The sequence below is a fragment of the Saccharopolyspora cebuensis genome, from assembly GCF_039542665.1.
GTDB classification, from domain to species: Bacteria; Actinomycetota; Actinomycetes; order Mycobacteriales; family Pseudonocardiaceae; genus Saccharopolyspora; species Saccharopolyspora cebuensis.
The window spans coordinates 1-227,929 of sequence record NZ_BAABII010000001.1 but is presented as its reverse complement, the minus strand read 5'-3'; the positions used below and the strand labels follow the sequence as shown (position 1 = coordinate 227,929).

Below are 227,929 nucleotides of genomic sequence, written 5' to 3'. Positions count from 1 at the left end.
GGTTGCCCGGCAACCGGCCTCCAGGCGGGGAGGAGGTACCGACCCCCCGCGGTCCCGGCTCAGCCGGGTGGGGAGTCGAGGCGGGCGCCAGGGCGGCAGGTCACCCGGCCTGCCGCGGCAACCGATCGCGCGCTCCGGCGCGCCCGACACACGAGGTGCGAATCAGGCCATGGCCGTCGTCACCATGAAGCAGCTGCTCGACAGCGGCGTGCACTTCGGGCACCAGACCCGTCGGTGGAACCCGAAGATGAAGCGCTACATCTTCACCGAGCGCAACGGCATCTACATCATCGACCTGCAGCAGACGCTGTCGTACATCGACGCGGCGTACGACTTCGTCAAGCAGACGGTCGCCCACGGCGGGACGATCCTGTTCGTCGGCACCAAGAAGCAGGCGCAGGAAGCGATCGCCGAGCAGTCCCAGCGGGTCGGCATGCCCTTCGTGAACCAGCGCTGGCTGGGCGGCATGCTCACCAACTTCCAGACCGTCCACCGGCGTCTGCAGCGTCTCAAGGAACTCGAGACCATGGAGCAGACCGGTGGCTTCGAGGGTCGCACCAAGAAGGAGATCTTGATGCTGACCCGCGAGAAGGACAAGCTGGAGAAGACGCTCGGCGGTATCCGCGACATGAGCAAGGTGCCCAGCGCCGTGTGGATCGTGGACACCAAGAAGGAGCACATCGCCGTCGGCGAGGCCCGCAAGCTGGGCATCCCGGTGGTGGCGATCCTGGACACCAACTGCGATCCGGACGAGGTCGACTACCCGATCCCGGGCAACGACGACGCGATCCGGTCCGCCGCGCTGCTGACCCGCGTGGTCGCCGACGGTGTCGCCGACGGGCTGATGGCCCGCAGCGGCCGCACCAACGGTGCCGCCGAGGCCGCGGAGAAGCCGGCCGCCGGTGAGGAGCCGCTGCCGGAGTGGGAGAAGGAGCTGCTGGCCGGCTCCGCCCAGGCCGCCGGTTCCGCCGACGCGGGCCAGGCCGGGGAGGCCCCCGCCGCCGACGAGCAGTCCGCGCAGTCCTGATCGACCGCCCCGCGCCCGCCGCACCCCGGCGGGCGCGGGGTCCGGTCCCGCCGCCGGCGGCAGCCGGGCGGCGTCGCGCGATGTCCCGCCCGGACCGCGCCGGTGCGCTGCGCCGAACCGCCAGCCGGTAGCCAGTCGCACAACTCCACCGCGGACCCCACCGCCACCCGGCGCGTGCTCGTGGACCGCCCCAGACATTCCCGCTGCGTACGAAGAAGGACGGACAACGCACGATGGCGAACTACACCGCTGCTGACGTCAAGCGTCTTCGGGAGAAGACCGGCGCCGGCATGATGGACTGCAAGAAGGCGCTCGAGGAGGCCGCGGGCGACTTCGAGAAGGCCGTGGAGGCGCTGCGCATCAAGGGCGCCAAGGACGTGGGCAAGCGCGCCGAGCGCTCCACCGCCGAGGGCCTGGTCGCCGCCGAGGGCGGCGTGCTCATCGAGCTGAACAGCGAGACCGACTTCGTCGCCAAGAACGACGAGTTCATCGAGCTGGCCGCCAAGATCGTCGGCGCCGTCCAGGGCGCCGGTGCCACGGACCTGGAGTCCGCGCTGGCCGCGCCGCTGGACGGCAAGACCGTCGGCGAGATCATCCAGGACCTGTCGGCCAAGATCGGCGAGAAGCTGGAGCTGCGCCGGGTCGCCAACCTCGACGGCGAGGTGGCCACCTACCTGCACCGCCGCGCCACGGACCTGCCCCCGGCGGTGGGCGTGCTGGTGCAGTACACCGGCCCCTCCGAGGAGGCCGCCCGCGCCGCCGCGATGCAGGTCGCCGCGCTGCGGCCGAAGTACCTCAGCCGCGACGACGTCCCGTCCGAGATCGTCGAGGACGAGCGCCGCATCGCCGAGGAGACCGCGAAGGCCGAGGGCAAGCCGGAGCAGGCGCTGCCCAAGATCGTCGAGGGTCGCCTCAACGGGTACTTCAAGGAGAACACGCTGCTGGAGCAGTCCTCGGTGCAGGACAGCAAGAAGACCGTGAAGGCGCTGCTGGAGGAGGCGGGCGTGACCGTGACCGGGTTCGTCCGCTTCGAGGTCGGCCAGGTCTGACCCGCCCCCACCGCTCCCGAGCGGACGGGCCGCCCGGCGGGTGCGCCGGGCGGCCGCTGGGTACTGTGTGACGCCGACCGGGTCCGCCCGGTCGGTCGACGTGACGAGCCGTCGGATTCGGCATCGGCGCCCCGCCTTGGTCGCAAGGCGGGGCGCTTTGGCGAGGGGACGGCTCCCGCGCACCGCGACGAGACGTAGTTCCACCGAACCTCGCAGGAGGAACCAGTGACCGACGACGGCCCCATGCATCGCGGCTACGGGCGAGTGCTGCTCAAGCTGGGCGGTGAAATGTTCGGCGGCGGCGGCGTCGGAATCGATCCCGACGTGGTCGGCACGGTCTCCCGGCAGATCGCCGATGTCGTCGCCGACGGGGTCGAGGTCGCCATCGTGATCGGGGGCGGCAACTTCTTCCGCGGGGCTGAGCTGCAGCAGCGCGGCATGGAACGCGCGCGCGGCGACTACATGGCGATGCTCGGCACGGTGATGAACTGCCTCGCGCTGCAGGACTTCCTGGAGCGCGAGCACGGCATCGACACCCGGGTGATGACCGCGATCACGATGGGCCAGGTCGCCGAGCCCTACATCCCGCGCCGCGCCATGCGCCACATGGAGAAGGGCCGCGTGGTCATCTTCGGCGCCGGGACCGGGATGCCGTACTTCTCCACCGACACCACGGCCGCGCAGCGCGCGCTGGAGATCGGCTGCGAGGTGGTGCTGATGGCCAAGGCCGTGGACGGCGTTTACAACGCCGACCCGAAGACCACCCCGGACGCCACCCTGTTCGAGGCCATCACCCATCGGGAGGTACTCGAACAGGGGCTGAAGGTGGCCGATGCGACGGCGTTCAGCCTGTGCATGGACAACCACATGCCCATCCTGGTGTTCAACCTCCTGGAGGAAGGCAACATCGCCCGCGCGGTCGGCGGTGAGAAGATCGGCACGCTGGTGAGCACCCCGGCGGCCCCGCCCGCCTGACTGAGCTGGGATCATCCTGGCGGTTCGCGGGGGTGCCCGGCGGCTCGCGAACCGCAGCACGCACACTTGCAGTGTCCATCGGTGACTTAAGGAGCAGCCGTGATCGACGAAGCGCTTCTCGAAGGCGAGGAGAAGATGCAGAAGGCGGTGGAGGTGGCCAAGGACGACCTGTCCACGGTCCGCACCGGCCGCGCCAACCCCGCCATGTTCTCCGGCATCGTCGTCGACTACTACGGTTCGCCGACGCCGCTGAACCAGCTCGCGAGCGTGTCGGTGCCGGAGGCCCGGCTGGTCGTCATCAAGCCCTACGACGCCAGCCAGCTCAAGGCGATGGAGACCGCCATCCGGGACTCCGACCTGGGCGTCAACCCCTCCAACGACGGTCAGCTGATCCGGATCGCCATCCCGCAGATGACCGAGGAGCGCCGCAAGGACATGGTCAAGCTCGCCAAGCAGAAGGGCGAGGAGGGCAAGGTCACCGTCCGCGGCATCCGGCGCAAGGTCAAGGAGCAGATCGACAAGATCGTCAAGGACGGCGAGGCCGGCGAGGACGAGGGCACCCGGGGCGAGAAGGAGCTGGAGAACCTCACCCAGCGCTACGTCGCCCAGATCGAGGACCTCGTCAAGCACAAGGAATCGGAACTCCTCGAGGTCTGATCGGTGACCGCCGGCCAACGCGAAGGTGAGTTCGGAATGTCCGCTGACAAGCCGGGCGAGCCTTCGCGTCCCTCCAGGGCCGGGCGTGATCTCCGCGCCGCCATCGGCGTCGGGCTGGTGCTCGGCGCGGCGATCGTCCTGTCGCTGCTGATGGTGCGGTTCCTGTTCATCGGGATCGTGGCCGCCGCGGCGGCGGTGTCCAGCATCGAGCTGGCCGGGGCGCTGCGCCGCGGTGCGGGGATCCGGGTCTCGCTGCTGCCGGTCCTGGTCGGCGGGCAGGCGATGATCTGGCTGTCCTGGCCGTTCGCGCTGCACGGCGCGCTGGTCGCGTTCGTGCTCACCACCCTCGCCTGCCTGGCCTGGCGCTTCCGGCACGGCGTGGACGGCTACCTCCGGGACGTGACCGCCTCGGTGTTCACCGCCGCCTACGTGCCGCTGTTCGCCGCGTTCGCCGCGATGCTGGTGGTGCCCGAGGACGGGGCGTTCCGCGCGCTGTGCTTCATGATCGTCGTCGTCGCCTCGGACACCGGCGGGTACGCGTTCGGCGTGCTGCTGGGCAGGCACCCGATGGCGCCGAAGGTGAGCCCGAAGAAGTCCTGGGAGGGCTTCGGCGGTTCGATGCTGGTCGGCGCCGTGGCCGGGGTGCTGTCGGTGACGTTGCTGCTCGGCGGCCAGTGGTGGGACGGCGTGGTGTTCGGCGTCGCGCTGGTGTGCTGCGCGACGGTGGGCGACCTGATGGAGTCGCTGATCAAGCGCGACCTCGGGATCAAGGACATGGGCACGATGCTGCCCGGGCACGGCGGCCTGATGGACCGGATGGATTCGCTGCTGCCGTCCGCGGTGGTGGCCTGGCTGGCGTTGTCCTGGCTGGTCCCGACCTGATGCGGACCTGGCGGCAGCGGTCGCGACCGCAGGTGACGCCGAGCCCCAACATCTGGCACTGGCCCGAGGTCTACGCGGTGGAGAACCGCGCGCAGGACAGCACCGGTGCGGTGTGGCGGGCGCTGCGGGAGCGCTGCGACTGGACCGGCGCGGACGTGCTCGACGTGGGCTGCGGGGACGGCTTCCACCTGCCGGTCTTCGCCGCGACCGCGCGCACCGCGGTCGGTGCCGAACCGCACCCGCCGCTGGCCGAGGCGGCGCGGCGCCGGATGGCCGGGACACCGGGTGCGCGGGTGGTGACCGCCCCGGCGCAGCGGTTGCCGCTGCCGGACGCCTGCGTCGACGTGGTGCACGCGCGCACCGCGTACTTCTTCGGCCCCGGCTGCGAGCCGGGGCTGGCCGAGGCCGAGCGGGTGCTGCGGCCCGGCGGCGTGCTCGCGATCGTCGACCTGGACCTCGCCGCCCCGCCCTACGGCGACTGGATGCGCGCCGACGCCCCGCAGCTCGACCCCGCCGAGGTGGAGCGCTTCTTCGACCGGCACGGCTTCGAGTCGGTCCCGGTGGCCTCGCAGTGGCGGTTCGACGACCGGGCCGAGCTGGCGGCGGTGCTGGGCATCGAGTTCTCCGCACCGGTCGCGGCGCGCGCCCTCCGGGAGACGCCGGGCCGCACGTTGCCCGTCGGCTACCGGGTGCGGACCCGGCGCAAACCCACCGGCCTGCTCGGGGCGCGGTCCACCGGCCTCAGCGGCGGACGCTGATCGACAGGGCGGCGGCGATCTCGTCGCCGAGGAAGTGGGTCTCGGGTTCGCCCTCGCCGACGCGGACCACCAGCGGCCCCCCGAACGGCTTGCGTTCGACCACCTCGATGCGGGCGCCGAGGGTGATGCCGTGCTCGGTGAGGTAGCGCAGCAGCTCCGAATCGGTGTCCCAGACGCGCGCGACGGTGCCCACGGTCCCCGGCGCCACCCGGTCGAGCAGCTCGGTCTGCGGTTCGGCCACGTCGCCCTCGGCGGTCGGGATCGGGTCGCCGTGCGGGTCGATCGTGGGGTGGCCCAGCTTGGCCTCGATGTGCGCGATGAGCTCGTCGGAGACGGCGTGCTCCAGCGCGTCGGCCTCGCGGTGCACCTCGTCCCAGGTGTAGCCGAGCTCCTCGACCAGGAACAGCTCGATCAGCCGGTGCCTGCGCAGCACGTCGTTGGCCAGCCGCTCGCCCCGCGGCGTCAGTTCCACGCTGCGGTAGCGCTGGTGGGTGACCAGGCCGAGCTGCGCGAGCTTGGTGATCATCCCGGACACCGAGGACGGGCTCAGCCCGAGCCGCTGGGTCAGGGTGGCGTTGGTGACGGGCACGCCGCGTTCGCTCAGCCCGTAGATCGTCCGGAGGTAGTCCTCCACGGACGGCGACGGGCGCTCGGCCATACTCGTCATGCCCTCACGATAGAGGCGTCGCGGCGTCCGCAGGACTCCGGTGGGGCCCGCGCGACCGGTGCCGCCGCAGCTGGCGGGCGATGATCCCGTGCCGCGGTGCGCCCAGGTAGGCCAGCGCGAACACCACCGCCTGGCACAGCACGACCATCCCGCCGGTCGAGGTGTCGACGTGGAAGCTGAGGTAGGTGCCGAGCACCGCGCTGAGCACCGCCACCGCCGCCGCGGCGGCCAGCATCCGGGGGAAACGCCTGGTCAGCAGGAAGGCCGTCGCGCCCGGCGTGATCAGCATCGCGGTCACCAGCACGACCCCGACCGCCTGCAGCGCCACCACCACGGTCAGCGCCAGCATGGTCAGCAGCAGCGCGCCGATCCGCTTCGGGCTCAACCCGATCGCGTGCGCGTGGGTCGGGTCGAAGGCGTAGAGCGTCAGGTCCCGCCGCTTGGCCAGCGCGACCAGCAGCACGGCCGCGGCGATCACCAGCACCTGCGCGATGTCCTGGTCGCTGACGCCGAGGACGTTGCCGAACAGGATGTGGTTGAGGTCCACCTGGCTGGGCACGCGCGAGACCAGCACCACGCCCAGCGCGAACAGGCCGGTGAACACCACCCCGATCGCGGTGTCGCCCTTGAGCGCGGTGGTGCCGCGCACCCCGGCGATGAGCAGCACCGCCAGCACCCCGAACAGGAACGCGCCGACGGAGAACGGGGCGCCGACGACGTAGGCGAGCACCACGCCGGGCAGCACCGCGTGCGAGACCGCGTCGCCGAGCAGCGACCAGCCGATCAACGTCACCCAGCAGGACAGCACCGCGCAGACCAGCCCGGCCACCGCGCTGATCAGCAGCGCGCGCCGCATGAACCCGAACTCCAGCGGTTCGGCCAGCCACTGCAGCACGTCGATCATCGCGCCTCCTGGTCGGCGAGCCCGAAGGCGCGGGCCAGCGCCTCGGGGGTGAGCACCTCGTCGAGCGGTCCGTGCGCGATGACCCGGCGTTGCAGCAGCACCGCCTCGTCGCACAGCGCGGGCACGCCGGCCAGGTCGTGCGTGGAGATCACCGCGGTGCGGCCCTCGGCGGCCAGCTCCCGCAGCAGCTCGACGAGCACCGCCGCGGAGGACGCGTCGACCCCGGCGAAGGGTTCGTCGAGCAGCAGCAGCGCGGCGTCCTGGGCGAGGGCGCGGGCCGCGAAGGCGCGCTTGCGCTGCCCGCCGGAGAGCGCGCCGATCGACCGCCCGGCGAGGTCGGCGAGCCCCACCCGGTCCAGCGCGGCGTGCACCGCCTCGGTGTCGGCGCGGCGGGCCCGCCGGGTGGGGCCCATCCGCCCGTAGCGGCCCATCAGCACCACGTCGGCGACGGTGACCGGGAAGTCCGGGTCGATCGCCTCGGCCTGCGGCACGTAGGCGACGGCCCCGGAGCGGCGGGCGCGCCGCGAGCCGGTGCCCAGCAGCCGGATCTCGCCCCGGTCCGGCCGGACCAGCTCCAGCAGGGCCTTGAACAGCGTCGACTTCCCGGATCCGTTCATCCCGAGCAGGCCGCAGATCCGACCCGGGGCGACGGTGAGCGTCACGTCGTCGAGGGCGAGCACCGGTCCGTAGCGCACCGCGACGCCGCGGGCCTCGATCGCGTTCACCGGGCACCTCCGCGCAGCCCCTCGACGATCACCCGCGCGTCGTGGCGCAGCAGGTCGAGGTAGGTCGGCACCGGGCCGTCCGGCCCGGACAGCGAGTCGACGTGCAGCGGCGGACCCAGCTCCGCGCCGGTCTCCTCGGCGACCTGCCGCTGCGCCTGGTCGTTCACGGTCGACTCGCAGAAGATCGTCGGCACCCCGTTCGCGCGAACGAACTCGGTGGTGGCCTTGATCTGCTGCGGGGTGCCCTCCTGCTCGCTGTTGACCGGCCACAGGTACGCCTCGCGCAGCCCCGCGTCGCGGGCCAGGTAGGAGAACGCTCCTTCGCAGGTGACCAGCGCCCGGTGCTGCTCCGGGATGGTGGCCAGCTCGGCGCGCAGCGAGCGGTCGACGGCGTCCAGCTCGGCCAGGTAGGCCTCGGCGTGGGCGCGGAAGGCGGCTTCGTGGGCGGGGTCGAGCCGGACGAAGGCGTCCCGGATCGCGATCACGTAGTGGCGGGCGGTGCGCGGCGACATCCAGGCGTGCGGGTTGATGGCATCGCTGCCGCTGATCGGGATCGGCGCCACGCCCTCGGTGAGGGTGACGTGCTCGGCCTCGCTGCGCTGCACGAACCGCTCGAACCAGCGCTCCAGGCCGAGCCCGTTGTCCAGCACGAGATCGGCCTTGGCCGCGGTGAGCAGGTCGCTGGGCGTGGGTTCGTACTCGTGGACCTCGGCGCCGGGCTTGGTGATCGAGTCCACGGCGATCAGCCCGCCCGCGACGTTGCGCGCCATGTCGGCGATGACGGTGAACGTCGTCACGACCCGCGGTCGTTCGTCGGCGGGCCGGCCCGCGCCGGTGCCGCACGCGCTGAGCAGCAGCACGAACGACGTCAGGGCGGCGATCCGTTTTCGCCCGGCAGCGGGTCCGCGTTTCGGCACGGCGAAAACTGTACCCGGCGCGGTGGCCCGCACCAAGGTCGAGTCCGGGCGTGGGACACTGGGAGAGCTATGTCTGCGACCTCCCTCCCGCTCGTCTTCGACGCACCGCGCCGCGGGCTGCCCCCGCGCCACCTCGCCGACCTCTCCGCCGAGGAGCTCAAGGCCGCCGTGGCCGAGCTGGGGGAGAAGCCGTTCCGCGCCAAGCAGCTCGCGCACCACTACTTCGGGCGGCTCACCGACGACGTCGAGTCGATGACCGACATCCCCGCCGGCAGCCGCACCAGGCTCGCCGAACAGCTGCTGCCGAAGCTGCTCAGCCCGGTCCGCGACGTGGACACCGACGGCGGCACCACCCGCAAGACGCTGTGGCGGGCGCACGACGGGACGATGCTGGAGAGCGTGCTCATGCGCTACCCGGACCGGGCGACGGTGTGCATCTCCAGCCAGGCCGGGTGCGGGATGGCGTGCCCGTTCTGCGCCACCGGCCAGGGCGGGTTGCAGCGCAACCTGTCCACCGCCGAGATCGTCGACCAGGTCCGCGCCGCCGCGGCGGCGATGCGCGACGGCGACGTGCCCGGCGGCGCCGGACGGCTGTCGAACGTCGTGTTCATGGGCATGGGCGAGCCGCTGGCGAACTACAAGCGGGTGGTCCAGGCGGTCCGGCACATCACCAGCCCGTCCGGGCTGGGCCTGGCGCAGCGCTCGGTCACGGTCTCGACGGTCGGCCTGGCCCCGGCGATGCGCAAGCTCGCCGACGAGGGGATGCAGATCCGCCTCGCGGTCTCGCTGCACACCCCCGACGACGAGCTGCGCGACACGCTGGTGCCGGTGAACAACCGCTGGTCGGTCGACGAGGTGCTGGAGGCGGCGCGCTACTACGCCGACGCCAGCGGCCGCCGGGTCTCCATCGAGTACGCCCTGATCCGCGACGTCAACGACCAGCCCTGGCGGGCCGACCTGCTGGCCAAGCGGCTGCGCAAGCACCTCGACCAGCTCGCCCACGTCAACGTCATCCCGCTGAACCCCACCCCGGGCAGCAAGTGGGACGCCAGCCCCAAGCCGGTCGAGCGCGAGTTCGTCCGCCGGGTCAACGACGGCGGCGTGGCCTGCACCGTCCGCGACACCCGGGGCCAGGAGATCGCCGCGGCCTGCGGCCAGCTCGCCGCCGAGGAGTGAGCCCGGGCCGCCGCCGCTGAGCGGGGCTCGGCGCGGTGGTCGGCAAGGCGGCGCTGCGGCGACCGGCGCTGGCCCGCGCAGGCGGCCGGACCTCTCGCCGGAGTCGCTAAGGGTTCTTTCCGGATGCGGCGGAGCCGCATGCGGTGGGGCACGCAACCGGCACCGCATGCGGGTTCTCAGCGGTCCACTCGCAAGGACAGCGCCGACGCCGGGTACGCCGTGGGTGCATCAGGAGGCGATCGGCGCAGCGAGAAGGCCGCTGAGTTCCGCATCCCGCACCGCCGAGCAGGCCATGGGCGAAAGCGGTCCGGAGCCGAAAGACGACGACGCCGCCGGGAGCGGGGCTCTCCGGCGGCGTCGTTCGTCGGCTGGGATCAGCTCCAGGACTGGCGCTTCTTCTTCCGCAGGTCGTAGATCAGGGCGAGGGCCATGATGGCGGCGATGAAGACCAGGTAGCCGTCCTCGGTCTTGAAGGAGTCGCCACCGCTGAGGATGCCCTGGTGGTTGCCGATCAGCATCATCACCATCGCGAACACGGAGAACCACCCGGCGATCTGGGTGCCCTTCGGGAAGCCGCCGTGCCAGCCCCACTCCGCCGACGGCTCTTCGGCCGGGTCGACGGCCTGGCCGGGCTTCTTCTCCAGCTCCGTGCTCGCCACGTTGCCCTCCTGTACCACACCGGCCGCGCGGGCCGGACCGATCCGCTTCACGCGCCGGTCCATCTTCGCACACCGCCCCGGGACGACGATCGTCCGGCGGGCCGACCGGGCGCCGGGCCGGAGCTGGGATCATGACCACCCTGGACAGGGGGAGGGCGATGGGGTACTGGAAGAAGCACCCGCGCAAAGACATGGAGAAGGTTCTCGAAATCTTCCACCAGAACGGGTGGCGGGTCGAGGATCCCCCCAAGTACTACCGGGTGAAATGCCCCTGTGGCGACCACCAGCGCTCCATACACCTGACCCCGAGCAACCCCAAGTACGGTGAGCAGGCGCTAGGCTGGCTCTACCGGCAGGTGTGCACGCCGAACGAGGGGGGATCCAGGTGACGGTCGGAGTGCTGATCCACTGGAAGTTCAGCGTGCCGAGCGCGTCCGTCGACCTGTTCGAGCACGCCGACCGGCTCACCGAAGCGCTTCTCGACCAGGAGGAGTGCACTCCGCAGTTCACCGACTCGGCTGTGTCCGTCGACCGCGGCGAGGGCATCGTCGAGGTCGAGGCCAGCGTGAAGGCCGCCACATCCGACGAGGGAATCGCGGTCGGGCAGGCGGCCATTCGCACCGCGTTGCACGCCTGCGGCGTGAGCACCCCGTTCTGGCCGTCGCACGACGAGCTGCTGACTCTCCTGCCGCGCAACTTGGAGACCGAGGAGCAGGCGCTCACCTGATTCGGACCCGTCCGACAAGACGGGTGCCGAACGTCGCGCAAGGCCTGGGGCAATCGGGACAGCGGGTGACCGAGGCGGAACGTGGTGCTCCCGGTGCCGGGCGAAGTCCCACCGCGCTCGGCTTCGACGTCGCGTCCGCTGCACGGTCCGGCGGGCCGAGGGGGCCTGTGTGCGGTCGGCAATCGTGATTTGCGCACCGCGCGCGTCCCACCGCGACCGGGTTCGGGAAGAATGGCGGCGATGCGCGCCGAGACCCCGAACCACACCGACACCGCGAACCGCACGGGTACCTCCCGCACCGTGCTCGTCCTGGGCTCGACCGGCTCCATCGGCACCCAGGCGCTCGACGTGATCCGCCGCAACCCGGACCGCTTCCGGGTCGCCGGGCTGGCCGCGGGCGGATCCGATCCGCGCGCGCTGGCCGCCCAGGCGCTGGAGTTCGAGGTGGAGGCCGTGGCGGTGGCCAAGCCCACCGCGCTGGAGGACGTCCAGCTCGCCCTGTACGCGGAGGCCCAGCGGCGCGGGTACGCGTCCGGCGAGTGGCGGGTGCCCCGGCTGCTCACCGGACCGGACGCGGTCACCGACCTGGTGGAGAGCACGCCCGCCGACGTGGTGCTCAACGGCGTGGACGGCTCCCGGGGGCTCGGGCCGACCCTGGCCGCGCTGGCCAGCGGCGCCCAGCTCGCGCTGGCCAACAAGGAGTCGCTCATCGCGGGCGGCCCGCTGGTGCTGGAGCGGGCCGCGCCCGGCCAGATCGTGCCGGTGGACTCGGAGCACTCCGCGCTGGCGCAGTGCCTGTTCGGTGGTCGCGCGGATGAGGTGGACCGGTTGGTGCTCACCGCCTCCGGCGGTCCGTTCCGGGGCCGCACCAAGGCCGACCTGGGCGAGGTGACGGTGCAGCAGGCGCTGGCCCACCCGACCTGGTCGATGGGCAGCGTGGTCACCATCAACTCGGCGACGCTGGTGAACAAGGGTCTGGAGCTGATCGAGGCGCAGCTGCTGTTCGGCGTCGACTACGACCGGATCGACGTGGTGGTGCACCCCCAGTCGATCGTGCACTCGATGGTCACCTTCACCGACGGCTCGACGCTGGCCCAGGCCAGTCCGCCGAGCATGATGATCCCGATCTCGCTGGCCCTGGACTGGCCGAACCGGGTGCCCGGCGCCGCCCCGGCCCTGGACTTCCGGGACGCCCAGTCGTGGACCTTCGAGCCGGTCGACGACGCGGCGTTCCCGGCGGTCGAGCTGGCGCGCTACGCCGGGCGCACCGGCGGCTGCGTGCCGGCCATCTACAACGCGGCCAACGAGGAGGCGCTGGCCGCGTTCGTCGACGGCCGGACCGGCTTCCTCGGCATCGTGCACACTGTGGGTGAAGTGCTCGCCGAGGCCGACCGGTGGAAGGACGGCCCGGCGGACCTCGCGGAAGTCTTCGCGGCCGAGGACTGGGCCCGGACCCGGGCCCGCGAGCTCGTCGCGACGGGAAGGGCGAAGTAGTGGTGCGCGCAGCGCGGTTCGCGGAGCGGGGCGGGCGGCGCCGCGCTGCGGGAGCCCGTCCTGGTGCGGGTCGAAGCGGCGCCTGAGGCCCCTCGGCGGTGCCGGTGGGGCGGCCCACCGCAAGGCGGCTGTCGCCGCTTTTCGAAAGGAGTCATTGGATGCTGGTCGTCGTGGGCATCGTCATATTCTTCGTCGGCCTGCTGTTCTCCATCGCCTGGCACGAGCTCGGCCACCTGCTGACCGCGAAGATGTTCGGCGTCAAGGTCACGCAGTACATGGTCGGCTTCGGCCGGACGCTGTGGTCGCGGAAGAAGGGCGACACCGAGTACGGGATCAAGGCCGTCCCGTTCGGCGGCTACATCCGGATGATCGGCATGTTCCCGCCGAAGCGCGAGGAGGAGTACGGGCGCACCGCCTCCTCCGCGCCGTGGCGGGTGATGATCGAGGACGCTCGCGAGGCCGCCTCCGAAGAGGTCACCGCGGAGGACGCGCACCGGCAGTTCTACCAGCGCAAGCCGTGGAAGCGGATCATCGTCATGGCCGCAGGCCCGGTGATGAACCTGATCCTGGCGGTGGGCATCTTCGCCGCGATCCTGATGGGCTACGGCGTGTCCACCCCGACCACCACGGTCGAGGCGGTCAGCGAGTGCGTGCTGCCCGCCGACGCGGCGGACACCACGACCTGCCCGGCCGGCGCCCCGGCCTCCCCGGCCGCGGCGGCCGGGTTCCGGCCGGGTGACCGCATCGTCGAGTTCAACGGCCGCTCCTACGCCGAGTGGGAGCAGTTGCAGCGGGCCATCCGGGACTCCTCCGGGACGGTGCCGGTGGTGGTGGAGCGCGACGGTCAGCGGGTGCACCTCTCGGCCGACCTGATGCAGACCGAGCGGCCCCGGCTGGACGACACCAGCGAGAGCGTCACCGTCGGCTTCCTCGGCCTCACGCCCACCATGCACCTGGTCAAGCAGGACGTCGGCGGTGTCGTGGGCACCATGACCAACATGGTGACCCTGACCGCGCAGAAGGTCATCGAGCTGCCGCAGCGGGTGCCCGACCTGGTCGGCGCCATCGCCGGGGGCGAGCGGGAGCAGGACTCGCCGGTCGGCATCGTCGGGGCCAGCCGGCTCGGCGGCGAGGTGCTCTCCTCCGACCAGATCGGCGTGGACGCCCGGATCATCATGATGTTCAACCTGCTCGCCGGTGTGAACCTCTCGCTGTTCGTGTTCAACATGCTGCCGCTGCTGCCGCTGGACGGCGGGCACATCGCGGGCGCGGCGTGGGAGTCGATCCGGCGCGGGTTCGCGAAGGTGGTGCGCAGGCCCGACCCGGGACCGTTCGACACGGCCAAGCTGATGCCGGTGGCCTACGCGGTGAGCCTGCTGTTCATCGGGTACTCGCTGCTGGTGCTGGTCGCCGACGTCGTCAACCCCGTGACGCTGTTCTGACGTCCCGCCCGGCGACGGCCGAGCGGGGTGAGGGGCACCCTCGCCCAAGTAACTCGGGCAAGGGTGCCCCTCACCTGGCTTCCGAACGGGTGAGGGCCCGCTTGGTGACCGGTCGCGGCGGGCCGTGTTCGCCCGGTCGGGGCCGTCACCCTGCTGCGTCCCGCTTCCGAGTGCCGACATCCGGGTGAACGGGTGCCGACGATCACGTGACGTGAGCTCACCTACCCCGGGCGCGCCGGGCCGGGGCCGTGCACGTCGGTATCGTGGAGCCGGGCGGTGCTCGCCGCCCGGTGACGACCCAGAGGTGGAGAGGAATCGATGACCGTCGATCTGGGGATGCCCGTGGGGCCGGCGCCGGTGCTCGCGGAGCGGCGCAAGACCAGGCAGTTGCAGGTCGGTCCGGTCGGGGTGGGCAGTGAGTCCCCGATCTCCGTGCAGTCGATGACCACGACGAACACGGCGGACATCAACGGGACGTTGCAGCAGATCGCGGAGCTGACGGCGGCGGGCTGCGACATCGTGCGGGTGGCGTGCCCGAGCGCGGACGACGCCGAGGCGCTGCCCGCGATCGCGGGCAAGTCGAAGATCCCGGTGATCGCCGACATCCACTTCCAGCCGAAGTACGTCTTCGCCGCGATCGAGGCGGGGTGCGCGGCGGTGCGGGTGAATCCGGGCAACATCCGCAAGTTCGACGACAAGGTCCGCGAGATCGCCCAGGCCGCCACCGATCACGGCACGCCGATCCGGATCGGGGTCAACGCCGGGTCGCTGGATCCGCGGCTGATGGAGAAGCACGGCAAGGCCACCCCGGAGGCCCTGGCGGAGTCGGCGCTGTGGGAGGCGTCGCTGTTCGCCGAGCACGGCTTCCACGACCTGAAGATCTCGGTCAAGCACAACGACCCCGTGGTGATGGTGCGGGCCTACGAGATCCTGGCCGAGCGGTGCGACTACCCGCTGCACCTGGGGGTGACCGAGGCGGGTCCGGCGTTCCAGGGCACGATCAAGTCCGCGGTGGCGTTCGGGGCGCTGCTGCGCCAGGGCATCGGCGACACCATCCGGGTGTCGCTGTCGGCGCCGCCGGTGGAGGAGATCAAGGTCGGCACGCAGATCCTGCAGTCGCTGAACCTGCGGCCCCGCAAGCTGGAGATCGTGTCCTGCCCGTCCTGCGGCCGGGCCCAGGTCGACGTCTACAAGCTGGCCGAGGAGGTCACCGCCGGGCTGGAGGGCATGGAGGTGCCGCTGCGGGTCGCGGTGATGGGCTGCGTGGTCAACGGACCCGGCGAGGCCCGCGAGGCCGACCTCGGCGTGGCCTCCGGCAACGGCAAGGGCCAGATCTTCGTCAAGGGCGAGGTCGTCAAGACCGTCCCCGAAGCGCAGATCGTGGAGACCCTCATCGACGAGGCCATGCGCATCGCCGAGGACATGGGCGAGCCCGTGGACGGCGCCAGCCCGGTGGTCACCGTCTCCTGACCGGGGGCCGAACCCACCGCATTGCTCCGATCGGGTGACCTGCCGGTCGGGTGGCTGTGGTGCACGCCCGCCGGGGACGTCCTCCGGCGGGCGTTTCTGGCACTCTTGGCGGGTGCTCAAGCTCGCCGGTGCACGGCTACTGGAAGAACGCGACGCGCCGGTCGTCCGTTCCGCGCTCGACGCCGCCCCGGTCGCGGCCTGCATGGTCGCCTCGCGGGTCGAGGAGGTCGGGCTGCACCCGCTGCGCCTCGGCGGTGAGCTCTGGGGGTACGGCAACCGGCTGGAGGGGCTCTGCTTCTCCGGGGCCAACCTGATCCCGCTGCGCGGCGGTGCCGATGCCGTGCGGGCCTTCGCCGACCGCGCGCTGCGCCGCCGCCGGATGTGCTCCTCGCTGGTCGGCCCGGCCGACCAGGTGCTCGCCCTGTGGGACGCGCTGGCGCCGCACTGGGGTCCGCCGCGCGAGGTCCGCGCCGACCAGCCGTTGATGGTGCTGTCCGAGCGGCCGATGGTCGTCCCCGACCCGCTGGTGCGCCCGGTGCGCCCCGACGAGCTGGACCGCTACCTGCCCGCGGCGGTCGCGATGTTCACCGAGGAGGTCGGCGTCGACCCGAACGGCGAGGGCGGTGGCGCGAGCTACCGGGCCCGGGTCGCGGACCTGATCGCCTCGGGGCGGGCGTTCGCCCGCTTCGAGGGCGGCGAGGTGGTCTTCAAGGCCGAGGTCGGGGCGCTGTCGCGCACCGTGGGCCAGATCCAGGGCGTGTGGGTGCACCCGGACCGGCGCAGCACCGGGCTCGGCACGGCCGGTACCGCGGCGGTCGCCGACCGGCTGGTGCGCGGGCTGGGCCGCACCGCGAGCCTGTACGTCAACGACTTCAACATCGCCGCCCGCCTCGCCTACGCCAAGATCGGCTTCCGCAGCGTCGGCTCCTTCGCCACCGTGCTGCTCTGAGCTCCGGACCCGCGGTTCAGGGCAGGTAGGCGAGGGCGCCGTATCCGTTGGCGACGGGTTCGCCGGTCGTGTCGGGGCGCCACTGGTCGAGCGGGACCAGCCCGGGATCGAGCAGTTGCCAGCCGGTGAGCATGGCCATGATCGCCTCCCGGGAACGCGGTGTGATGGGGGTCGTGGTGCTGCGGTAGACCTCGCGGCCGCCGGCGACCTGCTCGGCGGTCATGGTGACCGGGCTGGCGTGGGACATCCCCAGGTAGCTGCCCGGAGCGCAGGCGCGGTGGTAGGAGGCGACGAGGCTCGCCGGGTCGTCGTCATCGGGCACGAAGTGCAGGATGGCCACGGCCAGCACCGCCACGGGGCGGGTGAAGTCCATCAGACCGGCCACGCCGGGGGCGGACAGGACCGCCTCGGGGGAGCGGATGTCGGCCTGCGTGATGGTCACGTGCGGCTGGCCGTCCAGCAGCGACCGCGCGTGGGACACGGCGACGGGCTCGACGTCGACGTAGGCCACCCGCGCGTGCGGGTCGTGGCGGTGCGCGATCTGGTGGACGTTGCCCACGGTGGGCACGCCGGAGCCCAGGTCGAGGAACTGGTCGATGCCGAGGTCGCAGAGGTGCGCGACCAGGCGGCCGAGGAAGGAGCGGTTGGCGCGGGCGAACCGGCCGATCTCCGGCGTCACCGCGAGCGCCTGTTCGGCGGCGATGCGGTCGACGGCGAAGTTCGCCGCTCCGCCGAGGAAGTAGTCGTACATCCGCGCCGCGTTCGGGCTGTTCACGTCCGGGCTGTCGAAGTCCGACCGTTCCATCGAGTCCCTCCGGTGCCGCGTGCGGGGTCGGCCCCCGGCGTGTGCGTCCAGACCCTAGCCAGGAGCGGCCGCGTGCTCCACCCCCGGAGATCGCGGGACGGCGGCCCGCGGCAGCGGACGAGGTCACCCCGGCGTGCCTGCGGACCCCGATCCCGGCCGGGATGCTCCCGTTGCCGGGGCCACCCGCTCGTCGGGCTCCCAGCGGAGCAGGTCGCCCGGTTGGCAATCGAGGACCTCGCAGAGCGCGGCGAGGGTGGTGAAGCGAACCGCCTTGGCGCGACCGTTCTTGAGCACCGCGAGGTTGGCGGGCGTGATCCCGACCCGGTCGGCGAGGGTGCCGACCGACATCTTGCGCCTGGCCAGCATGACGTCGATGTCGACGACGATCGGCATCAGATCACCACGTCCAGTTCGGACTGCAGGTGCTTCGCCTCGGAGTCGAGCGCCACTGCCTTGACCAGCAGCATTCGCAGCACCAGGACGATGAGGGCCACGCCCGCGATGACCAGGGAGGCTCCGCAGACCAGCCCGACGACCCCGGGGGCGACCGCATCGCCCGGTGTGGTCCGGTTGCTGTGGGCGGCCACCACCGCGATCCCGAAGGTGAGGACCGAGGCCGCCGCGATCGCGCCGATCACGACGTCGACGTACCGGAACGCGGCGTGGGAGAAGACCGTTCCGCCGCGCACCATGGTCAGCAGCCGCCAGATGCACACGCCCGTGATCTGCATGGTCACGATGCCCAGCACCACGATCACCACGAGGGCGACGCGCACGCCGGTGGGCGCCTCCCGCACGTCCTGCCACAGCAGCGGCACCAGCACGCCCTGGACGATCAGGGAACCGGTGAGCGCAACCGCGATGACGATGCGCAGTGCGACCACGGCCGACTTTCCCATGGTGAACTCCTTTGATCGTGCAACGATCGCAATTTATCGAAAATCGATAGGTTTGACAACGACGGGGGCGGCCGAGGTCGTCGACCGGTTCCAGGCCGGACCCCACGAAGAGCGCGAAAGCCGCCCCGCTCGTCCGACGGGACGCCGGAGCGGGTGCCGAACCGAGTTGCATCCTCCGCGGCGATCTTCGGCATACTCGCGGGGTGTTCTCCTCGCGGATCTTCGCAAGCCTGGCTTCGCTCGCGGTCGCGCTGCCGCTGACGGCCGCCTGCTCCACCGGACCGTCGGAGCAGGACGTCGCGACGGCCTTCCTCGACGCGGTGGCGGCCGGGGACGCCGGGGCGGCGGCGCAGCGGACCGACGCCCCGCAACCGGCGCGGCAGGCCATCGACACCACGCGGCAGGCGCTGTCCCCGGAGTCGGTGCGCGCGACCGTGCGCGGCGTGACCGAGACCGAGCGGGGCGCCCGCGCCGACTACGACATGTCCTGGGACCTCGGCGGCGGCCGGGTGTGGGAGTACCGGGGTTCGGTGCCGCTGACCGAGACCGACCAGGGCTGGCGGGTCCGCTGGTCCCCGTCGGCGCTGCACCCCGAGCTCGGTGCCGGGCAGACCGCGGCCCTGCGGGTGGACGAGCCCGAGCCGGCGCCCGTGCTGGACCGCGACGGCACGCCGCTGATGACCCCGGAACAGCTCATCACCGTCACCCTGCACCCGAACGAGGCCGGTGACGTGCCCGGCGTGGCGGCGGCGCTGGCCGACGCGCTCGACGACATCGAACCGGCCATCACCCAGCAGACGATCATGGACGGGGTGGGCCGCACCCGGCCCGGCGCCCCGTACGCGGTGGTGACCCTGCGGCAGGGCGACTACGAGCGGGTCCGGGACCGGATCTACGACCTGCCCGGGGTGCGGTTCCCGGCGCAGACCCGGCTGGTCACGGCCGAGCGCGGCTACGCCTCGCAGGTGCTCGGCGGGGTCGAGCGCAAGGCGCGGGAGCAGGTCGAGGCCGCCGCCGGGTGGCGGGTCGTGGCCGTCGACGGCGGCGGGGCGGAGACCGCCGTGCTGCACGAGGTGGCGCCGCGCCCGGTCGAGCCCATCGGCACCACGCTCAGCGATCCGACCCAGCGGGCCGCCGAACAGGCCGTCGACCCGGTGCCGCAGGCCGCGATGCTGGTCGCGATGCGCCCGTCGTCCGGTGAGGTGCTCGCCGTCGCGCAGAACGACCCCGCCGACCGGCAGGGCCCGGTGGCGCTGACCGGCCAGTACCCGCCCGGCTCCACGTTCAAGGCGGTGACCGCCACGGCCGCGCTGGAGTCCGGGGCGGTCGGCATCGACACGCCGGTGGCGTGCCCGGCGAGGCAGACGTTCGACGGGCGGGAAATCCCCAACGACAAGGAGTTCGAGCTCGGCACGGTGCCGCTGCGCACCGCCTTCGCCCAGTCCTGCAACACCACGTTCGCGCAGCTCGCGGTGGACCAGCCGCCGGAGGCGCTGCCGGACGCGGCGCAGCGCCTGGGCCTCGGCGTCGACTTCGACATGCCCGGCGCGATCACCATCACCGGTGACGTGCCGCCCGCCGAGTCGGTGGTGCAGCGCGCGGCGAACGGCATCGGGCAGGGCGAGGTGCTGGCCAGCCCGTTCGGCATGGCGCTGGCGACCTCGTCGATCGTCAACGGCCGGATGCCGGTGCCGACGCTGGTCCGCGGCGAGGAGACCACCGCCAACGCCACCCCGCAGCCGCCGTCGCCGCAGACCCTCGACCAGGTCCGGGCCATGATGCGCGAGGTGGTGACCAGCGGAACGGCCACCGGGGTCGCCGGCTCCGGCGAGGTGTCGGGCAAGACCGGCACCGCCCAGTACGGCGACGGGACGCGCTCGCACGGCTGGTTCATCGGGTTCCGGGGCGATCTGGCGTTCGCGGTGCTGCTGACCGACGCGGGCAGCTCGGGACCGGCGGTGGACACCGCCCGGGCGTTCCTCGGCGGGCTCTGATTCACGTCATCGAGTGATCACGGAGAGCGACGGAACTGCTATTTTGGAGTGACGGGGCGTCGTCGCGCGCGGGTGCGCCGCGACGCCTCCGGAGGGGCCCGGCCCGGGTCCGGTGACGCCCGGTGCCGGCGGCTCCCGCCCGGGGTTCCCTGCCCGGAGGCTCCCCGTCCGCTGGTTCCCGACCCCGCTGGATCCCCGTCCGCGCGCCGACCGGTCCGGTCGCGCCGCCGAACAGGAGTGCTCGTGATCTACTTCGATTCCTCCGCGCTGATCAAGCTGATCGCCCCCGAGCCGGAGAGCCCGGCGCTGAGCTCGTGGGTGCGGGAACGCCTGGAGCGGCGTCGCGCCACCAGCGCGTTGGCCAAGGTCGACGTGATGCGCCGGTTCCGGGTGGACGGCCCGGCGGCCGAGGACCTCGCCGAGATCGTGCTGTCGAAGCTGGACCAGTTGCCGGTGGAGCAGGAGGTGCTCGACCAGGCCGCCGAACTGCGCTTCGGGGTCGGCCCGGTGGACGCCGTGCACCTGGCCACCGCGATGGCGGAGCCGACGCTGCACGCCTACCTGTCCTACGACCCGGTGCTGCTGGACATCGCGGGCAAGCTCGGCTTGCGGACCGCCTCCCCTGGCTTCGACGGCGTCCTGGTGTGACCGGGTGCGGCGACGGGTCACCGCGCCGAGGGTGTCGCGGCACGCGTGGTTAGAGTGGAGGACATGCCGGTACGAGCCCCGCTGAACCCAGGTGTGCAGACCCCGCGTCGCGCCGTTCCCGCCACGATCGAGCGGCCGGAGTACGTGGACCGGCCGGCTCCGCAGCGCAACACCGACCCGGACGTGCAGCCGCCCGAGGTCATCGAGGCGATGCGCGCCGCGGGACGGCTCGCCGCGCAGGCCCTCGCCGAGGCGGGCAAGGTCGTCCGGCCCGGCGCCACCACCGACGAGATCGACGCGGTGGTGCACGAGTTCTTCTGCGACCACGGCGCCTACCCGTCCACGCTGGGCTACCGGAGCTTCCCGAAGTCCTGCTGCACCTCGCTCAACGAGGTGATCTGCCACGGCATCCCGGACTCGACGGTGATCGAGGACGGCGACATCGTCAACGTCGACGTCACCGGCTACCTCGGCGGCGTGCACGGCGACACCAACGCGACGTTCCTGGCCGGCGAGGTCTCCGAGGAGGTCCGGCTGCTCGTCGAGCGGACCCACGAGGCGACGATGCGCGGCATCAGGGCCGCCAAGCCCGGTCGGCAGCTCAACGTGATCGGCCGGGTGATCGAGTCCTACGCCAAGCGGTTCGGCTACGGCGTGGTCCGCGACTTCACCGGGCACGGCATCGGCCGGTCCTTCCACAGCGGACTGGTCGTGCTGCACTACGACGAGCCGTCGGTGCAGACCATCCTCGAACCGGGCATGACCTTCACCATCGAGCCGATGATCACCCTCGGCACCCACGAGTACGACCTGTGGGACGACGGCTGGACGGTCACGACCAAGGACAAGAGCTGGACCGCCCAGTTCGAGCACACCATCCTCATCACCGAGGACGGCAACGAGATCCTCACCCAGGTCTGACCCCGGTAGGGGTGACCGCGGCGGTCATCCGCGCTTCGCCGAAGCCCGGAACCGCGTAGCGAAGGGCGTGCTCGGCGTTCGGCGCGGCACCCGGCGGTGCTCGGCCGCCGGTGACCTTGCTCGCCCGCTGTCCCGCTCGCGCGCGGCGTGGGGTAGGAACGGGTGGTGCACGGGTTGTTGATCGCCGGGACGACGTCGGACGCGGGCAAGAGCGTGGTCACCGCGGGCATCTGCCGCTGGTTGGCCCGGCAGGGCGCCCGGGTCGCCCCGTTCAAGGCGCAGAACATGTCGAACAACTCCGTGGTCACCCCGGACGGCGGGGAGATCGGCCGGGCGCAGGCGTTGCAGGCCGCGGCCTGCGGGCTGGAGCCGTCCGTGCGGTTCAACCCGGTGCTGCTCAAGCCGGGCAGCGACCGGCGGTCGCAGGTGGTGGTGCTCGGCTCGGTCGACGGCGAGGTGACCGCGCTGTCCTACCGGGAGCGCAAGGCCGCCCTGCTGGAGACCGTGGTGTCCGCGCTGGAGGGGTTGGCCGCCAAGTTCGACCACGTCATCTGCGAGGGCGCCGGCTCGCCCGCCGAGATCAACCTGCGGGGCAGCGACATCGCCAACATGGGTTTGGCGCGGGCGGTGGACCTGCCGGTGCTGGTGGTCGGCGACATCGACCGGGGCGGGGTGTTCGCCCAGCTCTACGGGACCTTGGCGCTGCTCGACGCCGCCGATCAGGCGTTGATCGGCGGCTTCCTGATCAACAAGTTCCGCGGGGACCCGGCGCTGCTGGAACCCGGCCTGGAGCAGCTCCGGGCGCTGACCGGGCGGCCGGTGCACGGGGTGCTGCCGTGGGCCGAGGAGCTGTGGATCGACGCCGAGGATTCGCTGTCCTACGTCGCCGACGGCGTGATCGGCCGCCCCGCGCCGCCGGTGGGCGAGCAGTGGCTGCGGGTCGCGGTGCCGCGGCTGCCCCGGATCTCCAACGCCACCGACGTGGAGGCGCTCGCCGCCGAGCCGGGCGTGGCGGTCCGGTTCGTCACCGAGCCGTCGCGGCTGTCCGACGCCGACCTCGTCGTGCTGCCCGGCTCGAAGTCGACGGTGGCGGACCTGGCGTGGCTGCGCCGCACCGGGCTGGCCGACGCCGTGCTGGCGCACGCGCGGGCCGGGCTCCCGGTGGCCGGGATCTGCGGCGGGTTCCAGATGCTGGCCACCGGCATCACCGACCACGTCGAATCGGGCGACGGCCGGGTGGACGGGCTCGGATTGCTCGACTTGGAGATCGAGTTCGCCGCCGCCAAGACGCTCGCCCGGCCGCGCGGCACCGCGTTCGGCGAACCGGTCGGCGGCTACGAGATCCACCACGGGACCGTGGTCGGCCGGGGGGAGCAGGCACCGCTGGTGGAGCTGCCGGACGGCGAGGTCGAGGGCGGCGTGCGCGGATCGGTGCTCGGCACCCACTGGCACGGGCTGTTCGAGAACGACGCGTTCCGCCGGGAGTTCCTGCGCTGGGCCGCGCGGCGGGCCGGGCGGGACGGTTTCGCCCCCGCCGAAGACACCTCCTTCGCCGCCATCCGCGCCGGTCAGCTCGACCTGCTGGGCGATCTGGTGGAGCGGCACGCCGACACCGGCGCGCTGCTGCGGCTGCTGGACGGCGGCGCGCCCGCCGGATTGCCGGTACTACCGGCCGGTACGGCCCCGGGAGCCGTGGCGGCCCGGTAGCGTCGGTCCCATGGCTGCCGAGTTCACCGCCGACGAAGCGCGGGCGCGACTGGACGAGCTGCTGGACCGGGCCGAGGCGGGCGAAGAGGTCGTCATCACGCGCTTCGGCGCCCCGTCGGTGCGGTTGCAGCCGACCACCGGCCGCTCCCGGACCGGATTCGCGGCGGGCGTGTTCACCGGGGTGTGGGCGGTGCCGTTGGCGGCAGAGACCGGGCAAGAAGCCTTCGACATGGGCACCGACTACTGATCGCGTGTTCGGACTCGCCTTGCGTGGCGGTGCAAGCAGCGGAACCTCAGCGGCCTTCTCGCTCCGGGAGCCGCTCCTGATGTACCAAGCACGTACACGGCGTCGCGGCTGTCCTCGCGAGAAGGCCGCTGAGAACCCGCGGCGGTGCGAGCTGCGAGGGTGGGGCAAGGCGGAAGCGGCTTCGCCGCTTGCCTGACGGTGGTCGGGCTTGGCGCGTGCGTGGGGTGGAAGCGGCTGCGCCGCTTGCCTGACGGTGGTTGCGGGTGGCGTGTGTGCTCTCGTGGCCCTTGCTGCGGGTCAGCCTTCGGCGAGGAGGTCTTCGAGGAAGCCGCCTGCTTCTTCGGCGGCGCGCTTGGGGTCGCGGTCCCGGACGGCGTCGAGGAGTTCGCGGTGCGAGATGTGCTCCTCGGCGGGCAGGTCGGGGTCGAAGCAGGTGGCGACGCTGGACACGACCGCTTCCCGGATGCCCTGGTAGAGCGCGACCAGCACCGGGTTGTGGGAGGCGTCGACCAGCCGGAGGTGGAACGCGGCGTCGGCGGCGATGGCCTGGTCGGCTAGCCGGTCGCGCAGCGCGGTGGCGCGCTCGTCGAGCAGGGCGGTCAGCTCGGCGAGGTCCTGCTCGGTGCGGGCGGTGGCGGCGAGCCGGGCGGATTCGACCTCCAGCGCGCGGCGCACCTGGTGGATCTGGCGCAGCTCGTCACCGCAGAGGCCGCGGACCGCGCCGGAGAGCTCGCTGGTGGCGCGGACGAAGGTGCCGTCGCCCTGGCGGACCTCCAGCAGCCCGGTGTGGGAGAGGGCGCGCACCGCCTCGCGGACCGTGTTGCGGCCGACACCGAGGGCGGTGACCAGCTCGGCCTCGGGCGGGATCTTCTCGCCCAGCGGCCATTCGCCGGAGGACACGAGGGCGCGCATCTGGTCGATGACCTGGTCGACCAGACCGGTTCGCTTCGCGGTGACCAAGGGCACGATTAGGTCCTCTCATCCAGACATCCCATGTTTGACATACTAGGCGCGATGTCCACCCACATGCCGCCCGTGACCGAACAGGATGCCAGCTCCGCCGCCGCACCCGCGCACCCGCCGCGCACCGACCGCCGCGGTGCGCTCGGCGGCGTCCTGCTGCTGATCGGGGTCGCGCTCGCCGCCGCGAACATGCGCCCCGCCGTGACCAGCTTGGCCTCCGTGCTCGGCGAGGTCCGCGATTCGCTCGGCGCGAGCACCACGTGGGCCAGCGCGGTCACCTCCGTGCCCACGCTGTGCTTCGGCGTGGCCGGGATCGCCGCGCCGCTGCTGGCCCGCCGGCTCGGCAGCGGCCGGGTGATCGCGGTGTCGCTGGCGGTGCTCACCGCGGCGATGGCGCTGCGCGTGCTCAACGGCCCGTGGACCGTGCTCGGCGGGACGGTGCTCGTCTGCGCCGCGATCGCGATGTGCAACGTGCTGGTCCCGGTGGTGGTCAAGGAGTCGTTCCCGAACCGGGTCGGGATGGCCACCTCCCTCTACACCACCGCGATGGCGGCCGGTGGCGCGCTGGGCTCGACGCTCACGCCGATGCTGAACAGCGCGACCGGCAGTTGGCGGCTGTCCCTGGGCACCTGGCTGGTGCTCGCGCTGGCGGCGCTGGTCGTGTGGGTGCCCGCCACCGCGCGATCCGGGCGCACCGCGGCGCCCGCGGCCCCGGCCGAGCCCGGCCGTTCCATGCTGCGCAGCCCGCTGGCCTGGGTGATCACCGGTTACTTCGCGATGCAGTCGCTGGTCGCCTACGTGGTGATGGGGTGGCTGCCCGAGGTGTTCAAGGGCGCCGGGATCGATGCGGGGACCGCCGGAGCGCTGCTCGGGTTCCTGCTGCTGGTGGGCGTGCCGATCAACATGGTGCTGCCGTCGCTGGTCACCCGCAGCCGCAGCCAGTCCGGCTGGGCGGCGGGCCTCGCGGTGCTGACCATCACCGGGATGCTCGGGCTGCTCCTCGTGCCGACCACCGCGCCGTGGCTGTGGGCGCTGATCATCGGAGTCGGGATGAGCGCCTTCCCGCTCGCCCTGGTGCTGCTGTCGCTGCGCACCGCCAGCGCGGCCGACACCGCGCGGCTGTCGGCGATGGCGCAGAGCGTCGGCTACCTGATCGCCTCGGTCGGCCCGTTCCTGTTCGGCGTGCTGCACGACCTCACCGGGGCCTGGTCGAGCTCGCTGCTGGTGGTGGTCGCGGTCGTCGTGGTGCAGGGGATCATCGGGACCGTGGCCGGACGCCCGCGCACCGTGTGAGCCGCGCGCACCCAGCACGCCCGGGCCACCACCCGTTCGTGCCATGAGTGAGGGGCACCTTCAGCCGGCACGGTCGGATGAAGGTGCCCCTCACTCAGGTCTCAGTCGAGGGGGAGGTTGAGGAGGGCGTTCTCCACGAGCTCGGGCATGGCCGGGTGGATCCAGTACTGGCCCTTCGCCATCGAGCGGGCGTCGAGGCCGAAGTGCATCGCCTGGATCAGCGGCTGGATCACCGTGGGCGCCTGCGGGCCGATGATGTGCGCGCCGAGGATCAGCCCGGTGCGCGGGTCGGCCAGCAGCTTGGCGAAGCCGGTGGTGTCCTCCATCGCCCAGCCGTAGGCGACCGCGGCGTAGTCCTGCGTGCTCACGACGTGGTCGATGCCGCGCCGCCGCGCCTGCTCCTCGGTGAGCCCGACCGCGGCGATCTGCGGTGCGCTGAACACCGCGTGCGGCACGAACCGGTGGTCCGACTCGATCGGGTCGTCGGGGTGCAGCAGGTTGTGCTGGACCACGCGCATCTCGTGGTTGGCCACGTGCTTGAGCTCGAAGTGCGAGCTCACGTCGCCGAGCGCCCACACGCCCTCCACCGAGGCCCGCTGGGTGGAGTCGACCTTGACCTTGCCGTCCGCGGTGAGCTCGATGCCCCCGGCGGGCGCGTCGAGCAGGTCGGCGTTGGGCCGCCGCCCGGTCGCGACGAGCAGCGCGTCGCCGGGGACGGACTCGGCGCCGTCGGGACCGTCGAGGTGCAGCACGATCCCGTCGCCGTCGCGCTCCACGGAGGTGGCGTGCCGGTTCAGCCGCACGTCCCACTTGCGCGTGGCGATCTCGGTGAACCGCTCGGCGATGTCGGCGTCCTCGGCGCGCAGCGCCACCCCGGACCGGCCGACCAGGGTGACCTCGACGCCCAGCGACGAGAACACGTGCGCGAACTCGGCGCCGACGAACCCGGTGCCCATGATGATCATCCGGCGGGGCAGCTCGTCGAGCCGCATCACCGTGTCGCTGGTCCAGTACGGCACGTCGAGCAGCCCCGGCAGGTCGGGCAGGTCGGGGCGCCCGCCCGCGGCGATGACGAACCGGTCGGCGGTGATGGTCTCCGGCCCGCCCTCGGTCTCGACGGTGAGCCGCTTGACCCCGCTGAACGTCGCGACGCCGGTGAACAGCGTCACGTTCGGGCTCTCCTCGGCGCGGTAGTGCCTGCCGCCCGCGGAGATGGTGTCGATCCGCTCGAAGATCCGGTCCCGGATCTCCCGCCAGCGCACCCCGCGCAGCTCCAGGTCCACCCCGAGCCGCTCCCCGGCGGCGGGACCGGCGGCGACGTCGGCGGTGTGCACGAACATCTTCGTCGGGATGCACCCGACGTTGAGGCAGGTCCCGCCGTAGGCGTCGTTGGGGCCGATGCCCTTGTCGACGATGGCGACGTTCCAGCCGTCGAACCGCTCGTCCAGCAACGAGTTGCCGGAGCCGGAACCGATGATGACGAGGTCGAAGTGGCGCACGGATCCATCCTGCCTCAGGTCGGGGGAGCGCGGGACCGCCCGGTCCAACCCGTCGCCATCCCCGCTGATTCCCGGCGTGAGCCCGGCCACGTCCACTGTGGAAGGGGGAGGCGGGTGCTCACACCTTCGAGCGAGCTCGGGACCGAACCCGCGACCGGGGACGATGCCGCCGGGCATGATCGTCGGCAGCCGCACCGAGGGAAGTGGTGGACATGGCCCGCACCCGACCGGCGGGGAGCCTGCGCGACCCGGACGATCTCGGCATCCGGCTGCGCGCCGGGTACCGGGGGCTGTCCGAGGCCGAGCTCCGCACGACGGCCGTCACCTACCTGCACCAGCTCACCGCGGGCAAGGTCGTCGGCGGCCTGCACCGGCTCGGCCCGCTGCTGGACTGCCCGCCCCGCGCGCTGCACGCGGCGCTGCCGCTGCTGCAGCACCTGGAGGCGCTGGTCCACCGGGTCGACCTCGGCGCGGGGACGGGGGAGGAGGACCGGATCGCCTTCGACGGCATCGAGCACCTGCTCGACGCGCACGGCCTCGACCACCCCGGCATCCGCCGCCAGGTCGCGCTGCTCAAGGCCTACGGCAGGCAGCGGCGCCGGGTGGTGCACGAGCTCGCCGAGGTCGACGAGGAGGCGCTGCGGGTGCTCACCCACCAGCGCTGCTCGGACGTCCGGCTGCTGGTCCAGGTGCTGTGCGACGTGGTCGGGCGGGACGCCGCCGTGGCGCTGCACGCCCTCGACCCGCTGCTGGCGCTGCGCGAGATCCGCGACGACCTGCGGCCGCACGCCGCCGACCGGGCCTTCGGGCACGTCAACGTGCTGGCCGAATACCGGAGGCTGTTCGGCGAGGTCGACGGCCCGCACCGGTTGCACCGGGAGCAGCTCCGGCTCGTCGAGGAGCTGCTGGCGCGCTGGTCGCGGCTGCCCAGGAAGCGGGCCCGCGCGCTGTGGCCCGCGGTGTTCGACGCCCCGATCCCGCGGCGGTTGCGCCGGCTGCCCCGGGTGCTGCTGGTCCGGCAGGCCCGCGCCCGGCTGCTCGCCTCGGTGCCCGAGCCGGTGCTCGCGCCCCCGGTCGGAGCCGCGGGACGCTGACGGACGAGGGGGCTCCTCGGGTGCGGAACCCCCTCGGGCGCACCGTCAGTGCGCGTAGGTCGGGGCGATCACGGCCCGCGCGACGGTGTGGAAGGCCAGGTTGAAGCTGACCACCGCCGGGCTCACCGTGTCGTCGACCCCGAGCTGCTCGGTGTCCACCGCGTGCACCGCGAAGTAGTAGCGGTGCGGGCGGTCACCGGGCGGCGGCGCGGCGCCGCCGAAGGCCCGCTCGCCCATGTCGTTGGGGACGTGGAAGGCGCCCTCCGGGATGCCGGAGCCGCTGCGGTCGCCCGCGTCGGCGGGCAGCTCGGTGACCCCGACGGGCACGTCGACCAGCACCCAGTGCCAGAAGCCGCCCGGGATCGGGGCGTCCGGGTCGAAGCAGGTCACCACGAAGCTCTTGGTGGTGTCCGGGAAGCCCGACCAGCTCAGTTGCGGCGAGCGGTTCTCGCCCTCGGCGCCCATGCCGTCGTAGGCGTGGGCCTTGCCCATCGGCTCGCCGTCGGTCACGTCCTCGGACGTCACGGTGAACGACGGAACCTCGGGGAGCAGGGAATACGGGTCCGGATCGACCGGGCGCTCCAAGCTCATCAAGCATCCTCCTCTTCGTCGCGGACGGCGTGATCGGATTACCCGGCGCCCACCCTAATGACCCGGGCCGCCCTTCGGGCCGGGACGCCTCCGCCCCGACGGGGGATCCGCGGGATCAGAGCCCGAGGGCGGCGCGCAGGGCGCTGTCGACGCGCCGCATCGTCGGTGGCGGCAGCGCGCCGAGGTCCCGGGTGACCTCGTCCCGGTAGACCTTCTCGACGTTGTCGCAGGGAACCCAACCGGTCCACGGGTGATCGCCGTGGTCGAGCGTGACGACGCTGTCGATGTCCGGCTTCGGCGTGGTCGTGAGCTGCACGGCGAGGAAGTCGGGCAAGGCGCGGTTGCGGTGGTTGTTCGAGATGGCCAGGTAGAACTTCTCCCCGCGGTCTTCGATCTCAGCGGCGTAGATCCGACCTCGAACGATGTCGATGCTCATCCCCCGTCGGCCCCGTCGGCGCGGCGGCGTCGGCTGCGGGTGATCGCGCGATCCTCGTCGCTCTCCTGCCGGGTGATGGACGCGGCGAGTCGCTGGTAGCCCTTGTCCCGGGCGAGATCGCGGATGTCGCGCACGCCGAGGTGGAACGCGGCGCGGAGGAGGGCCGCCTTCGACGTGCCGAGCTCTTCGCCCTTCTCGGTGGCGAGTTCCTCCAGCGCGGCGCGCTCGTCGCTCCCCGGTTCCAGCAGCAGATCGACGAGGCGGGCGTCCTCCGCCGTGAGGGACAGCCACTCGCGGCGGGCGACGGGCTCGGTGCTCATGTCATCGAGTATGCACCCGGAACGGGGTCCACCACCACGGACCAACTCTGTGATACATGAGGTTCTCACTCTACTACTGTACCGCTTCACTGGTACAACTCGATGAGTTCGTGCACATGTTGCAAGGGTGGTGTGCCATGCGCAGTCGGGCGGGTAGGCTGCGCCACGGCCGAAAGCGGAGGAGGCGGTGTGGAGCCCGACGAAGCCCTCGAAGTGCTGTGCGTGGGCGAGACGATGTCGCTGGTCGCGCCCGCGGACGCGACGCCGCTGGAGCGGGCACCGGCGTTCACGCTCTCCGCGGGCGGCGCCGAGTCGAACGTGGCGATCCACCTGGCCTCGCTGGGGCACCGGGTCGGCTGGGCCAGCCGGGTCGGGGACGACCCGCTGGGCAGGCGGCTGGTCGCCGACCTCGCGCGCGCCGGGGTGGACACCGCGCTGGTCGAGGTGCACCCGGAGGCGCCGACCGGCGTCTACTTCAAGGACCCCCGGCCCGAGGGCACCCGGGTGCACTACTACCGGGCCGGGTCGGCGGCGTCCACGATGGACCAGGACTTCCTGGCCGACGTGGTGCTCGACGCCCCGGCCGCGGTGCACCTCAGCGGCATCACGCCGGTGCTGTCCACCGGCTGCGACCGGCTGGTCCGGCGGTTGCTGACCCGCCCGCGGCGGTCCCGGCTGAGCTTCGACGTGAACCACCGGCCCGCGCTGTGGAGCGCGGCGGAGGCGGCGCCGGTGCTGCGAGAGCTGGCGCAGCTCGCCGACGTGGTGTTCGTCGGGCTCGACGAGGCCGCGGCGCTGTGGTCGGTGCGCACCCCCGAGGAGGTGCGCGCGCTGCTCGACCGGCCCGAGCTGGTGGTGGTCAAGGACGGCGCGCTGGCCGCGCACGAGTTCGGCGCGGGCACCACGTCGGTCCCGGCGCCCCGCGTGGAGGTCGTCGAGCCGGTCGGGGCCGGGGACGCCTTCGCCGCCGGGTACCTGTCCGGGCTGCTGCGCGGTGCGGACGCCTCGCGCCGGCTGCGGCTCGGGCACCTGCTGGCGGCTCGGAGCCTGCTCAGCACCGAGGACCACCAGGCGCTGCCGGACCTCGCCGAGCTGGAGGAACGACTGGCCTACGACGAGCGGGCCTGGGGCGGCCTGCGGATCGGCGGTGACGCGTGAGGGGATTCGACGAGCTGCTGGCCGCGCCGGTGCTGGCGATCCTGCGCGGGATGACCCCGCAGCGGACCGCCGAACTGGCCGAGCGGGCCTGGGACCTGGGCATCGAGGCCGTCGAGGTGCCGATCGAGACCCCGCGCGCCGAACCGTCGCTGCGCGCCGCCGTCGAGGCCGGTGCCCGGCGCGGGCGCCCGGTGGGCGCGGGCACCGTGACCTCGCCCGAGCAGGTCCGCACCGCGCAGGAGGCCGGGGCCGCGTTCACCGTGGCGCCCGGCCTGGACGCCGAGGTGGTGCGGCTCAGCGCCGACGTCGGGGTGCCGCACCTGCCCGGCGTGGCGACCCCGAGCGAGGTCCAGCAGGCCCGGCGGCTCGGGCTGGACTGGGTCAAGGCGTTCCCGGCCGCGCAGCTCGGCGCCGGCTGGTTCAGCGCGGTGCTCGGGCCGTTCCCCGACCTCAAGCTGGTCGCCACCGGTGGGATGAACGCGCGCAACGCCGCGGAATTCCTCGCCGCGGGCGCCCGCGCGGTCGCGGTGGGCTCGGCCCTGGACGATCCCGAGCAGCTCCCCGCGCTGGCCGGGTTGCTGCGCGACGGCGGGAGGGCGTAGTGCGGGTGCACGTCGGTCCGGAACCGGCCGCCGAACTCCAGGACGCGGTGCTGGCCGCGGGCGCGGAACTCGCCCCGGCCGCCGAGGCCACCGGGCTGGTGTGGTTCGGCGCCGGGCCGGAGCGGTTCGCCGAGTACGACCACCCGGGGCTGGAATGGGTGCAGCTGCCCGCCGCCGGGATCGAACCGTGGCTCGCGGCGGGCGCGCTGCGCGAGGGCATCACGGTCACCTCGGCCGCGGGCAGCTACGCCGAGACCGTCGCCGAGCACGCCCTCGGGCTGATGCTGGCCGGCGCCCGCGGCCTGCACCAAGCCGCCCGCGCCGAGCGCTGGGACCGCCCGGAGCGGGCGCGCACCCTGTTCGGCACCACGGTGGGCATCGTCGGCGCGGGCGGCATCGGGCGGGCGCTGATCGGGCTGCTGCGCCCCTTCGGCGTCCGGGTGCTGGCGATCAACCGCTCCGGACGCCCGGTCGACGGCGCCGAGCGCACCTGGCCCGCCGAGGACCCGGACGCCCTCGGCACCCTGCTGGAGCGGTCGGATCACGTGGTGGTCGCGGCCCCGGCCACGGCCGCCACCGCCGCGCTGATCGACGCCGCCGCGCTGGCGCGGATGAAGGACGACGCCTGGCTGATCAACGTGGCCCGCGGCTCGCTGGTCGACACCGGCGCGCTGGTCGAGGCGCTGGACGCCGGGCGGATCGGCGGGGCCGCGCTGGACGTCACCGACCCGGAGCCGCTGCCGGACGGGCACCCGCTGTTCGGCCACCCGCGCGCGTTGATCACCCCGCACTCGGCGAACCCGAAGCCGCTGCTGCTCCCGGCGCTGGCCCGCCGGGTGCGGGACAACGTGCGGCGGCGCCTCGCGGGCGAGCCGCTGATCGGCGTCGTCGACCTCGAAGCCGGGTACTGACCGCCTGGCCGCACCGACCTGGGGAGACGACCGGGGTCCGACCCCCTCGCGCGGGAACCGGACCCGTGGCCTCGATCAGGGCAGGAAGTAGCCGTTGCCGTCGACGTACTCGCCGCTGCCACCGAGGGTGTCGGCGGTGAACTCGCCCAGCTCGGCCAGTTCGGGCGTGCGGTAGGTGGTCTCGGTCATGGTCGTTCGCCTCCCTGTCGTTGACGTGGTGCCCGCCGCGGGCACCTGCCCCTGTGATCGGCGACGTCCTGGACGCCTTGAGGTCCCCGCGGCGGGGGTTCACCCGGGTTCCGCAGCACGACTACCCGGCCGTGCCCCGAGCCCTGCGCCGCCGGCGCGTCCGGGAGGCGGCCCGGAGGGCTGCCGGGTGCGGCGTGAACGACGTCTCACGGCGGGCGCGCCGGTGGCCGTTAGGATGATCGGCGTCAGACGGCGGTGACGCGGAGGAACCCGGTGCGAGACCGGGGCGGTCGCGCCACTGTGACCGGGGAGCGCACTCCGACGAGCCACGGCCCGCACGGGCCGGAAGGTGGGGCCGCGCGCCGATCCGGGAGCCAGGACACTCCGGCCGCCGTGGATCCCGATCGGGGCGCGCACCCCGAGGAAGGACGCGCCGTGTCCGACGCTGCCCGCACCACCAGGATCCTGCTGCTGTCCACGGCGGACACCGATCTGCTGGCCGCCAGGGCCTCCGGTGCCGACTACGCGGTGGCCAACCCGTCCCGGGTCGCCGCCGAGGACGTCCCCGACCTGCTCACCGGGGTCGATCTGGTGGTGGTCCGGCTGCTCGGCGGCAAGCGCGCCTGGGCCGAAGGGCTGGACGCGGTGCTGGCCTCGGGCCTGCCGACCGTCGCGCTCAGCGGCGAGTCCACCCCGGACGCCGAGCTGATGGCGCTGTCCACCGTCCCGGCCGGGGTCGCCACCCAGGCGCTGACCTACCTGGTCGAGGGCGGACCGGGCAACCTCGGGCAGCTCGCCCGGTTCCTGTCCGACACGGTGCTGCTGACCGGCGACGGCTTCGAGCCGCCGGAGCGGATGCCGGAGTTCGGCCCGCACGGCGAGCGGGCGCACGACCCGGCGCGGCCCACCGTGGGCATCGTCTTCTACCGGGCGCACGCGCTGGCGGGCAACACCGGGTTCGTCGACACCCTCGCCGACCAGGTCGAGCGGGCCGGGGCCAACGCGCTGCCGGTGTTCTGCGGCTCCCTGCGCGGGCTGTCCGACGCCGCCGGGCTGCGCGACCTGCTCGGCGGCTGCGACGTGCTGGTGGCCACGGTGCTCGCCGCGGGCGGCTCGGTGGCCGCCGACGCCAGCGCGGGCGGCGACGAGGACTCCTGGGACGCCGGGGCGCTGGCCGAGCTGGACATCCCGGTGCTGCAAGGGCTCTGCCTCACCACCAGCCGCGCCACCTGGGAGGACAGCGACGCCGCGCTGTCGCCGATGGACGCCGCGATGCAGGTCGCGGTGCCGGAGTTCGACGGCCGGCTGATCAGCGTGCCGTTCTCCTTCAAGGAGGCCGGGGACGACGGCATCCCGGTCTACCTGGCCGACCCCGAACGCGCCCGCCGGGTCGCGGGCACCGCCACCGCGCTGGCCCGGCTGCGGCGCACCGCCGACTCGGACAAGAAGCTGGCCGTGGTGCTGTCGTCCTACCCGACCAAGCACTCCCGGGTGGGCAACGCGGTCGGCTTGGACACCCCCGCCTCGGCGGTGGTGCTGCTGCACGCCCTGGCCGAGGCCGGGTACGACCTCGGCGGCCTGGACCTGTCCGGAGTGGACGGCGACGGGCTGATCCACCGGCTGATCGCCGCGGGCGGCCACGACGTCGAATGGCTCACCGACGACCAGATGTCGCAGGCCGCGATCCGCGTCCCGGCACCCCGCTACCGGGAGTGGTTCGACGCGCTGCCCACCGCGCTGCGCGAGGCCATGGCCGAGCACTGGGGTCCGCCGCCGGGCGGCCTGTACGTCGACGACGAGGGCTCGATCTACGTGGCGGCGCTGCGCTTCGGCAACGTGGTGCTGATGATCCAGCCGCCGCGCGGCTTCGGCGAGAACCCGATCGCCATCTACCACGACCCGGACCTGCCGCCCTCGCACCAGTACTTCGCCGCCTACCGCTGGCTGGCCGAGGAGTTCGGCGCCCATGCCGTCGTCCACCTGGGCAAGCACGGCACCCTGGAGTGGCTGCCGGGCAAGGGCCTCGGGCTGGCCGCCGAGTGCGCGCCGGACGCCGTGCTGGGCGACCTGCCGCTGGTCTACCCGTTCATCGTCAACGACCCGGGCGAGGGCACCCAGGCCAAGCGCCGCGGGCACGCCGTCGTGGTGGACCACCTGATCCCGCCGATGGCCCGCGCCGACAGCTACGGCGACATCGCCAAGCTGGAGCAGCTCCTCGACGAGTACGCCCTGGTCACCGACCTCGATCCGGAGAAGAAGCCCGCGCTGCGCAACCAGATCTGGGAGCTGGTCACCGCCGCCGAGCTGCACCACGACCTGCACCAGCAGGACCAGCCCGACGCCGAGTCGTTCGACGACTTCGTGATGCACATCGACGGCTACCTGTGCGAGATCAAGGACGTGCAGATCCGCGACGGGCTGCACGTCCTCGGCCGGGCGCCGGCGGGCGAGGAGCTGGTCAACGACGTGCTGGCGATCCTGCGCTCGCGGCAGGTCTTCGGCGGGAAGGTCGGGGCGCTGCCCGGGCTGCGGACCGCCCTGGCCGAGCGCTTCGGCCTCGACGAGCAGCACCTGCTGGCCGAGCCCGGCGCCGCGGTGGCGGTCCCGGGCGCGCTGACCGGACTGGTGGCGGGTCCCGCGGCGTCCGCGTCGGACGCGGTGGACCTGCTGGAGGAGCTGGCCCGGCGGCTGGTCACCGGCCTGGCCGAGGCGGGCTGGCGGGCCGACGGCGTCGCCGCGTCGGTGCTGGGCGGCCCCGACGAGCAGGTCGACGCGGTGCTGCGGTTCGCCTGCGAGGAGCTGGCGCCCCGGCTGGCCCGCACCACCGACGAGGTGGACAACGTGGTGCACGCCCTCGGCGGCGGCTTCGTGCCCGCCGGACCGTCCGGGTCGCCGACCCGGGGCCTGGTGTCGGTGCTGCCGACCGGCCGCAACTTCTACTCGGTCGATCCCAAGGCGATCCCGTCCCGCAACGCCTTCGAGGTCGGCTCCGCGCTCGCCGATTCGCTGCTGGCGCGGCACGTGCAGGACACCGGGGAGCACCCGCGCTCGGTCGGGCTCACGGTGTGGGGCACCTCGGCGATGCGCACCCAGGGCGACGACATCGGCGAGCTGCTCTGGCTGCTCGGCTGCCGCCCGACCTGGGACGACGCCTCCCGCCGGGTCACCGGTTTCGAGGTGGTGCCGCTCGCCGAGCTGGGCCGCCCCCGGATCGACGTGGTGGTGCGCATCTCCGGCTTCTTCCGGGACGCCTTCCCGCACGTGGTGTCGCTGCTCGACGACGCGGTCCGGGCGGTGGCGGTGCTCGACGAGCCGGACGAGGACAACTTCGTCGCCGCGCACTACCGCGCCGACCTCGCTTCGCACGGCGACGACCGGCGCGCCTCCACCCGGATCTTCGGGTCCAAGCCGGGTGCCTACGGGGCCGGGCTGCTGCCGCTGATCGACGCCCGGAACTGGCGCAGCGACGCCGACCTCGCCGAGGTCTACGCCACCTGGGGCGGGTTCGCCTACGGCCGGGGCCTGGACGGCCGGGAGGCGCGGACGGACATGGAGACCGCGTTCCGGCGCATCCAGGTGGCGGCCAAGAACGTCGACACCCGCGAGCACGACATCGCCGACTCCGACGACTACTTCCAGTACCACGGCGGGATGGTCGCCGCGGTGCGGGTGCTCGCCGGCGCCGACCCGGCCGCCTACGTCGGGGACTCCGCGGTGCCGCACGCGGTGAAGACGCGGACCCTCGGTGAGGAGACCAAGCGCGTCTTCCGGGCCCGGGTGGTCAACCCCAAGTGGATCTCGGCGATGCGCAGGCACGGCTACAAGGGCGCCTTCGAGCTCGCGGCCACCGTGGACTACCTGTTCGGCTTCGACGCGACCGCGGGCGTGGTGGACGACTGGATGTACGCCAAGCTCGCCGAGTCCTACGTCTTCGACGGCGAGGTGCAGGAGTTCCTGCGCACCTCGAACCCGTGGGCGCTGCGCGGGATGACCGAGCGGCTGCTGGAGGCCGCCGACCGCGGCCTGTGGGAGCGGCCCGATGAGGCGGTGCTGGCGGAGCTGCGCGAGGTGTACCTGGAACTCGAGGGCAGCCTGGAGGACTGAAGCACTCCTCTGTGGACGGCGATATCCCGCCGGACGGGTGTATTCAGCCGCGCGTCCAGTAACTCGACCGAGTGGTTAGCGGTCGGCGTGCGGCGCCCTCCGGTGCGCTGTGATCCGCTGGGGTCGTCAAGTGGTTCGGACCGGTGGGGGACCGGTTCGCGCGGACGGCGCCGGCCCACCCCCGCCCGTGGGGGAGGAGACAGCGATGACACGAGTTCCGCGCAGGGGAGCGGCGGCGCTGGGCGTGCTGGCGATGTCGGCGGCGCTGGCGACCGCACCGCTGACCGCCACTGCCGCCGAGACAGCCGGTGCCGCTGAGACCGCCGGTGCCGCCGAGACCGGGCCCGTCGCCTCGAAGGCACCGCCGATCGTCGGCGGCTCCCCGGCCCCGATCGCCGAGCACCCGTGGGTGGTCTACCTCGCCAACCCGCGGGGCGACCAGTTCTGCGGCGGCACCCTCGCCGCACCCGACAAGGTCGTCACCGCCGCGCACTGCGTGGACGGCGAGCGGCCGGGGTCGGTGCAGGTCGTCGCGGGCCGGGAGGACAAGCGGACCACCGCGGGCACCGTCGCCGGGGTGCGGGACATCTGGACCCACCCGGACTACCAGAGCGCCACCGCGGGCGCCGACGTCGCGGTGCTCACCCTGGACACCCGGCTCCCGCAGCAGCCGCTGCCGCTGGCCACCCCGGCCGACTCCGCGCTCTACCAGGCGGGCACGCCGACCACGGTGCTCGGCTGGGGCAACGTCGCCGAGGGCGGGCCCAGCTCCGACGTGCTGCGCTCGGTCCAGGTCCCGGTGGTGGCCGACGCCGACTGCTCGCGCGCCTACTCGCAGTACGACCCGCGCACGATGGTCTGCGCGGGCGTGCCCGAAGGCGGCAAGGACAGCTGCCAGGGCGACTCCGGCGGGCCGATGGTCGCCGACGGGAAGCTGATCGGCATCGTCTCCACCGGCAACGGCTGCGCCCGCCCGGGCTACCCCGGGATCTACACCCGGGTCGCCACCTACCAGGCCGACATCGCCGCCCAGCTCGGCACCTGAGGACCTGCGCCTGGGACTCCGGTGAGAGGGACGTCACGGCCGCCCGGGGGCTGCGCCACCGCGCGGCGCGGGCATACAACGGGTGGCTGTGACGTCGATGTGGTTGCGCGCGGCCTTCCTGCTCACCGTCGCGGGTTGGGGTGCCAACCAGTTCTCCCCGCTGCTGGCCGCCTACCAGCGGGGGCTCGGCGTGTCCGGCACCGCCGTCACCGGGCTGTTCGCGCTGTACGTGGTGGGTCTGGTCCCGGGGCTGCTGCTCGGCGGACCGCTGGCCGACCGGCGCGGGCGCCGACCGGTGGTGCTGGGCGCGGTGCTGCTCAACGGGGTGGCCACGCTGGCGCTGATGGCCGGGGTGCTGGCCGTGCCCTGGCTGGCCGTCGGGCGGGTGCTCACCGGCCTCGGCACCGGGGCGGTGCTGGCCGCGGGCACCGCCTGGGTCCGCGAGCTGACGCTGCTCGCGGGCACGACCGACGACGGCGCGGGCGCCCGCCGGGCCGGAGTGCTGCTGTCGGCCGGGTTCAGCCTCAGCGGACTGGTCGCCGCGCTGCTCGCCCAGTGGGCACCGCGGCCGCTGGTCGTCGCCTACCTGCCGCACCTGGTGCTGTGCGTGGCCGGGCTGCTGCTCGCGCTGGCCTGCCCGGAGACCCGGCCGAGCCGACCGGCGGCGACGCGGGTGCGGCAGCGCGACCGGCGGTTCCGCGCGCTGGTGCTGCCGGTGGCGCTGTGGGTGTTCGTCGGCCCCTCGATCAGCTTCGGCGTGCTGCCGGGGCAGGTCGCCCCGGCGGAGTGGGAGACGCTGCACGCGGGACTGGCCGCGCTGCTCGCGCCCGGCACCGGCGCGCTGGTGCAGCCGCTGGCCCGCCGCCTCGCGGCCCGCGGCGAACGGGTCCCGGCGGTGGTGGGGCTGGGCCTGCTGGGCCTCGGGCTGGCGCTGGCCGCGCTGACCGCGGCGCGCGGGATGCCGCTGGCCGCCCTGGCCTGCTGCGCGCTGCTCGGCGCGGGCTACGGGTGCTGCTCGACCTACTGCCTGACCGTGGTCGGGCGGATCGCCGCGCCCGGCGGGCTGGCCCGGCTCACCTCGGTGTTCTGGGTGGTCGCCTACCTCGGCTTCGCCGCGCCGTACCTGTTCGCGCTGGCCGCCCCGGTCGCCGACGCCCCGGCGCTGCTGGCCGGGCTGGCGGTCCTGGCGCTGCTCACCGGCCTGCGGTCAGCTCGCCACCAGCCCGACCGAGATGGTCAGGAACGCCGCGACGCTGACCAGGTCCAGCGAGTGGGAGAACCGGGGGTGCCGGAGCCGGTGGGCGATGCGGGCGGCGGCCAGCACGATGGTCAGCTCCCAGAACGCGGCGAGCACCAGGAAGATCACGCCTAGCACCACGAGCTGCACCGCGGGCTGCGCGGCGGCGCCGACGAACTGCGGCAGGAACGCCAGGCTGAACAGCAGCATCTTCGGGTTGGTCAGGTTGCTCAGCAACCCGCGCAGGAACGGGTTGGACCGGTCGGGCACCGGCTCGGCCAGCCCCCCGGCGCCGGCGCGGCGGGCCAGCCAGAGCCCGCGCAGGATCGATCCGGCGAGGTAGACCAGGTACGCCGCGCCGACCCACTTCAGCACCGACAGCACCGCCGGGTACCGGGTGATCAGCGCGCCGAGGCCGCCGATCACCGCCGCGACCTGGAGCACGCTGGCGGTGTGGATGCCGACCAGGGCGAGCAGCCCGGCGCGGCGGCCCACGTTCAGCGAGGTGCGCAGCAGCAGGAAGGCATCGACTCCGGGGGTGAGGATCACGACCGCGCTCGCCAGCAGGAAGGCGGGCAGCGGGGTGGGGTCCAGGAGCACGTGCGGTTCCTCCTCGCGCTGATCTCGTGTCACCCGACCAGGCGTAGTTCGCCGCTCCGCCTGCGGGGACGCGGCGGAGTCGGTGGTGCCGGTTCGGGAGGATCGGCGAACGATCGCGCATCGGTGCGCAGATTTTGTCGCCGAGGGCCATCATATCGAAATATTTTCCCGAAACCGTGTGACTCCCCTCTCGTCATTCCCGGTATCGGTCCGGCTACGGTCCGTCCGGCGACAGGGTTCCGGCGGTGGAGGGACGGCGAGGTGGGCAGCAGCAGGAGCGGGCCGGTGCGGATCGCGCTGGCGGGCGCGATGACCGTGCTCGCGGGGGTCCAGCCCGCGCACGCGGACGAGCAGCCCCAGGGGCGCGTCCTCGGCGGCGGGCCCGACTCCACCGACCGGGCGCCGTGGGCGGTCGCGCTCACCGACGGGTCCGGGCGGCAGTTCTGCGGTGGCGCGCTGGTCGGCCCCGTCGAGGTGGTCACCGCCGCGCACTGCGTGGTCGACGGGACGGGCTCCCAGCGCGGGCCCGCCGACCTGCGGGTCGTCGCCGGGCGCACCGACCTCGGCACCGGCGCCGGTGTCGTCGGGCGCGTGGTGCGGACCTGGGTGCACCCGGAGTACGCGGGCTTCGAGCAGGGCGACGACCTCGCCGTGCTCACCCTGGACGCGCCGCTGCCGCAGCGGCCGATCCCGGTGGTCGCCCCCGGCGACCCCGCGCCGTACCGGCCCGGCACCACCGGCCGGGTCTACGGCTGGGGGCGCACCAGCGAGGTCGGTGCGTCCTCATCGACGTTGCGCTCGGTGACCGTGCCGGTCACCGACGACCAGACCTGCGCCGCGGCCTACTCCACCTACGACAGGACCGAGATGTTCTGCGCCGGGGTGCCCGAGGGCGGTCGCGACGCCTGCGCAGGCGACTCCGGCGGGCCGTTCGTGGTGGGCGGGCGGCTCGCCGGGGTCGTCTCCTTCGGCACCGGCTGCGGCCGCCCCGGCGTCCCCGGCGTCTACACCAGGCTCGGGGGTTACCCGGAGCTCGCCGACCAGCTCCAGCCGAGTGGTGTGGGCAACTCCCGGTCCGGGTGACCAGGGCCTCCGGCCCGATGCTGTGATATCCAGGTTCAGGTGACCCTCCAGCCGCTCGCGACCGCCGTCCACCGCGCCTACACCGCGGACCTGGACGCCGACGACTTCTACCGGATGCTGCGCCTGCGCGTCGACGTCTTCGTCGCCGAGCAGCAGTGCGCGTACCCGGAACTCGACGGCAGGGATCTGGAGGAGACCACCCGGCACTTCTGGATCGATTCCGCCGATGGTTTCGTGCTCGGCTACCTGCGCCTGCTGGAAGACCCCGACGGCGTCTACCGGATCGGCCGGGTGTGCACCGCCCAGAGCGCCCGCGGCCTCGGGCTGGGGCGCAAGCTGATGCGCGCCGCCGTCGCCGAGGTCCGGCGCAGCCCCGTCGTGCTCTCCGCGCAGACCTACGCCGTCGACTTCTACCGCTCCTTCGGCTTCGCCGAGGACGGGGAGGAGTACCTGGATGACGGCATCCCCCACGTCCCGATGCGCCGCGCCTGATCCCCCGCGCGCCTGATCCCCCACCCCGCAACGACGACGGCACCGCTGAGCTCCGAAAGGCGGCCGACGCCCCACCCACCTCACCCGAAAGGGAACTGAGTGAGGGGCACCCTTGCCCAAGTTACTTGGACAAGGGTGCCCCTCACCTAGTTCCCGAACGGGTGGGGTCCCTGACGTGGCGCTGGTCTCGGGTGTGTTGGTCCGGTGATCGGGGTCTGCGACGATGCCGGGTGATCCACGCGAGGGGTGCGGCAGGAAGCCGGTGCGAATCCGGCGCGGTCGGCGCCACTGTGACCGGGGAGCGGTCCGCCACCACGTGCCACCGGGCGATGCCTGGGAAGGCCGGCGGCCCGCGCCGATCCGGGAGCCAGGACACTGCGGCCCCTCCTTCCCGATACCCGGGGCGTCCGACACCCGAGGAAGGAACCCGGCATGACCGCTCCTCCGCGCGCCGCCGCGCGCTTCCCGTTCTCCGCCGTGGTCGGTCACGACGACCTCCGGCTCGCGCTGCTGCTCAACGCGATCCACCCGCGCATCGGCGGGGTGCTGGTGCGCGGTGAGAAGGGCACCGCCAAGTCGACCGCGGTGCGGGCGCTGGCGGGGCTGCTGCCCGCCCTCGACGTCGTCGAGGGCTGCCGGTTCGGGTGCGCCCCCGACGCGCTGGACGACCGGTGCCCGGACGGCCCGCACGACGCGGTGGTGGCCCAGCGCCGACCGGCCGGGCTGGTGGAGCTGCCGGTCGGGGCCACCGAGGACCGGCTGATCGGCTCGCTGGACCTGGAGCGCGCGCTGACCGAGGGCGTCCGCGCCTTCCAGCCCGGCCTGCTGGCCGCCGCGCACCGGGGCGTGCTCTACGTCGACGAGGTCAACCTGCTGCACGACCACCTGGTCGACCTGCTGCTGGACGCCGCGGCGATGGGTCGCGCGCACGTCGAGCGCGACGGGGTGTCGGTCTCGCACGCCGCGTCGTTCCTGCTGGTCGGCACGATGAACCCGGAGGAGGGCGAGCTGCGCCCGCAACTCCTGGACCGGTTCGGCCTGACCGTGCACGTCGCCGCCGCCCGCGAGGTCGCCACCCGGACCGAGGTGGTGCGCAGGCGGCTGGCCTTCGAGGACGACCCGGAGGGCTTCGCCGGGCAGTGGGCGGAGGCCGACGCGGAGCTGGCCCGGCGCATCGTCGAGGCCCGCGCCCGCCTGGACGCCGTGGTGCTGCCGGATTCCGAGCTGCGCCGCATCTCCGCGCTGTGCGCCGCGCTGGAGGTCGACGGGATGCGCGCCGACCTGGTGCTGGCCCGCACCGCCGTGGCGCACGCGGCGTGGCGCGGCGCGGACGCGGTGGCCGAGCAGGACGTCGAGACGGCGGCCCGGCTGGCGCTGCCGCACCGGCGCAGGCGCGACCCGTTCGACGAGCCGGGGATGGCGGAGGACCAGTTGCAGCAGGCCCTCTCCGAGGCGGCCGAGCACGCCGGGGACGGCGACGACGACCCGCCGCCGGACGGCCCGGGCGGCGGCGCTCCGGAGGACGGCGGACCCGACGACGGCGGTCCGGACGACGGCGGACCCGATGACGGTGGTCCCGATGATGGCGGTCCCGGGGCCGGTGCTCCCGGCAGCGGCGATGAGGGCGAGGGCGGCCGCAGCGGTGGCGCTGACGGCGACGAGGGTTCGGGCGGTGCCGACCGCCAACCCGCGGCACCGGAACCGGCCTTCCGGGCGCGGCTGCTGGAGGTGCCGGGACTCGGCGAAGGCGCCCCGGGACGGCGTTCGCGCAGCCGGTCCCGCACCGGTCGCGGGGTCCGGGCTTCCGCGGTGGAGGGCAACGGCGTGCACCTGACCGCCACGCTCGCCGCGGCGGCCCCGCACCAGCGGGCGCGCGGGCGCAGCGGACCCGGCCTCCTGCTGCACCGCGAGGACGTCCGCCGGGCGGTCCGGGAGGGCCGCGAGGGCAACCTCGTGCTGTTCGCGGTCGACGCCTCCGGGTCGATGGCGGCGCGGGAGCGGATGTCGGCGGTCAGCGGTGCGGTGCTGTCCCTGCTGCGGGACGCCTACCAGCGGCGGGACAAGGTCGGCGTGGTCGCGTTCCGGGGCGACGGGGCGGAGGTGGCGCTGCCGCCCACCTCGTCGGTGGACGTGGCCGCCACCCGGATGCGCGCGCTGCGCACCGGTGGCCGGACCCCGCTGGCCGACGGGCTGCTCACCGCGCGGTCGGTGCTGCGCACCGAGCGGACCCGCGATCCGCAGCGCCGCCCGCTGCTGGTGCTGCTCACCGACGGCAAGGCCACCGTCGCCGTCGACGCGGCGGCGGGTTCGGCCCGGGAACGCGCGCGCCGCGCGGTGGACGACGCGGTGCGCGCCGCCGGGCTCCTCGCCCGGATGGAGGTGGCCTCGGTGGTCGTCGACTGCGAGAGCGGTCCGGTCCGGCTCGGCTTGGCGGAACGGGTCGCGACGGCCCTCGACGCGCCCCGGTTGCGGTTGGAGGAGCTGTCCGCGGAGAACGTCGCCGGGGTGGTCCGGGCGGCGCGGCCGGACCGGCAGCGCGCCGCCTGATCTCGGTTCGGTCACGAGATTCGGCGTTTCGCGGCCGGGATCGCGTGGTGCGTTGGTACCGTTGCCGCTGTCCGCCTGACCCCCAGAGGTGGACTTCCCGAGTGCCCCCGCGCTCCCGGCAACCCCCAGGTCGGTGGAGCGCGGGGGCCTTGTGGTTCCCGGGGCCGGGTTCGGCGGTGCGCGGGGGAATTCCCGCAGGCGGCCGTTCGGGGCCATCCCGTTGGCCCGTTCGGGTCCAGTTCGCCGCGCGGGCCCCGGTGCGGCGGGCGTTGCGCGGGTGCGGGACACCGCGGCGAGATCAACAGGTGCTACTTTTCCTCGTGCCGGGGCGTGTCCAAACGAATCGGGGACGGTGCGAGATGGCCGAATCGGCCGGTGCCGTGGCGGGACTCGCCGCCGCGAACGAAGCCATGATGGGGATCATCAACGCCGCCAACGGCGGCCGGTTCCAGGTGACTCCCGAAGCGGGCGAGGAGCTCATCCGGATCTTCGAGGACATGGGCGAGGAAATGCGCGGCATGTGGCAGGACCTCGACCTGCTCAAGCAGAAGGTGCCGCTGGGTCCGAGCCCCGCCGGGCAGGAGATCGCGCACTTCGACCGGCTCGTCGCCGCGGGCGACGACGGCCGCTCGTACGAGGAGATGCTCCGGCAGTTGCGCAGCCGGGTGCCGGAGGTCGTCGAGGCGATCCGCAAGGGCATCGAGCTCTACCAGGAGGTCGACGACGGGAACTCCCGCCGCTTCGACGTGCAGGCTTGAGATCAGGAGTGTGAATCCGTTGCGTCGTCCGAAGCCGCGAGCGCTCGTCACCGGCGGCATCGCCGTGGCGCTGACCTGCACGGCCTGCGGCGGCCCGAGCGCATCGCCGCCGCCCGAGCAGCCGGCGACCACCGCCGCCGGGGAGACGTCCACGAGCGCCGGGCCGTTCGCGGAGGTCGACCCGTGCGGCCTGCTCGACCCGTCGGCGGGCGTGCAGGGCCCCGGGGAGCGCGAGGACAAGCTCGGCTCGCTGGTGTGCCGCTGGGAGGTCCCGGAAGGCGGGGTGGCCGTCAACCTGCACCCGGACCGCGCGGTCGAGCAGCTCGACCTGTCGCAGTACCAGGTCTCGGAGACCACCGTCGGCGGCCGCCCGGCGAAGCTGGCGCGCGGCGCCGAGGGCGACGGGACCTGCGAGGTGCTCCTCCCGGTCTCCGGCACCGCCTCGGCCGGGGTCGCCGCCATCACCGACGACATGAACAACGACACCGCGTGCGCGGTGGCGCAGCGGCTGGCGCCGGTGGTGGCCGAGAAGCTCCCGGCCGGCTGACATGAGTCCGTGGATTCATCCGCCTGGATCGATCTTCCTGGGATATCCTCCGCGTGCGGGGGCCCGGTTCGACGCCGCCCCGCGACCGGTCGCCGGTCGGCGCGGGACGTCCCGAGCAGCCGTCCTGACGCGGTGGTCCACGCGCTCGGCGCCGGGCGGGTTCCCGGCGGACAACGGTGTCCGATCCGCAGTCGCCGCGCACGGACACCTCGGAACGCAGGACGCACCGATGCCGGAAGCCGGGCTTCCGGAGGACTTGGGCAGGGGGCAGCATGACGTCGCCACCGGGTGGTGAGTCGGAGTACATCGCCGACCGCGAGCAGGCCATGTACGAGGAGCGGGTGCGGGAGATCCAGGAGGAGCACCCCGATTCACCGCTGCACCTGCTCTTCGGCGCCTTGGCTTCGCACGTGCAGGCCGACAAGAAGGCCGACGAGTACGGGCAGCGACGGGCCGAGGAACTGGCCGAGGAGCAGGAGCTGCGCGCCCGGCCCGGCCCGCTCGGCGGCACGAACTACCTGTCGTACGAGCACAAGGAGCTCGACCGCTTCGTCCGGGAGGACTTCAACCCCGGTGCGGTGCACGACATCGGCCGGGTCTACCACGACCACGGCGCGAAGCTGCGGGACTTCTCCGACCGGATCCGGCAGGCCGCGACCAAGACCGAGGAGAACTGGCAGGGCGAGGCGGGCGACGCGATGCGCGCGCACGTCACCAACGTCGCCGACCACATGGGCCACTCCGGCAAGGCCGCGCAGCTCACCGCGAACCAGGTCGGGATGCAGGCCGAGGCCGGGGAGCGGGCGCGCAACGCGATGCCCGAGGTCGTCGAGTTCGACCTCCAGCAGGAGATGAAGGGCCTGGCGGCCGAGCAGAACCCGGTCCTCATGATCGCCCGCGTCGGCCAGATGGTGCAGAAGCACGAGGAGTCCCGCGCCGCGCACCAGGAAGCGGCCCAGGTGCTCACCACGATGGAGAACGACTTCGGCACGGCGGCCGAGCAGACTCCGACGTTCCTCCCCGCGCCGAAGGACCCCGACCAGGCGCAGGAGCTCAGCCGGCTCAAGCCGACCACGACGCTCAGCGCGTTCCAGGAACCGGCCACCCCGATGCAGACCCGGTCGGCGCTGGCCGAGGGGACACCGGCCGCGGGCGGCCACGGTCCCGGCGCCGCCGTCCCGGGAGCGCTGCCCGGTTCGGTCCCGCCCGGCTCGGTCCCCCCGGGTTCGGCTCCCGGTTCGACCCCGCCCGCTTCGGTCACCCCCAGCTCGTACACCCCCGGCTCGGTGCAGCCGAGTTCCCCCGGAACGGCGCCCGGCCAGGGCGGAGGCGGCGGCACGCCGCAGTACCGGGTCCCGGACGTGCCCTCTTACACCACGGGGCCGAAGTCGACCACCTCGCAGTGGGACTCCCGTCACGGCGGTGGCACCGGCGGCGGTGACACCCGCTGGAACCCGCGGACGAACACCTGGGAGAAGCGCAACCCCTACAACGGCAACTGGGCCCCGATCCCCGGTGGCTACCGGCCCGGCGGGCGGGACGGTTCCGGACCGTCCGGCGGTCGCGGTCCCGGCGGCTTCGGGCCGAACGGTCCCAACGTGCCCGGTGTGCCCAACCCCGGTACGCCCGGTGGTGGCGCCGGACGCGGCTTCGGCGGCGCGGGTGGCCTGGGCGCGGCTGGCGGTGCGGGCGGTCTCGGCGCCGCCGGTGGTGCGGGCGGCGCGGGCACGTCGGCCCAGCCCGGTCCGGGTGGCCGCGCCGGTGTCGGCGGAGTCCCCGGTACGCCCGGTGGTGCGGCGGTGACCGGGGGCGCGGTGGCCGGTGGCCGGGGCGGCGCCGGGATGGCCGGGGCCGCGGGCGGTGCCCCGACCGGCCGGGGCCAGGGCGGCGACGACGACCTCGACCACCAGAACAAGTACCTGCAGGAGAACGACGACGCGTGGCGGGACCTCGGGCTGCCGCCGGTGGCGCCGCCGGTCTTCGAGTAGCGCTGTTCCCGCGGTGCGGGCGGCGGCACCTCAGGCGCCGCCCGCACCGGCACGGACGTCCTGAGGTAGACCGGCGGCTCGCACGCGCCGTCGGCGGAGCGGTTCCGCCGGCGGCGCCGGTGGTGATGGGGTTCTCGATGCTCGATTCGTTCACGCTCCCGCTCGCGGCGGCGGACCTGCTCGGCGAGGAGCTGCGGCTGGACCTGCGGCGGTTCCCGTTCGAGGTGCCGCACTTCGCGGCGACCTTCGACGAGCGGCGGGCGCTGCGCGAGCGCATGTGGGCCGACCTGGAGCAGCGCAACCTCGCGTACCGGGGCCAGGTCGAGGCGGAGGTCGAGCAGGCGCTGTCGCTGCTGGACCGCGCTGCGGTGTCGATCGCGGTGGCGGTGTACGAGACCGGTGCCGACGACGTGTTCCGGGCCCGGGTGGCGGCCGCCGGCCGCACCGGCGTGCTCGCCGTGCAGGACCCGCGCGGCTTGCAGGTGCGGTTCCTCGACGTGCGCGGGCTGGCCCGGCAGTGCGCCGAACTGGCCCCGGACGAGCCCGCCGGTCGGCTGGAGGCGGCGTCGGTGCTGGTGCCCGCCGAGCCCGAGGCGCCGCAGAAGGAGAGCGAGGAGCGGGGGCCGCGCTGGCTCGACTACGGCCCGACCACCTCGACGGGCGGCCGGGACGCGGAGCGGGCCGCGGCGATCATGGCGCTGCCGGTGCGGCGCCTCGGCTACTTCCTGGTCAGCGGTCCCTCGGGCCAGGCCCCGGCCATCGGGTTCCGCGACACCGAGCAGGGTCGCTACTCGATGACCACCCGGCAGAACCAGGACGGCCAGCGGTGGAACACCTTCGCCGGGGCGGACCGGGCGACGCTCCAGCGCCACCTGGACGAACACCTCGCCAGGTTCCGCTGACCCGCTCCCGCAGCCGACGCGCGCCCGTGGGAACGGGTGAGGGTGGTCGTGAGCCAGGGGTCGGCGGTGACATCACCCACGCTTGACTTCCGGCGGGGCCGCGCGGACCGGCTGAAACCCCGGTTCCGGTGTTCGTCGAGCGCAGGGGCCCGCCGCGGGTGCCGTTAGGGTCGGTCCATGCCTCAGGGACAGCCGACCGCGGTACCGGCCGACGGTCTGACCACGCGACAGCGCCGCAACCGCCCGCTGGTCGTGGTGCACACCGGTGAGATGAAGGGCAAGTCCACCGCCGCGTTCGGGCTGGCGCTGCGCGGCTGGAACCAGGGCTGGCCGATCGGCGTCTTCCAGTTCGTCAAGTCCGCGAAGTGGCGGGTCGGCGAGGAGAGCGCGTTCCGCGCGCTCGGCAGGCTCCACGAGGAGACCGGCGAGGGCGGCCCCGTCGAGTGGCACAAGATGGGCGAGGGCTGGTCCTGGGCGCGCAAGCAGGGCACCGAGCAGGACCACGCGGCGGCGGCGCTGGAGGGCTGGCGCGAGATCGCCCGCCGGCTGCGCGACCAGCGCCACGGGCTCTACGTGCTCGACGAGTTCACCTACCCGCTGCACTGGGGCTGGGTGGACGTCGCGGAGGTGGTGGCGGAGCTGCGCGACCGCCCCGGACACCAGCACGTGGTGATCACCGGCCGGTACGCGCCGCAGGAGCTGCTCGACGCCGCCGACCTGGTCATGGAGACCACCAAGGTCAAGCACCCGATGGACGCCGGGCAGAAGGGGCAGAAGGGCATCGAGTGGTGACGCCCCGGATCGTGGTGGCCGCCCCGGCTTCCGGGCAGGGCAAGACGACGGTGGCCACCGGGTTGCTCGCGGCGCTGCGGGCGCGCGGCACGGAGGTGGCGCCGTTCAAGGTGGGGCCGGACTACATCGATCCCGGCTACCACCGGCTCGCCGCCCGCCGCCCGGGGCGCAACCTCGACCCGGTGCTGGTCGGCGAGGAGCGGATCGCGCCGCTGTTCCGGCACGGCGCCGCCGGTGCCGAGGTGTCGGTCGTGGAAGGCGTGATGGGCCTGTTCGACGGCCGCCTCGACTCGCCCGGACCGGTCGCCTTCGGCTCGACGGCGCACGTCGCCGAACTGCTCGGCGCCCCGGTGCTGCTGGTGGTCGACGCCAAGGGCCAGGGGCAGAGCCTCGCCGCGCTGCTGCACGGCTTCCGCGACTTCCACCCCGGCGTGCGGATCGGCGGCGTGGTGCTCAACCGCGTCGGGTCGCAACGCCACGAGCAGGTGCTGCGGGCGGCCGCCGACGCCGCCGGGCTGCCGGTGCTCGGCGCGCTGCCCCGGAACGCGGCGCTGGAGGTGCCGTCCCGCCACCTCGGGCTGGTGACCGCCGCCGAGCACGGGGCCGAGGCGGTGCGGGCGGTGGACGCGATGGCCGAGGTCGTCGCCGCCTCGGTCGACCTGGACGCCGTGGTCGCGCTGGCGGGCACCGCGCCCGAGCCGGCCGGACCGGTCTGGGATCCCGCCGCGGAGGTCGAGGCCCGGCCGGGCGGACCGCTGATCGCGGTCGCCGGGGGAGCGGCGTTCACCTTCGGCTACGCCGAGCACGCGGAACTGCTGGCCGCCGCCGGGGCCCGCGTCGAACGGCTGGACCCGCTGCGCGACGAGGCGCTGCCGCCCGGTGCGCGCGGTGTGGTGCTGCCCGGCGGGTTCCCGGAGCAGCACGCCGCCGAGCTGACCGCGAACACCGCGCTGCGGCGGGAGATCGCCCGGTTCGCCGGTGCGGGCGGCGCGGTGCACGCCGAGTGCGGCGGGCTGCTGTACCTGGCCGAGGAGCTCGACGGGCACCCGCAGTGCGGGGTGCTCCCGGCGCGGGCGCGGATGACCGAGCGCCTTGTCCTCGGCTACCGCGACGCGGTGGCCGCCGGGGATTCCCCCGTCTTCGCAAGAGGAGAACGCGTGACCGGACACGAATTCCACCGCACCGCCCTGGAACCGGGCGGCGGGACGCAGCCCGCCTGGTTCTGGCGCGGCGGGCGGGAGGGCTTCGCCGGGCCCCGGCTGCACGCCTCGTACCTGCACACCCACCCCGCCGGGCAACCCCGGTCGGTCCAGCGGTTCGTCGAGGAGTGCGCGCGATGAGGCTGATCGGCATCGGTGTCGGCCCCGGCGACCCGGAACTGCTGACCCTGGCGGCGCTGCGCGCGCTGCGGGAGTCCGACGCGGTGTACGTGCCGGTGCTCGCCCCGGACGAGCAGGGCCGCGCCGAAGCGGTGGTGCGCGCGCACCTGGGCGCCGACGAGCGGGTGCGGCGGCTGGTGTTCGCGCTGGCCGATCCGGTGGACGGCCCGCAGGAGCGGCGCAGGCGGCACTGGGACGCCGCGGCCGAGGAGGTCGCCGGCCGGTTGCGCGAGCGGGGCGGCACCGCGGTGTTCGCCACCCTGGGCGATCCGGCGGTGTACTCCACGTTCAGCTACCTCGCGAGCACCGTGCGGGAGCTGGTGCCCGAGGTCGAGGTGACCACCGTGCCGGGGATCACCGCGATGCAGGCGACCGCGGCGGAGGCCGGGGTGGCGCTCACCGAGGGCGCCGAACCGCTGACCGTGATCCCGGCGATGCGCGACGTCGCGGCGTTGCGGGAGGCGTTGCGCGCACGCGGTACCGTCGTCGCCTACAAGGGCGGCAGGCGGTTGGGCGAGCTGCGGTCGGTGATCGCCGAGAGCGGTGCCTCGGACCGCGCGATCTACGCCGAGCACCTGGGCACCCCCGACGCGCGGGTGCTCCCCTTGTCCGAAGTGGACGACGACGGGGCGCCGTACCTGTCCACTGTGGTAGTCCTTCCCCCTCGACGAGGAAGAGGAGAGCAATGGTGAGTGGCCGGATCTCGTTCATCGGTGCCGGACCCGGCGCGGCCGATCTGATCACCGTGCGCGGTGCGCGGCGGATCGCCGAGGCCGACATCGTGGTGTGGGCCGCGAGCCTGGTCGCCCCGGAGTGCATCCAGGAGCACGCGCGCCCCGACGCCGAACTCGTCGATTCCTCGCGGCTGACCCACGAGCAGGCGGTGGAGATCTACCGCCGGGCCGAGCGCGAACGGCTCAACGTCGCGCGGGTGCACTCCGGGGACCCGTCGCTGTGGGGCGCGGTGCAGGAGCAGTACGACGCGTGCGCGCGGATGGCGCTGGAGGTCGAGATCGTGCCGGGCGTGGCGGCGTTCTCCGCCGCCGCGGCCTCGGTCGGCCGGGAGCTCACCGTGCCCGAGGTCGCCCAGTCGCTCGTGCTGACCCGGCTGGAGGGCGGCAAGACCCCGATGCCGGAGGGCGAGAAGGTCCGGGAGTTCGCCAAGCACGGCACCACGATGGCGCTGTTCCTGTCCGCCGCGCGCACCGGGCAGCTCGTGGAGGAGCTGCGGGCGGGCGGCTACGACGACGACACCCCGGTGCTGGTGGCCTACAAGGTGACCTGGCCGGACGAGCTGATGCTGCGCACCACGCTGGGCGAGCTGGAGCAGACGGTCAAGCAGCACAAGCTGTGGCGGCACACCCTGTTCATCGTCGGCAAGGCGCTGACCAGCGGCGGTACCCGGTCGCACCTGTACCACGCCGGGCACTTCCACACCTACCGCCGCGCCGATCCCGCCGCTCGCCGGGCGTTGCGCGCCGAACGCCCCTCGCGGCGCGCGAAGCCCGCCGAGCCGGAGCCCGCCGAGCCGGAGCCTGGGGCGGTCCGCGACTCCGACGTCGCCTGGTGGGCGGTGCGCGACTGGCAGGCGACCGCGCGCGGTGCCGCCAAGGTCGCGGCGCACCGCTCGGCGGCGCGGGTGGACTCCGCCCAGCCGGAGCTGTTCGCCGAGCAGGACGCGGACGCCGCTCCGGAGCAGCGCCCCGCGCCGGAACGCGAGCAGGTCCCGGAGCGGACCGCCGAACCCGCGGCGGCCCAGCCGGAGCAGGCCGAGCCGGAGCAGCCCGCCGCGGAGGCCGAGCCCAAGCAGGCCGAGCCCAAGCAGCCCGAGCCGGAGCAGTCCGCCGCGGAGCAGGCGGCGCCGAAGCGGACCTCCCCGGCGAGCACCGGTACCGCGAAGGCCTCCACCGCGAAGTCCGCGCCGAAGCGCCGCACCACCAAGGCCGGCGAGCCCAAGGCGGCGAAGTCCCGCTCGACCGCGAAGGGCAAGCGCACGTCAGATGAGCGGTGACCCGGCCGGGCCGGAGCTGCGCGAGCCGGACCTGCCGCGCACCGCGAAGGTCCGGCCCAAGGCGCTGCGCACCGGCTTCACCACCGGCGCGTGCTCGGCGGCGGCGGCCAAGGCGGCGGCCGAGCTGATGATCACCGGCGCGCTCCCACCGGTGGTCGACGTGGTCTTCCCGGACGGCAGGCCGCGCCGCTTCGAGGTGGATTCCGCGCACGTCGGCCCGGCCGCGACGGCCGTGGTGGTCAAGGACGCGGGCGACGACCCGGACGTCACCCACGGCGCCCGGCTGACCGCGACGGTGACCCCGCGCGAGGACGGCGCGGTGGAGCTGCGCGGCGGTGAGGGCGTCGGCGTGGTGACCAAGCCGGGGCTGGGCCTGGAGGTCGGTGGTCCGGCGATCAACCCGGTGCCCCGCCGGATGATCACCGAGGCGGTGCGCGAGGTGCTCGGCGACGGCGGCGCGGACGTCACGATCAGCGTGCCCGGCGGCGAGAAGATGGCCTACAAGACCACCAACCGGCGGCTGGGCATCTTCGGCGGCATCTCGATCCTGGGCACCACCGGGATCGTGCGCCCGTTCTCCACGGCGTCCTGGCGCTCCAGCGTCGAGCAGGCCGTGGCGGTGTCGGCGGCGCAGGGCGGCCGGACGGTGGTGCTGTCCACCGGCGGGCGCACCGAGCGGGCCGCGATGCGGCTGCTGCCGGACCTGCCGGACGTGGCCTTCGTCGAGGTCGGTGACTTCACCGGTGCGGCGATCCGGCGGGCCGTCGAGCACGGGCTGACCGACGTCGTCTTCGTCGGCATGATCGGCAAGCTCACCAAGCTGGCCTCCGGGGTCGTCATGACGCACTACACGCGGTCCAAAGTAGACACACCGCTGCTGGGGCGGATCACCGCCGAGTTCGGCGGGACGCCGGAGCAGGTCGAGGAGATCGGTGCGGCAGCCACCGCGCGCCGGGCGTACGAGGTGTGGCAGGACGCCGGGCTGCTCCCGGCGTGTGCGCACCGGCTGTGCACGTCGGTGGCCGCAGTATTGGAGCGGTTCAGCGAGGAGACCGGCCGCCGGCTGCGCGCTCGGGTCGCGATGGTGGACTTCGAGGGCGAGCACGTGGTGGCGGCCACCGAGGCGAGGTGGGTGACGTGGCGGTCACGGTGATCGGAGTCGACGGCGGCGCGCTGCCGCAGGGCGCCGCGGAGGCGCTGGAATCGGCGCGGCTGGTGATCGGCGGGCGCAGACATCTGGCGGCGCACGCCCCGGCGCACGTGCGCACGCTGGAGCTCGGCGCCCTGGAACCGGCGCTGGGCGCCCTCGGCGCGCTGACCGGTGCGGAGTCCGCCGTGGTGCTGGCCTCCGGCGACCCGGGGTTCTTCGGCGTGCTGCGGGCCCTGCGGGAGCGCGGCCTGCGCTGCGCCGTGCTGCCCGCGACCTCCAGCGTGGCCCGGCTGATGGCCCGCGCGGGGCGGTCCTGGGACGACGTCGCGGTGGTCAGCGCGCACGGCCGCGACCTGCGGCAGGCGATCAACGTGTGCCGGGCCCGCCCGGCGGTCGCGGTGCTCACCGCGCCCGGGGCCGGACCGGCGCAGCTCGGCTCCGGCCTCGACGGCTGGCGCCGCACCCTCACCGTCGCCGAGGACCTGGGCGGCGAGCACGAATCCGTGGTCACCGTCGATCCGGCCGAGGCGGCCACCCGCACCTGGCGCGAACCCAACGTGGTGCTCTGCCAGGCCGATCCGGACGCGGTGCCGGCGCGCGGCTGGTCCGCCGGTGGTGAGCCGCTGCCGCCCGCCTCCGGCTGGGCGCTGCCGGAGGACGAGTTCTCCCACCGCGACGGCATGATCACCAAGTCCGAGGTGCGCGCGGTGGCGCTGGCCCGGCTCGCGCCGCGCCCCGGCACCCTGGTGTGGGACGTCGGCGCCGGATCGGGGTCGGTCGCCGTGGAGTGCGCCCGGCTCGGCGCCGCCACCATCGCCGTCGAGCGGGACGAAGCGCAGGTGGTGCGGCTGATCACCAACGCGACCGGGCACGGCGTGGACGTCCGGGTGGTCGAGGGCGCCGCCCCGCAGGCGCTGCGCGAGCTGCCCCGGCCGGACGCGATCTTCGTCGGCGGTGGCGGGTCCGAGGTCGTCGCCGCCTGCGCGCACGCCGGGGCCGAGCGGGTGGTGGTGGCGCTGGCGGCGCTGGACCGGATCGCGGGCACCCGGGACGCGCTGCGCGCCGCCGGCTACCAGGTCGAGGGCGTGCAGCTCGCCGCCGCCCGCCTGGCCGAGCTCCCGGACGGGTCCTCCAGGCTGGAGGGCACCAACCCGGTGGTCCTGCTGACGGGGGTGCGGTGCGGGTGACCGCGCGGGGAAAGTCGAACGGAGTGAGGGGCACCCTGTACCACGTCACTGGGTACAGGGTGCCCCTCACCCAGGTATCGAACGGGCGGTGCGCGTCGACGACGGGTGCTGGACCGGTGATCAGGTCCGCGGTGGCGGGCCGGGAAGCAGGGGAGACGACGTGATCGGGCTGTTCGCGGTGACCGCCGCGGGACGACGGGCCGCGACCGAACTGGCCACCTGGCTGGGGCCGGACGCGGTGCTGGTGGACGGGCCGCCCGGCCCGGCGCTGCGCCGCGTCTGGGACCACCTCGACGCGGCGGTGTTCTTCCTGGCCAGCGGGGCCGCCGTGCGGCTGGTGGCGCCGCTGCTGCGGGACAAGCACACCGATCCCGGCATCGTCTGCGTCGACGAGGCCCGCCGGTTCGCCATCGCGCTGGCGGGCGGCCACTCCGGGGGCGCCAACGCGCTCGCCGAGCAGGTCGCCGACGTGCTGGACGCGACCCCGGTGGTGACCACCGCGACCGACAGCACCGGCAGCACGCCGCTGGACGAGCTCGTCGACCTCCTCGACGCCGCGGTGGACGGCGACCTCGCCGGGTGCGGTGTCGCGGTGCTCGACGGCGCCCCGGTGCGCATCGAGAACCCGCTGGGCTTCCCGCTGCCCGCGCTGCCCGACAACGTCGGCCCCGACGTGGTGGATCCGCTGTGGACGGTGGTGGTCGACGACCGCCGCGCGGCCCCGGACGACGAGGGGTCGACGCTGCGGCTGGTACCGCGCACCCTCGTCGTCGGCGTGGGTTCGGAGCGCGGGGTGGACCGCACCGAGGTCACCGAGACGATCGCCCGCCTGGAGCGCGAGCACGGCTTGGACCCCCGCGCGGTCCGGGCGTTCGCCAGCGTCGACCTCAAGGCCGACGAGACCGGGATCCTGGAGGCGGTGCAGGACCTCGGGTTCTGGTACGCCGACGGTGACGAGCTGCGGCTGCTCACCTACCCCGCCGCCGAACTCGCCGGGATCGAGGTGCCCAACCCCAGCGAGGTGGTGCGCGCCGAGGTCGGCACCGCCAGCGTCGCCGAGGCCGCCGCGCTGCGCGGCGCCGCCGAGTGCGCCGCGGGCGGGCCGGTGGAGCTGGTGGTGCCCAAGATCAAGGGGCGCGGGGTGACCGCGGCGGCGGCCCGGATCCGGCCGCGCGGGCGGCTCGCGCTGGTCGGCATCGGCCCCGGCGCGGCGGAGCTGCGGACCCCGCGCGCCGACGCCGAGCTGCGACGCGCCTCCGTCGTGGTCGGGCTGGACCAGTACCTCGACCAGGTGCGCCACCTGTTCCGGCCGGGCACCGAGGAGCGCGCCAGCGGCCTCGGCGCGGAGGAGGCCCGCGCGGCCGAAGCGGTGTCGCTGGCCCGCGAGGGCCGCGCGGTGGCGCTGATCGGCTCCGGTGACGCCGGGGTGTACGCGATGGCCAGCCCGGCGCTGGAGCAGGCCGACCGGGACGTCGAGTTCGTCGGGGTGCCGGGGGTGACCGCCGCGCTGGCCGCCTCGGCGCTGCTGGGCGCGCCGCTGGGCCACGACCACGCCCTGATCAGCCTGTCCGACCTGCACACCCCGTGGGAGGTCATCGAGCGCCGGGTGCGCGCGGCGGCCGAGGGCGACCTGGTGGTGTGCTTCTACAACCCGCGTTCGGCGCAGCGGCACTGGCAGTTGGGGCGGGCGCTGGAACTGCTCGCCGAGCACCGCCCGGCGGGCACGCCGGTCGGCGCGGTGCACCAGGCCACCCGCGACGACCAGCGGGTGTGGTGCGCGCCGATCGGCGAGTTCGACCCGGGCGAGGTGGGCATGTTCACGACCGTGGTCGTCGGCTCCTCGCAGTCGGCCATGATCGGCGGCCGGATGGTCACCCCGCGCGGCTACCGCTGGATGGCCGATGCCCGCTGATCCGCTGGTGATCTCCTCGGCCTGCACCGCGTGCGGGGCGTGCCTGCTGACCTGCCCGGAGCACGCGCTGCGCCCGGCTCCGGGCCGCCCCCGGGTGCTGGCCGAGGCGTGCACCTCCTGCGGGGAGTGCGTGGAGATCTGCCCGGCCGACGCCATCGACCTGCGCGCGGGCTAGCGCTGCCGAGGACCGCATTCGCGATGATCTGCGTGGCGGTGCGGGTGGCGGAACCTCAGCGGTGCCGGTTGACGGCCGCACCGCATGCGGCTCCGCCGCATTCTGGAAAGCCGTGCAACGCGAGTTCAGGGATGGGCACCGAAGTGAGCGAGCACATGACCCCCGAGGAGTTCCGGGCGTGGGGCAAGCAGGTCGTCGACTGGATCGCGGACTACCAGGCCGGGATCGAGCGGTACCCGGTGCGGTCCTCGGTGGCGCCGGGGGAGATCCGCGCCGCGCTGCCCGCGCACCCGCCGGAGCGCGGTGAGCCCTTCGACGCGGTGCTGGCGGACCTGGACCGGGTGCTGCTGCCCGGCATCACGCACTGGCAGCACCCGGACTTCTACGCCTACTTCCCGGCCAACGCCAGCGGCCCGGCGATCCTCGGGGACCTGCTCTCCAGCGGCCTCGGCGTGCAGGGCATGGTGTGGGCGACCAGCCCGGCGTGCACCGAGCTGGAGACCGTGGTCGTCGACTGGCTCGCCGAGCTCCTCGGGCTGCCCGGGCACGTCCGCACCGACGCTGCGGGCGGCGGGGTCATCCAGGACTCGGCCTCCAGCGCGGCCCTGGTGGCCTGCCTGGCCGCGCTGCACCGGGCCAGCGGCGGGCGCGCGGCCACCGAGGGCATCACCCGCCGCTACGCGCTCTACGTCTCGGCGCACACCCACTCCTCGCTGGAGCGGGCGGCGCGGATGGCCGGGATCGGGGCCGACAACGTGCGGGTGGTCGACGTGGACCCCGCGACGCAGGCGATGGATCCGGAGCACCTGGCGGCGCTGCTCGCCGCGGACCGCGCCGCGGGCGTGGTGCCCGCGCTGGTCTGCGCCACCGTCGGCACCACCTCGACCACCGCGATCGACCCGGTCCCCGCGATCGGGCGGATCTGCCGCGAGCACGGGGTGTGGCTGCACGTCGACGGCGCCTACGCCGGGGTCGCGGCGGTGTGCCCGGAGCTGCGCTGGGTGCTCGACGGGGTCGGGGAGTTCGCCGACTCGTTCTGCACCAACCCGCACAAGTGGTTGCTGACCAACTTCGACTGCTCGGTGCTGTGGATGGCCGACCGGGCGCCGCTGGTGGCGGCGCTGTCGATCCTGCCGGAGTACTTGCGCAACGCGGCGACCGCGTCCGGCGAGGTGATCGACTACCGCGACTGGCAGGTCCCGCTGGGCCGCCGGTTCCGCGCGCTCAAGCTGTGGGCGGTGCTGCGCTGGTACGGCGCGGAGGGCTTGCGCGCGCACATCCGGCGGACCGTCGCGCTGGCCCAGGAGTTCGCCGCGCTGGTCCGCGCCGACGAGCGGTTCGAGGTGCTGGAACCGCACCCGCTGGGCCTGGTGTGCTTCCGCCCGCTCGGGCCGGACGCCGACGGGCGCGCGCTGGCCGGGATGGAGGAGCTCAACGCCTCCGGCGCGCTCTACCTGACCCACACCAAGGTCGACGGCCGGGTGGTGCTGCGCTTCGCGATCGGTTCGCCGCGCACCGAGCGGCGGCACGTCCTCGCGGCGTGGCAGCGGATCCGGCGCGCGCTGACCTGAGGTCAGGCCCGGAGGGCCGCCGCCGTCCCGGCGGCCACGGCGCAGCCGGCCAGCAGCAGCACCGGGGCGGCGGTCGGCTCGCCCGCCGCGCCCTGCGCCAGCGCGCACCGGGCGAGCAGCCCGGGGCCGAGCAGCAGCACCCCGGCCAGCGCGGCCGCCGGGCGCGGTCCCCGGGTCAGGAGCCCGGCCAGCGCCCCGCACCCGGTCAGCGCCGCCGCCGCCAGCACCAGCACCACCAGGTAGGCCCCCGGCGCGCGCGGGGCGGCGGTGCCGGTCGCGGCGAGCCCGAGCAGCGCGACCCCCACCGCCCCCGCGGTCAGCAGCGCGTGCGCGCGCAGCAGCAGCGCTGGATCGGCGCGGTGCGACCGGACCGCCAGCACCACCCCGGTGCCCGCCAGCACGCCCGCGACCAGGTCCCCGCCCGCACCCGCGAGCACCACCGGCAGCAGTCCGCAGGTCAGCGCCAGCCGATCGCGCCCGCACCGGCCGACCTCGGCGACCACCGCATCCGCTCCTGCCATCGCGACCACCTCCGCGCCGAGCGTGGCGGTGGGCGGGGCGGCTCCGGTACCGCGTTGGGTCCCGTCCGGGGGTGGGGTTGTCCCCACCCCGACCGGGGAGCTGGCAGCAGTGCGCCGCGCCCCGGTGACCGGCGAGGATCGTCGCCATGACGAGGTGGTTGCTGGAGCGAGGACGAGGGTTCGCCGTGGCGGCGGTCGCCGTGACCGGACCGGTCTGGTTCGCGCTGGGGGTGGTCGCGCTGACCATCGCGACGTGCGGGCTGCTGCGGGCCGGGGAGGTGCTGCTCGGGGCGACCCGCGCCGCCGCCGACCTCTCCCGCCGACTCGCCGGGCGCTGGGGCGGGGTGCCGGTCGGGTCCCCGTACTGGCCACCACCACCGGACCCCGAACCCGACGCCGAGGGCTGGTACCGGCACGACAACGTCGTCTACCGGTCGCCGCGGTTGCCGCGCTGGGCGCGCCGGGTGAAGTGGCTCGCCGAGGACCCGGCCACCGGGCGCGACCTGGACTGGTTCCTCACCAACGCGGTCGTCGGCCTGGTCCTCGGACTCGCCGCCGTCGTGGGCGGACGGCCGGTGCTGCGGCTGCACGCCCGCTGGTCGGCCCGCAGGCTCGGGCCCGCCCCGGACCGGAGCTGCCGGCCCAACGCCGTGGTCCGCCGGCTGCTCGCGACCTGGCGGCTGCTGGTGCTCGGCGCGCTGTCCGCGCTGAACTCCCTGGTCGCCGTGCTGGCGGTGCTGGCGCTGCTGATCGCCGCCCCGCTCGGCGCGATCGCCGTCTGGCCGCGACTGGTCGACGGGGTGCGGTGGCTCGCCGGGCTGAACCGGCGCCTGGCCCGGGACTGGTCCGGGGTCGAGGTCGGCGAGGCGTACCTGCCGGTGGAGCGGCCGGTGCCGACCGCCGACGGCCTGTACCGGTCCGGTCGTTCGCTGGTCGAGTCCCCGGCGCCCGCGTGGCGCAGCGCCCGGTTGCGGCGCGCGCTGCGCGATCCGGCGACCTGGCGGGACCTGCTGTGGCTGGCGGGGGACCTGGTGGTCGGCGGGCTCGGCCTGGCGTTGCCGGGACTGCTCTGGTTGTTCGCCGCCGGTTTCTGGGTGCCGCTGTGGTGGGCCGTGCTGGGCGTGTTCCTCGACATGTCCGCGGCCCGCGCCGGCTGGACCGGGTTCGCCCGCTGGCTGGTGGACAACCCGGCGATCGGGATGCCCGCCGGGCTGCTCGCCGGTGCGGTGCTGGTGCTGCTCGCGCCGATCACGTTGCGCTGGCACGGGTACTGGGCCCGGCTGCTGCTCGCCCCGACCGAGCGCGCGCTGCTCGCCCAGCGCGTCGAGCAGCTCACCGAGACCCGCACCGACGCCACCGAGGCCGAGACCGACCGGCTGCGCGACATCGAGCGCGACCTGCACGACGGGCCGCAGGCGCGGCTGGTGTCGCTGGGGCTCAAGCTCGCCGCCGCGGAACAGCTCCTGGCCACCGACCCGGAGCGGGCCCGCGCGCTGCTCGCCGAGGGCCGCGACGAATCCGGCGCCGCGCTGGCGGAACTGCGCGGGCTGGTGCGCGGCATCCGGCCCCCGGTGCTCGCCGAACGCGGTCTCGGCGACGCGGTGCGGGCGTTCGCCCTGGAGTCGGCGGCCCCGGTGGAGGCGGTGGTGGACCTGCCCGGCCGGTGCCCGCCCGCCGTGGAGGCCGCCGCCTACTTCGCCACCCGCGAGCTCGTCACCAACGCCGTCAAGCACGCCGCCGCCGAGGCCATCCGCGTCGAGGTGTCCCACGACGGCACCGCGCTGCGGATCACCGTCACCGACGACGGGTCCGGCGGTGCGGCCGTCGGGCACGTCGGCGGACTCGCCGGTATCCGGCGCAGGCTCGGTACGTTCGACGGCGCACTCGCGCTGTCCAGCCCGGACGGCGGTCCCACCCGAGCGACCTTGGAGATCCCGTGCGCGTCGTCCTCGCCGAAGACCTCTTCCTCCTCCGGGACGGCCTGAGCGCGCTGCTCACCGCGCACGGCTTCGACCTCGTCGCGGCGGTGGAGACCGGCCCCGAGCTCCAGGCCGCGCTGTTCGACCACCGCCCCGACGTCGCCGTCGTCGACGTCCGGCTGCCGCCCACCAAGACCGACGAAGGGCTGCAGGCCGCGCTGGTCGCCCGCCGCGCGATCCCCGGCCTGCCGGTGCTCGTGCTCTCCCAGCACGTCGAGCAGCTCTACGCCCGCGAGCTCCTCGCCGACGGCGCGGGCGCTGTCGGCTACCTGCTCAAGGAACGGGTGTTCAACGCCGAGCAGTTCGTCGACGCGGTCCGCCGGGTCGCCGCGGGCGGCACGGCGATGGACCCGGAGGTCATCTCCGCCCTGGTCGCCCGCCGCGCCACCCCGCTCCAGGACCTCACCGACCGGGAGCGCGGCGTCCTGGCCCTGATGGCGGAGGGCTGCTCCAACGCCGCCATCGCGCAGCGCCTCGTGGTGAGCGAGGGGGCGGTGGGCAAGTACATCGCGAGCATCTTCGGCAAGCTCGGGCTCGCGCAGGAACCGGAGACCAACAGGAGGGTCCTGGCGGTCCTGGAATACCTCAAGCGCTGACCCCGCGACCCCGCCGAGCCCTGGTGAGGGGCACCTTCATCCGACATAGCCGGATGAAGGTGCCCCTCACTCAGCACCCTTCCGGGTGAGGTGGGCGTCCTCGGGCCGGGTGCGTGATCGAATTCACGGGGTTTGACCTGGGGTGCTCGGCAGGTCAGGATACGTCGGCTGGCAGTGCAGGAACCCGGTGCGAATCCGGGGCGGTCCCGCCACTGTGACCGGGGAGCGGACCCCACCGATGGCCACGGCCGCGAGGCTGGAAGGCCGGGGACACCGCGTCGATCCGGGAGTCAGGACACTGCGCGCCGGCCCCGCGTCGCGCCGCGGCGCGCGGACACCCCACCCCGGGCGGGAGAACCCAGGAGGTCGGGCTCCCATGCGGGATGCCGGAACGCGGTCGCCGACGGCGGCCCGCGGGCTCCGCTGCGGACGTCGCTCCCCGTCCGGCCGGAGTCGAGGAGCCGGAGCGAGCATGACCACGTTCGACCCGCCACCGCGGCGGGTGCACCCGATCGAGATCGAGTCGTACCGGATCATGCGGGAGCGCGCCGATTTCGGGCACTTCGCCCCGCTGAGCCGCGCCGTGGTGGAGCGCGTCGTGCACACCACGGCGGACCCGAGCTGGACCGGCGAGGTGGTCACCACCGAGGCCGCGGTGCGCGCCGGGCGGCGGGCGCTGCTCGACGGCGCCGCGCTGATCACCGACGTGCGCATGGTGGCGGTGGGCATCACGTCCCGGGAACCGCTGGTCGCGCTGGACCTGCCCGGGGTCGCCGCCGAGGACGGGCTCACCCGGTCGGCCGCGGGCATCCGGGCCGCCGCCGAACGCCATCCCGACGGCGCGGTGTGGGCGATCGGCAACGCCCCGACCGCGCTGGCCGAACTTCTGCGGCTCGCCGAGGCGGGCGCGGTGCGACCCGCGCTCGTCGTCGGCGTGCCGGTGGGCTTCGTCGGCGCCGTGGCCGCCAAGGCGGCGTTGCGGCGCAGCGGACTCCCCGGGGTGAGCACGCTGACCGAACGCGGTGGCGCGGCGATCGCCGCCGCCGCCGTCAACGCCCTGCTGTACTGGCGGGAGAACCAGGAGGAGGACCGGTGACCGCACCGCAGCCGCTGCTGATCGTGGGCCACGGGACGGTGGACGACGGCGGGGTCGAGGAGTTCCGCGCGTTCATCGACCGGGTGCGCGGCCGGATGGCCCCCGCCGGGATCGACGTCGCGGGCGGCTTCATCGAGCTGTCCGCACCCGCCGTCACCGAGGCGTGGGGCGAGCTCGCCGCGCGCGGCCACCGCACCATGGCGGCGGTTCCGCTGGTGCTGGTCGCCGCCGGGCACGGCAAGGGCGACATCCCCGCCGCTCTGGAGCGGGAGGTCCGCCGCCACCCGGGCACGTCGTTCGCGTTCGGCCGCCCGATGGGCCCGCACCCGGTGCTGCTGGACCTGCTGGCCGAGCGGATCGCCGCGGTGGTGCCGCGCGAGGAGTGGGCGGACACGGCCGTGGTGCTGGTCGGCCGGGGCTCCACCGACCCGGACGCCAACGCCGAGGTGTGCAAGGTCTCCCGGCTCTTGCAGGAGACCTGCGGTTTCGACACGGTCGAGACCGCGTTCGTCTCGCTGGCACCGCCGGACGTCGCGGCCGGGCTGGAACGGGCCCGCCGCCTCGGCGCGCGGAAGGTCGTGGTGGCGCCCTACTTCCTGTTCGACGGGGTGCTGCCGCAGCGCGTGGCCCGGCAGGCCCAGGAGTACGCCCGCGCGGCACCGGACATCGACGTCCACGTCTCCGGTTACCTCGGCGACACCGACGCCCTGGCCGAGCTCGTCGTCGAGCGCTACCACGAGGCGCTGCACGGCGAGATCCGGATGAACTGCGACACCTGCGCCTACCGGGTGCTGCTGCCGGGCTTCGAGGACAAGCTGGGTGCGCCGCAGACGCCGCACCACCACCCCGACGACCCGACCGGGCACGGTCACGGACACGGACACGCACATGGACACTCCCGCTAACCCGCCCGCCGAGCACCACTACCTCGCCGGACTCGACCTCGCCGGACGCCGGGTCGTGGTGGTCGGCGCGGGCACCGTCGCGCAGCGCCGGCTGCCCCGGCTGGTCGGCGCCGGTGCCGCCGTCGAGGTGATCGCCCCCGAGGCCACCCCGGCGGTGGAGGCGCTCGCCGACGCGGGCGAGATCACCTGGACCCGGCGCGGCTACCGCGACGGCGATCTGGACGGCGCCTGGTACGCGGTGGCCGCCGCCTCGCCCGACGAGGTCAACGCCGCGGTGGGCGCCGAGGCCGAGCGGCGGCGGGTGTTCTGCGTGCGCTCCGACCGGGCGGTGTCCGGCAGCGCGGTGACCCCCGCGGTCGCCGAGCACGACGGGCTGCTGCTCGGGGTGCTCGCCGGCGGATTCCCCCGGCGCAGCGTGGCGGTGCGCGACGCGCTGCTGGAGGCGTTGCAGTCCGGTGTGGTCGACGAGCACGCCGACGCCCCGGCGCCCGGAGTGGTGCTGGTCGGCGGCGGTCCGGGCGCGCCGGACCTGATCACGGTGCGCGGCAGGCGGCTGCTGGCCAAGGCCGACCTGGTGGTCACCGACCACCTCGCCCCCCGCGAGCTGCTGGAGGAGCTGGGGCCGCACGTCGAGGTGGTGGACGCCTCGAAGATCCCCTACGGCCGGGCGGCGAACCAGGACGTGATCAACCGGACGCTGATCGAGGGCGTCCGAGCGGGGCGGTTCGTGGTCCGGCTCAAGGGCGGCGACCCCTACGTGTTCGGCCGGGGCTTCGAGGAGCTGCTGGCCTGCACCGAGGCGGGCGTGCCGGTGACGGTGGTGCCGGGGATCACCAGCGCCTTCTCGGTGCCCGCGGTGGCCGACGTGCCGGTGACGCACCGCGGGGTGGCGCACGAGGTGGTCGTCGTCTCCGGGCACGTCGCACCCGGCGACGAGCGCTCGCTGGTGGACTGGCCCTCGCTCGCCCGGCTGCGCGGCACCCTGGTGCTGCTGATGGCGGTGCAGCGCATCGAGTCCTTCGCCGACGTGCTGATCGAGCACGGCCGCCCCGCCGACACCCCGGTCGCGGTGGTGCAGGAGGGCACGACCGCGACGCAGCGCTCGCTGCGCACCACGCTGGACCGGGTCGGGGCCGACGTCCGGGAGCAGGGCGTCCAACCCCCGGCGGTGGTGGTCATCGGCCCGGTCGCCGGGCTGAAGGACTGACGCGCGCGGGTGGGTCCGGACGGCCGGACCCACCCGTGCGGTTCAGCCCAGGTTCGCCTCCTCGGCCAGCAGCGCCGCCAGTTCGGTCGCGTCGGCCCCGGCGAACCCGGCGCGGTGGAACCACGCGGTGATGTTGTCCGCGTCCCGCGCCAGGTAGTCGAGGCCCTGCGGGTTGGCGGCGAGGTCCACCGCCTGCGGCAGGTCGATCAGCACCAGCCGGTCGCGGTGCACCAGCACGTTGTAGGCGGACAGGTCGCCGTGGGCGAAGCCCTGCCCGGCCAGGACGGCCAGCGCGTCGACCAGCTGCTCCCACAGCTGCGCCAGTTCGGCGCGGTCCGGGCGCAGCGCGGCCAGCCGGGGCGCCGCGGTGCCGTCGGCCTCGCCGATGAACTCCTGGAGCACCTCGCCGCCGACCCGCTGCACCGGGTAGGGCACCGGCGCGCCCGCCCGCCACAGCGCGCCGAGCATCCGGAACTCCGCGACCGCCCACTGCTGGGCGATCATGCCGCGGCCGAACGCGGTGCGGTGCTCGATCGCCCGCATCTCCCGGGACCGGCGCATCCGCCGCCCCTCCAGGTACCCGGCGTCGCGGTGGAACAGGCGGTGGTCGCCGTCGCGGTAGCGCTTGGCGGCCAGCAGGCAGGACTCCCCGCCGGGCAGCGACCGCCGCAGCAGGTGGACGTCGGCCTCCTTGCCGGTCTTGAGCACGCCGAGCTCGTGGTCCACCGCGGCGAGGGCGGTGACCACCCAGTCCGGGTGCGGTTCGGGGCCGCGCTCGCCGGTGTCCCAGGTGGACCAGCGGTCGGCGTCCTCGGGCAGGCCGAGCGGTTCGGGTTCCTCCCGCAGCGCGGCGAGGCGGTCCTTCTCCTCCTCGGTGAGCCTGCCGCGGCGCACCGGTTCGTCGTCGAAGGCGCGGCGCCGCGGGCGCTTCCGGCGCTCGCCGGGGGAGTGGTCGTCGTAGTGGTGCTCGTAGTCGTCGAGCGAAGGCACTTCAGGTGCTCCTCGGGATGGTCTCCCGCCGGCGCACCCGCTTTGAGGACACCCCTGGGGCGTCAGGGCAGCGAGCGGGAGGAGTTCGGGCCTGGACCGGACGTGGCGCGGTGGAACGCACCGCTGCGAACAACGACCTCCACGGCACACCTCCTCTCCGCTCGCGCGCAGCCCCGGATCGGGCGCCAGGCCAGTGTGCGCGGGCCCGAACCGGACGCGCAACGCATTTTCCGGCGCCCGCACCGCCCCGCGAATCACGGCCTCAGACGGCGCGGCCTCAGACGACCACGCACAGCGCGCGCTCGCCCTCGCGCTCCACCCGCATCCCGGCGGCCTCGGCCACCGCCAGCACGTCGTCCACGCCGGACGGTTCGTCCGGGGCCTGGGCCAGCGCGCGGGCCAGCGCGCCCTTGTGCGCCTTGTTGTGGTGGCTGACGACCTTGCGGTGGCCCGCGGCGTCCTCGGACAGCACCCGCACCGCGACGGCGCCGGGCACCTTCGCCAGCGCCGCGTAGGCGCCCGAACGCAGGTCCACCACCAGCTCGTCGACCGCCAGCACCGGCTCCAGCACCGGCCGCCAGACCGAGCGCAAGGTGCCCAGGCCGGGCAGCGAGCCGCCGCCGGACAGCCGGTAGGCGGGGATGCGGTCGACGCCCCGCACCAGGCCGAACAGCGCCGAGGCCACCGCCAGCCGGTCGTCGGCCTGCTTGCGCTCGGCCGGGGTGAGCGAGCCGACGTCCAGCGCGTCGTAGAGCACGCCGGTGTAGCGCTCCAGCGCCGGGGCGGTGGGCGCGGTCCGCAGCGCCGCGTTGCGCTCGGCCTCCTCGGCCTGCCGCTCGGACAGCCCCAACACCGACAGGCTGGCGGGCACGTCGGCGGCCAAAGCGGTCAGCGCGTCGACCACGGTGCGCCGGGTCGGGTTCAGCTCCGGGTGGGACAGCGAGCCGAGGTCCAGCGGCGCCCCCGCGCCGCCGGTCGACTTGGTCTCGGAAGGAGGAAGCAGCACCAGCACGATTCCACCCTAATGGCGGTGCCCGGTCCCGCCGTGCGGTGCCGCGCCGCCCGGCTCAGGCGGGTTGCGCGGCGCGTCCGGCGCGGACCGGCAGGGCGGCGAGGCCGTGGATGATCGAGGTCGGGCGCCGCCGCAGCGCACCGGCCCGCCGCAGCTCCGGAACCCGTTCGGCCAGGGCGCGGAACGCGCACTCGGCCTCCATCCGGGCCAGCGGGGCCCCGAGGCAGTAGTGGATGCCGCTGGAGAACGCCAGGTGCTCCCCCCGGGTGTCGCGGGCGAGGTCGAAGCGCTCCGGCCGGTCGTGCACCGCGGGATCGCGCCCCGCCGAACCCAGCAGCGCCAGCACCGGCGTGTCGGCGCGCACCGGCCGCCCGCCGAGTTCCAGGTCCTCGTGCGCGATCCGCATGGTCATCTGCACCGGCGGGTCCCAGCGCAACGTCTCCTCGACGACCGCGGGTGCGAGGCCCGGATCGTCGACCAGCGCCGCCCACTGGTCGGGGTGGTGCAGCAGCGCCAGGGCGCCGTTGCCGATCAGGTTCACCGTGGTCTCGAAGCCCGCCACCAGCAGCAGGTCGGCGAGCCGGACCAGCTCGACCGCGGTGAGCTGCTCGTCGTCGAGGGCGGTGACCAGGTCGCTGAGCAGGTCGTCGCCGGGATCCTCCCGGCGCCGCGGGATGAGCCCGGTGAACAGCGCGTCGAGCTCGGCGAACGACGCGCGCATCTGCCGCAGGTGGACCGGCGAGCGGACCCCGTCGAGCGCGCGGGCCAGCACGGTGCCGTGCGCGGCCAACCGGTCCGCGTCGAGGCCGCGCAGCCCCAGCAGCGAGCAGATGACCCGGATCGGCAGCGGCGAGGCGAAGTCGCGGATCAGGTCGAAGCCGCCGCGGGCGAGCGCGGCGTCGAGCAGCTCGTGCGCGATGCCCTCGATGCGCTCGCGGTGCACGGCCAGCCGGCGCGGCCGGAACGCGGGCGCGGCGAGCCGGCGCAGCCGGGTGTGGTCGGGCGGGTCGAGTTCGAGCAGGGACAGCTGCAGGTCCACCGCCGCCGCGGTCGGATCGCCGTAGGAGCCGTCGCTGGTGCGCACCCCGAAGCGGCGGTCCCGCAGCATCTCGTCGCAGACCTGGTGGGTGGTGGCCAGCAGCGTGCCGAGGCGGCTGCGCACCACCGGCCCCTGCGCCCGGAGCTGCTCGTACAGCGGGTACGGGTCGGCGCGCCACGGGGACCGCATCAGCCGCGCGCCCGGATCGCCCAGCCGCGCGAAGGCCCCCACCACCGCGCTCTGCGCCACCAGCCGCCCGGCCAGCGCGAGTTCGCCCCGGAACCCCGGTGCGGTGCGGACGTCGGACATCGCCACCCCCAGTGATCGGCCCGCTTCCCAGGTAACCGGACGCGCCGCCCGGCGGCAAGGGCCCGCGGCACGGCAATCCGCTGGTCGGGAACGGGGGTCCGGCCGCTACGCTCGTCGGGTCCAGACGGGGCGAGACGAGGAGCCGGAAACCGTGATCACGAGGATGTCGACGTTGTTCCTGCGGACTTTGCGCGAGGACCCGGCCGACGCCGAGGTGCCGAGCCACAAGCTGCTGGTGCGCGCCGGTTACGTCCGACGGGTCGCCCCGGGCATCTACTCCTGGCTGCCGCTGGGCCTGCGGGTGCTGCGCAACGTCGAGCGCGTGGTGCGCGAGGAGATGGCCCGCATCGGCGCCCAGGAGATCCACTTCCCGGCGCTGCTGCCCCGCGAGCCCTACGAGGCGACCGGCCGCTGGACCGAGTACGGCCCGACCCTGTTCCGGCTCAAGGACCGCAAGGGCGGCGACTACCTGCTCGGGCCGACCCACGAGGAGCTGTTCTCGCTGACCGTCAAGGGCGAGTACAGCTCCTACAAGGACTACCCGGTCATGCTCTACCAGATCCAGACCAAGTACCGGGACGAGGAGCGCCCGCGCGCGGGCATCCTGCGCGGCCGCGAGTTCGTCATGAAGGACTCCTACTCCTTCGACCTCGACGACGACGGCCTGGCCGAGTCCTACCGGCTGCACCGCGACGCCTACATCCGCGTCTTCGACCGGATGGGCCTGCGCTACGTCATCGTGGCGGCGACCTCCGGCGCGATGGGCGGTTCGGCCTCCGAGGAGTTCCTCGCCGAGAGCGAGACCGGTGAGGACACCTTCGTGCGCAGCACCGCCTCCGGGTACGCCGCCAACGTCGAGGCGGTGGTGACCGCCGCGCCGCCCGCCGAGCCGGTCGAGGGCAAGCCCGCCGCGCAGGTCCACCACACCCCGGACACGCCGACCATCGAGACGCTGGTCGACCACCTCAACGCGCACACCGACCGCACCTTCACCGCCGCCGACACGCTGAAGAACGTGCTGGTCAAGCTGCGGCAGCCGGGCGCGCAGGAGTGGGAGCTGCTCGGCGTCGGGGTGCCCGGCAACCGCGAGGTGGACCTCAAGCGGCTGGAGGCGGCGGTTGAGCCCGCCGAGGTGGCGCTGCTCGACGAGGCCGACTTCGCCGCCCACGACTTCCTGGTCAAGGGCTACATCGGCCCGAAGGCGCTGCAGGCCAACGGCGTCCGCTACCTGGTCGATCCCCGGGTGGTGACCGGCACGGCGTGGGTCACCGGCGCCGACCAGCACGACCACCACGTCGTCGACCTGGTCTGCGGCCGGGACTTCACCCCCGACGGCACCATCGAGGCCGCCGAGGTCCTGGAGGGCGACGCCGCGCCCGACGGCACCGGCACCCTGGTCGCCGCCCGGGGCATCGAGATCGGCCACATCTTCCAGCTCGGCCGCAAGTACGCCGACGCGTTCGGGCTCGACGCCCTCGGCCAGGACGGCAAGCCGAAGCGGATCACCATGGGTTCCTACGGCATCGGGGTGTCCCGGCTGGTCGCCGCGATCGCCGAGCAGTCCCACGACGAGCAGGGCCTGGTGTGGCCCCGCGAGGTCGCGCCCGCCGACGTGCACGTGGTGCTCGCGGGCAAGGACGAGGCGGTCCGGGAACGCGGTGAGGCGCTGGCCGCCGAACTCGACGCGGCGGGCGTCGAGGTCGTGCTCGACGACCGCACCTCCTCGCCGGGCGTGAAGTTCGCCGACGCCGAGCTGATCGGGGTGCCGACCGTGCTGGTCGTCGGCAAGGGCCTGGCCGGTGGCGTCGTGGAGGTCCGGGACCGGCGCAGCGGCGAGCGCACCGAGGTCCCCGTCGACGACGCCGTCCGCCACCTGGTCGACGCCGTCCGAGCCTGACCTCACCCGTTCGTGAAGTGAGTGAGGGGCACCCTTGCCCGAGTAACTGGGACAAGGGTGCCCCTCACCTCGTTCCCCGCCCCCCGTTCGGGTCGACGGCGCGAGGTGCTGGGCCGCGGCCGTTCACCTAGGAGGGTGCTGAGTGAGGGGCACCCTGCACCACGTGACTTGGTACAGGGTGCCCCTCACCCGGTTCGATCACCTGGTTCGATCACCTGGTCGGGGTGGGGTGGTGGAGGATCGCGGCGACGACCGATTCGGTGTCGGCGAGGTCGGGCAGCACCGCGTGGGCTCCGGCGGTGCTCAGCTCCTCGGCGCTGCTGCGGCCGGTGGCGACGCCGATCGCGATCGCGCCGAAGCGCAGCGCGCCCGCGACGTCGTGCGGGGTGTCGCCGACGACCACCACGTCCTCGGGCGGCCAGGGCGCGCCGTGCTTGGCGGCGGCCTTGGCGACCGCCTCGGCGATCAGGTCGTGCCGGTGCGGCGAGGTGTCGCCGAACCCGGCGATGTCGAAGTCGACGTGGTGGTGCAGGCCGAAGGTGTCGAGCTTGTGGAAGGCGACCTCGGCCAGGTTGCCGGTGACCAGGGTCTGCGCCACCCCGGGCACGGCGGCCAGCGCGGTCATCGCCCGCGCCGCGCCGGGCAGCGCCCGCCCGCGCTCGGCCAGTTCCGCGCGGCTGCCCGCCACCGCCGTCGCCAGCGCGGCGTACAGCGCCGCCACGGCCGCCTCGTCGGCGTCCCGGCCGTGCCGCCGCAGCACGTCGGCGGCGATGGCCGCCTCGGTGCGCCCGGCGGTCTCCGGCATCTCGGCCAGCTCGTCGCCGGTCACCTCGGCCAGCGCCTCGCGGTACCAGCGCGGACCGAACCCGGGCGCGTCGATCAGGGTGAGGTCGATGTCCCAGAGCACCAGTCGCGATGTCATCGGCTCATCCTGCCACCGCCGATCACCCCGCCAGGAAGCTCAGCCGCACCGTCCGCGCCGCGTTGTCGCCGTTGGTGTCGACCAGGCACACCGACTGCCAGGTGCCCAGCGCCATCCGGCCGCCGAGCACCGGCACGGTGGCGTAGGGCGGGACCAGCGCGGGCATGACGTGGTCGCGGCCGTGCCCCGGTGAGCCGTGCCGGTGCCGCCACCGGTCGTCGGCGGGCAGCAGCTCGCGCAGCGCGGCCAGCAGGTCGTCGTCGCTGCCCGCGCCGGTCTCGATGATCGCCAGGCCCGCCGTCGCGTGCGGCACCCAGACGTTGAGCAAGCCGTCCTCGGCGCCCGCCGACTCCAGGAACCGCGCGCAGTCGCGGGTCAGGTCGCGGACGACCTCGGACGAGCCGGTGCGGATTTCCAGTTCCTCGCTGTGCATGGTCCTCACGGTAGGAAATCCGGTGCCCCCCGGCGCGCTCCGGTGCGATGATCAGCGGATGCGAGAAGCCTTCGGCACCACCTTCGACGTCCCACCCGGGTACCTGAACACGGCGGCGATCGGCGTTCCGGCCACCGCGACCGCCGCGGCGGTCGGCGACGCGGTGGCGCGGTGGGGCCGCGGCGGGATCGGCCCGGGCGACTTCGACGAGGCCGTCGAGGCCGGGCGGCGCGGCTTCGCCCGGCTGATCGGGGTCGACGCGGCGCGCGTCGCGGTCGGCTCCACCGCGTCCCAGCTCGTCGGGGCGGTCGCCGCCGGGCTGCCCGCCGGATCCCGGGTGCTGGTGCTGCGCGGCGAGTTCACCAGCGTCAGCTTCCCGTTCGCCGCGCAGGCCGACCGGGGCGTGCGGGTGGCGGAGGCGGGCGCCGCCGAGTTCGCCGACCGCGCCCCCGACCACGACCTGGTGGCGATCAGCGCGGTCCAGTCCGCCGACGGGTGGCGGGTCGACCTCGACGCGCTGCGCGCCGCGCGGGCCGGCGGCACCCGGGTGCTGCTCGACGTGAGCCAGGTGGCGGGCTGGGCGCCGTTGGAGCTGGACTGGGCCGACTACGTGGTCGGCGTCGGCTACAAGTGGCTGCTCGCCCCGCGCGGCGCGGCGTGGCTGTCGGTGCACCCGGACGCCCCGCCACCTCGCCCGGACGCGGCGAACTGGTTCGCCGCGCACGACCCGAGCGCGATGTACGGGCTGCCGCTGCGCCTGGCCGGCGGTCCCGCCGGTCTCGACCTGTCCCCGGTGTGGTTCGCCCAGGTCGGCGCGGGTGCGGCGCTGGACTGGCTGACCGGCCTCGACCTGGCCGAGGTCGCGGCGCACTGCACCGGGCTGGCCGACCGGTTCCGCGGTGCGCTGGGCATGGCACCCGCGGGTTCGGCGATCGTCGCGGTGGACCGGCCCGACGCCGCCGAGCGGCTCACCCGGGCCGGCGTGCGCTGCTCGGTGCGGGCGGGCGCGGTGCGGCTGTCGTTCCACCTGTACAACACCGAGGAGGACGTCGACCTGGCGGTGCGGGCGCTGGGCGGCTGAGCAGCCCGGCGGATGTCCAAAACATGCGCGGTGTTCGATCTGTGATCCGCAGCCGCTACCGTGGGAACCCGTGCCGGATCCACATGGTGCGCCCGATGAGATGACGGGATCGCCCTCGAACACGCAGCGCGACACCGCGCCCCTCGCCCGCGACAACTCCCGGGTGGGGCAGTCGGACGAGCCGGCGACCCGCCCGGCCTTCGCGCCGCCCGACCGCGACGCGGCGGCGACCCAGGTCCAGCCCGGAGGTGAACGGCCGACCGGACCGGGGACGCACCCGGGCGCGCCGCCGCACCCGGCGCCGCCGACCGCGCAGGTCGGCGGCGCGCACCCCGGGTCGTTCCCGCAGCGGCCCGCGGGACCGGCCGCCCAGCACGGGCCGCCACCGGGGCAGCGCCCGGGCACCCCGCCCGCCGGGCAGCCCCCGATGCCGCCGCCGCAGCAGTTCGGCCACCCGGGTCAGCACCACCCCGGCCAGCACCACCCGGGCCAGCACCAGCCCGGCCCGCCCCCCGGCACCCAGCAGTTCGGCCCGCAGCCGGGCGGCCCCCGCCCCGGCACCCCGCCGCAGGGGACGCCACCGCCGGGGTACGGCGGACCGCCGCCGGAGCACCAGGCCGGCGCCTACCCGCGGACCAGCATGCAGGCGCCGGTCGGCGGGGGAGCGCCGCGCACCGGCATCACGCCGCTGGGCTGGGCGCTGCGCGGTGCCGGGCTGGTGGCGATCTCGGTGGTCTCCGGGCTGATCTGGCTGGCGTTCCAGCCCGCCGGACCCTCGGACGAGGAGCAGCAGGCCGCACCGCCCCCGCAGCCGGAGTACCGGCACGAGAAGATCCTCAGCGAGGACGGGTTCCAGGGCTGCGAGCTGGTCTCCACCGACCAGATCGCCGAGTTCTTCCGGGACAACGAGTGCAACCACCTCACCCGGGCGCTCTACCGCTCCTACCTGCCCTCCGGCGAACCGGTGCTGACCTCGGTGATCACCGTGCGGATGCCGGACATCGCCCAGGCCCGCAGGCTCAACGAGGTGATCACCCGCGACGGCACCGGCAACGTCCGCGACCTGGTCGACGACGAGCGCGCCGGGACCGAGGACATGCCCTCGCTGAACGACCGCGGCTACTGGTCCGAGCAGCAGGGCGAGCTCGTGGTCATCGGGGACTCGGCGTACTTCGACAAGCCCACGAAGAAGGGCGACGAGAAGCTCATCGACGTCACCCGGGAGATGCTCAAGCTCGGCTGGCCCCAGGACGGCCAACCGAACTGACCCCCTCGCGACGCACGCGCCGGACCCGACCCCCGTCAGGCAAGCGGCGAAGCCGCTTCCGCCCCACGCACGCGCCGGACCCGGCCACCGTCAGGCAAGCGGCGAAGCCGCTTCCGCCTTGCCCCACCCTCGCCACCGGCACCGCCGCGGGTTCTCAGCGGCCTTCTCGCGAGGACAGCCGCGACGCCGTGTACGTGCCTGGTACATCAGGAGCGGCTCCCGGAGCGAGAAGGCCGCTGAGGTTCCGCCACCGGCACCGCCACGCAAGGCGAGTGGAAGACCAACCCTCACGGCTGGCCGGGGAAGGCTTGTGCTGCTGGTTGTTGCCCGATGGTCAGCCGCCACCGGGTCGCCCGCGCGGCCGAGGTGCTCAGGCCGTCGAGGCCGGTCCGGCGCAGCTCGCCGTCCTCGGTGCGCTCGATCACGGCCCGCCAGCCGACCTGGCAGTCCCGCTCGGCGATCAGCACCGCCTCGATCGCCGTGGTCTGGTCGGTCGGCCGGACGCCCACGTCGTAGGCGGGCCGGGGTGCGGGCGGGGCCTGCCCGGCCGCGCGGATGAGCCGGGTCGCCGCCGCCCGCTGCCGCTCGTGCGCGTCGAGGGCCTCCTGCAACGCGTCGCGCACCCGGGATTCGGTGGTGAAGGCGCTGGCCAGCCCGTACACCCACACCGCGGCGTGCTCGGCGGCCAGCGCGTCGCGCAGCGCCCGGGACGCCTCGTCGGACAGCTCCGTCATCCCAGCACCTCCAGCAGGCTCGCGCAGCTCGCCGACACCGACGCCAGCAGGCCCGCGCGGTAGGGCTCGGCGCCCGGCACCAGCTCCGCCGCCCGGGTCCGCGCGCCGTCGACCGCGGTGCGCAGCGCCTCGGCGGCCGCGCTCGCGTCCGCCGGCGGTCGCACCGGGCCGGGATCGGGGACCGACGGCGGGGCGTCGGGGTCCGGCGGGTCGAGCCGGTCCACCTCGCGTCGCAGCGCCTCGGCGTGCGCGCCGCGGGCGGTCTCGACCTCCGCGGCGGCGGCCGACAGGTCCGGGTGCGCCCGGGCGACGGCCGCGGCGAGCGCGGCGTCCGCCTTGGCCGCCCGGGCCACCGGGATCAGCGGGTCGGGGGCGTCGGAACCGGAGCCGCAGGCCGCCGCGCCGACGGCCACCAGCGGCACGGCGGCCAGCAGCCGGAGCACCCCGCGCCGGTCCAGGGCCGACGGGGCTCGCGAGGGGGATTCCACGGCGACCTATCCTGCCAGTGATCAGCGCGGCTGATCGGCCCGGCCCCGGTCCCGCGAGCGGGTGTGCGATCCGCCGATCGTTGGGTAGCCACGCTGCGTTGCGCCGAGTGCGGACGCGATACGCTGGACGACCGCGGCCGGTGCGCCCAGCACCGGCAGTCCAGCACCGGCAGTGCGGTGTCGCGGCGGGTCCGCCGCGCGCCGCCGGAGCCCCGACCCCCTCCGCAACCGATTCCGAGGAGACCCCAACGTGCCCAGCCCGCCGGGTGGTGCCGTCACCGCGCAACTGGAACCCGTCGTCGCCGATGCGGTGGCCGACGCGGGTTTCGACCTGGAGGACTTCGACGTGCAGCAGGCCGGGCGCCGACGCCTGGTCAAGGTGGTCGTCGACGCCGACGAGGGAGTCGGCCTGGACGAGATCGCCGTGGTGTCCCGGACCGTCTCGGAGGTGCTGGACGCCCACGAGCACGTGCTGGCCGGCTCCTACACGCTGGAGGTCACCTCGCCGGGGGTGGACCGGCCGCTGACCCGGCCGCGCCACTGGCACCGGGCCCGGAACCGGCTGGCCCGGATCGCGCTGGTCGCGGGCGGTGAGCTGCGGGCGCGGGTCGGTGCCGCGGACGAGGACGGGGTCACCGTGCTGGCCGACGGGGAGATCCGGCGGGTGGCCTACCGTGATGTCGAGCGCGCGGTGGTCGAGGTGGAGTTCCAGCAGCCACCGGCGCAGGAGCTGGCGAAGCTCGAACAGGCTGCGGGCGGCGCCCCCGAGCGGGGGGCGGACCGGGAAGACACGGAGGAGTCGAGGTGAACGTCGACATCGCGGCGCTGCGGGCGATCGAACGCGATAAGGACATCCCATTCGAGACGGTGCTGGAAGCGATCGAAACGGCGCTGCTCACCGCGTACCGGCACACCGAGGGGCACCAGCCGCACGCCCGCGTCGAGGTGGACCGCAAGACCGGTGTGGTGCGGGTCATCGCGCACACCCCGGACGGCGAGGGCGGCATCGCCGAGGAGTGGGACGACACCCCGGAGGGCTTCGGCCGGATCGCCGCCACCACCGCCCGGCAGGTCATCCTGCAGCGGCTGCGCGACGCCGAGCACGAGCGCACCTTCGGCGAGTTCTCCACCAAGGAGGGCGAGATCCTGGGCGGTGTGGTGCAGCGCGACGCGCGCGCCAACTCCCGGGGCATGGTGATCGTCCAGGTCGGGGACAGCGAGGGCGTGATCCCGGCCGCCGAGCAGGTGCCCGGCGAGCGGTACGAGCACGGCACCCGGGTCAAGTCGTACGTGGTCGGCGTCTCGCGCAGCGCGCGCGGCCCGCAGATCACCCTGTCCCGGACGCACCCGAACCTGGTGCGGCGGCTGTTCGCGCTGGAGGTCCCCGAGATCGCCGACGGCACGGTCGAGATCCCCGCCGTCGCGCGTGAGGCCGGTCACAGGTCGAAGATCGCGGTGCGCTCCACCGTGAGCGGGGTCAACGCCAAGGGCGCCTGCATCGGGCCGATGGGCGCCCGGGTGCGCAACGTCATGAGCGAGCTGGGCGGCGAGAAGATCGACATCATCGACTTCTCCGAGGACCCGGCGACCTTCGTCGGCAACGCGCTCTCGCCGGCGAAGGTAGTATCGGTGCAGGTGGTCGACGAGCGGACGAAGACGGCGCGCGTGGTCGTGCCCGACTTCCAGCTCTCCTTGGCGATCGGCAAGGAAGGCCAGAACGCGCGGTTGGCCGCGCGGCTGACCGGCTGGCGGATCGACATCCGCAGCGATGCCGATCCCGAATCCAGCACCACCTCGGCCGGTCCCAACTCGGCTCCGCCCCAGGGCGCGGCCGGGGGGTTGGACCCCGCCATCGGCGAGCTGCCGACCGTGGGTTCGGCTGAGTGAGACCATCTGGTTAGAATCACAGTTGGTCCGACGCGAGGGAGCAACGATCCACACCTGTACTTCCGGTCCGCACGACGTGCGTCGTGGGCCGGTCCGCACGTGTGTGGGCTGTCGCACCCGGACGACGGCCGACGAGCTACTCCGGGTCGTGGCCGAGGAGGGGCGCGCGGGTTTCGCCGCCGTTCCCGACCCACGACGCCGACACCCCGGCCGGGGGGCCTGGTTGCACCCCGCGCCGGAATGTCTGCGTCAGGCCGAGCGGCGTCGAGCGTTTCCCCGGGCACTCCGCGTGCCGGGGCCCCTCGACCTCTCGGCGGTGCAGGAGCACCTGCGCCCACCCGAGCCGGTGGCTCACCCCGAGACCGACGCGGGATCCGTCCCGCGCCAGGCAACTGAAGGAAAGCAGGTCGACCCGTCATGAATCAGCCGTGAAGCTGAAGCCATGAACGCGCATCGGCGATAGGACGAGGTCGAGCGGGACTGCCGCCCGGCCTCACCCAGATGAGGAGAGCAGTGGCAGGCAAGGCCCGCGTGCACGAGCTCGCGAAGGAGCTCGGTGTCACCAGCAAGGAAGTACTGAACAAGCTCGCCGAGCAGGGCGAGTACGTCAAGTCCGCGTCGTCCACCGTGGAAGCGCCGGTGGCGCGCAGGCTGCGCGACGCCTACGCCAAGTCCGGCGGCAAGAAGGGCGGCGACGGCGGCGGCGCCAAGCAGGCGCCCGAGTCCCGCCAGCCGCGCAGCGGTGCCCCGGCGCCCAAGCCGGGCCCCAAGCCCGGTCCGCGCCCCGAGGCGCCGTCCGGCGAGCGTCCGAAGCCGGGCCCCAAGCCCGGCCCGAAGCCCGGCCCGAAGCCGGGTCCCGACTTCAAGCAGCCGGAGCAGCAGCAGCCCGAGCAGCAGCAGCGGCCGCAGCAGCAGGCCCCGGCGGCGAGCGCGGAGTCCCGCTCCGAGGCGAAGCCGGCGCCCAAGCCCGGCCCGAAGCCCGGTCCCAAGCCCGGCCCGAAGCAGGGTGGCGGCGCGGCCGGCGGTGGCGCCGACTCCGGTGTCGTCCCGCCGAAGCCGCAGGCCCCGAAGCCCGGCCCGCGGTCCCCGCGCGTCGGCAACAACCCGTTCGGCGTCGGCAGCGGTTCGCCGCAGCAGCGCGGCCCGCGTCCCGGCGGTGGCCAGGGAGGCCAGCGCGGTGGCGGCGGTGGCCAGGGCCCCGGTCGCGGTCAGCGCCCGGAGCGCCAGGGCGGCCAGCAGCAGCAGGGCGCGGGCACGACCCCGTCCGCTCCGCGCGGTGACGGTGGCGCTCCGCGTCCGAACCCCGGCATGATGCCGCCCCGCCCGAACCCGGGCATGATGCCGCCCCGCCCGCCGCGCAGCGGTGGCGGACCCGGCGGCGGTGGCCGCGGTGGCGGTCGTCCCGGTGGCGGCGGCGGTCGCCCGGGTGGCGGCGGCGGTCGTCCCCGCGGTGGCGGTGGCTTCCGCGGTGGCGGCGGCGGTGCCCCGGCGGGCGGTCCGCCCGCGGGCGGCGGCTTCCGCGGTCGTCCCGGCGGCGGTGGCCGTCCGGGCGGTCCCGGTGGTCGCGGCGGTACCGCGGGCGCCTTCGGGCGGCCCGGTGGGCCCGCGCGGCGCGGTCGCAAGTCGAAGCGGCAGAAGCGCCAGGAGTACATGGAGAACATGCAGGCGCCGTCGGTCGGCGGCGTCCGCCTCCCGCGCGGCAACGGCGAGGTCCTGCGCCTGCGCCGCGGTGCTTCGCTGACCGACTTCGCGGAGAAGATCAACGCCAACCCGGCCTCGCTGGTGCAGGCGATGTTCCACCTCGGCGAGATGGTCACCGCGACCCAGTCCGTCTCCGACGACATCCTCGAGCTGCTCGGCCAGGAGATGAACTACAAGGTCGAGATGGTCAGCCCGGAGGACGAGGACCGCGAGCTCCTGCAGTCCTTCGACGTCACCTTCGGCGACCCGGACAGCTCCGACGAGCAGCTGGCCGCGCGTCCGCCGGTGGTGACCGTGATGGGTCACGTCGACCACGGCAAGACCCGCCTGCTGGACACCATCCGCAAGACCAACGTCCAGGGCGGCGAAGCCGGCGGCATCACCCAGCACATCGGTGCCTACCAGGTGCTCACCACGCTGGAGGGCAACGACCGGCCGATCACCTTCATCGACACCCCGGGTCACGAGGCGTTCACCGCCATGCGTGCCCGCGGTGCGAAGTCGACCGACATCGCGGTGCTGGTGGTCGCGGCCGACGACGGCGTGATGCCGCAGACGGTCGAGGCGATCAACCACGCCCAGGCCGCCGGGGTGCCGATCGTGGTCGCGATCAACAAGATCGACGTCGAGGGCGCCAACCCGGACAAGATCCGCCAGCAGCTCACCGAGTACAACCTCATCGCCGAGGAGTACGGCGGCGAGACCATGTTCGTCGAGATCTCGGCGAAGCAGGGCCAGAACATCGAGTCCCTGCTGGAGGCGGTGCTGCTCACCGCGGACGCCGCCCTGGACCTGCGGGCCAACCCGGCGATGTCCGCGCAGGGCGTGGCCATCGAGGCGCACCTGGACCGGGGTCGGGGTCCGGTGGCGACCGTGCTGGTGCAGCGCGGCACGCTCCGGGTCGGCGACTCGATCGTCGCGGGCAACGCCTTCGGGCGCGTCCGCCGGATGATCAACGAGCACGACGAGGACGTCACCGAGGCGCTGCCGTCGCGGCCGGTGCAGGTCATCGGCTTCACGTCGGTGCCGGGCGCGGGCGACACGTTCCTGGTCGTCGACGAGGACCGGGTCGCGCGGCAGATCGCCGACCGGCGCGGTGCCCGCATCCGCGAGGCCCAGAACGCGGCCAAGCGCAAGCGGGTCAGCCTGGAGGACCTGGACAAGGTCCTCAAGGACACCAACCAGCTCAACCTGATCATCAAGGGCGACAACTCCGGTACCGTCGAGGCGCTGGAGGAGTCCCTGATGAAGCTGGACGTCGGCGAGGAAGTGGAGCTGCGGGTCATCCACCGCGGTGTCGGTGGCGTGACCGAGAGCGACATCAACCTGGCGACGGCGGAGAACACCATCGTGCTGGGCTTCAACGTCCGGGCGGACGGCAAGGCCACCGAGGCCGCCAACCGCGAGGGCGTCGAGATCCGGTACTACTCGGTGATCTACCGGGCGATCGAGGACATCGAGCAGGCGCTCAAGGGTCTGCTCAAGCCCGAGTACGAGGAAGTCGAGCTCGGCCGGGCGGAGATCCGCGAGATCTTCAAGTCCTCCCGGATCGGCACGATCGCGGGTTGCATGGTCACCGAGGGGATCATGCGGCGCAACGCCAAGGCGCGCCTGCTGCGCGACAACGTGGTGGTCGCCGAGAACCTCACGGTGAACTCGCTCAAGCGGTTCAAGGAGGACGCGACCGAGGTCCGCGACGGTTTCGAGTGCGGTCTGACCCTGGGGTCCTACAACGACCTCAAGGTGGGCGACTTCATCGAGACCTACGAGATGCGGGAGAAGCCGCGGAGCTGACCGTTCCCCGGCCCGGGTCCACCGCCGGTGGGCCCGGGCCGGGTTTCGCGGTGAGGAACGCCCATGTACGTCGGTGCGCTGGAACTGGACGTGCTGCTCGGCGACGTCCGGTCGCTGAAGCAGAAGCGGAGCGCGGTGCGGCCGGTGCTGGCCGAGCTGCGGCGCCGCTACGACGTCGCGGTCGCCGAGACGGGTGACCAGGACGTGTACCGCCGGGCGCGGCTCGGCGTGGCGGCGGTGTCGGGCGAGGCCGGGCACGTGCGCGAACTGCTGGACGCGTGCGAGCGGCTGGTCGCCGAACGCCCCGAACTCGAATTGCTCTCGGCCCGGACGCGGATGCTCGGGCCGGAAGACTGATCCAGAAGGAGGTGCGCCGTGGCTGATACGGCGCGCGCCCGCAAACTCGCCAAGCGCATCGCCCAGATCGTCGCGTCCGGGCTGGAGCACGAGGTCAAGGACCCCCGGCTGGCGATGGTCACGATCACCGATGCCCGGCTGACGCCGGACCTGCGGGACGCCACGGTCTACTACACGGTCTTCGGCGACACCGCCGAGCAGGCCGCATCGGCCGCCGCGCTGGCCAGCGCCACGGGGGTGCTGCGTTCGCGGGTCGGGCAGCAGACCGGGGTGCGGTTCACCCCGACGCTGACCTTCGTCGCCGACACGGTGCCGGACCAGGCGCGGCACCTGGACGAGCTGCTGGCCAAGGCCAAGGAGGCCGACGCCGAGGTCGCCCGGATCGCCTCCGGCGCCCGGCACGCCGGTGACCCGGACCCGTACCGGGCCACCGAGGATGACGAGGACGACACCGACGGTGCCGACGCGGAGGCGGGTGCCGACGCCGACGTGCGTCGTGGCCCACAGAACGGTTGAGCCGCGGCCCGGCACGCGGTGCGCTGGACGTCGGCGGTGCGCCCCCGCGCCGCCGACGTGGAGGTGAGCCCGTGTCCGCGCAACCCGCTCCGGACCTGCTGGAGCCGGAGCTGAAGGAGGTCGCCCGGCTGCTGTCGGCGGCTTCGGACGTGACGCTGTTCGCGCACATCAACCCGGACGCCGATGCGCTGGGCAGCGCGCTGGCGCTGGGCATGGCGCTGCGCCGGGGCGGCTGCGCGGTGCGGGTGTCCTTCGGCTTCCCGGACGTGCCGCCGCGGTCGCTGCGCGACCTGGACCCGGAGGGCCTGGTGGTGCCCGCCGCCGAGGTGCCCGCCGCGGTCCCGCTGCTGGTGGTGTGCGACTCCGGCAGCCTCCAGCGCCTCGGCGGCCTCGCCGACCGGGTCGCCGCGACGGTGGCCGCCGGGGGCGAGGTCGTGGTCATCGACCACCACGTCTCCAACACCCGCTACGGCACCCGCCACCTCGTCGACGAGACGGCGGAGGCGACGGTGCTGCTGGTGCTGCGGCTGCTCGACGAGCTCGGCGCCCCGCTGGACCTGCCGATGGCCCGCTGCCTCTACGCCGGGCTGGTCACCGACACCCGCAACTTCCGGCACGCCGGGGCGCGCACGCACGCGGCGGCGGCCCGGCTGCTCGAGGCGGGGGTCGACCCGGAGGCCACCACCCGCCCGCTGCTGGACACCCACCCGTTCGGCTGGCTGTCGATGCTCTCCTCGGTGCTCGGCCGCGCGCAGCTGGAGCCCGCGGCGGCGCGCGGGCTGGGGCTGGTGCACGCCACCGTGCGGCTGACCGACGCCCGCGAGGTGGGCAGCGAGGAGGTCGACAGCGTGATCGACCTGGTGCGCACCTCGGAGGAGGCCGATGTGGCGGCGGTGCTCAAGGAGACCGCCGACGGGCGCTGGTCGGTGTCGCTGCGCTCCGATGGCGCGCTGGACGTCGGCCTGGCCGCGGCCGACTGCGGGGGCGGCGGTCACCGCCTCGCTGCCGGCTTCACCGCGGCGGGCAGCGCCGAGGACGTGCTGGCGATGCTGCGCGCAGCGCTGCGCCGGGCCCCGCTGCTGCGCTGACCGGCGCCCGGGCGCAGGCCGGAATCCTCGTCCACTTCCACCACCGGCGCGCGAGGCGAGCCGGGCGAGAACCCAGGGAGGGTCCGTGTCCGATCGGGTTTCCCCGCGGCGCGTGCTGGGGCTGGCGGTGCCCGCGCTGGGCGTGCTGGCCGCCGAACCGCTGTACGTGCTGGTCGACACCGCGGTCGTCGGCCACCTCGGAGCGGTGCCGCTGGCCGGGCTGGCGCTCGGCGGGACGCTGTTCACCCTGGTCTCGACCCAGCTGACCTTCCTGTCCTACGGCACCACCGCCCGGACCGCCCGGCTGCACGGCGCCGGCCGCCGGGCCGACGCGGTCGCGGAGGGCGTGCAGGCGACCTGGCTGGGCGTGGGCGTCGGCCTGCTGCTGTTCCTGCTGGCACAGCTCGTCGCTGAACCGGTGGCCGAGCTGCTCGCCGGTCCCGGGCCGGTGGCCGACGCGGCGGCGAGCTGGTTGCGCATCGCCCTGCTCGGCGCCCCGCTGGTGCTGATCACGATGGCGGGCAACGGCTGGATGCGCGGTGTGCAGGACACCGCCCGCCCGCTGCGCTACGTGCTCGCGGGCAACGGCGTGTCGGCGGTGCTGTGCCCGATCTTCGTCTACCCGCTGGAGCTCGGGCTGGAGGGCTCCGCGATGGCCAACCTGGTCGGCCAGACCATCGCCGCCTCGCTGTTCGTGCGCGCCCTCGTCGTCGAACGGGTGCCGCTGCGACCGCACCTGCCGACGATGCGCGCCCAGCTCGGCATGGGCCGCGACCTGGTGCTGCGCACGCTGGCCTTCCAGGTCTGCTTCCTGTCGGCGACCTCGGTCGCGGCCCGCACCGGCGCCGAGACCGCCGCCGCGCACCAGGTGGTGTGGCAGCTCTGGACGTTCCTGTCGCTGGTGCTGGACTCGCTGGCCATCGCGGCGCAGTCGCTGGTCGGTGCGGCCCTGGGCGCCGGATCGGCGCCCCGCGCCAAGTCCATCGCCCGGCAGGTGACCTGGTACGGGCTCGGGTTCGGCGCGGTGCTCGGCGTGCTGTTCGCGGCGCTGGCGGCCCCGCTGCCCGCGCTGTTCACCACCGATCCGGGCGTGCTGGCCGAGATGCCGGGGGCGTGGTGGTTCTTCGTCGCCCTGCAACCGATCGCCGGGGTGGTCTTCGCGCTCGACGGGGTGTTCCTCGGCGCCGGGGACGCGGCCTACCTGCGCACCGCCACCATGCTCAGCGCCGCGATCGGCTACCTGCCGATGATCTGGCTGTCCCTGGCGTTCGACTGGGGCCTGCCCGGCATCTGGACGGGCCTCAGCGCCTTCATGGTGCTGCGGCTCCTCACCCTGCTGCTGCGCGCCCGCTCCGGCCGCTGGGCAGTAGCAGGACCAACAACAGCGGCTGCCATGTCCTGAATTGGGACGGTGTGGTGGTCCGGTTGGCGCGCGGTGCCGGTGGCGGAACCTCAGCGGCCTTCTCGCTCCGGGAGCCACTCCTCATGTACCCACCCGTACACAGCGTCGCGGCTGTCCTCGCGAGAAGGCCGCTGAGAACCCGCGGCGGTGCCAGTTGCTTGGGTGGGGTAGTGCGGAAGCGGCTTTCGCCGCTTGCCTGGCGGCGGTCGGGCTTGGCGCGTGCGTGGGCTGGAAGCGGCTGCGCCGCTTGCCCTGGCGGTGGCTGGTCGGGTGCGTGGGGGTTTTCGAGGTGAGGGGCACCCTTGTCCGAGTTACTGGGGCAAGGGTGCCCCTCACTCACTTCACGAACGGGTGAGCGGCGCCTGAGTTGGCTCGTTCCGCCACCCGCACCGCCACGCAAAAGATCACAACACCAGCTACCCCGGGGCCTGTGCGTGGGCCTGTGAGGGCTCGGGGAGGATGGGCGCTCGTGTCCGAGCGTTCCAAGAACCGTCCGCCCGTCCCGCCGGGTCTGCTCGTCGTCGACAAGCCGTCCGGGATGACCTCGCACGACGTGGTCGCCAAGGTCCGCCGCATCATCGGCACCCGCAAGGTCGGCCACGCCGGGACCCTGGACCCGATGGCCACCGGGGTGCTCGTGCTCGGGGTGGAGCGGGCCACCAAGCTGCTCGGCCACCTCGCCCTGGACACCAAGGCGTACCTGGCCACCATCCGGCTCGGCGAGGCGACCAGCACCGACGACGCCGAGGGCGAGGTGCTGTCCGCGGCGGACGCCTCGGCGGTGCCGGAGGACGCGGTGCGCGCCGGGATCGCCGAGCTGACCGGGGAGATCCAGCAGGTGCCCAGCGCGGTCAGCGCGATCAAGGTCGACGGCAAGCGCGCCTACGAGCTGGCCCGCGCCGGGGAGTCCGTGGAGCTGGCCGCCCGCCCGGTGACGGTGTCCCGCTTCGACGTGCTGGCGCTGCGCCGCGAGGAGCGCGGCACCGAGCTGGACGTGCTGGTGGAGTGCTCCTCGGGCACCTACGTGCGGGCGCTGGCCCGCGACCTCGGCGCCGGGCTCGGCGTCGGCGGCCACCTGGCGCAGCTGCGCCGCACCCGGGTCGGCCCGTTCGGGCTGGCCACCGCCCGCACGCTGGAGCGGCTGGCCGAGGAACCGGAGCTGTCGATGGACCTGGACGCCGCGGTCGCCACGGCGTTCCCGAGGCGCGAGGTGGACCTGCGCACGGCCCGCGCGCTGTCCCACGGCCGCCCGGTGGTCGGCGCGGGGGTCGAGGGCACCTACGGCATGTTCGCCCCGGACGGCACCGCGGTCGCACTGGTCCGCGACGCGGGCGCGCAGGCCAAGCCGGTGCTGGTGATCGCGCCCGCGTGATCACCGTCGCCCCCGGTGGCGCGGCGTCGCCCCGGGACGGCGCAGTAGGGTAGCGGGTCGTGCAGCGTTGGCGCGGATTGGACCAGATTCCCGGCGGCTGGGGCCGGTGCGTGCTCACCATCGGGGTCTTCGATGGTGTGCACCGGGGCCACCAGAGGTTGATCGCGCACGCCGTGGAGCGGGCCCGCGAGCGGGGCCTGCCGTGCGTGCTGATGACCTTCGACCCGCATCCGTCCGAAGTGGTGCGGCCGGGCAGCCACCCGGCGCAGCTCACCACCTTGCGGCGGCGCGCCGAGCTCGCCGAGCAGCTCGGCGTCGACGTGTTCTTCGTGCTGCCGTTCACCCGCGAGGTCTCCCAGGTGCCCGCCGAGGAGTTCGTGCACGCGATGCTGGTGGAGCGGCTGCACGCGGCGGAGATCGTGGTGGGGGAGAACTTCACCTTCGGCCACAAGGCCGCCGGTGACATCGGGCTGCTCGCCCGGCTCGGCGAGCGCTTCGGCTTCGAGGTCGAGACCGACGCGCTGGTCTCCGGGCCGGTGCGGCGCGCCGACGATCCGGAGGGGGCGTCGGTGACGTTCTCGTCGACCTACATCCGCTCCTGCATCGACGCCGGGGACGTGACCGCGGCGGCCGCGGCGCTGGGCCGCGACCACCGGCTGGAGGGCATCGTGGTGCGCGGTGCCGGGCGCGGCGGGGCCGAGCTGGGGTTCCCGACGGCGAACCTGTCCACCCCGCCGCACGCCGCGATCCCGGCCGACGGGGTCTACGCGGCGTGGTTCACCCACCGCAGGCGCGGTTCGGCCGAGCGGGGCGAGACCTACCCGGCGGCGGTCTCGGTGGGCAGCAACCCGACGTTCTCCGGCACCGAGCGCACCGTGGAGGCCTACGTGCTCGACGTCGCCGCCGACTTCTACGGCGAGCACGTGGACCTGGACTTCGTGCGGCGGCTGCGGCCGATGGTGCGCTTCGACGGGGTCGAGCAGCTCATCGCGCAGATGCACGACGACGTCGAGCGGACCCGGCGCGTGCTGGCGGACGAGGGATGAGCCCGGTGACGCCCGAGCGCTCCGCCCGCCGGGGCGGGGCGTCCCACTCGCGCCGTCTTTCCGATTCCCGCCCGCCCGGTCCCGGTGACCTGGCAGTATTCGAACGCGAATCCACGTCCAACCGGGGTGGCGGCAGCGGGGGAGCGAAGGTGACGGAGAGCAGCAACGTCCAGCGGAACCTGGCGCTGCAGCGGCAGTGGTACGGCGAGCCGCTGGGCGACCGGGTGCGCCGGCTGGTCGTGGCCTTCCGGATCTCCCAGGCCCAGCTCGCCGAGGTCCTCGGCATCAGCGCGCCGATGCTCAGCCAGGTGATGAGCGGGCGCCGCGCCAAGATCGGCAACCCGTCGGTGCTGGCCCGGTTGGTGATGCTGGAGCGCAAGGTCCTGGTGGCCGGGGTGGTGGCCGGGGACGCCGATGCGATCAAGCAGGCGTTGGAGGACGTCCGCAGCTCGCGGCCCTCGGTCGGGCGGGACAACCTGCCGGTCAGCGAGGCGCCCGGCGAGGCCGCGGCGTGGCCGGTGCTGCGCGAGGTCGCCCGGCCCACCGAGCTGGAGGCCGCCGCCGCGCTGCTGGACGGCGACTTCCCGGCGCTGGCCGGGCTGCTGCGCCGCGCCGCCGGAGCGGACTGAGGCCCCGTGCCCGGCCCGGCGGTCCGGCCCGGCGGTGCGGGGGCCGAGCCGGTGAAGCTGTTCACCGCGCTGTGGCCGCCGCCGGAGGTGGTGGCGCACCTCGACGCGGCGCTGCGCGCGCTGGACCCGGCGCGGGTGGCCGCCGCCACCCGGGGGCTGCGCGGGTTCCGCTTCACCCCGGTCCGCCGGTGGCACCTGACGCTGTGCTTCCACGGCGAGGCCGAGCCGGGGCCGCTGGCCGCCGGGCTCGACGAGCGGGTGCCGGGGCTGGTCGCGCCGCGGCTGCGGCCGGCGGGCGCGGGCACCTTCCGGGGTGTGCTGTGGATCGGGGTGCGCCCGGTGGCGCGGGCGGACCGGTCGGCGCTGCGGGCCGCGGTGCTCGCCGCCGGGGGAGATCCGGAGCTGTTCCGGCCGCACCTCACGGTGGCGCGGTGGGCGGCGGGACGTCCGGACGCCGCGCTGACCGGGCTGCTGGCGCGCTACCGCGGCCCGGAGTGGGTCGCCGACGACCTCGGGTTGACGCGCAGTGACCAGGGGGAAAACGGTCCGGAGTACGAGATCGTGCACCGGCTCGCGGTGACGCGCCGGACCGGCGGGTAACCCCGTCGCGGGGGCACCGCCTGGTACCCTGTCCGTGGGTCCGGCTGCAGTCCGTGGTGGCCGGATACCGCTGGTGCCCCGGATTCGGCCGGAGCCCGGGTTCATCCCGAACGGGATCGCCCGCCCGAGTCCTCGGGCGGGTTCGCCGGGCCGGAGTCGCTCCGGTCCCGACCGCCCGCAGCCTACCCGGTTGTCGCGGCGCGCGGCGCGTGCCCGAAGGGCCGTTCACCGCGCCGGGTCGGGTCGGATCCCGACAGGCACCGGCCGCACCGCCCGGCCACCGCCGGGAACGGTGACCGCGGGACCGCAGAGCAAGAGGAGTCGACAGTGGCCTTGTCCACCGACGAGAAGAAGCAGATCCTGGCCGAGTACGGCGTGCACGAGGGCGACACCGGTTCTCCGGAAGCCCAGGTCGCGCTGCTCACCAAGCGGATCACCGGCCTGACCGAGCACCTCAAGCAGCACAAGCACGACCACCACTCGCGTCGTGGTCTGCTGCTGATGGTGGGTCGGCGGCGCCGGCTGCTCAACTACCTGACCAAGGTGGACATCGAACGCTACCGTTCGCTGATCCAGCGACTCGGTCTGCGTCGTTGACGAACCGCTGGGGGGAGCGGCCTCGGTCGCTCCCCCCAGCGCTCGGTCGCCCGGCGACCGGGAGAACCCGGCGGCGCGGTGGTGCCGCCACCAACCGCAGAGCGCCTACGGCGGCGGGCGGGCGTGTCCGCCGGTCCTCGGTAGTGGCTCCCGGGGAGAGCGTTTCCCGAGAGCTTCGATCGATGGCCGGCCTCGTCGGACCACGACCCTGATGCGTAGCCGTGGGCCTCGTGCACAGACGTGAACGATGAGGAGTTCAACCTTGACTGAACCGCAGTCGATCGACGAGGGCGTGTTCGAGTCGACCGCCGTGCTGGACAACGGCGAGTTCGGGACCCGGACCGTCCGCTTCGAGACCGGCCGGCTGGCCAAGCAGGCCGCCGGCAGCGTCGTCGCCTACCTCGACGACGACACCATGCTGCTGTCGGCGACCACCGCCTCCAAGCAGCCCAAGGAAAACCTCGACTTCTTCCCGCTGACGGTGGACGTCGAGGAGCGCATGTACGCCGCGGGCCGCATCCCCGGCTCGTTCTTCCGCCGCGAGGGCCGTCCCTCCACCGACGCGATCCTGACCTGCCGGCTGATCGACCGGCCGCTGCGCCCGTCCTTCGTGGACGGTCTGCGCAACGAGGTGCAGGTCGTCGTCACGGTGATGAGCCTGCGCCCCGGCGACCTCTACGACGTGCTGGCGATCAACGCCGCGTCGGCCTCCACCCAGGGTTCCGGCCTGCCGTTCTCCGGCCCGATCGGGGCCACCCGGATGGCGCTGATCGACGGCCAGTGGGTCGCGTTCCCGACCCACGAGCAGCTCGAGCGCGCGGTGTTCGACATGGTCGTGGCCGGGCGGATCGTCGGTGACGACGTGGCGATCATGATGGTCGAGGCCGAGGCCACCGAGCAGACCGTGGAGCTGGTCGACGGCGGCGCCCAGGCGCCGACCGAGGAGGTCGTGGCCGCCGGTCTGGAGGCCGCCAAGCCGTTCGTCCGCACCCTGTGCCAGGCCCAGCAGCAGCTCGCCCAGGCGGCGGGCAAGGCCACGCAGGACTTCCCGGTGTTCCCGGCCTACGCCGAGGACGCCTTCACCGCCGTCGAGCAGGCCGTTTCCGGTGAGCTCGCCGAGGCGCTGAAGATCGCGGGCAAGCAGGAGCGCGAGGCCCGGCTCGACGAGCTCAAGGCCGCGGTCCTGGACAAGGTCGGCGTCGGCGAGGGCGAGGCCTTCGAGGGCCGCGAGAAGGAGATCGGCGCCGCGTTCCGGTCGCTGAACAAGAAGCTGGTGCGGCAGCGGATCATCCGCGACCAGGTGCGCATCGACGGCCGCGGCCTGACCGACATCCGCGACCTGTCCGCCGAGATCGGCGTGGTCCCGCGGGCGCACGGCTCGGCGCTGTTCGAGCGCGGCGAGACCCAGATCCTGGGCGTGTCCACGCTGAACATGCTGCGCCTGGAGCAGACCATCGACTCGTTGTCCCCGGAGACGACGAAGCGGTACATGCACCACTACAACTTCCCGCCGTACTCGACCGGTGAGACCGGCCGGGTGGGCAGCCCGAAGCGGCGCGAGATCGGCCACGGCGCGCTGGCCGAGCGCGCGCTGATGCCGGTGCTGCCGTCGCGGGAGCAGTTCCCCTACGCGATCCGGCAGGTCTCCGAGGCGCTGGGGTCCAACGGCTCCACCTCGATGGGTTCGGTCTGCGCCTCGACGCTGTCCCTGCTCAACTCCGGTGTGCCGCTCAAGGCCCCGGTGGCGGGCATCGCGATGGGCCTGGTCTCCGACGTGGTCGACGGCCAGACCCACTACGTCGCGATGACCGACATCCTCGGTGCCGAGGACGCCTTCGGCGACATGGACTTCAAGGTCGCGGGCACCCGGGACTTCGTGACCGCGCTGCAGCTCGACACCAAGCTGGACGGCATCCCGTCCGAGGTGCTGGCCCAGGCCCTCGGCCAGGCCCGGGACGCGCGGTTCACCATCCTGGACGTGATGGCCGAGGCCATCGGCAAGCCGGACGAGATGAGCCCGCACGCGCCGCGGGTCACCTCCATCTCCATCCCGGTCGACAAGATCGGCGAGGTCATCGGGCCGAAGGGCAAGATGATCAACTCGATCACCGAGGAGACCGGCGCCGAGATCACCATCGAGGACGACGGCACCATCTACGTCGGCGCCGCCGACGGTCCGTCCGCCGAGGCCGCGATCGACAAGATCAACGCCATCGCCAACCCGCAGCTCCCGAAGGTCGGCGAGCGCTTCCTGGGCACCGTGGTCAAGACCGCGGCCTTCGGCGCGTTCGTCTCGCTGCTGCCGGGCAAGGACGGCCTGGTGCACATCTCCAAGCTGGGCAACGGCAAGCGCATCGGCAAGGTCGAGGACGTGGTCAACGTCGGCGACAAGCTGCGCGTGGAGATCGCCGACATCGACAGCCGCGGCAAGATCAGCCTGGTGCCGGTCGACGAGGACGAGTCCGCCGACCAGGCCCCGGCCGAGGAGAAGGCCGAGTCGGGCGCCGAGCAGTGATCCCGCGGCCCGCCCGCACCTGACGACGCGGCCCGTCCCGGAGCTCTCCGGGGCGGGCCGCACCGCTGCGCCCCCGCTGTCGAGCGAAACCGAAGGACGATGAAGCAGAACCAGAGCCGCCCCGGGCACCTCCAGCGGACCGGCACCACCCGGGTCCTCGGACGCACCAGCGGCGGCGCGGTCCGCCGCACCGTGCTGCCGGGCGGGCTGCGGGTGGTCACCGAACCCGTGGCCGGGGTCCGCTCGGCCTCGGTCGGGATCTGGGTCGGGGTCGGCTCCCGCGACGAGACCCGGCAGCAGGCCGGTGCCGCGCACTACCTGGAGCACCTGCTGTTCAAGGGCACCGCCAAGCGGTCGGCGGTGGACATCGCGCAGGAGGTCGACGCGGTCGGCGGTGAGCTCAACGCGTTCACCAGCAAGGAGCACACCTGCTACTTCGCGCACGTGCTCGACGAGGACCTGCCGCTGGCCGTGGACGTGCTCTGCGACGTGGTCTTCGACGCGGTCAACGCGGCCACCGACGTCGAGGTGGAGCGCAGCGTGGTCCTGGAGGAGATCGCGATGCGCGACGACGATCCCGAGGACCTGCTGCACGAGGAGTTCACCTCGGCGCTGCTGGGCGACCACCCGCTCGGGCGCTCCGTGCTGGGCAGCGAGGAGTCCATCTCGGCGATGACCCGCAACCGGGTCCACGGCTTCTACCGGCGCAGCTACGCGATGCCGAAGATGGTGGTGTCGGTGGCGGGCAACGTCGAGCACGGCCGGGTGCTGCGGCTGGTGCGCAAGGCGCTGGGCGGGCGGCTCGACGGCGAGATCGCGCCGGAGGCGCCGCGCACCGGGCGGACCAGGCTGCCGCGGCAGCGCCCGCTGGCGCTGCGCACCGACGACACCGAGCAGGCGCACCTGCTGGTCGGCTGCCGGGGCTACGACCGGCACGACGAGCGCCGGTTCCCGCTGGGCGTGCTCAACGCGGCGCTCGGCGGCGGGATGAGCTCGCGCCTGTTCCAGGAGATCCGGGAGCAGCGCGGGCTGGCCTACTCCGTCTACTCCAGCACCGGTGCCTACGCCGACACCGGGATGTTCTCGGTCTACGCGGGCTGCACCCCGGAACGGCTCGGCGAGGTCTCGGCGGTGATCCGCGAGGTGCTCGCCGAGGTCGCCGCCGACGGGCTCGGCGAGGACGAGGTCGCCCGCGGCAAGGGGCAGCTCCGGGGCGGCCTGGTGCTCGGCCTGGAGGACTCCGCGGCGCGGATGAGCCGCATCGGCAAGAGCGAGCTGAACTACGGCAGGCACTACAGCGTCGAGGAGACCCTGGAGCGGATCGAGGCGGTGACGCCCGAGGACGTCGCGGAGCTGGCCGCCGACCTGCTGCGGCGACCGCTCACCACCGCGGTCGTGGGGCCCTACGAGCACCCCGACGACCTCCCACCCGGGATCTGACCACCCACGCAGGTGATCTCCTGCCAGGTGAGGGGCACCTTCATCCGACATAGCCGGATGAAGGTGCCCCCCACTCATGACCCGCGCGGGTGAAGGTGCCCGCATCGCCGCACCGCCGCGAGCTGCTCGGGCGGCGGTCCTTAGACTGCCGGGCAGCACCGAGCAGGGAGGTATCCGCACGTGAACTCGTCAGCTCCGATCAAGGTCGGCGTTCTCGGCGCCCGCGGCCGGATGGGGTCGGAGGCGGTGCGCGCCGTCGAGGAGGCCGTCGACACCGAGCTGGCCGCCGCGCTGAACCGGGAGGACCCGCTGTCGGGTCTGGTGCACGCGGGGGTCCAGGTCGCCGTGGAGCTGACCCACCCCGACTCCGCGCTGGCCAACGTCGAGTTCTGCGTCGACCACGGCATCCACGTCGTGGTGGGCACCAGCGGCCTGGGCACCGAGGAGCTGGACGCGATCCGCGCCCGGCTCGCCGAACGCCCCGGCGTCGGCGTGCTGGTGGCGCCGAACTTCGCGATCGGCGCGGTGCTGTCGATGCGGTTCGCCGAGCTCGCCGCCCGGTTCTTCGAGTCGGCGGAGATCGTCGAGCTGCACCACCCGAAGAAGGCCGACGCCCCTTCGGGCACCGCCGCGCGCACCGCGCAGGTCATCGGGCGGGCGCGGGCCGACGCCGAGCTGGACCCGATGCCGGACGCCACCACCAAGGAGTTCGACGGGGCGCGGGGCGCCGACGTCGACGGGGTGCCGGTGCACTCGGTCCGGATGGCCGGGCTGGTCGCGCACCAGGAGGTGCTGTTCGGCACCGAGGGCGAGACGCTGACCATCCGGCACGACTCCTACGACCGCCGCTCCTTCATGCCCGGCGTGCTGCTCGGCGTGCGGGAGATCGGCTCCCGGCCCGGGCTGACCGTGGGGCTCGACCCGCTGCTGGGGCTGTGATGGCCGAGCGGCGGCGCTGGCTCAACGCGCGGGGCGCGGCGTTCCTGATCGCCGCGGCGCTGCTGGTCTACCTGGTGGTGATGGGCGGCCGGGCGATCACCATGATCAGCAGCGGGCAGCCGGTGTTCCTCGCGCTGGGCCTGGCGATCCTGGTGTTCCCCGTGCTCGGCGCGGTGCTGGTGGCCGACCAGCTCCGCTTCGGGGCGAGCACCGAACGGCTGGCGCGGCGGCTGCACGACGCCGACGAGCTGCCCGACGTCTCGCACCTGCCCACCCGCCCGTCCGGCCGGGTGGAACGGGAAGCGGCCGACGCCTGGTTCGACGAGAAGCAGGCCGAGCTCGAAGCCGCCCCGCAGGACTGGCGCCGCTGGTTCGCCCTCGCGCAGGCCTACGACCTCGCCGGTGACCGCAACCGGGGCCGCAAGGCGATGCGCCGCGCCATCGACCTGGAACGCACCGACCGCTGACCCCACCCACCGACGGGTGAACGCCCGAGCGACCCGGGCCCCGGTTCACCCGGACGGGACGTAGGTGAGGGGCACCCTTGTCCAAGTAACTCGGGCAAGGGTGCCCCTCACTCAGTTCACGGGCGGGTGATCAGAGCCAGGTGCCGACGAGACCCGGGGCGGCGGCGAGCACGCCGAAGCGGACGAACCGGCCGGTGAAGCCCGCCAGGAGGAAGGTGCTCAGCGGCACCTTGGCGATCCCGGCGCCGATCGCGACCGCGGCGAACGGCGGCAGGCTGGCCGTGGCGCTGATCAGCAGCACCCCGCCGGTCCAGAGGGGCCGTTGGCGGCACGTCGCGCGGAAGCGCTGCATCCAGTCCCGCCAGCGCCCGGGGCGCTGCTCCCGGTCGGCGCGGCGGCGCAGCACCTTCGGCAACCGGATGGCGCCGCGCGCGGCGTAGAAGTGCAGCAGCTTCCCGCCGATCTGGCCGGTGGCGATCACCAGCGCCAGCACCCACCACGGGATCTCGGGCCCCTTGAGCAGCAACCCGACGACGAACAGCTCGATGCTGATCAACGGCAGCAGGGCCGAGGCCACCGACACACCGAAGGTGGTGGAGAGCAGTCCGATCACGGTCAGCACGGTCGTCCCCCAGAACGTCCGGACGAGCGATCCGCGTGGGCGGCGGTGCCGCGGGGCGCGGTGCGGCCGACCCTAGCAGTCCCCGTCCGGGCACGTGCGGTCGCCGCGGCGTCACGCCAGGTCGAGTTCGAGGTCGAGCGGACCGGAAAACCGCAGCTCGCGCAGGGGGCGTCCGGCGGCGTCGAGGGTCCGCACGGTGCCGTCCGGCGCCCAGCCCGCCCCCCGGAAGAAGGACGTCGTGGCCTGGTCCGCCTCGGCCACCCACGCGATCCCGCGCGTCGCGCCGTCCCGACCGAGCTGCTGGGCGAGCCGGACCAGCAGCCGACCGCCGTGCCCGCGCCGCCCCCACCTCGGCTCGACCAGCACGGTGCCGACCAGGGCGACCGAGCCGGCGTCCGGCGGGGCGGACCCGTCGGCGGACGCGGACTCCTCGGCCGGTGCCGGACCGCCCGCGGCGAAGCCGACCGGCTGGCCGCCCTCCTCGGCGACGAGCACGGTGACCGGCCCGTCGACCGCCTCGCGCCACCGGGCCTCGGCCGCGCCGACGTCCAGCTCCGCCACGACGGACGGCGGCAGCAGGTCGGCGTAGGCGGTCCGCCAGGTCGCCAGCTGGAGCCGGGCGATGTCGGCGGCATCGGAAGGGGTCGCGTCGCGCACGTCGGCGTCGGCCATGCCCCCCAACCTAACGTGCCGGTCCGGGCACGCGGTGACACCACCGGGCCAGGACTGTCGGAGGTCGCTGGCACCATCGAGGCGTGCAGACGATGAGCGCCGACGCCGCCCGCCGCACCGCGCTGGCCGCGCAGGGCTTCGCCGATCCGCGCCCGGCGGGCGAGGTGGGCAGGCGGCAGTTGCGGCGGGTGCTGGGGCGGATCAAGCTGCTCCAGCTCGACTCGGTCAACGTCGCGGTCCGGGCGCACTACATGCCGCTGTTCAGCAGGCTCGGCGGCTACCCGGCGGAGCTGGTCGACGACGCGGCCTGGACGCACCGGGCCCGGCGGCCCCGGCTGCTCGTCGAGTACTGGGCGCACGAGGCGTCGCTGGTGCCGGTGGAGGACTGGCCGCTGCTGCGCTGGCGGATGCGGGAGTACGGCGGGTCGTGGCGCAAGCGCGGTCGCGAACTGCTGGAGCGCTCGCCGGCGCTGGTGGACGACGTGCTCGCGGCGGTCAAGGAGCTCGGGCCGGTCGGGGCCGGGGCGCTGGAGCGCGAGCTGGGGGAGCAGCGCGGCAGCCGGGGGCCCTGGTGGGACCGCAGCGACACCAAGCGGGCCTGCGAGCTGCTGTTCGCGATGGGCGCGTTGACCACGGGCGCCCGGCGCGGCTTCGAACGGCTCTACGACCTGCCGGAACGGGTGCTGCCACCGCACGTGCTCGGCAGCGAACCGGAGGACGAGGACGCGATCCGGGGGCTGGTGGAGCGGTCGGCGCAGGCGTTGGGGGTGGCCACCGAACCGGACCTGCGGGACTACTACCGGCTCGATCCCGCGCGCAGCAGGCGGGCGGTCGCCGAGCTGGTCGAGTCCGGGGCGCTGGAGCCGGTGTCGGTGCGCGGCTGGAGCCAGCCCGCCTACCTGCACGAGTCCGCGCGGACCCCGCGCCGGATCACCGGCCGCGCGCTGCTGTCCCCGTTCGACCCGCTGATCTGGGAGCGGTCCCGCGCCGAGCGGCTGTTCGGCTTCCGGTACCGCATCGAGATCTACGTGCCGGAGGCCAAGCGCCGGTACGGCTACTACGTCTTCCCGTTCCTGCTCGACGGCGAGCTGGTGGCCCGGGCGGACCTCAAGGCCGATCGCGCCGCCGGGGTGCTGCGGGTGCCCGGTGCGTTCGCCGAGCCGGGGCGGGACCGCGACGAGGTGGCCACCGAGCTCGCCGGTGCGCTGCGCGACATGGCCGGGTGGCTGGGCCTGTCCGGCGTGCGGGTCGGGGACCGCGGCGACCTCGCCGCCCCGCTGCGCGCCCGCGTCTGAACCAGGTGAGGGGCACCTCCATCCGACTGTGCCCGATGAAGGTGCTCCTCACCCGAGCGGCGCATCCGCAGGCCGGCGGCGGTAGCGGTCACACGGCGCGGGTCAGGGTCGCGTCGCCGTTGCCGGTGCGGGCGAACACCCGCAGGCCCGGTTCGGTGGCCGGTGGCTCGTCGGTCACGTCGAGGTCGCTGGTCGCCGAGCCGGTGGAGGAGGTCAGGTCGACCTCCGCCGCGACGCCGCGCCGCAGCGAGACGACGACCTCGCCGGACCCGGTGATCAGCTCGACCTCGCCCCCGGCGGCGTCGGCGACCGCGATGTCCCCGCTGCCCGAGCGCACCAGCACGTCGGCGGACACGCTGCCCAGCCACACCGCGCCGCTGCCGGTGGCCACGGTCGAGGCGCCTTCGACGGCGGCGATCTCGACGTCACCGCTGCCGCTGCGCGCCTGCACCCCCGCCGCCATGGTGCCGAGCCGCAGCGGGCCCGATCCGCTGCGCACGTTGGCCCGGTCGGCGGCGTGCGCGATGGCCACCGCACCCGATCCCCCCTGCACCGAGACCCGGCCCGCGACGCCGGTGACGGTGACCTCGCCGGCCCCGGTGTGCAGGGTGATCTCGGAGTCCTGCGGCGCCTGGACCCGCACCGCCAGCGGGACGCCGCGCAGCGGTGAGGTGGTGGGGGTGCGGACGGCGAGCCGGTTGCCCGCCAGGTCGATCCGGGTGCGGCGCACGGCTTCCTCGACGGGTTGGGCGCGGGCGTCGGCGAGCGGTCCGGAGTCGCCGAACTGGTCGCTGACCCAGTTCAGCAGCCCGGACAGCCCGGCGCGCCAGTCCGGGAGGGCGGGTCCCGCGTCGTGCCGGACCTCGACGTGGGTGGTGGTGGTGTCGGACAGCTCGACCACCACCGGGCCGAGGCCGTTGCCGATGTCGACCGTGATCGGGCCCGGGGTGTCGAAGTCCTGCCTGCGGACCAGCTCCGCCGGTCCTCCTGCGCTGCCGGTCGGGTCGTCGGCGGATCCGGGGTTCGAGGTCATGGTCGCCTCCTGGGTGCCTGTGGGCGGGTGGCGGTGTCGCCGGTGGTCTGCGCGGCGGGCGCTGCTGCGGTCGGGCGGGTCAGTCCTGCACCCAGCCGCGGACGCGCGAGCCGCCGGCGCCGGGCCAGCCGCCGTGCCGCGGTCCGCCGCGTCCGCCCTGCGGACGGCCGGGCCGGGAGTGCTGCTCCCACCGCCCGCGCCCGCCTTGCAGCGCGCCCTGCACCGCCTGGGCGACCCACGTGTTGAGCGACACGCCCTGCGTCGAGGCGGCGTGCTCGGCTTGGCCCTTGATCTCGTCGAGCAGGCGCAGGGTGATGCGGCTGATGTCACCGCCGTCCACGGGCGGCGGCGGAGGCGGCGGTTCGGCACCGGACTCGTCGGCCTGGCCGCCGGTGCCGCTGACCGCCACCCGGACGTCGCGCCCGGCGAGGCGGAGGTCGACGACCTGGCCGTCGAGGTGCGCGGTGACCTCGGCGGCCAGGTCGGACAGCGCGTTCATGATGGCCAGCCGGGCCGCGGGCTCGATCGCGCCGGAGAGCACCGCCGCGGTCTGCCGGGTCTGCTCGTCGCCGGCGGAGGCCGCCGAGTTGAGGTCGTCGCGGAGCTGGTCGATGTAGGGAGTCAGATCCATGGCGTCACTATGGCGTCATCCGCGGCGTCGCGCAACCGGGCGGCTGGCGTCGTGCGGTGCCGACGGGGTCGGCGGTTACGCTCGACAGCCGCAAGGGGGAGACGCCCGCGGCGGCCGGAGCGCCACCGCGACCAGCAGGAAAGGGGACCGCCCGCGTGACCGAGATCGTGCGGCCGAAGGTGCAGCTCATCGGCAAGACCGAGTTCTTCCCGCCGGAAGACGTGGCCTGGTCGACCGACGCCGACGGCGGGCAGGCGCTGGCCGAGTTCGCCGGACGCGCGTGCTACCAGTCCTGGAACAAGCCCAACCCGGCCACCGCCACCAACGCCGGCTACCTGCGGCACATCCTGGAGGTGGGCCACCTCTCCGTGCTGGAGCACGGGACGGTGTCGTTCTACCTGACCGGGATGTCCCGCTCGCTCACCCACGAGCTGATCCGGCACCGGCACTTCTCCTACTCGCAGCTCTCCCAGCGCTACGTGCCCGAGCGCGACGCCGCGATGGTCGAGCCCGACGTCATCGCCGAGGACCCGGAGCTGCACGCGAAGTTCGTCGCGGCCACCGAGGCCAGCGTCGCGGCCTACACCGAGCTGCTGGGCGCGTTGCAGGAGAAGTTCGCCGACGAGCCGAAGGCCACGCTGCGCCGCAAGCAGGCCCGGCAGGCCGCCCGTTCGGTGCTGCCCAACGCCACCGAGACCCGGATCGTGGTCTCCGGCAACTACCGCGCCTGGCGGCACTTCATCGCGATGCGCGCCAGCGAGCACGCCGACGTGGAGATCCGCGCGCTGGCCATCGAGTGCCTGCGCCAGCTCCAGAAGAACGTGGCCAACGTGTTCAGCGACTTCGAGATCACCGCGCTCAAGGACGGCAGCGAGGTCGCCTCCAGCCCGTACGTCACCGAGGGCTGACCGCCGCGGCGGGCGCGTCGTGGCGGCGCGCCCGCCCGGTTCCGCCCCGATCGGCGCCGCGACCACTAGAGTGGGTCCATGGGTGTGGCGAGCGATGAGCGTGCGCAGTTGTGCGATCTGTTCGACCGGGTCGGGCCGGACGCCCCGACGTTGTGCGAGGGGTGGAGCACCCGGGACCTGGCCGTGCACCTCGTGGTGCGGGAGCGGCGACCGGACGCGCTGGCCGGGCGGCTGGTGAAGAAGCTGGCCGAGCGCGGCGAGCGGATCGAGTCCGAGCTGCGCGCGCTGCCGTGGCCGGAGCTGGTCGGCCAGGTGCGCCAGGGGCCGCCGAAGTGGAACCCGATGGGCCTGTCCGGTGTCGACGAGGCGGCCAACACCGCGGAGTTCTTCGTCCACCACGAGGACGTGCGCCGCGCCCAGCCCGGCTGGGAGCCGCGGCCGGCGGACCCGGCGCGGGACGAAGCGCTGTGGCGGTCGCTGAGCCGGATGGCGAAGGTGTTCTACGGGCGCAGCCCGGTCGGCGTGGTGCTGCGCCGCCCGGACGGCACCGAGATCGCCGCCAAGCGGGGGCCGCGCACGATCCGCATCCTCGGCGAGCCCGGCGAGCTCCTGCTGCACGCGTTCGGCCGCGCGCAGACGCGGGTGACCTTCGAGGGCAGCGACGCCGACGTGCTCGCGGTGGAGGACCTGCGGCGGCACCTGTAGCGGAAATCCCGCGTTCCGGTTCGAGCGCGGGCCGGAAGATCGACCGCCTCGGCGGCCCCGCGCCCGAGGGTTTCCGCCGTCCGCGGCGAAGGCCGTCCAGGCGTCCTGACCAGTGCCGGGCCAAGGTAGCGTCAGGGGCATGACCGACTGCCCCACCGCCGCCCCGGGCCGCCCGTTCGGCCGCGTCCTGACCGCGATGGTCACGCCGTTCGACGAGGACGGGAAACTGGACGTGCGGCTGGCGCAGGAGTTGGCCGCGTACCTGGTCGACAGCATCGGCAACGACGGCCTGGTGGTCAACGGCACCACCGGGGAGAGCCCCACCACCACCGACGACGAGAAGCAGCGCCTGCTGCGCGCCGTCGTGGAGGCGGTGGGCGACCGCGCGACCGTGGTGGCCGGCGCCGGGACCAACAACACCGAGCACTCGGTGGAGCTCGCGCGCGACGCGCAGCGCGCCGGGGCGCACGGGCTGCTGGTGGTGACGCCGTACTACTCGCGCCCGCCGCAGGAGGGGCTGCTCCAGCACTTCCGGGCGGTCGCCGACGCGACCGAGCTGCCGGTGATGCTCTACGACATCCCGCCGCGCTCGGTCGTGCCGATCCAGGTCGACACCCTCAAGCGCCTCGCCGAGCACCCCCGCATCCGGGCGGTCAAGGACTCCAAGCACGACCTGCTCGCGGGCAGCGAGGCGATGGCCTCGACCGACCTGGCGTACTACTCCGGCGAGGACCCGCTGAACCTGCCGTGGCTGTCGGTGGGCGCGGTCGGGTTCGTCAGCGTCATCGGGCACATCGTCGGCGACCGGTTGCGCCGGATGCTCGACGCCCACGAGAGCGGCGACATCACCACGGCCCGCGAGGTCCACAACGGACTCCTGCCGGTGTACCGGGCGATGAACGGCGTCGGCGGCGTCATCTTCGCCAAGACCGCGATGCGGCTGTGCGGTTACGAGACCGGCCAGCCCCGGCTCCCGCTGCCCGAGGCGACCGAGGAGCAGGTCCGGTTGATCACCAGCGACCTGTGGGATGCTGGACTGGTCCTGGTCAATCCGGATGCCGCAGCAGAGGTGAACCAGCTTTGAGCGAACAGACGACCACCGAGCGTCACCCCGCGAAGCCGACGTCGGCGCCACCGCCGCCGCTGGCCGGGGGCGGTCTCCGGGTCGTCGCCCTCGGCGGGATCGGCGAGGTCGGCAGGAACATGACCGTCTTCGAGTTCGGCGGCCGCCTCCTGGTCGTGGACTGCGGGGTGCTGTTCCCCGAGGACGACGCCCCCGGCGTGGACCTGATCCTGCCGGACTTCGGCGCCATCGAGGACCGGCTCGACGACATCGACGCCCTGGTGCTCACCCACGGGCACGAGGACCACATCGGCGCGGTGCCGTTCCTGCTGAAGATGCGCCCGGACCTGCCGGTCGTCGGCTCCCGGTTCACCCTCGCGCTGCTGGCCGCCAAGTGCCGCGAGCACCGGCTGAACCCGGAGCTGATCGAGGTCGCCGAGGGCCAGCGCAGCACGCACGGCCAGTTCGACCTGGAGTTCTTCTCGGTCAACCACTCGATCCCGGACGCGCTGGCGCTGGCGGTGCGCACCCCGGCGGGCGTGGTGCTGCACACCGGCGACATCAAGCTCGACCAGCTCCCGCTGGACGGCAGGCTGACCGACCTGGCCGGGTTCTCCCGGCTCGGCGACGAGGGCGTCGACCTGTTCCTGGTCGACTCCACCAACGCCGAGGTCCCCGGGTTCGTCACCCCGGAGCGCGAGATCGGGCCGGTGCTCGACGGCGTGATCGGCAAGGCGACGCAGCGGGTGATCGTGGCGTGCTTCGCCAGCCACGTGCACCGCGTGCAGCAGGTGTTCGACGTCGCCCAGGCGCACGGGCGCAAGGTGTGCCTGGTGGGCCGGTCGATGGTCCGCAACATGGGCATCGCCGCCGAGCTCGGCCTGCTCCAGGTGCCCGACGGGCTGCTCGTCGAGCTCGACGAGGCGCTGGAGCGGCCGGAGCACGAGGTCGTGTTCGTCTCGACCGGCTCCCAGGGCGAGCCGCTGTCCGCGCTGTCCCGGATGGCCCGCGGCGAGCACAAGCAGATCAAGGTCCGCGCCGGGGACACCGTGGTGCTGGCCAGCTCGCTGATCCCGGGCAACGAGACCGCGGTGTTCGGCGTGGTCAACGGGCTGGTCCGGCTGGGCGCCGAGGTGGTGCACCAGGGCGGCGCGAAGGTCCACGTCTCCGGGCACGCCTCGGCGGGCGAGCTGCTCTACCTCTACAACGCGGTGCGGCCCAGCAACGTGATGCCGGTGCACGGCGAGTGGCGCCACCTGCGGGCGAACGCCGAGCTGGCCACCCTGACCGGGGTGCCCGCCGACCGGGTGGTGATCGCCGAGGACGGCGTCGTGGTGGACATGATCGACGGCATCGCCGCGATCGCCGGGCGGCTCGAGGTCGGGCACGTCTACGTGGACGGGCTGTCGGTCGGCGACGTCGGCGAGTCGACGCTGTCGGACCGGCTGGTGCTCGGCGAGGGCGGGTTCATCTCGATCACGGTGGTGGTGGACACCGCCACCGGCCGCGCGGTGTCGGCGCCGACGCTGTCCGGGCGCGGGTTCTCCGACGATCCCAAGGCGCTGGACGAGGTCGTGCCGCTGGTGGAGATGGAGCTGGCCCGCACCGAGGCCGAGGGGATCACCGACACGCACCGCATCGCCCAGGCGGTCCGCCGGGTGGTCGGCCGCTGGGTGGCCGGGGCCTACCGCAGGCGCCCGATGATCGTGCCCAACGTGGTCCCGGTCGACGCCTGATCACCCAGTCGCGCGGCTGATCGTGGTCGCCCGACCAGGTAGTTGATCACGAGACGTCGTGATCGCCTGCTCGAACGGGTGGATGACGAACACGTTGGCGGGACACGGCAGGCCCGCTCGGGTGGCCGCTGCGAGGGTGGAGTGCGCCGACCCGGAGGGCGCAGCCCCCAGGATCGGCGAGAAGCTCGTCGCTCGTGAGATTGGGGTCTGAAGTGCGTACTTCCGTTCGAATCCTCGCGGCCACCGCTGCCACCGCCGCCCTGATGGCCATCGGGTCGCCCGCCTTCGCCGACGGCGGGTACGGCCACCACCACCACGGTGGTGGTAACGACGGCGTCAACCTGCTCAACGACAACAACCTGAACCTGCTGCCGCTCAACCTGTGCGGCAACAACGTGGCGGTCCTCGGCATCATCGTGCCGATCGCCTCGCCGCAGTCCCCCGATTGCCTCAACGCCCCGATCGTGGACTGACGACGACACCAGCGCCCGGCCACCCCCACGGGGAGGCCGGGCGCAGTCGTGTCCGGGCCGGGGTCACGGGCGCAGCGGATTCCGGCCGGGTGGCGTGCGGGGCTGTCCGCACGGCACGGCGCGAACGGGTTCCGACGCGTGGCGTGGTGCAGAAGAGCATGAGCTGATCGTGACCCCGGTGATCGGCGTCACCCTGCTGTGGTGTGATGTTCCCCCGGTCCGGCGGCGGCAGCGTGCCGGACCATTCCCATCACCGCAGTGAAAAGGGATCCGGATGCTCGGTTACCGCAGTGTCTTCCAGGTCGACCAGCGCGGTCGCGACGTGCTCGGCCTCACCCGCGAGCAGCTCCACTCGTGGCTGCGTTCGAAGCACTACGACGCGGACGTGCTGCGGGCGAACAGAGTGGCCATGCTGGCTCCGCACGTCGAAGGCGTGCTGCTGGAGCGGAGCGGCGCTGACGGTTCGTACGCGATGCAGGCCCGGATCACCGAGCGCACCCGCGGCGAACCGTGGGTCACCCAGTTGACCGCCCTCGTGCCGCGCGCACCGGAGCGGGCCATGCTGTGGCTCGACGTGGTCAACCCCGAGGTCTTCGACGAAGCCGAGGTGGCGCAGCGCAGGCAGTGGACGGCTGCACCGAGATTGGTGCGCAACCTGCTGGACGTACTGGGCGGGACCGACGGGGCGGCGGAACTGGGAACCCGTCCGCGGCAGGTCCGCGGCGATGAAGCGAAGGATCTCGCCGACGTGGTCCGCGACGCCCAGCGCCGAGGCCCGGTCTACGTCGCCGGGAGCACGGAGACGTTGCCGCAACAGCGGTGGTTCGAGCACGTCGCCGCCCTGCTTTGGCAAACCGTCGGCCTCGGTGCCGGATACGTGCTGGATCCCGAGGCCACCCGGACCTTCGCCCGGATCGCCGGCCGCGGGCACGAGGTCCGACCGGGCACCTTGCGGACGTTCCTGCCCGGAGCCGAGTTCGGGGACGGCACCGACGCGCTGCGGCACCGGTTGCTGAGCACCGGGAGGATCGTCGACGACGCGCAGCCCCGGCTCACCCGCCTGCTGGGCTGGCGGGCGCGCGATGTCACGATCGGGAACCGGCTGCCGCGGACCGCGCTGCGGCTGGGTGCGCACTTCGAGTCCCGCCTCGACGAACTCGTCCTCGATGCGGAGCCCGCGCCGGTGCTCGTCGGGGCCCCGGCCCAGGCCCCCGGGCCCGCCGTGCCGGATCTGGAGGTCGCGCGGCTGCTCCGGGAGGAGTTCGGCGGCACCGAACCGACCGCGGACGCGCTGCGCGAGCTGTTCGCCCTCGCCCGGATCGGGCGGGAGGAGAGCGCCCACCGGGCCGCCGTCTCGTCGCGGCTCGCCGAGATCCAGGAGCGCAACGCCGAGCTCCAGCGCTCGGTCGACGAGCTCAACATCCGGTGCGACGACGAGACGCTGGCGGCGGCCGAGGCACGTGCCGAGCTGGTCGGCGAGCGCCGGATGACCAAGCACCTCCGCAGCTTGCTCACCGGCTCTCAGCTCGCGCGGGCCTGGTCCGCGCCGGAACCGGCCGCCGAAGACGTCCCGCCGGAGTCCTTCGACGACTTGCTGCCGCGCATCGCCGAGCTCCGCCACGTCGAGTTCACCGGGGACGCGGGACCGGCGCTGCAACTCGACGAAGGGGACCGGCTCGGCAGGTGGGCGGGCAAGGCGTGGGAGGCGCTGCGCGCTCTCGACGACTACGCGAGCGCCTCGGCGGCGGGGCGTTGCCCGCGCAACGTGCACGGCTACCTCAAGCACACCCCGGACGGCTGCCAGGGTTTCTCCGCCAACCGGCACGGGTTCGACGAGAGCGAGGACGTGCGCAACAACGGCAAGTTCAGCACCGTCCGGATGTTCCCGGTTCCCGTCGAGGTCGACCCGAGCGGCCAGGTCTTCATGGGCGCCCACTTCAAGCTCGTCCAGTCGAAGATGACCAGTCCACGGCTGCACTACTTCGACGACACCGCGCGCACCGGGAAGGTATACGTCGGGTACATCGGCGCCCACCTGCCGACGAAGCGGACGAACTGATGGGCGTGCTGCTGCGCCCGGCGCGGGACGAGGACGCCGACGCCTACGTCCGGTTGTGGACCGATCCCGAGGTGCGGCGGTTCCTGGGCGGACCGCTCGAGCCGGCGCGGGTCGCGGCGCGGTTGCGCGGCTTGGCGGGTTGCCCCGGAGTGCTCACCGCCGAGGTCGGCGGCATCGTGGTGGGGACCGTGTCCGTCGAGCCCGACTCCCGGTTCGCCGCGCCGGAGATCTCCTACGCCTTCCTGCCCGAGCACGGCGGTCGGGGCCACGCCCGGGCGGCGGTCGGCGCCGTGCTGCGCCGGTGGCCGGCAGCGGTGGCGGTGACCCAGGTGGCCAACATCCGGTCGCAGCGGTTGCTGACGGCGCTCGGGATGGCCGAGGTGGCGCGCTTCGCGGAGTTCGGCGCGGTGCAGGCGCTGCACCGGGTGGTCACGGGCGCCAGGGGCTGCGCTTGTCGTTGACCGGGCGGGTGGGGTCGTGGTGGTGCGGCAGGTCGGGTTCGTCGGCGCGCAGCGGGACCAGGCCGTCGGTGATGGCGCGCATGATGCGGTCCCGGGCGCGCACGGCGTCGCCGACCCGCTCGGCGGACAGGTCGGAGAGGTCGACCGGCTGTCCGAAGTGGACCCGCAGGGTCGGGCGGCGGCGCACTCCCCGGCAGAACGAGCGGAACCGGGCCAGCAGGTCGCGCGCCCCGGTCACGGTCGGCTCGCCGTAGTGCAGCACCTCGTGCGCGCCCCACTGGCTGACCGGGACAACCACCGCCTCCGCGGCGAGCGCCATCCGGGCGGCACCGCTCTTACCGCGCTCCGGCCACAGCCCGGGTTCGAGGCTGATCCGCCCCTCCGGGTAGACCAGCACCGGACGCGAGGACTCGGCGAGGGCGGCGCCGACGGCCTCCAGCGCCGCCGTCGCGGTGACGCCACCGCGCTCGACCCGGATGTGCTGCGCGGAGCGCAGCACGCCGCCCAGCACCGGGGCGTCGAACAGCCCGGCGGTGGCCAGGATGCGCGGGGCCGCGCCGCGGGCCCGGCACGCGGCGATCAGCACGAGCGCGTCGAAGTCGCCGATGTGGTTGGCGGTCAGCAGCACCGGGCGCCCGCGCACCTCGTCCGGCAGGTCCCCGGTGACCACCAGGCGTCCGGCGAGCCCGACGATCCAGCGGTCGACCAGCATGAGCGACCGCCACACCCGCGATGTCTCCGAGGTGTCGTGGCGGCGTGTCGGCTCGTGCGGTCCGGACGGCAGGGCAACCATGGTGGCCGAGGATCTCACGAGCGGCTCCCCGGGCGGAGCGGAACGTCCGGACGCGCGCACCCGGGGCACCGTGCCTGGTGTGACGGGAGAGGCGGGTGAAAGCTACCGTGTGGGGCATGACGAGCCGGACATCGAGTGGTGGTCGGAGCTCGACGCGCGGCAAGTCGACCACGGGGAGTAGTGGTTCGGGTACCAAGAGCACCCGGTCGGGCGGAACGCGGAGCGGTTCGACGAAGCCCGCGTCCGGTTCGACGCACGCCCCCCGCCCGGCTCCGAAGAAGAAGCCCGCGAGCTCGAAGAAGTCCCCGAGCCCGAAGAGGTCCGCGAGCTCGAGGAAGTCGGCGAGCTCGGGGAAGTCCGCCGTCCCCCGGGGCGTCGGCAGCGTGGTCCGCGCGTTCGGCAAGACCCGCGAGCTCGATCCCGCGCACCGCCGGGACGGCTTGGCGCTGGTGCTGCTGGCCGTCGCGGTGGTCGCCGCCGCCGGGGTGTGGTGGCAGGCCGGCGGCCCGGTGGGGCAGTGGTTCGACACCGCCTTGCGCTCGGTGGTCGGTTCGGCGGCCGCGGTGCTGCCGCTGGTGCTCGCCGGGTCCGCGGTGGTCCTGATGCGCACCGAGCACAGCCAGGAGGCCCGGCCCCGGGTGGTGATCGGCTCCTTCCTGCTCGTCGTGACCGTGCTCGGCGTGCTGCACATCGTGGCGGGCGCCCCGATGGACCCGGCTGGCTGGACGCACGCGGGCGGCGCGCTCGGCTTCGTGGCGGGCGGACCGCTGGCGCAGGGGCTCACCCCGTGGGTCGCGGTGCCGGTCCTGGTGCTGATCGGCCTGTTCGGGCTGCTGGTGCTGCTCGGCACCCCGGTCCGCGAGATCCCCGAGCGGTTGCGCCGGTTCGGCCAGCCCGACGCCGAGGCCGCCGAGGAGCCGACCGAGCAGCCGACGACCAAGCTCCGCCGCCCCGCGCGCCGCCGCCAGGCCGCGATGGCCGACGACGAGCAGCTCGCGCTGGACGACGTCGAACCCGCCCCGGCGGCCCAGCCCGAGAAGGCGGCCAAACCCGCGAAGGCGGCCAAGCCCGCGAAGACCGCCGAGGCCGCTCCGGCGCCCGAGCTGCCCCGGACCGGCAAGGGCCTCACCAGCCGGACCGTCGAGGGCGACTACCAGCTCCCGCCGCTGGACGTGCTCACCGGCGGGGAACCGCCCAAGACCCGCAGCCGCGTGAACGACTCCATGATCGAGGCGATCACCGCCGTCCTGGAGCAGTTCAAGATCGACGCGCAGGTCACCGGCTTCACCCGAGGCCCCACGGTCACCCGCTACGAGGTCGAGCTCGGCCCCGGCGTGAAGGTCGAGAAGATCACCGCGCTGACCAAGAACATCGCCTACGCGGCGGCGACCGACAACGTGCGGCTGCTGGCGCCGATCCCCGGCAAGTCCGCGGTGGGCATCGAGGTGCCCAACAGCGACCGCGAGATGGTGCGGCTCGGCGACGTGCTGCGCTCCGGCGAGGCCGCCAAGGACAGCCACCCGCTGGTGATGGGCCTGGGCAAGGACATCGAGGGCCACATGGTCACCGCGAACCTGTCCAAGATGCCGCACCTGCTGGTCGCCGGGTCCACCGGTTCCGGCAAGTCCAGCTTCGTGAACTCGATGCTGGTGTCGCTGCTGGCCCGGGCCACCCCGGACGAGGTCCGGATGATCCTGATCGACCCGAAGATGGTCGAGCTGACGCCGTACGAGGGCATCCCGCACCTGATCACGCCCATCATCACCCAGCCGAAGAAGGCGGCGGCCGCGCTGGCCTGGCTGGTGGAGGAGATGGAGCAGCGCTACCAGGACATGCAGGCCAACCGGGTCCGGCACATCGACGACTTCAACGCCAAGGTGCGCTCCGGCGAGATCACCGCGCCGCCGGGCAGCGAGCGGGAGTACCGGCCGTACCCGTACATCCTGGCCATCGTCGACGAGCTGGCCGACCTGATGATGACCGCGCCGCGCGACGTCGAGGACGCCATCGTGCGGATCACCCAGAAGGCCCGCGCGGCGGGCATCCACCTGGTGCTGGCCACCCAGCGCCCGTCGGTGGACGTGGTGACCGGCCTGATCAAGACCAACGTGCCGTCCCGGCTGGCGTTCGCCACGTCGTCGCTGACCGACTCGCGGGTGATCCTGGACCAGCCCGGCGCCGAGAAGCTGATCGGCATGGGTGACGCGCTGTACCTGCCGATGGGGGCGTCGCGACCGGCCCGCGTGCAGGGCTCGTTCGTCGGCGACGACGAGATCAACCGGATCGTCTCCTACAGCAAGGAGCAGCAGGACCCCGAGTACACCGACGGCGTCACCGCCGCCAAGCCCGGGGAGAAGAAGGAGGTCGACTCCGACATCGGGGACGACCTCGACGTGCTGCTGCAGGCCACCGAGCTGGTGGTGACCAGCCAGTTCGGCTCCACCTCGATGCTCCAGCGCAAGCTGCGGGTCGGGTTCGCCAAGGCGGGCCGCCTGATGGACCTGCTGGAGTCGCGCGGGGTGGTCGGGCCCTCCGAGGGGTCCAAGGCCCGCGACGTGCTGATCAAGCCCGATGAGTTGGACGCCACTCTCACTGCGATCCGCGGCGGACCTCCCGCCGACGAGGGCTGACGCCCGGCCGCTGCTCCGGACGGACGAACGGGGTGCGCTGCTGCGGGCGGTTCCTCCGCGCTGACCGGCCCGATACGTTCGCGCCGCCGATCAGCTACCGGAGGGTGCGCGCATGGTGTCCCGGAAGTTCCGCGCCGCAGCGGTCGCGGCGGTGTTCGCGCTGCTGACCGCGGGTGTCGCCGCAGCCGAGCCACCGGGCGCCGCGGACGTCGAGAAGGGCGAGCTGCTGCGGGTCGGCGGCAGCAGCTATCCCCGGCTGGTGCGGCTGGAGCACTCCGATGCGGCCAACGGGGGCGCGGCTGACGGCCGGGTGCTGGCCAGCATGACGACCTACGCCGATCGCACCGGGTTCGCCGTGATCCACGAGAGCCGCGACGACGGTGCGACGTTCCGGCGGATCGGCGAGATCCGCGATCCGGCGGGCGAGGACGAGCGCGGCATGTGCTGCTCGACGCTCTACGAGCTGCCGCGCCGGGTCGGTGACATGCCCGCCGGGACGCTGCTGTGGGCGGGCACCGCGGGCATCGGCGCCGACGCGGAGCAGCGGCGCAGCAGCATCCGGGTGTGGCGCAGCGACGACCACGGCCGCACCTGGTCGTTCCTGTCCACGGTGGTCGAGGCGCCCGTCGGACCGGGGGTGTGGGAACCGGAGTTCACCGTCACCGAGGACGGCGACCTCGCCGTCTTCTACTCCGACGACGGCGATCCGGCGCACGACCAGAAGCTCGTGCAGTCCCGGTCCTCCGACGGGATCCGCTGGTCCGCCCCGCGCGAGACCGTGACCCACCCGGACTTCGCCGTGCGACCGGGCATGGCCGGGGTCCGGCGGTTGCCGGACGGCACGTACGTGATGGTCTACGAGTTCTGCAACTACGACCCGGTGCACGTCTGCACCGTCTGGACGCGCACCTCCGAGGACGGCTGGGACTTCGGCCCGCCGGGCGCGCTGGGCACCGAGGTGGTGTCGGAGACCGGCACCCAGCCGCTGGGCACCCCGACGATCAGCACCACGCCCGACGGCGGGCTGCTGCTCGGCTACCAGATGCTCGCGCACGACCGGGGCGGTCTGGCGCCCGGCAACGGCCGGACGCTGCTGCACGACCCCGATCCGTCCGCCCCCGGCGGCTGGCGGGAGATCCCGGCGCCGGTGCGGATCTCGTACAACCAGGGCGGGACCTGCCGGAACTTCAGCCCGACCACGCTGCCGACCGCCGACGGCGAGTCGGTCATCCACGTCACCACGGACTTCGAGCACTACATCGGCGGTCCCTGCGAGGCCTTCGTCGGCGTGGGCCCGATCGGCGGCGCGGACGCGTCCGGCCCGGGCGTCCCGCCGCACCCGCTCGACGGGAGCTGACCGCCGGGTCACCCGTTCGGAACCTGAGTGAGGGGCACCCTGTACCACGTCACGTGGTGCAGGGTGCCCCTCACTCGGGAAAGTCAGGACTCGGGAGGTCAGGGCTGGACGTCGACCTCGACGACCGCGCCGCGCGCGTCGACCGCGCGCACGGAGAGGAGGTCGCCGACCGGGTTCACCAGGGCGCTGATGTTGGCCTGGTCGATGGCGTCGGCGGTGGAGGAGGCGGTGTCGCCGAACTGCCGCACCGCGAAGTGGTAGACCTCCGCGATGGCCTGGCAGCCGAGGTCGGCGCCGCAGGCGGTGTACATGTCGTCCCGGAAGTTGTCGTCGATCAGCTTCCGGTTCGGCTCGGTGAACCGCTGCTGCTTGGTGTAGTTGCGGTAGCCGAAGTCGTGCCGCTGGCAGCTCTCCCGGAAGTCGTAGCCCAGCGGCTGGTCCGGCGACATCGAGCAGTTGTCGGACACCCAGTCGAGCTGGGGCGCGTGCGGGCGCTCCGCCCGCGTCTTGGCGAAGGCGTCGATGCTCAGCTCGAACAGGTAGTGGTCGGTGGTGGACCGCAACTGGTCCGGGGTGAGGTCGGCGTGGGCGATCCCGGCGCTGAACAGCAGGGCGGTCGCGGTGGCCGCGGTGACCACGGCTCCGCGCCGGGGGCGGCGCGCGGCGGTGCTGGGCACGATGAGCTCCAAGGGTCCGGGGGCGGACGACAACCCGTGTTATAGCGGGTGCGCGAGGTGCGCGAGTGGCGTTGCGGGGTGCGGCACGTGAACGGCTGACACTCACCACTCGGACGGGTCACGCCCGCACCCGGACCAGCCGATCGGTGCGAAACCAGCCGAGCGCCATACCCAACGGGGCCGCGCTTCCGCGGGTGGCGGATCGGGGGTACACCGACGTGCTGGTCGAGGCGGAGCAGTGCGGGACACCGCCGGAAAACCTCGGGGGAGAGGGGCGTTCCCGGAACTCGGCCACGCGGGCTTCATCGCCCGTCGTGGCGGTTGGTGCGGGCGTTGGTGCCCGGTCGCTACCAGGGGGTCAGGTGCAGGAGCATCCGGGTGTTGCCGAGGGTGTTGGGCTTGACGTGGGCGAGGTCGAGGAATTCGGCGACGCCGGTGTCGGCGGAGCGGCGCATCTCGGCGTAGACCTCCGGGGTGACCGGGGCGCCGTCGATCGGGGCGAACCCGTGCCTGCCGAAGAACGCGGTCTCGAAGGTGAGCACGAAGATGCGGGACAGGCCGAGCTCCCGGGCCAGCGCGACGAGCCGGTCGACGAGGTGGTGGCCGACGCCGCGGCCCTTGACGACGGGGTCGACGGCGACCGTGCGGATCTCGGCGAGGTCCTCCCACAGGACGTGCAGCGCGCCGCAGCCGACGACGCGGGCGGGGTGGTCGCCGGTGGCCTCGGCGACCCAGAACTCCTGGACGTCCTCGTAGAGGGTGACGAGTTCCTTCGCGAGCAGCACCTGACCGGCGTAGACGTCGACCAGCTCCTTGATGGTCCGGACGTCGTCGACCCGCGCTCGGCGAATCGTTATCGTCGATGCCGCATAGTCATGCATGGCCGTCATCGTAGCGCCGCGGCCCGCGGGGGTCATCGGGATTCAGCTCAGCCGCAGCAGCATCCGCGTGTTGCCGAGGGTGTTGGGCTTGACGTGGGCCAGGTCGAGGAACTGCGCGACGCCCTCGTCCGGCGAGCGGCGGATCTCGTCGTAGACCTCCGGCGGCACCGGGGTGTCCGAGATCGGCCGGAAGCCGTGCCTGCCGAAGAAGTCCGTCTCGAAGGTGAGCACGAACAGCCGGCGCAGGCCGAGCTCGGCGGCCGTGGCGATGAGCCGTTCGACGAGCGAGGTCCCGATGCCCAGGCCCTTGGCGGTCGGGTCCACGGCCACGGTGCGGATCTCGCCGAGGTCCTGCCAGAGCACGTGCAGCGCGCCGCACCCGGCGATCCGGCGTTCGCCGTCCTCGGTCACCTCGGCGACCCAGAACTCCTGGACGTCCTCGTACAGGGTCACGAGTTCCTTGCCGAGCACGACCTTGCCCGCGTAGTGGTCGATGAGTTCCTTGATCGCTCGCACGTCGCCGACGCGGGCGGGGCGCACCTGGACCGAAGCATTCACGTTAGGTGAGCCTAACCTATGCTGATCGGCGAGGCGAGGACCCGCGCCGCGCCGTCGAGGTGATCGTCGGCACCCGGTGCCGCCGCGCAGGCGGAGCAGCACGTCGGCGGCGCCGGGCCGGGCGATAGGCTCGGAGCATGTCAACCGAGCACGAACACCGCCGAGTCGCCATGATCACGCTCGGTTGCGCGCGCAACGAGGTCGATTCCGAGGAGCTCGTCGGGAACCTGCACGGCCACGGCTGGGACCTCGTCGAGGCCGACGAGCAGGCCGACGTCGTGGTGGTCAACACCTGCGGCTTCGTCGACTCCGCGAAGAAGGACTCGGTGGACACGCTGCTCGCCGCCTCCGACACCGGGGCCAAGGTGGTCGCCGTCGGGTGCATGGCCGAGCGCTACGGCGCCGAACTCGCCGAACACCTGCCCGAAGCCGACGCGGTGTTGGGCTTCGACCACTACGGCGCGCTGGGCGAGCGCCTCGACGACGTGCTCGCCGGACGCGCGGTCACCCCGCACCAGCCCGCCGACCGCCGGACGATGCTGCCGATCAGCCCGGTCAGCCGCCCGTCCGCCGCCGCGGACATCTCGGTGCCCGGCCACGGCTGGGTGCCCTCGACCCGCCCGGTGGCCCGCAAGCGGCTGGACGACTCGCCGGTCGCCGCGCTCAAGCTCGCCTCCGGCTGCGACCGCCGCTGCTCGTTCTGCGCCATCCCGTCGTTCCGCGGCTCGTTCCTGTCCCGCGCCCCGGAGGACGTGCTCGCCGAGGCCGCCTGGCTGGCCGAGCAGGGCGTCCGCGAGGTGTTCCTGGTCAGCGAGAACTCCACCTCCTACGGCAAGGACCTGGCCGACCAGCGGGCGCTGGAGAAGCTGCTGCCCCGGCTGGCCGAGGTGCCGGGCCTGGACCGGGTCCGGGTCTCCTACCTCCAGCCCGCCGAGACCAAGCCCGGTCTGGTCCGGACGATCGCGACCACGCCCGGGGTGGCGCCGTACTTCGACATGTCGTTCCAGCACTCCAGCGAGCGGGTGCTGCGCCGGATGCGCCGGTTCGGCTCCACCGAGGCGTTCCTGGGGCTCGTCGAGCAGATCCGCGAGCTGGCCCCGGAGGCGGGCATCCGCAGCAACGTGATCGTCGGGTTCCCCGGCGAGACCGAGGAGGACTTCGCCGAGCTGCGGGACTTCCTCACCCGGGCCCGGATGGACGCCGTCGGCGTGTTCGGCTACTCCGACGAGGAGGGCACCGAGGCCGCGGGCTTCGACGGCAAGCTCGACCAGGCCGAGATCGACGCCCGGGTCGAGGAGATCACCGGGCTCGTCGACGAGCTGATCGACCAGCGGGCCGAGGACCGGATCGGCACCGAGGTGCGGGTGCTCGTGGAGCGGTTCGAGGACGGCCGCTTCGTCGGACGCGCCGAGCACCAGGGGCCGGAGGTCGACGGCGAGTGCGCGATCGCGGAGCAGGTCGACGCCGCGGTGGGCGAGGTGCTGCCCTGCCGGGTGGTGGACACCGAGGGCGTGGACCTCGTCGTCCGCCCGCTGGGCACCACCTCCGGGGAGTGACCATGACGGCGGGCAACGCGTCGTCGCAGCCGTCCGGCCCCGGACCGGTGCCGCTGCTCAACATCGCCAACGTGCTGACCGTGTCGCGGCTGGCGCTGGTGCCGTTCTTCCTGGTCGCGCTGTTCTGGGACGCCGGCCAGGACGCGCTGTGGCGGTGGGTCGCCTTCGCGGTCTTCGTGATCGCCTCCATCACCGACCGCGTCGACGGCGACCTGGCGCGCAAGCGCGGTCTGGTGACCGACTTCGGCAAGGTCGCCGACCCGATCGCCGACAAGGCGCTGACCGGGGCCGCGCTGATCGGCCTGAGCCTGCTCGACGACCTCGCGTGGTGGGTCACCTGGGTGATCATCGGGCGCGAGCTGCTGGTCACCGCGCTGCGGTTCTGGGTGATCCGGCACGGGGTGATCGCCGCCAGCCGCGGCGGCAAGCTCAAGACGCTGCTCCAGGCCATCGCGATCGGGCTGTACCTGCTGCCGCTCGGCGCGGCGTTCGACCTGCTGCGCTGGGTGGTGCTCGGGGCGGCGCTGGCGGCCACCGTGGTGACCGGCGCGGACTACGCGGTCCGCGCGGTGCGGTTGCGGGCGGGGGCGCGGAGCTCGTGATCGTCGAAGCGCTCGACTTCCCGCGGGAGCGGGTCGCGGACCTGCTGGCGCGGCTGCGCGGCCGGGGCGAGACCCTGGCCACGGCGGAGTCGCTCACCGCCGGGCTGGTGGCCGCCGCGCTGACCGACGTCGCCGGGTCCAGCGCGGTGGTGCGCGGCGGGCTGGTGGTCTACGCGACCGACCTCAAGGCGGAGCTGGCCGGGGTCGATCCGGAGCTGCTGGCCGAGCGCGGTGCGGTGGACCCGGAGGTCGCCGCGATGCTGGCCGCCGGTGCGCGGACGCGCTGCGGGGCCGACTGGGGCGTCGGGCTGACCGGCGTGGCCGGGCCGGAACCGCAGGACGGCGTCGAACCGGGCGTGGTCCACGTCGGGGTCGCCGGGCCCGAGGCGCGCTCGGTGCGCTCGGTGCGCCTCGACGGCGATCGGCACCGGGTCCGGGCGGCGGCCGTTCGGGTGGCGTTGGAACACGTGGCCGAACTGGTGCGTTGAACATCGTGATGGCGTGTGCGCTGGACCTGAGCTCCGGACGCGCTCGACCGGGCCGGGCGGCCCGTCGTTCGCCCTGGGCGGACTTGCCGCCGATCGTTCTCGTTCCCGCCCGGGGATGAGTAACGTAGGGGGCGTTCACGCGTCGTGCACGCGGAAGCGACGAAGGAAGGGAGGCGCGCGATGACCGTGTTGTTGCGGGAGGCGGTCGGTGACCGGCTGCGCCGCGCCCGGACCGCTCAGTCTCGCACCCTGCGTGACGTTTCGCGCGCTGCCCGGGTGAGTCTGGGGTATCTCTCCGAGGTCGAACGCGGGCGCAAGGAGGCGTCCAGCGAGCTGCTCTCCTCCATCTGCGACGCGCTGGAGCTGCCGCTGCCGGAACTCCTGATGACCGTCGCGGGTGATCTCGACGAGACGATGCTCGCGCCGTCCGTGGTCGGCCAGGCCGCCGAGGACGACCGCTTGGTGTTCGCCGAGGCCGAGCTGGCCGAGCAGGCCGCCGGCGATGGTGAGGTGCGCAACAGCGCCGACGGGTCGGACCTGCGGTTGCAGCCCGTGCTCAGCCAGCGGATCAGCGCCCCGGTGCGCGGTTCGGGCGGCGTCGTCGTCGCGGCCTGAGGCGCGCGTCTCGCTGCGGTCCAGCACGCGTGGCGGTGCGGGTCGGCCACCCCACCGCGCGGGTGCTCGGGCACCGGCGAACCGGGTCGGGCGAAAAGGGCCCCCGGTGCGCCGCGTGCGCGGCTGCCCTGGTTCGATCTCGGGTACGGTCGGGGAATCCCCGGAGATCTCCCCGGTTCGGTGGAAGCCGACACGTCGACCTGACACGATGGAATCAGCCGTCCTCGGGGCGGCAGGGCAGCCGAGCAGCAGAGAAGGCAGGCGGAGGAGATGGCCAACCCGTTCGTGAAGTTCTGGAAGTACCTGATGGCGTCGTTCTCGTCGAAGGTCGACGAGCACGCCGACCCGAAGGTGCAGATCCAGCAGGCCATCGAGGAAGCGCAGCGGCAGCACCAGGCCCTCTCCCAGCAGGCCGCCTCGGTGATCGGCAACCAGCGCCAGCTCGAGATGAAGCTCAACCGCCAGCTCGGCGAGGTCGAGAAGCTCCAGGCCTCCGCGAAGCAGGCGCTGGTGATGGCCGACCAGTCGCGCTCCAACGGTGACGAGGCGGCGGCGCAGAAGTACGAGGAGACCGCCACCCAGCTCGCCAGCCAGCTCGTCACCGCCGAGCAGGGCGTCGAGGACCTCAAGACCCTGCACGACCAGTCGCTGCAAGCCGCCGAGCAGGCCAAGCAGGCCGTCGAGCGCAACGCCCAGGTGCTCCAGCAGAAGATCGCCGAGCGCACCAAGCTGCTCAGCCAGCTGGAGCAGGCCAAGATGCAGGAGCAGGTGTCCAGCTCGCTGCGCCAGATGACCGAGGTGGCCGCCCCGGGCAACACGCCGTCCCTGGAAGAGGTCCGGGACAAGATCGAGCAGCGCTACACCACCGCGCTCGGCGAAGCCGAGCTCGCCCAGAACAGCGTGCAGGGCCGGATGATGGAGGTCCAGCAGGCGTCCGTGGACGCCGCCGGTGCCAGCCGCCTGGCCCAGCTCCGCGCCTCGATGGGCGGTGACCAGCAGCAGGAGGTCACCGGCGGCCAGCAGCAGGTCACCGGGGGCCAGGAGGCCGGCGAGCCCGCCACCCGCCCGCACCAGCAGCAGCAGAACCCGCAGACCGGTCAGGCCTGAGTGGAGTCACCGTGAAGCCGCGCCGCGACGAGTTGGTCCAGTTGGGCGAGAACGCCCTCGAACAGCTTCGCGGCCCGGTGCTCACGGAGTTCCGGCGCAGGCTCGGCCGGTGGCGCGATCCGCGCGCCAGGCTGATCCGCCGGCGCCGCGTGGCCAAGGGCGGCGCGGTGGGCGGCGCGGCCACCGCCGGGGTGTTCGGTGCCGGGTCCTACGTTTCGGCCTCGAGCGCGAGTCTGTGGGAAGCGGCGGAGCTGGGCGCGTTCACGGCGGCTGCGCAGGACATCGCGACCTTCGGTCTCGGCGGGGTCGCGGTGGCCGGTGCGATCGGCGCCGTCGGTGCCGGGGTGCGCTACCTGTCGTTGCGCCGCACGCCGCTGCCGGACCCGCCGCCGGAACCGGTGGCGCTGCCGCCGTCGGGCTCGGCGGCGCGGGAACCGATGCAGCGGTTGCGCGACGCGGAGCGGACCCTGCACGGCGCGGTGGAGCAGCTCGCCTCGGTCGACTCGGGCAGCACCGCGGCCGATGCGAAGGGCACCGCGGACGCCGCGGCGGCCGAGCTGCGCGCCGTGGCGGCGCGGTTGCAGTCCGTGGAGGGCGCGCTGGAGCACGCCCCGGACACCGAGCGCACCGAGCTGCGGGACGCGATCCAGCGGATGCGCGACGAGCTCGACGAGGGCGTCGCGGAGTACGGGCGGCTGGTCGCCGCGGCGGGCCGCGCGGTGGCCGCCAGCGGGGCACCGGAGCAGCGCACGCTGCTGCAGGACGCCACGGACCGGCTGGCCGGGCTCGCGGAGGGGCTGCGGGAGCTGTTCGGGCCCGGTGGTCCGGCCGCACCGCCCGGTTCCCGGCGCTGAGCCTCTGGTGACCGGCGCACGTCGGTCACGTGCCGTAGCGATTCGGCTCCGTTGTTATCCCTTGATTGTGTGATGCGAAATAGTAATCTTCCCTTGGCTGCCACTCGGCGTGGCTGAGTCCGGTTGACCGGACGCTCGGGGGAGGACGAACGTGGCGTTGTGGACCGTGCACGGCGACGGTCGCCCCCCGCTGCGCGACGCGGTCGTCGGCGCGAACGAGCGGCTGAGCTGGCCGCTCACCGCCGGGTTCGGCGCCCAGCACCTGCTGGCGATGTTCGGCACCACGACCCTCGTACCGCTGGTGACCGGATTCCCGGTCGCGACCACCCTGCTGCTCTCCGGCGTCGGCACGCTGCTGTTCCTGGCGCTGACCCGCAACCAGGTGCCCAGCTACCTCGGCGCCTCGGCGGCCTTCGTGGTCCCGCTCAGCGTCGCCGCCGACGAGGGCGGCGTCGGCCCGGAGGCGCTGCTCGGCGGGATCGTCGTCGTCGGGCTGGTGGTGGTCGCCGTCGGGATAGCGGTGAAGGCGCTCGGCGTCCGGCTGCTGGAATCGGCGATGCCGCCGGTGGTCACCGGCGCGGTGGTGCTGATGATCGGGCTCGGGCTGGCGCCGCAGGCGGTGTCCGCGTTCGGCGCGCAGCCCGCGGCCGGTGCGGTGACGCTGGGCGTGATCGTGCTGAGCACCGTGCTCGGCCGGGGCCTGCCGGCGCGGATCTCGGTGCTGCTGGGCGTGCTGGCCGGGTGGGGCGCGACGGCGCTGAGCGGCGGGCTGGCCGAGCACCGGGTGCGGGAGCTGCACGCGGCGCCGTGGTTCGGGCTGCCGGAGCTGATCAGCCCGGAGCTGCACCTGTCGGCGATGCCGTTCCTGCTGCCGCTGGTGATCGTGCTCGTCGCCGAGCACGTCGCGCACCTCAAGGTCGTCGCGGCCGCCAGCGGTCGCGACCTCGACCGGTTCGTCGGTGACGCCCTCATCGGCGGGGGCCTGGCGGTGACCCTGTCCGGATCGGCGGGCGGCTCGGCGCTGAGCAGCCACCCGGCCAACATCGGCGTGATGGCCGTGACGCGGGTCTACTCGACGGCCGCGTGCGTGGTGGCGGCGCTGTCCGCGGTGCTGCTGTCGTTCTCGCCGAAGCTGTGCGCGTTGATCGGCACCGTGCCGATGGGCGCCCTCGGTGGCGCGATGCTGGTGCTGTTCGGCCTGCTGGCGCTGGTCGGGGTCCGGATCTGGACCGCCGCGGACGTCGACTTCGCCGACCCGGTCAACCTCGCGGTGCTCGGCACCGCGGTCATCGCCGGGGTCGGCGACCTGACCCTGTCCCTGGGCGAGCTCCGCATCACCGGGATGGTCTGGGGCTCGGTGGGCATCGTCGTGCTCTACCCGGCGCTGCGGCGCCTGGCGGACCTGCGCACCACCTGAGACCCCGCCGCACCCCCTCACTCGGAACCGGCTCGGCGGGGTGTGGTGTCAGCGGGGTTGGCAGGTGGGGCAGTGGTGGGTGACGCGGGCCCGGGTGCCCTCGCCCTGGGAGCCGCGGTGCACCGGTCCGCCGCAGCGCAGGCAGCGGCGGCGGTGGTAGACCCAGTGCTGCGCGCCGCGCCGCAGGGTGCCGGTGGTGGACTGCTCGGGGTGCCAGGCGTTGCGCTCCAGCAGGTCCCGGGCCAGCCGGACGGCGCGGGCGGCGTCGACCTCCCCGACGGGCGCCCACGGCGACCGGCCGAGCAGGAAGCACACCTCGGTGCCGTAGAGGTTGCCGATCCCGGCCACGGCCGTCTGGTCCAGCAGCGCCTGGCCGAGCTCGCGCTCCGGGTCGGCGGTGAGCCGCCGGGCGGCTTCGGCGGCCAGCTCCTCGTCCCAGGCCGGGTCGAGCAGGTCCGGCCCGAGCTGCCCCACCACCCGGTCCTCCTCGCGGGTCGGCAGCCAGCGCAGGTCGTGCAGGTTGAACCCGATCGCGAGCCGGTCGTCGGTGCCGAGCACGGCGCGGACCTGGTGCGCGGGGCGCCGCCACCGCGCCGAGGGCGGGTAGAGGTGCCAGGAGCCGTCCATCCGCAGGTGGTTGTGCAGGGTGTGACCGTCGGCGAACCGGATCAGCAGGTGCTTGCCCGCCGGGCGGACCTCGGTGACCTCGCGCCCGCCGAGGTCCAGCGCGGCCAGCTCCGGGTGCCGGACCTCGCCGCGGACCAGCTCCCGGCCCGCCAGCGCCGCGTGCAGCCGGTGGCAGGTCAGGAAGACCGTGTCGCCCTCCGGCACCGGCGCTCACCGCCCCTCGGTCAGTCGTCCTCGTCGAAGTCCTCGTCGGCCGGATCGGCCGCGCGGCTCCGGCCGGCGCGCAGCGTCCGCGCCAACAGCAGGTTGAACGCCAGTGCGACTTCCCGCGCGCCGGGCGTCCCCCACCCGTGGATCGGCATGCAGGCGCCCTGCGCCTGCTGCACGGCGAGCCGGTCCGGCAGCGCCACCGGCATCACCAGCGGCCCGAAGATCTCGCGGAGCTCCTCGATCCGGAACTGGTGCTCGTGCGACCGCGGCCGGACCCGGTTGACGATGACGCCCAGCGGTTGCAGGTCCGGGTTGGTGGACTCGCGCTCGGCCTGCACCGCCTCGAACGCCCGTTGCACGCCGGACACGGCGAAGATGGTCGGCTCGGTGACCAGCAGCGCGCGGTCGGCGGCCACCAGCGCCGAGCGGGTCAGCCTGCCCAGCGACGGCGGGCAGTCCAGCAGCACCAGCTGGTAGGGGAGTTCGTCCTCGGCCACCAGGTCGTCCAGCGTCGACAGCGCCGTGGTGAGCCGTTCCAGGTCGCCGTCGTCGCCGTGGTGCCCGTTGATCGACTCGGCGTCCTCGGAACCGACCAGGACGTCGACCTCCTCGCCCCACGAGGTGCTGGACAGGGCCGCTTCGAGCACTTCGGGCCGGGGATCGGCGAGCACGTCGCTGATGCCGCGCTCGGTGTCCTCCGGTTCCAGGCAGGCGGTCGCGTTGCACTGCGGGTCGAGGTCCACGACGAGGGTGCGGACCCCGCGGCGCATCGCCGCGGACGCCAGACCCAGCACCACGGTCGTCTTCCCCACGCCGCCCTTGAGGCTCAGCACTGCCACGGTTCGCACGCTCGTAGCCTACGGAACGCGGACCCGGGCGCGGAGCACCGTTGGCGTTTGGTGATCCGCACGCCGCTGCATCGTCGCCGCGGTGCGGGATTACGCTGCTCACCATGAGATCCGACGTCGTCCGCCAGGTGCTGGAAGCCGAGCTGGAGCAGGCCCGCGACCGCCGAGGTGGGGGGTCGCCGCGGGTGCTCGACGTCGGCGGTGGCAGCGGGGTGTGGGCGGTGCCGCTGGCCGCCGCGGGGTGCTCGGTGACGGTGGTGGACCCGAGCCCGAACGCGCTGGCGACCCTGGAGCGCCGCGCGCTGGACGCGGGGGTCGCGGACCGCATCACGCCGTTGCAGGGCGACACCGACGCCCTGGCCGTGCTGAGCCCGGAAGGCGGGGCCGACCTGGTGCTGGCGCACGGCCTGCTGGAGTTCGTCGACGACGTGGACAGCTCGCTGGCGGCGCTGGTCGCGGCCACCGCGCCCGGCGGGGTGGTCTCGGTGCTGGTGGTGAACCGCTACGCCGCGGTCCTGGGGCGGGCGCTGGCCGGGCGCGTGGACGAGGCGCTGGGGCTGCTCGCGGACCCGCACGGCAGGCTGGAGGGCACCGCCGACCCGCTGCTGCGCCGCTTCGACACCGAGGGCCTGCGCGCGCAGCTCGGCGACGCGGGCCTGACCGTCGAGCTGGTGCAGGGCCAGGGCGCGCTGAGCGACCTGGTGCCGGGGTCGGTGCCGGACAGCAGTCCGACGGCCGCGGACCAGGTCGCGGAGCTGGAGCGGGTCGCCGCGGTCCGTCCGCCGCTGCGCGACGTGGCCACCCGGCTGCACGCGCTGGGCCGAATCGCTGCACCGAGGGGATGATGTCGGCAACCTCGCACGGTTCCGGTTCGGGGACCGGGTAGTCGTCGCGTCCCCGGAACCGTATCCTCGAGGATGACGCCCCCAAGCGTTCGCCGGGCCCCAGGCCGCGAGGAAGCCCCTCGCGGGTCTCCGGCGCCACGACAGACCTGTGCCGGAGGAGGAGCCATGCCACTCTCCGAGCACGAGCAGCGACTGCTCGACCAGATCGAGCGCGCGCTCTACGCCGAGGACCCCAAGTTCGCCTCCACCGTGCGCGGCGGGCGGTTGCAACGACCTTCCAGGCGGCGACGCCTGCAGGGCATCGCCGTCTTCGCACTCGGGTTGGTCCTGCTGGTCGTCGGCGTGGTGATACCGGTCAAGCCGGCCGATATCCCAGTGGTGAGCGTGGTCGGCTTCCTCGTGATGTTCGGCGGAGCAGTGATCGTCCTGTCCGCATTGCGTGGTGGTGGCGGAGAGGACGCCGAAGCCGAGCAAGGGGATTCCGGGGGCGGAGGTGCCGCCCGGAAGGGCAAGAAGGGGCAGGCCCCACGCGCCCGCGGCTCCCTCTCGCAGCGCATGGAAGACCGCTTCCGCAAGCGCTTCGAGCAGTAGTGCGGAACGCCCGTCGCCCACCGGTGCGCCGGTGGGCGATTTCGCGCGCCCGAACGCGTTAGGTAGGTGAGTGAGGGGCACCCTTGTCCCAGTAACTTGGGCAAGGGTGCCCCTCACTCATCTCACGAACGGGTGAGGGGTCGTTCGCGGTGGTGCGGGCTGCGCTCGGTGGGGCGGTTGCTCGCCTGCCGGTGGCTCCGTCGGCTGAACCGGAGCGGTGCCGCTCACCCGTCGCGCAGCGGTCGCAGCACCGAGCGGGGGAACAGCCGTTCCCGCCAGGTCAGCGGGGCGCTGCGGGCGATCCCGGCCAGCACCGCCGACACCGCCGGGGACAGGTCCGGGGCGGTGTCGGGCTCCGGCGGGCCGTACCACTGGCGTTCGACCGCCGTCACCAGCTCGCGCAGCGAGCGGGTCGCGTCCTGGTCCAGGCCGTGCCGCTCGGCCAGCGCGGTGGCCATCCCGCGCGCGGTCTCGCCGCGCCCGGGCGTGCTGCCCCGGTCCTGGAACTCGTCGAGCACCTCGCGCCACGCGGCTCCGGCGCCTCCGGTGGTCGCCGCGCGCAGCCGGAGGTGGCGGCGGGCGGCGCGCACCGCGGCGGGGGCGGCCAGCAGGACCACCGCCAGCGCGCCCAGGGCGATCACCCACGCCACACCGGACCCGCCGGACTCCGGTTCGCGGCGGGGGGCGTCGGGCTGCTCGGGCTGCTCGGGCGCCGGTCCCGCGGTGGGCGGCTGCGGGGCTTGGGACTGGGGTTGCCCGGGTGGCGGAGGCGGCGCCGGGACGGCCGGGCCGGCGTCGGCCTCCAGGAAGCCCGGCAGCGCGGTGCGGCCGTCCTCCAGCGGAGTCGGGTCGAAGGTCTGCCAGCCGTGGCCGGGGAAGTACACCTCCACCCACGCGTGCGCGTCCTCGGTGGTGATCACCCGCTCGTCGCCGTCCCGGTAGCCCGCGGTGAAGCCGATCGCCACCCGGGACGGCACGCCGACCGCGCGCAGCAGCACCGCCATCGACGAGGCGTACTGCTCGCAGAACCCGCGCTTGCCCCGGAACAGGAAGTCCGACAGCGCGCTGATGCCGGTGTCCGGCGCGGTCTGCAGGTCGTAGCGGAACCCGTTGGCGGGGTCGGTGAAGAACCGGTTGATCGCCGCCGCGCGGTCGAAGTCGTTGTCGGCGTCCGCGGTCAGCCGCCGGGCCAGCGCGGTGACCTCCGGCGGGATGCCGCTGGCGTCCAGGTACTCGGGTGCGATCGGCATCGAGCCGGTCGCGGAGCGCAGCTCCTCCGGGGACGGGTCCGGCAGCACGAGTTCCTCGGTGTACGGGCGGCTCTCCTGGTTGGTCTGGGTGAACACGACCCCCGCCGCCGGGTCGTAGCGCCACGACGGGCCCATCCCGGTCACCCCGGTCGGCACGCCGAACACCGGCAGCCACGGATCGCGGTAGCCGACCGGCCGGATCTCCACCCGCGCGGGCGGTTCGGCCGGTGGCGGGGTGCCCTCCGGCGGCGGCAGGTCCGGACCGGCGGGCACGCCCTGGGTGAGCCCTTCGAGCCGCCAGCCCTGCTCGGGGTTGAACCGGCGCAGCGTCAGCGCCCGCAGGTAGGTCTCCTCCGGCAGGCCCCGGACCCGGAACAGCTCGACGACCTCGTCCCGTTCGAGCTGGCCGCGCAGCGAGGTGAACGGTTGCAGCCCGATCCCGCTGGTGCCGCCCGCCATGTCCGCCTCCGAACCGGGCAGCCGTCCCTCGGTGCCGACGCCGGTGAACGCGACGCCGCTGACCAGCGCGACGACCGCCGCCGAACTCGCCAGACCGACCGTGGTGCGGCCGAACAGGGTGTGCGCGATCCGGTCCCCCGGTTCGCGGCGCTGCCAGCGCTGCTGACCGCCGCAGGCCAGCAGCAGCGCGAAGCCCAGCGCGCCGAGCGCGAAGCTCCACCACGGCAGCAGCCGCGCCGCCAGCGACGCCGGGACCGCGAAGACGCACAGCAGCACCAGTCCGGCCACCGCGGGCGCGCCCATCCCGACCACGATGACGTCGACGGCGATGGCGACCAGGCCGACGCCCAGGCACAGCAGGCATTGCAGCGCGGGTTCGGCGGGCACCGGCGGGACCCCGGCGCGCACCTGCTCCAGCGCGCCGGACAGGTGCGCGCCGAGTTCGCCGATCGCCGCGGGGCCGGGCAGCACGCCCAGCACGCCGGAACCGGTGAACAGCGCGGTCAGCCCGAGCAGCAGCCCGACGAGCTGGGCCAGCACCACCACGACCGGGTGCTGGTTCAGCTTGCGCCCGGCGATCCCGATGCCGCCCAGCAGGGCCACCACGATCGTCGCGGGCAGCAGCCACCGCAGGTCGGCCAGCACGCCGGTGAAGGAGGTGGCCGTGCACAGCACCGCCAGCCCGCCCGCGCCGGTGGCCACCACCGAGGTGTCCACCCGCGCGCTCATGACGCCACCCCCTCGGGTCCGGTGTGCTCCAGGCACAGGTCCCGCCACACGTCGGCGATCGACGTGCGGGGTCCGCGCGCCACCGCGACGGTCCAGCCCGCGGCGCGCAACTGCCGCGCGGTGCGCTCCGGGTCGAAGCCGCCTTCACCGCCGTTCCAGGCCGCGACGTCGAGCAGCACCGCGAGGCTGCGGCTGCCCTGCGGGCGGAGCTTGACCAGTTCGGTGGCCGCCGCGGGGGTCGTCTCGCCGAGCACCGCGATCAGCTCGTGCCCGGCACCCGGGTCGCGGGTGCACACCAGGTCGCGCTGCGCCGAGCCGCGCACCGCCGCGAGCGCGTCGAGCACCCCGTCCTGGTCGAGCCCGGAGGCCAGCGGCTCGGCGTCCTCGGTGACCAGCCGCAGCGTCCGGCCGTGCCGTTGCAGGTGCAGCGCGATGCTGGCCGCCGCCGAGACGGCCCACTCCAGCGAGGAGCGGGCGCCGCTGCCCCGGTGCGCGGCCGAGCGCCGGTCCAGCAGCACGGTGAGGTCGCCGTGCCACGGCCGTTCCTCGACCCGGACCATGAGCTCGTCGCGGCGCGCGCTGGACTTCCAGTGCACCCGCCGGATGTCGTCGCCGTGCCGGTACTGCCGGACCATCGCATCGTCGTCGCCGTGCCCGGCGCGCTGCCGGGTGGTGCCCTCGCCGCCGCTGCCCATCCCGGCGGCCGCCGGGAACCCGGTGAGCTCGACGACCTGCGGCACCGCGATCAGCCTGCTGCGGTCGGCGAGTTCGCGCTCGAACTCGGCCATCCCGAACGGATCGCCGATCCGGGTGCGCAGCGGTCCGATGTGGTGGACGCCGCGCAGCGACGGCAGCACCGGGTACTCCAGCACCGTCCCCTCGCGGCGGGGCAGCGCGTCGAGGCGGAACCGCGGTCGGCCGCCGAGCGCGTGCGGGACGCCGTCCTCCAGCACCAGGCCGCCGACCGGCAGCCGCCCGCTGCCGGTGAGCCGCAGCCGCACCTGGGCCTCGGTGCCGACCTCGACCCGGTCCGGCAGCACCCGCCGCTCGGCGGTGATGCCGAAGCGGGTGCTCGCCGACAGCAGCAGGGCCAGCAGCGGCAGCGCCACCACGAACACCGACACCCGCAGCAGGTCCCGCTCGTCGAGGACCAGCGAGCACGCCGCCGCGGCCACCCCCGCCGCCAGCAGGCAGCGCCCCCGGATGGTCAGGCCGCTGAGCATGATCAGCGTCGTCCGGCGTCGGAGTCGCCGCGCGGCACCGGGATCCGGGTGAGCAGCGACCGCACCAGCTCCGCCGCCGACTTGCGGGCCGCCCGCGCCTCGTTGGTGAGCACCAGCCGGTGCGCCAGCACGGGGACCGCCACCGCCTGCACGTCGTCCGGGATCACGTACTCGCGCCCGGCGAGCGCGGCCTGCGCGCGGGCGGTGCGGACCAGTTGCAGGGTGGAGCGGGGCGAGGCGCCGAGCCGCAGTTCGGAGAGCTTCCGGGTGGCGGTGACCAGGTCGATCACGTACCGCCGGATCTCCGGCGACAGGTGGATGCCGCGCACCGTCTCCAGCAGCGCCCGCACCTGCGCGCTGTCGGCGACCGGGCGCAGCTCGCCCAGCGGGTCGTGGCCGGCGTGCTCGTCGACCATCGCCAGCTCGGCGCGGGCGTCCGGGTAGCCGATCGAGACCCGCGCGGTGAACCGGTCCCGCTGCGCCTCGGGCAGCGCGTAGGTGCCCTCCATCTCGATCGGGTTCTGGGTGGCGATCACCATGAACGGGCTGCTCAGCGGGTAGGTCTCGCCGTCCACGGTGACCTGCTGCTCGGCCATGCACTCCAGCAGCGCGGACTGCGTCTTGGGCGAGGCGCGGTTGATCTCGTCGCCGACCACGATGTCGGCGAACACCGGGCCGGGGCGGAATTCGAAGGAGTCGGAGGCCCGGTTGTAGACCGAGACGCCGGTGATGTCGCTGGGCAGCAGGTCCGGGGTGAACTGGATCCGGCTGGCGGTGCAGTCGATGGACCGGGCGAGCGCCTTGGCCAGCGAGGTCTTGCCCACCCCGGGCACGTCCTCCACCAGCAGGTGCCCCTCGGCCAGCATGGTCACCAGCGCGATGCGCACCACGTCGGGCTTGCCGACCAGCACCTGCTCGACGTTGGCGGCGATGCGCTGGAGGGTGCCGTGCAGCGCTTCCACTCCCGGGGCGTGCGGTTCCGCCTCGGCGGAATCCGGCATCGGTGAGCCGGAGAGCTCTGCCTTGGGCGTCACGCCACCTCCCGTGTCTCGCGGGAGTGCCCGCGGTCGCGGACGTCCCACCCGAGCGTCGCGTCGGCGGCCGGACCGCCGACGGTTCCGCGCGGACCCGGGCCGGTTCGGCCGCAGGGTCGCGCACCGTGCTCGTGCAGTGTGCCAAACGGACACCCCCTCCCGGCACACCCGCACCGCCCCCCACTCCGCCCCACCTCCGCCGGCACCGGGCGCCGGGGCGGCCCCGGGCGGCGGAGGCGCGGGCGTGTCGCGCATCCTCGGGGGAGCGCGGCGGCCGGGAATTCCCCACCCGCCACCTCGGACGCCCCACCTGCGGAAACGCCGTCAGGCTTCCGGGGGTGGCCGGGTCGTTTCGTGTTGACGGTGGTGGCGGGTGGGGTAGTGTGGGGGAAAGTGGGGCGGATGGGCGGCCGAAGAGGGGCTGGCGGTCCTCCGAACGACCCCGCGCCGAACGGCCCCGCGGAGCAACCGCCGCGGCGGTGCGCTCGGACGGGGCGCTCCGCCGGAGGGGATCGGGAGGTGGACGAGGGATGTTCCTCGGCACCCACTACCCGAAACTCGACGACAAGGGGCGTCTGACGTTGCCGGCGAAGTTCCGGGAAGCATTGGCGGGGGGGCTGATGATCACCAAGGGACAGGATCACTGCCTCTACGTGTTCCCGCGCGCCGAGTTCGAGCAGATGGCCCGCAAGGTGGCCGACGCACCGTTCACCAACGAATCGGTCCGGGCCTACCAGCGCTACCTGTTCGCCGGGACCGACGAGCAGCGACCGGACGGCCAGGGGCGCATCCCGATCGCCCCGGAGCTGCGCCGGTACGCCGATCTGGCCAAGGAGTGCGTGGTGATCGGCGCGATCAACCGCCTGGAGATCTGGAACGCGGAGCGGTGGCAGAGCTACCTCGACGAGCACGAGGAGAGCTACGCCACGGCTCAGGAGGAGGTGCTGCCCGGCGTGTTCTGATCCGGCCGCCCCGGTCGGAGCGCACGCGTCCTCGGGCCTCGTGAGGCCTCGGTCCGCTCGGCTATCGCACGCCTGGTGCATCTTCCCCGGTGCCAGGACGCGACGGGCGGGCGGGGACCTGACGGGTTCCGGGGAGCAGCACGGAGGACGCGGGCCCGAATCCCGGGCCCGCTTCGGTGTTCGGGGAGCGGAGGAGCGGTCTCGGAACGGCTCGCGGCGGGGACCGCGCTGCCCGTTCCGGGCGCCGTCCCCCGCCCCCGCGGGGTGACGGCTGCGGACCCGCGGCGGTGCCGGTCGGGCGCCGCACCGCGAAGCGGCTCCGCCGCTCGTTGAAAGGACTTCCGAATGAACAGCGGCACGCGGGAGGGAGGGACCGCCGTGGCCGATGAGCACGGCTCCGCGCGCGACCGGCACGTGCCGGTCCTGCTGGAGCGCACGCTCGAACTGCTGGCGCCGGCGCTGTCCGGGCGGCCCGCGGTGGTGGTGGACGCGACGCTCGGCATGGGCGGGCACGCGGAGGCGCTGCTGTCGGCGCATCCGGAGCTGACCGTGGTCGGCCTCGACCGGGACCCGGACGCGCTGCGGCTGGCCGGGCAGCGGCTCGCCCCGTTCGGCGACCGGGCCCGCCTGGTGCACGCCGTCTACGACGAGTGGGCCGAGGCGCTGGCCGGGCTCGGGCTGTCCCAGGTGGACGGTGCGCTGTTCGACCTCGGCGTGTCCTCGTTGCAGCTCGACGAGCCGGAGCGCGGTTTCGCCTACGCGCACGACGCGCCGCTGGACATGCGGATGGACCCGGGGGCGCCGCGCACCGCGGCGGAGGTGCTCAACACCTACTCGGCCGCCGAGCTGGCGCGGGTGCTGCGGGTCTACGGCGAGGAGCGGTTCGCGGGCAAGATCGCCGCCGCGGTGGTGCGGGCCCGGGAGAAGGAGCCGTTCGAGCGCAGCGGTCGGCTGGTGGACCTGCTCTACGGCGCGGTGCCGGCGGCCAGCAGGCGCACCGGCGGGCACCCGGCCAAGCGCACCTTCCAGGCGCTGCGCATCGAGGTCAACGCCGAGCTCGACGTGCTGGCGCGGGCGCTGCCCGCGGCGCTGGACTCGCTGGCGGTCGGCGGCCGGATGGTCGTGCTGTCCTACCACTCGCTGGAGGACCGGATGGTCAAGCGGGTGCTCGCCGAGCGCTCCAAGTCCCGGACCCCAGTGGACCTGCCGGTGGAGCTGCCCGGGCACGGCCCGGAGCTGAAGCTGCTCACCCGCGGCGCGGAACTGGCGGGGGAGCAGGAGATCGAGGCCAACCCGAGGGCCGCGTCGGTGCGATGCCGGGCGGCGGAACGGATTTCCCAGGAGCCGGTGTGAGCGCCGGGCCCCCGGCGCGGCGGGGCTGCGGACACCGCACGGCAGAGGAGGCGGGATGACGGCACCACCCCGTACCAAGGCGGCCCGCGCGACCAAGGCCGCCGAGCAGGAGCGCGGAACGACCAAGCGGACCCGGACCGCCGCGGCGGAACGGGCCTACGCGCGCCGCGAGGAGCGCCGCGAGCGCTCCCAGCGCGAGACCACCGAGCGCCGCCCGCGCAGGCAGCGCCAGAACCTCGACGAACGGCGGGTCGCGGCGGGCGCGCGGCGCCCCGCGAAGGCCCGGGCCAAGCTCCCGGAGAAGGGCGCGCTGCTGCGGCTGCCGCTGGTGGTGGTCGTCATGTCGGTGTGCCTGCTCGGCCTGGCCACGACCCTCTGGCTGTCCATCTCGGCGGTCGGCGGCAGCTACCAGATCCAGCGCGGCGAGGAGCGCATCCGGCTGCTCAACGTGCGCAAGGAGGAGCTGATGCGCGACGTCAGCTCGATGAACTCGACGCCCGCCCTGCAACGCCGCGCCGAGGAGCTCGGCATGGTGCCCGCCCCCGGGTTCGGCCACCTGGTGCCCCGCCCGGACGGGTCGGTCGAGGTCATCGGTGAGCCGTCCGAGGCGCCGACCCCGGCGTCGCCGCCTCCGCCGCCGGGCGCGCCCGATCCGGAGGTTCCTTGATGGTCCGACGCGGCACGAAGCGAACCGCGCGCACCGACGTCGCGGGCAGCGGGCGGCGGCTGCGGGTGGCCAACGCGCTGATGGTGCTGGTTCTGGTGCTCACCGCGGGCAAGCTGATCCAGCTCCAGGCGTTCGAGGCCGGTGAGCTCTCGGCGATGGCCGAGCAGCAGCGCGAGACGCGGGGCGACATCGTCGCCGAGCGCGGGTCCATCGTGGACCGGGCGGGCAACGTGCTGGCCTTCAGCAACGAGGCGCGGAAACTCTACGCCAACCCGCGCGACCTCACCCGGACCTTCGACGAGGCGCACCGGGAGGACCCGACCAAGCCCACCGCCGCCGAGTACAAGCAGGAGATCGCGACCTACATCGACCACGTGCTCGATGGCCAGATCAGCGAGCAGGAAGTGCTCGACGCGCTGAACTCGGACGTCCAGTTCACCTACTTCGGCGAGCAGGTCGACGCGAGCAAGGCGGCGCTGATCACCGAGAAGTTCCCGCACATCGGCGCCGAGTACCGCGCCACCCGGGAGTACCCGGCGGGCAAGGTCGGGGCGAACATCATCGGTGCCGCGAACTGGCGGATGGACGAGAACCGGGTGCGCGGCATGATCGGGCTGGAGTCCGCCATGGACGACGTGCTGGCGGGCGAGAACGGGGTCAAGGTCTCCGACACGGCGGCCGGTCAGTCGAACCTGGTCATCCCGGGCACCGAGCAGGTGCTCGACCCGGCGGTGCCCGGCTCGGACGTGGCGCTGACCATCGACTCCGACCTGCAGTACGTGGTGCAGCAGCGGCTCGCCGACTACGCCAGGAAGACGGGGGCGGCCAACGCCAGCGCGGTGGTGCTCGACGCCAAGACCGGCGAGGTGTACTCGCTGGCCAACGACAAGACCTTCGACCCGGGCGGGAGCTGGGACGCCAACCTCGGCAACCCGGCCGTCACGCACGCCTACGAGCCCGGCTCGGTCGGCAAGGTGATCACCGCGGCGGGGGCCATCGAGGACGGCCTGGTCGCGCCGGACACGGTGCTCCAGGTGCCCGGCTCGATCGAGGTGGCGGACCGGACGATCGGGGACGCCTGGCCGCACGGCACCATCCCGCTGACCTTCACCGGCGTGCTCGGCAAGTCCTCCAACGTGGGCACCCTGATGGTCGCCCAGAAGCTCGGCGAGCAGCGGTTCTACGACCTGGCGCGCAAGTTCGGCCTGGGCCGGTCCACCGGGATCGGGCTGCCGGGGGAGAGCTCCGGGTACCTGCCGCCGCCGGAGGAGTGGTCCGGTTCGACGTTCGCGAACCTGCCGATCGGGCAGGGGCTGTCGATGACGGTGCTCCAGATGGCCGGGATGTACCAGACCATCGCCAACGACGGGGTGCGGATACCGCCCCGGGTGATCTCGGCGGAGGTCCGGCCGGACGGCACCCGGGTGGAGGCCCCGGAGCCGGAAGGCGTGCGGGTGGTGAGCGAGCGGACGGCCGACACGGTGAAGGACATGCTCCGCGGGGTGGTGCAGGACGCGCCGCAGCAGACCGGCACCGGTCCGGAGGCGGCGCTGCCGGGCTACCAGATCTCCGGCAAGACCGGCACCGCCCAGCAGATCGACCCGGAGTGCGGCTGCTACAGCAACGAGAAGCACTGGATCACCTTCGCCGGGATGGTCCCGGCCGACGATCCGCGCTTCGTGGTGGGCCTGATGCTCGACGCGCCCACCGCGCAGGTCCCGGAGGCGTCGACGGCCGCCCCGCTGTTCCACGACATCGCCGACTACCTGACCCGGCGCTACCACATCCCGCTGTCCCCGGAACCCGCTCCGGTCCAGACCCTCCAACTCCACTGAGCCCACCGCGACCGGGCGGCGCGGCACCCGCCGCCCGGTCGCCGGGCCGGTCAGGGGCGTTCGGCGGCTTCCGGTTCGCCGGGGTGTTCGTCGACCGGGTCGCGGAACCGGGAGATCAGCAGGAAGAGCGCGCCCGCGCCGAGACCGCACAGCGCCAGCAGGTAGAGCCCGGCGGTGTCGGAGTTCAGCACGTCCTCGGCCCAGGTCTTGGCGATCGGGGCGACGAACCCGCCGAGGTTGCCCAGCGAGTTGATCAGTCCGATGCCCGCGGCGGCGGCGCTGCCGGTGAGGTAGGCGGCGGGGAAGGTCCAGAACACCGGCTGCACCGAGATGTAGCCGGCCGCCGCCACCGACAGCCCCGCGATGGCCAGCACCGGGTTGCCGAAGAACGCCGAGGCCGCGATGCCGACCGAGCCGCCGACCACGCAGGCCGCCGCGACGAAGCGCTTGCGCTGCTGGCCCACCCGGTCGGCGCCGATCGAGACGGTGATGTTGACCAGCAGCGCGACCGTCCACGGGATCGCCGTCACCAGCCCGACCAGCAGCCCGACGTCGGCGCCGACCGCGGAGGCGACCTGGGTCGGCAGGTAGAACGTCATCCCGTAGACGCTGCACTGGATCAGGAAGTAGACCAGGCAGAAGTACAGCACCCGCGCGTCGACCAGCGCCTTCCACACCCGGTGCGGACCGCCGCGCTCCGCCTTGGCCGCGGCTTCGGCGTCCACCGCCGATTGCAGCGCGTCGCGCTGGGCGGGGCTGAGCCAGCGGGCGTGCGCGGGCTTGTTGTCCAGGTAGTAGAACGCCCAGACGCCGACGACGCAGGCGATCAGCCCTTCCACCGCGAACATCCACTGCCAGCCGAACAGCCCGGCGAGCCCGTCGAGCTCCAGCAGCATCCCGGACAGCGGGCCGCCGAGCACCGAGGCCAGCGGGATGCCCAGGTAGAACAGCGCGTTGCAGCGGGCCCGGTAGGCGTGCGGCACCCAGTGCGTGATGAACAGGATGACGCCGGGGAAGAAGCCCGCCTCGGCCACGCCCAGCAGGAAGCGCAGCGCGTAGAAGGTGATTTCGTTGGTCACCAGCGACATCGCCGCGGAGATCAGTCCCCAGGTGACCATGATCCGGCACATCCACCAGCGCGCGCCGACCCGCTGCATGATCAGGTTGCTGGGCACCTCGAACAGCGCGTAGCCGATGAAGAACAGCCCGGCCCCGAAGGCGTAGGCGGCCTCGGAGATCCCGGCGTGGAGCTGGAACTCCTCCTTGGCGAACCCGATGTTGACCCGGTCCAGGAACGCGATGATGTACATGAAGAACAGGAACGGCATCAGCCGCACCATCACGCGCCGGATCGCGCTGGTCAGCGCCTCGTCCTGGGCGTGGTCCGCCGCTTGCACACTGCCTCCCGATGAGGTGTGTCCGAAATACCGAACTTGGTTCGAGTGAGATGCGGCTCACGACTGTAGGTCGGGGGTGGGGGAGCGTCAACGCTGTCGCCCGGCCGATGTTCGATACTGCAACCATTGTTCGAAATCGCGGATATCTCTTGCGCCCGGTGCCGGAGAGCTGGTTACGTTCGCCCCGGTCGAGCCCCACGGCGGCGAGGGAGAGGGCTGATGGCGCGGCGCAGCGCGGAGTGGTTCGGAGCGTTCGGGCGAGCCGGGATGACGGCCCGCTCCTGGGTGAAGAACCAGGGTTACAGCGACGAGGTGTTCGACGGGCGGCCGGTGATCGGCATCGGGACCACCTGGTCGGAGCTGGCGCCCTGCAACGCCCACCAGCAGCGGCTCGCCGAGTCGGTCAAGCGCGGGGTGTGGCAGGCGGGCGGGTTCCCGCTGGAGTTCCCGAACATGGCGCTGGGCGAGACGCTGCTGCGCCCGACGGCGATGCTCTACCGCAACCTGCTGGCCATGCAGGCCGAGGAGACCATCCGGGCCAACCCGCTCGACGGTCTGGTGCTGCTGTCCGGCTGCGACAAGACCACGCCCGGGCTGCTGATGGCCGCTTCGAGCGTGGACCTGCCGACGGTGATGCTCACCGGCGGCCCGATGCTCAACGGCAAGTACCGGGGCACCGAGGTCGGCTCCGGCACCGCGGTCTGGAAGGCCGAGGAGGACCTCGTCGCGGGCCGGATCACCCAGGAGGAGTGCTACTTCATCGAGAGCTGCATGTCCCGCTCCAACGGGCACTGCATGACGATGGGCACCGCCTCGACGATGGCCTGCATCGTCGAGGGGCTCGGGATGCAGCTCCCCTACGCCGCCTCCTGGCCCGCGGTGGACGCCCGGCGCTACGCCACCGCCCAGCGCACCGGGCAGCGGGCCGTCGAGCTGGTCGACGCCGACGTCAAGCCCTCCGACCTGCTGACCCGCGAGGCGTTCCGCAACGCCATCCGGGTCAACGCCGCGATCGGCGGCTCCACCAACGCGGTGGTGCACCTGATCGCCATCGCCAAGCGGGTCGGGGTGGACCTGAGCATCGACGACTTCGACGCCGACACCCGCGAGGTCCCGACCCTGGTGAACCTGGCGCCCAGCGGGAAGTACCTGATGGAGGACTTCTGCTACGCGGGCGGGCTGCCCGCGGTGATGAAGGAGCTGGGCGGGCTGATCGACGGCGCGGTGAACACCGTCAGCGGCGCGACGGTCGCCGAGAACATCGCCGACGCCGAGGTGCACGACCGGGACGTGATCACCCCGTTCGACGAGCCGTTCCAGGCCGTCGGCACCGGCACCGCCGTGCTGCGCGGCTCCCTGGCCCCCGGCGGCGCGGTGGTCAAGCAGTCGGCCGCCTCGCCCCGGCTGCTGCGCCACCGCGGTCCGGCGCGGGTCTTCGAGGACGTCGACGACTACTACGCGGTGTGCAAGGACCCCGATCTCGACATCGACGAGAACACCGTGCTGATCATCCGCAACGCCGGTCCGAAGGGCTACCCGGGGATGCCCGAGGTGGCCAACGTGCCGGTGCCCAAGAAGCTGCTCGACCGGGACATCGACGACATGGTCCGGATCTCCGACGGCCGGATGAGCGGCACCGCCTACGGCACCGTGATCCTGCACGTCACCCCGGAGGCCGCGGCGGGCGGACCGCTGGCGCTGGTCCGGGACGGCGACCTGATCAGCATCGACGCCGCCGAGCGGCGGCTGGACCTGGAGGTCGACGAGGACGAGCTGGCCCGCAGGCGGGCGGCCTGGCAGGCCCCGGAGAACCCGTACCCGCGCGGCTGGCCGCGGCTCTACGTCGACCACGTGCTCCAGGCCTCCGACGGCGCCGACCTGGACTTCCTGGTCGGCGGCTCGGGCTCCTACGTCCCCCGGGACGGCCACTGACCGGAGCGGATTCCGAGGTGAGGGGCACCCTTGTCCAAGTAACTTGGGCAAGGGTGCCCCTCACTCACGTATCGAACGGGTGATGGGCCGCCGTGGGCCGGTGCCGGTGCGGGGCCCGGCCGCGCCTCCGGGCCCCGCGGCTCACGGCCTCGCGGGGACCGCCGGGTCGCTCCACCCGAGGTAGCCCGCGAAGTGGTCGAGACCGGCCGCGTGCCCGATCGCCCCGCCGATCGAGGTCGAGTGGAAGCCGCCCGCGCCGTCGGCGACGCCCACGTGGCCCCACTCCCCGGAGTTCCAGAACACGAAGGCGCCCGGCGGCGGGTTCCGGTGGCCCGGGTGCGCGGCGCCGGTGTCCAGCGCCGCCTGCCAGTGCGCGTTCGCCGACGGCCAGACCCCGCTGGTGCCGTAGGCGCGCTCCACCGCCGTTTCGCAGTAGCCCTCGTAGGACGCATCGCCCGCGTGCTGCCGGAACCACGCCACGGCACCGTGCGCGGTGCCGTCCGCCACCCGGTGCGCCGCGAGGTCCGGCGGCGCCGCCGGAACGGCCTGCGCCGCGGTGGGCGAGAGCGCCAGCGCCGCGCCGAGCGCACCCGCGGCGAGCACCCGACCGCTTCGACGAAGATCCACGAAACCTCCTCGGGGAGCGAAAATCCTTAACCGGGGAACCTATTCGACGCGTCGCGGGTCGCGCCATCGCTCGTTGCGCCGCAACCGGGCGGGCATCCGGGTGGTTCCCCGGTTCCGGACCGTCGCCGGGTCCGGTGCGGACCGGGCGCGATGCGGTGCCGTTCACGCGGACGGGTGGGAGGGCGGCGCGGTCGCCCACACGCGCGGCGCGCGCTGCGGCGGCGGCCGATCCGTGCTGTGGTCGGCCGGAGGCCGACCGCGCCGGCGAGCACGGCGGATCACCACCGGGAGCGCCGGGCGACCGGGTCTCGGCACCCCCGCTCTACGCCGAACGGAGCAAGCGATGGCCGAAGCCAGCGGGCAGCCGACCATGAGGAATGCTCCTCATGAGCGACCGGTAGCCTCACGCGACGTGCCTTCCGCGGTAGCGACAGCCCCGCCCCGCCCGCTCGGGGTGGAGCCGGTGGAGATCGACCAGCTCGCCGACACGATCGGCGCGCAACTCGTCCGCGTCCCAGGTCATGGCGCTGCCGCGCGGGTGACCGGGGCGACCCTGCGCGCCCAGCACGTGCGCCCCGGCGACCTGTTCGCCGCGCTGCCGGGAACCCGCGTGCACGGCGCCGACTTCGCCGCCCAGGCGCTCGACGCCGGCGCGGTGGCGGTGCTCACCGATCAGGCGGGCGTGCACCGGGCCGGGTTGAGCGAGCATCCCGCGGTGCTCGGCGGTGACGTGGCGCTGCTGGTGCACGACGACCCGCGCGGCGTCCTCGGCGGCGCGGCGGCCCGGATCTACGGCAACCCCTCGCAGCGGCTCAACGTCCTCGGGATCACCGGCACCTCGGGCAAGACCACCACGACCTACCTGCTGGAGGCCGGGCTGCGGGCCGCCGGGTTCACCACCGGGCTGGTCGGCACCGTGGAGACCCGCATCGCCGGGGAGCGGCTGGACAGCGCCTTCACCACGCCGGAGGCCCCGGACCTGCAGGCGCTGCTCGCCGTGATGGTCGAGCAGGGCGTCACCTACGTGCCGATGGAGGTCTCCAGCCACGCGCTGGCCCTGCACCGGGTCGCGGGCACCCGCTTCGCCGTCGGCGGCTTCACCAACCTGTCCCAGGACCACCTGGACTTCCACCGCGACCTGGAGGACTACTTCCAGGCCAAGGCGCTGCTGTTCGACGGCCGTTCCCGGCGCGAGGTGGTCTGCACCGACACCGAGTGGGGCCACCGCCTGGTCACCGACGACACGATCACGGTCGCGACCGCGGGCGAGGGCTCCTGGACCGCCACCGGGGTGCGGGCGCACCCGACCGGCGAGCAGACGTTCACCGCGCACGGTCCGGACGGCCTCGCGCTGCCGATCCGGCTGCGGCTGCCCGGCTGGTTCAACATCGCCAACGCGCTGCTGGCGATCGGCATGCTGCACGCCGCCGGGGTGCCGACCTGGGCCATCGAGCGCGGGCTCGCCGAGGTCGACGTGCCCGGCCGGATGGAGCGCGTGGCCCTCGGGCAGGACTTCACCGCCGTGGTCGACTACTCGCACAAACCCGGCGCGGTCTCGGCGGTGCTCGACGCCGCGCGCGCCCAGGCCGAGGGCGACGTCCTGGTGGTGCTGGGCTGCGGCGGCGACCGCGACGTCGCCAAGCGACCGCTGATGGGCGAGGCCGCCGCCCGGCGCGCGGAGCTGCTCGTCGTCACCGACGACAACCCGCGCAGCGAGGACCCGGCCGAGATCCGGCGGGCCATGATCGGGGGTGCCCGTGACGTGCCCGAGGGCGAACGTGGTGAAGTGATCGAGATCGGGGACCGGCGCGAGGCCATCGCGGAGGCGGTGCGGCGCGCCGGACCCGGCGACATCGTCGTCGTCGCGGGCAAGGGCCACGAGACGGGACAGGAAGTGGCGGGCGTGGTGCACCCCTTCTCCGACCGGGAGGAGCTGGCCGCCGCGCTGCGCAGGCGACTCGACGAGGGGTCGCAACGGCAAACCGAAGGGCGTCGGGGGCAGGGCGACGAGGAGGCAAGGTGATCCGGCTCAGCCTCGCCGACATCGCGGAAGCGGTGGGCGGCAGGCTTCATCGTGCGGACGGTTCGGAACTGGTGACCGGCAGCGTGGAGTTCGACTCCCGCGAGGTCGGCACCGGCGGGCTGTTCGTGGCAGTACCGGGTGAACGCGTCGACGGGCACGACTTCGCGGCGCGGGCGGTGGCCGGCGGCGCGGTCGGCGTGCTCGCCGCGCGCGAGGTCGACGCCCCGGCGGTGATCGTGCCGCCGGTGGCGGGTGCGGACGGGTCCGGCGCGATGGCGCTGGCCGGGGACGCGGACGGTTCGGGCGCGGCGGTGCTCGCGGCGCTGGGCGCGCTGGCCCGGGCGGTGGTCGACCGGCTGCCCGACCTGACCGTGGTCGGGGTGACCGGCTCGTCCGGCAAGACCTCGACCAAGGACCTGATCGCGCAGCTCCTGGAACCGCTGGGGCCCGTGGTGGCCCCGCCGGGCTCGTTCAACAACGAGCTCGGGCACCCCTGGACCGCGCTGCGCACCGACGAGCGGACCCGGCACCTGGTGCTGGAGAAGTCCGCGCGCGGCATGGGGCACATCGCGCACCTCTGCGAGATCGCCCCGCCGCGCATCGGCGCCGTGCTCAACGTCGGGCACGCGCACGTCGGCGAGTTCGGCTCCCAGGAGGACATCGCGCGGGCCAAGGGTGAACTGGTGGAGGCGCTGCCCGCCGACGGCGTCGCGGTGCTCAACGCCGACGACCCGCTGGTGGCGGCGATGGCCGAGCGCACCGCCGCCCGGGTGGTGCTGGTCGGGGAGAGCCCGAACGCGCAGGTCCGGGCCGTCGACGTCGAGGTCGACGAGCTGGCCCGGCCCACGTTCACGCTGGTGACCGAGCAGGGCTCGGCCCGGGTGGCGCTGCCGCTGTTCGGCGAGCACCAGGTGGCCAACGCGCTGACCGCCGCCGCCATCGCCCTGGAGCTCGGGGCCACCGTGGAGCAGGTCGCCGAGCGGCTCGGCGGGGTGCGGCGGGTCTCGGCCCGGCGGATGGAGGTCGGCGAGACCGCCGACGGCGTCACCGTCGTCAACGACGCCTACAACGCCAACCCGGAGTCGGTGCGCGCGGCGCTCAAGACGCTGGCCGCGATGACCCGGGGCCGGCCCGGTCGCGGCTGGGCGGTGCTGGGCGCGATGGCCGAGCTCGGGGAGTCCGAGGCCGAGGCCCACGACGAGATCGGACGGCTCGTCGTGCGGCTCAACATCGACAAGCTGGTCGTCGTCGGCGAGCAGGCCGGGGTGATGCACCAGGCCGCGTCGCTGGAAGGATCCTGGGGAGAGGAGTCGGTTCTGGTGCCGGACGTCGATGCGGCCGTCGCGCTGCTGCGCGCCGAGCTGCGTTCCGGTGACGTGGTGCTGACCAAGGCGTCGAACTCGGTCGGGCTGTGGCGGGTCGCCGACGCCCTGCTGGACGGCGACCGGAACGGAGGGGTGGCGTGAGGCCCATCCTGGTCGCCGCCGCGGTGGCGCTGGTCGTCTCGATCCTGTTCACCCCGTACCTGATCCGCGTCTTCTCCAAGCAGGGCTTCGGCCAGGAGATCCGCGAGGAGGTCCAGGGCCAGCACGCGGCCAAGCGCGGCACCCCGACGATGGGCGGCGTGGCGATCCTGGTCGCCATGTGGGCGGGCTACCTGGTCACCCACCTGACGGTGGCCGGGGAGCTGCCGAGCGTGTCCGGCCTGCTGGTGCTGGGGCTGACCACGGCGCTGGGCATCGTCGGGTTCATCGACGACTTCATCAAGATCCGCAAGCAGCGCAACCTCGGGCTGAACAAGACCGCGAAGCTGGTCGGCCAGCTCGTCGCCGCGGTGCTGTTCGCGATCCTGGCGCTGCAGTTCGCCAACCAGCACGACATCACGCCCGCGTCGGTGCACCTGTCGTTCGTCCGGGACATCGCGGTGGTGTCCTTCGGCGCGGTCGGGTTCGTCATCTTCGCCTACGTCGCGATCAGCGGCTGGTCGAACGCGGTCAACTTCACCGACGGCATGGACGGCCTCGCGGGCGGCACCGCCGCGATGGTGCTGGCCACCTACGTGGTCATCTCGTTCTGGCAGCTCCGCAACTCCTGCACCGCGGCGGTGGGGCCGATGCCCGGCTGCTACACCGTCCGCGACCCGCAGGACATCGCGGTCGTCGCGGCGGCGGCGATGGGCGCCTGCGTCGGGTTCCTGTGGTGGAACGCCGCCCCGGCGAAGATCTTCATGGGCGACACCGGGTCGCTGGCCATCGGCGGTCTGCTGGCCGGGCTGTCGATGGTCACCCGCACCGAGCTGCTGATGATCATCGTCGGCGGGCTGTTCGTCGTCGAGGCGCTGTCGGTGGTGCTGCAGATCGCGGTGTTCCGCACGACCCGGCGACGGCTGTTCCGGATGGCCCCGTTCCACCACCACTTCGAGCTCGCCGGGTGGGCGGAGACCACCGTGATCATCCGGTTCTGGGTGCTGGCCGCGATCACCTGCATGTTCGGCCTCGGCCTGTTCTACGCGGACTGGCTGTCCGAGGTCGGTGAGTACATCTAGCGGTGGCGGGCGCCCGGTCCCGGGCGCCCGCCCCGGACCACGACGCGGCGGGGAGGCTTCTGCGGTGGGGTTCGAAGGACGTGACGTGCTGGTGGCCGGTGCCGGGGTGTCCGGCCGGTCGGCGGCCGAGGCGCTGCTGGCGGCGGGTGCCGAGGTGACCGTCACCGACTCCTCCGCCGACCGCCTCGCCGCGCTGGCGTCGTTGCAGGTCCAGGGCGCCCGGCTGGTCCCCGGCCTGACCGCGCCGCCCGCGGGCGCCGACCTGGTCGTCACCAGCCCCGGCTGGCGGCCCGACGCCCCGCTGCTCGCCGCCGCGGTGGCGGCCGGGGTCGAGGTGATCGGCGAGGTGGAGCTGGCCTGGCGGCTGGACCGGGATAAGGCGGAGCCCGCCACCTGGCTGGCGGTGACCGGCACCAACGGCAAGACCACCACGGTCGGGATGCTGGAGTCGGTGCTGCGCCAGGCCGGGGTCGACGTCGTCGCCTGCGGCAACGTCGGGCTCCCGGTGGTGGACGCGGTGCGGGCCGGGCACCGGGTGCTCGCGGTGGAGCTGTCCAGCTTCCAGCTCCACTGGTCGGACTCGGTCGCCCCGCTGGCCTCCGTCGTGCTCAACCTGGCCGAGGACCACCTGGACTGGCACGGGTCGCTGACCGCCTACGGCGCCGCGAAGGCCCGGGTGTACCGGGGCAACGCGGTCGCGGTGGCCAACGCCGACGACGACTGGTCGACCCGGCTGGCCGAGGACGCGGCCGGTGCGGCGCGCCGGGTCTCCTACACCCTCGCCGAGCCGGGCCCCGGTCAGCTCGGCCCGTCCGGCACGCACCTGGTGGACCGGGCGTTCGACCCGGCCGGGGCGGTGCCGCTGGCCGAGCTCGCCGACGTCCACCCGGCCGGACCGCACAACGTCGCCAACGCGCTGGCCGCCGCCGCGCTGGCCCGCGCCTACGGCGTGCCGCCGGAGGCGGTGGCCGCCGGGCTGCGCGCCTTCGAGCCCGGCGCGCACCGCTCGGTCCCGGTCGGCGAGGGCGGCGGGGTGACCTACGTGGACGATTCCAAGGCGACCAACCCGCACGCCGCCGCCGCCGCGCTGCGCGCGCACCCGCGCGTGGTCTGGATCGCGGGCGGCTTGCTCAAGGGCGCCGAGGTGGACGAGCTGGTCGCCGCCCACGCCGACCGGCTGGACGCGGTGGTGCTGATCGGTCAGGACCGCGACCGGTTCGCCGCCGCGGTGGCCCGACACGCCCCGGATGTGCCGGTGCGGGAGGTCCTTTCGGGGGACGATGCGGGCATGTTGCACGCCGTTCGGCTGGCGAGCGGGTTCGCGCGACCCGGCTCGGTGGTCCTGCTCGCGCCCGCCGCCGCCTCGATGGACATGTTCACCGACTACGCCCACCGCGGCCGGGCGTTCGCCGACGCGGCGCGGACCGTGCTGGCCGAAGCGGCGGCGACGGTCCACGGCGGGTGACGCGATCGTGCCCACCGCCACCGCACCCGCCCGCGCGCCGCGCCCGCGGGACAAGCGGCCCGGACCGCGCCGCGCCGCCCGGACGGTGCTGTCCCCGCTGACCGCGTGGCTGACCCGCCCGCTCGCCTCGTTCCACCTGCTGCTGGCGGTGTTCGGGCTGCTCACCGTCTTCGGGCTGGTGATGGTGCTGTCGGCGTCCAGCGTGGACTCGTTCACCTCCGCCGGGTCGTCCTACAGCGTGTTCGGCAAGCAGGTGCTGTACTGCCTGGCCGGGCTGGTCTTCTTCTACGCCGCGCTGCGCGTGCCGGTGAAGCTGCTGCGGCGGATCAGCCTGCCCGTGATGGTGGCCTGCCTGGTGCTGCTGGTGCTGGTGCTGACCCCGCTGGGCACCGAGATCAACGGCGCGCAGAGCTGGTTCTACGTCGGGGTGTCGTTCCAGCCGGTCGAGTTCGCCAAGATCGCGCTCGCGGTGTGGGGCGCGCACGTGCTGGTCACCAAGCGGGCGCTGCTGACCCAGTACCGGCACCTGCTGGTCCCGGTGGTGCCCGCGGCGCTGCTGATGTTCGCGCTGGTGGTGCTGCAACCCGACCTCGGCTCCACGGTCACCCTCTTCATCGTGCTGGCCGCGCTGCTGTGGTTCGCCGGGGCGCCGCTGCGGATGTTCGGCGTGATGCTGCTCGGCGGGATCACCGCCGTGGTGGTGCTGGCGATGGTCGCCGAGTACCGGCTGGCGCGGCTGACCAGCTTCCTGGACCCGACCGGCGATCCCAGCGGCAGCGGGTACCAGGCGATGCAGGCCCGGTTCGCGCTGGCCGACGGCGGGCTGTTCGGCCGCGGGCTCGGGCAGGGCTGGTCGAAGTGGCAGTACCTGCCCAACGTGCACAACGACTTCATCTTCGCGGTGATCGGCGAGGAGCTCGGCTTCGTCGGCTGCCTGATGGTGCTGGTGCTGTACGGCACCACCGCCTACGCCGGGATGCGGATCGCCACCCGCAACACCGACCCGTTCATCCGGCTGCTGTCGGCGACGCTGACCACCTGGCTGGTGGGGCAGGCCGTGATCAACATCGGCTACGTGGTGGGCCTGCTGCCGACCACCGGGCTGCCGCTGCCGCTGATCTCCTCCGGCGGGTCGTCGGTGGTCACCACGATGCTGGTGTTCGGGCTGCTGGCCAACTTCGCCCGGCACGAGCCGGAGGCGATCGCCGCGCTACGGTCTTTGGGACCGGGCCGGGTCGGCAGGCTGCTGCGGCTGCCCACCCCGGCGCCGTACCGGCCGCCGGGCAGGCGGCGGCCGAGGCAATCCACCCCGCCGAGCCGCCCCGGGGCCAAGAGCTCCGGCACCGCGGGCGCCCGCCGGGGTTCGACGACGCGAGCGCGCGGAACGCGCAACGGCCCGGGATCCCGGGCGCAGACACGAGGAGGACACCGTTGAGCGGGGACGAGACGGTCCGGATCGACCGGGGCGCCGGAGGGCCGATCCCGGCTTCGCAGGCCCCGCAGTGGCCGGCCCACGATCCGCAGGACGCCGTGCCGGGCCGGACGCTGTCGGTGGTGGTCGCCGGCGGCGGCACCGCCGGGCACGTGGAACCGGCGCTGGCGCTGGCCGACGCGGTGCGGCGGCTGCGGCCGGACGCGCGGGTGACCGCGCTGGGCACCGAGCGCGGCCTGGAGAACCGGCTGGTGCCCGCGCGCGGCTACCCGCTGGAGCTGGTCCCGCCGGTGCCGATGCCGCGCAAGCCCAGCCCGGAACTGCTGAAGCTGCCGCTGAAGGTCCGCGAGTCGGTCAAGCGGACCCGCGACGTGCTGGACCGGGTCGGCGCCGACGTGGTGGTCGGCTTCGGCGGCTACGTGTCGCTGCCCGCCTACCTCGCCGCGCGCGGCCGGGTGCCGATCGTGGTGCACGAGGCGAACGCGCGCGCCGGGCTGGCCAACAAGGTCGGCGCGAAGTTCGCCGAGCGGGTGCTGGCGGCGACCCCGGACAGCGGGCTGCCGGACGCCCGGGTGATCGGCATCCCGCTGCGGGAGTCGATCACCCGGCTGGACCGGCACGCGCTGCGCGCCCAGGCGCGGGCGCACTTCGGGCTGCACCCGCACGCCCCGACGATCCTGGTGACTGGCGGTTCCCAGGGCGCGCGCACCCTCAACACCGCGTTCTCCGGTGCGGCGCAGGCGCTGGGCAGCGCCGGGGTCGGCGTGCTGCACGCGCACGGGCCGAAGAACACCGTGGCGTTGCAGCAGGTCCCGGGTTCGCCGGTGTACAACGCGGTGCCGTACCTGGAGCGGATGGACCTGGCCTACGCCGCGGCGGACCTGATCGTGTGCCGGTCCGGGGCGATGACCGTCGCCGAGGTCTCGGCGGTCGGCCTGCCCGCGGTGTTCGTCCCGCTGCCGCACGGCAACGGCGAGCAGGCGCTCAACGCGCAGCCGGTGGTCGCCGCGGGCGGCGCCCGGCTGGTCCCGGACGAGGAGATGACCGTGCAGCGGGTGATCGACGAGGTGCTGCCGCTGGCCCGCGACGCCCAGCGGTTGCAGGAGATGAGCCGCGCGACGCAGGGCAGCGGCCACCGGGAGGCCGACGAGGTGCTGGCGCGGACCGTGCTGGAGGTGGTCGGGCGATGACGCCGCGGACCGAGGACGTGCTGGCCCGGGCGCACCTGGTCGGCATCGGCGGCGCCGGGATGAGCGGCATCGCCCGCATCCTGCTGGCCCGCGGCCACGAGGTGTCCGGTTCGGACGCGCGGGATTCGCGCACCGTGCTGGGGCTGCGCGCGCAGGGCGCCCGGATCGGGCTCGGCCACGAGGCCGCGAACCTCGACCTGTTCGACACCGACCCGACGGCGGTGGTGGTCTCCACGGCGATCCGCCCGGACAACCCGGAGCTGGTCGAGGCGGGGCGGCGCGGGATCACCGTGCTGCGCCGGGCCGAGGCGCTGGCCGCGCTGATGGCCGGGGACCGGGTGGCCTGCGTGGCGGGCACCCACGGCAAGACCTCCACCACCTCGATGCTCACCGTGGCGCTCCAGCACTGCCGGAAGGACCCGTCGTTCGCCATCGGCGGCGATCTCAACGAATCCGGCGCCAACGCGCACCACGGCGACGGCGGCATCTTCGTGGCCGAGGCGGACGAGAGCGACGGCTCGTTCCTGTGCTACGAGCCCTCGGTCGCGGTGGTGACCAACGTCGAGCCCGACCACCTGGACCACCACGGCAGCGCCGAGGCCTACATCGCGGTCTTCGACGAGTTCCTGGAGCGGATCACCGCGGACGGCGTGCTCATCGCCAACGCCGACGACCCGGGCGCGGCGCGGCTGGCCGACCGCGCCGCGGCGGCGGGGCGGCGGGTGCGGCGCTACGGCCGCTCGGTCACCGGCGAGGGCGACGCGCGGCTGGTCGGCTACCGGCCGCAGCGCGGCGCCGGGGTCGGCACCGTCGAGCTGGTCGGCGCCGAGGCGGACGCGGACCGGATCGACGTGCAGGTCTCGGTGCCCGGCGAGCACATGGCGGGCAACGCGGTGGCCGCGCTGCTGGCCGGGCTGGAGCTGGGCGCCCCGCTGGCGGACCTGCTCGACGGCCTGGCCGCCTTCGGCGGGGTGCGCCGCCGCTTCGAGTTCAAGGGCAGCGCCCGCGGCGTCACCGTCTACGACGACTACGCGCACCACCCGACCGAGGTGGACGCGCAGTTGCGCGCCGCCCGCCCGGTGGTCGGCGACGGACGGCTGGTGGTGGTGTTCCAGCCGCACCTGTACTCCCGCACGGCCGCGTTCGCCCCCGAGTTCGCGACCGCGCTCGGCCTGGCCGACGAGGTCGTGGTGCTCGACGTCTACGGCGCCCGCGAGGAGCCGCAGCCGGGCGTGACCGGTGAGCTGATCGCCGACGCGGTGCCGCTGCCGCCGGAGAAGGTGCACTACGAACCCTCGTTCACCGCGGCGGCGCCCCGGGTGGCGGCGCTGGCGCGCCCCGGCGACCTGGTGCTGACGATGGGCGCCGGGGACGTCACGATGCTGGGCGAGGAGATCATCTCCGAGGTCGAGCGCGTCGTCGCGGAGGCCTGATGGCGGGCACGGCGACGCGGCGCGGTGGCGGGGCCCGACCGGGTGCCCGCCGCACCGGACGGCGCCCGGTGCGCGGCGGTCGTCCCGCGGCGCGGCGGCGCTGGCCGGTGCTGCTGGCGCTGGCGGTGATCACCGTCCTCGTCGTGCTGCTCTACTCCACCCCGCTGCTCGGCGTGCGCTCGATCCGGGTGGTCGGCGAGACGGACCTGACCCGGCAGCAGGTCGTGGACGCCGCGGGCGTGCCGCCGGGCACCCCGATGCTCCAGGTCGACACCGAGCAGGTGCGGGCCCGGCTGGAGCGGCGGCCCACCGTCGCCTCGGCCGAGGTGTCGCTGTCCTGGCCGAGCACCGTCGAGGTCGCCGTCACCGACCGGGTCGCGGTGGCCTACGTGGTGGCGCGCGAGGCGATCCGGCTCGTCGGTCCGGGCGGGATGCCGTTCGAGGCGGTGCCGGCGGCCCCGCCGGGCCTGCCCGAGCTGCGGGTCGCGCGGGTCGCCCAGGACGATCCGACCACCACCGCCGCGCTCAGCGTGCTGCTGGCCCTGCCCCCGCAGGTGCGCGCCGAGGTCACCGCCGTGGTCGCCGAGCGCCCGGGTGACGTGCACCTGCGGCTCACCGGGGACCGCGAGGTGCACTGGGGGGCGGCCGAGGCCAACGAGCACAAGGCGGCGATCCTGCCGCCGCTGCTGACCCGCGAGGGCCGGGTCTACGACGTCACCGCCCCCACGCTGCCCACCGTCGCCTCCTGATCGTCGCCCGGATGCCAAGATCATCCTGGTCGGGCTAGGGTGTGATCCGTGTTCAGGGTCAGCGGGGACGCTCCCGAATCCGTCTTCTCGGGACACGCCGGTGCCTCGCAACCGACCAGGCGGCTGCGCGCGGTCCGGCCGCCCGCGCGGTCCGCGCCGCCGCCCGCGGACGTCGACGAGGCCGAGGAGTTCCTGCGCCTGTTCCACGCCGAGAACCCGGGTTCCGGTTCGTTGCGGGCGCGGCTGGACCGGATGCGCTACGAGGTCGGGACCACCGGCACGTACTGGCACACCCCGGAGGAGCTGGCCTTCGGCGCCCGGGTGGCGTGGCGCAACAGCGCCCGCTGCGTCGGCCGGTTGTACTGGCGCAGCCTGAAGGTGCGGGACCTGCGCGACGTGCGCAGCGTCGCCGGGGTCGCCGCGCACTGCGTGCAGCACCTGCGGATGGCGGGCAACGGCGGCAAGGTCCGGCCGGTGATCAGCGTGTTCCCGCCGGAGACCCCGCAGCGCCCGGCGCCGCGGATCTGGAACGAGCAGCTCATCCGCTACGCCGGGTACGAAGCGCCGGACGGCTCGGTCCGCGGCGATCCCCGGTACCGCCGGTTCACCTCCGCGGTGCTGGGCTTCGGTTGGCGGCCCCCGGACCGGCGCACCCCGTTCGACGTGCTGCCGCTGGTGGTGGAGACCGCCGAGGAGGGGCCGCACATGTTCGCGCTGCCCCCGAGCGCGGTGCTCACCGTGCCGATGACGCACCCGAGCTGCCCTGGTTCCGCGAACTCGGCCTGCGCTGGCACGCGGTCCCGGTGATCAGCCACATGCGGCTCAGCATCGGCGGCGTCTCCTACCCGGCGGCGCCGTTCAACGGCTGGTACATGGGTACCGAGATCGGTGCCCGCAACTTCGCCGACGTCGACCGCTACGACCTGGTCCCGCTGGTCGCCGAGCGGCTCGGGCTGGACACCTCGCGCGACGACACGCTGTGGCGGGACCGCGCGCTGGTGGAGCTCAACCGCGCGGTGCTGCACTCCTACCAGCAGGCGGGTGTGACGATCACCGATCACCACACCGAGACCCGCCGGTTCCTCACCCACCTCTCCCGGGAGGAGTCGGCCGGTCGCCGCTGCCCGGTGGACTGGTCCTGGATCGTGCCGCCGATGTCCGGGGCGCTGACCCCGGTGTTCCACCGGCTCTACGACGACGAGCCGCAACTCCCCGACTTCCTGCTCGACGAGGACGCCAGGACCCGCGCCCAGGAAGGCGGCCCACCGCACTTCCGCTGAACCCGCCCCCGGTGGCGAACCCGGACACCCAGGACGTCCGGAGCAGCCCGATCCGGCACGTCCACCCGTTCGTGAGCTGAGTGAGGGGCACCCTTGCCCAAGTTACTGGGACAAGGGTGCCCCTCACCTCGTTCTCGAACGGGTGGGGCGACCTTCGGGGGTCGTGCCCGCAATGGAGCATTGACGATCGACTCGTGGTCAGCAATCGTTTTCCGCGGGGTGATCCGATGGTGGGTCCTGGTGGTGCCGGCTTCGGCAGGCGCGCGCTGCTGCGCGGTGCGGGCGCGGGTGCGGCGCTGGCGCTGACCGGGTGCGCGCCCCGGCGCGATCCCGGCGAGATCACCTTCTGGAACTTCTACGGCCCCGGCGGGCCGCAGGAGTCGCAGAGCGACTGGTTCGTCCGGCTGGCCGAGGAGTGGAACGCCACGCACGAGGTGCAGGTCCGGCTGCGCTACGTGCCGAGCAAGGACTACAAGTCCGGGCCCGCCCTGCAGACCGCGTTCAGCGCGGGCACCGGACCGGACGTCTTCCTGCTCAGCCCCGGCGACTTCCTGCGCTACTACAACGGCGGCGCGCTGGCGGACCTCACCCCGCACCTGGATCCGTCGGTGCGGGCGGACTTCCTCCCGCAGGTGCTGGAGACCCGCCTGGTCGACGACCGGGTGTACGGGCTGCCGATGGAGATCGAGCCGCTGGCGCTGTTCTACGACGAGGACGCCCTCGAAGGCGCCGGGCTCGCCGAAGGCGACCTGCCGCGCACCTGGGACGACCTGCTCGGCGTCGCCGACGCGCTCACCTCCCCGGACCGCTTCGGCCTGATGCTGGAGACCAATCCCGGCTACTACCAGAACTTCACCTGGTACCAGTTCCTGTGGATGGCGGGCGGCGAGGTCTTCAGCGACGACCAGCGCCGCTCCGCCTTCGCCGGGCCGGCCGCGCACGCCGCGCTGCGGTACTGGCAGCAGGCCGTCGAAGCCGGGGTCGCGCCCCGGCGGGTGCGGGGCAGCGGCGGCAACGACTCGATCTCCAACCTCGCCTCGGGGTTCTGCGCGATGCAGCAGCTCGGCATCTGGGGCATCGCGGAGATCGCCGAGCAGGCGCCGGAGCTGCGCTACGGGGTGATCCCGATGCCCGCGCCCGCCGACGGCGAGTACACCACGGTGCTGGGGAGCTGGGCGATGGTCGCCAACGCCCAAGGCGTCAACCCGCGCGCCGCGGCGGAATTCGTGGTGTGGGCGCTGGGTTCGGCCGACCCGGCCTGCGTCGAGCGGATGCGGCGGTGGAACACCGAGGCCAAGTCCGGCCTGCCGCCGCGCCGGTCGGTGCAGCGCGTCGCCGAGCGGCGCGGGGCGTTCGACAGCGGGCCGATGCGGGCGTTCGCCTCGGAGGTGATGACCCGGTCGCGGGCCGAGCCCCGGTTCCCGCCCGAGGTCTACCGGGCGATCTCCGACGCGTTGCAGTCCTGCCAGCTCGACGGGGGTGATCCGGTGTCGGCCGCGGCGGGCGCGGCCGACCAGATCGACACCTTCCTGAGCACCTACGACGGGGCGCGGATCCAATGAGGGCGCGGCGCTCGGACACCCGCGCGGCGTGGCTGTTCCTGGCCCCGGACGGGGTGGGGCTGGCGCTGTTCGTCGCAATCCCGACCGTCCTGGCGCTGCTGGTCGGGTTCTTCCACCTGGACTCCTTCGGCAACCTGTCCTGGGCCGGGCTGGACAACTTCCGGCTGATGGCCGGGGACGGCCTGCTGTGGCGCAGCTTCGGCATCACCCTGCTGTACGCGGCGATGTTCGTGCCGCTGTGCTTCGCGGTGTCGCTCGGGCTGGCGCTGCTGGTGCGCGACCACTTCCCGGGCGTCGGGGCGGTGCGGGCGGCCCTGTTCCTGCCGCACTCGGTGAGCCTGGTGGTGATCGGCCTGGTCTGGCAGTTCCTGCTCACCGACAAGACCGGCGCGGTGAACCGGCTGTTCGGGCTGTCGGAGGTGTCCTGGCTCGGCGACCCGGACCTGGCGCTGTTCACGCTGGTGCTGATCAGCGTCTGGTTCCTGATGGGCTACCAGATGCTCATCTTCCTGGGCGGGCTCCAGGACATCCCGCGCGAGTTCTACGACGCCGCGACGGTGGACGGCGGCGGGCCGTGGCAGCGGTTCCGGCACGTCACCTGGCCGATGCTGCGCCCCACCAGCTTCTTCGTGCTGGTGACCTCGACGATCAACGGGGTCGCCGGGCTCCAGGTGTTCGACCTGGTCTTCGTGGTCACCTCCGGGGGTCCGGCCAACGCCACCTCGACGGTCGTGTACTACGCCTACCAGCAGGCGTTCCTGTTCGGCCGGTTCGGCTACGCCGCGGCGATCTGCGCCCTGCTGGTCGCCGCGCTGGCCGCGTTCACCGCCGCGCTGTTCGCGCTGACCCGGGGAGGCCGGTTCGATGGCTAGGGGACCGCGCGCCGACGCCGGGAGCGCAGCGGGTACCGCGACGAGGAGGTCGCCGAGGCCGGGAACGGTCGCCAGGACCGCGCGGGTGCTGGTGGCCTACCTGGTCGCGCTGCTGACCGTGGCGCCGCTGCTGTGGTTGCTGCTCAGCGCGTTCCGACCCGAGGGCGAGCTGTTCGAACTCGGCCTGCCCGACGAGCTGACCCTGGCCAACTTCGCCTACGTGCTCACCGAGGTCCCGTTCCTGCGCTACCTGGCCAACAGCGCGATCGTGTCGGTGACCGTCACCGCGATCGCGCTGCTGCTGCACTCGATGGCCGCCTACGCGCTGGCCCGGATCGCCTTCCGGGGCCGGGGGATCGCCTTCGCCGCGGTGGTGGCGACGCTGCTCATCTCGCTGCCGGTGATCCTGGTCCCGCTGTTCCTGGTGGTGCGGGCGCTGGGCATGGTGGACAGCTACGCCGGGCTGATCGTGCCCGGCGTGTTCAACGCCTTCGGCATCTTCCTGCTGCGCCAGTTCTACCTCGGCGTGCCGCGCGAGCTGGAGGAGGCCGCGCACCTCGACGGGTGCGGGCACTGGCGGATCTACTGGCACGTCGTGCTCCCGCTGAGCCGGCCGATGCTGGCGGCGCTGGCGGTGCTGTTCTTCCTGGCCAACTGGAACTCGTTCCTGTGGCCGCTGACCGTGGCGCAGGACGAGTCGCTGCGCGTGGTGCAGGTCGGGATCGCCTCGTTGCAGGGCCAGTACGCCTCGAAGCAGCACTACGTGCTCGCCGCCGCGGTGCTGGCCGCGCTGCCCACGGTGCTGGTGTTCCTGTTCGGCCAGCGGCGGTTGGTGGAGTCGCTCAAGACCAGCGGGATGCGGTGAGCAGTTCCCGCCAGCTCCGGGACCGCGCTCGGCGGTTGCGGCAGCATCTGGCGGAAAGCCCGTTCTCGCGCTCGATGTCCGGGTGGGCGGCCGCGAGCAGCACGGCGGGCGTTCGAGGAGAGGAGGACGGAATGCGCGCGCAGCTCAAGCTCGTCGTCGCCGTGCTGGCGTCGATGCTGGTGCTCGGCGGGGTCGCGACCGCGGCCGAGGACCGGACCCTCGGGCTCGGCGACCGGGGCGCCGACGTCACCGAGGTGCAGATCCGCATCGCGGGGTGGGCCGCCGACGGTCCGCAGCGGACCTTCGTCGCGGTGGACGGGATCTTCGGCCCGGCCACCGAGGCCGCGCTGAAGCGCTTCCAGCGGGCCTACGGGCTCACCGCCAGCGGCCAGGTGGACGCGCCGACCCAGCAGGCGCTCGACGCGCTGGCCGACCCCGACGGGTCCACCGCGCACTTCGACTTCGCCGAGTTCCACTCCAAGGACGGGGCGGGCTTCGGCGGCGGCAAGGTGGGCAGCTCCACCGTGCAGGAGAACGTGCGGCGGCTGATGTACAAGCTGGAGGCCGTGCGCAAGAAGGCCGGGGACGCCCCGATCACCATCAACTCCGGTTTCCGCAGCATCGCGCACAACAGCAACGTCGGCGGCGCGTCGAACAGCCAGCACATGTACGGCATCGCGGCCGACATCGTGATCAGCGGCACCAGCGTCGGCCAGGCCATCGGCCACGCCCAGACCTCGGGATTCTCCGGCATCATCCGCTACGACACCTTCACCCACGTCGACAGCCGCGTCGAGTACGGCTACGGAGCAGGCTCCTGGTACTGGGCCACCTGAGCGTCCATTGCCGGTCCTCGCCCGGGGTGGCGGTGCGGGCAGCGGAACCTCAGCGGCCTTCTCGCTGCGGGATCGCCGACATCATGAACCACCTGTTCACCACGTCGGCGCTGTCCTCGCGAGAAGGCCGCTGAGAACCCGCGGCGGTGTCGGTTGCCAAGGTGGTCGCAAGCGGCTCCGCCGCTTGGGAGACCAACGACCACCGCGCACGACCAGGTGATCTTTTTCCGAGTGAGGGGCACCGTCATCCGGCATGGTCGGATGACGGTGCCCCGCACCCATTCCCCTGCGGGTGACATCGGGTGCCGGACTAGGCTGGGGCGGTGCGCGCTTCCCGGTTGATCGCGTTGCTGTGCCTGCTCCAGGTGCGGGGGTCGATGACGGGGCCGGAGCTCGCCCGCGAGCTGGAGGTCTCGGAGCGGACCGTGGCCCGGGACGTGCTCGCGCTGGCCGAGGCCGGGGTGCCGGTGTACGCCGAACGCGGCCGGACCGGCGGGTACCGGTTGCTCGGCGGCTACCGGTCCAAGCTCACCGGGCTGCACCAGGGCGAGGCGGAAGCGCTGTTCCTGGCCGGGTTGCCCGGCCCGGCGGGGGAGATGGGGCTCGGTGACGAGGTCGCCGCCGCCCGGCTCAAGGCCCGCGCCGCGCTCGCCCCGCCGTTCCGCGACGCCCCGGACCGCGTCGGCCAGCGCTTCCACCTGGACGCCCCGCGCTGGTTCCGGGACGCCGAGGCCCCCGCCGCGCTGGCCGGGCTGAGCCGCGCGGTGTGGCGGGACAAGGTGGTGACCGCCACCTACCGGCGCTCCGGTGCCGAGGAGGTGCGGCGGGTGCTGGAACCGCACGGCCTCGTGCTCAAGGCCGGCGTCTGGTACCTCGCGGCCCGTTCCGGCGACCGGTTCCTGGTGTACCGGGTGGACCGCTTCGGCGACGTGGAGGTCGGCGCGGACGGGTTCGCCCGCGACCCGGACTTCGACCTGGCCGCGTTCTGGGCGGCGCGGTCCGAGGAGTTCGCGCGTTCCCTGCTGCGCGAGGAGATCACCGTCCGGATCAGCCCGCTCGGCCTGCGCCGGCTGCCCGGGGTGATCGAGGCCGCGGCGGTGCGCGCGGCGGCGGGCGGAGCGGGGGAGCCGGACGCGGACGGCTGGGTGCGGACGGTGCTGCCGGTGGAATCCCACGACGTGGCCCACGCCCAGCTCCTCGGCCTCGGCGCGGAGGTCGAGGTGCTGGCGCCCCCCGAACTCCGCGCCCGGCTGGCGGACAGCGCCGCCCGCCTCGCCGCGCTCTACCGGTAGTCCGCCGGGTCGCCTTCGCCGCCGCCCCACGACACCTCGGTGAGGTAGCGCCACGAGTCCGGCCGGGAGCCGTCGACGTCGGTGAAGCCGTACTCGCGGGCGAGCTGCCCGGTCGACAGCGACCGGGTGTTCCACCGCGCCACGTCGGGGTCGGCGGCCAGCGCGACCACCGCGCGCCCGACGTAGGCGGGCGTCTCCGAGGTGCCGAAGCCCGGCTCCTGCGGGATCGCGTCGCGCCAGGTGTCCTCGGTGACGCCGAAGTGGTCCAGCATCATCTCCGAGCGCAGCCAGCCCGGGGTCAGCGACACCGCCGTTCCGCCGCGCGGCGCCAGCTCCTCGCCCTGCGCCCGCGCCATCCGGTGCGCGGCGACCTTGGCGATGTCGAAGAACGTGCCGCACTCGCCGCGGTACCAGCGCTCGTTGATCTCCGCGGTGCCGTCGGTCAGCTCCACGACCAGCGCGCCCGGCTCGCGGACCATCAGGCCCAGCGCGAAGTGGCTGGTGACCAGGTGCGCCTCGATGCCGGTGCGCAGCCGGGCGATGCCCATGTCCAGGGGGTGCTCCCACAGCAGCGGCGTGTGCCACTCGATCAGGTGCTCCCCGCCGAGGTCGTTGACCAGCACGCCGAGCCGCCCCTGCTCGGCCTCGATCCGCCGCACCAGGTCGCGCACCTGCTCCGGGTCGGTGTGGTCGACCGGCACCGCGATGCCGGTGCCGCCCGCCGCCGTGACCAGCTCGGCGGTCTCCTCGATGGTCTCCGGCCGGTCGTAGTCGGACCGCCGCTGCCGGGTGCTGCGCCCGGTGCCGTACACGGTCGCCCCGGCCGCGCCGAGTTCCACGGCGATCCCGCGTCCGGCCCCGCGCGTGGCGCCCGCCACCAGTGCCACGACGCCGTCCAGTGCTGCGCTCATCCTTCGTCTTCTCCCTGGTCGTTCGGTCGGAATGCCGACGATCGCAGCGATACCGGACAACCGCGGTCGGGAATTCGCGGCTCCGACCGCGCCCAGTGCCCGTCCGGGTGAAGGGTGCTCGGGGTACGGTGTCGGTGGGGTGATCACGTCGCGACGTGATCACCCGAGGGGAGGAAGACAAGGGGCTCGGCTCGCTGTTCCGCCGACGACGGTCCGGGGGCCGGTGCGGGTGCGCGGCAGGACACACCTGGTCGCGGGACCGGCGTGGCTGCTGGACTTGGGTCCGCGGACCTGCTTACCGTCCGCACCGAGCGCGGGACCGGTGATCGAACGGTCCTGCTGCCGCCGACGACCTCGGTGCCGGAGCGGCGGTGGTTCCCGCCGACGGGCGGCGCGGCAGTACCGGTGGTAGAAGCAACGAGCACAGAGCCACGATCAGGAAGGCGGATCCGATGACGCCCCCGCACAACTACCTCGCGGTGATCAAAGTCGTCGGCATCGGCGGCGGCGGCGTCAATGCCGTCAACCGCATGATCGAGGTCGGTCTCAAGGGCGTCGAGTTCATCGCGGTGAACACCGACGCCCAAGCCCTGCTGATGTCCGACGCCGACGTGAAGCTCGACATCGGTCGCGAACTCACCCGCGGTCTGGGCGCGGGTGCCGCTCCCGAGGTCGGCAGGCAGGCCGCCGAGGACCACAAGGAAGAAATAGAAGAGGTCCTCAAGGGCGCCGACATGGTCTTCGTGACCGCGGGCGAGGGCGGTGGCACCGGGACCGGTGGCGCACCGGTCGTCGCCTCGGTGGCGCGCAAGCTCGGGGCGCTCACCATCGGCGTGGTTACCCGGCCGTTCTCCTTCGAGGGCAAGCGCCGGGCGCAGCAGGCCGAGGAGGGCATCAAGGCGCTGCGCGACGAGTGCGACACGCTGATCGTCATCCCCAACGACCGGCTGCTGCAGCTCGGCGACATCGGGGTCAGCCTGATGGACGCGTTCCGCTCCGCGGACGAGGTGCTGCTCTCCGGTGTCCAGGGCATCACCGACCTGATCACCACCCCGGGTCTGATCAACCTCGACTTCGCCGACGTCAAGAGCGTCATGTCCGGGGCGGGCAGCGCCTTGATGGGCATCGGCTCGGCCCGCGGGGAGGGCAGAGCCGTGGAAGCCGCGCAGAAGGCGATCAACTCGCCGTTGCTGGAGGCCTCGATGGAAGGCGCCCACGGGGTGCTGCTGGCCATAGCGGGCGGTTCGGACCTCGGCCTGTTCGAGATCAACGAATCCGCCTCGCTGGTGCAGGAGTCGGCGCACCCCGAGGCGAACATCATCTTCGGCACGGTGATCGACGACTCGCTCGGCGACGAGGTGCGGGTGACGGTGATCGCCGCCGGGTTCGACTCGGGCGCGCCCACCCACAAGAAGCTGGAGCCGACCCGGGTCGGGGGCAGGTCCGAGGACGAGCCGCCGACCGAGGTGCCGCCGCGCGAGGACCCGGAACCCGCCGCGCCGCAGCAGGTCGAGCGGGCCCCGGAACCCGTCCAGCAGCCGGCGCAACAGCAACCGGCCCCGCAGCAACCGGTCCAGCAGCAGCCCGTCCAGCAACCGGCCGCCCAGCAGCCGCCCGCGCCGGCGCAGCCCGCCCAGCAGGAGGTGCCCGCCGAACCGCAGCGCCCGGCGCCGGTGCAGCGGGAGGACCAGCCCGCCGAGCAGGACCAGCAGCGCACCGGGTTCCCCCAGCGCTCCGGGATGTTCGGCGGCGACGGCTCCACCACCGGCGGCGTGTCGGTGCCGACCCGCGCCGGGAGCGGCTACCCGACGCACACCGGCACCTCGTCCGGCCGTTCCGGCTCGGTGCCGAACCGGCCGGTGCCGGTCTCCGACGACACCGACGACGACGTCGACATCCCGCCGTTCATGCGCCGCTGAGCACCGACCGCACCGGCCCCGGAGCGCGGCGGCGGGTGCGCGAGAATCGGCACCGGGAACGTTCCGTTCCCGGTGTCGTTCCACGTGCGGCGCCGGTTCCCGCCGGGAACCGCCCGCCCCGGTCAGGCCAGGAGGCTGAGCAGCAGTGCGGATTCGTCGCGTGATCACCACGCGGGAGGGCGGCAGCTCCCGGCCGCCGTTCGACTCGTTCAACCTCGGCGGCCGGGTCGGCGACGACCCCGAGGCGCTGGCGGCCAACCACCGCAAGCTCGCCTCCGGCATCGGACTGCCCGCGGACCGGCTGGTGTGGATGGAGCAGATCCACGGCCGCACCACGACGATCGTGGACGGACCGCAGGCCGAGCCGGTGGAGGCCACCGACGCGCTGGTGACCGCCGAACCGGACCTGGCGCTGGTCGCGCTGACCGCCGACTGCGTCCCGGTGCTGCTGGGCGACCCGGAGACCGGGGTCGTCGCGGCGGTGCACGCGGGCCGCGTCGGCGCCCGGGTCGGGGTCCTGGTCTCCGCGCTGGAGGGGATGCTGGAAGCCGGGGCGCGGCTGGGGGCGATCGAGGCGCTGCTGGGACCGGCGGCCTGCGGCGAGTGCTACGAGGTGCCCGCCGGGATGCAGGCCGACGTGGAGCGGCACCTGCCGGGCAGCGCCTGCAAGACCCGCCGGGGCACGCCGGGGCTGGACCTGCGGGCCGGGCTGTGGGAGCAGCTCGCCGCGGCCGGGGTCGGCAAGGTCGGCGTCGACCCGCGCTGCACGATGGAATCCCCGGAGCTGTTCAGCCACCGCCGCGACGAGGGCCGCACCGGCCGGTTCGCCGCCCTGGTCTGGGCCGAGCCGGAGGAGCGGTCGTGAACCGGCGCGAGGAGATCGCCGAATCCCTCCGCGAGGTCGAGGAGCGGGTCGCGGCGGCCTGCCGGGCGGCGGGGCGGGAGCGCTCCGAGGTGGAACTGCTGGCGGTGACCAAGACGTTCCCGGCGTCGGACGCGGCGCTGCTGGCGGATCTGGGGCTCACCGCGTTCGCGGAGAACCGGGAGCAGGAGGCGCGCGGCAAGGTCGGCGAGTTCGACGCGCTGCGCCCGGCGGCCGGGGTGCGCTGGCACATGGTCGGCCAGCTCCAGCGGAACAAGGCGCGCTCGGTGGTCCGCTGGGCGGACGTGGTCGAGTCGGTGGACAGCGAGCGGCTGGTGGCGGCGCTGGGCAAGGCGACCTCGAACGCGCTGGCGGCCGGGGAGCGGTCCGCGCCGCTGGAGGTGCTGATCCAGGTCGGCCTCGACGAGTCGCCCGGGCGCGGTGGTTGCCCGCCGGAGCAGGTCCAGTCACTCGCAGAGGTGATCAGTCGCACGAGTGATCTTCGACTGCGGGGAGTGATGGCCGTGGCCCCATTGGGCGGTGACCCGGTTGTGTCCTTCGATACACTTTCGGCGATCTCCGAGCGTCTCCGCCGGGATCACCCGGAAGCTGGCGACGTGTCCGCCGGGATGAGCGGTGACCTGGAAAGTGCCGTGGCCCACGGCTCGACGCGCGTGCGTGTCGGAACCGCGCTGCTCGGCGGGCGCCGGTTAATCTCGCCGTAGCCGCATCAGGGGGTCGAAGGTCGTCCGCCTTGTGCTCGGTGCGAAGGAGTCGCAGAGGAAGGGCATGCCGATGAGCGCTTTGCACAAGTTGAAGGCCTACTTCGGCATGGTCCCGGCCGACGAGGTGGACGAGTACGACGACGACGTCTACCGCGACCAGGAGACCTTCGACACCGCCGCCCGCAGGCGGCCCGGCGGTGTGCGTGGAAGCTACCAGTCCGAGGCCGACGGCGAGCCGGAGGGCTACGTCGAGGACTACCGCGAACCGCCGCGTTCGCGCAGGCCGTGGACTTCGGAGACCTCGGCGCGGGGGACGCTGTCCGGGGACCAGTCGCGGGAGTCGGTCTCCCGGCTGCGGGCGGTCACCGACACCGGCACGCAGTTCAACTTGAGCAAGATCACAACCCTGCACCCGCGCAGCTTCAGCGAGGCCAGGACGATCGGGGAGCAGTACCGCGACGGCACCCCGGTCATCATGAACCTGACCGAGATGGACGAGTCCGACGCCAAGCGGCTGGTGGATTTCGCCGCCGGGCTGGCCTTCGGCCTGCGCGGATCCATCGAGAAGGTCACCAACCGCGTGTTCTTGCTCTCACCGCCCAACGTGGACGTCGCGGCCGAGGACAAGCGGCGGCTCGCCGAGGGTGTCTTTTTCAACTACGGGTGAGTGGTGGCAGAGTTGAGGCGTGTACCCGCTGCAGATCGTCCTGTTCTACGTTCTGTTCTTCTTCTGGTTGCTGCTCACGGCACGTATCGTGGTGGAGCTCGTAAGGGTGTTCGCCCGCGATTGGCGGCCTGTTGGGGGGGTTGCAATCGCGTTGGAGAGCATCTACACAGTGACCGATCCGCCGGTCCGGCTGTTGCGTCGGGTGATGCCGACGGTCCGGATCGGCGGTGTGGGACTGGACCTATCGATTATGGTGCTGCTGCTGGTCGTGTTCATACTGATGCGACTGGTCCAACCCGGGTGACGGGGAACCCGGGACCCGCAGCCGAGGAGTGCGTGAGGTGATCTTGTGGGCTTGACCCCCGCCGACGTGCATAACGTCGCGTTCAGCAAACCTCCGATCGGTAAGCGGGGCTACAACGAGGACGAGGTGGACGCGTTCCTCGATCTCGTTGAAGCCGAGCTTGCCCGGCTGGTGGAGGAGAACAACGACCTGCGGAGCCAGGTGGAGCAGCTCGAGACCCAGCTCCAGTCCGCCCAGGTCGACCTGGAGGACGCCCGCAGCCAGGCGGCGTCGGTCTCCCCCGCCCCCGCCGCCCAGGAGGAACCGCGCCGACTGACCCCGGTGCCGGCGCCACCGAACCCGGCCGAGCAGACCTCGCCCGGCGGTGACCACCACGTCCAGGCCGCGAAGGTGCTCGGCTTGGCGCAGGAGATGGCCGACCGGCTCACCGGCGAGGCCAAGGCCGAGGCCGACGGCATGCTCTCCGACGCCCGGACCAAGTCCGAGCAGCTCCTGTCGGAGGCCCGGTCCAAGTCCGACAGCATGGTGAACGAGGCGCGCACCCGCGCCGAGACGCTCATCAACGACGCCCGGACCCGCTCCGAGACGCTGGAGCGGCAGTCCCGCGACAAGGCGGCCAGCCTGGAACGCGACGCGCAGCGCAAGCACGCCGAGGTGATGGGCAACATCACGCAGGAGAAGAACGCGCTGGAGAAGAAGATCGAGACGCTGCGGACGTTCGAGCGCGAATACCGCACCCGCTTGCAGACCTACCTCGAATCGCAGCTCCGCGAACTGCAGGACCGCGGCTCGGCCGCGCCCGCCGACAGCAGCGGCGGCAGCAGGTCGTCGGGCCAGCAGACCAGCTACAGCTTCGGCGCCAGAGCGGCCGAAGCGGGCTGAGGACGCGCGACGAGGATGACCACCACGGCGGTGGCGGGCTGCGGTCCGCCACCGCTGGAGTGCGTTTCGGGGCCGTTGCCCGCTAGGTGGTCCCCGCCGCGCCGGACGGCGAGGAGCGTGACGTTGCTGTGCTGCTGATCGTGCTGCTGCTGGTGGTGGCCGCGGCGGGGGTGCTGGCCGCGGCGGTCGGCACCGGGCACCCGGGGTGGGCCTGGTACTCGGTCCTGCTGAGCGCGCTCGCGGTGCTGCTGCTGGTGCTCGACCGGATCCGCCGCCGGCGCGCCGCCGCGCCGGGACGACCGGTCGGCTCCGGTCCGGAACCCGAGTTCGCCGATGCGCCGGAGGTCCCGGAGCCGGAGGTGGGGCGCGGTGGCGAGCCCGCCGCCGACGCCGAGGTGCTGGTGGTCGACGAGCACCCGCGCTACCACCTGACCGGCTGCGACTGGATCGCCGGGCAGGAGACGATCCCGCTGCCGCTGGCCGAGGCCCGCGAGCTCGGCTTCACCCCGTGCGGGGTGTGCGCCCCGGACTCGACGCTGGCCGCGCGGCCGGCGGGCAACCGCTGAACCCCGTCGCCGCGGCTCGCCGCGGCTCGCTATCCTGGTCGGCACAGGCGATGATCCGGCCATCACCGGGGAGCTTCCGGAAGAAGGGGTCGCCGCGGCGGCCTTGGTAGAACCGGACGGGTCCGGCCCGTGACAGCCGACGAGGAGCGGTCGTGCGCACCGGACGGCGGGTGCACGGCAAGCGGGGTGGTACCGCGGCCGCGTGCGAGGCACGCCGGGTCGTCCCCGGGCCGACGAGGTCGGGCGGGATCGACGACACACCGCGAGGAGCGCATCCGCGATGGCTTACCCGAAGGTTCAGTTCAGCGGCGCCGGTGAACCGGAGCCGGCCCGGTCGGCGGGGGTGCCCGCGCAGCCGTCCTTCCCGGACGTCGAGCGCGCGGTGCTGGACTTCTGGGCGGCCGACGGCACGTTCCGGGAGTCGGTGCGGGCCCGCGAGGCCGGTGCCCACGGCGCCAACGAGTTCGTGTTCTACGACGGCCCGCCGTTCGCCAACGGCCTGCCGCACTACGGCCACCTGCTGACCGGCTACGTCAAGGACGCGGTGCCGCGCTACCAGACGATGCGCGGCAAGCGGGTCGAGCGCCGGTTCGGCTGGGACTGCCACGGGCTGCCCGCCGAGGTGGAGGCGGAGAAGCAGCTCGGCATCACCTCGAAGTCCGAGATCGAGTCGATGGGCGTCGCCGAGTTCAACGAGGTGTGCCGGACCTCGGTGCTGCGCTACACCGCCGAGTGGGAGGACTACGTCACCCGGCAGGCGCGCTGGGTGGACTTCGACAACGACTACAAGACGCTCGACCTGGACTACATGGAAAGCGTCATGTGGGCCTTCAAGACCCTGTGGGACAAGGGTCTGGTCTACGAGGGCTTCCGGGTGCTCTGGTACTGCTGGCGCTGCGAGACGCCGCTGTCCAACACCGAGACGCGGATGGACGACGTCTACCGGCAGCGCCAGGACCCGGCGGTGACCGTCGGGCTGCGGCTGGAGGCGCCGGGCGAGGTCTACGACCGGGCGCTGGCCCTGGTGTGGACCACGACCCCGTGGACGCTGCCGTCGAACCTGGCCGCCGCGGTGCACCCCGAGGTCGACTACGTGCTGGTCGAGCCCGCGGGAAGCGACGAGCGCTACGTGCTGGCCGAGGCCCGGCTGGGCGCCTACGCGCGGGAGCTGGGCGAGGACGCCGCCGAGCACGTGGTGGCCCGCTTCACCGGCGCCGACCTGCTCGGCACTGGGTACGCGCCGCCGTTCGACTTCTTCACCGGCCGCGAGGGCGCCCACCGGGTGCTGGCCGCCGACTACGTCACCACCGAGGACGGCACCGGGATCGTGCACATCGCCCCGGCCTTCGGCGAGGAGGACAAGGCCGTCACCGACGCGGCGGGCATCGAGCCGGTCGTCCCGGTCGACGCGCACGGCCGGTTCACCGCCGAGGTCGCGCCGTACGAGGGCCTGCAGGTCTTCGAAGCGAACAAGGCGATCGCCCGCGACCTCAAGGACGCCGGGCTGCTGCTGCGGCACGAGACCTACGACCACCCGTACCCGCACTGCTGGCGCTGCGACAACGCGCTGATCCAGCGCGCGGTGTCGTCCTGGTTCGTGGCGGTCAGCCGGTTCCGGGACCGGATGTCCGAGCTGAACCAGCAGATCGGCTGGGTGCCCGAGCACATCCGGGACGGCCAGTTCGGCAAGTGGCTGGACAACGCCCGCGACTGGAACATCTCCCGCAACCGGTACTGGGGTTCGCCGATCCCGGTGTGGGTCTCGGACGATCCGGCCCACCCGCGCACCGACGTCTACGGTTCGCTCGACGAGCTGGAGCGCGACTTCGGGGTGCGCCCGACCGACCTGCACCGACCGGGGATCGACGAGCTGACCCGGCCGAACCCGGACGACCCGACGGGGCGGTCGACCATGCGCCGGGTGCCGGAGGTGCTGGACTGCTGGTTCGAGTCCGGTTCGATGCCCTTCGCCCAGGTCCACTACCCGTTCGAGAACGCGGACTGGTTCGAGCACCACTACCCGGGCGACTTCATCGTCGAGTACAACGGCCAGACCCGCGGCTGGTTCTACACGCTGCACGTGCTGGCCACCGCGCTGTTCGACCGGCCCGCGTTCGCCAACGTGGTGGCGCACGGCATCGTGCTCGGCCACGACGGGCTCAAGATGTCCAAGTCCAAGCGCAACTACCCGGACGTCAACGAGGTCTTCGACCGCGACGGCTCGGACGCGATGCGCTGGTTCCTGATGTCCAGCCCGATCCTGCGCGGCGGCGACCTGGTGGTCACCGAGCGCGGCATCCGGGACGCGGTGCGGCAGGCGGTGCTGCCGCTGTGGAACTCGTGGTACTTCCTCGCGCTCTACGCCAACGCCGAGGGCGCGGAGGGCCGGACGCGGGTGGGCAGCGAGCACGTGCTGGACCGCTACGCGCTGGCCAAGACCCACGAGATGGTCGGCGACGTGCAGGCCGCGATGGACGCCTTCGACCTCGCCGGGGCCTGCGCCACCGTGCGGGAGTTCCTGGAGGTGCTGACCAACTGGTACGTGCGCCGGTCCCGCGACCGGTTCTGGGCCGGTGACCGGGACGCCATCGACACCCTGCACACCGTCCTGGAGGTGACCTGCCGGGTGGTGGCGCCGCTGCTGCCGCTGACCGCCGAGGCGGTGTGGCGCGGGCTGACCGGGCAGCGGTCGGTGCACCTGGCGGACTGGCCGCTGGTCGACGAGCTGCCCGCCGATCCGGCGCTGGTGGCCGCGATGGACCGGGTGCGCGAGGTGTGCTCGGCGGCGCTGGCCCTGCGCAAGGCCAACAAGCTGCGGGTGCGGCTGCCGCTGGCCTCGCTGGTGGTGGCCACCCCGGACGCCGGGTCGCTGCGGCCGTTCGCCGACCTCATCCGCGACGAGGTCAACGTGAAGTCGCTGGAGCTGACCACCGAGGTCGCCGAGCACGGGCACTTCGAGGTCGCCGTCAACGCGCGGGCCGCCGGGCCCCGGCTGGGCCGCGACGTGCAGCAGGTGATCAAGGCGGTCAAGGCGGGCGACTGGCACCGCACCCCGGAGGGCGCCGTGGTGGCGGCGGGCATCGAGCTGGCCGAGGGCGAGTTCTCCGAGCGGCTGGTGTCCACCGACCCCGGTGCGGCCTCCGCGCTGCCCGGTGGCCGCGGCCTGGTGTCGCTGGAGACCGAGGTGACCCCGGAGCTGGCGGCCGAGGGGCTGGCCCGCGACGTGGTGCGGGTGATCCAGCAGGCCCGCCGGGACGCCGGGTTCGAGGTCTCCGACCGGATCACCGCCGAGCTCGCGGCACCGGAGGAGGTGCTGGCCGCGGTGGCGGCGCACCGCGACTTCATCGCGGCCGAGACGCTGGCCGACGCGGTGGACCCCGGCCCGGCCGAGGGCGGCTTCGCCGGCACCGTCGGCGAGGGGATCGACCTCACCGCCCAGGTGCGCCGCAAGCCGTGACGCCGCCGGAGGTGGCGAGGTGAGGGGCACCCTCGCCCAAGTAACTTGGGCAAGGGTGCCCCTCACGCACGTCTCGAACGGGTGAGCAGAGCGAGGGGTGGCGGCGGCTCCCCGGGTACCCGAGTCGTCGCGGGAGTCCCCGCAGCCACCGGAACCGCCGAGGAGGAGCCATGCCGCTGGACGTCGAGGTGCCGCGCACGGAACTGGCCCGCGAGGCCACCGAACTGGTGCGGGACACCACGAGCGAGTTGATCTACCACCACTCCCGGCGGGTCTACTTCTTCGGCGCCCTCCAGGGGCGCGCCCGGGGGCTGAGCTGGGACCCGGAGCTGCTCTACCTCGGCGCCCTGTTCCACGACGTCGGCCTCGGCGCGGAGTTCCACACCAGCGGACGCCGCTTCGAGGTGGACAGCGCCGACGAGGCCCGCCGCTTCCTGCGCGCCCGCGGTGTCCCGGACGACGGCGTCCGGCGGGTGTGGACCGCGATCGCGCTGCACACCACGCCGGGCATCCCGGAGCACATGGAGCCGGAGGTGGCGCTGGTCACGGCCGGGGTGGAGTACGACGTGCTGGGGCTGGGCTTCGACGCCATCACCGCCGAGGACCGCGCCGAGGTCGTCGCGCAGCACCCGAGGCCGGACTTCAAGAACCGCATCCTGGAGGCCTTCCGGCAGGGCGTCGAACCCAAGCCGGAGACCACCTTCGGCAACGTCAAGGCCGACGTGCTGGCGCACTGCACGCCCGGCTTCGAGCGCGGCGACTTCGTCCGCACCATCCGCGAGTCGCCCTGGCCGGAGTGACCACCGGCGACCGCGCCGAGCGCGTCGGGGACAATGGCGGCGTGAGCACCGAGCCGACGCCCGCCGAGCAGCCTCCCGGACCGACCGGGTCGCCCCGCCCGTGGAAGCTGCCCGTCCTGCTGTTCGGGGTGGCCGCCGCCGTGCTGCTGCTCGACATCGCGACCAAGGTCGCCGCCGTGGCCTTCCTGGAAGGTGAGGTGCCGGTCGAGCTGCTCGGCGGGCTGGTCTACCTCGACGTGCTGCGCAACCCGGGCGCGGCCTTCTCGCTGGGCACCGACTTCACCTGGCTGCTGTCGCTGCTGGCGATCGCCGTGGTGCTGGGCATCTGCTGGCTGGCGCTGAAGGTCCGCTCGACCGGCTGGGCGATCGGCCTCGGACTGGTGCTGGCCGGGGCCGCCGGGAACCTGGTGGACCGGATCTTCCGCGCCCCCGGACCGCTGCGCGGGCACGTGGTGGACATGATCTCGGTGCTGGAGCCGGGCGGGGCGTTCTTCCCGGTGTTCAACGTCGCGGACTCCGCGATCTGCTGCGGCGGCGCCCTGGTGGTGCTGCTGACGGTGCTCGGCCGGGACTACGACGGCACCGTGCACCGCAAGGGCGGGAAGGCGGAGGCCGCCTCGTGACCGAGCTGCGCACCCTCCCGGTGCCCGAGGGGCTGGACGGACTGCGGGTCGACTCCGGGCTGGCCAAGCTGCTCGGCCTGTCCCGCAGCGTGGTCGCCGGGCTCGCCGAATCCGGCGACGTGCTGGTCGACGGCGCGCCGGCGGGCAAGTCGGACCGGCTCATCGCCGGGGCCTGGCTGGAGGTCTCGCTGCCCTCGGCGGACCGCACCATCGAGGTCGTCCCGGTGCCCGTCGAGGGCCTCGGCGTGCTGCACGAGGACGACGACATCGTGGTGGTGGACAAGCCGATCGGGGTCGCGGTGCACCCGAGCCCCGGCTGGGAGGGCCCGACCGTGCTCGGCGGGCTGGCCGCCGCGGGCGTGCGCACCGCGTCCTCCGGGCCCGCCGAACGGCAGGGCGTCGTGCACCGCCTCGACGCCGGGACCACCGGCGTGATGGTCGTCGCCAAGAGCGAGTTCGCCTACGCGGCGCTCAAGCGGGCGTTCAAGGAACGCACCGTCGACAAGCGTTACCACGCCGTCGTGCAGGGCCACCCGGACCCGAGCCGGGGCACCATCGACGCGCCGATCGACCGGCACCCCCGGCACGACTACAAGTTCGCGGTGGTCACCGGCGGCAAGGCCAGCATCACCCACTACGAGACCGTCGAGGCGTTCCGCGCCGCCTCGCTGGTGGACGTGAAGCTGGAAACCGGCCGCACCCACCAGATCCGGGTGCACTTCTCGGCGGTGCGCCACCCCTGCGCGGGCGACCTCACCTACGGCGCCGACCCGGTGCTGGCCCGCAAGCTCGGGCTGACCAGGCAGTGGCTGCACGCGCGCAGCCTGTCCTTCGAGCACCCCGGGGACGGCCGGTGGGTCACCTTCGAGAGCCCGTACCCGGCCGACCTGCAACACGCGCTGGACGTGCTCCGGGACCAGGACCGCTGACCCGCGGCACCGGGTAGCGTGGTGGTCCGCCAGATCATCCGCAGGAGGCCCCGATGAACCCGGAGTCGCGTTCGCCCGACGACGTCCCGACCCCGCCCACCGGACTGCCGGTCGTCGACGAGGACGGTCGCAGCCTCGCCGACCTGATCCGCGCGGAGGACATCGGTTCCGCCGCGCCCGCGGTCTTCGGCGAGCCCGCCGCCGGCGGCGCCGACGCCCCGGCGGGGGACTGGCCCGAGCTGGAGTACCGCAGCAAGGAGCAGCCCGCGCGCCGGAGCCCGCTCGACTGGATCCGCCGCCGGGACCGCTGAGCGGCCCGCCGCGGTGGCTACAGGTCCGTGATGTCCCAGAGCAGGGTCCGCTGCTCGTCGCCCGGCCTGGGCGACCAGCGGACCGCGGTGAGCTCGGTGGCGTCCGGCAGCACGTAGACGGTGTGGCCGCCCGCGGTTTCCCCCGGCGGAACGCCGATCCGGTGCGGCGGCCGGGAGGACAGCGACACCGACGCCTTGCCCACCGCCGACCCGTCGGTGGCGACCAGCTCCAGGTGCAGGTCCGGCAGCGAGTTGAACGGCGTGGCGCCCCGGTTGGTCAGCTCGGTGTGCACCACGACGGCGCGCTCGCCGTCCTGGAGCTCGTAGCCGGCGGCGGTGAACAGGAAGTCGGCCGGGTCCACCACCTCGACGAGCTGGATGGTGATCCGCTCGCCTTCCAGGCCCTCGACGTCGAGCTTGCTGCCGACCTTGCCGGTGCGCACCGGCTGCGGGCGGGCGGGGCGCGGCGGCTCACCGCGCGCCCACGCGGCCGAGCCGGGCGGACCCCACACGTTCACCGGGTCCGGCGGGCCGGGCGGCTGGCCGAACGGCGGCGGCGTCGGGGTGAAGCGCTGCGGCCCGCTGGTGCCGGGCCCGGGGTGGGCGCCGCTGTACCCACCGCTGGGCGGCTGCGGGTACGGGCCGCTCGGCGGTTGTCCGGGACCCGGGTACGAGCCGCTGGGGGTCGGGTAGGAGCCGCTGGGCTGCTGCACCGGGTACGCTCCGCTGGCGAGGTTCTGCGCGTTCCACGCCTGGGCGGCGGCGACGGCCTTGCGGATGCCCTGCTGGTCGCATTCCACGCCGACCAGCAGCGGCAACCCGGTGGTCGAGAGCACGGCCAAGCGCGCGGCGACGTCCCGCACGTCCATGCCGAGCCGACCGGCGATCTCGGGCACCGACGCACGGCCCATCTCGGCGACGACGGAGAGCAGACGTACGTCCACGGGATCTGGGCCAGCCACGTCGGTCCACGCTACCCCCTCCACTGATCGTGGACAGCGGGGGCGCCGGGTTTTTCCGGGTCGCGGCGCGCCTGAGCCGTTGCGCGGGCCCCGGGCGCGGGAGCGTCAGGCTGGCCGCTCCCCCGGAAACCCGCGCAGGAAGGCGCTGTCCAGCGACTTCGTCTCCACGGAGAACGGCCTGCAAGGCGAGCTCACGGGTCTCCTGGAAGCGGGCTGCTTCGAAGGCGTCTGACGCAGCAACCCTTTCGTGAGCTGAGTGAGGGGCACCCTTGCCCAACATACTGGGGCAAGGGTGCCCCTCACTCACGTCACCAACGGGTGAGGGGAGCTGGGTGAGGGGCACCCTGTACCACGTCACGAGGTACAGGGTGCCCCTCACCCAGGTCTCGTTCGGGTGGGGCGGGGTGTGCGCTGAGGTGGGTGACAGCGTTCGGTTATAGGGGTTAACTGGTTCTGGACATGCTTCCCGAACCGGAGGACTCCGATGACCGCCACCGATCCGCGCCCGCCGGACCCGCTCGTCCCCGAACCGGAGGTCGACGCCGACTTCGTCCAGCACCTGCACGAGCGCTACGCCGAGATCCGGGAGCGGACCCCGGTGCAGCGGATGATGACCCGGGGCGGACTGCCCATCTGGTCGATCACCCGCTACAGCGACGTCCGCGCCGCGCTGGCCGACCCCAGCCTGAGCAAGGACGTGGCCGGAGCCGACCGGGTGATCCGGGCCAAGCTGCCGGTCCGGGACGACGACGACGGCGGGCGCCCGTTCAGCGATTCGCTGGCCGCCCACATGCTCAACATGGACCCGCCGGACCACACCCGGGTCCGCAAGCTCGTGGTCAAGGCGTTCACGCCCCGCCGGGTCGAGGCGCTGCGGCCGCGGATCGAGGAGCTCACCGGCGAGCTGCTCGACGCGATGGCCGGTGAGTCCACGGTGGACCTGCTGGACGCCTACGCGTTCCCGCTGCCGATCCGGGTCATCTGCGAGCTGCTGGGCATCGACGAATCCCGCCGCGACGACTTCCGGGCGTGGACCAACGCGCTGCTCGACGACACCGACCACGAGGCCACGATGGCGGCCGCCAACGCGATGAGCGCGTACCTGGTGGACCTCATCGAGCGCAAGCGCGCCGAGCCGGGCGAGGACCTGCTGAGCGGTCTCATCGAGGCCACCGACGAAGGAGACCGGCTCACCCGCGACGAGCTGATCTCGATGGTGTTCCTGCTGCTGATCGCCGGGCACGAGACCACCGTCAACCTGATCGGCAACGCGGTGCTCGCGCTGCTGCACCACCCCGACCAGTGGGCCGCGCTGCGCGCCGATCCCGAGCTGGCGGCGGCCGCGGTGGAGGAGGCGCTGCGGTTCGACGCGCCGGTCATGCACGGCACCCTGCGGCACACCACCAAGCCGGTCAGCTACGGCGGGGTGGAGATCCCGGCCGGGGAGGCGGTCTGGGTCGGGCTCAGCTCCGCCAACCGCGATCCCGAGCGCTACCCGGAGCCCGACCGCTTCGACCTCGGCCGCGACGCCCAGGGCCACCTCGCCTTCGGCCACGGCATCCACTTCTGCCTCGGCGCCCAGCTCGCCCGGCTGGAGGGCCGGATCGCGCTGCGGCGGCTGGTCGAGCGCTTCCCCGACCTGCGCGCCGCCGAACCGCTGGACGAGCTGGGCTTCCGGTTCAGCACGCTGATCCACGGGCTCCGCCGGTTCCCGGTGCACCTGGGCTGAGCCCGCGCGCGGTCGGCGACCGGTGGGCCGCCGACCGCGCCGCTCAGTTGCGCACGGCGATGGTGTACGGCCCGACGTCGGCCACCTCGAACTGCGGCGACTGGAACAGCGCGCGGTCGAAGCGCACCTGGTAGTCCCGGACGTTGGGCAGCTGCGGGAACGCGTCGGCCTTGAGCTCCATGCCCAGGCCCGTCGGCTGCCCGGACTCCGCCGAGCTCGCACCGCCGAGCGAGTGCGGGCTGTCCGGGTTGCGCAGCACGAACACGGTCGGCGCCGGGTACTCGCTGCGCTCCAGCATCCGGACCAGCTCGGCGCTGTCACGCGCCTGGCTCCACCGGTGGATCTCGGCGGCGCGGCCCTCGTAGTCGGCCAGCGGGTTCGCGTAGTGCGGCGTCTCCTGCTGGAAGCCCCAGTACGGCCGGAACGACATCAGCTTGTAGTCCGTGCTGAGCACGACGTTGCGCTGCGGCGGGCGGTCGCTGAGCCGGTCGATCGCGCGGTTGACGTCGTCGGTCCACGACCCGGCCTCCTCCGGGTCGCGGTGGCCCTTGGCGTTGACCCCGGTGGGGTAGTAGTCGGTGTAGGCGGTCTGCACCGAGGGTTCCAGCGCGTCGCCGATGGCGTGCTGGGTGATCGAGACGGCACCGCCCAGCCCCAGCGCGAAGGCGACCGCGCTGATCCGCACCGCGTACCGCCCGGACAGCCGGTGCCGCAGGAACCCGATCAGCTCCAGCAGCCCGAACACCCCGGCGGCGGCCAGCACCACGTCGAGGACCACGGTGAGCCGGAAGGCCAGCAGCGTCGTCTTGGCGATCAGCGCCAGCGTGGACAGCGCGAACCAGCAGTAGACCGCGATCACGATGGTCAGCATCGCGGCGGCGATCTCGTTGCGGCTGCAGCGCAGCAGCAGCCACACCACGCCGATCAGGCACAGCAGCCCGAACGCGGTCGCCTCGGTCATCGGCAGCGGCAGGAAGGCGCCGTTGGCGGGCAGGTAGTGCTGCGCGGCGCTGCGCGGGTTGTCCAGCAGGAAGCTGGTGGACAGCAGGTAGGGCAGCCACACCAGCAGCGCGATCACCAGGCTCACCAGCCCGATCGGCAGCAGCCGCAGGAACAGCGCCCGCACCGTCGGCCACAGCGCGTCGCCCCGGCGCACCCGGAACACCCCGATGATCACCGCCATGGTGACGACCATCAGCACGGTGAAGCCGAAGTGCAGCGTGTAGGTCACCGCGGCGAAGCCGACGAAGGCGCCGATGAACACCAGCGTGCCGCGCGGTGCCGGATCGCGGCGGCGCAGCACGTGCCAGGTCAGCACGGCCAGCGGGGGCAGCCACGCCGCCGACGGCCACGCGTAGGGCTCCTCGATGCCGTGCAGCATCCCGGCCAGCGCGGTGACCAGCGCGGCCAGCAGCGCCAGGCGGCGCCGGACCACCAGGCTCCACAGCGTGTAGGCCACCACCGCGGTCACCGCCACCCAGCACAGCGCGTAGGGCTTGTAGGCGGCCCAGCCCTCCCAGCCGAGCAGGTTCGCGAACCGCCCGCCGAGCCAGAACCAGCCCGCCGGGTAGTACGGCGCGACCTCGGGGTAGTTCATGTCGGCCAGGCCCGCGGTGCTGGCCATCCGGGTCATGTACTGCAACCGGAAGCCGTTGTCCACCGAGGACCCGCCGAAGTAGTACCGGGTGCCCTGCAACGGGATCGCCAGCGCCAGCGTGGTGAACGCGCTCAGCGCCACCCAGGTGCCGCCGGTGCGCAGCCAGCGCGGCGAGCGGTGGTGCCCGAACACCACGAGGCCGAACAGCAGCACCAGCACCAGCGCGCTGCCCACCGCGGCCAGCGCTTCCGGCGCAAAGCTGGGTTCGCTGATCCCCAGGCGCGCCACCAGGAACTGGAGGCCGAGGCAGACCACGGTCGCCACGATCGACCCGAGCAGGATCTCCAGCACCGCGCCGCGCAGCGGCAGCCGCACGGCGGAGTCCTGCCGCGGCTCGTCGATCGGGCTCGGTCCGGTCAAGAGGGAGCTCGGCAGGGTTCCCGCCACAGTAAAGATCCTTCGGCCGCAGGCGGACAGGGAGGCTCGGCGAGCCTAGTTGATGTGCGCCGCCTCACCTGCTGTCGGGGGAGGTCGTGGCGGTGGCGCCGGACGCTAGTCTGGGTGGATGCGCCCGGCGCCGGACGCGTCCGCGGCCTCGCGCGGCGGGATGCCGGGTCGCGAGCGGCTGCCTGCGGGAAGCGGGCGGCTGCCTGCGGGAAGCGGGCGGCGCGGTTGCCGAGACGGGCGCTTGAGGAGCGTGCGAGATGACCGAACCCGCCGGACACGGCGCTGCGGTTCCGGCCGGCCCCCACGAGGAACCGTTCGAGGGCCCGTGGCTGCTCGAACCGGTGCCGAAGGTCGTGGTCAAGGCCGACCTGCTGCCCGCGGTGAGCACGGCGTCGCTCATCGCGCTGCTCGGCATCCCGCTGGGCTGGCTCTGGTCCCTGCTGGCACCCGCGCAGGCCGGCGTGCTGCTGGCGGACGGGACGCTGGCGTCGATGCCGCTGGCGAGCTACCACGCGTTCGACGCGCTCGCGCTGTTCCTGCTGCTCGGCTTCACCGCCGGGGTGCTGGTGGCGGCGGTGCTGTGGATGTCCCGGCGGCGCCGGGGGCCGGTGCTGCTGCTCGCGGGCGTGGTCGGCGCCGCGCTGTCCGGCTGGCTGGCGATGACGCTGGGCGCCTCGTTCGCCGCCGCCGCGCACCCGGTACCGCCCACCGCCGCACCGGGCGACCTGATCCAGGAGGCGCCCGCGATCGGCACGGCCTGGGCGCTGCTCGCCCAGCCGTTCGGCCTGACCCTCGGCTACGGGCTCTGCGCGTCCTGGAACGGGCTGGACGACCTCGGGCGGCGCGGCGCCTGAGCTGTTAGTTGACGCTGGCGTGCTGGGCGAACTCGGCCAGCGGGGCGGGCACGGCGCGCAGCTCGCGGAGGAACTCCGACTCGCGCAGCAGCAGCCTGCGGGCCATCCGCAGCCGCTCCAGCGGGTCGGTCTGGGCGAGCAGCTCCTGGCGGTCCTCGACGGTGAGCACGCAGTCGTCGGCCAAGGCGTAGGCGAGCTCGTCGACCTCGGCGCCCTCGTCGAGCCGGGGCGTGCTGCCCCCGCGCAGGCCGGTGGCGTGGTAGCGCTGGTGCGCGGCGCTGGCCGACATGGTCAGCCGCTCGCGCAGCGACTCCGAGTCGCGCTCCGGCGGGGTGTCGGGCAGCCACTCGACCCGGGCCATCAGGTACGGCGCCGCGTGGTGGTCGATCTGGAGCAGCCGGAAGCGGTGCTCGCCCGTGCTGTTGATGTCGAAGCGGCCCTCGGGGAGCTGCTGCACCTGGTCGAGGTGCGCGCTGCATCCCACGTCGTGCAGCGAGTCGACGTTGTCGGCGCCGACCTCCCAGCCCTGCCGGATGGCGACCACGCCGAAGCGGCGGTCCGGCACCACGTCGTTGATCAGGTCCGAGACGAGCTGGCGGTAGCGCGCCTCGAACACGTGCAGCGGGAGCCGGCCGCCGGGCAGCAGGACGGTCCCGAGCGGGAACAGCGGCAGCGTGTCGGTCACCGATCCAACGTACTCGGACAAAGTCCGAAGTAGCCAACCGTGTGGGGTGGAAGGTGTGGTGGTCTTTTCGGGGAGCGGTGCGGGTGGCGGAACCTCAGCGGCCTTCTCGCTCCGGGCGCCCTTCTTGATGGATCGCCAATACACGGCATCAGGGCGTCCTCGCGAGAAGGCCGCTGAGAACCCGCGGCGGTGCCGGTGCCGTGCGTGGGGCAAGGCGGAAGCGGCTTCGCCGCTTGCCTGACGGTGGTTGCTGGTGGCGCGTGCGTGGGGTGGCTTCACTGCTCGTCTGGTGGGGGTTTCCGGGGTGTCAGGTCGGGGGGCGTAGTACTGCGAAGGGGTCGGTGACCTGCAGGTCGCGGCTGGTGAAGGCGAACAGCGCCGGGGGGCGCCCGCCCGCTGGTCCGGCCGCGACCGTGCGCCCGGTGGCCCGCAGCACGCCGCGCCGGGACAGCACGCGCTGGAGGTTGGTCGCCGCGATCTGGTAGCCGAGCGCGGCCGAGTAGATGCGGCGCAGCTCGGAGACGGTGAACTCGGCTGGGGCCAGGGCGAACCCGATGTTGGTGTAGGAGAGCTTGGCCCGCAGCCGGTCGCGGGCCGCGGGCACGATCCCGGCGTGGTCGAAGGCGGTCGGGGGCAGGTCGTCGGCCGGGTGCCAGCTCGTGTCGGCGGGCACCGCGGGGTCGAGGTCGGAGGGCACCAGGCCGAGGAACGCGGTGGCCACCACCCGGTGACCGGGCACCCGGTCCGGGGCGCTGAACACCGCGAGCTGCTCGACGTGGGACAGCGTGTGCACGTCGACCTTCTCGGCGAGCTGCCTGCGGATCGAGGTCTCCACGTCCTCGTCGGCGCGGAGCCGCCCGCCGGGCAGCGACCACCGGTCCTGGTGCGGCTGCCTCGCCCGCTGCCACAGCAGCACGCGCAGCCGTCCGTCGCGCACCTGGAGCACCGCGGCGAGCACTTCGTGACCGGCATCGCCCTTGTCCCGCGCGGTCCCGGTGTTAGGATGTGGCACGTTTTCGATTCTAAGGCGAAAACCCCGATGGGGCGAAATCGGGGAGGGAGTGCGGCGCCCGCCGCGCGGTCGTTCGGCGGGTACCGGCGAGGAGGAACGAGATGGTCGCTGCTGCAACGTGGGAGCGGACCGATTCCGGCTACACCGGCGTGGTGCCGGACGCGGCCTGGGCGGAGGAGGTGCGGCGCCTGGCCGAGGAGCGCGACGCCGTGCTGCTGGCGCACAACTACCAGCTCCCGGAGATCCAGGACGTCGCCGACCACACCGGCGATTCGCTGGCGCTGAGCCGGATCGCGGCGAACAGCCCGGCGAGCACGATCGTGTTCTGCGGCGTGCACTTCATGGCCGAGACGGCGAAGATCCTCAGCCCCGGCAAGACGGTCCTCATCCCGGACGCGCGGGCGGGCTGCTCGCTGGCCGACTCGATCACCGCCGAGCAGCTCCGCGCCTGGAAGGCCGAGCACCCCGGCGCCGTGGTGGTCTCCTACGTCAACACCACGGCCGAGGTGAAGGCCGAGACCGACATCTGCTGCACCTCGTCCAACGCCGTCGAGGTGGTGCGCTCGATCCCGGCCGACCGCGAGGTGCTGTTCTGCCCGGACCAGTTCCTCGGCGCGCACGTCCAGCGCGAGACCGGGCGGGAGAACCTGCACGTCTGGGCGGGCGAGTGCCACGTGCACGCCGGGATCAACGGCCCCGAGCTGGCCGCGCGGGCGGCGGCGAACCCGGACGCGGACCTGTTCATCCACCCGGAGTGCGGCTGCGCCACCTCGGCGCTGTACCTGGCGGGGGAGGGCACCGTGGAGCCGTCCCGGGTCCGGATCCTGTCCACCGGCGACATGCTCACCGCCGCCCGGCGGACCGGGGCGAGCTCCGTGCTGGTGGCCACCGAGGTCGGGATGCTCCACCAGCTCCGCCGGGCCGCCCCGGAGATCGACTTCCGCGCGGTCAACGACCGCGCCTCCTGCCGGTACATGAAGATGATCACCCCGGCCGCCCTGCTGCGCTGCCTGCGCGAGGGCGCCGACGAGGTCCGCGTGGCCGAGGACGTCGCCGAGCGCGGTCGGGCCTCGGTGGAGCGGATGATCGGCATCGGCACCCCCGGAGGTGGCGAGTGAGCTGGGAGGCGGCGGCCGACCTGGTCGTGGTCGGCACCGGGGTCGCCGGGCTCACCGCCGCGCTGCGCGGGCGCGAGCTGGGCCTGCGGGTGCTGGTGGTGAGCAAGGACGCCCCGGCGGCGGGCAACACCGGCTGGGCGCAGGGCGGCATCGCGGTGGTCCGCCCCGACGAGCGCGACGCGGCCGACGACCTGGAACGGCACGTCGAGGACACCCTGACCGCCGGGGCCGGGTTGTGCTCGCCCGCGGCGGTGCGCGGGGTGCTGGCCGACGGGCCCGAGGCGATCGCCCGGCTGCGCGCCACCGGCGCGGTGTTCGACCCGGGCGCCGACGGGGCGCTGGCCCGCACCCGGGAGGGCGGGCACAGCGCGTTCCGGGTGATCCACGCCGGCGGCGACGCGACCGGGGCCGAGGTGCAGCGGGCGCTGTCCGCGGCGGCCCGCGACGGCGGCGTCCCGGTGCTGGAGCGGCACTGCGCGGTCGAACTGCTGCGCGCCGACGACGGCGCCATCGCCGGGCTGCTCACCCTGGACGGCGAGGGCAACCCCGGCGTGCTGCGGGCGCCGGCCGTGGTGCTGGCCACCGGCGGGCTCGGCCAGCTCTACGCCGCCACCACCAACCCCGAGGTCTCCACCGCCGACGGCATCGCGCTCGCGCTGCGCGCCGGGGCGTCGGTGGCCGACCTGGAGTTCGTCCAGTTTCACCCGACCGTGCTGCACGCGCCGGACGCGCGCGGCCACCGCCCGCTGGTCACCGAGGCGGTCCGCGGCGAGGGCGCGGTGCTGGTCGACGTGCGCGGGCGGCCGGTGATGGCGGGGGAGCACCCGCTGGCCGACCTGGCGCCGCGCGACGTGGTGGCCGCCGCGATCGGCCGCCGGACCGCGGCGACCGGGACCGACCACGTGTACCTGGACGCGACCGGGCTGGACGGCTTCGCCCGGCGGTTCCCGACCGTGCACGCCGCCTGCCGGGCGGCGGGGATCGACCCGGCCACCGAGCCGATCCCGGTCACCAGCGCCGCGCACTACTCCTGCGGCGGCGTGGTGACCACGGTGGACGGCCGCACCGCGGTACCCGGCCTCTACGCGGCGGGCGAGGTGGCCTGCACCGGGCTGCACGGCGCGAACCGGCTGGCCTCCAACAGCCTGCTGGAAGGGCTCGTGGTCGGCGGCCGGGCCGCCGAAGCGGTGGCCCAGGACCGGCGACGCGGGCTGCTGGTCCGCCGACCGGCCGCCGAGACCGCCCCGCCCGCGCAGGCGGTGGTGGACCGGGAGCTGCTGCAACGCACCATGAGCCGGGCCGCGGGCATCGGCCGCGACGCCGCCGGGCTCGCCGGTGCGGCGGCCGAGCTGGAGCGGCACGCGGTGGTCCGCCCGCTGCGGGACCGCCGGACCGTCGAGGACAGCGCCCTCGCGCTCACCGCGCGGGCGCTGCTGGCCGCGGCGGCCGAGCGCACCGAATCGCGCGGCTGCCACCGCCGCACCGACCACCCGGGCACCGACGACCTGCGGTGGCGGCGGAGCCTGGTGCTCCGGCTGGACGTGTCGGGGTGGCTGTTCACCGGCACCGGGATCGCGAGGGCGGCGGCATGAACGCGGAACCGGACCTGGACGCGGCCCGCCGGGTGGTGCGCACCGCGCTGGCCGAGGACCTGGCCTTCGGCCCGGACGCCACCACGGCGGCCACGGTGCCCGCCGGGGCCACCACCGAGGCGGCGTTCACCACCCGGCAACCGGGCGTGCTCGCCGGGCTGCCGCTGGTGCGCCTGACCCTCGACGAGGTGATCGGGGCCGGCCGGTACCGGGTGCTGGAGGAGCGCCCGGACGGCGCGGCGCTCGCGGCGGGGGACTGCGCGCTGCGGGTGCACGCCCCGGTGCGCGACCTGCTCACCGCCGAGCGCACCGCGCTCAACCTGCTCTGCCACCTCTCCGGGATCGCCACCGCCACCGCGGCGTGGGTGCGGGCGGTGGCGGGCACCGGCTGCGACGTCCGGGACAGCCGCAAGACGCTGCCCGGGCTGCGCGCGCTGCAGAAGTACGCGGTGCGCCTCGGCGGCGGGGTGAACCACCGGATGGGCCTGGGCGACGCGGTGCTGATCAAGGACAACCACGTCGTCGCCGCGGGCTCGGCGGTCGCCGCGGTGCGCGCCTGCCGGGCGCACGCCCCGGAGCTGCCGATGGAGGTGGAGGTCACCGACCTCGACGAGCTCGACGCGGTGCTGGCCGAGGGCGTCGAACTGGTGCTGCTGGACAACTTCACCCCGGAGGGCTGCGCCGAGGCGGTGCGCCGGACCGCCGAGCGCGCCCCCGGTACGGAGCTGGAGGCCTCCGGCGGGCTCACCCTGGAGGTGGCGCGCGCCTACGCCGAGACCGGGGTGCGGTACCTGGCGGTCGGCGGCCTGACGCACTCGGCGCCCGCGCTCGACCTCGGGCTCGACCTGGCGGAGGAACCGCCCGCGTAGCCTGACCACCATGCGACCCGCGCCGTTCCCGCACGGAATCGAGACGGCTCGACGGCCCACCGGCCCGATCCTCGGCATCGTCGTGGTCGTGGCCTGCGTGCTGCTGGGCCAGCTCCTCGGTGCCGTGGTGCTGCTCCCGCTGTTCGGGCTCGAACCGAGCGCGCTGCTCACCGGGCCGCTGGGGCCGGTCGAGCAGCTCGTGCTGCTGCTCAGCTCCGGTGGTCCGGTGGTGCTGCTGGCGCTGTGGATCGGGCTGAAGGAGCGGCGCCGGTTCGGCAGCGTCGGGTTCGTCCCGGCCTCGCGGGTCGGCCCGCGCCTCGGGCTGGGCGTCGGGGTGGCGGTGCTGCTGCTGTCGCTGCCGGTCGCGCTGAACCTGCTCACCGGCCAGTACGAGGTGCGCGCGGTGCAGCTCGCGCAGCTCGGCGCCGCGCTGCTGGCGCTGCTCGGGTTCGCCGTGCAGGCCTCCACCGAGGAGGTGCTGATCCGCGGCTACCTGCTCCAGGTCGTCCGGCGCGGGTGGGGCCTGCCGGTCGCGATGGGGGTGCAGGCGGTGGTGTTCACCGCGCTGCACGGCGCCAACGCGGGGGTCAGCGCGGTCGGGCTGGTCAACATCCTGCTGGTCGCCGCCCTGCTCGGGTTCTGGGCGCTGGCCGAGGGCGGGCTGTGGGGGGTGTGCGCCTTCCACGTGGTGTGGAACTGGTTGCAGGGCAACGGTTACGGCATCGAGGTGTCCGGGATGGACATCGGCGCCGCGGTGTTGGACGTGGCCGCGTCCCCGGGCGCCGCCCCGCTGCTCACCGGCGGCGACTTCGGCGTCGAGGGCAGCCTGATCACCACCGTCGTCCTGCTCGCCGCCACGGCCCTGGCGGCCCGGGCCCACCACCGCCGCACGCCCCTCACCCGCTCGGACGACGAGTGATCGCACCGTTCACCCGGAAGGGAAGTGAGTGAGGGGCACCCTTGCCCGAGTAACTTGGACAAGGGTGCCCCTCACCTGGCACAACTTCACCTGATCGGGCCTCAGCCGGTGGTGGGGCGGAGGGTGACCGAGTAGGCGTGCCGCTGGTCCGGTCGCACCCGGTACTGCTCCTGCACCGGCACCGGGGTGTCGCCGAGGCCGGTCACCGCGTCGCTCACGTGCAGGGTGACGAAGTCGTCCCGCACGAGCTGGTGGGCGAAGTCGGTGCGCTCGGCGTTGGAGTACCGGTCGGCCGCGATCGCCAGGTCCTCGCCGGCGACCTGGACGCCGCCGCCCTCGCCGGACAGCACCGCCCACGAGGTGTCGACCTTGACGCCGTTGTCCTGCGGCGGCAGGAAGTCGAACCACTGCTCGTCGACCGTGCCGGACCACCGCCCGATGTGCTGCGAGTCCTTCCGGTCCGGGTAGGACTCACCGGGTCCGCGGCCGTACCAGTCGAGCTGCCCGAACGATTCCGGCACCCGCATCGCGAAGCCCACCCGGGGCAGCCACGGCAGCGAGCGCATCCGCTCCCCGTAGGCCTCGACCTCGTGGTCGATGCGCACCGCACCGGTCCGGTCGACGGTGTAGACCCACCTGCTGTCGAAACCGTTGCCGGGCGCGCCGGTCACGTCGGTGCCCACCGCGATCCGCACCTCGCCCGGCGCGGGCCGGGTGACCTCGAACGACCGGACGTGGGTGGTGAGCCGGTCCAGCCCGGCCGCGCGGAACTGCGCCTCCGGGTTGATGCCGCTCCAGTTGCTCCACTCGTTGCCGGTGGGCGCCCGGAAGACGTCGAGCCGCGGCCCGCCGACGACCTGCTCGCGCCCGTCCGCCCGCATCGAGGCCAGCGTTCCGGACTCGCGGTCGAAGGTGTAGCGGAAGCCCGAGCCGGCGACCGCGACCGAGTCCCCGGCCTCCTCGACCGACAGCGCACCGGCCTCGGCCGCGCCGTCGACCGGCGGTGGCGCCGGTTCGCTGCCGCCCGCGCGGAGCTGCTCGGTGCTGACCACGTGGTCGCCGCGCCGGGCTTCGAGCACCAGGAACCGCTCGGTCTTCCCGGCCGGCGGGAGGTCGAGCCGGACCTGCTCGGCCTGCCCGGGTCCGACCTCGGCGTCCACCGCGCCCGAGGCGAGTTCGCGCCCGGCCTCCACCAGCTTCCAGCGCAGCTCGTAGGCCGCGGTGGACAGCGTGTGGTTGAGGTTGCGCACGGTGAACTCGCCGGCGGATCCGCCCGGCTCGAAGCGGATCGGCGCGTGGCTGTAGGCCATCTGCGCCAGCTCCGGCTGCGGGGTGCGATCGGAGTTGATCACGCCGTTGGCCAGGAAGTTGGACGCGCCGTAGTCGAGGAACTCGCCGCGCCGCTGCTCGGTGTCGAAGTCCAGCGCCAGCACCGCCCGGTCCACCGGGTCGGCGGCGAACTGCTCGGGGGTGAGCGCGGTGTCGTAGATCCGCGCGGAGTCCACCACCGCGTGCGTGGTGCGCCCGGCGAAGGAATCGCCGTGCTTCTCCATGTTCCGGCCCACCGACACCGTGTACATCGTGTTCGGCGCGATGGTGCCGGAGTAGGGCTCGGCGGCGACCTCGACGCCGTCGATGTGCAGCCGCACCTGCTCGCCGTCGAAGGTGCCGGTCAGCCGGTGCCATTCGCCCCACCAGTCGTCCGGGACCGCCACCCGCGCGGTGTGCCAGGCGCCTTCGCCGTAGACGAAGAACTCGACGTGCTCGGCGTCGGGCATCTGCAGCGCCCACTGCTTGTCGCCCTTGGCGAGGAAGGTGCCCGAGCCCTGCCAGGACAGCGGCTTGACCTGGATGTCCAGCGTCACGGCGGCACCGGTGATGTCCAACCGCGGATCGCGGTAGGCCTCCACCCAGTCGTCCAGACCGGACAGTTCCAGCCCCTTGCCCGCGACGCCCTCGACGGACTTCGGGTTCCCGCCGTAGTGCACGGGGATGCCGTTGCCGGAGACGTCCGGTGTGGACCGCAGCGGCCGGACCAGGCCCTGATCCACCCAGTCCCACACGAATCCGCCCTGCAACGACGGTTCGCGCCGGATGATCTCCCACATGTCCTCGTAGTGGCCGAGGCTGTTGCCCATCGCGTGCAGCCACTCGCCCATGATCACCGGTTTGGTGGTCTCGCGGGCGATCTCCTCCAGCCGGTCCGGGGAGGGGTAGCGCGGGCCCCACACGTCGGCGAACGGCGCGTCGCCGTCCGGGTGGTTGGACTGGTGGTACAGCGGCCGGGTGGGGTCGGTGGCGCGGGCGTGCTCGGCCATCGCGAAGTGCGCCTCGCCCAGCCCCGCTTCGTTGCCGGTGTCCCACAGCACGACGCTGGGGTGGTTCTTGTCCCGCTCCAGCATCGCCGCGAAGCGCTCGGCGAAGGCGGCCTGCCACTCCGGCCGGTCGGCGAGGCAGTCCCGGTCGCCGGTGGCGGTGCAGTCCTCGCGGTAGTGCGTCTCGATGTCGACCTCGTCGGCCAGCAGCAGGCCGTGCCGGTCGGCCAGCCGGTACCAGTACGGGTCGTTCGGGTAGTGCGAGGTCCGCACCGCGTTGACGTTGTGCCGCAGCATCAGCTCGACGTCCTGGCGCTGGGTGGCGCGGTCGACGGTGCGACCGGTCTCCGGGTCGTGCTCGTGCCGGTTCACCCCGCGCAGGTCGACGGCCTTGCCGTTGAGCAGGAGCTGCTCGTCGCGGACCTCGACCTCGCGGAAGCCGACCGGTTGCTGGGTGGTGTGCACGACCTGCCCGCGCTGGTCGACCAGTTCCAGCACCGCGGTGTACAGCGACGGCGTCTCGTCGCTCCACAGCTGCGGGTTCGCGATCTCCTGCGCCAGCTCCACCGACGCGCCACCGCCGCCGACCCGGACCTCGCGCTCGAACCGCGCGACCTCCGCGCCGTCCGGTCCGTGCAGCCGCGCCCGCACCACGTGCGGTCCGGCGCTGCCGCCGGGCACCCGGCGCAGGTCCACGCCGAGGCGCAGGGTGGCGTCGGTGTAGTCCTCGTCGAGCTCGGTGCGCACCGCCACGTCCTCCAGGTGCGTGCGCGGCACGCTGTAGAGGTGGACGCTGCGGAAGATCCCGGACAGGTGCCAGAAGTCCATGTTCTCCAGGTAGCTGCCCGAACCCCAGCGGTGCACCTGGACGGCGATGGTGTTGGTGCCCGGCCGCAGGTGCTCGGTCACGTCGAACTCGGCGGGGGTGTAGCCGCCCTGGTCGTAGCCGACGTAGCGGCCGTTGACCCACACGAACCAGCCGCTGGTGGCGCCTTCGAAGCGCAGCAGCTGGCGGCGCCCGTCCCACTCGGCGGGGACCTCGAACTCGCGGACGTAGGCGCCCGTCGGGTTCACGTCGTCGGGCACCTTCGGCGGGTCGTAGGGCGCGACCTCGGAGGGCACGTTGCGGTAGATCGGCCGGTCGTGGCCCTGCTGCTGCCAGACGCCGGGGACGGTGACCTCGTCCCAGCCCTGACCGCCGCGCTGCCAGCCCGCGGGCAGGTCGCGGTGGTGCTCGACGTAGTGGAAGCCCCACTTCCCGTCCAGCGACCGGGTCCACGGGGTCGGTTCGTCGGCGGGGGCGTCGAGGTCGTGGCGCGCGGAGCGCAGCGCCTGCTCGGCGTCGGCGTAGGGGCGCAGCAGCGCGTGGTGCGGTTCCTGGCCTTCCCCGGTGCGTCCCGGGTCCTCCAGGTACCGCTCGACCTGCGCCGGATCGGTCGGTCCGTCGACGGGTTGCGACTGTGCGGTGGGGGCCACGACCAGCGCGGCCACCACCGAGGAGACGGCCACCACGAGGGCGGGACGCCATGACTGGCTTCGCATGAAACCTCCGGGAGGCATCAACACCGACGTTTTCTGTTCTTTCTTGTTTGACTCTGTGGTGTTGATGTCGGAGCTTGGAGCCCGGAGGACCCGAGGTCAATATGACCGAATCGAATTGCGCCTGTTCGGAGCAAGGCCGCACCGCGCCGCCGGGGCGGGGCCCGGCGGCGCGGTCGGTGCTCAGGAGCCGAGCGGCGCCTCGGCGGCGGTCAGGGCGCGGAGCTGGACCGCCGGGTCCTGGCGCGGACCCCGGTTGTGCGGGAGCTTGCCCAGCAGCGCGGCCATCGCGCAGGTGTTGCTCAGCGCCGCGAAGGTCAGCCCGCCGCCGATCGCGGCGGCGAGCCACTTCAGCTTCGGGACGAACACGCTGCCGAGCACCCCGGTCAGCACCAGGGAACCCGCGACCAGCCGCACCTGGCGCTCCATCGCCCAGGTGCCGGTGCCCTGCTCCAGCGGGGCGCCGTCGCCCTCCCAGGCGGTGACCCCGCCGCCGAGCACCCGCCGGTCGGTCAGCCCGGACTCGGCCAGCAGCGCGTCGGCCTGCTCGGCGCGGGCGCCGGAGGCGCAGACCAGCACGACCGGGTCGGAGTGCTCGGCGCGCAGCGTCGGCCCGGATTCGCGCAGCACCTCCAGCGGCACGTTGTGCGAGCCGGGGATGTGCGCGGCGGCGAACTCGCCCGGGGTCCGCACGTCGATCAACCGGGTGGTCGGCCGGGTGCGGAGCAGTTCCGTGAGCCGGGAGGTGTCCACGGTGCTGGTCATGGGGGTTCCCTTCCGTCGGGGCGGTGCCGTGCTACCTCGAAGGTACCCCCGGGGGTATATCGGAAGGGTGACGTGGTGAGGAACCCCATCCGCCCGGCGGCACGGCGCGGCGAGGCACCGCCGGGCGGGAGGAGCTCTCAGAACCGGCGGTTGGCCAGCACCGGAACGGCCGCCCGCGCCTGGTCCACCGACTCCCGGTCGACGTCCACGACCAGCACGTCCGGGGCGTCGCCGAGCTGCGCCCGCACCTCGCCCAGCGGGGAGGCCAGCAGGCTGTAGCCGATGCCGGTCGGCGCCTTGCCGCTGGGCTCCCGGCCGACGCTGCGCGGATCGGCCTGGCCGCAGGCCACCACCCACGAGGTCGAGTCCAGCGCGCGGGCCCGCGCGAGCAGCTCCCACTGGTCCCGCTTGCCCTCGCCCGCACCCCACGAGGCGGCCGTGACGATCACCGAGGCGCCGCTTTCGGCCAGCGCGGTGTAGAGCCCGGGGAAGCGGATGTCGTAGCAGGTCGCCAGGCCGATCGAGGTGCCGTCCAGCTCGACGATCACCGGCTCGGCGCCGGGCGCCACGGTGCGCGACTCGGCGAAGCCGAACGCGTCGAACAGGTGCACCTTGTCGTAGCTGGTGTCCAGGCCGCGCCCGGTGACCAGCAGGGTGTTGGTGACCCGGCCGTCGGCGCTGGGGGTGAACATCCCGGCGACCACCGCGATGCCCGCCTCGTCGGCCAGCCGCCGGACCTCGGTGGCCCACGGCCCGTCCAGCGGCTCGGCGACCGGGCCCAGCTTGATCCCGAAGCAGGCCATCGTCGCCTCCGGGAACACCGCCAGTTCGGCGCCCGCCTCCGCGGCCCGGCGCACGCCGTCGGCCACGAGCTCCAGGTTCGCCTCGGGATCCGGGCCCGACACGATCTGGCACAACGCAATCCGCATGACGCTTCCGCCTTTCTCAACCCGATATGATGTCTGTATACCAGTGATATGCGATGGGGGGACTCCGCGTGCGGTCCGGACGGCAGCTCGCCTACGACTACCTGAAGGACACCGTCCTCAGCGACCCCTCGATGCAGGGGCAGTTCGTCAACGAGCAGACCCTGGCCGACGAGATCGGGGTTTCCCGCACGCCCATCCGCGAAGCCCTGCTGCTGCTGGCCGCCGAGGAACTCGTGCAGCTGGTGCCCAAGCGCGGCGCCTACGTCGCCCCGATCAGCGGCCGGGAGATCCGCGAACTCTTCGAACTCCGCGGCGTGGTGGAGTGCTACGCCGCGACCCGGGCCGTCGAGCTCGACGAGGTCCCGCTGGAGACGATGCGCGCGGAGCTGGCCGCCCAAGCTGCCGTCGACGGCGACCGGGCCCGCGAGTTCATCGAGCACGACCACCGGTTCCACGCCGCCCTGGTGCGCGCCGTCGGCAACGACATGCTCACCAAGACCTACGAAGGACTGCGCGCCCGCCAGGTGCGCGCCGGGGTCGAGGCGCTGCTCGGCTCCGACGACCGCAAGCAGGCCGTGCTCGCCGAGCACCAGGCCATCGTGGACGCGCTGGCGGCTCGCGACGCCGCGGCGGCTACCGCGGCCATAGAAATACACCTGAAAGCAACCCGCCAAGTTCTTCTTACGGCTTGAGTGTTGTGGTCCCTTTGGTGCGCGGTGCGGGTGGCGGGACCTCAGCGGTCTTCTCGTCGGGAAGAGGTGTGGTGGTCGCGTTGGTGCGGTGCGGGTGGCGGAACCTCAGCGGCCTTCTCGCTCCGGGCGCCCTTCCTCATGTACCAAACACGTACACAGCGTCAGGGCGTCCTCGCGAGAAGACCGCTGAGAACCCGCGGCGGTGCCAGTTGCGTGCGTGGGGTAAGGCGGAAGCGGCTTCGCCGCTTGCCTGACGGTGGTTGGGTTTCGCGCGTGCGTGGGCATGCCGCTTTGGGGTCAGGGTTGGGCGGGGGCGGTGGTGGTGCGGTGCGCGCCGTCGTCGTGCGGGAGCGGTGAGCGGCCCAGCGCGAGGCCGATCAGCGTCAGGCCGCAGGCCGCCGCGAGGTAGCAGGCCGGGGCGACCCAGGTGCCGAACGCCGCGAACAGCGAGGTGAACAGCAGCGGGGCCAGCGCACCGCCGATCACGCCGGCCAGCGTGTAGGCCAGCGACGCCCCGGTGGAGCGCAGGGCCGGGCTGAACTGCTCGGCGACGAAGGCGGCCTGCGGCCCGTACATCAGCGCGTGCCAGAACAGCCCGACGACCACCCCGGTGACCAGCATCGGCACCGACCCGCCGCCGACCGCCGGGAAGAACACGAACGGCCACAGCCCGGCGCCGATCGCCCCGACCGCGTAGAGCCGCCTGCGCCCCCAGCGGTCCGAGAGCGCACCGGCCAGCGGGATCAGGCCCAGTTGCAGCGTCGAGCCGACCATCACCCCGAGCACCGCCAGCCCGTCCGGCAGGCCGAGGGTCTGCGTGGCGTAGGTGAGCACGAAGACGGTGAACAGCGCGTAGAGCACGTCCGGTCCGACCCGGCTGAGGATCGCGGCCACCAGCGCGCGGGGTTCGCGGGTGAAGACCTCGCGCAGCGGGGCGGCGGCCCGGGTGCCGGAGCGCTGGAGCTCCTGGAAGACCGGCGTCTCCTCCAGCTTCACCCGGATCCACAGGCCGAACAGCACGAGCACGCCGGAGAGCAGGAACGCCACCCGCCATCCCCAGGACAGGAACTGCTCCCGGGACAGCGTGGCCGCCAGCGCCGCGAGCACCCCGTTGGCCATCAGGTTCCCGGCGGGCGGGCCGATCTGCGCCGCCGAGGCCCAGAAGCCGCGCCGCTCGGGACTGCCGTACTCGCTGGACAGCAGCACCGCGCCGCCCCACTCGCCGCCGATGCCCACGCCCTGCGCGAAGCGCAGCACCACCAGCAGCAGCGCGCCCAGCGCGCCGACCTGGTCGTGCGTCGGCAGCAGTCCGATCAGGACGGTGGCGATCCCGGTGACCAGCAAGGTGATCACCAGCACCTGCTTGCGGCCGAGGGTGTCGCCGAGCCGGCCGAAGACGAATCCGCCGAGGGGCCGGGACAGGTAGCCCACCGCGTAGGTGGAGAAGGCCAGCAGGGTGCCGGACAACGGGTCGTGGCTCGGGAAGAACAGCTGCCCGAAGACCAGCGCCGAGGCCACCGAGTAGGCGGCGAAGTCGTACCACTCCAGCGACGTTCCGCTCAGCGCGGCGGTGAACGCCTTGATCAGGTCCTTGCGGGGCGGGGCGGGTGCTCGGGTCATCGGTGCTTCCTCGTCGTGGTGCGTGTAATACTGGAGGTATACAACACGTATGCGGATTTGGGGAGGGTGCGATGTCACCACTTCGTTTCGGAGTCGGCGACGAGGTCGTGGAGGTGGCCGTCACCGCGGCGCTCAACGCCGGGTACGCCGGGCGCAGCCAGCAGGACGTGGCCGCGCACGTGGCCGAGCTCGCCGAACTGGGCGTCCCGGCGCCGACCCGGACCCCGTGCCTCTACCCGGTGGCGCCGTACCTGGCGATGCAGACCGACGAGGTGCCGGTGCAGCACGGCCGCACCTCCGGGGAGGCGGAGTGGGCGCTGGTGGTCACCGGGCCCGAGGAGCGCGACGTGCTGCTCACCGCCGCCTGCGACCACACCGACCGGGACCTGGAGGTGCACGGCGTGGCCTGGAGCAAGCAGGCCGGACCGGACGTCCTCGGTGACCGCGCCTGGCGGCTGGTCGACGTCGCCGACCGGATCGACCGGCTCACCCTGACGGCGTGGGCCGACGGCGCGCCGATCCAGCGGGGCACCCTCGCCGAGCTGCTCGACCCCGGGTACTGGCTGGCCGACCTGCGCGAGCGCGACCTGCTGCGGCCGGGCGTGGTGCTGCTGTCCGGCACGATCCCGATGCTGCCCGGCGTGGACCAGTTCGCCGACCGCTGGCGCGTCGAGCTCGGCGACCCCGACACCGGCGACACCCTCGCCTGCGACTACGCGGTCCGGCGCATGCCCGACCCGGTCGCCTGACCCCGGCGCATCACCCGTTCGGAACGTGAGTGAGGGGCACCCTTGCCCAAGTAACTCGGACAAGGGTGCCCCTCACCTCGAACCGGACCACCCGTTCGGGGGCTGGGGGAGGGGCACCTTCAGCCGGCTAGCTCGGACAAGGGTGCCCCTCACTCGGGGAAGGCCGCACCGGTCCGGTCGGGGGTGGGTGTGTCGGGCGCGGCGGCGGCTTCTTATTGAAAGCTAGTTGCAGTTGCACTTATGGTCCAGTAGTGCTGAATCGTCGTGCTGTTCTCCTCGCCGGGCCCGCCGTGCTGGGTCTGCTCGCGTCCGGGTGCGCCGCGCCGACCCCGGCGGGCGGCTCGGGCTCCGATCCCCGCTCGATGCTGCTGGCCGACGGCTACGAGCCGGAGAGCCTGAACCCGCTGCTGGGCTACGGGCTGGAAGGCGCGTCCAAGTTCTACGACGGGCTGCTCGCCTTCGACGGCCGGTCCGAGCTGCGACCGGCGCTGGCCGCCGCGCCGCCGCGGCCGAGCCCGGACGCGCGGAGCTGGACGGTGACCCTCCGCGAGGGCGTCCGGTTCCACGACGGCACCCCGTTCGACGCCGAGGACGTGGTGGCGACCTACCGGGCCGCCACCGACCCGGCCTACGCGTCCACGGTCGGCTCCGACTACGCGATGGTCGAGCGGGTGAGCGCGCTGGACCCGCGCACCGTGCGCTTCGACCTCGCCTACCCCTACTCGGCGTTCCCCGCCCGGATGGTGCTGGGCATCGTGCCGAGCGAGGCGCTGGCCGAGCCCGCGCCGCTGGCGGAGTCCCCGCTGAACACCCGGCCCGTCGGCACCGGCCCCTACGAGCTGGTCGAATGGCGCCGCGGCGACCAGATGACCTGGCGGGCCAACGAGGACTACTGGGGCGGCGCACCCGCGATCAAGGACGTCACGGTGGCCTTCGCCGAGGACGACAACACCCGGGCGCAGCGGCTGCGCTCCGGCGAGTTCGACGGCACGGTGCTGCCCCCGGTGCTCGCCGAGAGCGTCGGCCGGGACGGCTACCGCACCGTCTACCACGAGACCGCCGACTACCGGGCCATCGCGCTGCCCAACGACCACCCGGTCACCGGTGATCCGGCGGTGCGCGAGGCGCTGAACCTCGCGGTCAACCGGCAGGGCATGATCGACGCGCTGCTCGGCGGGCACGGCACCCCGGCGCACACCCCCATCCCGGGATCGATGGCCGAGGAGCACGAGCCCGCGGCGACCTTCCCCTTCGACCCGGACCGCGCCGCCCGGATCCTCGACGAGGCCGGGTGGCGGGCCGGTCCCGACGGCGTGCGGCAGCGCGGCGGGCAGCGGGCCGAGTTCACCGTGATGTACTTCGCCGACGACAGCCTGCGCGAGGACCTCGCCCGCGCCTTCGCCTCCGACGCCGCGGCGATCGGCGTCCACGTCGAACTCGCCGGGGTGGACCGGGCCGCGGTGCCCGCCCGGCTGGACACCGACGGCATCGTGCTCGGCGGCGGCAACCCGGTGGACGCCGACCCGCAGAGCTACGACAGCCTGCACTCCTCGGCGATCGGCACCGGCACGTACAACAACCCCGGCAAGTACCGCAACGCCGAGGTGGACGCCGCGCTCGACGCCGCCCGCCGGTCCACCGACCCGGCCGAGCGCGCCGCGCACTACCGCACCGTCCAGCGCGCCTACGTCGAGGACCCGGGCCTGGTGTACCTGACCTTCATCGACCACGCCTACGTGATGCGCGAGGGCGTCTGGGACGGCTACCGGCCGGTCGTCGAGCCGCACACCCACGGCACCACGTGGGGACCGTGGTGGAACCTCCAGGACTGGAAGCCCGCCGCATGAGCGCACCGGCGGTGACCCGGCGGGCCGCGGTCGGCCGGTTGGTGCTGCGCCGGCTCGGCTTCGCCGTCCCGGTCGTCGTGGTCGTGGCGTTCGGCGTGTTCCTGCTCGCCGCCGCCTCCCCGTTCGACCCGGTCCACCAGTACTTCGGGGTGCAGCTCTACAGCGCCTCGGCCGCCGACGTGGCCCGGGTCCGCGCCGAGCTGGGCCTGGACGAGCCGGTGCTGGCGCAGTTCTGGAACTGGGTGACCGGGGTGCTCGGCGGCGACCTCGGGGTGTCCCGCTCGTTCCGGCAGCCGGTGGCCCAGGTGGTCGCCGAGCGGCTGCCCTGGACGATCCTGCTGGCCGCCACCGGCCTGCTGCTCGCGGTGCTGCTGGCCTTGGTGCTGGGCACCGCCGCCGCGTGGCGGCAGGGCGGCTGGCTGGACCGGGCGGTCACCGCGCTGGGGCACGCGATGGAGGGTGTGCCGCCGTTCGTGCTCGCGCTGCTGTCCATCGCGGTGTTCTCGCTGGGCCTGGGGTGGCTGCCGGTGGCCGGGCTGACCGACGCGGGCAGCGCCGTCACGGTCGGCCAGGTCGTCGAGCACCTGCTGCTGCCCGCCCTGGTGCTGGGCGTGTCGCAGACGCCGTGGCTGGTGCTGCACGTGCGGCAGTCGATGCTCACCGCGCTCGCCGAGGACCACGTGACCGGCGCGCGGGCCCGCGGCCTCGGGGAGCGGGTGGTGGTGCTCAAGCACGCGCTGCCCACCGCGCTGCTGCCGTTCGTGGCGCTGCTCGGCGCCCGCATCCCGGAGCTGGTCACCGGGGCGGTGCTGGTGGAGGAGGTCTTCTCCTGGCCCGGGTTGGCCGCCGCGGTGGTCACCGCCGCGACGGCCGTGGACTACCCGCTGCTGGCGATCATCACCTTGGTCGCCACCCTCGCGGTGCTGCTCGGCTCGCTGCTGGCCGACATCGCCGCGCTGCTGCTGGACCCGAGGGTGAGCGTCGATGGCTGAGCCGCTGGTGGATCCCGGACCGTGGCGCCCGGCGGGGCGCGCTCGCGCGGGCACGCCGCGCGGCCGGGCGGTGGGGCTGCGCCTGGCCGCCCGCCGGATCGGCGGCCCCGCCCTGCTCGGCCTGCTGGTGCTCGGCGCGATCGCGGTGCCCGCGCTGGCCGGGGATGCCTCGGTGCGCTACGACCAGGTGCGGCTGCCGCCCTCCCCGGCGCACCCGTTCGGCACCGACACCGGCGGGCGCGACCTGTTCGCCCAGTCCTTCGCCGGACTGCGGGTCTCGCTGCTGGTGGCGGCGTTGTGCGCGGTGGTGTCGGCGGTGCTCGGCGCGCTGGTCGGCGCGGTGGCCGGGTCGCTGGGCGGCTGGACCGACCGGCTGCTGATGCGGCTGGTGGACACCGTCAACGCGGTCCCGCACCTGCTGCTGGGGATCGTGATCGTGGCGCTGTACCGCGGCTCGCTGGTCGCGGTGATCCTCTCCATCGCGGCGACGCACTGGACGACGGTGGCCCGCATCGTGCGCACCGAGGTGCTCTCGCTGCGGCGCCGCCCGCACGTGGACGCGGCCATCGCGGGCGGGTCGTCGCGGTGGCGGGTGCTGCACCGGCACCTGCTGCCCGCGATCGTGCCGCAGGCCGCGCTGTCGGCGGTGCTGCTGGTGCCGCACGCGGTCTGGCACGAGACCGCGCTGAGCTTCCTGGGACTGGGCCTGCCCCCGCACCTGGCCAGCATCGGCACCCTGCTCGGCGACGGGCGGGAGGCCGTGCTGCTCGGCGCGTGGTGGATGGTGCTGTTCCCGTCGCTGCTGCTGGTCCTGACCACCCTCGCCGTGTCCGGGGTGGCCGCCACCTGGCGCGACCGGGTGGTGCCGAGGAGACGATCGGAGTGGGCGCTGTGACGATCACGAGCGGGGTGACCACCGAACCGCTGCTGGAGCTGGACCGGTTGTCGGTGCGCTTCGCGCTGGGCGGCGGGCGCGGCGAGGTGCGCGCGGTCAGCGACGCCTCGCTGCGGCTGCGGCCCGGCCGGGTGCTGGCGCTGGTGGGCGAATCGGGGTGCGGCAAGTCGGTGCTGGCCTCGGCGCTGCTGGGGCTGCTGCCGGGCAACGCGCGGGTGCGCGGGGCGGCGCGGCTCGCCGACGGCACCGAACTGCTCGCCGCGCCGGAACGGGTGCTGTCCCGGCGGGTCCGGGGCCGGCTGCTGGGCCTGGTCCCGCAGTCGGCGAGCACCCACCTGACCCCGGTGCGCACCGCCCGCGCGCAGCTCGCCGAGGTGCTGCGGGCGCTGCGCCCGGACTCGGGGCCGGACGCGGCCGACGCGCTCGCGGAGGAGGTCGGGCTGCGCCCGGCCGACCTCGACCGCTACCCGCACGAGCTCTCGGGCGGGATGGCGCAGCGGGTCGCGGTGGCGCTGGCGCTGGCCGGTGATCCGCCGGTGGTGCTGGCCGACGAGCCGACCACCGGGCTGGACCGACCGCTGGTGCACCGCACCCTCGACCTGCTCGCCGCCGCCACCGACGAGCAGCGCGCGGTGCTGCTGATCACCCACGACCTCGCCGCGGCCCGCCGGGTCGCCACCGACGTGGCGGTGATGTACGCCAGCCGGATCGTCGAGTCCGGACCCGCCGAGGAGGTCTTCGCCGACCCGTGGCACCCCTACACCGCGGGGTTGCTCGGCGCGCTGCCCGGCGGCGGGTTCCGGCCGATCCCCGGCCACCCGCCGGTGCTCACCGAGCTGGACCGCCTGGAGGAGGAATGGGGCTGCGCGTTCTGCCACCGCTGCCCGGACGTGCCCGGCTTCGCCCCCTGCACGGGGAACCCGGAGCTCCTCGACCTCGGCGACCGGTCGGTCGCCGCGCACCCGCCGTGCTGAGCGGCACCGACCTGGTCGCCGGGTACCGGAAGGGCGAACCCGTGCTCGACGGGGTGAACCTGGAGGTCCCGCCGGGGACCGTGGTCGGGCTCGCGGGCCCGAGCGGCTGCGGCAAGTCCACCCTGGCGCGTGTGCTGGCGCTGCTCCAGCAGCCGTGGTCCGGCCGGGTGGTCCTCGACGGCGAGCCGGTCCACCGGTTCCGGCACGCCACGCCGCGCGCCCAGCGCACCGCGGTGGGCGTGGTGTTCCAGCACCCGCGCCCGGCGGTGGACCAGCGCTTCACGCTGCGCCAGGTCGTCGCCGAGCCGCTGCGCGCCACCGGGCGGCCGGACGCCGTCGACGCGCTGGCCGAGGAGGTCGGGCTGACCCCCGAGCTGCTGACCCGCCGTCCGCACGAGGTCAGCGACGGCCAGCTCCAGCGGGCGTGCCTGGCCCGCGCGCTGGCGCTGGAGCCCCGCTACCTGGTCTGCGACGAGATGACCGCCATGCTCGACGCCTCCACCACGGCCGCCCTGGTGCGGGTGGTCGACCGCCGGGTGCGCGAGGACGGCACCGGCGTGCTGGCGATCAGCCACGACGAGGAATTGCTCGACCACTGGGCCGCGCACGTCGTCCCACTCGGTACTGGTTCGATATGACATCGTGTCGGGGACCGATCAACGATGAGCATGGGAGTCGACGATGAGCGAGGGCGAAGGCACCACGTTCATGCAGTGGCGCGAGCGCGCGCAGAACGAGGTGCGCGAGGACCGGCCGAAGATGCGTGCGGTGCTGGTGACGGCTGCCGTCGTGGTCGTGGTCGGCATCGTGGTCGGCGCGCTGTTCTTGGCACTGGGCTGACGCGGGGGAGCGGCGGGCCCCCGCCCGCCGCTCGTCAGCACGCCGTCCCCGGACGTCAGGCGACCACGCACGCGCCAAACGGAACCACCGTCAGGCAAGCGGCGTCGCACCGGGCAAGCCACCGCAACCACCGTCAGGCAAGCGGCGAAAGCCGCTTCCGCACTACCCCACCCTCGCAACTGGCACCGCCGCGGGTTCTCAGCGGTCTTCTCGCGAGGACGCCCTGACGCTGTGTACGTGGTTGGTACATGAGGAAGGGCGCCCGGAGCGAGAAGGCCGCTGAGGTTCCGCCACCCGCACCGCACCAACGCGACCACCACACCTCTTCCCGACGAGAAGGCCGCTGAGGTCCCGCCACTGGCACCGCCACGCAAAAGGACCACAGCACTCACAGCCGCGTCACCTGAAGGCGGGCTACTCTGTGTCCTTCCATCCTTTTCACCGTGAACCGGTGGCCCAGCGCCTCCAGCGTCTCGCCCTCCGCGGGCACCCGGCCCAGGCCGTTCACCACGAACCCGGCCACCGTGTCGTAGGGGCCCTCCGGCAGCGTGATGCCGGTCTGGTCGACGAAGTCGCCGCGGTGCAGCAGGCCGTCGACCTCGTAGCTGCCGTCCGGTCCCGGTCGCACCGGGGCGGCGCTGGGGTCGTACTCGTCCCAGATGTCGCCGACGACCTCCTCCACGACGTCCTCCACGGTGACGATCCCCGCGGTGCCGCCGTATTCGTCGACGACCACGACCAGGTGCCCGCCGCGCCGCCGCATCTGGGACAACGCCGCCAGCACCGGTTTGCTGGCGGGCAGCGCGATCACCGGCCGGGCCAGGTCGCCGACCTTGCGCACGCCGCGCGGGTTGTCGTGGCCGGTGGTGAGCAGGTCGCGGACGTGGATGAAGCCGATCACGTCGTCGGCGGTGTCCCGGACCACCGGGTAGCGGGAGTGCGGCTTGTCGGCGACCTCGGCGATGGCGTCCGGCAGCGTCATCGACAGGTCCAGGAAGTCGACCTCGGTGCGCGGCACCATGATCTCGCCGAGCACCCGGTCACCGGCCTCGAAGGCGTCGGTGAGCAGCCTGCGCTCCTCCACGGTGAGCTGCTCGTTGGTGCGCACCATGTCGCGCAGCTCCTCCTGGCTGACCGCCTCCCCGCTCTCCCGCGGGTCCATGCCGATCAGCCGCACCACCGCGTTGGTGGACTTGGACAGCAGCCAGATCAGCGGGCGGAACAGCGTCGCCAGCCAGTCCAGCACCCCGGCGGTGACCAGCGCGACGCCCTCGGACTTCTGCAGCGCCAGCCGCTTGGGCGCCAGTTCGCCGAACACCAGCGACAGGTAGGAGACGAACAGCGTCACCAGCAGCAGCGCCACCGTCGCGGCCAGCCCGACCGGCAGGCCCCAGCCGGTCAGCACCGGTTCGACGCGCACCGCGATGGTCGCGCCGCCGTAGCTGGAGGCGAAGAAGCCCGCGAAGGTCACGCCGATCTGCACCGCGGACAGGAACCGGTTGGAATCCGCCCGCAGCCGCGCCACCCGCCCTCCCCGCTTCGAGCTGTCCGCCAGCCGCCGCACCTGGCCTTCGCGCAGCGACACCAGGGCGATCTCGGCCGCGGCGAAGTACCCGCCGACCAGGACGAACACCAGGACCAGGGCCAGGTTCCAGAACACGCCATCCACCCGGCGGATTCTCCCACCGCCGACGGTGATCGGCGGAGCGTCGCGCCCGGCCGGTCACGCGATCAGCCCAGCTCGGCCCACCGCCACCGCTGCTGCTTGCGCTCGTCGCGGACCACCACGCCGCGCTCGGCCAGCTCGGCCCGCAGCCGCGCGGCCTCCTTGCGGTCGCGGCGGCGCAGGGCGCGGGCCCGCTCGGCGAACAGGGCGTTGATCCGCAGCCCCAGCTCGGGTTCGTCGGGTTCCCACGGCCGGTAGCGGGCGCGGTGCGGATCACCGCCGTGCCACGGGAAGCCGTGCCGCCGCAGCGCCGCCGCCAGCTCGCGGCGGTCCAGCCCGGTGCGCTGCCGGACCAGCTCGGCGCCGGACTCGTCGAGCAGCACCAGCTCCTTGCCCTCGACGAACACGGCACCGACCTCGCCGCGCCGGAAGGTCCGCTCGGTGCGGTCGCGGGCGAGCACCAGCCGGTCCGGGGCCACTTCGGCGCTGATCCGCTCCTGGGACCACAGCCCGGCGAAGCCCAGGCCGATCACCGCGCCCACCGCCAGCGAGGCGGTCAGGCCCCACGGCTCGGGGATGTCGGCGACGAGCACGAACACGCCCTGGAACGGCGCCCAGGACAACCCGGCCACCCAGTCCGAGACAAGCTTCACGACGAACAGCACCGCCGCGCCCAGCAGCGGCCCGACCAGCCACGAGCCGACCCGCACCACCGCCGGTTCGGCGACGGTGGACGTTCCGGTGGCGGGTTCGGCGGACATGCCCCCATTGTCGCCGCCCGGTGCACCCGACGACGGGCCGGGTGCACCGGACGGCTGCGGTCCGGTTGCGGAGCGCGGCCCTGGTCAGGCAAGCAGCGCAGCAACCCGCCTGCTCACCCGACCCCCGTCAGGCAAGCGGCGAAGCCGCTTCCGCCTTGCCCCACGCACGCAGCTTGCACCGCCGCGGGTTCTCAGCGGCCTTCTCGCGAGGACGCCCTGACGCTGTGTACGTGGTTGGTACATGAGGAAGGGCGCCCGGAGCGAGAAGGCCGCTGAGGTTCCGCTACCGGCACCGCCAAGCAAAAGGACCACAACACAGATCACACCCCGGCCTCCCGGATGAGGACGTCTACTGCCTCGTCATTCCGGGCGGTCTCCTCGGCGATGACCTCGTCCGGCGGGTAGAAGCCCTCCAGGCCGCCGCCCTGGGCCGGGTACATCTCGAAGGTGAAGGCCAGGATGCCGTGCTCGGCCCACATCCAGTCCAGGCTGCCGCCGTCGGTGATGTAGAGCCCGCTGGCCTGCTGCGGGGTGTAGCCGTTGGTGCGGGCCATCTCGGTGCCGACCCGTTCGAACCGGTCGTACTGCTCCTGGGTCATGCCCTCGGTGACCTGGTCGGTGGTGTACCCGAACGGCCAGAGCACCAGCTCCGAGTAGGTGTGGAAGTCGATCGCGGCCTCGATCTGCTGCTCGCCGCCGACCACCCGGGAGTCGATGAAGTCGCGCAGCGCGGCGGTCTCGGGGGCCGACCACGGCTCGGTCCCCCGGTAGGTCTCCGCGTTCGGGTTCCCGCTGGAGCCGCCGCAGCAGCCCCACTTGTGGCCCCAGTTGCGGTTGAGGTCGGTGCCGGGCCCCTGCCGGTTCTTGCGCCAGCCCAGGTACTGCCCGGAGGCGACGTCGTGGATCGACCCGTCCGGGTTGACCACCGGGATCACCCACAGCTCACGGCTGTCGACCATCTCGGCGATCGCCGGGTCGGTGGCGTACCCGTCGGTGAACCGCTCCACGATCCGCAGGCACATCTCGGTGGTCAGGTGCTCGCGCGCGTGCTGGTTGCAGTCGAACAGCACCTCCGGCTCGGCCTCGTCCTGCCCGGCGTTGTCGCTGATCTTGAGCACGGGGATGTCGCGCCCCTCGTGCGAGGTGCCCGCGCTGGTCAGGGTCGCGATGTCCGGGTGGTCGGCGACCGCGGCGCCGAGCTCGGCGACCACCTCGTCGTAGTTGTGGTAGCCGCGGTCCTCCGGCGGGAAGTCGCCGGGCGCGCCCTGGCCCCGGCGGGCCAGCTCGGCGGCCACCGAGGCGCGCCGCTGCGGTGCCAGCCCGGCGGCGCGCATCCGCTCCGCCTGCTCCGGTGTGGCCTCGACCACCGCCTCGCCGCCGGACACCGAGAGCACCAGGGCCCCGGTGCGGTTGATCGCGGTGCGCTCCTGGACGTCGGTGCCGGGCACCGCGTAGATCGCCCGGGTGTCGCCGGTCCCGCCGGCCGGTGCCGCGGCGGCCGTCACGCCCGCGTGGGCCGCCAGGGTCAGGCACGCGGCGGCCACCGCCACCGCCGTGCGCCGAGAACTCGTCCGCATCGCCGTCTCCGCTCGCTCGGGTGACCCCCCGCGGTGGGAAGCGTGCGGTGCCGAGGAGCGGCGGGCAAGCGCGTGGCGAGGATTGCTCCGCGCCCGCCGAGGTTCGGCGTCGGCACCCGGCGGCGGACGACTACCCTGGTAGGCGTCAACCCCGGTGCCGGAAGGATGCCCATGCTGACCCGTACCGACCTGCGCGGTCGTGTCCCGTCCACCGTCGAGCTGCGCGCGACGCTGCCGCGCGCCGAAACGGACGTGGAGCACGTGCTGCATCAGGTGCGGCCGGTGATCGAGGCGGTCCGCGACCGGGGCGTGGACGGTGTGCTGGAGTTCACCGAGCGGTTCGACGGGGTCCGCCCGGACCGGATCCGGGTGCCCGCCGAGGCCCTGCGGGAGGCCCTGGCCGGGCTGGACCCGCAGGTCCGCGCCGCGCTGGAGGAGTCGATCCGGCGCGCCCGCGCGGTCCACGCCGACCAGCGGCGCACCGACACCACCACCCAGGTGGCGCCCGGCGGCACGGTCACCGAGCGCTGGGTGCCGGTGGCCCGGGTCGGGCTCTACGCGCCCGGCGGGCTGGCGGTCTACCCGTCCAGCGTCGTGATGAACGTCGTCCCCGCGCAGGCCGCCGGGGTGGAGTCGCTGGTGGTGTGCAGCCCGCCGCAGGCGGAGTGCGGTGGCCTGCCGCACCCGACGATCCTGGCCGCCGCCGAGCTGCTGGGCGTCGACGAGGTGTGGGCGGTGGGCGGCGCGCAGGCCGTCGCGCTGCTGGCCCACGGCGCCACCGACACCGACGGCGCCGAGCTGGCGCCGGTCGACATGGTCACCGGCCCCGGCAACGTCTACGTCACCGCCGCCAAGCGCCACTTGCGCAGCCTGATCGGGATCGACTCCGAGGCCGGGCCGACCGAGATCGCGGTGCTGGCCGACGCCACCGCCGACCCCGCCCACGTGGCCGCCGACCTGATCAGCCAGGCCGAGCACGACACCCTCGCGGCCAGCGTGCTGGTCACCTCCGCGCCGGAGCTGGCCGAGGCGGTCGACGCGGAGCTGGAGCGGCAGGTCGCCGCCACCAAGCACCAGGAGCGGATCCGCACCGCGCTGTCCGGCCGCCAGTCCGGCTGCATCCTGGTGTCCTCGATCGACGACGGGGTCCGGGTGGTCGACGCCTACGCCGCCGAGCACCTGGAGATCCAGACCGCCGACGCCGAGGCGGTCGCCGTCCGGGTGCGCAACGCGGGCGCGATCTTCGTCGGGCCCTACGCGCCGGTGTCGCTGGGCGACTACTGCGCCGGTTCCAACCACGTGCTGCCCACCGGCGGCTGCGCCCGGCACTCCTCCGGGCTGAGCGTGCAGAGCTTCCTGCGCGGCATCCACGTCATCTCCTACGACGAGCGGGCGCTGCGCGAGGTCGCCGACCAGGTCGTCGCGCTCGCCGACGCCGAGGACCTGCCCGCGCACGGCCAGGCCGTCACCGCCCGCTTCCCCCGCTGAGCGGACCCAGAACCGAACGAGGTGCTCTTCCCATGACCGATGTGCTCGGCGGCGACACGACGCTGGCCGACCTGCCGTTGCGCGCGGACCTGCGCGGGCGCAGCCCCTACGGGGCGCCGCAGCTCGACGTCGCGGTCCGGCTCAACACCAACGAGAACCCGTACCCGCCGCCGCCCGAGCTGGTCCGCGACGTGACCGAGGCGGTGCGGCAGGTGGCGGCCGGGCTGCACCGCTACCCCGACCGCGACGCCGCGGAGCTGCGCGCCGACCTGGCCGCCTACCTCACCGGCGCGACCGGCGTCACCGTGTCGGCGGCCAACGTGTGGGCGGCCAACGGGTCCAACGAGGTGCTGCAGCAGATCCTGCAGGCCTTCGGCGGACCGGGGCGCAGCGCGCTGGGCTTCGAACCGTCGTACTCGATGCACCCGATCCTGTCCGCGGGCACCCGCACCGACTGGGTGCCCGCGCCGCGCCGCGCGGACTTCAGCCTGGACGGCCCGGCGGCGGCCCGCGCGATCGCCGAGAAGCAGCCGGACGTGGTGTTCGTGACCAGCCCGAACAACCCCACCGGCCAGTCCGTCGGGCTCGACGACCTGCGCGCGGTGCTCGACGCCGCGCCGGGTGTGGTGGTCGTCGACGAGGCCTACGTCGAGTTCTCCTCGCGGACCAGCGCCATCGCGCTGATCGCCGAGCACCCGGCCAAGCTGATCGTCAGCCGCACCATGAGCAAGGCGTTCGCGTTCGCCGGTGGTCGGCTCGGCTACCTCGCCGCCGCCCCGGCGGTGATCGAGGCGCTGCTGCTGGTCCGCCTGCCCTACCACCTGTCCGCCCCGACGCAGGCCGCCGCGCGGGCCGCGCTGCGGCACGCCGAGGCCACCCTCGGCTCCGTGAAGGACCTCGTCGACGAGCGAGGTCGGGTCGTCGAAGCGTTGCGCCGCCTGGGTTTCACCCCGGTGGACAGCGACGCCAACTTCGTCCTGTTCGGACCGTTCGCCGAAGCCGACCGCGCCTGGCGGCGGTTCCTGGACCGGGGCGTGCTGATCCGCGACGTCGGCATCCCCGGGCACCTGCGGGTGACCGTGGGCACGCCGGAGGAGAACGACGCGTTCCTGGCCGCCGCCGAGGACGCGGTGGCCGAGATCGCCGCGCAGACCGAGGAGAGCCCGCAGTGAACCACGCCTTCCCGCTCGGCACCCGCACCGCCCGGATCGAGCGCACCACCCGGGAATCCTCGGTGCTCGTGGACCTCGACCTCGACGGCAGCGGCCAGGTCGACATCGACACCTCGGTGCCGTTCTACGACCACATGCTCACCGCGCTGGGCACCCACGGCGCCCTCGACCTCACCGTGAAGTCCAGCGGTGACATCCACATCGACGCCCACCACGTCGTCGAGGACACCGCGATCGTGCTCGGCCAGGCGCTGCGCGAGGCGCTCGGGGACAAGTCGGGCATCCGTCGGTTCGGCGACGCCTGGATCCCGATGGACGAGACCCTGGCGCACGCCGCCGTGGACGCCTCCGGCCGGTCCTACTGCGTGCTCACCGGGGAACCCGAGCAGTACAACAGCTTCACCATCGGCGGGAACTACCCGTTCGTGCTGAACCGGCACGTGTTCGAGTCGATCGCCTTCCACGCGCACCTCAACCTGCACGTGCGGGTGATCCACGGCCGCGACCCGCACCACATCGCGGAGGCCCAGTACAAGGCCATCGCCCGGGCGCTGCGCGCCGCCGTCGAACCGGACCCGCGGTTCGCCGGCGTCGTCCCGTCCACCAAGGGCGCGCTCTGAGCGCGGGCCGGACGCAGATCCGCCCCGGGTAGGCTCGGCGCCATGCGGGACTTCCTACCGATCATCCTGCTCGGCCTCGCCGGGTTCCTCATCGGCGGCGTCTACGCGACGTGGAAGACCGCCCGCGGCCTGTCGATCCTGCTCGGCGTCGCGGCCGTCCTCGCCGTGGCGGGCGGCACCGGCTGGCTCATCTGGGGCTGACCCCGTTCGAGACGTGAGTGAGGGGCACCCTTGCCCCAGTATGTTGGGCAAGGGTGCCCCTCACCTGTTCACGATGGACGGTCCGGGGTGGGAGTGTCACCCTTTCGCGTCGTGAGTGAGGGGCACCCTTGCCCGAGTAACTTGGGCAAGGGTGCCCCTCACCTGGTTCGGCGGGTCACTCGCGGGTGGCGGTGGCCTTGGTGTCCGGGGTGGTGATGGTTTCCGCTGCGGGGGCTTCCGCCGGGGAGGTGCCGGCCGCCTGCTCGTCGGCCTGCTTGCCGTCGCCGCCGTGGCCGTCGTCGGCGAAGGCCTGCTCGTCGAACGGGGCCTTGCCGGCGAAGACCTGCTGCATCTGGCCGCGGTCGATCTCCTTGGTCCACGATCCGATGAGGACGGTCGCCACCGCGTTGCCCGCGAAGTTGGTCAGGGCGCGGGCCTCCGACATGAACCGGTCGATGCCGACGATCATGCCCACGCCGTCGACCAGGTCCGGCCGGTGCGACTGGAGCCCGCCCGCCAGGGTGGCCAGCCCGGCGCCGCTGACGCCCGCCGCCCCCTTCGACGCGATGATCATGAACAGCAGCAGCGAGACCTGCTCGCCGAGGGTCAGCGGATCGCCCATCGCGGCGGCGATGAACAGCGACGCCATCGTCAGGTAGATCGCGGTGCCGTCGAGGTTGAACGAGTAGCCGGTCGGCACCGTGATGCCCACCACCGGCCTGCTGACGCCGAGGTGCTCCATCTTCGCGATCAGCCGCGGCAGCGCGGCCTCCGACGACGAGGTGGACACGATCAGCAGGAACTCGCGGCCCAAGTAGCGGCACAGGGAGAAGATGTTCACCCGGGCGACCGCCCACAGCAGCGGGCCGAGGATCACGAACACGAACAGCAGGCACGTGATGTAGAAGCCGATCATGATCACGGCCAGGCCCTTGAGGGCGTCGACGCCGGTCGCGCCGACCACCGCCGCGATGGCGCCGAACGCGCCGACCGGGGCGACCCACATGACCATCGCCAGGATCTTGAACACCAGGCGCTGGATGTGCTCGATGCCGCGCAGGATCGGCGCGCCCTTCTCACCCAGCGACTGCAGCGCGAACCCGGTCAGCAGCGCGACGAGGAGGGTCTGCAGCACCTCGCCCTCGGTCAGCGACGACACCAGCGTCTGCGGGATGATCCCGAGCAGGAAGTCGGTGGTGCTCTCGGCCTCGCCGCCCGCCTGCTGGGCGCCCTGGCCGCGCAGCTCGTCGGTGAGCTGGAGCCCTTCGCCCGGGTGCAGGACGTTGCCGACGAGCAGGCCGATGACCAGCGCGACGATCGACATCACGACGAAGTAGCCCAGCGCGAGACCGCCGACCTTGCCGACCTTCGCGGCCTGCCGGACGCTGCCGACGCCGAGCACGATCGTGCAGAAGATGACCGGCGAGATCATCATCTTGATCAGGTCGACGAAGCCGGTCCCGAGGGGCTTGAGCGCGGTGCCGAAGTCCGGGGCGAGGAAACCGACGGTGATGCCGCCCAGGACGGCGACGATCACCGCGATGTAGAGATAATGCGTCCGATCTCGACGACGCGGTGTCGCAGCGTCATTGCTAGCCACTGTCACTACTCCTCGTGCGGGTGAAATGAACGCACGGCCGCCGTGTGCCAGGTCACGGCGGGTGCCGGAGAGTGACTATCGGCGCCGAGTATCGTCGGCGTCACGCTTTTGTACATTCTGTTCACGTTCATCTCACGGGTGCGTCATGTCCACTTCCGGCCGAACCGGGCGCGGAGTCGCGGGCTGGAGCCTGGCCCGCCAGCTCTTCGTCCTCCAGGTCGTCGTGGTCGCGGTCGTGGTGCTCGCCGGGACCGGCCTGGCCTGGTTCGACGCCCAGCGCCGGACGCAGCAGAGCGCCCAGGAGCAGGTGCTCCTGGTGGCCCGCGCGCTGGCCGCCCAGCCGGGGGTGCGCGCGGCGATCAGCGGCCCCGACCCGAGCGCGGCGCTGCAACCGATGGCCGAACGGGTGCGGCGGGACACCGGCGTCGAATTCATCACGATCATGTCCCCGGACGGGATCCGGTACAGCCACCCGAACCCGGCCCGGCTCGGGCACCGGTTCCTCGGGCACACCGAGCGCGCCGCGGCGGGCGGCGTGATCGTCGAGACCTACCCGGGCACCCTCGGGCCGTCGGTGCGCGCCGTGGTGCCGGTGCGCGGCGACACCGGCCGGGTGACCGGACTCGTCGCGGTCGGCATCGGGGTCCACGTGCTCAGCGCCGAGCTGCGCGGGCAGGTCACCGCGCTGGTGCTGGTGGCCGTCGCCGCGCTGGCCCTCGGCGGGGTGCTCACCCGGCTGGTCGGCGCCCGGCTGCGGCGGCACACCCACGACCTGCGCCCGGCCGAGCTGAACCGGATGTACGGCTACCACGAGGCGATCCTGCACGCCGTCCGCGAAGGGCTGCTGCTGATCTCCCCGGCGGGCCGCGTGGTGCTGTGCAACGACGGCGCCGCCGCGCTGCTGCCGGTGCCCGACGCGGAGAGCAGGCAGGTCGACGACCTCGGGCTGCCCGACGAGCTCGCCGAGGCGCTGCGGGGCGGCGGCCGGATCCGCGACGAGGTCCACCTCACCGACGACCGGGTGCTGGTGGTCAACGTCTCCCCGGTGCGCAGCGGTGGGCGGGACCTCGGCACCGTGGTCACGCTGCGCGACCACACCGACCTGCAGGCGCTGTCCGGCGAGCTGGACTCGCTGCGCGGGTTCGCCGAGGCGCTGCACGCCCAGGCGCACGAATCGGCCAACCGGCTGCACACGGTCGTGTCGCTGATCGAGCTGGGCCGCACCGAGGAGGCGGTCGCCTTCGCCACCGACGAGCTGGAACTCGCGCAGCGGCTCACCGACCGGCTGGTCGGGGCGGTCGGCGAGCCGGTGCTGGCGGCGCTGCTGCTGGGCAAGACCGCCGAGGCCGCCGAGCGGGGCGTCGAGGTGGTGCTCACCGAGGAGAGCTGGATCGAGGAGCCCGACATCGACTCCGCCGGCCGGATCGACCCCCGCGACCTGGTGACCATCGTCGGCAACCTGGTGGACAACGCGGTGGAGGCGGTGCTCGACGTGCCCGACCCGCGGGTCGAGGTGACGCTGCGCGGCGGCCCCGACGGCCTGCTGCTCCGGGTCGCCGACAACGGGCCCGGGGTGGACGCCGAGGTGGTGCGGCGGATCTTCCACCGCGGCTGGTCGACCAAGCGGGCCGGGCGCGGGCTGGGGCTCGCGCTGGTCGGGCAGCGGGTCCGGCGGCACGGCGGCACGATCGAGGTGCGCGCCGACGGCGGCGCGGTGTTCGAGGTGCGGCTGCCCGCCGCGGAGGTGGCCCGGTGATCTCGGTGCTGGTGGTGGAGGACGACCCGGTGGTCGGCGAGGCGCACGCCACCTACGTCGCGCGGGTCAGCGGGTTCGCCGTGGCCGGGCGGGTGCGCACCGGGCAAGGCGCGCTGCGCTTCGTCGAGCGGACCCCCGTCGACCTGGTGCTGCTGGACCTGCGGCTGCCCGACATGGACGGGCTGCAGGTCGCGCGGGCGCTGCGCACCGCGGGCAGCGACGCCGACGTGATCGCGGTGACCTCCGCGCGGGACCTCAAGGTCGTCCGGGCCGCGGTGTCCAGCGGAGTGGTCCAGTACCTGCTCAAACCGTTCACCTTCGCCGCCATGCGGGAGAAGCTGGAGCACTACGCGCGGTTCCGGGCCAGCTTCGAGCACGACCGGGACGCCAGCGGGCAGGGCGAGATCGACCGCGCCTTCGCCGCGCTGCGCGAGATCGACCGCAGCTCGCTGCCCAAGGGGATGAGCGAGGAGACGCTGGCCGCGGTCGTCGCCGCCCTCCGCGCGGAACCCGGGGGCGCGGCCGCCGGGGCGGTCGGCACCACCGCGGGGGTCTCCCGGGTCACCGCCCGCCGCTACCTGGAGTACCTGGTGGACACCGGGGTGGCCGAGAGGCGGCCGCAGTACGGGGGGCCAGGGAGGCCAGAGATGGCCTACCGGTGGGTGGGGGAGGAGTAGTTGTCGGCGGCCTTCTCGTCTGGAGGGTGTTCGTGGTCCGGTTGCGTAGGGGTGCCGGTGGCGGAACCTCAGCGGCCTTCTCGCTCCGGGCGCCCTTCCTCATGTACCAACCACGTACACAGCGTCAGGGCGTCCTCGCGAGAAGGCCGCTGAGAACCCGCGGCGGTGCCAGTGGCGAGGGTGGGGTAGTGCGGAAGCGGCTTCGCCGCTTGCCTGACGGTGGTTGCGTGGGTTTCGGCGCTCGCGCGTTCTGGCTACGTCTGCCGGGAGTCGGCTGCGGGGCGTAGGAGTGGGGCTCCCGGGCCGCGTTCGGCCCAGCGGTCGTCCGGGTTCTGCAGGGCGCAGGAGCGCAGCGAGAGGCAGCCGCAGCCGATGCAATCGGTGAGGTGGTCGCGGAGCCGTTGCAGGCCGTCGATGCGGGCGTCGAGCTCGTCGCGCCAGCGCCGGGAGAGCCGCGCCCAGTCCGCCTTGGTCGGCGCGTGGTCGGCGGGCAGCGTGGCCAGCGCCTCGGTGATCTGCTCCAGGCTCAGCCCGACGCGTTGCGCGGACCGGATGAAGGCCAGCCGCCGCAGCACGTGCCGCTGGTAGCGGCGCTGGTTCCCGGTGGTGCGGGTGGTCGAGATCAGCCCGCGTTGCTCGTAGAACCGCAGCGCGGTCTGGGCCACGCCGCTGCGGTGGGCGACCTCTCCGATGGTCAGCAGTCCCGATCGCGTCGACACCCGGTCAGCGTAGCAGCCTTGACTTCGAGTTAGCTCGAAGTATCAGCCTGGGTTCATGACCACTTCGACCACCGGATACGCCGCGCTCGGCCCGCTGCTGAGCGCCATGACCGGCGACGAGAAGCACTCCGCCGCGGCGACGTCCACGTTGGACGTGCTCTGGGTCCTCTACGACCGGGTCCTCGACGTCGCCCCGGACCGGGTGGACGACCCGGACCGCGACCGCTTCCTGCTCTCCAAGGGCCACGGGCCGATGGCCTACTACGCGGTGCTGGCCGAGAAGGGCTTCGTGCCGCCCGAGGTCCTCGGCCGCTGGGGCGAGTTCGACTCCCCGCTGGGCTTCCACCCGGACCGGGTGCTGGTGCCCGGGGTGGAGATCGGCAGCGGCTCGCTCGGCCACGGACTGCCGCTGGCCGTCGGCACCGCCCTCGGGCTCCGCGCCCGGGGCAGGCACCGGCCCCGGGTGGTGGTGCTGGTCGGCGACGCCGAGCTCGACGAGGGCAGCAACCACGAGGCCATCGCGGTGGCCGGGCGCTTCGGGCTGGAGCGGCTCACCACCGTCGCGGTGGACAACCGCTCCGCCAGCCACGGCTGGCCAGGCGGCATCGCCGAGCGCTTCGCCCGCGAGGGGTGGGCCACCGCCACCGTCGACGGCCGCGACCACGACGCCCTGGCCACCGCGCTGCTGGCCGAGCACCCCGGCCGACCGCTCGCGGTCGTGGCCGAGGTCGAATCCGAGGAGGACGACCGATGATCACCATGCGCGAGACCTTCACCGAGATCACCAGCGCCGCGCTGGACGAGGACGAGCGGCTGGCCGTGGTGCTGGCCGACATCTCCGCCGACCGGTTCACCGGAGCCGCCGCCCGGCACCCGCACCGGGTGCTCAACGTCGGCATCCGGGAGCAGGCGATGGTCGGCGTGGCCGGCGGCCTGGCGCTGACCGGGCTGCGCCCGATCGTGCACACCATCGTCCCGTTCCTGGTGGAACGGCCGTTCGAGCAGCTCAAGCTCGACCTCAACCACCAGGGCGTCGGGGCCGTGCTGGTCGGGACCGGCGCGTCCTACGACTACCCGTCGGCCGGCCGCACCCACATGGGTCCCGGTGACGTCGCGCTGCTGGACACGCTGCCCGGCTGGACCGTGCACGTGCCGGGCCACCCCGACGAGGTGGCGCCGCTGCTGCGCTCGGCCCTGCGCGGCGACGACCTGGTGTACCTGCGGTTGTCGGACCGGGTGAACGACGCCGCGCTGGGCGTCGGGCCGGGCTGGCAGCGGGTCCGCCGGGGCGGTCGGGGCGTGGTGCTCGCCGTGGGGCCGATGCTGCGGCCGGTGCTGGCCGCGACGGCGCTGCTGGACGTCACCGTGCTCTACACCCCCACGATCCGGCCGTTCGACGGCGCCGGGCTGCGGGCCGCGGTGCACGACGCGGCGCCGGCGGTGGTGCTCGTCGAGCCCTACCTCAGCGGCACCTCGTCCGCGCAGGTCGGCGAGGCGCTGGCGGACCTGCCGCACCGGATCCGGGCGCTGGGCGTGCGGCGCGACCGGGAGCTGCGCGCCTACGGCACCTCCGACGAGCACGAAGCGGCGCACGGCCTCGGTCCGGCCGCCCTGGCGGGCACCATCGGCGCCTTCCTCGGCGGGTGAGGCCGGGTGTGGTGCGACGCATGGGCGGGGGCACCGGCGCCCGGCGGTAACCTGGAGCCGTGGCACGAGTCGTCATCTTGGACTACGGATCAGGCAACCTCCGCTCCGCCGAGCGCGCGCTGGAACGCGCCGGGGCCGACGTGGAGGTGACCGCGGACCATCGTGCCGCCGCCGAGGCCGACGGCCTGGTGGTCCCGGGGGTCGGTGCCTTCGCCGCGTGCATGGAGGGACTGCTGGCGGTCGGCGGTGACCGGATCATCGACAAGCGGCTGGCCGGGGATCGCCCGGTGCTGGGCATCTGCGTCGGGATGCAGGTGCTGTTCGACCGGGGCGTCGAGCACGACCAGGCGGCCGACGGCTGCGGGCAGTGGCCGGGCACCGTCGAGCGGCTGCGCGCCGACGTGCTGCCGCACATGGGCTGGAACGAGGTCCAGGCCCCCGCCGACAGCGTGCTGTTCGCCGGGATGGACCCGGGGACCCGGTTCTACTTCGTGCACTCCTACGGGGTCCGCCGGTGGGAGCTGGCGCCCGCGGAGCCGCTCGCGCCGCCCCGGGTGACCTGGGCCGAGCACGGCGAGCCGTTCGTCGCCGCGGTGGAGAACGGGGCGCTGATGGCCACCCAGTTCCACCCGGAGAAGTCCGGTGCGGCCGGGGCCGCGCTGCTGGCCAACTGGCTGCGCTCGCTGTGAGCACCTGAGCCCGGCCACCTCGCGCGCGGACCGCGGAGAACCGCGGCGGTGCGGGCCGCGGGTCAGCGGCTCGCGCGGGACGGGACGCGCCGCGCGGCGATCCGCCGCTGCCGTCGGCCAGGCGGCTCGGCCACCGGGACACCGCCGGCGGCAGCCCCTGCCCGGGCGAACTCCCAGGCCCCGCGACCGTGGAGGACGCCGGTTTCGTAGGGTTGGGGGGTGACTTTCACCCTCCTCCCCGCTGTTGACGTCGCCGACGGCCAGGCCGTGCGCCTGGTGCAGGGCGCGGCCGGTACCGAGACCTCCTACGGCGAGCCGCTGGAGGCGGCCCTGGCCTGGCAGCGCGCCGGCGCGGAGTGGATCCACCTGGTCGACCTGGACGCGGCCTTCGGCCGCGGCTCCAACCGCGAGCTGCTGGCCGAGGTGACCGGGAAGCTCGACGTGGACGTGGAGCTCTCCGGCGGCATCCGGGACGACGCCTCGCTGGAGGCGGCGCTGGCCACCGGCTGCCGCCGGGTGAACCTGGGCACCGCCGCGCTGGAGGACCCGGAGTGGGCCGACCGGGTCGTCGCGACCTACGGCGACCGGGTCGCGGTCGGGCTCGACGTGCGCATCACCGAGCAGGGCCACCGGCTCGCCGCGCGCGGCTGGACCAAGGACGGCGGCGACCTGTGGGAGGTGCTGGCCCGGCTCGACGCCGCGGGCTGCCGCCGCTACGTCGTCACCGACGTCAGCAAGGACGGCACCCTGCGCGGGCCGAACATCGAGCTGCTGCGCGCGGTCTGCGCCCGCACCGACGCCCCGGTGATCGCCTCCGGCGGCGTGTCCAGCGTGGACGATCTCGTCGCGCTGTCCCGGCTGGCCCCCGAGGGCGTGGAGGGCTCGATCGTCGGCAAGGCGCTCTACGCGGGCAACTTCACCCTGGAAGAAGCGCTCGCCGCCGTCCGCTGACCCCGACGTGAACTGGGTGAGGGGCACCCTTGCCCGAGCAACGGTTCTTTCAGAATGCGGCGGAGCCGCATGCGGTGAGGCCGTCAGCTTGCACCGCGGCGGGTTCTCAGCGGTCTTCTCGCGAGGACAGCCGTGACGCCGTGTACGTGTTTGGTACATCAGGAGCGGCTCCCGGAGCGAGAAGGCCGCTGAGGTTCCGCCACCCGCACCGCCACGCAGATCATCGGCGAAAGCGGTTCTAAGGTGCCCCGCACCCACGTCCCGAACGGGTGGCGGGTGCTGGGTGGCGGGGGGTGTCTACGCTGGAGGCATGGCCGTCGCGGTGCGTGTGATCCCCTGCCTTGACGTCGATCAGGGTCGGGTCGTCAAGGGCGTCAACTTCACCGACCTGCGGGACGCGGGCGATCCCGTCGAGCTGGCCCGGGCCTACGACGCCGAGAGCGCCGACGAGCTGACCTTCCTCGACGTCACCGCTTCCTCCGGGGAGCGCGAGACGACCTACGACGTGGTCCGCCGCACCGCCGAGCAGGTGTTCATCCCGCTCACCGTGGGCGGCGGCGTGCGCAGCCCCGACGACATCGACCGCCTGCTGCGCGCCGGGGCCGACAAGGTGAGCCTGAACACCGCCGCCATCGCCCGCCCGGAGCTGCTGCGGGAGTCCGCGCAGCGCTTCGGCGCGCAGTGCGTGGTGCTGTCGGTGGACGCCCGCCGGGTGCCGGAGGGCGGCGAGCCGACGCCGTCGGGCTTCGAGGTCACCACGCACGGCGGCCGTCGCGGCACCGGCATCTGCGCCGTGGAGTGGGCCGCCCGCGGCCAGGAGCTCGGCTCCGGCGAGATCCTGCTCAACTCGATGGACGCCGACGGCACCAAGGCCGGGTTCGACCTGGAGATGATCCGCGCGGTGCGCGAGGTGGTCGAGGTGCCGCTGATCGCCAGCGGCGGTGCCGGGGCCGTCGAGCACTTCGCCCCCGCGGTGCGCGCCGGGGCCGACGCGGTGCTGGCCGCCAGCGTCTTCCACTTCGGCCAGTTGCGCCTCGGCGAGGTCAAGGACGCCTTGCGCGCGGAAGGGATCACGGTCCGGTGAGCGAACTCGACCCGGCCGTCGCCGGACGGCTCAAGCGCGGTGCCGACGGGCTGTTCCCCGCGGTGGCGCAGGAACGCGGCACCGGGCAGGTGCTGATGCTGGCGTGGATGGACGACGAGGCGCTGCACCGGACGCTGACCACCCGGCGCGGCACCTACTACTCCCGCAGCCGCGGCGAGCACTGGGTGAAGGGCGCCACCTCCGGGCACGTCCAGCACGTGCACGAGGTGCGGCTGGACTGCGACGGCGACACCGTGCTGCTCATCGTCGACCAGGAGGGCGCCGCCTGCCACACCGGCGACCACACCTGCTTCGACGCCGACGTGCTGCTCGCGCCGGAGGGCTGATCAGCCCGGCACGTCGCTCAGGTCCCCGGTGAGGTAGCGCTGCAGGTTCGGGGCGATCGCCGCGACCACCACGTCGTGCTCCGCCGAGGCCAGCGGCTCCAGCCGGACGACGTAGCGGACCAATCCCAGGCCCACGATCTGCGTGCCGCACAGCGAGGCCCGCAGCGCCGGCCGGTCGGAGCCCAGCGCCTCGGTCACCCTGGCGAACACCGCCGTGCTGATCAGCTCCTTGAGCATGGTGACCGCGGTCTCGTGGGTGGCGATGCTGCGCACCAGCGCCACGAACTCGCCGCCGCCCGCGTCGTCCCACACCGCCAGGAACCGCCGCACCATCCGCTCGCCGAGCCGCTCCGGGTCGCCCTCCAGCAGCGCCGGAATCACCACCGCCGGGTCGAACGGCAGCGCGATGGCGGCGGCGAACAGGCCCTCCTTGCCGCCGAACCAGTGGTTGACCATCGCCGGGTCCACCCCGGCGCGGGCCGCGAGGGCGCGCACCGTGGCGCCGTCGTAGCCCTGCTCGGCGAACTCCGCGCGCGCCGCGGTCAGCAGCGCGGACCGGGTGTCCTCCCCGCCGCGGCGCCGTCCGCGCCGCTTGGGCGTGCCGTTGCTCACCGGTCCATCCTCGCCGGTGGCGGGCGGGAGGGGCAAAGCACGGGTCCTCGCCGACCGGCCCCGGCTGCGCGGCACAATGTCGGGCATGGTCGGCGACGGTGATTTCGGCAGTGCGAGCCCAGGACGTGCGGAGTTCCGCGAGCTGGCCGCGGGGCGGCGGGTGATCCCGGTGGTGCGGCGGCTGCTCGCGGACGACGAGACCCCCCTGGGCGTCTACCGCAAGCTCGCGGGCGACTGCCCCGGGACGTTCCTGTTCGAGTCCGCGGAGAACGGCCGCTCCTGGTCCCGCTGGTCGTTCGTCGGGGTGCGCAGCGCCGCCGCGCTGACCGTCAAGGACGGCGTCGCGCACTGGACCGGCACGCCGCCGGTCGGGCTGCCCAGCGGGGGCGACCCGCTGGAGGCGCTGCGCGAGTCGGTCCGGTTGCTGCAGACCGAGCCGCTGCCCGGGATGCCGCCGCTGACCGGCGGGATGGTCGGCTACCTCGGCTACGACATCGTCCGCAGGCTGGAACGGCTGCCCGACCTCACCGAGGACGACCTGCGGCTGCCCGAGATGGTGATGCTGCTGGCCACCGACCTCGCTGCGCTGGACCACCACGAGGGCACCATCACCCTCATCGCCAACGCCGTGAACTGGGACGACAGCCCGGAGCGGGTGGACGCCGCCTACGACGACGCGGTTCGCAGGCTCGACGACATGACCGAGCGGCTGTGCACCCCGGCGCCGCCGACCGTGGCCGTCCTGTCCGCCGCGAGCCCCGACTTCGAGCGCCGCCGCAGCCCCGAGGAGCACCACGCGGCGGTGGAGCGGGCGAAGGAGGCGATCCGGGACGGCGAGGCGTTCCAGGTCGTCGTCTCGCAGCGCTTCCAGATGTCCACCAGCGCCGACTCGCTGGACATCTACCGGGTGCTGCGCACCACCAACCCGAGCCCGTACATGTACCTGCTGCGGATGGAGGCACCCGACGGCGGCACCCCGTTCGACATCGTCGGCTCCAGCCCGGAATCGCTGGTGACGGTGCGCGACGGGCAGGCCACCACGCACCCGATCGCCGGGACCCGCTGGCGGGGAGCCGACGAGGACGAGGACGCGCTGCTGGAGAAGGAGCTCATCAACGACGAGAAGGAGCGCGCCGAGCACCTGATGCTCGTCGACCTCGGCCGCAACGACCTGGGCCGGGTGTGCCGACCGGGCTCGGTGCACGTGGTGGACTTCTTCCGGATCGAGCGCTACAGCCACGTGATGCACATCGTCTCCACGGTCACCGGGCGGCTCGCCGACGACCGCACCGCCTTCGACGCGGTGACCGCCTGCTTCCCGGCGGGCACGCTCTCCGGCGCGCCCAAGCCCCGGGCGCTGGAGCTCATCGAGGAGCTGGAGCCGACCCGGCGGGCCCAGTACGGCGGCGTCGTGGGCTACCTGGACTTCGCCGGGGACGCCGACACCGCCATCGCCATCCGCACCGCCCTGGTCCGCGACGGCACGGCTTACGTGCAGGCCGGCGGCGGTATCGTGGCCGATTCGGACCCGGTCGCGGAGGACCGGGAGTGCCTGAACAAGGCGCGCGCGGTGCTCAACGCGGTCGCCACCGCCGAAACCCTGCGCAGCCCCCGCGGATCGGAGGAGACGGTTGACCACCGAGCCACGCTCTGAGCGCCCGCGCCCGTCCAAGCGCCTGCTGTGGTCGGTGGTGCTGCTGATGCTGCTCGGCGCCGGCCTGCTGTGGGCCGCCGGGTCGGTCGAGTGGGCCAGCCAGGCGTTCCGGCTCCAGTTCGGCGGGGAGCGCCGGGTCGGCGCCTCGGGCGGTGACGTGCGCCCCGAGCTGGTGCCGCTGGCGCTGGCCGGGCTCGCCGCGGTCGCCGCGGTGCTGGCCACCGGCGGCTGGCTGCGCCGGGTCATCGGCGCGCTGGTCGTCGTCGCAGGCGGGCTGCTGGTCTACCGGGCGGTGGGGCAGATCGATTTCGGCTGGTTCGCCGGCACCGGGCCCGGCCTGCCGCCCGGCAGCACGCCGATCGGCGAGCCCAGCCTGAGCCCGATCGGCCCGCTGCTGATGTCGGTCGGCTCCGTGGTGCTGCTCGGCGCCGGGCTGCTCGTGGTGCTGCGCGGCGGGCGGATGCCCGCGATGGGCGCCAAGTACGCCGCGCCGGGCGAGCAGCGCGCCACCGTCTCGCTCGATCCGCAGCGGCGGATGTGGGATGAGTTGGATGAAGGAAGGGACCCGACCGAAGACCGCTGAGTCATTTTGGTGTGGTGGTCCCGTTGCGTAGGGGTGCAAGTGGCGGGACCTCAGCGGCCTTCTCGTCGGGAAGAGGTGTGGTGGTCGCGTTGGTGCGGTGCCGGTGGCGGAACCTCAGCGGCCTTCTCGCTCCGGGCGCCCTTCCTCATGTACCAACCACGTACACAGCGTCAGGGCGTCCTCGCGAGAAGACCGCTGAGAACCCGCGGCGGTGCCAGTTGCGAGGGTGGGGCAAGGCGGAAGCGGCTTCGCCGCTTGCCTGACGGTGGTTCCCGCTTGTGCGTGCGTGGGCACGCGGCTTCGCCGCTCGCCTGGTGGTGGTGCCGGTGGTGCTCGTGGGGGGTTGTTCATAGGTGAGGGGCACCCTTGTCCCGGTTACTTGGGCAAGGGGGCCCCTCACATGGTTCTCGAACGGGTGAGGGGCTCCTGGGCGGGTGGGGCTGCCCGCTTCGCCCGGTTCGGTCGGATTCGGTGCCGGGGGGCTCGTTCACCTCGTCGGGGTCGTCTTCGGGGTGCCGGGTTCGTCGGCGGGCGTCCTGGCAAGTGCGGAAGGTCCTTGCTGCGCTGGGACGTTGGGCCGCCCCCTTGGTAGGACCGGTCCGCGGGCGGGTTTAGCATCGGATGAGCGACGGCACGGCGGGAAGGGGAGTGTCGTGATCGAGCGCGATGCGTTCAGCCGCGCGACGTCGCGGGTGCGTGTTCGGGGCATGACCTGCGAGGTGTTCGCGTGAGCGTTCTGGATTCCATCATCGAAGGCGTCCGCGAGGACATGGCGGTCCGCGAGGCGGCCGTCTCCTTCGACGAGATCAAGCAGCGGTCGGCGGCGGCGCCGCCACCGCACGACGTGCTCGCCGCGTTGCGGGCACCGGGCGTCGGCGTCATCGCCGAGGTCAAGCGGCGCAGCCCGTCCAAGGGCGAGCTGGCCGAGATCGGCGAACCGCAGGACCTGGCGGCCGACTACGCCGAGGCCGGGGCCCGGGTGATCAGCGTGCTGACCGAGCAGCGCCGCTTCGGCGGGTCGTTGGCGGACTTCGACGCGGTGCGGGAACGGGTGCCGGGCACGCCGATCCTGCGCAAGGACTTCGTCGTCAGCCCGTACCAGGTGCACGAGGCGCGGGCGCACGGCGCGGACATGGTGCTGCTCATCGTGGCGGCGCTGGAGCAGAACGCGCTGGAGGCGTTGCTGGACCGGGTCGAGTCCCTCGGCATGACGGCGCTGGTCGAGGTGCACACCGCCGAGGAGGCCGACCGGGCGCTGGAGGCCGGTGGGAAAGTCATTGGCATCAACGCCCGCAACCTGCATACCCTCGAGGTGGACCGGGACGTGTTCGGCCGGATCGCCCCGGGGCTTCCGGTGGACATCCTCAAGGTCGCCGAGTCCGGGGTGCGCGGTCCGAGCGACCTGATGGCCTACGCCGGGTCCGGTGCCGATGCGGTGCTGGTCGGCGAGGGCCTGGTGACCAGCGACAACCCGAAATCGGCGGTCACCCAGCTCGTGACGGCGGGATCGCACCCGGCGTGCCCGCGACCGAGCCGGTGACCCGGCGGCCGGGCCGGTAGGCTCCGGACCAAGATCGATTCGGGCGGGTGTCCGGTGGTGGGCGCCCGCCCGGCTCCGTTGTGGGCGTCCGCCCGCAGGACAGGAGGCTTCGCATGACCGGTAGCGGTGCGGAAACCGCTCGCGCGCACCGTCCCAGCAGGCCCGTGCCCGAGGGGCACGACCCGGACGAGCGCGGGCACTTCGGTGCCTACGGCGGCCGGTTCATGCCCGAGGCGCTGATCGCCGCGCAGGACGAGCTGGCGGCCGAGTACGCCAAGGCGCAGGCCGACCCGGCGTTCGTCGACGAGCTGAACCGGCTGCTGCGCGACTACGCGGGGCGGCCGTCCCTGCTCACCGAGGCCCGGCGGTTCGCCGAGCACGCGGGCGGCGCGCGGATCCTGCTCAAGCGCGAGGACCTCAACCACACCGGCTCGCACAAGATCAACAACGTGCTGGGGCAGGCGTTGCTGGTCAAGCGGATGGGCAAGCGGCGGGTCATCGCCGAGACCGGCGCGGGCCAGCACGGCGTGGCCACCGCCACCGCCTGCGCGCTGCTCGGCCTGGACTGCGTGGTCTACATGGGCGAGGTCGACACCCGGCGGCAGTCGCTCAACGTGGCGCGGATGCGGCTGCTGGGCGCCGAGGTGATCCCGGTGGCCACCGGTTCGGCCACGCTCAAGGACGCGATCAACGAGGCGCTGCGCGACTGGGTGACCAACGTCGACGACACGCACTACCTGCTGGGCACGGCGGCGGGCGCGCACCCGTTCCCGGTGATGGTCCGCAACTTCCACCGGGTGATCGGCGAGGAGGCCCGCGAGCAGGCGTTGGCGCTGGCCGGTCGGCTGCCCGACGCGGTCGCGGCCTGCGTGGGCGGCGGGTCCAACGCGATCGGCATCTTCCACGGCTTCATCGACGACCCGGAGGTCCGGCTGGTCGGCTTCGAGCCCGCCGGCCACGGCATCGAGTCCGGCGAGCACGGCGCCACGCTGACCGCGGGGATCCCCGGCACGCTGCACGGCGCCCGGTCCTACCTGCTCCAGGACGACGACGGCCAGATCGCCGAGGCGTACTCGATCTCGGCCGGGCTGGACTACCCGGGCGTCGGGCCCGAGCACTCCTACCTCAAGGACTCCGGCCGCGCCGAGTACCACTCGGTCAGCGACGACGAGGCGATGCGGGCGTTCCAGCTGCTCTCCCGCACCGAAGGCATCATCCCGGCGATCGAGTCGGCGCACGCCCTGGCCGGCGCGCTGCGGCTGGGCCAGGAGCTCGGGCCGGAGGGCGTCATCGTGGTGAGCCTGTCCGGGCGCGGCGACAAGGACATGGATACCGCGGCCACCTACTTCGGGCTGGTCGACGAGGAGGAGGCGCGGTGAACCTCGACGAGGTCTTCCAGCGGTGCAAGCAGGAGCAGCGGGCGGCGCTGATCGGCTACCTGCCCGCCGGCTACCCGACGGTGGACGGGTCGGTCGAGCTGCTCGACGGGATGCTCGCGGGCACCGGTGACCGGCCGGGCTGCGACGTCGTGGAGGTCGGCATCCCGTTCTCCGACCCGGTGATCGACGGCCCGACCATCCAGGCCGCCGCCACGACCGCGCTGCGCGCCGGGTTCCGGGTGCGCGACCTGTTCGACGTCGTCTCCGCCGTCGCCGAGCGCGGCGGGCACGCCGTGGTGATGACCTACTGGAACCCGGTGCACCGCTACGGCGTGTCGGCCTTCGCCCGCGACCTCAAGGCGGCCGGGGGGCTCGGCGTGATCACCCCGGACCTGATCCCGGACGAGGCCGACGAGTGGGCCGCGGCCTCCGAGGAGCACGGCCTGGACCGGATCTACCTGGTCGCGCCCTCGTCCACCGAGGAGCGGCTGGCGATGACCGCCAAGGCCAGCTCCGGCTTCGTCTACGCGACCTCGGTGATGGGCGTCACCGGTGCCCGCGACTCGGTCGGCGCGGCGGCCGCCGGGCTGGTGGACCGCACCCGCGCGCACACCGACCTCCCGGTGGGCGTGGGCCTGGGCGTGCGCACCCGCGAGCACGCCGCCGAGGTGGCCGGGTTCGCCGACGCGGTGATCGTCGGTTCGGCCTTCGTCTCCGCCGCCGAGCGGGAGGGCCGGGACGGCGTCGCACGGCTGGCCGCGGACCTTGCCGACGGCGTGCGCGGGCGCTGAGGACGTCGGGTTCCGCGCGGCGGCGGCGGTTCGCCTGAGCGGCCGCCACCGGCACCGCCGCCGAGCGGGGGCGGTGCCGGGCCCGTCACCCACCGGCCCTCACCCACCACCGGTACCGGGTGACCGGACCGCTACGGTGGTGGCCGTGAGCGCCTCGGTCGCCGCCTCGGCGAGTACCCATCTGGCCACGATCCCGAGCCCGCCCCAGGGGGTGTGGTACCTCGGGCCGATCCCGCTGCGCGCCTACGCGCTGTGCATCATCGCGGGCATCATCGTCGCGGTCTGGTGGGGCAGCCGCCGCTGGGTGGCGCGCGGTGGTCGCGAGGGCACCGTCGTCGACATCGCGGTGTGGGCGGTGCCGTTCGGGCTGATCGGCGGTCGCCTGTACCACGTCGCGACCGACTGGCACAAGTACTTCGGCGAGGGCCGCAACCCGCTGGACATCTTCCGGATCTGGGAGGGCGGACTCGGCATCTGGGGCGCGGTGGCGCTCGGCGCGGTCGGCGCCTGGATCGGCTGCCGCCGCCGGGGCATCCCGCTGCCCGCCTTCGCCGACGCCATCGCCCCGGGCCTGGTGCTGGCCCAGGCGATCGGGCGGCTCGGCAACTGGTTCAACCAGGAGCTCTACGGGGCGCCGACGGACGTGCCGTGGGGCCTGGAGATCTACCGCCGGATCGACCCGGAGACGGGGCTGGCCGATCCGATCGCCGGCGTCGCCCTGGACCAGACGCCGATCGTCGTGGTGCACCCGACGTTCCTCTACGAGCTGCTGTGGAACGTCGGCGTCTGCCTGCTCGTGGTGTGGGCCGACCGCCGGTTCCGGATGGGGCGCGGCCGGGTCTTCGCGCTCTACGTCGCGGGCTACACGGCCGGTCGGGTGTGGATCGAGATGATGCGCACCGACGCCGCCACGTTGGTGTTCGGCGTCCGGATCAACGTGTTCACCTCCATCGCGGTGCTGCTCGCCGCGCTGGCCTACCTGCTGCTGGTGCGCGGTGGCCGGGAGGACCCCGCGCTGCTGTGGGGCACCCGCGGCGACTCCTCCGACGGGACGTCGGAGCCCGCGCCGGACGACGGCGCGGAGCGGGCCGCCCGGGACGACGAGGCCGCCCGGGACGACGGGTCTTCGCGGGACGACGGGTCTTCACCGGAGGAGAAGGCCGACGGCGGTGGCGCGGAGCGCACCGACGAGGGCGGGCAGCGAGAGGAGTCGGCGGACACCGACCGCCGATCGCGCTAGGCCGGGCCCTCAGCCGCCGAGCGCCGCGGACAGGCGTCCGGCGGCGTCGGCGACTTCCGCGACGACGGGTTCCAGCGCGTCCGGCGGCAGCCGGAACACCGGCGCCGAGACGTTGAGCGCGGCGACCACCGCGCCCCGGAAGTCGCGCACCGGCGCGGCCACCGCGACCAGCCCGGGTTCGTACTCCTCGGCCGCCACGACGTGCCCGGCCGCGCGTTCGGCGCGCACCCGGCGCAGCAGGGCGGGCAGGTCGCGCGGCGCCCGGTCGGTGCCGGGCAGCGGAGCGTCGCCCAGCACCTCGGCGAGCTCGGCGTCGGACAACCCGGTCAGCAGCGCCCGGCCGCTGGAGGTGCAGCTCAGCGGGGTCGTGCGCCCGATCCACTCGTGCGCCTGCAACGCCCGACCCGGCCGCTCGGTGAGCACCGTGACGGCCGTGTCCGCGCCGCGCACGGTCAGGTAGGCGGCTTCGCCGAGCCGCCGGACCAGCCCGCGCAGCACCTCCGGCGCCTGGTGCAGCAGCCGTTCGTCCCCGGCTTGCCCGGCCAGGGCGAACAGGCCCCAGCCCAGCCGGTAGGACAGGTCCGCGTCGCGTTCGGCGAACCCCGCCTCGGCGAGCACCTTCAACGTCCGGGAGACCTGCGTCTTCTCCTTGCCGAGCGCTTCGGCGACGTCCTGGACCCGCATCGGTCCCGCCCCCAGCGCCCGCAGCACTTCCAGCGCCCGGTGGACGCTGCTCAGCCCTTCGCTCACCCGATCATTCTGCGGCATCGCGTGCGCATGGAGCAACTGGCGTTGCCGCATGGGCGCGGTCCTGCCTACGGTCGACGGCATGTGCGGAATAGCTGCTCAACACCGGACCGATTCGACCCCCGACCTGGACGCGGGCACCCGGATGCTCCTCGCCTTGGCGCACCGGGGTCCTGACGACAGCGACCACCGGACCGTCGGCGAGCACGCCTGGCTGGGGCACACCCGGCTGTCCATCGTCGACCTCGACGGCGGCAGGCAGCCGCTGACCGCCCCGGACGGGTGGTCGCTGGTCTGCAACGGCGAGATCTACAACCACGAGCAGGTGCGTGCGGAGCTCGGCGGCGCGGTCTTCGGCACCGCGTCGGACAGCGAGGCCGCGCTCGCCCTGCTGCGCACCGGCGGACCGGCCGAGCTGCACCGGCTGCGCGGGATGTGGGCGCTGTGCGCGGCGGCGCCGGACGGGCGGTTCGTGGCCGCCCGCGACCCGCTCGGCATCAAGCCGCTGTACTGGGCCCGCCGCGGCGCGGCGGTCCACTTCGCCTCCGAGCTGCGGGCGTTCCCCGCCGAGGTGCAGGACGCGGTGGAGTCGTTCCCACCCGGCTGCTACTGGACTCCGGAGGCGGGCGTGGTCCGCTTCGCGACGGCGGTCCCGGCGGCCGACCCGGCGGTGTGGGAGGGCATCGCCCCGGAGGTCGCGGAGAAGGCCACCCGCGAGGCGCTGGTCGACTCGGTGCGGCGGCACCTGATGGCCGACGTCGAGGTCGGCGTGTTCCTGTCCGGCGGGCTGGACTCCAGCCTGGTCGCGGCCATCGCCGCCGAGCACTGCGCCGAGCGGGGTCGGCGGCTCAAGACCTTCGCCGTCGGCACCGAGGGCTCGGCGGACCTGCTCGCCGCCCGCGCCGCCGCCGAGCACCTGGGCACCGAGCACCACGAGGCGGTGTTCACCGCACGCGAGGCGATCGAGGTGCTGGACGAGGTCGTGGCCTCGGTGGAGTCCTTCGACGCCAGCCTGATCCGCAGCGCGGTGCCCAACTGGTTCCTCAGCGAGCTGGCTTCCCGGCACGTCAAGGCCGTGCTGACCGGGGAGGGCGCCGACGAGCTGTTCGCCGGGTACTCCTACTACCACGCCGAGCACGCCACCGGCCTCGACGCGGAGCTGGTCCGGACCCTGGAGGAGCTGCACGGGCTGAACCTGCAGCGCTGCGACCGGGTCACCATGGCCCACGGCCTGGAGGCGCGGGTGCCGTTCCTGGACGCCGAGGTCATCGCGCACGCCACCGCGCTGCCCGCGGCGTACAAGGCGCTGGAACCGGACGGGATGGAGAAGGGCCACCTGCGGCGGGCGTTCACCGGCTGGCTGCCGGAGGAGCTGCTGTGGCGGCGCAAGGAGCAGTTCGGCACCGGCAGCGGCGCGCAGGACCTGCTCTCGCCGTACTGGGCGGACCGCGTCCCGGACGCCGACCTCGCCGCCGCCGCGGACGCCCTCGGCGTGCGCACCAAGGAGGAGCTGGCCTACTACCGGGTGTTCCGCCGAGCCCTCCCGGCGGTCCGCCCGGACCGGGTCCTCACCCGCTTCGCCACCGCCTGACCGGTCCCACATCCCGGACACCACCCGAACGGGAGCTGAGTGAGGGGCACCCTGTACCAAGTAACTGGGTACAGGGTGCCCCTCACTCAGTTCACATCGTGGGACGGGTGGGGGCGATGACCGGGGAACCGTCGGCGTTGCGGAGCACGGCGACCCGCGCGCTGTAGCGCTCGGCGAGCGTCGCCGGGGTGAGCACCTCCGCCGGGGTGCCCTCGGCGGCGACCCGGCCCTCGTCGAGCAGCAGCAGCCGCTCGGCGTACTGCCCGGCCAGCGTCAGGTCGTGCAGCGTCGTGACGACCGTGGTGCCCAGCTCGTGCCGCAGCTCGTCGACCAGGTCGAGCAGGGCCTGGGCGTGCCCGACGTCGAGCCCGGTGGTGGGCTCGTCGAGCAGCAGCACCCCGGCCCGCTGGGCCAGCGCCCGGGCCAGCACCGCCCGCTGCTGCTCGCCGCCGGAGAGGGTGGTCAGCGGGCGGTCGGCGAGCCGGGTCAGGTCGAGCCGCTCCAGCAGCGCGCCCACCACCGCGACGTCGCTCGGCCCCTCCCGGCCCAGCACGCCGAGGTGCGGGGTGCGGCCCAGCAGCACGTAGTCGGTGACGGTCAGGCCGAGGGGCAGCTGCGGGATCTGCGGGGCGTACCCCAGCGCCCGGGCCCGTTCCCGCCTGCTCAGCGAACTCAGCGCCCGCCCGTCGACGAACACCCGCCCGCGGTGCCGGACCACCCCGGTCAGCGCCTTGAGCAGCGTCGACTTGCCCGAACCGTTGGGGCCGATGACCGCCAGCCAGCCGCCGGAGCCCACCGTGGTCGTCACCCCGGAGACCACGGTGCCGCGCCGGTACCCGGCGGCGAGGTCCTCGATCCGCAGCGCGCTCACGCGTGCCGCTTCCGGGTCTGCAGCAGCACCGCGAAGAACGGCGCCCCGGTGAACGCGGTGATGACGCCGATCGGGATCTCGGCGGGCGCCAGCAGCGTCCGGGCCAGCATGTCCGCCGACACCAGGAACACCCCGCCGTAGAGCAGCGACAGCGGCACGATGATCCGGTAGGTGCCGCCGACCGCCAGCCGCACCAGGTGCGGCACGACCAGGCCGACGAACCCGATGAGCCCGGCCACCGACACCGCGGCCGCGGTGGCCAGCGAGGCGGCGACCAGCACCACGGCCCGCACCCGGCCGGGCCGCACGCCCAGCGCGGCGGCCTCCTCGTCGCCGGTGCCGAGCAGGTCCAGCAGCCGCGCGCAGACCCACAGCACCACGCCCGCGGCGACCAGGTGCGGCAGCACGACGAGCACCTCGCGCCACCCGGTCGTGGTGAGCCGGCCGAGGATCCACATGTAGACCTGCTGCAACGAGTCCACCCGGAGCTGCATCGCGAAGGTCTGCCCGGCGGTGAGGAAGGCGCCGACCGCGACCCCGGCGAGCACCAGCGTCGCGGTGTCCTGCCCCGCGGTGCGGCCGACCACCCAGGTCAGCCCGACGCCGCCGAGGGCGCCCGCGAAGGCGGCGAGCTGCACCACCGGTCCGCTGGCCGCCTGCGGCGCGGTGGTGATCACCACGGTCACGGCCAGCCCGGCGCCCGCCGCCGAGCCCAGCAGGTAGGGATCGGCCAGCGGGTTGCGGAAGACGCCCTGGAACGCCGCTCCGGAGACCGCCAGCGCCGCGCCGACGAGCACCCCGAGCAGCACCCGGGGCACCCGCAGCTCCCACAGGATCGCCGCCTCGCGCTCGGACAGCGGGGAGACCCCGCCGGTGAGCTGGGCGGCGATCTCGCCGAGCACCCGCTGCCAGCCGAGTTCGGCGGCGCCGAGCAGCACCGACAGCAGCGTGCACAGCACCAGGGCGAGCACGCCGAGCAGCAGGTGCCGGGGGCGCAGCTTGGTCGGGGTCAGCACGGGCGCGGTGGTCCTGGCCGGCCGCTCTGTCGTCGCGGTCACCCCTGGGCCTTGGCGATCCCGTCGCCGATCGCCCGCACGAGCTCCACCACGCGCGGCCCCCAGCGGCCCGCCACGTCGTCGTCGAGTTCCACCACGTTGCCCGCGCGCACCGCGTCCATCGTCGCCCAGCCGGGGCGCTGCGCGACGGAGGCGGCGGTGACCTGGCAGCACTCGGTGTCGGCCAGGAAGATCAGGTCCGGGTTCGCCTGGAGCACGTGCTCCTCGGAGAGCTGCGGGAACGGTCCGCCCGCCGGGTCGGCGATGTTGCGCAGCCCGAAGCGGGAGTAGACGTCGCCGACGAAGCTCTCCGAGGTCGCGGTGTAGAAGTCCGGGCTGACCTCGTGGTAGTAGGTCAGCGGCTCCGGGGGCTTGGGCGTGTCCGCCACGATGCGGCGGATCTCCTCCCGCATCGTGGACACCAGGTCGCGGGCCTGCTCGCGGTGGCCGGTGGCCTGCCCGAGCACCTCGATCTGCCGGTACGCCGACTTCAGGTCCGCCGCGGCGGGGGTGAGCAGCACCGGGACGTCGATCGCGCGCAGCCCTTCGGCGAGCTCGGTGGCGCTGTCCGGCACGACGACCAGGTCCGGGTCGTGCGCGCCGACGGCCGCCGCGTCGGCCTGGAGCCCGGACAGCTCGGTGCGCGGCGCGTGCTCCGGGAAGTTCGAGTAGGAATCGACCGCGACGACCTGCTCACCGGCGCCCACGGCGTAGAGCGTCTCGGTCGCGGTGGGCGACAGCGAGACGATCCGCTTCGGCTGCTGGGTCAGCGTCACCGGCTCCTGGTCGCCGAGCTGGACCCGGACCGGGAACGCCGAGGCCGGGTCGTCGACCGGCGCCGGGATGGCCGATTCGGGTCGGGTGGCGCAGGCGGTGGCCCCGATGAGCAGGGCCAGCGCGGCGAACAGCAGCGCGGCGAGGCGGCGGAACCCGGTCATGTCTTCCCTCGGTTCTGCCCGGTGCGGTGCGGCGCGTCCGAGGCGGGCGGCGCCGCACCCCTGCACCGGGGGTGGCGGACGTCCACGCCGATCGCCGAGGCGGCCTGGCTCGACCCGGCGGGGGCCGGGGATCACAGTTGCGGCACAGCACCGGGTTCGCACCGGATTTCGCTCGACGGCGGCGTTGCTCAGAACACCTTTTGCTCGGGTGCCCTGAGCTGGAAAGATATCAGGAGGTGGGCGGGTGTCCACGCCTGCGGCGATCGCGGGTGGACGGGTGCCGACCCAGCGGTGGCCATCGATGACCGACCGTGTCCGCGACCGGGCGCCCTAACCCATCGCCCGCCGCGGCAACAACATGGTCAGCGTCACTCTCAAGGTGCTGCCAGTGGGTATCGTGGCTGTTAAAGTCCTCTGAACAACTCCGGCCGCAGCGAGCCGGGCCCTCCCGCCCGAACAATTCTGTCGAGCCGCCGGACGTCCATTTTGCGGGCCAGTGTCGTCCCGTGCCCAGAAGTCCTGAAAGTCGATGACTTCAGCACGACGAGATGACGAGGGAGGTCTGCGCAGTGGTCTTCTCTGCCGTACCCGGTCCCCAGGGGTTGTACGACCCCGCCGCGGAGCAGGATTCCTGCGGTGTCGCCATGGTCGCCGACGTCCGGGGCCGCCGCTCCCACGGCATCGTCGCCGACGCCCTCACCGCGCTGGCCAACCTGGAGCACCGCGGCGCCGCGGGCGCCGAGCCGACCAGCGGGGACGGCGCGGGCATCCTGCTCCAGCTCCCCGACGAGCTGCTGCGCTCCGAGGTCGAGGTCGCGCTGCCCGAGCCGGACGCCTCCGGTGCCCACCGCTACGCCGCCGGCATCGCCTTCCTGCCCGCCGACCAGCAGGCCCGGCAGCGCGCCGTCCGGCTGGTCGAGGACCTCGCCGCCGAGGAGGGCCTGCGGGTGCTGGCCTGGCGCGACGTGCCGGTCGCCCCGGAGCACGCCGGGGTCGGGCCGACCGCCATCGGGTGCATGCCGCACTTCGCGATGGTGCTGGTCGCCGGGGAGCGCGACGAGTCCGGCATCGGCCTGGACCGGCTGGCGTTCTGCCTGCGCAAGCGCGCCGAGCGGCGGGCCGCCGACGAGGGGCTGGAGCTCTACTTCCCGTCGCTGTCCAGCCGGACCCTGGTCTACAAGGGGATGCTCACCACCGAGCAGCTCCCCGCCTTCTTCCCCGACCTGCGCGACGAGCGGCTGATCAGCGCGATCGGCCTGGTGCACAGCCGGTTCTCCACCAACACCTTCCCGTCCTGGCCGCTGGCGCACCCGTTCCGCTTCGTGGCGCACAACGGCGAGATCAACACCGTCCGGGGCAACCGGAACCGGATGCGGGCCCGCGAATCGCTGCTGGCCTCCGACCTGATCCCGGGCGACCTGTCCCGGCTGTACCCGATCTGCGCCGACGACGGATCGGACTCCGCCTCCTTCGACGAGGTGCTGGAACTGCTGCACCTGGGCGGGCGGAGCCTGCCGCACGCGGTGCTGATGATGGTGCCGGAGGCGTGGGAGAACCACGCCGAGATGGACCCGGCCCGCCGCGCCTTCTACCAGTTCCACGCCAGCCTGATGGAGCCCTGGGACGGCCCGGCCTGCGTCACCTTCACCGACGGCACCGTGATCGGCGCGGTGCTGGACCGCAACGGGCTGCGCCCGGCGCGCTGGTGGCGGACCGCCGACGACCGCGTGGTGCTGGCCAGCGAGACCGGGGTGCTCAGCCTCAAGCCCGAGGAGGTGGTGGCCAAGGGCCGCCTCCAGCCGGGCCGGATGTTCCTCATCGACACCGCCGAGGGCCGGATCGTCGACGACGAGGAGATCAAGTCCGAGCTGGCCTCCGCGCACGCCTACGACGAGTGGCTGCACGCCGGCCAGCTCCACCTCGACGAGCTGCCCGACCGCGAGCACGTGGTGCAGAGCCACGCATCGGTGGTGCGCAGGCAGCTCTCCTTCGGCTACACCGAGGAAGAGCTCGCGATGCTGCTCGCCCCGATGGCGCAGACCGGCGGGGAGCCGCTGGGCTCGATGGGCTCGGACACGCCGACCGCCGCCCTCTCGCAGCGCTCGCGGATGCTCTACGACTACTTCGTCGAGCAGTTCGCGCAGGTCACCAACCCGCCGCTGGACGCGATCCGGGAGGAGATCGTCACCTCGGTGGCCCGCGTGATGGGCCCCGAGCAGAACCTCCTCGCACCGTCCCCGGCGTCGAGCAGGCACATCGTGCTGCCCACCCCGGTGATCGACAACGACGAGCTGGCCAAGCTGATCCACGTCAACGACGACGGGGACCTGCCCGGCTTCTCCTGCACCGTGCTGTCCGGGCTGTACGAGGCCGAGGGCGGCGGTGCGGCGCTGGCCGAGGCGATCGAGCGGGTCCGCGAGGAGGCCTCGGAGGCCATCGCGGGCGGCGCCCGGGTGCTGGTGCTCTCCGACCGCGACTCCGATCACCGGTTCGCGCCGATCCCGTCGCTGCTGCTGGTCTCGGCGGTGCACCACCACCTGGTGCGCACCAAGGAGCGGCTGCGGGTCGCCCTGGTGGTGGAGAGCGGGGACGCCCGCGAGGTGCACCACATCGCCACCCTGCTCGGCTTCGGCGCCGCCGCGGTCAACCCGTACCTGGCCTTCGAGACCATCGAGGACATGATCTCCACCGGCCAGATCAGCGGCATCCGGCCCGCGGTGGCGATCGGCAACTACGTGCAGGCGCTGGTCAAGGGCGTGCTCAAGGTGATGTCGAAGATGGGCATCTCCACCGTGGGCGCCTACACCGCGGCGCAGGTCTTCGAGGCCGTCGGGCTGGCCGAGGACGTCGTGGCGGCGTACTTCACCGGCACCTCCTCCAAGCTGGGCGGCGTCGGCCTCGACGTGCTCGCCGAGGAGGTCGCCCAGCGGCACCGCCGCGCCTACCCGGACAACCCGACCGACCGGGTCCACCGCAAGCTGGAGGTCGGCGGCGAGTACGCCTACCGCCGCGAGGGCGAGCTGCACCTGTTCAACCCGGAGACGGTGTTCCTGCTCCAGCACTCGACCAAGACCGGCAAGTACGACGTCTACCGCCGCTACACCTCCGAAGTGGACCGGCTGGCCGCCGAGGGCGGCACGCTGCGCGGGCTGTTCCGGTTCGACAGCGGGCGCGCCCCGATCGACGTCGACGAGGTCGAGCCCGCCTCGGAGATCATGAAGCGGTTCTCCACCGGGGCGATGAGCTACGGCGCCATCTCCGCGGAGGCGCACGAGACGCTGGCCGTCGCGATGAACCGGATCGGCGGCAAGTCCAACTCCGGTGAGGGCGGCGAGGACGTCGACCGGCTCTACGACCCGGAGCGGCGCTCCGCGGTCAAGCAGGTCGCGTCCGGGCGCTTCGGGGTGACCAGCGAGTACCTGGTCAACGCCGACGACATCCAGATCAAGATGGCGCAGGGCGCCAAGCCCGGCGAGGGCGGCCAGCTCCCCGCGCACAAGGTGTACCCGTGGATCGCCAAGACCCGGCACTCCACGCCCGGCGTCGGGCTGATCTCGCCGCCGCCGCACCACGACATCTACTCGATCGAGGACCTCGCGCAGCTCATCCACGACCTGAAGAACGCCAACGAGCAGGCCCGGGTGCACGTGAAGCTGGTCAGCGCGCTGGGCGTGGGCACCGTGGCGGCGGGCGTGTCCAAGGCGCACGCCGACGTGGTGCTCATCTCCGGGCACGACGGCGGCACCGGCGCGGCCCCGCTGACCTCGCTCAAGCACGCGGGCACGCCGTGGGAGATCGGTCTCGCCGAGGCGCAGCAGACGTTGCTGCTCAACGGGTTGCGCGACCGCGTGGTGGTGCAGGCCGACGGCGGCTTCAAGACCGGGCGCGACGTGCTCGTCGCCGCCCTGCTCGGCGCCGAGGAGTACGGTTTCGCGACCGCCCCGCTGGTCGTCGAGGGCTGCGTGATGATGCGGGTCTGCCACCTCGACACCTGCCCGGTGGGCGTGGCGACGCAGAACCCGGACCTGCGCAAGCGCTACACCGGCCAGGTCGAGCACGTGGTGAACTTCTTCGAGTTCGTCGCCGAGGAGGTGCGGGAATACCTGGCCGAGCTGGGCTTCCGCACCCTGGACGAGGCCATCGGCCAGGTCTCGGCGCTGCGCACCGACGAGGCCGTCGCGCACTGGAAGTCGCGCGGGCTGGACCTCACCCCGGTGTTCGCCGAACCCGAGACGCCGTACCCGTCGGTGCGCCGCCAGATCCGCGGCCAGGACCACGGGCTGGAGCACGCGCTGGACCGCACCCTGATCCAGCTCGCCGAGGCGGCCCTGGAGGACGCCCGCCCGGTGCGGCTGCAACTGCCGGTGCGCAACGTCAACCGCACCGTCGGCACCCTGCTCGGCGCGGAGGTCAGCCGCCGCTTCGGCGGGGACGGCCTGCCGGAGGGCACCATCGACGTGGAGCTGGAGGGCTCGGCCGGGCAGTCGCTGGGCGCGTTCCTGCCGCGCGGCGTCGCGCTGGACCTGATCGGCGACGCCAACGACTACGTCGGCAAGGGCCTGTCCGGCGGCCGGATCGTGGTCCGCCCGCACCCGGACTCGGCGTTCGTCGCCGAGGACCAGGTGATCGCGGGCAACGTGATCGGCTACGGCGCGACCGGCGGCGAGATCTTCCTGCGCGGCAAGGTCGGCGAGCGCTTCGGCGTGCGCAACTCCGGTGCGGTCGTGGTGGCCGAGGGCGTCGGCGACCACGCCTTCGAGTACATGACCGGGGGCCGCGCGGTGGTGCTCGGCGGGACCGGGCGCAACGTGGCGGCCGGGATGTCCGGCGGCATCGCCTACGTGCTCGACCTCGACCCGGTGCGGGTGAACACGGCGATGATCGAGCTGCAGCGGCCCGGCGCCGAGGACCTGAAGTGGCTGCACGGGATCGTGCGGCGGCACCACGAGCTGACCGGCTCCGCGGTGGCGGCCTCGCTGCTCGGCGACTGGCCGCGCCGCTCCGCGGCGTTCACCAAGGTGATGCCGCGCGACTACCAGCGAGTCCTGGAGGCCATGCGCCTGGCCAAGACCGAGGGCCGGGACGTGGACGAGGCGATCATGGAGGCTTCCCGTGGCTGACCCCAAGGGTTTTCTGAAGCACCCCCGGGCGGACGCGCCGAAGCGTCCGGTCGACGAGCGGCTGGGCGACTGGCAGGAGGTCTACGCGGCGCTGTCCGCCGAGGCCCGGGCCGACGAGGTCGCCACCCAGGCCGCGCGCTGCATGGACTGCGGCATCCCGTTCTGCCACTCCGGATCCGCGGGCTGCCCGCTGGGCAACCTGATCCCGGAGTGGAACAACATGGTGCGCCGCGGGCAGTGGTCGGCGGCCGGTGACCGGCTGCACGCCACCAACAACTTCCCGGAGTTCACCGGCAAGTTGTGCCCGGCGCCGTGCGAGGCCGGCTGCGTGCTGGCGATCTCGCCGGACGCGGGCGGCGCGGTGGCGATCAAGCGGGTCGAGGAGACCATCGCCGAAGTCGCCTGGGACAACGGCGAAGTCGTTCCGCAGGTGCCGGAGCTGCACACCGGCAAGCGGGTCGCGGTCGTCGGGTCCGGTCCGGCCGGGCTCGCCGCCGCCCAGCAGCTCACCCGCGCCGGGCACGAGGTGACGGTGCACGAGCGCGACGACCGGATCGGCGGCCTGCTGCGCTACGGCATCCCCGAGTTCAAGATGGAGAAGTCCGCACTGGACCGGCGGCTCGGCCAGATGCGCGCCGAGGGCACGAAGTTCGTCACCGGCTGCGAGGTCGGCGTGGACCTCACCGTCGCCGCGCTGCGCGAGCGGTTCGACGCGGTGGTGCTCGCGGTCGGCGCGCTGCGCGGCCGCGACGACCGCACCATCCCGGGCCGCGAGCTCGACGGCGTGCACCTGGCGATGGAGCACCTGGTCCCGGCGAACAAGGAGCGCGAGGGCGACGGCCCGTCGGCGCTGACCGCCGAGGGCAAGCACGTCATCATCCTCGGCGGCGGGGACACCGGCGCGGACTGCTACGGCACCGCGATCCGGCAGGGCGCGCTCAGCGTCACCCAGCTCGACAACTACCCGCAGCCGCCGACGGCCCGCGACGACGACCTCTCGCCGTGGCCGACCTGGCCGTACGTCCTGCGCACCTACGCGGCGCACGAGGAGGGCGGCGAGCGGCGCTTCGCCGTGGCGATCGAGGAGTTCGTCGGCGACGAGCAGGGCCGGGTGCGCGCGGTGCGGCTGCGCGAGGTCTCGGTGCAGCGCGACGCCGACGGCCGCAGGCAGGTCGTCCCGGTTTCCGACGAGGTGCAGGAGCTGCCCTGCGACCTGGCGCTGCTGGCCATCGGTTTCGAGGGCGTCGAGCGCATGCCGCTGCTCGACGGGCTCGGCATCGAGCTGACCGCCCGCGGCGCCATCGCCTGCGGCTCGACGTGGGAGACCACCGCCCCCGACGTGTTCGTCTGCGGCGACGCCCACCGGGGCGCCTCCCTCGTGGTGTGGGCCATCGCCGAGGGCCGCTCGGTGGCCAACGCCGTCGACGCCCACCTCACCGGCGACTCCCACCTCCCCAACCCGGTGCACCCCACAGCCCTACCCCTCGCAGTAGCCTGACCCCCGTTTTTTTTGAGTGAGGGGCCTTGGGTTCAGGGGGTCGTTGCAACTTCCGTTGTGGGGTAGGGAGT

Annotated in this window: 207 protein-coding genes, 2 pseudogenes and 3 riboswitches; of the genes and pseudogenes, 152 read left to right on the top strand and 57 right to left on the bottom strand. The window is 73.8% G+C overall.

Annotated elements, in window-relative coordinates:
• Positions 1-169: 169 nt before the first annotated feature.
• From rpsB to ABD976_RS01020, 6 genes are all read left to right on the top strand, one after another.
• A complete protein-coding gene (gene rpsB / locus ABD976_RS01045) occupies positions 170-1,027 on the top strand; it encodes a 30S ribosomal protein S2 (RefSeq protein WP_345355560.1) in 858 nt (285 codons plus the stop codon).
• A gap of 233 nt (positions 1,028-1,260) precedes the next feature.
• Positions 1,261-2,076, top strand: a complete 816-nt coding sequence (tsf, locus tag ABD976_RS01040; protein ID WP_345355557.1) for a translation elongation factor Ts — start codon at positions 1,261-1,263, stop codon at positions 2,074-2,076.
• Positions 2,077-2,301: 225 nt separating this feature from the next.
• Positions 2,302-3,051, top strand: a complete 750-nt coding sequence (pyrH, locus tag ABD976_RS01035) for a UMP kinase (RefSeq protein WP_345355554.1) — start codon at positions 2,302-2,304, stop codon at positions 3,049-3,051.
• A 99-nt stretch (positions 3,052-3,150) separates the two neighbouring features.
• The gene (gene frr, locus ABD976_RS01030) at positions 3,151-3,708 is read left to right on the top strand and encodes a ribosome recycling factor (protein WP_345355551.1); all 558 of its coding nucleotides are present in this window, start codon (positions 3,151-3,153) and stop codon (positions 3,706-3,708) included.
• Between the two features lie 36 nt (positions 3,709-3,744).
• Entirely contained in the window at positions 3,745-4,590 is an 846-nt protein-coding gene (locus ABD976_RS01025; protein ID WP_345355548.1) for a phosphatidate cytidylyltransferase, read from the top strand.
• Positions 4,590-5,348, top strand: coding sequence for a class I SAM-dependent methyltransferase (locus tag ABD976_RS01020; protein WP_345355545.1), 759 nt, complete (start codon positions 4,590-4,592; stop codon positions 5,346-5,348). Before ABD976_RS01025 ends, ABD976_RS01020 begins: the two co-directional genes overlap by 1 nt.
• Here the strand turns inward: ABD976_RS01020 and ABD976_RS01015 are convergent.
• The 4 genes from ABD976_RS01015 to ABD976_RS01000 are packed head-to-tail and all read right to left on the bottom strand — an operon-like array spanning position 5,332 to position 8,561.
• Positions 5,332-6,006: a metal-dependent transcriptional regulator gene (locus ABD976_RS01015; protein WP_369775001.1), complete on the bottom strand. Its 675-nt coding sequence runs from the start codon at positions 6,004-6,006 to the stop codon at positions 5,332-5,334. The genes ABD976_RS01020 and ABD976_RS01015 overlap by 17 nt on opposite strands.
• Positions 6,007-6,019: 13 nt before the next feature.
• Complete coding sequence (locus ABD976_RS01010) at positions 6,020-6,919, bottom strand: metal ABC transporter permease (RefSeq protein WP_345355539.1); 900 nt, start codon at positions 6,917-6,919, stop codon at positions 6,020-6,022.
• On the bottom strand, positions 6,916-7,644 hold the full coding sequence (locus ABD976_RS01005; RefSeq protein WP_345355536.1) for a metal ABC transporter ATP-binding protein: 729 nt from the start codon (positions 7,642-7,644) through the stop codon (positions 6,916-6,918). Before ABD976_RS01005 ends, ABD976_RS01010 begins: the two co-directional genes overlap by 4 nt.
• Positions 7,641-8,561 (bottom strand): metal ABC transporter substrate-binding protein, encoded by a 921-nt coding sequence (locus ABD976_RS01000; RefSeq protein WP_345355533.1) that lies wholly within the window; start codon positions 8,559-8,561, stop codon positions 7,641-7,643. The genes ABD976_RS01005 and ABD976_RS01000 overlap by 4 nt, the downstream gene beginning before the upstream one ends.
• 69 nt (positions 8,562-8,630) lie before the next feature.
• Here ABD976_RS01000 and rlmN point away from each other — a divergent pair, with 69 nt between their 5' ends.
• Positions 8,631-9,737 (top strand): dual-specificity RNA methyltransferase RlmN, encoded by a 1,107-nt coding sequence (gene rlmN, locus ABD976_RS00995; protein WP_345355530.1) that lies wholly within the window; start codon positions 8,631-8,633, stop codon positions 9,735-9,737.
• 374 nt (positions 9,738-10,111) lie between these two features.
• Here rlmN and ABD976_RS00990 read toward each other — a convergent pair whose 3' ends face one another.
• Complete coding sequence (locus ABD976_RS00990) at positions 10,112-10,396, bottom strand: DUF2631 domain-containing protein (protein WP_345355527.1); 285 nt, start codon at positions 10,394-10,396, stop codon at positions 10,112-10,114.
• 131 nt (positions 10,397-10,527) lie between these two features.
• On the opposite strand from ABD976_RS00990, the gene ABD976_RS00985 reads away from it, so the two are divergent.
• The 6 genes from ABD976_RS00985 (at position 10,528) to ABD976_RS00960 (ending at position 16,478) form a co-directional block, all read left to right on the top strand.
• Entirely contained in the window at positions 10,528-10,785 is a 258-nt protein-coding gene (locus ABD976_RS00985; RefSeq protein ID WP_345355524.1) for a hypothetical protein, read from the top strand.
• An 8-nt stretch (positions 10,786-10,793) separates the two neighbouring features.
• Positions 10,794-11,123, top strand: coding sequence for a hypothetical protein (locus ABD976_RS00980; protein ID WP_345355521.1), 330 nt, complete (start codon positions 10,794-10,796; stop codon positions 11,121-11,123).
• Between the two features lie 240 nt (positions 11,124-11,363).
• Positions 11,364-12,617 (top strand): 1-deoxy-D-xylulose-5-phosphate reductoisomerase, encoded by a 1,254-nt coding sequence (dxr, locus tag ABD976_RS00975; protein WP_345355518.1) that lies wholly within the window; start codon positions 11,364-11,366, stop codon positions 12,615-12,617.
• 158 nt (positions 12,618-12,775) lie between these two features.
• Positions 12,776-14,059 (top strand): M50 family metallopeptidase, encoded by a 1,284-nt coding sequence (locus ABD976_RS00970; RefSeq protein WP_345355515.1) that lies wholly within the window; start codon positions 12,776-12,778, stop codon positions 14,057-14,059.
• A gap of 318 nt (positions 14,060-14,377) precedes the next feature.
• The gene (ispG, locus tag ABD976_RS00965) at positions 14,378-15,529 is read left to right on the top strand and encodes a flavodoxin-dependent (E)-4-hydroxy-3-methylbut-2-enyl-diphosphate synthase (RefSeq protein WP_345355512.1); all 1,152 of its coding nucleotides are present in this window, start codon (positions 14,378-14,380) and stop codon (positions 15,527-15,529) included.
• Positions 15,530-15,641: 112 nt separating this feature from the next.
• Positions 15,642-16,478: a GNAT family N-acetyltransferase gene (locus ABD976_RS00960; protein ID WP_345355509.1), complete on the top strand. Its 837-nt coding sequence runs from the start codon at positions 15,642-15,644 to the stop codon at positions 16,476-16,478.
• 16 nt (positions 16,479-16,494) lie between these two features.
• On the opposite strand, the gene ABD976_RS00955 is transcribed toward ABD976_RS00960, so the two are convergent.
• From ABD976_RS00955 to ABD976_RS00945, 3 genes are all read right to left on the bottom strand, one after another.
• Positions 16,495-17,283: an SAM-dependent methyltransferase gene (locus tag ABD976_RS00955; protein ID WP_345355506.1), complete on the bottom strand. Its 789-nt coding sequence runs from the start codon at positions 17,281-17,283 to the stop codon at positions 16,495-16,497.
• Between the two features lie 123 nt (positions 17,284-17,406).
• Complete coding sequence (locus tag ABD976_RS00950) at positions 17,407-17,676, bottom strand: helix-turn-helix domain-containing protein (protein WP_345355503.1); 270 nt, start codon at positions 17,674-17,676, stop codon at positions 17,407-17,409.
• Positions 17,676-18,182 carry a DUF2975 domain-containing protein gene (locus ABD976_RS00945; protein WP_345355500.1) on the bottom strand — a complete coding sequence of 169 codons (507 nt, stop codon included), beginning with the start codon at positions 18,180-18,182 and terminating at the stop codon, positions 17,676-17,678. The genes ABD976_RS00950 and ABD976_RS00945 overlap by 1 nt, the downstream gene beginning before the upstream one ends.
• Positions 18,183-18,385: 203 nt before the next feature.
• Here ABD976_RS00945 and ABD976_RS00940 point away from each other — a divergent pair, with 203 nt between their 5' ends.
• The 5 genes from ABD976_RS00940 to ABD976_RS00920 all read left to right on the top strand — a co-directional run bounded on the left by ABD976_RS00940 (position 18,386) and on the right by ABD976_RS00920 (position 23,699).
• A complete protein-coding gene (locus tag ABD976_RS00940) occupies positions 18,386-20,176 on the top strand; it encodes a penicillin-binding transpeptidase domain-containing protein (RefSeq protein WP_345355497.1) in 1,791 nt (596 codons plus the stop codon).
• A gap of 243 nt (positions 20,177-20,419) precedes the next feature.
• A complete protein-coding gene (locus ABD976_RS00935; protein WP_345355494.1) occupies positions 20,420-20,824 on the top strand; it encodes a type II toxin-antitoxin system VapC family toxin in 405 nt (134 codons plus the stop codon).
• 63 nt (positions 20,825-20,887) lie between these two features.
• Positions 20,888-21,745 (top strand): type I methionyl aminopeptidase, encoded by an 858-nt coding sequence (map, locus tag ABD976_RS00930; protein WP_345355491.1) that lies wholly within the window; start codon positions 20,888-20,890, stop codon positions 21,743-21,745.
• Positions 21,746-21,910: 165 nt separating this feature from the next.
• On the top strand, positions 21,911-23,452 hold the full coding sequence (locus ABD976_RS00925; protein ID WP_345355488.1) for a cobyric acid synthase: 1,542 nt from the start codon (positions 21,911-21,913) through the stop codon (positions 23,450-23,452).
• Between the two features lie 10 nt (positions 23,453-23,462).
• On the top strand, positions 23,463-23,699 hold the full coding sequence (locus ABD976_RS00920) for a type II toxin-antitoxin system Phd/YefM family antitoxin (RefSeq protein WP_345355486.1): 237 nt from the start codon (positions 23,463-23,465) through the stop codon (positions 23,697-23,699).
• Between the two features lie 297 nt (positions 23,700-23,996).
• Here ABD976_RS00920 and ABD976_RS00915 read toward each other — a convergent pair whose 3' ends face one another.
• A complete protein-coding gene (locus ABD976_RS00915; protein WP_345355483.1) occupies positions 23,997-24,665 on the bottom strand; it encodes a FadR/GntR family transcriptional regulator in 669 nt (222 codons plus the stop codon).
• A 60-nt stretch (positions 24,666-24,725) separates the two neighbouring features.
• Here ABD976_RS00915 and ABD976_RS00910 point away from each other — a divergent pair, with 60 nt between their 5' ends.
• Positions 24,726-25,955, top strand: a complete 1,230-nt coding sequence (locus ABD976_RS00910; RefSeq protein WP_345355679.1) for a CynX/NimT family MFS transporter — start codon at positions 24,726-24,728, stop codon at positions 25,953-25,955.
• 101 nt (positions 25,956-26,056) lie between these two features.
• On the opposite strand, the gene ABD976_RS00905 is transcribed toward ABD976_RS00910, so the two are convergent.
• The gene (locus tag ABD976_RS00905; RefSeq protein ID WP_345355480.1) at positions 26,057-27,454 is read right to left on the bottom strand and encodes a mycothione reductase; all 1,398 of its coding nucleotides are present in this window, start codon (positions 27,452-27,454) and stop codon (positions 26,057-26,059) included.
• Between the two features lie 212 nt (positions 27,455-27,666).
• Between ABD976_RS00905 and ABD976_RS00900 the strand changes: the two genes are divergently transcribed.
• The gene (locus ABD976_RS00900; RefSeq protein WP_345355478.1) at positions 27,667-28,548 is read left to right on the top strand and encodes a hypothetical protein; all 882 of its coding nucleotides are present in this window, start codon (positions 27,667-27,669) and stop codon (positions 28,546-28,548) included.
• Between the two features lie 45 nt (positions 28,549-28,593).
• Here ABD976_RS00900 and ABD976_RS00895 read toward each other — a convergent pair whose 3' ends face one another.
• The 3 genes from ABD976_RS00895 to ABD976_RS00885 form a co-directional block, all read right to left on the bottom strand.
• The gene (locus ABD976_RS00895) at positions 28,594-29,139 is read right to left on the bottom strand and encodes a YbhB/YbcL family Raf kinase inhibitor-like protein (RefSeq protein ID WP_345355475.1); all 546 of its coding nucleotides are present in this window, start codon (positions 29,137-29,139) and stop codon (positions 28,594-28,596) included.
• 115 nt (positions 29,140-29,254) lie between these two features.
• Positions 29,255-29,575 carry a type II toxin-antitoxin system PemK/MazF family toxin gene (locus ABD976_RS00890; RefSeq protein WP_345355472.1) on the bottom strand — a complete coding sequence of 107 codons (321 nt, stop codon included), beginning with the start codon at positions 29,573-29,575 and terminating at the stop codon, positions 29,255-29,257.
• A complete protein-coding gene (locus ABD976_RS00885; protein WP_345355469.1) occupies positions 29,572-29,895 on the bottom strand; it encodes a hypothetical protein in 324 nt (107 codons plus the stop codon). Before ABD976_RS00885 ends, ABD976_RS00890 begins: the two co-directional genes overlap by 4 nt.
• A 189-nt stretch (positions 29,896-30,084) precedes the next feature.
• Between ABD976_RS00885 and ABD976_RS00880 the strand changes: the two genes are divergently transcribed.
• Genes ABD976_RS00880 through ABD976_RS00870 form a run of 3 tightly spaced genes read left to right on the top strand, consistent with a single transcriptional unit; the run spans position 30,085 to position 32,566 of the window.
• Complete coding sequence (locus tag ABD976_RS00880) at positions 30,085-31,053, top strand: sugar kinase (RefSeq protein ID WP_345355466.1); 969 nt, start codon at positions 30,085-30,087, stop codon at positions 31,051-31,053.
• A complete protein-coding gene (locus ABD976_RS00875) occupies positions 31,050-31,655 on the top strand; it encodes a bifunctional 4-hydroxy-2-oxoglutarate aldolase/2-dehydro-3-deoxy-phosphogluconate aldolase (RefSeq protein WP_345355463.1) in 606 nt (201 codons plus the stop codon). Before ABD976_RS00880 ends, ABD976_RS00875 begins: the two co-directional genes overlap by 4 nt.
• A complete protein-coding gene (locus tag ABD976_RS00870; RefSeq protein WP_345355460.1) occupies positions 31,655-32,566 on the top strand; it encodes an NAD(P)-dependent oxidoreductase in 912 nt (303 codons plus the stop codon). Before ABD976_RS00875 ends, ABD976_RS00870 begins: the two co-directional genes overlap by 1 nt.
• A 75-nt stretch (positions 32,567-32,641) precedes the next feature.
• Here ABD976_RS00870 and ABD976_RS00865 read toward each other — a convergent pair whose 3' ends face one another.
• On the bottom strand, positions 32,642-32,755 hold the full coding sequence (locus ABD976_RS00865) for a lasso RiPP family leader peptide-containing protein (RefSeq protein WP_345355457.1): 114 nt from the start codon (positions 32,753-32,755) through the stop codon (positions 32,642-32,644).
• Between the two features lie 264 nt (positions 32,756-33,019).
• A riboswitch (cobalamin riboswitch) is annotated at positions 33,020-33,139 on the top strand.
• 51 nt (positions 33,140-33,190) lie between these two features.
• Here ABD976_RS00865 and cobN point away from each other — a divergent pair.
• The 3 genes and pseudogenes from cobN to ABD976_RS00850 all read left to right on the top strand — a co-directional run.
• A complete protein-coding gene (cobN, locus tag ABD976_RS00860; RefSeq protein ID WP_345355454.1) occupies positions 33,191-36,859 on the top strand; it encodes a cobaltochelatase subunit CobN in 3,669 nt (1,222 codons plus the stop codon).
• A 205-nt stretch (positions 36,860-37,064) separates the two neighbouring features.
• The gene (locus tag ABD976_RS00855; RefSeq protein WP_345355451.1) at positions 37,065-37,904 is read left to right on the top strand and encodes a S1 family peptidase; all 840 of its coding nucleotides are present in this window, start codon (positions 37,065-37,067) and stop codon (positions 37,902-37,904) included.
• Positions 37,905-38,001: 97 nt separating this feature from the next.
• A pseudogene (locus ABD976_RS00850) lies at positions 38,002-39,006 on the top strand (MFS transporter); the annotation flags it as partial.
• A gap of 105 nt (positions 39,007-39,111) precedes the next feature.
• Here ABD976_RS00850 and ABD976_RS00845 read toward each other — a convergent pair.
• Positions 39,112-39,774: a LysE family translocator gene (locus ABD976_RS00845; protein ID WP_345355448.1), complete on the bottom strand. Its 663-nt coding sequence runs from the start codon at positions 39,772-39,774 to the stop codon at positions 39,112-39,114.
• A gap of 228 nt (positions 39,775-40,002) precedes the next feature.
• On the opposite strand from ABD976_RS00845, the gene ABD976_RS00840 reads away from it, so the two are divergent.
• The 16 genes from ABD976_RS00840 to ABD976_RS00765 all read left to right on the top strand — a co-directional run bounded on the left by ABD976_RS00840 (position 40,003) and on the right by ABD976_RS00765 (position 58,235).
• Positions 40,003-40,824, top strand: coding sequence for a S1 family peptidase (locus tag ABD976_RS00840; protein ID WP_345355445.1), 822 nt, complete (start codon positions 40,003-40,005; stop codon positions 40,822-40,824).
• Between the two features lie 39 nt (positions 40,825-40,863).
• Positions 40,864-41,316, top strand: a complete 453-nt coding sequence (locus tag ABD976_RS00835; protein ID WP_345355442.1) for a GNAT family N-acetyltransferase — start codon at positions 40,864-40,866, stop codon at positions 41,314-41,316.
• A 252-nt stretch (positions 41,317-41,568) separates the two neighbouring features.
• A riboswitch (cobalamin riboswitch) is annotated at positions 41,569-41,694 on the top strand.
• Positions 41,695-41,748: 54 nt separating this feature from the next.
• Entirely contained in the window at positions 41,749-43,863 is a 2,115-nt protein-coding gene (locus tag ABD976_RS00830) for a VWA domain-containing protein (protein ID WP_345355439.1), read from the top strand.
• A 359-nt stretch (positions 43,864-44,222) separates the two neighbouring features.
• The gene (locus tag ABD976_RS00825; protein WP_345355436.1) at positions 44,223-44,621 is read left to right on the top strand and encodes a hypothetical protein; all 399 of its coding nucleotides are present in this window, start codon (positions 44,223-44,225) and stop codon (positions 44,619-44,621) included.
• Positions 44,622-44,640: 19 nt separating this feature from the next.
• Positions 44,641-45,168, top strand: a complete 528-nt coding sequence (locus tag ABD976_RS00820) for a DUF3558 family protein (protein ID WP_345355433.1) — start codon at positions 44,641-44,643, stop codon at positions 45,166-45,168.
• A gap of 272 nt (positions 45,169-45,440) precedes the next feature.
• Complete coding sequence (locus tag ABD976_RS00815) at positions 45,441-47,156, top strand: hypothetical protein (protein ID WP_345355431.1); 1,716 nt, start codon at positions 45,441-45,443, stop codon at positions 47,154-47,156.
• Between the two features lie 137 nt (positions 47,157-47,293).
• On the top strand, positions 47,294-48,058 hold the full coding sequence (locus ABD976_RS00810; protein ID WP_345355428.1) for an ESX secretion-associated protein EspG: 765 nt from the start codon (positions 47,294-47,296) through the stop codon (positions 48,056-48,058).
• Positions 48,059-48,235: 177 nt separating this feature from the next.
• Positions 48,236-48,850, top strand: coding sequence for a cob(I)yrinic acid a,c-diamide adenosyltransferase (cobO, locus tag ABD976_RS00805; RefSeq protein ID WP_345355425.1), 615 nt, complete (start codon positions 48,236-48,238; stop codon positions 48,848-48,850).
• Positions 48,847-50,190, top strand: a complete 1,344-nt coding sequence (locus ABD976_RS00800; RefSeq protein ID WP_345355423.1) for a cobyrinic acid a,c-diamide synthase CobB — start codon at positions 48,847-48,849, stop codon at positions 50,188-50,190. Before cobO ends, ABD976_RS00800 begins: the two co-directional genes overlap by 4 nt.
• Positions 50,187-50,921: a precorrin-2 C(20)-methyltransferase gene (cobI, locus tag ABD976_RS00795; RefSeq protein WP_345355420.1), complete on the top strand. Its 735-nt coding sequence runs from the start codon at positions 50,187-50,189 to the stop codon at positions 50,919-50,921. The genes ABD976_RS00800 and cobI overlap by 4 nt, the downstream gene beginning before the upstream one ends.
• Complete coding sequence (gene cobM / locus ABD976_RS00790) at positions 50,915-52,240, top strand: precorrin-4 C(11)-methyltransferase (protein ID WP_345355417.1); 1,326 nt, start codon at positions 50,915-50,917, stop codon at positions 52,238-52,240. The genes cobI and cobM overlap by 7 nt, the downstream gene beginning before the upstream one ends.
• Positions 52,230-53,393 carry a cobalt-precorrin-5B (C(1))-methyltransferase gene (locus ABD976_RS00785; protein ID WP_345355414.1) on the top strand — a complete coding sequence of 388 codons (1,164 nt, stop codon included), beginning with the start codon at positions 52,230-52,232 and terminating at the stop codon, positions 53,391-53,393. Before cobM ends, ABD976_RS00785 begins: the two co-directional genes overlap by 11 nt.
• A complete protein-coding gene (gene cbiE, locus ABD976_RS00780) occupies positions 53,378-54,577 on the top strand; it encodes a precorrin-6y C5,15-methyltransferase (decarboxylating) subunit CbiE (protein ID WP_345355411.1) in 1,200 nt (399 codons plus the stop codon). The genes ABD976_RS00785 and cbiE overlap by 16 nt, the downstream gene beginning before the upstream one ends.
• A 160-nt stretch (positions 54,578-54,737) precedes the next feature.
• On the top strand, positions 54,738-56,489 hold the full coding sequence (gene cobJ, locus ABD976_RS00775) for a precorrin-3B C(17)-methyltransferase (protein WP_345355408.1): 1,752 nt from the start codon (positions 54,738-54,740) through the stop codon (positions 56,487-56,489).
• A complete protein-coding gene (locus ABD976_RS00770; RefSeq protein WP_345355405.1) occupies positions 56,479-56,664 on the top strand; it encodes a DUF362 domain-containing protein in 186 nt (61 codons plus the stop codon). Before cobJ ends, ABD976_RS00770 begins: the two co-directional genes overlap by 11 nt.
• Before the next feature lie 155 nt (positions 56,665-56,819).
• Positions 56,820-58,235, top strand: coding sequence for an aminotransferase class I/II-fold pyridoxal phosphate-dependent enzyme (locus ABD976_RS00765; protein ID WP_345355676.1), 1,416 nt, complete (start codon positions 56,820-56,822; stop codon positions 58,233-58,235).
• Positions 58,236-58,237: 2 nt separating this feature from the next.
• On the opposite strand, the gene ABD976_RS00760 is transcribed toward ABD976_RS00765, so the two are convergent.
• Positions 58,238-58,756, bottom strand: coding sequence for a hypothetical protein (locus ABD976_RS00760; protein ID WP_345355402.1), 519 nt, complete (start codon positions 58,754-58,756; stop codon positions 58,238-58,240).
• A 146-nt stretch (positions 58,757-58,902) separates the two neighbouring features.
• Between ABD976_RS00760 and ABD976_RS00755 the strand changes: the two genes are divergently transcribed.
• The 5 genes from ABD976_RS00755 to cobA all read left to right on the top strand — a co-directional run bounded on the left by ABD976_RS00755 (position 58,903) and on the right by cobA (position 64,539).
• Positions 58,903-60,741, top strand: coding sequence for a sensor histidine kinase (locus ABD976_RS00755; protein ID WP_345355399.1), 1,839 nt, complete (start codon positions 58,903-58,905; stop codon positions 60,739-60,741).
• Positions 60,693-61,331 carry a response regulator transcription factor gene (locus ABD976_RS00750; protein WP_345355396.1) on the top strand — a complete coding sequence of 213 codons (639 nt, stop codon included), beginning with the start codon at positions 60,693-60,695 and terminating at the stop codon, positions 61,329-61,331. The genes ABD976_RS00755 and ABD976_RS00750 overlap by 49 nt, the downstream gene beginning before the upstream one ends.
• 177 nt (positions 61,332-61,508) lie before the next feature.
• Positions 61,509-61,632: riboswitch (cobalamin riboswitch) on the top strand.
• Between the two features lie 171 nt (positions 61,633-61,803).
• Positions 61,804-62,427: a precorrin-8X methylmutase gene (locus ABD976_RS00745; RefSeq protein ID WP_345355393.1), complete on the top strand. Its 624-nt coding sequence runs from the start codon at positions 61,804-61,806 to the stop codon at positions 62,425-62,427.
• Positions 62,424-63,332, top strand: a complete 909-nt coding sequence (locus ABD976_RS00740; protein ID WP_345355390.1) for a sirohydrochlorin chelatase — start codon at positions 62,424-62,426, stop codon at positions 63,330-63,332. The genes ABD976_RS00745 and ABD976_RS00740 overlap by 4 nt, the downstream gene beginning before the upstream one ends.
• The gene (gene cobA, locus ABD976_RS00735) at positions 63,316-64,539 is read left to right on the top strand and encodes a uroporphyrinogen-III C-methyltransferase (protein WP_345355387.1); all 1,224 of its coding nucleotides are present in this window, start codon (positions 63,316-63,318) and stop codon (positions 64,537-64,539) included. The genes ABD976_RS00740 and cobA overlap by 17 nt, the downstream gene beginning before the upstream one ends.
• Positions 64,540-64,581: 42 nt before the next feature.
• Here the strand turns inward: cobA and ABD976_RS00730 are convergent, their stop codons facing one another.
• From ABD976_RS00730 to ABD976_RS00720, 3 genes are all read right to left on the bottom strand, one after another.
• Positions 64,582-65,529, bottom strand: coding sequence for a serine protein kinase RIO (locus ABD976_RS00730; protein WP_345355384.1), 948 nt, complete (start codon positions 65,527-65,529; stop codon positions 64,582-64,584).
• Between the two features lie 277 nt (positions 65,530-65,806).
• On the bottom strand, positions 65,807-66,541 hold the full coding sequence (yaaA, locus tag ABD976_RS00725; protein ID WP_345355381.1) for a peroxide stress protein YaaA: 735 nt from the start codon (positions 66,539-66,541) through the stop codon (positions 65,807-65,809).
• A gap of 55 nt (positions 66,542-66,596) precedes the next feature.
• Entirely contained in the window at positions 66,597-67,889 is a 1,293-nt protein-coding gene (locus tag ABD976_RS00720) for a cytochrome P450 (protein ID WP_345355378.1), read from the bottom strand.
• A 151-nt stretch (positions 67,890-68,040) separates the two neighbouring features.
• On the opposite strand from ABD976_RS00720, the gene ABD976_RS00715 reads away from it, so the two are divergent.
• A complete protein-coding gene (locus ABD976_RS00715) occupies positions 68,041-69,786 on the top strand; it encodes a proline--tRNA ligase (RefSeq protein WP_345355375.1) in 1,746 nt (581 codons plus the stop codon).
• 211 nt (positions 69,787-69,997) lie between these two features.
• Here the strand turns inward: ABD976_RS00715 and ABD976_RS00710 are convergent, their stop codons facing one another.
• Positions 69,998-70,708 carry an HAD family hydrolase gene (locus ABD976_RS00710; RefSeq protein ID WP_345355372.1) on the bottom strand — a complete coding sequence of 237 codons (711 nt, stop codon included), beginning with the start codon at positions 70,706-70,708 and terminating at the stop codon, positions 69,998-70,000.
• A 22-nt stretch (positions 70,709-70,730) separates the two neighbouring features.
• Positions 70,731-71,141, bottom strand: coding sequence for a secondary thiamine-phosphate synthase enzyme YjbQ (locus tag ABD976_RS00705; protein WP_345355369.1), 411 nt, complete (start codon positions 71,139-71,141; stop codon positions 70,731-70,733).
• Positions 71,142-71,199: 58 nt separating this feature from the next.
• On the opposite strand from ABD976_RS00705, the gene ABD976_RS00700 reads away from it, so the two are divergent.
• On the top strand, positions 71,200-72,222 hold the full coding sequence (locus ABD976_RS00700) for an aminotransferase class V-fold PLP-dependent enzyme (protein WP_345355366.1): 1,023 nt from the start codon (positions 71,200-71,202) through the stop codon (positions 72,220-72,222).
• Positions 72,223-72,322: 100 nt separating this feature from the next.
• Complete coding sequence (locus ABD976_RS00695; RefSeq protein WP_345355363.1) at positions 72,323-73,489, top strand: hypothetical protein; 1,167 nt, start codon at positions 72,323-72,325, stop codon at positions 73,487-73,489.
• A gap of 287 nt (positions 73,490-73,776) precedes the next feature.
• Here ABD976_RS00695 and ABD976_RS00690 read toward each other — a convergent pair whose 3' ends face one another.
• Together ABD976_RS00690 and ABD976_RS00685 are read right to left on the bottom strand one after the other, a co-directional pair.
• Positions 73,777-74,223 (bottom strand): ferritin-like domain-containing protein, encoded by a 447-nt coding sequence (locus tag ABD976_RS00690; protein ID WP_345355359.1) that lies wholly within the window; start codon positions 74,221-74,223, stop codon positions 73,777-73,779.
• Positions 74,220-74,711 carry a hypothetical protein gene (locus tag ABD976_RS00685; protein WP_345355356.1) on the bottom strand — a complete coding sequence of 164 codons (492 nt, stop codon included), beginning with the start codon at positions 74,709-74,711 and terminating at the stop codon, positions 74,220-74,222. The genes ABD976_RS00690 and ABD976_RS00685 overlap by 4 nt, the downstream gene beginning before the upstream one ends.
• A gap of 250 nt (positions 74,712-74,961) precedes the next feature.
• Here ABD976_RS00685 and rimP point away from each other — a divergent pair, with 250 nt between their 5' ends.
• The 17 genes from rimP to ABD976_RS00600 all read left to right on the top strand — a co-directional run bounded on the left by rimP (position 74,962) and on the right by ABD976_RS00600 (position 93,061).
• Complete coding sequence (rimP, locus tag ABD976_RS00680) at positions 74,962-75,519, top strand: ribosome maturation factor RimP (RefSeq protein WP_345355353.1); 558 nt, start codon at positions 74,962-74,964, stop codon at positions 75,517-75,519.
• Positions 75,516-76,598: a transcription termination factor NusA gene (gene nusA / locus ABD976_RS00675; protein ID WP_345355350.1), complete on the top strand. Its 1,083-nt coding sequence runs from the start codon at positions 75,516-75,518 to the stop codon at positions 76,596-76,598. Before rimP ends, nusA begins: the two co-directional genes overlap by 4 nt.
• On the top strand, positions 76,480-77,019 hold the full coding sequence (locus ABD976_RS00670; RefSeq protein ID WP_369775747.1) for a YlxR family protein: 540 nt from the start codon (positions 76,480-76,482) through the stop codon (positions 77,017-77,019). Before nusA ends, ABD976_RS00670 begins: the two co-directional genes overlap by 119 nt.
• A gap of 92 nt (positions 77,020-77,111) precedes the next feature.
• The gene (infB, locus tag ABD976_RS00665) at positions 77,112-80,093 is read left to right on the top strand and encodes a translation initiation factor IF-2 (protein ID WP_345355347.1); all 2,982 of its coding nucleotides are present in this window, start codon (positions 77,112-77,114) and stop codon (positions 80,091-80,093) included.
• Positions 80,094-80,156: 63 nt separating this feature from the next.
• Positions 80,157-80,450, top strand: a complete 294-nt coding sequence (locus ABD976_RS00660; RefSeq protein WP_345355343.1) for a DUF503 domain-containing protein — start codon at positions 80,157-80,159, stop codon at positions 80,448-80,450.
• A gap of 18 nt (positions 80,451-80,468) precedes the next feature.
• Positions 80,469-80,966 carry a 30S ribosome-binding factor RbfA gene (gene rbfA, locus ABD976_RS00655; protein ID WP_345355340.1) on the top strand — a complete coding sequence of 166 codons (498 nt, stop codon included), beginning with the start codon at positions 80,469-80,471 and terminating at the stop codon, positions 80,964-80,966.
• Positions 80,967-81,037: 71 nt separating this feature from the next.
• On the top strand, positions 81,038-82,054 hold the full coding sequence (locus ABD976_RS00650; RefSeq protein ID WP_345355337.1) for a DHH family phosphoesterase: 1,017 nt from the start codon (positions 81,038-81,040) through the stop codon (positions 82,052-82,054).
• A gap of 85 nt (positions 82,055-82,139) precedes the next feature.
• Entirely contained in the window at positions 82,140-83,456 is a 1,317-nt protein-coding gene (locus ABD976_RS00645) for an MATE family efflux transporter (RefSeq protein WP_345355334.1), read from the top strand.
• A gap of 469 nt (positions 83,457-83,925) precedes the next feature.
• Positions 83,926-84,828 carry a tRNA pseudouridine(55) synthase TruB gene (gene truB / locus ABD976_RS00640; protein WP_345355331.1) on the top strand — a complete coding sequence of 301 codons (903 nt, stop codon included), beginning with the start codon at positions 83,926-83,928 and terminating at the stop codon, positions 84,826-84,828.
• Positions 84,829-84,887: 59 nt separating this feature from the next.
• Entirely contained in the window at positions 84,888-85,874 is a 987-nt protein-coding gene (locus ABD976_RS00635) for a bifunctional riboflavin kinase/FAD synthetase (protein WP_345355328.1), read from the top strand.
• Positions 85,875-86,023: 149 nt separating this feature from the next.
• Positions 86,024-86,503 carry a helix-turn-helix domain-containing protein gene (locus tag ABD976_RS00630; protein ID WP_345355325.1) on the top strand — a complete coding sequence of 160 codons (480 nt, stop codon included), beginning with the start codon at positions 86,024-86,026 and terminating at the stop codon, positions 86,501-86,503.
• A 6-nt stretch (positions 86,504-86,509) separates the two neighbouring features.
• Positions 86,510-87,103 carry a 2'-5' RNA ligase family protein gene (locus ABD976_RS00625; RefSeq protein ID WP_345355322.1) on the top strand — a complete coding sequence of 198 codons (594 nt, stop codon included), beginning with the start codon at positions 86,510-86,512 and terminating at the stop codon, positions 87,101-87,103.
• Positions 87,104-87,430: 327 nt separating this feature from the next.
• A complete protein-coding gene (gene rpsO, locus ABD976_RS00620; protein WP_345355319.1) occupies positions 87,431-87,700 on the top strand; it encodes a 30S ribosomal protein S15 in 270 nt (89 codons plus the stop codon).
• 262 nt (positions 87,701-87,962) lie between these two features.
• Entirely contained in the window at positions 87,963-90,215 is a 2,253-nt protein-coding gene (locus ABD976_RS00615; protein ID WP_345355316.1) for a polyribonucleotide nucleotidyltransferase, read from the top strand.
• Between the two features lie 99 nt (positions 90,216-90,314).
• On the top strand, positions 90,315-91,655 hold the full coding sequence (locus ABD976_RS00610; RefSeq protein WP_345355313.1) for a M16 family metallopeptidase: 1,341 nt from the start codon (positions 90,315-90,317) through the stop codon (positions 91,653-91,655).
• A 180-nt stretch (positions 91,656-91,835) separates the two neighbouring features.
• Entirely contained in the window at positions 91,836-92,594 is a 759-nt protein-coding gene (gene dapB / locus ABD976_RS00605) for a 4-hydroxy-tetrahydrodipicolinate reductase (RefSeq protein WP_345355310.1), read from the top strand.
• Positions 92,594-93,061, top strand: a complete 468-nt coding sequence (locus ABD976_RS00600; RefSeq protein ID WP_345355307.1) for a hypothetical protein — start codon at positions 92,594-92,596, stop codon at positions 93,059-93,061. The genes dapB and ABD976_RS00600 overlap by 1 nt, the downstream gene beginning before the upstream one ends.
• Positions 93,062-93,191: 130 nt before the next feature.
• Here ABD976_RS00600 and ABD976_RS00595 read toward each other — a convergent pair whose 3' ends face one another.
• Both ABD976_RS00595 and ABD976_RS00590 read right to left on the bottom strand, forming a co-directional pair.
• Entirely contained in the window at positions 93,192-93,683 is a 492-nt protein-coding gene (locus tag ABD976_RS00595; RefSeq protein ID WP_345355304.1) for a VTT domain-containing protein, read from the bottom strand.
• Positions 93,684-93,794: 111 nt separating this feature from the next.
• Entirely contained in the window at positions 93,795-94,355 is a 561-nt protein-coding gene (locus ABD976_RS00590) for a GNAT family N-acetyltransferase (RefSeq protein ID WP_345355301.1), read from the bottom strand.
• Positions 94,356-94,438: 83 nt separating this feature from the next.
• On the opposite strand from ABD976_RS00590, the gene ABD976_RS00585 reads away from it, so the two are divergent.
• Positions 94,439-95,650: a winged helix-turn-helix domain-containing protein gene (locus tag ABD976_RS00585; RefSeq protein WP_345355298.1), complete on the top strand. Its 1,212-nt coding sequence runs from the start codon at positions 94,439-94,441 to the stop codon at positions 95,648-95,650.
• Positions 95,651-95,738: 88 nt separating this feature from the next.
• Here ABD976_RS00585 and ABD976_RS00580 read toward each other — a convergent pair whose 3' ends face one another.
• On the bottom strand, positions 95,739-96,683 hold the full coding sequence (locus ABD976_RS00580; protein ID WP_345355296.1) for a DUF4097 family beta strand repeat-containing protein: 945 nt from the start codon (positions 96,681-96,683) through the stop codon (positions 95,739-95,741).
• Between the two features lie 79 nt (positions 96,684-96,762).
• On the bottom strand, positions 96,763-97,314 hold the full coding sequence (locus ABD976_RS00575; protein WP_345355293.1) for a toxin-antitoxin system HicB family antitoxin: 552 nt from the start codon (positions 97,312-97,314) through the stop codon (positions 96,763-96,765).
• Positions 97,315-97,469: 155 nt separating this feature from the next.
• Here ABD976_RS00575 and thyX point away from each other — a divergent pair, with 155 nt between their 5' ends.
• The 7 genes from thyX (at position 97,470) to ABD976_RS00540 (ending at position 104,719) form a co-directional block, all read left to right on the top strand.
• Positions 97,470-98,222 (top strand): FAD-dependent thymidylate synthase, encoded by a 753-nt coding sequence (thyX, locus tag ABD976_RS00570; protein ID WP_345355290.1) that lies wholly within the window; start codon positions 97,470-97,472, stop codon positions 98,220-98,222.
• A 78-nt stretch (positions 98,223-98,300) separates the two neighbouring features.
• A complete protein-coding gene (locus ABD976_RS00565) occupies positions 98,301-98,927 on the top strand; it encodes a TIGR03085 family metal-binding protein (protein WP_345355287.1) in 627 nt (208 codons plus the stop codon).
• A 139-nt stretch (positions 98,928-99,066) separates the two neighbouring features.
• Positions 99,067-100,011 carry a 4-hydroxy-tetrahydrodipicolinate synthase gene (gene dapA, locus ABD976_RS00560; protein WP_345355284.1) on the top strand — a complete coding sequence of 315 codons (945 nt, stop codon included), beginning with the start codon at positions 99,067-99,069 and terminating at the stop codon, positions 100,009-100,011.
• Positions 100,008-101,726 (top strand): ribonuclease J, encoded by a 1,719-nt coding sequence (locus ABD976_RS00555; RefSeq protein ID WP_345355281.1) that lies wholly within the window; start codon positions 100,008-100,010, stop codon positions 101,724-101,726. The genes dapA and ABD976_RS00555 overlap by 4 nt, the downstream gene beginning before the upstream one ends.
• Before the next feature lie 263 nt (positions 101,727-101,989).
• A complete protein-coding gene (locus ABD976_RS00550; protein WP_345355278.1) occupies positions 101,990-102,199 on the top strand; it encodes a hypothetical protein in 210 nt (69 codons plus the stop codon).
• A gap of 274 nt (positions 102,200-102,473) precedes the next feature.
• On the top strand, positions 102,474-104,258 hold the full coding sequence (locus ABD976_RS00545; protein WP_345355275.1) for a hypothetical protein: 1,785 nt from the start codon (positions 102,474-102,476) through the stop codon (positions 104,256-104,258).
• The gene (locus tag ABD976_RS00540) at positions 104,258-104,719 is read left to right on the top strand and encodes a GNAT family N-acetyltransferase (protein WP_345355273.1); all 462 of its coding nucleotides are present in this window, start codon (positions 104,258-104,260) and stop codon (positions 104,717-104,719) included. Before ABD976_RS00545 ends, ABD976_RS00540 begins: the two co-directional genes overlap by 1 nt.
• On the opposite strand, the gene ABD976_RS00535 is transcribed toward ABD976_RS00540, so the two are convergent.
• The gene (locus ABD976_RS00535; RefSeq protein WP_345355270.1) at positions 104,688-105,512 is read right to left on the bottom strand and encodes a lysophospholipid acyltransferase family protein; all 825 of its coding nucleotides are present in this window, start codon (positions 105,510-105,512) and stop codon (positions 104,688-104,690) included. The two genes, ABD976_RS00540 and ABD976_RS00535, sit on opposite strands and share 32 nt — an antisense overlap.
• 116 nt (positions 105,513-105,628) lie before the next feature.
• Here ABD976_RS00535 and ABD976_RS00530 point away from each other — a divergent pair, with 116 nt between their 5' ends.
• Both ABD976_RS00530 and ABD976_RS00525 read left to right on the top strand, forming a co-directional pair.
• Complete coding sequence (locus tag ABD976_RS00530; RefSeq protein WP_345355267.1) at positions 105,629-108,142, top strand: DNA translocase FtsK; 2,514 nt, start codon at positions 105,629-105,631, stop codon at positions 108,140-108,142.
• A 112-nt stretch (positions 108,143-108,254) separates the two neighbouring features.
• On the top strand, positions 108,255-109,499 hold the full coding sequence (locus ABD976_RS00525) for a sialidase family protein (protein ID WP_345355264.1): 1,245 nt from the start codon (positions 108,255-108,257) through the stop codon (positions 109,497-109,499).
• A 98-nt stretch (positions 109,500-109,597) separates the two neighbouring features.
• On the opposite strand, the gene ABD976_RS00520 is transcribed toward ABD976_RS00525, so the two are convergent.
• The 3 genes from ABD976_RS00520 to ABD976_RS00510 form a co-directional block, all read right to left on the bottom strand.
• A complete protein-coding gene (locus ABD976_RS00520) occupies positions 109,598-110,176 on the bottom strand; it encodes a phospholipase (protein WP_345355261.1) in 579 nt (192 codons plus the stop codon).
• Positions 110,177-110,523: 347 nt separating this feature from the next.
• Entirely contained in the window at positions 110,524-111,057 is a 534-nt protein-coding gene (locus ABD976_RS00515; RefSeq protein WP_345355258.1) for an amino-acid N-acetyltransferase, read from the bottom strand.
• Between the two features lie 42 nt (positions 111,058-111,099).
• The gene (locus ABD976_RS00510) at positions 111,100-111,615 is read right to left on the bottom strand and encodes an amino-acid N-acetyltransferase (RefSeq protein WP_345355255.1); all 516 of its coding nucleotides are present in this window, start codon (positions 111,613-111,615) and stop codon (positions 111,100-111,102) included.
• Between the two features lie 137 nt (positions 111,616-111,752).
• On the opposite strand from ABD976_RS00510, the gene rimO reads away from it, so the two are divergent.
• The 7 genes from rimO (at position 111,753) to ABD976_RS00475 (ending at position 118,254) form a co-directional block, all read left to right on the top strand.
• Positions 111,753-113,171 (top strand): 30S ribosomal protein S12 methylthiotransferase RimO, encoded by a 1,419-nt coding sequence (rimO, locus tag ABD976_RS00505; RefSeq protein WP_345355252.1) that lies wholly within the window; start codon positions 111,753-111,755, stop codon positions 113,169-113,171.
• 2 nt (positions 113,172-113,173) lie between these two features.
• Positions 113,174-113,773: a CDP-diacylglycerol--glycerol-3-phosphate 3-phosphatidyltransferase gene (gene pgsA, locus ABD976_RS00500; RefSeq protein ID WP_345355249.1), complete on the top strand. Its 600-nt coding sequence runs from the start codon at positions 113,174-113,176 to the stop codon at positions 113,771-113,773.
• Entirely contained in the window at positions 113,770-114,261 is a 492-nt protein-coding gene (locus ABD976_RS00495) for a CinA family protein (RefSeq protein ID WP_345355246.1), read from the top strand. Before pgsA ends, ABD976_RS00495 begins: the two co-directional genes overlap by 4 nt.
• Positions 114,262-114,441: 180 nt before the next feature.
• Entirely contained in the window at positions 114,442-114,876 is a 435-nt protein-coding gene (locus ABD976_RS00490; protein WP_345355243.1) for a helix-turn-helix domain-containing protein, read from the top strand.
• Between the two features lie 270 nt (positions 114,877-115,146).
• Positions 115,147-115,983 carry a PspA/IM30 family protein gene (locus tag ABD976_RS00485; RefSeq protein ID WP_345355240.1) on the top strand — a complete coding sequence of 279 codons (837 nt, stop codon included), beginning with the start codon at positions 115,147-115,149 and terminating at the stop codon, positions 115,981-115,983.
• A gap of 11 nt (positions 115,984-115,994) precedes the next feature.
• Positions 115,995-116,837: a phage shock envelope stress response protein PspM gene (pspM, locus tag ABD976_RS00480; RefSeq protein WP_345355237.1), complete on the top strand. Its 843-nt coding sequence runs from the start codon at positions 115,995-115,997 to the stop codon at positions 116,835-116,837.
• A 151-nt stretch (positions 116,838-116,988) separates the two neighbouring features.
• Positions 116,989-118,254 (top strand): uracil-xanthine permease family protein, encoded by a 1,266-nt coding sequence (locus tag ABD976_RS00475; protein ID WP_345355234.1) that lies wholly within the window; start codon positions 116,989-116,991, stop codon positions 118,252-118,254.
• A 48-nt stretch (positions 118,255-118,302) separates the two neighbouring features.
• Here ABD976_RS00475 and ABD976_RS00470 read toward each other — a convergent pair whose 3' ends face one another.
• Positions 118,303-119,085: a DNA-formamidopyrimidine glycosylase family protein gene (locus ABD976_RS00470; protein WP_345355231.1), complete on the bottom strand. Its 783-nt coding sequence runs from the start codon at positions 119,083-119,085 to the stop codon at positions 118,303-118,305.
• Positions 119,086-119,105: 20 nt separating this feature from the next.
• A complete protein-coding gene (locus tag ABD976_RS00465) occupies positions 119,106-119,939 on the bottom strand; it encodes a ParA family protein (protein ID WP_345355227.1) in 834 nt (277 codons plus the stop codon).
• A gap of 104 nt (positions 119,940-120,043) precedes the next feature.
• Here ABD976_RS00465 and ABD976_RS00460 point away from each other — a divergent pair, with 104 nt between their 5' ends.
• Positions 120,044-120,784 (top strand): class I SAM-dependent methyltransferase, encoded by a 741-nt coding sequence (locus ABD976_RS00460; RefSeq protein ID WP_345355224.1) that lies wholly within the window; start codon positions 120,044-120,046, stop codon positions 120,782-120,784.
• 165 nt (positions 120,785-120,949) lie between these two features.
• The gene (locus ABD976_RS00455; protein WP_345355221.1) at positions 120,950-121,375 is read left to right on the top strand and encodes a DUF3040 domain-containing protein; all 426 of its coding nucleotides are present in this window, start codon (positions 120,950-120,952) and stop codon (positions 121,373-121,375) included.
• A gap of 224 nt (positions 121,376-121,599) precedes the next feature.
• Here the strand turns inward: ABD976_RS00455 and ABD976_RS00450 are convergent, their stop codons facing one another.
• Genes ABD976_RS00450 through ABD976_RS00440 form a run of 3 tightly spaced genes read right to left on the bottom strand, consistent with a single transcriptional unit; the run spans position 121,600 to position 126,037 of the window.
• The gene (locus tag ABD976_RS00450) at positions 121,600-123,813 is read right to left on the bottom strand and encodes a transglutaminase TgpA family protein (RefSeq protein ID WP_345355218.1); all 2,214 of its coding nucleotides are present in this window, start codon (positions 123,811-123,813) and stop codon (positions 121,600-121,602) included.
• Entirely contained in the window at positions 123,810-125,036 is a 1,227-nt protein-coding gene (locus ABD976_RS00445; protein ID WP_345355215.1) for a DUF58 domain-containing protein, read from the bottom strand. The genes ABD976_RS00450 and ABD976_RS00445 overlap by 4 nt, the downstream gene beginning before the upstream one ends.
• A gap of 2 nt (positions 125,037-125,038) precedes the next feature.
• Positions 125,039-126,037 carry an AAA family ATPase gene (locus ABD976_RS00440; RefSeq protein WP_345355670.1) on the bottom strand — a complete coding sequence of 333 codons (999 nt, stop codon included), beginning with the start codon at positions 126,035-126,037 and terminating at the stop codon, positions 125,039-125,041.
• A 563-nt stretch (positions 126,038-126,600) separates the two neighbouring features.
• Here ABD976_RS00440 and mraZ point away from each other — a divergent pair.
• The 4 genes from mraZ (at position 126,601) to ABD976_RS00420 (ending at position 130,887) form a co-directional block, all read left to right on the top strand.
• On the top strand, positions 126,601-127,032 hold the full coding sequence (gene mraZ, locus ABD976_RS00435; RefSeq protein ID WP_345355212.1) for a division/cell wall cluster transcriptional repressor MraZ: 432 nt from the start codon (positions 126,601-126,603) through the stop codon (positions 127,030-127,032).
• A gap of 345 nt (positions 127,033-127,377) precedes the next feature.
• Positions 127,378-128,385, top strand: coding sequence for a 16S rRNA (cytosine(1402)-N(4))-methyltransferase RsmH (rsmH, locus tag ABD976_RS00430; RefSeq protein WP_369775108.1), 1,008 nt, complete (start codon positions 127,378-127,380; stop codon positions 128,383-128,385).
• A 55-nt stretch (positions 128,386-128,440) separates the two neighbouring features.
• Positions 128,441-129,052 (top strand): cell division protein FtsL, encoded by a 612-nt coding sequence (gene ftsL, locus ABD976_RS00425; protein ID WP_345355206.1) that lies wholly within the window; start codon positions 128,441-128,443, stop codon positions 129,050-129,052.
• On the top strand, positions 129,052-130,887 hold the full coding sequence (locus ABD976_RS00420) for a peptidoglycan D,D-transpeptidase FtsI family protein (RefSeq protein ID WP_345355203.1): 1,836 nt from the start codon (positions 129,052-129,054) through the stop codon (positions 130,885-130,887). Before ftsL ends, ABD976_RS00420 begins: the two co-directional genes overlap by 1 nt.
• 50 nt (positions 130,888-130,937) lie before the next feature.
• Here ABD976_RS00420 and ABD976_RS00415 read toward each other — a convergent pair whose 3' ends face one another.
• Positions 130,938-132,284 carry an MFS transporter gene (locus ABD976_RS00415; protein ID WP_345355200.1) on the bottom strand — a complete coding sequence of 449 codons (1,347 nt, stop codon included), beginning with the start codon at positions 132,282-132,284 and terminating at the stop codon, positions 130,938-130,940.
• Positions 132,285-132,503: 219 nt separating this feature from the next.
• Between ABD976_RS00415 and ABD976_RS00410 the strand changes: the two genes are divergently transcribed.
• Positions 132,504-134,216 (top strand): IlvD/Edd family dehydratase, encoded by a 1,713-nt coding sequence (locus ABD976_RS00410; RefSeq protein WP_345355197.1) that lies wholly within the window; start codon positions 132,504-132,506, stop codon positions 134,214-134,216.
• Between the two features lie 141 nt (positions 134,217-134,357).
• Here ABD976_RS00410 and ABD976_RS00405 read toward each other — a convergent pair whose 3' ends face one another.
• Positions 134,358-134,843, bottom strand: a complete 486-nt coding sequence (locus ABD976_RS00405) for a CHAP domain-containing protein (protein WP_345355194.1) — start codon at positions 134,841-134,843, stop codon at positions 134,358-134,360.
• Positions 134,844-135,213: 370 nt separating this feature from the next.
• Between ABD976_RS00405 and ABD976_RS00400 the strand changes: the two genes are divergently transcribed.
• The 14 genes and pseudogenes from ABD976_RS00400 (at position 135,214) to ABD976_RS00335 (ending at position 152,387) form a co-directional block, all read left to right on the top strand.
• On the top strand, positions 135,214-136,866 hold the full coding sequence (locus ABD976_RS00400; protein ID WP_345355667.1) for a UDP-N-acetylmuramoyl-L-alanyl-D-glutamate--2,6-diaminopimelate ligase: 1,653 nt from the start codon (positions 135,214-135,216) through the stop codon (positions 136,864-136,866).
• Positions 136,863-138,332, top strand: coding sequence for a UDP-N-acetylmuramoyl-tripeptide--D-alanyl-D-alanine ligase (locus ABD976_RS00395; RefSeq protein ID WP_345355191.1), 1,470 nt, complete (start codon positions 136,863-136,865; stop codon positions 138,330-138,332). The genes ABD976_RS00400 and ABD976_RS00395 overlap by 4 nt, the downstream gene beginning before the upstream one ends.
• The gene (gene mraY, locus ABD976_RS00390; RefSeq protein WP_345355188.1) at positions 138,329-139,411 is read left to right on the top strand and encodes a phospho-N-acetylmuramoyl-pentapeptide-transferase; all 1,083 of its coding nucleotides are present in this window, start codon (positions 138,329-138,331) and stop codon (positions 139,409-139,411) included. Before ABD976_RS00395 ends, mraY begins: the two co-directional genes overlap by 4 nt.
• A 64-nt stretch (positions 139,412-139,475) precedes the next feature.
• Entirely contained in the window at positions 139,476-140,876 is a 1,401-nt protein-coding gene (gene murD, locus ABD976_RS00385) for a UDP-N-acetylmuramoyl-L-alanine--D-glutamate ligase (protein WP_345355185.1), read from the top strand.
• 7 nt (positions 140,877-140,883) lie between these two features.
• Positions 140,884-142,311 carry a putative lipid II flippase FtsW gene (ftsW, locus tag ABD976_RS00380; RefSeq protein ID WP_369775369.1) on the top strand — a complete coding sequence of 476 codons (1,428 nt, stop codon included), beginning with the start codon at positions 140,884-140,886 and terminating at the stop codon, positions 142,309-142,311.
• Between the two features lie 116 nt (positions 142,312-142,427).
• On the top strand, positions 142,428-143,498 hold the full coding sequence (gene murG, locus ABD976_RS00375) for an undecaprenyldiphospho-muramoylpentapeptide beta-N-acetylglucosaminyltransferase (protein ID WP_369775370.1): 1,071 nt from the start codon (positions 142,428-142,430) through the stop codon (positions 143,496-143,498).
• Positions 143,495-144,931, top strand: coding sequence for a UDP-N-acetylmuramate--L-alanine ligase (murC, locus tag ABD976_RS00370; RefSeq protein ID WP_345355182.1), 1,437 nt, complete (start codon positions 143,495-143,497; stop codon positions 144,929-144,931). Before murG ends, murC begins: the two co-directional genes overlap by 4 nt.
• A complete protein-coding gene (locus ABD976_RS00365) occupies positions 144,931-145,680 on the top strand; it encodes a cell division protein FtsQ/DivIB (protein ID WP_345355179.1) in 750 nt (249 codons plus the stop codon). The genes murC and ABD976_RS00365 overlap by 1 nt, the downstream gene beginning before the upstream one ends.
• A 48-nt stretch (positions 145,681-145,728) precedes the next feature.
• Positions 145,729-146,960: pseudogene (locus tag ABD976_RS00360) on the top strand (nitric oxide synthase oxygenase).
• A gap of 227 nt (positions 146,961-147,187) precedes the next feature.
• Entirely contained in the window at positions 147,188-148,522 is a 1,335-nt protein-coding gene (locus ABD976_RS00355; RefSeq protein ID WP_345355176.1) for an ABC transporter substrate-binding protein, read from the top strand.
• The gene (locus ABD976_RS00350; RefSeq protein WP_345355173.1) at positions 148,519-149,394 is read left to right on the top strand and encodes a carbohydrate ABC transporter permease; all 876 of its coding nucleotides are present in this window, start codon (positions 148,519-148,521) and stop codon (positions 149,392-149,394) included. Before ABD976_RS00355 ends, ABD976_RS00350 begins: the two co-directional genes overlap by 4 nt.
• Complete coding sequence (locus ABD976_RS00345; protein ID WP_345355170.1) at positions 149,387-150,259, top strand: carbohydrate ABC transporter permease; 873 nt, start codon at positions 149,387-149,389, stop codon at positions 150,257-150,259. The genes ABD976_RS00350 and ABD976_RS00345 overlap by 8 nt, the downstream gene beginning before the upstream one ends.
• Positions 150,260-150,390: 131 nt before the next feature.
• Positions 150,391-151,095 (top strand): D-Ala-D-Ala carboxypeptidase family metallohydrolase, encoded by a 705-nt coding sequence (locus ABD976_RS00340; RefSeq protein WP_345355167.1) that lies wholly within the window; start codon positions 150,391-150,393, stop codon positions 151,093-151,095.
• A gap of 323 nt (positions 151,096-151,418) precedes the next feature.
• The gene (locus tag ABD976_RS00335) at positions 151,419-152,387 is read left to right on the top strand and encodes a helix-turn-helix transcriptional regulator (protein WP_345355164.1); all 969 of its coding nucleotides are present in this window, start codon (positions 151,419-151,421) and stop codon (positions 152,385-152,387) included.
• Here the strand turns inward: ABD976_RS00335 and ABD976_RS00330 are convergent.
• Positions 152,378-153,298, bottom strand: coding sequence for an SDR family oxidoreductase (locus tag ABD976_RS00330; RefSeq protein WP_345355161.1), 921 nt, complete (start codon positions 153,296-153,298; stop codon positions 152,378-152,380). The two genes, ABD976_RS00335 and ABD976_RS00330, sit on opposite strands and share 10 nt — an antisense overlap.
• Before the next feature lie 452 nt (positions 153,299-153,750).
• On the opposite strand from ABD976_RS00330, the gene ftsZ reads away from it, so the two are divergent.
• The 12 genes from ftsZ (at position 153,751) to ABD976_RS00270 (ending at position 165,343) form a co-directional block, all read left to right on the top strand.
• Positions 153,751-155,217, top strand: a complete 1,467-nt coding sequence (ftsZ, locus tag ABD976_RS00325; RefSeq protein ID WP_345355158.1) for a cell division protein FtsZ — start codon at positions 153,751-153,753, stop codon at positions 155,215-155,217.
• 160 nt (positions 155,218-155,377) lie between these two features.
• Positions 155,378-156,082 carry a peptidoglycan editing factor PgeF gene (pgeF, locus tag ABD976_RS00320; RefSeq protein WP_345355155.1) on the top strand — a complete coding sequence of 235 codons (705 nt, stop codon included), beginning with the start codon at positions 155,378-155,380 and terminating at the stop codon, positions 156,080-156,082.
• Complete coding sequence (locus tag ABD976_RS00315) at positions 156,079-156,804, top strand: YggS family pyridoxal phosphate-dependent enzyme (RefSeq protein WP_345355152.1); 726 nt, start codon at positions 156,079-156,081, stop codon at positions 156,802-156,804. Before pgeF ends, ABD976_RS00315 begins: the two co-directional genes overlap by 4 nt.
• A 70-nt stretch (positions 156,805-156,874) precedes the next feature.
• The gene (locus tag ABD976_RS00310; protein ID WP_345355149.1) at positions 156,875-157,471 is read left to right on the top strand and encodes a cell division protein SepF; all 597 of its coding nucleotides are present in this window, start codon (positions 156,875-156,877) and stop codon (positions 157,469-157,471) included.
• A 19-nt stretch (positions 157,472-157,490) separates the two neighbouring features.
• Positions 157,491-157,775 (top strand): YggT family protein, encoded by a 285-nt coding sequence (locus ABD976_RS00305; protein WP_345355146.1) that lies wholly within the window; start codon positions 157,491-157,493, stop codon positions 157,773-157,775.
• 45 nt (positions 157,776-157,820) lie between these two features.
• Positions 157,821-158,657 carry a DivIVA-like cell division protein Wag31 gene (gene wag31 / locus ABD976_RS00300; protein ID WP_345355143.1) on the top strand — a complete coding sequence of 279 codons (837 nt, stop codon included), beginning with the start codon at positions 157,821-157,823 and terminating at the stop codon, positions 158,655-158,657.
• A gap of 128 nt (positions 158,658-158,785) precedes the next feature.
• Positions 158,786-159,223, top strand: coding sequence for a hypothetical protein (locus tag ABD976_RS00295; RefSeq protein WP_345355141.1), 438 nt, complete (start codon positions 158,786-158,788; stop codon positions 159,221-159,223).
• 280 nt (positions 159,224-159,503) lie between these two features.
• Positions 159,504-162,680, top strand: coding sequence for an isoleucine--tRNA ligase (gene ileS, locus ABD976_RS00290; RefSeq protein ID WP_345355138.1), 3,177 nt, complete (start codon positions 159,504-159,506; stop codon positions 162,678-162,680).
• 170 nt (positions 162,681-162,850) lie between these two features.
• Positions 162,851-163,480, top strand: a complete 630-nt coding sequence (locus tag ABD976_RS00285; RefSeq protein WP_345355135.1) for an HD domain-containing protein — start codon at positions 162,851-162,853, stop codon at positions 163,478-163,480.
• A gap of 41 nt (positions 163,481-163,521) precedes the next feature.
• Positions 163,522-164,103: a signal peptidase II gene (gene lspA / locus ABD976_RS00280; protein ID WP_369775366.1), complete on the top strand. Its 582-nt coding sequence runs from the start codon at positions 163,522-163,524 to the stop codon at positions 164,101-164,103.
• Positions 164,100-165,032: an RluA family pseudouridine synthase gene (locus ABD976_RS00275; protein WP_345355132.1), complete on the top strand. Its 933-nt coding sequence runs from the start codon at positions 164,100-164,102 to the stop codon at positions 165,030-165,032. The genes lspA and ABD976_RS00275 overlap by 4 nt, the downstream gene beginning before the upstream one ends.
• Positions 165,033-165,085: 53 nt before the next feature.
• Positions 165,086-165,343, top strand: a complete 258-nt coding sequence (locus ABD976_RS00270) for a hypothetical protein (RefSeq protein WP_345355129.1) — start codon at positions 165,086-165,088, stop codon at positions 165,341-165,343.
• 17 nt (positions 165,344-165,360) lie between these two features.
• On the opposite strand, the gene ABD976_RS00265 is transcribed toward ABD976_RS00270, so the two are convergent.
• On the bottom strand, positions 165,361-166,305 hold the full coding sequence (locus ABD976_RS00265) for an AsnC family protein (RefSeq protein WP_345355126.1): 945 nt from the start codon (positions 166,303-166,305) through the stop codon (positions 165,361-165,363).
• 484 nt (positions 166,306-166,789) lie between these two features.
• On the opposite strand from ABD976_RS00265, the gene ABD976_RS00260 reads away from it, so the two are divergent.
• Positions 166,790-168,034 carry a cytochrome P450 family protein gene (locus tag ABD976_RS00260; protein ID WP_345355123.1) on the top strand — a complete coding sequence of 415 codons (1,245 nt, stop codon included), beginning with the start codon at positions 166,790-166,792 and terminating at the stop codon, positions 168,032-168,034.
• A gap of 43 nt (positions 168,035-168,077) precedes the next feature.
• Here ABD976_RS00260 and ABD976_RS00255 read toward each other — a convergent pair whose 3' ends face one another.
• Entirely contained in the window at positions 168,078-170,051 is a 1,974-nt protein-coding gene (locus ABD976_RS00255; RefSeq protein ID WP_345355120.1) for an arabinofuranosyltransferase, read from the bottom strand.
• 284 nt (positions 170,052-170,335) lie between these two features.
• On the opposite strand from ABD976_RS00255, the gene ABD976_RS00250 reads away from it, so the two are divergent.
• Positions 170,336-170,932, top strand: a complete 597-nt coding sequence (locus tag ABD976_RS00250; protein WP_345355117.1) for a DUF2567 domain-containing protein — start codon at positions 170,336-170,338, stop codon at positions 170,930-170,932.
• Between the two features lie 4 nt (positions 170,933-170,936).
• Here the strand turns inward: ABD976_RS00250 and ABD976_RS00245 are convergent, their stop codons facing one another.
• Together ABD976_RS00245 and ABD976_RS00240 are read right to left on the bottom strand one after the other, a co-directional pair.
• Positions 170,937-171,617 carry an LON peptidase substrate-binding domain-containing protein gene (locus ABD976_RS00245; protein WP_345355114.1) on the bottom strand — a complete coding sequence of 227 codons (681 nt, stop codon included), beginning with the start codon at positions 171,615-171,617 and terminating at the stop codon, positions 170,937-170,939.
• A gap of 307 nt (positions 171,618-171,924) precedes the next feature.
• Positions 171,925-172,575, bottom strand: a complete 651-nt coding sequence (locus tag ABD976_RS00240; RefSeq protein ID WP_345355655.1) for an NUDIX hydrolase — start codon at positions 172,573-172,575, stop codon at positions 171,925-171,927.
• Between the two features lie 155 nt (positions 172,576-172,730).
• On the opposite strand from ABD976_RS00240, the gene nadA reads away from it, so the two are divergent.
• Genes nadA through ABD976_RS00220 form a run of 4 tightly spaced genes read left to right on the top strand, consistent with a single transcriptional unit; the run spans position 172,731 to position 177,127 of the window.
• On the top strand, positions 172,731-173,747 hold the full coding sequence (gene nadA / locus ABD976_RS00235; protein WP_345355111.1) for a quinolinate synthase NadA: 1,017 nt from the start codon (positions 172,731-172,733) through the stop codon (positions 173,745-173,747).
• The gene (locus ABD976_RS00230) at positions 173,744-175,339 is read left to right on the top strand and encodes an L-aspartate oxidase (RefSeq protein ID WP_345355108.1); all 1,596 of its coding nucleotides are present in this window, start codon (positions 173,744-173,746) and stop codon (positions 175,337-175,339) included. The genes nadA and ABD976_RS00230 overlap by 4 nt, the downstream gene beginning before the upstream one ends.
• Positions 175,336-176,208 (top strand): carboxylating nicotinate-nucleotide diphosphorylase, encoded by an 873-nt coding sequence (gene nadC / locus ABD976_RS00225; RefSeq protein ID WP_345355105.1) that lies wholly within the window; start codon positions 175,336-175,338, stop codon positions 176,206-176,208. The genes ABD976_RS00230 and nadC overlap by 4 nt, the downstream gene beginning before the upstream one ends.
• Before the next feature lie 10 nt (positions 176,209-176,218).
• Positions 176,219-177,127, top strand: a complete 909-nt coding sequence (locus ABD976_RS00220) for a CPBP family intramembrane glutamic endopeptidase (RefSeq protein WP_345355102.1) — start codon at positions 176,219-176,221, stop codon at positions 177,125-177,127.
• A 101-nt stretch (positions 177,128-177,228) separates the two neighbouring features.
• Here the strand turns inward: ABD976_RS00220 and ABD976_RS00215 are convergent, their stop codons facing one another.
• The 3 genes from ABD976_RS00215 to ABD976_RS00205 form a co-directional block, all read right to left on the bottom strand.
• Complete coding sequence (locus ABD976_RS00215) at positions 177,229-180,984, bottom strand: glycoside hydrolase family 2 TIM barrel-domain containing protein (RefSeq protein WP_345355099.1); 3,756 nt, start codon at positions 180,982-180,984, stop codon at positions 177,229-177,231.
• 180 nt (positions 180,985-181,164) lie between these two features.
• The gene (locus ABD976_RS00210) at positions 181,165-181,746 is read right to left on the bottom strand and encodes a rhodanese-like domain-containing protein (protein ID WP_345355096.1); all 582 of its coding nucleotides are present in this window, start codon (positions 181,744-181,746) and stop codon (positions 181,165-181,167) included.
• A gap of 137 nt (positions 181,747-181,883) precedes the next feature.
• Positions 181,884-182,675 carry a carbon-nitrogen hydrolase family protein gene (locus ABD976_RS00205; protein ID WP_345355093.1) on the bottom strand — a complete coding sequence of 264 codons (792 nt, stop codon included), beginning with the start codon at positions 182,673-182,675 and terminating at the stop codon, positions 181,884-181,886.
• Positions 182,676-182,743: 68 nt separating this feature from the next.
• Here ABD976_RS00205 and ABD976_RS00200 point away from each other — a divergent pair, with 68 nt between their 5' ends.
• Positions 182,744-183,367, top strand: a complete 624-nt coding sequence (locus ABD976_RS00200) for a GntR family transcriptional regulator (protein WP_345355090.1) — start codon at positions 182,744-182,746, stop codon at positions 183,365-183,367.
• Positions 183,368-183,664: 297 nt separating this feature from the next.
• On the opposite strand, the gene ABD976_RS00195 is transcribed toward ABD976_RS00200, so the two are convergent.
• Entirely contained in the window at positions 183,665-184,987 is a 1,323-nt protein-coding gene (locus ABD976_RS00195; RefSeq protein ID WP_345355087.1) for an MFS transporter, read from the bottom strand.
• A gap of 71 nt (positions 184,988-185,058) precedes the next feature.
• Between ABD976_RS00195 and ABD976_RS00190 the strand changes: the two genes are divergently transcribed.
• The 7 genes from ABD976_RS00190 to ABD976_RS00160 all read left to right on the top strand — a co-directional run bounded on the left by ABD976_RS00190 (position 185,059) and on the right by ABD976_RS00160 (position 191,284).
• Positions 185,059-185,736: a DUF2848 domain-containing protein gene (locus ABD976_RS00190; protein WP_345355084.1), complete on the top strand. Its 678-nt coding sequence runs from the start codon at positions 185,059-185,061 to the stop codon at positions 185,734-185,736.
• A gap of 251 nt (positions 185,737-185,987) precedes the next feature.
• A complete protein-coding gene (locus ABD976_RS00185) occupies positions 185,988-187,583 on the top strand; it encodes an ABC transporter substrate-binding protein (RefSeq protein ID WP_345355081.1) in 1,596 nt (531 codons plus the stop codon).
• Entirely contained in the window at positions 187,580-188,575 is a 996-nt protein-coding gene (locus ABD976_RS00180; protein WP_345355078.1) for an ABC transporter permease, read from the top strand. Before ABD976_RS00185 ends, ABD976_RS00180 begins: the two co-directional genes overlap by 4 nt.
• Positions 188,568-189,470 carry an ABC transporter permease gene (locus ABD976_RS00175; RefSeq protein ID WP_345355074.1) on the top strand — a complete coding sequence of 301 codons (903 nt, stop codon included), beginning with the start codon at positions 188,568-188,570 and terminating at the stop codon, positions 189,468-189,470. Before ABD976_RS00180 ends, ABD976_RS00175 begins: the two co-directional genes overlap by 8 nt.
• Positions 189,458-190,444, top strand: coding sequence for an ABC transporter ATP-binding protein (locus ABD976_RS00170; protein WP_345355071.1), 987 nt, complete (start codon positions 189,458-189,460; stop codon positions 190,442-190,444). The genes ABD976_RS00175 and ABD976_RS00170 overlap by 13 nt, the downstream gene beginning before the upstream one ends.
• Positions 190,438-191,082 carry an ABC transporter ATP-binding protein gene (locus ABD976_RS00165; RefSeq protein ID WP_345355068.1) on the top strand — a complete coding sequence of 215 codons (645 nt, stop codon included), beginning with the start codon at positions 190,438-190,440 and terminating at the stop codon, positions 191,080-191,082. Before ABD976_RS00170 ends, ABD976_RS00165 begins: the two co-directional genes overlap by 7 nt.
• A 43-nt stretch (positions 191,083-191,125) precedes the next feature.
• Positions 191,126-191,284, top strand: a complete 159-nt coding sequence (locus ABD976_RS00160; protein WP_345355065.1) for a hypothetical protein — start codon at positions 191,126-191,128, stop codon at positions 191,282-191,284.
• A 388-nt stretch (positions 191,285-191,672) separates the two neighbouring features.
• Here the strand turns inward: ABD976_RS00160 and ABD976_RS00155 are convergent, their stop codons facing one another.
• The 3 genes from ABD976_RS00155 to ABD976_RS00145 all read right to left on the bottom strand — a co-directional run bounded on the left by ABD976_RS00155 (position 191,673) and on the right by ABD976_RS00145 (position 195,288).
• Positions 191,673-192,953, bottom strand: coding sequence for a hemolysin family protein (locus tag ABD976_RS00155; RefSeq protein WP_345355062.1), 1,281 nt, complete (start codon positions 192,951-192,953; stop codon positions 191,673-191,675).
• A 62-nt stretch (positions 192,954-193,015) separates the two neighbouring features.
• Positions 193,016-193,711, bottom strand: a complete 696-nt coding sequence (locus ABD976_RS00150) for a YqeB family protein (protein ID WP_345355059.1) — start codon at positions 193,709-193,711, stop codon at positions 193,016-193,018.
• Positions 193,712-194,031: 320 nt separating this feature from the next.
• The gene (locus ABD976_RS00145) at positions 194,032-195,288 is read right to left on the bottom strand and encodes a M14 family zinc carboxypeptidase (RefSeq protein ID WP_345355056.1); all 1,257 of its coding nucleotides are present in this window, start codon (positions 195,286-195,288) and stop codon (positions 194,032-194,034) included.
• Between the two features lie 171 nt (positions 195,289-195,459).
• On the opposite strand from ABD976_RS00145, the gene hisD reads away from it, so the two are divergent.
• Genes hisD through ABD976_RS00125 form a run of 4 tightly spaced genes read left to right on the top strand, consistent with a single transcriptional unit; the run spans position 195,460 to position 198,769 of the window.
• Positions 195,460-196,776: a histidinol dehydrogenase gene (gene hisD, locus ABD976_RS00140; RefSeq protein ID WP_345355053.1), complete on the top strand. Its 1,317-nt coding sequence runs from the start codon at positions 195,460-195,462 to the stop codon at positions 196,774-196,776.
• A gap of 32 nt (positions 196,777-196,808) precedes the next feature.
• Positions 196,809-197,948 (top strand): histidinol-phosphate transaminase, encoded by a 1,140-nt coding sequence (locus ABD976_RS00135; protein ID WP_345355050.1) that lies wholly within the window; start codon positions 196,809-196,811, stop codon positions 197,946-197,948.
• Positions 197,945-198,568, top strand: coding sequence for an imidazoleglycerol-phosphate dehydratase HisB (hisB, locus tag ABD976_RS00130; protein ID WP_345355047.1), 624 nt, complete (start codon positions 197,945-197,947; stop codon positions 198,566-198,568). The genes ABD976_RS00135 and hisB overlap by 4 nt, the downstream gene beginning before the upstream one ends.
• A gap of 42 nt (positions 198,569-198,610) precedes the next feature.
• The gene (locus tag ABD976_RS00125; protein WP_345355044.1) at positions 198,611-198,769 is read left to right on the top strand and encodes a hypothetical protein; all 159 of its coding nucleotides are present in this window, start codon (positions 198,611-198,613) and stop codon (positions 198,767-198,769) included.
• 175 nt (positions 198,770-198,944) lie between these two features.
• Here ABD976_RS00125 and ABD976_RS00120 read toward each other — a convergent pair whose 3' ends face one another.
• On the bottom strand, positions 198,945-200,369 hold the full coding sequence (locus tag ABD976_RS00120; protein WP_345355041.1) for a cation:dicarboxylate symporter family transporter: 1,425 nt from the start codon (positions 200,367-200,369) through the stop codon (positions 198,945-198,947).
• Positions 200,370-200,514: 145 nt separating this feature from the next.
• Between ABD976_RS00120 and ABD976_RS00115 the strand changes: the two genes are divergently transcribed.
• Both ABD976_RS00115 and ABD976_RS00110 read left to right on the top strand, forming a co-directional pair.
• On the top strand, positions 200,515-202,125 hold the full coding sequence (locus ABD976_RS00115) for a sensor histidine kinase (protein ID WP_345355038.1): 1,611 nt from the start codon (positions 200,515-200,517) through the stop codon (positions 202,123-202,125).
• Entirely contained in the window at positions 202,122-202,802 is a 681-nt protein-coding gene (locus ABD976_RS00110) for a response regulator (protein WP_345355035.1), read from the top strand. Before ABD976_RS00115 ends, ABD976_RS00110 begins: the two co-directional genes overlap by 4 nt.
• A 254-nt stretch (positions 202,803-203,056) precedes the next feature.
• Here ABD976_RS00110 and soxR read toward each other — a convergent pair whose 3' ends face one another.
• On the bottom strand, positions 203,057-203,521 hold the full coding sequence (soxR, locus tag ABD976_RS00105) for a redox-sensitive transcriptional activator SoxR (protein ID WP_345355032.1): 465 nt from the start codon (positions 203,519-203,521) through the stop codon (positions 203,057-203,059).
• A gap of 55 nt (positions 203,522-203,576) precedes the next feature.
• On the opposite strand from soxR, the gene ABD976_RS00100 reads away from it, so the two are divergent.
• The 6 genes from ABD976_RS00100 to hisI all read left to right on the top strand — a co-directional run bounded on the left by ABD976_RS00100 (position 203,577) and on the right by hisI (position 208,239).
• Complete coding sequence (locus ABD976_RS00100; RefSeq protein ID WP_345355029.1) at positions 203,577-204,275, top strand: thiamine pyrophosphate-dependent enzyme; 699 nt, start codon at positions 203,577-203,579, stop codon at positions 204,273-204,275.
• The gene (locus tag ABD976_RS00095; protein ID WP_345355026.1) at positions 204,272-205,168 is read left to right on the top strand and encodes a transketolase family protein; all 897 of its coding nucleotides are present in this window, start codon (positions 204,272-204,274) and stop codon (positions 205,166-205,168) included. Before ABD976_RS00100 ends, ABD976_RS00095 begins: the two co-directional genes overlap by 4 nt.
• Before the next feature lie 59 nt (positions 205,169-205,227).
• Complete coding sequence (gene hisH, locus ABD976_RS00090; protein WP_345355023.1) at positions 205,228-205,857, top strand: imidazole glycerol phosphate synthase subunit HisH; 630 nt, start codon at positions 205,228-205,230, stop codon at positions 205,855-205,857.
• A 219-nt stretch (positions 205,858-206,076) separates the two neighbouring features.
• Positions 206,077-206,808: a bifunctional 1-(5-phosphoribosyl)-5-((5-phosphoribosylamino)methylideneamino)imidazole-4-carboxamide isomerase/phosphoribosylanthranilate isomerase PriA gene (priA, locus tag ABD976_RS00085; RefSeq protein WP_345355020.1), complete on the top strand. Its 732-nt coding sequence runs from the start codon at positions 206,077-206,079 to the stop codon at positions 206,806-206,808.
• A gap of 310 nt (positions 206,809-207,118) precedes the next feature.
• Positions 207,119-207,892, top strand: a complete 774-nt coding sequence (gene hisF, locus ABD976_RS00080) for an imidazole glycerol phosphate synthase subunit HisF (protein ID WP_345355017.1) — start codon at positions 207,119-207,121, stop codon at positions 207,890-207,892.
• Positions 207,889-208,239: a phosphoribosyl-AMP cyclohydrolase gene (gene hisI / locus ABD976_RS00075; RefSeq protein WP_345355014.1), complete on the top strand. Its 351-nt coding sequence runs from the start codon at positions 207,889-207,891 to the stop codon at positions 208,237-208,239. Before hisF ends, hisI begins: the two co-directional genes overlap by 4 nt.
• Here hisI and ABD976_RS00070 read toward each other — a convergent pair whose 3' ends face one another.
• On the bottom strand, positions 208,240-208,851 hold the full coding sequence (locus ABD976_RS00070) for a TetR/AcrR family transcriptional regulator (protein ID WP_345355011.1): 612 nt from the start codon (positions 208,849-208,851) through the stop codon (positions 208,240-208,242).
• Positions 208,852-208,936: 85 nt separating this feature from the next.
• On the opposite strand from ABD976_RS00070, the gene ABD976_RS00065 reads away from it, so the two are divergent.
• The 6 genes from ABD976_RS00065 (at position 208,937) to lgt (ending at position 216,038) form a co-directional block, all read left to right on the top strand.
• Positions 208,937-210,505: an anthranilate synthase component I gene (locus ABD976_RS00065; RefSeq protein WP_345355008.1), complete on the top strand. Its 1,569-nt coding sequence runs from the start codon at positions 208,937-208,939 to the stop codon at positions 210,503-210,505.
• A complete protein-coding gene (locus tag ABD976_RS00060) occupies positions 210,483-211,088 on the top strand; it encodes a Trp biosynthesis-associated membrane protein (RefSeq protein ID WP_345355005.1) in 606 nt (201 codons plus the stop codon). Before ABD976_RS00065 ends, ABD976_RS00060 begins: the two co-directional genes overlap by 23 nt.
• Before the next feature lie 727 nt (positions 211,089-211,815).
• On the top strand, positions 211,816-212,628 hold the full coding sequence (gene trpC, locus ABD976_RS00055) for an indole-3-glycerol phosphate synthase TrpC (protein ID WP_345355002.1): 813 nt from the start codon (positions 211,816-211,818) through the stop codon (positions 212,626-212,628).
• A 113-nt stretch (positions 212,629-212,741) separates the two neighbouring features.
• On the top strand, positions 212,742-214,007 hold the full coding sequence (gene trpB / locus ABD976_RS00050) for a tryptophan synthase subunit beta (protein ID WP_345354999.1): 1,266 nt from the start codon (positions 212,742-212,744) through the stop codon (positions 214,005-214,007).
• Complete coding sequence (gene trpA / locus ABD976_RS00045; RefSeq protein ID WP_345354996.1) at positions 214,004-214,798, top strand: tryptophan synthase subunit alpha; 795 nt, start codon at positions 214,004-214,006, stop codon at positions 214,796-214,798. Before trpB ends, trpA begins: the two co-directional genes overlap by 4 nt.
• Positions 214,799-214,943: 145 nt before the next feature.
• Positions 214,944-216,038, top strand: coding sequence for a prolipoprotein diacylglyceryl transferase (lgt, locus tag ABD976_RS00040; protein ID WP_345354993.1), 1,095 nt, complete (start codon positions 214,944-214,946; stop codon positions 216,036-216,038).
• A 9-nt stretch (positions 216,039-216,047) separates the two neighbouring features.
• Here the strand turns inward: lgt and ABD976_RS00035 are convergent, their stop codons facing one another.
• Positions 216,048-216,788 carry an IclR family transcriptional regulator gene (locus ABD976_RS00035; protein ID WP_345354990.1) on the bottom strand — a complete coding sequence of 247 codons (741 nt, stop codon included), beginning with the start codon at positions 216,786-216,788 and terminating at the stop codon, positions 216,048-216,050.
• Between the two features lie 79 nt (positions 216,789-216,867).
• Here ABD976_RS00035 and asnB point away from each other — a divergent pair, with 79 nt between their 5' ends.
• On the top strand, positions 216,868-218,376 hold the full coding sequence (gene asnB, locus ABD976_RS00030; RefSeq protein ID WP_345354987.1) for an asparagine synthase (glutamine-hydrolyzing): 1,509 nt from the start codon (positions 216,868-216,870) through the stop codon (positions 218,374-218,376).
• A 91-nt stretch (positions 218,377-218,467) separates the two neighbouring features.
• On the opposite strand, the gene ABD976_RS00025 is transcribed toward asnB, so the two are convergent.
• From ABD976_RS00025 to ABD976_RS00015, 3 genes are read right to left on the bottom strand one after another with little or no spacing between them, the layout of a single operon-like run.
• Positions 218,468-219,247, bottom strand: coding sequence for an ABC transporter ATP-binding protein (locus tag ABD976_RS00025; protein ID WP_345354985.1), 780 nt, complete (start codon positions 219,245-219,247; stop codon positions 218,468-218,470).
• Positions 219,244-220,305: a FecCD family ABC transporter permease gene (locus ABD976_RS00020; RefSeq protein WP_345354982.1), complete on the bottom strand. Its 1,062-nt coding sequence runs from the start codon at positions 220,303-220,305 to the stop codon at positions 219,244-219,246. The genes ABD976_RS00025 and ABD976_RS00020 overlap by 4 nt, the downstream gene beginning before the upstream one ends.
• Positions 220,302-221,240, bottom strand: a complete 939-nt coding sequence (locus tag ABD976_RS00015; RefSeq protein WP_345354979.1) for an ABC transporter substrate-binding protein — start codon at positions 221,238-221,240, stop codon at positions 220,302-220,304. The genes ABD976_RS00020 and ABD976_RS00015 overlap by 4 nt, the downstream gene beginning before the upstream one ends.
• Positions 221,241-221,809: 569 nt before the next feature.
• Here ABD976_RS00015 and gltB point away from each other — a divergent pair.
• Together gltB and ABD976_RS00005 are read left to right on the top strand one after the other, a co-directional pair.
• Positions 221,810-226,360, top strand: coding sequence for a glutamate synthase large subunit (gltB, locus tag ABD976_RS00010; protein ID WP_345354976.1), 4,551 nt, complete (start codon positions 221,810-221,812; stop codon positions 226,358-226,360).
• Complete coding sequence (locus ABD976_RS00005) at positions 226,353-227,858, top strand: glutamate synthase subunit beta (RefSeq protein WP_345354973.1); 1,506 nt, start codon at positions 226,353-226,355, stop codon at positions 227,856-227,858. The genes gltB and ABD976_RS00005 overlap by 8 nt, the downstream gene beginning before the upstream one ends.
• The last annotated feature ends 71 nt before the right edge of the window (positions 227,859-227,929 follow it).

Excerpts from the sequence above, each read along its gene's own strand:
- nadA (WP_345355111.1), top strand. The coding sequence starts at position 172,731 with ATGGTCGCTGCTGCAACGTGGGAGCGGACCGATTCCGGCTACACCGGC.
- ABD976_RS00695 (WP_345355363.1), top strand. The coding sequence starts at position 72,323 with ATGACGGGATCGCCCTCGAACACGCAGCGCGACACCGCGCCCCTCGCC.
- ABD976_RS00575 (WP_345355293.1), bottom strand. The coding sequence starts at position 97,314 with ATGGATCTGACTCCCTACATCGACCAGCTCCGCGACGACCTCAACTCG.
- ABD976_RS00700 (WP_345355366.1), top strand. The coding sequence starts at position 71,200 with ATGCGAGAAGCCTTCGGCACCACCTTCGACGTCCCACCCGGGTACCTG.
- ABD976_RS00065 (WP_345355008.1), top strand. The coding sequence starts at position 208,937 with ATGGTCGGCGACGGTGATTTCGGCAGTGCGAGCCCAGGACGTGCGGAG.
- ABD976_RS00330 (WP_345355161.1), bottom strand. The coding sequence starts at position 153,298 with ATGAGCGCAGCACTGGACGGCGTCGTGGCACTGGTGGCGGGCGCCACG.
- ABD976_RS00985 (WP_345355524.1), top strand. The coding sequence starts at position 10,528 with ATGACCACCCTGGACAGGGGGAGGGCGATGGGGTACTGGAAGAAGCAC.
- ABD976_RS00135 (WP_345355050.1), top strand. The coding sequence starts at position 196,809 with ATGACCGATGTGCTCGGCGGCGACACGACGCTGGCCGACCTGCCGTTG.
- rlmN (WP_345355530.1), top strand. The coding sequence starts at position 8,631 with ATGTCTGCGACCTCCCTCCCGCTCGTCTTCGACGCACCGCGCCGCGGG.
- pgsA (WP_345355249.1), top strand. The coding sequence starts at position 113,174 with ATGACGGCGGGCAACGCGTCGTCGCAGCCGTCCGGCCCCGGACCGGTG.
- ftsZ (WP_345355158.1), top strand. The coding sequence starts at position 153,751 with ATGACGCCCCCGCACAACTACCTCGCGGTGATCAAAGTCGTCGGCATC.
- ABD976_RS00350 (WP_345355173.1), top strand. The coding sequence starts at position 148,519 with ATGAGGGCGCGGCGCTCGGACACCCGCGCGGCGTGGCTGTTCCTGGCC.
- ABD976_RS00895 (WP_345355475.1), bottom strand. The coding sequence starts at position 29,139 with ATGAGCTTGGAGCGCCCGGTCGATCCGGACCCGTATTCCCTGCTCCCC.
- ABD976_RS00690 (WP_345355359.1), bottom strand. The coding sequence starts at position 74,223 with ATGACGGAGCTGTCCGACGAGGCGTCCCGGGCGCTGCGCGACGCGCTG.
- ABD976_RS00355 (WP_345355176.1), top strand. The coding sequence starts at position 147,188 with ATGGTGGGTCCTGGTGGTGCCGGCTTCGGCAGGCGCGCGCTGCTGCGC.
- ABD976_RS00180 (WP_345355078.1), top strand. The coding sequence starts at position 187,580 with ATGAGCGCACCGGCGGTGACCCGGCGGGCCGCGGTCGGCCGGTTGGTG.
- ABD976_RS00815 (WP_345355431.1), top strand. The coding sequence starts at position 45,441 with ATGACGTCGCCACCGGGTGGTGAGTCGGAGTACATCGCCGACCGCGAG.
- ABD976_RS00145 (WP_345355056.1), bottom strand. The coding sequence starts at position 195,288 with ATGCGGACGAGTTCTCGGCGCACGGCGGTGGCGGTGGCCGCCGCGTGC.
- ABD976_RS00885 (WP_345355469.1), bottom strand. The coding sequence starts at position 29,895 with ATGAGCACCGAGCCCGTCGCCCGCCGCGAGTGGCTGTCCCTCACGGCG.
- cobM (WP_345355417.1), top strand. The coding sequence starts at position 50,915 with ATGGTGAGTGGCCGGATCTCGTTCATCGGTGCCGGACCCGGCGCGGCC.
- hisF (WP_345355017.1), top strand. The coding sequence starts at position 207,119 with ATGGCCGTCGCGGTGCGTGTGATCCCCTGCCTTGACGTCGATCAGGGT.
- ABD976_RS00215 (WP_345355099.1), bottom strand. The coding sequence starts at position 180,984 with ATGCGAAGCCAGTCATGGCGTCCCGCCCTCGTGGTGGCCGTCTCCTCG.
- ABD976_RS00755 (WP_345355399.1), top strand. The coding sequence starts at position 58,903 with ATGACGAGGTGGTTGCTGGAGCGAGGACGAGGGTTCGCCGTGGCGGCG.
- mraZ (WP_345355212.1), top strand. The coding sequence starts at position 126,601 with ATGTTCCTCGGCACCCACTACCCGAAACTCGACGACAAGGGGCGTCTG.
- ABD976_RS00535 (WP_345355270.1), bottom strand. The coding sequence starts at position 105,512 with ATGGTTGCCCTGCCGTCCGGACCGCACGAGCCGACACGCCGCCACGAC.
- ABD976_RS00095 (WP_345355026.1), top strand. The coding sequence starts at position 204,272 with ATGATCACCATGCGCGAGACCTTCACCGAGATCACCAGCGCCGCGCTG.
- ABD976_RS00190 (WP_345355084.1), top strand. The coding sequence starts at position 185,059 with ATGTCACCACTTCGTTTCGGAGTCGGCGACGAGGTCGTGGAGGTGGCC.
- ABD976_RS01010 (WP_345355539.1), bottom strand. The coding sequence starts at position 6,919 with ATGATCGACGTGCTGCAGTGGCTGGCCGAACCGCTGGAGTTCGGGTTC.
- dapA (WP_345355284.1), top strand. The coding sequence starts at position 99,067 with ATGACCGACTGCCCCACCGCCGCCCCGGGCCGCCCGTTCGGCCGCGTC.
- ileS (WP_345355138.1), top strand. The coding sequence starts at position 159,504 with ATGGCTTACCCGAAGGTTCAGTTCAGCGGCGCCGGTGAACCGGAGCCG.
- ABD976_RS00340 (WP_345355167.1), top strand. The coding sequence starts at position 150,391 with ATGCGCGCGCAGCTCAAGCTCGTCGTCGCCGTGCTGGCGTCGATGCTG.
- ABD976_RS00565 (WP_345355287.1), top strand. The coding sequence starts at position 98,301 with ATGGGTGTGGCGAGCGATGAGCGTGCGCAGTTGTGCGATCTGTTCGAC.
- ABD976_RS00525 (WP_345355264.1), top strand. The coding sequence starts at position 108,255 with ATGGTGTCCCGGAAGTTCCGCGCCGCAGCGGTCGCGGCGGTGTTCGCG.
- ABD976_RS00610 (WP_345355313.1), top strand. The coding sequence starts at position 90,315 with ATGAAGCAGAACCAGAGCCGCCCCGGGCACCTCCAGCGGACCGGCACC.
- ABD976_RS00195 (WP_345355087.1), bottom strand. The coding sequence starts at position 184,987 with ATGACCCGAGCACCCGCCCCGCCCCGCAAGGACCTGATCAAGGCGTTC.
- ABD976_RS00365 (WP_345355179.1), top strand. The coding sequence starts at position 144,931 with ATGGCGGGCACGGCGACGCGGCGCGGTGGCGGGGCCCGACCGGGTGCC.
- ABD976_RS00150 (WP_345355059.1), bottom strand. The coding sequence starts at position 193,711 with ATGTCCGCCGAACCCGCCACCGGAACGTCCACCGTCGCCGAACCGGCG.
- ABD976_RS00015 (WP_345354979.1), bottom strand. The coding sequence starts at position 221,240 with ATGACCGGGTTCCGCCGCCTCGCCGCGCTGCTGTTCGCCGCGCTGGCC.
- ABD976_RS00410 (WP_345355197.1), top strand. The coding sequence starts at position 132,504 with ATGGCGCGGCGCAGCGCGGAGTGGTTCGGAGCGTTCGGGCGAGCCGGG.
- trpB (WP_345354999.1), top strand. The coding sequence starts at position 212,742 with ATGACCGGTAGCGGTGCGGAAACCGCTCGCGCGCACCGTCCCAGCAGG.
- ABD976_RS00710 (WP_345355372.1), bottom strand. The coding sequence starts at position 70,708 with ATGACATCGCGACTGGTGCTCTGGGACATCGACCTCACCCTGATCGAC.
- ABD976_RS00920 (WP_345355486.1), top strand. The coding sequence starts at position 23,463 with ATGGCTGCCGAGTTCACCGCCGACGAAGCGCGGGCGCGACTGGACGAG.
- ABD976_RS00100 (WP_345355029.1), top strand. The coding sequence starts at position 203,577 with ATGACCACTTCGACCACCGGATACGCCGCGCTCGGCCCGCTGCTGAGC.
- ABD976_RS00460 (WP_345355224.1), top strand. The coding sequence starts at position 120,044 with ATGAGATCCGACGTCGTCCGCCAGGTGCTGGAAGCCGAGCTGGAGCAG.
- cobA (WP_345355387.1), top strand. The coding sequence starts at position 63,316 with ATGGACACTCCCGCTAACCCGCCCGCCGAGCACCACTACCTCGCCGGA.
- ABD976_RS00890 (WP_345355472.1), bottom strand. The coding sequence starts at position 29,575 with ATGAGCATCGACATCGTTCGAGGTCGGATCTACGCCGCTGAGATCGAA.
- ABD976_RS00310 (WP_345355149.1), top strand. The coding sequence starts at position 156,875 with ATGAGCGCTTTGCACAAGTTGAAGGCCTACTTCGGCATGGTCCCGGCC.
- ABD976_RS00580 (WP_345355296.1), bottom strand. The coding sequence starts at position 96,683 with ATGACCTCGAACCCCGGATCCGCCGACGACCCGACCGGCAGCGCAGGA.
- ABD976_RS00760 (WP_345355402.1), bottom strand. The coding sequence starts at position 58,756 with ATGGCAGGAGCGGATGCGGTGGTCGCCGAGGTCGGCCGGTGCGGGCGC.
- murC (WP_345355182.1), top strand. The coding sequence starts at position 143,495 with ATGACGCCGCGGACCGAGGACGTGCTGGCCCGGGCGCACCTGGTCGGC.
- ABD976_RS01025 (WP_345355548.1), top strand. The coding sequence starts at position 3,745 with ATGTCCGCTGACAAGCCGGGCGAGCCTTCGCGTCCCTCCAGGGCCGGG.
- rsmH (WP_369775108.1), top strand. The coding sequence starts at position 127,378 with ATGAACAGCGGCACGCGGGAGGGAGGGACCGCCGTGGCCGATGAGCAC.
- ABD976_RS00550 (WP_345355278.1), top strand. The coding sequence starts at position 101,990 with ATGGCCATCGGGTCGCCCGCCTTCGCCGACGGCGGGTACGGCCACCAC.
- ABD976_RS00530 (WP_345355267.1), top strand. The coding sequence starts at position 105,629 with ATGACGAGCCGGACATCGAGTGGTGGTCGGAGCTCGACGCGCGGCAAG.
- ABD976_RS00440 (WP_345355670.1), bottom strand. The coding sequence starts at position 126,037 with ATGCCGGATTCCGCCGAGGCGGAACCGCACGCCCCGGGAGTGGAAGCG.
- ABD976_RS00420 (WP_345355203.1), top strand. The coding sequence starts at position 129,052 with ATGGTCCGACGCGGCACGAAGCGAACCGCGCGCACCGACGTCGCGGGC.
- ABD976_RS00220 (WP_345355102.1), top strand. The coding sequence starts at position 176,219 with ATGCGACCCGCGCCGTTCCCGCACGGAATCGAGACGGCTCGACGGCCC.
- ABD976_RS00285 (WP_345355135.1), top strand. The coding sequence starts at position 162,851 with ATGCCGCTGGACGTCGAGGTGCCGCGCACGGAACTGGCCCGCGAGGCC.
- ABD976_RS00660 (WP_345355343.1), top strand. The coding sequence starts at position 80,157 with ATGTACGTCGGTGCGCTGGAACTGGACGTGCTGCTCGGCGACGTCCGG.
- rpsB (WP_345355560.1), top strand. The coding sequence starts at position 170 with ATGGCCGTCGTCACCATGAAGCAGCTGCTCGACAGCGGCGTGCACTTC.
- ABD976_RS00210 (WP_345355096.1), bottom strand. The coding sequence starts at position 181,746 with ATGACCAGCACCGTGGACACCTCCCGGCTCACGGAACTGCTCCGCACC.
- ABD976_RS00865 (WP_345355457.1), bottom strand. The coding sequence starts at position 32,755 with ATGACCGAGACCACCTACCGCACGCCCGAACTGGCCGAGCTGGGCGAG.
- nadC (WP_345355105.1), top strand. The coding sequence starts at position 175,336 with ATGAACGCGGAACCGGACCTGGACGCGGCCCGCCGGGTGGTGCGCACC.
- ABD976_RS00540 (WP_345355273.1), top strand. The coding sequence starts at position 104,258 with ATGGGCGTGCTGCTGCGCCCGGCGCGGGACGAGGACGCCGACGCCTAC.
- ABD976_RS00770 (WP_345355405.1), top strand. The coding sequence starts at position 56,479 with ATGCCCGCTGATCCGCTGGTGATCTCCTCGGCCTGCACCGCGTGCGGG.
- ABD976_RS00705 (WP_345355369.1), bottom strand. The coding sequence starts at position 71,141 with ATGCACAGCGAGGAACTGGAAATCCGCACCGGCTCGTCCGAGGTCGTC.
- ispG (WP_345355512.1), top strand. The coding sequence starts at position 14,378 with ATGACCGTCGATCTGGGGATGCCCGTGGGGCCGGCGCCGGTGCTCGCG.
- ABD976_RS00545 (WP_345355275.1), top strand. The coding sequence starts at position 102,474 with ATGCTCGGTTACCGCAGTGTCTTCCAGGTCGACCAGCGCGGTCGCGAC.
- ABD976_RS00810 (WP_345355428.1), top strand. The coding sequence starts at position 47,294 with ATGCTCGATTCGTTCACGCTCCCGCTCGCGGCGGCGGACCTGCTCGGC.
- ABD976_RS00270 (WP_345355129.1), top strand. The coding sequence starts at position 165,086 with ATGAACCCGGAGTCGCGTTCGCCCGACGACGTCCCGACCCCGCCCACC.
- rimO (WP_345355252.1), top strand. The coding sequence starts at position 111,753 with ATGTCAACCGAGCACGAACACCGCCGAGTCGCCATGATCACGCTCGGT.
- ABD976_RS00160 (WP_345355065.1), top strand. The coding sequence starts at position 191,126 with ATGAGCGAGGGCGAAGGCACCACGTTCATGCAGTGGCGCGAGCGCGCG.
- ABD976_RS00250 (WP_345355117.1), top strand. The coding sequence starts at position 170,336 with ATGACCGAACCCGCCGGACACGGCGCTGCGGTTCCGGCCGGCCCCCAC.
- ABD976_RS01015 (WP_369775001.1), bottom strand. The coding sequence starts at position 6,006 with ATGGCCGAGCGCCCGTCGCCGTCCGTGGAGGACTACCTCCGGACGATC.
- ABD976_RS00830 (WP_345355439.1), top strand. The coding sequence starts at position 41,749 with ATGACCGCTCCTCCGCGCGCCGCCGCGCGCTTCCCGTTCTCCGCCGTG.
- ABD976_RS00765 (WP_345355676.1), top strand. The coding sequence starts at position 56,820 with ATGACCCCCGAGGAGTTCCGGGCGTGGGGCAAGCAGGTCGTCGACTGG.
- ABD976_RS00855 (WP_345355451.1), top strand. The coding sequence starts at position 37,065 with ATGACACGAGTTCCGCGCAGGGGAGCGGCGGCGCTGGGCGTGCTGGCG.
- dxr (WP_345355518.1), top strand. The coding sequence starts at position 11,364 with ATGCGCGCCGAGACCCCGAACCACACCGACACCGCGAACCGCACGGGT.
- ABD976_RS00455 (WP_345355221.1), top strand. The coding sequence starts at position 120,950 with ATGCCACTCTCCGAGCACGAGCAGCGACTGCTCGACCAGATCGAGCGC.
- ABD976_RS01020 (WP_345355545.1), top strand. The coding sequence starts at position 4,590 with ATGCGGACCTGGCGGCAGCGGTCGCGACCGCAGGTGACGCCGAGCCCC.
- ABD976_RS00970 (WP_345355515.1), top strand. The coding sequence starts at position 12,776 with ATGCTGGTCGTCGTGGGCATCGTCATATTCTTCGTCGGCCTGCTGTTC.
- ABD976_RS00485 (WP_345355240.1), top strand. The coding sequence starts at position 115,147 with ATGGCCAACCCGTTCGTGAAGTTCTGGAAGTACCTGATGGCGTCGTTC.
- ABD976_RS00450 (WP_345355218.1), bottom strand. The coding sequence starts at position 123,813 with ATGAGCGCGCGGGTGGACACCTCGGTGGTGGCCACCGGCGCGGGCGGG.
- ABD976_RS00125 (WP_345355044.1), top strand. The coding sequence starts at position 198,611 with ATGCGGGACTTCCTACCGATCATCCTGCTCGGCCTCGCCGGGTTCCTC.
- ABD976_RS00745 (WP_345355393.1), top strand. The coding sequence starts at position 61,804 with ATGACCACGTTCGACCCGCCACCGCGGCGGGTGCACCCGATCGAGATC.
- hisD (WP_345355053.1), top strand. The coding sequence starts at position 195,460 with ATGCTGACCCGTACCGACCTGCGCGGTCGTGTCCCGTCCACCGTCGAG.
- map (WP_345355491.1), top strand. The coding sequence starts at position 20,888 with ATGCCGGTACGAGCCCCGCTGAACCCAGGTGTGCAGACCCCGCGTCGC.
- ABD976_RS00900 (WP_345355478.1), top strand. The coding sequence starts at position 27,667 with ATGGCCCGCACCCGACCGGCGGGGAGCCTGCGCGACCCGGACGATCTC.
- tsf (WP_345355557.1), top strand. The coding sequence starts at position 1,261 with ATGGCGAACTACACCGCTGCTGACGTCAAGCGTCTTCGGGAGAAGACC.
- cobO (WP_345355425.1), top strand. The coding sequence starts at position 48,236 with ATGCCTCAGGGACAGCCGACCGCGGTACCGGCCGACGGTCTGACCACG.
- cobI (WP_345355420.1), top strand. The coding sequence starts at position 50,187 with ATGAGGCTGATCGGCATCGGTGTCGGCCCCGGCGACCCGGAACTGCTG.
- ABD976_RS00910 (WP_345355679.1), top strand. The coding sequence starts at position 24,726 with ATGCCGCCCGTGACCGAACAGGATGCCAGCTCCGCCGCCGCACCCGCG.
- ABD976_RS00205 (WP_345355093.1), bottom strand. The coding sequence starts at position 182,675 with ATGCGGATTGCGTTGTGCCAGATCGTGTCGGGCCCGGATCCCGAGGCG.
- ABD976_RS00445 (WP_345355215.1), bottom strand. The coding sequence starts at position 125,036 with ATGCTCAGCGGCCTGACCATCCGGGGGCGCTGCCTGCTGGCGGCGGGG.
- ABD976_RS00400 (WP_345355667.1), top strand. The coding sequence starts at position 135,214 with ATGAGGAATGCTCCTCATGAGCGACCGGTAGCCTCACGCGACGTGCCT.
- ABD976_RS00590 (WP_345355301.1), bottom strand. The coding sequence starts at position 94,355 with ATGGCCGACGCCGACGTGCGCGACGCGACCCCTTCCGATGCCGCCGAC.
- ABD976_RS00720 (WP_345355378.1), bottom strand. The coding sequence starts at position 67,889 with ATGTCCGACGTCCGCACCGCACCGGGGTTCCGGGGCGAACTCGCGCTG.
- ABD976_RS00345 (WP_345355170.1), top strand. The coding sequence starts at position 149,387 with ATGGCTAGGGGACCGCGCGCCGACGCCGGGAGCGCAGCGGGTACCGCG.
- ABD976_RS00175 (WP_345355074.1), top strand. The coding sequence starts at position 188,568 with ATGGCTGAGCCGCTGGTGGATCCCGGACCGTGGCGCCCGGCGGGGCGC.
- asnB (WP_345354987.1), top strand. The coding sequence starts at position 216,868 with ATGTGCGGAATAGCTGCTCAACACCGGACCGATTCGACCCCCGACCTG.
- ABD976_RS00115 (WP_345355038.1), top strand. The coding sequence starts at position 200,515 with ATGTCCACTTCCGGCCGAACCGGGCGCGGAGTCGCGGGCTGGAGCCTG.
- ABD976_RS00945 (WP_345355500.1), bottom strand. The coding sequence starts at position 18,182 with ATGGGAAAGTCGGCCGTGGTCGCACTGCGCATCGTCATCGCGGTTGCG.
- ABD976_RS00955 (WP_345355506.1), bottom strand. The coding sequence starts at position 17,283 with ATGGAACGGTCGGACTTCGACAGCCCGGACGTGAACAGCCCGAACGCG.
- ABD976_RS00260 (WP_345355123.1), top strand. The coding sequence starts at position 166,790 with ATGACCGCCACCGATCCGCGCCCGCCGGACCCGCTCGTCCCCGAACCG.
- ftsL (WP_345355206.1), top strand. The coding sequence starts at position 128,441 with ATGACGGCACCACCCCGTACCAAGGCGGCCCGCGCGACCAAGGCCGCC.
- ABD976_RS00600 (WP_345355307.1), top strand. The coding sequence starts at position 92,594 with ATGGCCGAGCGGCGGCGCTGGCTCAACGCGCGGGGCGCGGCGTTCCTG.
- ABD976_RS00825 (WP_345355436.1), top strand. The coding sequence starts at position 44,223 with ATGGCCGAATCGGCCGGTGCCGTGGCGGGACTCGCCGCCGCGAACGAA.
- ABD976_RS00950 (WP_345355503.1), bottom strand. The coding sequence starts at position 17,676 with ATGCCGATCGTCGTCGACATCGACGTCATGCTGGCCAGGCGCAAGATG.
- ABD976_RS00785 (WP_345355414.1), top strand. The coding sequence starts at position 52,230 with ATGAGCGGTGACCCGGCCGGGCCGGAGCTGCGCGAGCCGGACCTGCCG.
- ABD976_RS00515 (WP_345355258.1), bottom strand. The coding sequence starts at position 111,057 with ATGCATGACTATGCGGCATCGACGATAACGATTCGCCGAGCGCGGGTC.
- ABD976_RS00670 (WP_369775747.1), top strand. The coding sequence starts at position 76,480 with ATGCCGATCCCGAATCCAGCACCACCTCGGCCGGTCCCAACTCGGCTC.
- ABD976_RS00490 (WP_345355243.1), top strand. The coding sequence starts at position 114,442 with ATGACCGTGTTGTTGCGGGAGGCGGTCGGTGACCGGCTGCGCCGCGCC.